Origin of the sequence: Maridesulfovibrio frigidus DSM 17176, assembly GCF_000711735.1 — a bacterium.
Lineage (GTDB): Bacteria > Desulfobacterota > Desulfovibrionia > Desulfovibrionales > Desulfovibrionaceae > Maridesulfovibrio > Maridesulfovibrio frigidus.
Genome location: NZ_JONL01000002.1, coordinates 403700 through 634385 on the forward strand (window position 1 = coordinate 403700; position 230686 = coordinate 634385).

Annotated in this window: 223 protein-coding genes, 2 tRNA genes and 3 pseudogenes (2 of these 228 cut by a window edge); 111 read left to right on the forward strand and 117 right to left on the reverse strand. The window is 43.5% G+C overall.

Going from position 1 to position 230686, the window contains the following annotated elements:
* Together cobM and BR06_RS0106035 are read left to right on the forward strand one after the other, a co-directional pair.
* Window positions 1–724, forward strand: the 3' portion of a protein-coding gene (gene cobM / locus BR06_RS0106030; protein ID WP_031481288.1) for a precorrin-4 C(11)-methyltransferase. It extends 38 nt beyond the left edge of the window; 724 of the gene's 762 nt are visible here — the last part of the coding sequence; the start codon falls outside the window, past its left edge; its stop codon occupies window positions 722–724.
* Window positions 724–1125, forward strand: a complete 402-nt coding sequence (locus tag BR06_RS0106035; RefSeq protein ID WP_031481290.1) for a secondary thiamine-phosphate synthase enzyme YjbQ — start codon at window positions 724–726, stop codon at window positions 1123–1125. The genes cobM and BR06_RS0106035 overlap by 1 nt, the downstream gene beginning before the upstream one ends.
* Here the strand turns inward: BR06_RS0106035 and BR06_RS0106040 are convergent, their stop codons facing one another.
* A complete protein-coding gene (locus BR06_RS0106040; protein ID WP_031481292.1) occupies window positions 1126–1407 on the reverse strand; it encodes a hypothetical protein in 282 nt (93 codons plus the stop codon).
* A 244-nt stretch (window positions 1408–1651) separates the two neighbouring features.
* On the opposite strand from BR06_RS0106040, the gene BR06_RS0106045 reads away from it, so the two are divergent.
* Genes BR06_RS0106045 through amrA form a run of 4 tightly spaced genes read left to right on the forward strand, consistent with a single transcriptional unit; the run spans window position 1652 to window position 4924 of the window.
* The gene (locus tag BR06_RS0106045) at window positions 1652–1966 is read left to right on the forward strand and encodes a DUF4389 domain-containing protein (protein WP_031481294.1); all 315 of its coding nucleotides are present in this window, start codon (window positions 1652–1654) and stop codon (window positions 1964–1966) included.
* A 16-nt stretch (window positions 1967–1982) separates the two neighbouring features.
* Entirely contained in the window at window positions 1983–4121 is a 2139-nt protein-coding gene (locus tag BR06_RS0106050; RefSeq protein ID WP_031481296.1) for a SpoIIE family protein phosphatase, read from the forward strand.
* A 1-nt stretch (window position 4122) separates the two neighbouring features.
* Window positions 4123–4365, forward strand: a complete 243-nt coding sequence (locus tag BR06_RS20075) for a cysteine-rich small domain-containing protein (protein ID WP_084154039.1) — start codon at window positions 4123–4125, stop codon at window positions 4363–4365.
* A 1-nt stretch (window position 4366) separates the two neighbouring features.
* On the forward strand, window positions 4367–4924 hold the full coding sequence (gene amrA, locus BR06_RS0106055; RefSeq protein WP_031481298.1) for an AmmeMemoRadiSam system protein A: 558 nt from the start codon (window positions 4367–4369) through the stop codon (window positions 4922–4924).
* 15 nt (window positions 4925–4939) lie between these two features.
* Here amrA and BR06_RS19640 read toward each other — a convergent pair whose 3' ends face one another.
* From BR06_RS19640 to BR06_RS0106085, 5 genes are all read right to left on the reverse strand, one after another.
* Window positions 4940–7330 carry a sensor histidine kinase gene (locus BR06_RS19640; RefSeq protein WP_169738224.1) on the reverse strand — a complete coding sequence of 797 codons (2391 nt, stop codon included), beginning with the start codon at window positions 7328–7330 and terminating at the stop codon, window positions 4940–4942.
* Between the two features lie 264 nt (window positions 7331–7594).
* Window positions 7595–8506 (reverse strand): aminoglycoside phosphotransferase family protein, encoded by a 912-nt coding sequence (locus tag BR06_RS0106070; protein WP_031481300.1) that lies wholly within the window; start codon window positions 8504–8506, stop codon window positions 7595–7597.
* Window positions 8507–8590: 84 nt separating this feature from the next.
* Window positions 8591–9286: a phosphoribosylglycinamide formyltransferase gene (gene purN, locus BR06_RS0106075; protein WP_031481302.1), complete on the reverse strand. Its 696-nt coding sequence runs from the start codon at window positions 9284–9286 to the stop codon at window positions 8591–8593.
* Between the two features lie 50 nt (window positions 9287–9336).
* Window positions 9337–10851, reverse strand: coding sequence for a uroporphyrinogen-III C-methyltransferase (gene cobA / locus BR06_RS0106080; protein WP_031481304.1), 1515 nt, complete (start codon window positions 10849–10851; stop codon window positions 9337–9339).
* A gap of 29 nt (window positions 10852–10880) precedes the next feature.
* Window positions 10881–13535 carry a valine--tRNA ligase gene (locus tag BR06_RS0106085; RefSeq protein ID WP_031481306.1) on the reverse strand — a complete coding sequence of 885 codons (2655 nt, stop codon included), beginning with the start codon at window positions 13533–13535 and terminating at the stop codon, window positions 10881–10883.
* Window positions 13536–13732: 197 nt separating this feature from the next.
* Between BR06_RS0106085 and BR06_RS0106090 the strand changes: the two genes are divergently transcribed.
* Both BR06_RS0106090 and BR06_RS0106095 read left to right on the forward strand, forming a co-directional pair.
* A complete protein-coding gene (locus BR06_RS0106090; RefSeq protein ID WP_031481308.1) occupies window positions 13733–14986 on the forward strand; it encodes a BPL-N domain-containing protein in 1254 nt (417 codons plus the stop codon).
* 130 nt (window positions 14987–15116) lie between these two features.
* Window positions 15117–17066, forward strand: coding sequence for a DUF342 domain-containing protein (locus BR06_RS0106095; protein ID WP_031481310.1), 1950 nt, complete (start codon window positions 15117–15119; stop codon window positions 17064–17066).
* Here the strand turns inward: BR06_RS0106095 and BR06_RS0106100 are convergent, their stop codons facing one another.
* The 6 genes from BR06_RS0106100 to BR06_RS0106125 all read right to left on the reverse strand — a co-directional run bounded on the left by BR06_RS0106100 (window position 17067) and on the right by BR06_RS0106125 (window position 22332).
* On the reverse strand, window positions 17067–18881 hold the full coding sequence (locus BR06_RS0106100) for a hypothetical protein (RefSeq protein ID WP_031481312.1): 1815 nt from the start codon (window positions 18879–18881) through the stop codon (window positions 17067–17069).
* The gene (gene truA, locus BR06_RS0106105; RefSeq protein ID WP_031481314.1) at window positions 18829–19632 is read right to left on the reverse strand and encodes a tRNA pseudouridine(38-40) synthase TruA; all 804 of its coding nucleotides are present in this window, start codon (window positions 19630–19632) and stop codon (window positions 18829–18831) included. Before truA ends, BR06_RS0106100 begins: the two co-directional genes overlap by 53 nt.
* Before the next feature lie 146 nt (window positions 19633–19778).
* Entirely contained in the window at window positions 19779–20417 is a 639-nt protein-coding gene (locus BR06_RS0106110) for a MotE family protein (RefSeq protein ID WP_034602885.1), read from the reverse strand.
* Complete coding sequence (gene fliJ / locus BR06_RS0106115; protein WP_031481318.1) at window positions 20374–20811, reverse strand: flagellar export protein FliJ; 438 nt, start codon at window positions 20809–20811, stop codon at window positions 20374–20376. Before fliJ ends, BR06_RS0106110 begins: the two co-directional genes overlap by 44 nt.
* A gap of 30 nt (window positions 20812–20841) precedes the next feature.
* Entirely contained in the window at window positions 20842–21006 is a 165-nt protein-coding gene (locus tag BR06_RS20495) for a hypothetical protein (protein WP_169738225.1), read from the reverse strand.
* A gap of 33 nt (window positions 21007–21039) precedes the next feature.
* Complete coding sequence (locus BR06_RS0106125; protein WP_235727675.1) at window positions 21040–22332, reverse strand: hypothetical protein; 1293 nt, start codon at window positions 22330–22332, stop codon at window positions 21040–21042.
* Window positions 22333–22424: 92 nt separating this feature from the next.
* Between BR06_RS0106125 and BR06_RS0106130 the strand changes: the two genes are divergently transcribed.
* Window positions 22425–23186 (forward strand): asparagine synthase-related protein, encoded by a 762-nt coding sequence (locus tag BR06_RS0106130; RefSeq protein ID WP_051676944.1) that lies wholly within the window; start codon window positions 22425–22427, stop codon window positions 23184–23186.
* 46 nt (window positions 23187–23232) lie between these two features.
* Here BR06_RS0106130 and BR06_RS0106135 read toward each other — a convergent pair whose 3' ends face one another.
* Window positions 23233–23427 (reverse strand): ferredoxin, encoded by a 195-nt coding sequence (locus tag BR06_RS0106135; protein ID WP_031481324.1) that lies wholly within the window; start codon window positions 23425–23427, stop codon window positions 23233–23235.
* Window positions 23428–23629: 202 nt separating this feature from the next.
* Here BR06_RS0106135 and BR06_RS0106140 point away from each other — a divergent pair, with 202 nt between their 5' ends.
* Window positions 23630–24013 (forward strand): hypothetical protein, encoded by a 384-nt coding sequence (locus BR06_RS0106140; RefSeq protein WP_031481326.1) that lies wholly within the window; start codon window positions 23630–23632, stop codon window positions 24011–24013.
* Window positions 24014–24103: 90 nt separating this feature from the next.
* Here BR06_RS0106140 and BR06_RS0106145 read toward each other — a convergent pair whose 3' ends face one another.
* The 11 genes from BR06_RS0106145 to aprB all read right to left on the reverse strand — a co-directional run bounded on the left by BR06_RS0106145 (window position 24104) and on the right by aprB (window position 37663).
* Window positions 24104–24817: an ABC transporter ATP-binding protein gene (locus tag BR06_RS0106145; RefSeq protein ID WP_031481328.1), complete on the reverse strand. Its 714-nt coding sequence runs from the start codon at window positions 24815–24817 to the stop codon at window positions 24104–24106.
* 3 nt (window positions 24818–24820) lie between these two features.
* Window positions 24821–26038: an ABC transporter permease subunit gene (locus BR06_RS0106150; protein ID WP_031481330.1), complete on the reverse strand. Its 1218-nt coding sequence runs from the start codon at window positions 26036–26038 to the stop codon at window positions 24821–24823.
* On the reverse strand, window positions 26019–26921 hold the full coding sequence (locus tag BR06_RS0106155; protein WP_031481332.1) for a branched-chain amino acid ABC transporter permease: 903 nt from the start codon (window positions 26919–26921) through the stop codon (window positions 26019–26021). Before BR06_RS0106155 ends, BR06_RS0106150 begins: the two co-directional genes overlap by 20 nt.
* Window positions 26922–26987: 66 nt before the next feature.
* Window positions 26988–28118, reverse strand: coding sequence for a branched-chain amino acid ABC transporter substrate-binding protein (locus BR06_RS0106160; protein ID WP_031481334.1), 1131 nt, complete (start codon window positions 28116–28118; stop codon window positions 26988–26990).
* Window positions 28119–28145: 27 nt separating this feature from the next.
* Complete coding sequence (locus tag BR06_RS0106165) at window positions 28146–28901, reverse strand: ABC transporter ATP-binding protein (RefSeq protein ID WP_031481336.1); 756 nt, start codon at window positions 28899–28901, stop codon at window positions 28146–28148.
* A gap of 557 nt (window positions 28902–29458) precedes the next feature.
* A complete protein-coding gene (locus BR06_RS0106170) occupies window positions 29459–30142 on the reverse strand; it encodes a hypothetical protein (RefSeq protein WP_031481338.1) in 684 nt (227 codons plus the stop codon).
* 22 nt (window positions 30143–30164) lie between these two features.
* Window positions 30165–31385, reverse strand: coding sequence for a quinone-interacting membrane-bound oxidoreductase complex subunit QmoC (qmoC, locus tag BR06_RS0106175; protein ID WP_031481340.1), 1221 nt, complete (start codon window positions 31383–31385; stop codon window positions 30165–30167).
* Window positions 31386–31398: 13 nt separating this feature from the next.
* Window positions 31399–33711: an FAD-dependent oxidoreductase gene (locus BR06_RS0106180; RefSeq protein WP_031481342.1), complete on the reverse strand. Its 2313-nt coding sequence runs from the start codon at window positions 33709–33711 to the stop codon at window positions 31399–31401.
* A 6-nt stretch (window positions 33712–33717) separates the two neighbouring features.
* Window positions 33718–34956 (reverse strand): CoB--CoM heterodisulfide reductase iron-sulfur subunit A family protein, encoded by a 1239-nt coding sequence (locus BR06_RS0106185; protein ID WP_031481344.1) that lies wholly within the window; start codon window positions 34954–34956, stop codon window positions 33718–33720.
* A 163-nt stretch (window positions 34957–35119) separates the two neighbouring features.
* On the reverse strand, window positions 35120–37111 hold the full coding sequence (gene aprA / locus BR06_RS0106190; RefSeq protein WP_031481346.1) for an adenylyl-sulfate reductase subunit alpha: 1992 nt from the start codon (window positions 37109–37111) through the stop codon (window positions 35120–35122).
* A 66-nt stretch (window positions 37112–37177) separates the two neighbouring features.
* Window positions 37178–37663 (reverse strand): adenylyl-sulfate reductase subunit beta, encoded by a 486-nt coding sequence (gene aprB / locus BR06_RS0106195; protein WP_031481348.1) that lies wholly within the window; start codon window positions 37661–37663, stop codon window positions 37178–37180.
* A gap of 888 nt (window positions 37664–38551) precedes the next feature.
* On the opposite strand from aprB, the gene sat reads away from it, so the two are divergent.
* The 13 genes from sat to BR06_RS0106260 all read left to right on the forward strand — a co-directional run bounded on the left by sat (window position 38552) and on the right by BR06_RS0106260 (window position 52315).
* Complete coding sequence (gene sat / locus BR06_RS0106200; protein ID WP_031481350.1) at window positions 38552–39829, forward strand: sulfate adenylyltransferase; 1278 nt, start codon at window positions 38552–38554, stop codon at window positions 39827–39829.
* 181 nt (window positions 39830–40010) lie between these two features.
* Window positions 40011–41669, forward strand: coding sequence for a chorismate mutase (locus tag BR06_RS0106205; RefSeq protein WP_031481352.1), 1659 nt, complete (start codon window positions 40011–40013; stop codon window positions 41667–41669).
* Window positions 41629–41886 carry a hypothetical protein gene (locus BR06_RS0106210; protein WP_031481354.1) on the forward strand — a complete coding sequence of 86 codons (258 nt, stop codon included), beginning with the start codon at window positions 41629–41631 and terminating at the stop codon, window positions 41884–41886. Before BR06_RS0106205 ends, BR06_RS0106210 begins: the two co-directional genes overlap by 41 nt.
* A gap of 73 nt (window positions 41887–41959) precedes the next feature.
* Window positions 41960–43879, forward strand: coding sequence for an aconitate hydratase (locus BR06_RS0106215; RefSeq protein WP_031481356.1), 1920 nt, complete (start codon window positions 41960–41962; stop codon window positions 43877–43879).
* A gap of 107 nt (window positions 43880–43986) precedes the next feature.
* Window positions 43987–45888 (forward strand): peptidylprolyl isomerase, encoded by a 1902-nt coding sequence (locus BR06_RS0106220; protein WP_031481358.1) that lies wholly within the window; start codon window positions 43987–43989, stop codon window positions 45886–45888.
* A 150-nt stretch (window positions 45889–46038) separates the two neighbouring features.
* The gene (gene argJ / locus BR06_RS0106225; RefSeq protein WP_031481360.1) at window positions 46039–47223 is read left to right on the forward strand and encodes a bifunctional glutamate N-acetyltransferase/amino-acid acetyltransferase ArgJ; all 1185 of its coding nucleotides are present in this window, start codon (window positions 46039–46041) and stop codon (window positions 47221–47223) included.
* A gap of 64 nt (window positions 47224–47287) precedes the next feature.
* Entirely contained in the window at window positions 47288–47899 is a 612-nt protein-coding gene (locus BR06_RS0106230; protein WP_031481362.1) for an HD domain-containing protein, read from the forward strand.
* 142 nt (window positions 47900–48041) lie between these two features.
* Entirely contained in the window at window positions 48042–48857 is an 816-nt protein-coding gene (locus BR06_RS0106235) for an MlaE family ABC transporter permease (RefSeq protein WP_031481364.1), read from the forward strand.
* 7 nt (window positions 48858–48864) lie between these two features.
* The gene (locus BR06_RS0106240) at window positions 48865–49704 is read left to right on the forward strand and encodes an ABC transporter ATP-binding protein (protein ID WP_031481366.1); all 840 of its coding nucleotides are present in this window, start codon (window positions 48865–48867) and stop codon (window positions 49702–49704) included.
* 20 nt (window positions 49705–49724) lie between these two features.
* Window positions 49725–50171: an outer membrane lipid asymmetry maintenance protein MlaD gene (gene mlaD, locus BR06_RS0106245; RefSeq protein WP_031481368.1), complete on the forward strand. Its 447-nt coding sequence runs from the start codon at window positions 49725–49727 to the stop codon at window positions 50169–50171.
* A 27-nt stretch (window positions 50172–50198) separates the two neighbouring features.
* On the forward strand, window positions 50199–50861 hold the full coding sequence (locus tag BR06_RS0106250; protein ID WP_235727676.1) for a Tgt2/MlaC family protein: 663 nt from the start codon (window positions 50199–50201) through the stop codon (window positions 50859–50861).
* 31 nt (window positions 50862–50892) lie between these two features.
* Entirely contained in the window at window positions 50893–51813 is a 921-nt protein-coding gene (locus BR06_RS0106255) for an MlaA family lipoprotein (RefSeq protein WP_031481372.1), read from the forward strand.
* 10 nt (window positions 51814–51823) lie between these two features.
* On the forward strand, window positions 51824–52315 hold the full coding sequence (locus BR06_RS0106260; RefSeq protein WP_031481374.1) for a metallophosphoesterase family protein: 492 nt from the start codon (window positions 51824–51826) through the stop codon (window positions 52313–52315).
* A gap of 119 nt (window positions 52316–52434) precedes the next feature.
* Here BR06_RS0106260 and BR06_RS0106265 read toward each other — a convergent pair whose 3' ends face one another.
* The 6 genes from BR06_RS0106265 to BR06_RS0106290 all read right to left on the reverse strand — a co-directional run bounded on the left by BR06_RS0106265 (window position 52435) and on the right by BR06_RS0106290 (window position 59388).
* Complete coding sequence (locus tag BR06_RS0106265) at window positions 52435–52656, reverse strand: hypothetical protein (protein WP_031481376.1); 222 nt, start codon at window positions 52654–52656, stop codon at window positions 52435–52437.
* A 34-nt stretch (window positions 52657–52690) separates the two neighbouring features.
* Complete coding sequence (locus tag BR06_RS0106270; RefSeq protein WP_031481378.1) at window positions 52691–53290, reverse strand: MarC family protein; 600 nt, start codon at window positions 53288–53290, stop codon at window positions 52691–52693.
* Window positions 53291–53391: 101 nt separating this feature from the next.
* Complete coding sequence (secA, locus tag BR06_RS0106275; RefSeq protein ID WP_031481380.1) at window positions 53392–55905, reverse strand: preprotein translocase subunit SecA; 2514 nt, start codon at window positions 55903–55905, stop codon at window positions 53392–53394.
* Window positions 55906–55982: 77 nt separating this feature from the next.
* Window positions 55983–57119, reverse strand: a complete 1137-nt coding sequence (locus BR06_RS0106280) for a (Fe-S)-binding protein (protein WP_031481382.1) — start codon at window positions 57117–57119, stop codon at window positions 55983–55985.
* Window positions 57119–58507 (reverse strand): FAD-binding oxidoreductase, encoded by a 1389-nt coding sequence (locus tag BR06_RS0106285; protein WP_031481384.1) that lies wholly within the window; start codon window positions 58505–58507, stop codon window positions 57119–57121. The genes BR06_RS0106280 and BR06_RS0106285 overlap by 1 nt, the downstream gene beginning before the upstream one ends.
* A complete protein-coding gene (locus BR06_RS0106290; RefSeq protein WP_031481386.1) occupies window positions 58507–59388 on the reverse strand; it encodes a LysR family transcriptional regulator in 882 nt (293 codons plus the stop codon). The genes BR06_RS0106285 and BR06_RS0106290 overlap by 1 nt, the downstream gene beginning before the upstream one ends.
* A 173-nt stretch (window positions 59389–59561) precedes the next feature.
* Here BR06_RS0106290 and BR06_RS20300 point away from each other — a divergent pair, with 173 nt between their 5' ends.
* A complete protein-coding gene (locus BR06_RS20300) occupies window positions 59562–59720 on the forward strand; it encodes a hypothetical protein (protein ID WP_156952668.1) in 159 nt (52 codons plus the stop codon).
* A 99-nt stretch (window positions 59721–59819) separates the two neighbouring features.
* Here the strand turns inward: BR06_RS20300 and smpB are convergent, their stop codons facing one another.
* The 14 genes from smpB to satP all read right to left on the reverse strand — a co-directional run bounded on the left by smpB (window position 59820) and on the right by satP (window position 70507).
* A complete protein-coding gene (smpB, locus tag BR06_RS0106300; RefSeq protein ID WP_031481388.1) occupies window positions 59820–60290 on the reverse strand; it encodes an SsrA-binding protein SmpB in 471 nt (156 codons plus the stop codon).
* A gap of 7 nt (window positions 60291–60297) precedes the next feature.
* Window positions 60298–62082, reverse strand: a complete 1785-nt coding sequence (ptsP, locus tag BR06_RS0106305; RefSeq protein ID WP_031481390.1) for a phosphoenolpyruvate--protein phosphotransferase — start codon at window positions 62080–62082, stop codon at window positions 60298–60300.
* Window positions 62082–62399: an HPr family phosphocarrier protein gene (locus BR06_RS0106310; protein ID WP_031481392.1), complete on the reverse strand. Its 318-nt coding sequence runs from the start codon at window positions 62397–62399 to the stop codon at window positions 62082–62084. Before BR06_RS0106310 ends, ptsP begins: the two co-directional genes overlap by 1 nt.
* Window positions 62400–62447: 48 nt before the next feature.
* Window positions 62448–63203: a PTS system mannose/fructose/sorbose family transporter subunit IID gene (locus tag BR06_RS0106315; protein WP_034602886.1), complete on the reverse strand. Its 756-nt coding sequence runs from the start codon at window positions 63201–63203 to the stop codon at window positions 62448–62450.
* 59 nt (window positions 63204–63262) lie between these two features.
* On the reverse strand, window positions 63263–64105 hold the full coding sequence (gene rsmI / locus BR06_RS0106320) for a 16S rRNA (cytidine(1402)-2'-O)-methyltransferase (RefSeq protein WP_031481396.1): 843 nt from the start codon (window positions 64103–64105) through the stop codon (window positions 63263–63265).
* Window positions 64047–64469 carry a YraN family protein gene (locus BR06_RS0106325; protein WP_031481398.1) on the reverse strand — a complete coding sequence of 141 codons (423 nt, stop codon included), beginning with the start codon at window positions 64467–64469 and terminating at the stop codon, window positions 64047–64049. The genes rsmI and BR06_RS0106325 overlap by 59 nt, the downstream gene beginning before the upstream one ends.
* Window positions 64451–65119, reverse strand: a complete 669-nt coding sequence (locus BR06_RS0106330) for a ribonuclease HII (RefSeq protein WP_051676946.1) — start codon at window positions 65117–65119, stop codon at window positions 64451–64453. Before BR06_RS0106330 ends, BR06_RS0106325 begins: the two co-directional genes overlap by 19 nt.
* Before the next feature lie 141 nt (window positions 65120–65260).
* Window positions 65261–65608 (reverse strand): 50S ribosomal protein L19, encoded by a 348-nt coding sequence (gene rplS / locus BR06_RS0106335; protein WP_031481402.1) that lies wholly within the window; start codon window positions 65606–65608, stop codon window positions 65261–65263.
* 48 nt (window positions 65609–65656) lie between these two features.
* Window positions 65657–66967: a tRNA (guanosine(37)-N1)-methyltransferase TrmD gene (gene trmD / locus BR06_RS0106340; protein ID WP_031481404.1), complete on the reverse strand. Its 1311-nt coding sequence runs from the start codon at window positions 66965–66967 to the stop codon at window positions 65657–65659.
* 37 nt (window positions 66968–67004) lie between these two features.
* On the reverse strand, window positions 67005–67538 hold the full coding sequence (gene rimM / locus BR06_RS0106345; RefSeq protein ID WP_031481406.1) for a ribosome maturation factor RimM: 534 nt from the start codon (window positions 67536–67538) through the stop codon (window positions 67005–67007).
* A 35-nt stretch (window positions 67539–67573) separates the two neighbouring features.
* Complete coding sequence (locus BR06_RS0106350) at window positions 67574–67807, reverse strand: KH domain-containing protein (protein WP_031481408.1); 234 nt, start codon at window positions 67805–67807, stop codon at window positions 67574–67576.
* Window positions 67808–67882: 75 nt separating this feature from the next.
* Complete coding sequence (rpsP, locus tag BR06_RS0106355; protein ID WP_031481409.1) at window positions 67883–68119, reverse strand: 30S ribosomal protein S16; 237 nt, start codon at window positions 68117–68119, stop codon at window positions 67883–67885.
* Window positions 68120–68191: 72 nt separating this feature from the next.
* Window positions 68192–69706 (reverse strand): signal recognition particle protein, encoded by a 1515-nt coding sequence (gene ffh, locus BR06_RS0106360; protein ID WP_031481410.1) that lies wholly within the window; start codon window positions 69704–69706, stop codon window positions 68192–68194.
* Between the two features lie 222 nt (window positions 69707–69928).
* Window positions 69929–70507: an acetate uptake transporter gene (satP, locus tag BR06_RS0106365; protein WP_031481412.1), complete on the reverse strand. Its 579-nt coding sequence runs from the start codon at window positions 70505–70507 to the stop codon at window positions 69929–69931.
* 282 nt (window positions 70508–70789) lie between these two features.
* Here satP and BR06_RS0106370 point away from each other — a divergent pair, with 282 nt between their 5' ends.
* The 5 genes from BR06_RS0106370 (at window position 70790) to BR06_RS0106390 (ending at window position 75290) form a co-directional block, all read left to right on the forward strand.
* Window positions 70790–71362, forward strand: coding sequence for an OB-fold protein (locus BR06_RS0106370; RefSeq protein ID WP_031481414.1), 573 nt, complete (start codon window positions 70790–70792; stop codon window positions 71360–71362).
* A gap of 11 nt (window positions 71363–71373) precedes the next feature.
* Entirely contained in the window at window positions 71374–72468 is a 1095-nt protein-coding gene (locus BR06_RS0106375; RefSeq protein ID WP_031481416.1) for a (Fe-S)-binding protein, read from the forward strand.
* Window positions 72469–72525: 57 nt separating this feature from the next.
* Window positions 72526–73689: a hypothetical protein gene (locus BR06_RS0106380; RefSeq protein ID WP_031481418.1), complete on the forward strand. Its 1164-nt coding sequence runs from the start codon at window positions 72526–72528 to the stop codon at window positions 73687–73689.
* A gap of 786 nt (window positions 73690–74475) precedes the next feature.
* Complete coding sequence (locus tag BR06_RS0106385) at window positions 74476–74712, forward strand: hypothetical protein (RefSeq protein WP_031481422.1); 237 nt, start codon at window positions 74476–74478, stop codon at window positions 74710–74712.
* Between the two features lie 77 nt (window positions 74713–74789).
* On the forward strand, window positions 74790–75290 hold the full coding sequence (locus BR06_RS0106390; protein ID WP_031481424.1) for an acyl-CoA thioesterase: 501 nt from the start codon (window positions 74790–74792) through the stop codon (window positions 75288–75290).
* Window positions 75291–75585: 295 nt separating this feature from the next.
* Here BR06_RS0106390 and sfsA read toward each other — a convergent pair whose 3' ends face one another.
* The gene (sfsA, locus tag BR06_RS0106395) at window positions 75586–76299 is read right to left on the reverse strand and encodes a DNA/RNA nuclease SfsA (RefSeq protein WP_031481426.1); all 714 of its coding nucleotides are present in this window, start codon (window positions 76297–76299) and stop codon (window positions 75586–75588) included.
* A gap of 531 nt (window positions 76300–76830) precedes the next feature.
* Here sfsA and BR06_RS0106400 point away from each other — a divergent pair.
* The 6 genes from BR06_RS0106400 (at window position 76831) to dsrP (ending at window position 82426) form a co-directional block, all read left to right on the forward strand.
* Complete coding sequence (locus BR06_RS0106400) at window positions 76831–77361, forward strand: RsbRD N-terminal domain-containing protein (protein ID WP_031481428.1); 531 nt, start codon at window positions 76831–76833, stop codon at window positions 77359–77361.
* 48 nt (window positions 77362–77409) lie between these two features.
* Complete coding sequence (dsrM, locus tag BR06_RS0106405; RefSeq protein ID WP_031481430.1) at window positions 77410–78405, forward strand: sulfate reduction electron transfer complex DsrMKJOP subunit DsrM; 996 nt, start codon at window positions 77410–77412, stop codon at window positions 78403–78405.
* Between the two features lie 62 nt (window positions 78406–78467).
* Window positions 78468–80075: a sulfate reduction electron transfer complex DsrMKJOP subunit DsrK gene (dsrK, locus tag BR06_RS0106410; RefSeq protein WP_031481432.1), complete on the forward strand. Its 1608-nt coding sequence runs from the start codon at window positions 78468–78470 to the stop codon at window positions 80073–80075.
* A gap of 3 nt (window positions 80076–80078) precedes the next feature.
* Window positions 80079–80456, forward strand: coding sequence for a sulfate reduction electron transfer complex DsrMKJOP subunit DsrJ (gene dsrJ / locus BR06_RS0106415; RefSeq protein WP_031481434.1), 378 nt, complete (start codon window positions 80079–80081; stop codon window positions 80454–80456).
* Window positions 80456–81241 carry a sulfate reduction electron transfer complex DsrMKJOP subunit DsrO gene (gene dsrO, locus BR06_RS0106420; protein ID WP_031481436.1) on the forward strand — a complete coding sequence of 262 codons (786 nt, stop codon included), beginning with the start codon at window positions 80456–80458 and terminating at the stop codon, window positions 81239–81241. The genes dsrJ and dsrO overlap by 1 nt, the downstream gene beginning before the upstream one ends.
* Before the next feature lie 12 nt (window positions 81242–81253).
* Window positions 81254–82426, forward strand: a complete 1173-nt coding sequence (gene dsrP / locus BR06_RS0106425) for a sulfate reduction electron transfer complex DsrMKJOP subunit DsrP (protein WP_031481445.1) — start codon at window positions 81254–81256, stop codon at window positions 82424–82426.
* 69 nt (window positions 82427–82495) lie between these two features.
* Here the strand turns inward: dsrP and BR06_RS0106430 are convergent, their stop codons facing one another.
* Entirely contained in the window at window positions 82496–83176 is a 681-nt protein-coding gene (locus BR06_RS0106430) for a Crp/Fnr family transcriptional regulator (RefSeq protein ID WP_031481447.1), read from the reverse strand.
* 221 nt (window positions 83177–83397) lie between these two features.
* Here BR06_RS0106430 and BR06_RS0106435 point away from each other — a divergent pair, with 221 nt between their 5' ends.
* Window positions 83398–85095 (forward strand): FAD-dependent oxidoreductase, encoded by a 1698-nt coding sequence (locus BR06_RS0106435; protein ID WP_031481449.1) that lies wholly within the window; start codon window positions 83398–83400, stop codon window positions 85093–85095.
* Between the two features lie 217 nt (window positions 85096–85312).
* Here the strand turns inward: BR06_RS0106435 and BR06_RS0106440 are convergent, their stop codons facing one another.
* A complete protein-coding gene (locus BR06_RS0106440; protein WP_031481451.1) occupies window positions 85313–85798 on the reverse strand; it encodes a hypothetical protein in 486 nt (161 codons plus the stop codon).
* A 280-nt stretch (window positions 85799–86078) separates the two neighbouring features.
* Between BR06_RS0106440 and BR06_RS0106445 the strand changes: the two genes are divergently transcribed.
* From BR06_RS0106445 to BR06_RS0106475, 7 genes are all read left to right on the forward strand, one after another.
* Window positions 86079–86519, forward strand: coding sequence for a universal stress protein (locus BR06_RS0106445; protein ID WP_031481453.1), 441 nt, complete (start codon window positions 86079–86081; stop codon window positions 86517–86519).
* A gap of 206 nt (window positions 86520–86725) precedes the next feature.
* Window positions 86726–87820, forward strand: coding sequence for a histidinol-phosphate transaminase (gene hisC / locus BR06_RS0106450; protein ID WP_031481455.1), 1095 nt, complete (start codon window positions 86726–86728; stop codon window positions 87818–87820).
* Entirely contained in the window at window positions 87820–88491 is a 672-nt protein-coding gene (gene cmk, locus BR06_RS0106455) for a (d)CMP kinase (protein ID WP_031481457.1), read from the forward strand. Before hisC ends, cmk begins: the two co-directional genes overlap by 1 nt.
* Window positions 88492–88651: 160 nt before the next feature.
* Window positions 88652–90094: an HAD-IIB family hydrolase gene (locus BR06_RS0106460; RefSeq protein ID WP_031481459.1), complete on the forward strand. Its 1443-nt coding sequence runs from the start codon at window positions 88652–88654 to the stop codon at window positions 90092–90094.
* A gap of 111 nt (window positions 90095–90205) precedes the next feature.
* Window positions 90206–91291, forward strand: a complete 1086-nt coding sequence (locus BR06_RS0106465; protein WP_031481462.1) for an alpha/beta hydrolase — start codon at window positions 90206–90208, stop codon at window positions 91289–91291.
* Between the two features lie 241 nt (window positions 91292–91532).
* Entirely contained in the window at window positions 91533–93140 is a 1608-nt protein-coding gene (locus BR06_RS19200; RefSeq protein ID WP_034602887.1) for an anti-phage dCTP deaminase, read from the forward strand.
* Complete coding sequence (locus tag BR06_RS0106475; protein ID WP_031481464.1) at window positions 93106–93309, forward strand: hypothetical protein; 204 nt, start codon at window positions 93106–93108, stop codon at window positions 93307–93309. The genes BR06_RS19200 and BR06_RS0106475 overlap by 35 nt, the downstream gene beginning before the upstream one ends.
* Window positions 93310–93411: 102 nt before the next feature.
* Here BR06_RS0106475 and glf read toward each other — a convergent pair whose 3' ends face one another.
* From glf to hflK, 3 genes are all read right to left on the reverse strand, one after another.
* A complete protein-coding gene (gene glf / locus BR06_RS0106480) occupies window positions 93412–94545 on the reverse strand; it encodes a UDP-galactopyranose mutase (RefSeq protein WP_031481466.1) in 1134 nt (377 codons plus the stop codon).
* A 291-nt stretch (window positions 94546–94836) separates the two neighbouring features.
* Entirely contained in the window at window positions 94837–95694 is an 858-nt protein-coding gene (hflC, locus tag BR06_RS0106485) for a protease modulator HflC (protein WP_031481468.1), read from the reverse strand.
* On the reverse strand, window positions 95694–96770 hold the full coding sequence (gene hflK, locus BR06_RS0106490; RefSeq protein ID WP_031481470.1) for an FtsH protease activity modulator HflK: 1077 nt from the start codon (window positions 96768–96770) through the stop codon (window positions 95694–95696). Before hflK ends, hflC begins: the two co-directional genes overlap by 1 nt.
* A gap of 197 nt (window positions 96771–96967) precedes the next feature.
* Between hflK and BR06_RS0106495 the strand changes: the two genes are divergently transcribed.
* From BR06_RS0106495 to rnhA, 3 genes are all read left to right on the forward strand, one after another.
* Window positions 96968–98338 (forward strand): phosphomannomutase/phosphoglucomutase, encoded by a 1371-nt coding sequence (locus BR06_RS0106495; RefSeq protein WP_031481472.1) that lies wholly within the window; start codon window positions 96968–96970, stop codon window positions 98336–98338.
* Window positions 98339–98438: 100 nt separating this feature from the next.
* Entirely contained in the window at window positions 98439–99002 is a 564-nt protein-coding gene (locus BR06_RS0106500) for a hypothetical protein (protein WP_031481474.1), read from the forward strand.
* 23 nt (window positions 99003–99025) lie between these two features.
* Window positions 99026–99490, forward strand: a complete 465-nt coding sequence (gene rnhA / locus BR06_RS0106505; protein WP_031481476.1) for a ribonuclease HI — start codon at window positions 99026–99028, stop codon at window positions 99488–99490.
* 177 nt (window positions 99491–99667) lie between these two features.
* On the opposite strand, the gene hemW is transcribed toward rnhA, so the two are convergent.
* The 5 genes from hemW to BR06_RS0106530 form a co-directional block, all read right to left on the reverse strand.
* Complete coding sequence (hemW, locus tag BR06_RS0106510; protein ID WP_084154041.1) at window positions 99668–100864, reverse strand: radical SAM family heme chaperone HemW; 1197 nt, start codon at window positions 100862–100864, stop codon at window positions 99668–99670.
* Window positions 100865–100887: 23 nt separating this feature from the next.
* Window positions 100888–101724: a universal stress protein gene (locus BR06_RS0106515; RefSeq protein ID WP_031481480.1), complete on the reverse strand. Its 837-nt coding sequence runs from the start codon at window positions 101722–101724 to the stop codon at window positions 100888–100890.
* 111 nt (window positions 101725–101835) lie between these two features.
* Window positions 101836–102381 (reverse strand): epoxyqueuosine reductase QueH, encoded by a 546-nt coding sequence (locus tag BR06_RS0106520; protein WP_031481482.1) that lies wholly within the window; start codon window positions 102379–102381, stop codon window positions 101836–101838.
* Between the two features lie 89 nt (window positions 102382–102470).
* A complete protein-coding gene (locus BR06_RS0106525) occupies window positions 102471–103937 on the reverse strand; it encodes an Rne/Rng family ribonuclease (protein WP_031481484.1) in 1467 nt (488 codons plus the stop codon).
* Window positions 103938–103994: 57 nt separating this feature from the next.
* On the reverse strand, window positions 103995–104975 hold the full coding sequence (locus tag BR06_RS0106530) for a radical SAM protein (protein WP_031481486.1): 981 nt from the start codon (window positions 104973–104975) through the stop codon (window positions 103995–103997).
* Window positions 104976–105404: 429 nt separating this feature from the next.
* Here BR06_RS0106530 and BR06_RS0106535 point away from each other — a divergent pair, with 429 nt between their 5' ends.
* Complete coding sequence (locus tag BR06_RS0106535) at window positions 105405–106382, forward strand: tRNA (adenine-N1)-methyltransferase (protein WP_084154042.1); 978 nt, start codon at window positions 105405–105407, stop codon at window positions 106380–106382.
* 267 nt (window positions 106383–106649) lie between these two features.
* A complete protein-coding gene (locus BR06_RS19645) occupies window positions 106650–109706 on the forward strand; it encodes a S8 family serine peptidase (RefSeq protein ID WP_051676947.1) in 3057 nt (1018 codons plus the stop codon).
* A gap of 159 nt (window positions 109707–109865) precedes the next feature.
* Here the strand turns inward: BR06_RS19645 and BR06_RS0106545 are convergent, their stop codons facing one another.
* From BR06_RS0106545 to BR06_RS0106575, 7 genes are all read right to left on the reverse strand, one after another.
* The gene (locus BR06_RS0106545) at window positions 109866–110396 is read right to left on the reverse strand and encodes an AmiS/UreI family transporter (protein WP_031481492.1); all 531 of its coding nucleotides are present in this window, start codon (window positions 110394–110396) and stop codon (window positions 109866–109868) included.
* Between the two features lie 566 nt (window positions 110397–110962).
* Window positions 110963–111661: a hypothetical protein gene (locus tag BR06_RS0106550; protein WP_031481494.1), complete on the reverse strand. Its 699-nt coding sequence runs from the start codon at window positions 111659–111661 to the stop codon at window positions 110963–110965.
* 4 nt (window positions 111662–111665) lie between these two features.
* A complete protein-coding gene (locus tag BR06_RS0106555) occupies window positions 111666–112412 on the reverse strand; it encodes a hypothetical protein (RefSeq protein WP_031481496.1) in 747 nt (248 codons plus the stop codon).
* Window positions 112413–112592: 180 nt separating this feature from the next.
* Window positions 112593–113237, reverse strand: a complete 645-nt coding sequence (locus BR06_RS0106560) for a hypothetical protein (RefSeq protein ID WP_169738226.1) — start codon at window positions 113235–113237, stop codon at window positions 112593–112595.
* The gene (locus BR06_RS0106565; RefSeq protein WP_031481500.1) at window positions 113209–114222 is read right to left on the reverse strand and encodes a hypothetical protein; all 1014 of its coding nucleotides are present in this window, start codon (window positions 114220–114222) and stop codon (window positions 113209–113211) included. The genes BR06_RS0106560 and BR06_RS0106565 overlap by 29 nt, the downstream gene beginning before the upstream one ends.
* A 135-nt stretch (window positions 114223–114357) precedes the next feature.
* Window positions 114358–115281 (reverse strand): caspase family protein, encoded by a 924-nt coding sequence (locus BR06_RS0106570; RefSeq protein ID WP_031481502.1) that lies wholly within the window; start codon window positions 115279–115281, stop codon window positions 114358–114360.
* Between the two features lie 73 nt (window positions 115282–115354).
* On the reverse strand, window positions 115355–115819 hold the full coding sequence (locus BR06_RS0106575) for a DUF2628 domain-containing protein (RefSeq protein WP_235727682.1): 465 nt from the start codon (window positions 115817–115819) through the stop codon (window positions 115355–115357).
* Between the two features lie 243 nt (window positions 115820–116062).
* On the opposite strand from BR06_RS0106575, the gene hisS reads away from it, so the two are divergent.
* From hisS to BR06_RS0106605, 6 genes are all read left to right on the forward strand, one after another.
* Window positions 116063–117298 carry a histidine--tRNA ligase gene (hisS, locus tag BR06_RS0106580; RefSeq protein ID WP_031481506.1) on the forward strand — a complete coding sequence of 412 codons (1236 nt, stop codon included), beginning with the start codon at window positions 116063–116065 and terminating at the stop codon, window positions 117296–117298.
* Window positions 117299–117317: 19 nt separating this feature from the next.
* Window positions 117318–119141, forward strand: a complete 1824-nt coding sequence (gene aspS, locus BR06_RS0106585) for an aspartate--tRNA ligase (RefSeq protein ID WP_031481508.1) — start codon at window positions 117318–117320, stop codon at window positions 119139–119141.
* 157 nt (window positions 119142–119298) lie between these two features.
* Complete coding sequence (gene def / locus BR06_RS0106590; protein WP_031481510.1) at window positions 119299–119805, forward strand: peptide deformylase; 507 nt, start codon at window positions 119299–119301, stop codon at window positions 119803–119805.
* Window positions 119784–120746, forward strand: coding sequence for a methionyl-tRNA formyltransferase (gene fmt, locus BR06_RS0106595; RefSeq protein ID WP_031481512.1), 963 nt, complete (start codon window positions 119784–119786; stop codon window positions 120744–120746). The genes def and fmt overlap by 22 nt, the downstream gene beginning before the upstream one ends.
* Window positions 120747–120837: 91 nt before the next feature.
* On the forward strand, window positions 120838–121656 hold the full coding sequence (locus tag BR06_RS0106600) for a DUF116 domain-containing protein (RefSeq protein ID WP_034602888.1): 819 nt from the start codon (window positions 120838–120840) through the stop codon (window positions 121654–121656).
* A gap of 16 nt (window positions 121657–121672) precedes the next feature.
* Complete coding sequence (locus BR06_RS0106605; protein ID WP_031481516.1) at window positions 121673–122956, forward strand: transcription antitermination factor NusB; 1284 nt, start codon at window positions 121673–121675, stop codon at window positions 122954–122956.
* Window positions 122957–123062: 106 nt separating this feature from the next.
* Here BR06_RS0106605 and BR06_RS0106610 read toward each other — a convergent pair whose 3' ends face one another.
* The gene (locus BR06_RS0106610; protein ID WP_031481517.1) at window positions 123063–123815 is read right to left on the reverse strand and encodes a tetratricopeptide repeat protein; all 753 of its coding nucleotides are present in this window, start codon (window positions 123813–123815) and stop codon (window positions 123063–123065) included.
* Window positions 123816–124147: 332 nt separating this feature from the next.
* On the opposite strand from BR06_RS0106610, the gene BR06_RS0106615 reads away from it, so the two are divergent.
* The 17 genes and pseudogenes from BR06_RS0106615 to BR06_RS0106690 all read left to right on the forward strand — a co-directional run bounded on the left by BR06_RS0106615 (window position 124148) and on the right by BR06_RS0106690 (window position 136776).
* Window positions 124148–124714 carry a helix-turn-helix domain-containing protein gene (locus BR06_RS0106615; protein ID WP_031481518.1) on the forward strand — a complete coding sequence of 189 codons (567 nt, stop codon included), beginning with the start codon at window positions 124148–124150 and terminating at the stop codon, window positions 124712–124714.
* A gap of 21 nt (window positions 124715–124735) precedes the next feature.
* Window positions 124736–126382 (forward strand): AMP-binding protein, encoded by a 1647-nt coding sequence (locus BR06_RS0106620; RefSeq protein WP_031481519.1) that lies wholly within the window; start codon window positions 124736–124738, stop codon window positions 126380–126382.
* Between the two features lie 113 nt (window positions 126383–126495).
* Window positions 126496–127053: a helix-turn-helix domain-containing protein gene (locus tag BR06_RS0106625; protein WP_031481520.1), complete on the forward strand. Its 558-nt coding sequence runs from the start codon at window positions 126496–126498 to the stop codon at window positions 127051–127053.
* 29 nt (window positions 127054–127082) lie between these two features.
* Entirely contained in the window at window positions 127083–128729 is a 1647-nt protein-coding gene (locus BR06_RS0106630) for an AMP-binding protein (RefSeq protein ID WP_031481522.1), read from the forward strand.
* Window positions 128730–128984: 255 nt separating this feature from the next.
* Window positions 128985–130859, forward strand: coding sequence for an RHS repeat-associated core domain-containing protein (locus tag BR06_RS19650; protein WP_031481524.1), 1875 nt, complete (start codon window positions 128985–128987; stop codon window positions 130857–130859).
* Window positions 130860–130910: 51 nt separating this feature from the next.
* Window positions 130911–131411, forward strand: coding sequence for a hypothetical protein (locus BR06_RS0106640; RefSeq protein ID WP_031481526.1), 501 nt, complete (start codon window positions 130911–130913; stop codon window positions 131409–131411).
* 141 nt (window positions 131412–131552) lie between these two features.
* Window positions 131553–131654, forward strand: a pseudogene (locus BR06_RS20920) (RHS repeat-associated core domain-containing protein); the annotation flags it as partial.
* Window positions 131649–132035 (forward strand): DUF6973 domain-containing protein, encoded by a 387-nt coding sequence (locus BR06_RS0106645; protein WP_407637423.1) that lies wholly within the window; start codon window positions 131649–131651, stop codon window positions 132033–132035. The pseudogene BR06_RS20920 and the gene BR06_RS0106645, both read left to right, overlap by 6 nt.
* A 5-nt stretch (window positions 132036–132040) precedes the next feature.
* The gene (locus BR06_RS0106650; protein WP_156952670.1) at window positions 132041–132445 is read left to right on the forward strand and encodes a hypothetical protein; all 405 of its coding nucleotides are present in this window, start codon (window positions 132041–132043) and stop codon (window positions 132443–132445) included.
* A gap of 37 nt (window positions 132446–132482) precedes the next feature.
* Window positions 132483–132938, forward strand: a complete 456-nt coding sequence (locus BR06_RS0106655; RefSeq protein WP_031481532.1) for a hypothetical protein — start codon at window positions 132483–132485, stop codon at window positions 132936–132938.
* Window positions 132939–132960: 22 nt separating this feature from the next.
* Entirely contained in the window at window positions 132961–133548 is a 588-nt protein-coding gene (locus BR06_RS0106660) for an RHS repeat-associated core domain-containing protein (RefSeq protein WP_084154044.1), read from the forward strand.
* A gap of 56 nt (window positions 133549–133604) precedes the next feature.
* Window positions 133605–134099, forward strand: a complete 495-nt coding sequence (locus BR06_RS0106665; RefSeq protein ID WP_031481536.1) for a hypothetical protein — start codon at window positions 133605–133607, stop codon at window positions 134097–134099.
* A gap of 235 nt (window positions 134100–134334) precedes the next feature.
* Window positions 134335–134904, forward strand: a complete 570-nt coding sequence (locus BR06_RS0106670; RefSeq protein WP_031481538.1) for a DJ-1/PfpI family protein — start codon at window positions 134335–134337, stop codon at window positions 134902–134904.
* Window positions 134905–134926: 22 nt separating this feature from the next.
* Window positions 134927–135208, forward strand: coding sequence for a ribbon-helix-helix domain-containing protein (locus BR06_RS0106675; protein WP_031481540.1), 282 nt, complete (start codon window positions 134927–134929; stop codon window positions 135206–135208).
* Window positions 135209–135357: 149 nt separating this feature from the next.
* Entirely contained in the window at window positions 135358–135786 is a 429-nt protein-coding gene (locus tag BR06_RS0106680) for a hypothetical protein (RefSeq protein ID WP_031481542.1), read from the forward strand.
* Between the two features lie 119 nt (window positions 135787–135905).
* Window positions 135906–136478, forward strand: coding sequence for a MerR family transcriptional regulator (locus tag BR06_RS0106685; protein WP_051676948.1), 573 nt, complete (start codon window positions 135906–135908; stop codon window positions 136476–136478).
* A gap of 97 nt (window positions 136479–136575) precedes the next feature.
* Window positions 136576–136776, forward strand: a complete 201-nt coding sequence (locus BR06_RS0106690) for a MerR family transcriptional regulator (protein WP_156952671.1) — start codon at window positions 136576–136578, stop codon at window positions 136774–136776.
* Between the two features lie 254 nt (window positions 136777–137030).
* On the opposite strand, the gene epsC is transcribed toward BR06_RS0106690, so the two are convergent.
* From epsC to buk, 5 genes are all read right to left on the reverse strand, one after another.
* Window positions 137031–137918, reverse strand: a complete 888-nt coding sequence (gene epsC, locus BR06_RS0106695) for a serine O-acetyltransferase EpsC (RefSeq protein ID WP_031481548.1) — start codon at window positions 137916–137918, stop codon at window positions 137031–137033.
* 9 nt (window positions 137919–137927) lie between these two features.
* Window positions 137928–138851: a cysteine synthase A gene (gene cysK / locus BR06_RS0106700; RefSeq protein ID WP_031481550.1), complete on the reverse strand. Its 924-nt coding sequence runs from the start codon at window positions 138849–138851 to the stop codon at window positions 137928–137930.
* Between the two features lie 208 nt (window positions 138852–139059).
* Entirely contained in the window at window positions 139060–140247 is a 1188-nt protein-coding gene (gene nifS, locus BR06_RS0106705; RefSeq protein ID WP_031481552.1) for a cysteine desulfurase NifS, read from the reverse strand.
* 1 nt (window position 140248) lies between these two features.
* Entirely contained in the window at window positions 140249–141094 is an 846-nt protein-coding gene (nifU, locus tag BR06_RS0106710) for a Fe-S cluster assembly protein NifU (protein WP_031481554.1), read from the reverse strand.
* Between the two features lie 244 nt (window positions 141095–141338).
* Window positions 141339–142451: a butyrate kinase gene (gene buk / locus BR06_RS0106715; RefSeq protein ID WP_031481556.1), complete on the reverse strand. Its 1113-nt coding sequence runs from the start codon at window positions 142449–142451 to the stop codon at window positions 141339–141341.
* Between the two features lie 215 nt (window positions 142452–142666).
* Between buk and BR06_RS0106720 the strand changes: the two genes are divergently transcribed.
* Window positions 142667–143287, forward strand: a complete 621-nt coding sequence (locus BR06_RS0106720; RefSeq protein ID WP_031481558.1) for a TetR/AcrR family transcriptional regulator — start codon at window positions 142667–142669, stop codon at window positions 143285–143287.
* A gap of 20 nt (window positions 143288–143307) precedes the next feature.
* Here the strand turns inward: BR06_RS0106720 and BR06_RS0106725 are convergent, their stop codons facing one another.
* Together BR06_RS0106725 and BR06_RS19655 are read right to left on the reverse strand one after the other, a co-directional pair.
* Complete coding sequence (locus BR06_RS0106725) at window positions 143308–143607, reverse strand: hypothetical protein (RefSeq protein WP_031481560.1); 300 nt, start codon at window positions 143605–143607, stop codon at window positions 143308–143310.
* Window positions 143608–143727: 120 nt separating this feature from the next.
* Complete coding sequence (locus BR06_RS19655; protein WP_051676949.1) at window positions 143728–145407, reverse strand: DUF389 domain-containing protein; 1680 nt, start codon at window positions 145405–145407, stop codon at window positions 143728–143730.
* A 286-nt stretch (window positions 145408–145693) separates the two neighbouring features.
* On the opposite strand from BR06_RS19655, the gene BR06_RS0106735 reads away from it, so the two are divergent.
* The 4 genes from BR06_RS0106735 (at window position 145694) to BR06_RS0106755 (ending at window position 154621) form a co-directional block, all read left to right on the forward strand.
* Entirely contained in the window at window positions 145694–146275 is a 582-nt protein-coding gene (locus BR06_RS0106735) for a TetR/AcrR family transcriptional regulator (RefSeq protein WP_031481564.1), read from the forward strand.
* Window positions 146276–146394: 119 nt separating this feature from the next.
* Window positions 146395–147033: a DUF1007 family protein gene (locus tag BR06_RS0106745; protein WP_084154046.1), complete on the forward strand. Its 639-nt coding sequence runs from the start codon at window positions 146395–146397 to the stop codon at window positions 147031–147033.
* Complete coding sequence (locus BR06_RS0106750) at window positions 147030–148043, forward strand: nickel/cobalt transporter (protein WP_031481568.1); 1014 nt, start codon at window positions 147030–147032, stop codon at window positions 148041–148043. The genes BR06_RS0106745 and BR06_RS0106750 overlap by 4 nt, the downstream gene beginning before the upstream one ends.
* A gap of 176 nt (window positions 148044–148219) precedes the next feature.
* Window positions 148220–154621 carry an AAA family ATPase gene (locus BR06_RS0106755; RefSeq protein ID WP_031481570.1) on the forward strand — a complete coding sequence of 2134 codons (6402 nt, stop codon included), beginning with the start codon at window positions 148220–148222 and terminating at the stop codon, window positions 154619–154621.
* A 2-nt stretch (window positions 154622–154623) separates the two neighbouring features.
* Here BR06_RS0106755 and BR06_RS0106760 read toward each other — a convergent pair whose 3' ends face one another.
* Window positions 154624–155598 carry an SAM-dependent methyltransferase gene (locus tag BR06_RS0106760; protein WP_031481572.1) on the reverse strand — a complete coding sequence of 325 codons (975 nt, stop codon included), beginning with the start codon at window positions 155596–155598 and terminating at the stop codon, window positions 154624–154626.
* A 383-nt stretch (window positions 155599–155981) separates the two neighbouring features.
* Here BR06_RS0106760 and BR06_RS0106765 point away from each other — a divergent pair, with 383 nt between their 5' ends.
* The 3 genes from BR06_RS0106765 (at window position 155982) to BR06_RS0106775 (ending at window position 159726) form a co-directional block, all read left to right on the forward strand.
* On the forward strand, window positions 155982–157583 hold the full coding sequence (locus BR06_RS0106765; protein ID WP_031481574.1) for a peptide chain release factor 3: 1602 nt from the start codon (window positions 155982–155984) through the stop codon (window positions 157581–157583).
* Between the two features lie 285 nt (window positions 157584–157868).
* Window positions 157869–158465: a 3'-5' exonuclease gene (locus BR06_RS0106770; protein WP_031481576.1), complete on the forward strand. Its 597-nt coding sequence runs from the start codon at window positions 157869–157871 to the stop codon at window positions 158463–158465.
* Window positions 158466–158544: 79 nt separating this feature from the next.
* On the forward strand, window positions 158545–159726 hold the full coding sequence (locus BR06_RS0106775; RefSeq protein WP_051676950.1) for a hypothetical protein: 1182 nt from the start codon (window positions 158545–158547) through the stop codon (window positions 159724–159726).
* 92 nt (window positions 159727–159818) lie between these two features.
* Here the strand turns inward: BR06_RS0106775 and BR06_RS0106780 are convergent, their stop codons facing one another.
* The 5 genes from BR06_RS0106780 to BR06_RS0106805 form a co-directional block, all read right to left on the reverse strand.
* Window positions 159819–160784 carry a membrane protein gene (locus BR06_RS0106780; RefSeq protein ID WP_031481580.1) on the reverse strand — a complete coding sequence of 322 codons (966 nt, stop codon included), beginning with the start codon at window positions 160782–160784 and terminating at the stop codon, window positions 159819–159821.
* A 6-nt stretch (window positions 160785–160790) separates the two neighbouring features.
* Window positions 160791–161060, reverse strand: coding sequence for a hypothetical protein (locus tag BR06_RS0106785; RefSeq protein ID WP_031481582.1), 270 nt, complete (start codon window positions 161058–161060; stop codon window positions 160791–160793).
* Between the two features lie 41 nt (window positions 161061–161101).
* Window positions 161102–161956, reverse strand: coding sequence for a 3-methyl-2-oxobutanoate hydroxymethyltransferase (gene panB / locus BR06_RS0106790; RefSeq protein WP_031481584.1), 855 nt, complete (start codon window positions 161954–161956; stop codon window positions 161102–161104).
* 188 nt (window positions 161957–162144) lie between these two features.
* Window positions 162145–162831 carry a LexA family transcriptional regulator gene (locus BR06_RS0106795; protein ID WP_031481586.1) on the reverse strand — a complete coding sequence of 229 codons (687 nt, stop codon included), beginning with the start codon at window positions 162829–162831 and terminating at the stop codon, window positions 162145–162147.
* A 631-nt stretch (window positions 162832–163462) separates the two neighbouring features.
* Window positions 163463–164854, reverse strand: coding sequence for a sensor histidine kinase (locus BR06_RS0106805; RefSeq protein WP_031481588.1), 1392 nt, complete (start codon window positions 164852–164854; stop codon window positions 163463–163465).
* A 162-nt stretch (window positions 164855–165016) separates the two neighbouring features.
* Between BR06_RS0106805 and serB the strand changes: the two genes are divergently transcribed.
* The 3 genes from serB to BR06_RS0106820 all read left to right on the forward strand — a co-directional run bounded on the left by serB (window position 165017) and on the right by BR06_RS0106820 (window position 167302).
* Window positions 165017–166228, forward strand: coding sequence for a phosphoserine phosphatase SerB (gene serB, locus BR06_RS0106810; protein WP_031481589.1), 1212 nt, complete (start codon window positions 165017–165019; stop codon window positions 166226–166228).
* Between the two features lie 67 nt (window positions 166229–166295).
* Window positions 166296–166628 (forward strand): ArsR/SmtB family transcription factor, encoded by a 333-nt coding sequence (locus tag BR06_RS0106815; RefSeq protein ID WP_031481590.1) that lies wholly within the window; start codon window positions 166296–166298, stop codon window positions 166626–166628.
* A gap of 104 nt (window positions 166629–166732) precedes the next feature.
* Entirely contained in the window at window positions 166733–167302 is a 570-nt protein-coding gene (locus BR06_RS0106820) for a flavodoxin family protein (protein ID WP_031481592.1), read from the forward strand.
* A 31-nt stretch (window positions 167303–167333) separates the two neighbouring features.
* On the opposite strand, the gene rlmN is transcribed toward BR06_RS0106820, so the two are convergent.
* Together rlmN and BR06_RS0106830 are read right to left on the reverse strand one after the other, a co-directional pair.
* Complete coding sequence (gene rlmN / locus BR06_RS0106825) at window positions 167334–168371, reverse strand: 23S rRNA (adenine(2503)-C(2))-methyltransferase RlmN (protein ID WP_031481594.1); 1038 nt, start codon at window positions 168369–168371, stop codon at window positions 167334–167336.
* 24 nt (window positions 168372–168395) lie between these two features.
* Window positions 168396–170324, reverse strand: a complete 1929-nt coding sequence (locus tag BR06_RS0106830) for an ArnT family glycosyltransferase (protein ID WP_031481600.1) — start codon at window positions 170322–170324, stop codon at window positions 168396–168398.
* A 177-nt stretch (window positions 170325–170501) separates the two neighbouring features.
* Between BR06_RS0106830 and BR06_RS0106835 the strand changes: the two genes are divergently transcribed.
* Window positions 170502–173222 (forward strand): BamA/TamA family outer membrane protein, encoded by a 2721-nt coding sequence (locus BR06_RS0106835; protein ID WP_031481602.1) that lies wholly within the window; start codon window positions 170502–170504, stop codon window positions 173220–173222.
* A 20-nt stretch (window positions 173223–173242) separates the two neighbouring features.
* Here the strand turns inward: BR06_RS0106835 and BR06_RS0106840 are convergent, their stop codons facing one another.
* Window positions 173243–173482, reverse strand: coding sequence for a phage regulatory CII family protein (locus BR06_RS0106840; protein ID WP_031481604.1), 240 nt, complete (start codon window positions 173480–173482; stop codon window positions 173243–173245).
* Window positions 173483–173844: 362 nt separating this feature from the next.
* Here BR06_RS0106840 and BR06_RS0106845 point away from each other — a divergent pair, with 362 nt between their 5' ends.
* The 5 genes from BR06_RS0106845 to BR06_RS0106865 all read left to right on the forward strand — a co-directional run bounded on the left by BR06_RS0106845 (window position 173845) and on the right by BR06_RS0106865 (window position 179166).
* A complete protein-coding gene (locus BR06_RS0106845; protein ID WP_235727678.1) occupies window positions 173845–175620 on the forward strand; it encodes an ATP-binding protein in 1776 nt (591 codons plus the stop codon).
* 47 nt (window positions 175621–175667) lie between these two features.
* Window positions 175668–176903 (forward strand): inorganic phosphate transporter, encoded by a 1236-nt coding sequence (locus tag BR06_RS0106850; protein WP_031481607.1) that lies wholly within the window; start codon window positions 175668–175670, stop codon window positions 176901–176903.
* A 22-nt stretch (window positions 176904–176925) separates the two neighbouring features.
* Window positions 176926–177603, forward strand: a complete 678-nt coding sequence (locus BR06_RS0106855) for a DUF47 domain-containing protein (protein WP_031481609.1) — start codon at window positions 176926–176928, stop codon at window positions 177601–177603.
* Window positions 177604–177766: 163 nt separating this feature from the next.
* A complete protein-coding gene (locus BR06_RS0106860; RefSeq protein ID WP_031481611.1) occupies window positions 177767–178651 on the forward strand; it encodes a hypothetical protein in 885 nt (294 codons plus the stop codon).
* Window positions 178651–179166 (forward strand): RHS repeat-associated core domain-containing protein, encoded by a 516-nt coding sequence (locus BR06_RS0106865; RefSeq protein WP_031481613.1) that lies wholly within the window; start codon window positions 178651–178653, stop codon window positions 179164–179166. Before BR06_RS0106860 ends, BR06_RS0106865 begins: the two co-directional genes overlap by 1 nt.
* Before the next feature lie 83 nt (window positions 179167–179249).
* Here the strand turns inward: BR06_RS0106865 and BR06_RS0106870 are convergent, their stop codons facing one another.
* The 4 genes from BR06_RS0106870 to BR06_RS0106890 all read right to left on the reverse strand — a co-directional run bounded on the left by BR06_RS0106870 (window position 179250) and on the right by BR06_RS0106890 (window position 184235).
* The gene (locus BR06_RS0106870; protein ID WP_031481616.1) at window positions 179250–180905 is read right to left on the reverse strand and encodes a methyl-accepting chemotaxis protein; all 1656 of its coding nucleotides are present in this window, start codon (window positions 180903–180905) and stop codon (window positions 179250–179252) included.
* Window positions 180906–181328: 423 nt separating this feature from the next.
* Entirely contained in the window at window positions 181329–183212 is a 1884-nt protein-coding gene (acs, locus tag BR06_RS0106880; RefSeq protein ID WP_034602891.1) for an acetate--CoA ligase, read from the reverse strand.
* On the reverse strand, window positions 183199–183369 hold the full coding sequence (locus BR06_RS20305) for a hypothetical protein (protein ID WP_211252467.1): 171 nt from the start codon (window positions 183367–183369) through the stop codon (window positions 183199–183201). Before BR06_RS20305 ends, acs begins: the two co-directional genes overlap by 14 nt.
* Window positions 183369–184235, reverse strand: coding sequence for a LytR/AlgR family response regulator transcription factor (locus tag BR06_RS0106890; RefSeq protein ID WP_031481620.1), 867 nt, complete (start codon window positions 184233–184235; stop codon window positions 183369–183371). The genes BR06_RS20305 and BR06_RS0106890 overlap by 1 nt, the downstream gene beginning before the upstream one ends.
* A 235-nt stretch (window positions 184236–184470) precedes the next feature.
* Here BR06_RS0106890 and BR06_RS0106895 point away from each other — a divergent pair, with 235 nt between their 5' ends.
* The 13 genes from BR06_RS0106895 to BR06_RS0106955 all read left to right on the forward strand — a co-directional run bounded on the left by BR06_RS0106895 (window position 184471) and on the right by BR06_RS0106955 (window position 193048).
* Window positions 184471–184857, forward strand: a complete 387-nt coding sequence (locus BR06_RS0106895; RefSeq protein WP_031481622.1) for a Fur family transcriptional regulator — start codon at window positions 184471–184473, stop codon at window positions 184855–184857.
* A 163-nt stretch (window positions 184858–185020) separates the two neighbouring features.
* The gene (rbr, locus tag BR06_RS0106900) at window positions 185021–185596 is read left to right on the forward strand and encodes a rubrerythrin (RefSeq protein ID WP_031481624.1); all 576 of its coding nucleotides are present in this window, start codon (window positions 185021–185023) and stop codon (window positions 185594–185596) included.
* Between the two features lie 26 nt (window positions 185597–185622).
* Window positions 185623–186006 carry a desulfoferrodoxin gene (locus tag BR06_RS0106905; protein ID WP_031481626.1) on the forward strand — a complete coding sequence of 128 codons (384 nt, stop codon included), beginning with the start codon at window positions 185623–185625 and terminating at the stop codon, window positions 186004–186006.
* Window positions 186007–186030: 24 nt separating this feature from the next.
* On the forward strand, window positions 186031–186210 hold the full coding sequence (locus BR06_RS0106910) for a rubredoxin (RefSeq protein WP_031481628.1): 180 nt from the start codon (window positions 186031–186033) through the stop codon (window positions 186208–186210).
* Between the two features lie 29 nt (window positions 186211–186239).
* Window positions 186240–186398: a rubredoxin gene (rd, locus tag BR06_RS20080; RefSeq protein WP_084154047.1), complete on the forward strand. Its 159-nt coding sequence runs from the start codon at window positions 186240–186242 to the stop codon at window positions 186396–186398.
* Window positions 186399–186497: 99 nt separating this feature from the next.
* Window positions 186498–187700, forward strand: coding sequence for an FprA family A-type flavoprotein (locus tag BR06_RS0106920; protein ID WP_031481630.1), 1203 nt, complete (start codon window positions 186498–186500; stop codon window positions 187698–187700).
* 68 nt (window positions 187701–187768) lie between these two features.
* Window positions 187769–188473, forward strand: a complete 705-nt coding sequence (locus tag BR06_RS0106925) for a DVU0298 family protein (RefSeq protein ID WP_031481632.1) — start codon at window positions 187769–187771, stop codon at window positions 188471–188473.
* A 22-nt stretch (window positions 188474–188495) separates the two neighbouring features.
* Entirely contained in the window at window positions 188496–189806 is a 1311-nt protein-coding gene (locus BR06_RS0106930; protein ID WP_031481634.1) for a cytochrome ubiquinol oxidase subunit I, read from the forward strand.
* Between the two features lie 36 nt (window positions 189807–189842).
* Complete coding sequence (gene cydB, locus BR06_RS0106935; RefSeq protein WP_031481636.1) at window positions 189843–190856, forward strand: cytochrome d ubiquinol oxidase subunit II; 1014 nt, start codon at window positions 189843–189845, stop codon at window positions 190854–190856.
* Window positions 190857–190898: 42 nt separating this feature from the next.
* Window positions 190899–191408, forward strand: a complete 510-nt coding sequence (locus tag BR06_RS0106940) for a ferritin (protein WP_031481638.1) — start codon at window positions 190899–190901, stop codon at window positions 191406–191408.
* 157 nt (window positions 191409–191565) lie between these two features.
* Window positions 191566–191979, forward strand: coding sequence for an Hsp20/alpha crystallin family protein (locus tag BR06_RS0106945; protein ID WP_031481640.1), 414 nt, complete (start codon window positions 191566–191568; stop codon window positions 191977–191979).
* Between the two features lie 9 nt (window positions 191980–191988).
* Window positions 191989–192354 (forward strand): Hsp20/alpha crystallin family protein, encoded by a 366-nt coding sequence (locus BR06_RS0106950; protein ID WP_031481642.1) that lies wholly within the window; start codon window positions 191989–191991, stop codon window positions 192352–192354.
* Window positions 192355–192463: 109 nt separating this feature from the next.
* The gene (locus BR06_RS0106955) at window positions 192464–193048 is read left to right on the forward strand and encodes a peptidylprolyl isomerase (RefSeq protein ID WP_031481644.1); all 585 of its coding nucleotides are present in this window, start codon (window positions 192464–192466) and stop codon (window positions 193046–193048) included.
* Between the two features lie 115 nt (window positions 193049–193163).
* On the opposite strand, the gene BR06_RS0106960 is transcribed toward BR06_RS0106955, so the two are convergent.
* Both BR06_RS0106960 and BR06_RS0106965 read right to left on the reverse strand, forming a co-directional pair.
* A complete protein-coding gene (locus BR06_RS0106960) occupies window positions 193164–193646 on the reverse strand; it encodes a YchJ family protein (protein ID WP_031481646.1) in 483 nt (160 codons plus the stop codon).
* A 50-nt stretch (window positions 193647–193696) separates the two neighbouring features.
* On the reverse strand, window positions 193697–194056 hold the full coding sequence (locus BR06_RS0106965; RefSeq protein ID WP_031481648.1) for a NifB/NifX family molybdenum-iron cluster-binding protein: 360 nt from the start codon (window positions 194054–194056) through the stop codon (window positions 193697–193699).
* A 108-nt stretch (window positions 194057–194164) separates the two neighbouring features.
* Between BR06_RS0106965 and arfB the strand changes: the two genes are divergently transcribed.
* Together arfB and BR06_RS0106975 are read left to right on the forward strand one after the other, a co-directional pair.
* On the forward strand, window positions 194165–194581 hold the full coding sequence (gene arfB, locus BR06_RS0106970) for an alternative ribosome rescue aminoacyl-tRNA hydrolase ArfB (protein ID WP_031481650.1): 417 nt from the start codon (window positions 194165–194167) through the stop codon (window positions 194579–194581).
* Window positions 194582–194680: 99 nt separating this feature from the next.
* Window positions 194681–195253, forward strand: a complete 573-nt coding sequence (locus tag BR06_RS0106975; RefSeq protein WP_031481652.1) for an OmpA family protein — start codon at window positions 194681–194683, stop codon at window positions 195251–195253.
* 13 nt (window positions 195254–195266) lie between these two features.
* Here the strand turns inward: BR06_RS0106975 and BR06_RS0106980 are convergent, their stop codons facing one another.
* The 9 genes from BR06_RS0106980 to BR06_RS0107015 form a co-directional block, all read right to left on the reverse strand.
* Window positions 195267–196013 (reverse strand): substrate-binding periplasmic protein, encoded by a 747-nt coding sequence (locus BR06_RS0106980; RefSeq protein WP_051676951.1) that lies wholly within the window; start codon window positions 196011–196013, stop codon window positions 195267–195269.
* Window positions 196014–196037: 24 nt separating this feature from the next.
* The gene (locus tag BR06_RS20925) at window positions 196038–196214 is read right to left on the reverse strand and encodes an RHS repeat-associated core domain-containing protein (protein WP_156952681.1); all 177 of its coding nucleotides are present in this window, start codon (window positions 196212–196214) and stop codon (window positions 196038–196040) included.
* Between the two features lie 288 nt (window positions 196215–196502).
* Window positions 196503–197123, reverse strand: a complete 621-nt coding sequence (locus BR06_RS0106985; RefSeq protein ID WP_031481656.1) for an RHS repeat-associated core domain-containing protein — start codon at window positions 197121–197123, stop codon at window positions 196503–196505.
* 26 nt (window positions 197124–197149) lie between these two features.
* On the reverse strand, window positions 197150–197569 hold the full coding sequence (locus tag BR06_RS0106990; protein ID WP_031481658.1) for a hypothetical protein: 420 nt from the start codon (window positions 197567–197569) through the stop codon (window positions 197150–197152).
* Entirely contained in the window at window positions 197556–198260 is a 705-nt protein-coding gene (locus tag BR06_RS0106995; protein WP_031481660.1) for a hypothetical protein, read from the reverse strand. The genes BR06_RS0106990 and BR06_RS0106995 overlap by 14 nt, the downstream gene beginning before the upstream one ends.
* Before the next feature lie 116 nt (window positions 198261–198376).
* Window positions 198377–198871, reverse strand: coding sequence for a hypothetical protein (locus BR06_RS0107000; protein WP_051676952.1), 495 nt, complete (start codon window positions 198869–198871; stop codon window positions 198377–198379).
* Window positions 198872–198923: 52 nt separating this feature from the next.
* Entirely contained in the window at window positions 198924–200765 is a 1842-nt protein-coding gene (locus tag BR06_RS19660) for an RHS repeat domain-containing protein (RefSeq protein ID WP_031481664.1), read from the reverse strand.
* Window positions 200766–201070: 305 nt separating this feature from the next.
* Window positions 201071–201505, reverse strand: coding sequence for an FKBP-type peptidyl-prolyl cis-trans isomerase (locus BR06_RS0107010; protein ID WP_031481666.1), 435 nt, complete (start codon window positions 201503–201505; stop codon window positions 201071–201073).
* Window positions 201506–201545: 40 nt separating this feature from the next.
* Window positions 201546–201731, reverse strand: coding sequence for a Trm112 family protein (locus BR06_RS0107015; RefSeq protein ID WP_031481668.1), 186 nt, complete (start codon window positions 201729–201731; stop codon window positions 201546–201548).
* Window positions 201732–201865: 134 nt separating this feature from the next.
* Here BR06_RS0107015 and BR06_RS0107020 point away from each other — a divergent pair, with 134 nt between their 5' ends.
* The 4 genes from BR06_RS0107020 (at window position 201866) to BR06_RS0107035 (ending at window position 205688) form a co-directional block, all read left to right on the forward strand.
* Window positions 201866–202723 (forward strand): PHP domain-containing protein, encoded by an 858-nt coding sequence (locus tag BR06_RS0107020; protein WP_031481670.1) that lies wholly within the window; start codon window positions 201866–201868, stop codon window positions 202721–202723.
* Between the two features lie 19 nt (window positions 202724–202742).
* Complete coding sequence (locus tag BR06_RS0107025) at window positions 202743–204026, forward strand: peptidase U32 family protein (protein ID WP_051676953.1); 1284 nt, start codon at window positions 202743–202745, stop codon at window positions 204024–204026.
* A 184-nt stretch (window positions 204027–204210) separates the two neighbouring features.
* Window positions 204211–204888, forward strand: coding sequence for a CBS and ACT domain-containing protein (locus BR06_RS0107030; RefSeq protein ID WP_031481674.1), 678 nt, complete (start codon window positions 204211–204213; stop codon window positions 204886–204888).
* A 140-nt stretch (window positions 204889–205028) separates the two neighbouring features.
* Window positions 205029–205688, forward strand: coding sequence for a DUF2959 domain-containing protein (locus tag BR06_RS0107035; protein ID WP_031481676.1), 660 nt, complete (start codon window positions 205029–205031; stop codon window positions 205686–205688).
* Between the two features lie 121 nt (window positions 205689–205809).
* On the opposite strand, the gene BR06_RS0107040 is transcribed toward BR06_RS0107035, so the two are convergent.
* From BR06_RS0107040 to BR06_RS0107115, 18 genes and pseudogenes are all read right to left on the reverse strand, one after another.
* On the reverse strand, window positions 205810–206193 hold the full coding sequence (locus tag BR06_RS0107040; RefSeq protein ID WP_031481678.1) for a hypothetical protein: 384 nt from the start codon (window positions 206191–206193) through the stop codon (window positions 205810–205812).
* 21 nt (window positions 206194–206214) lie between these two features.
* On the reverse strand, window positions 206215–206451 hold the full coding sequence (locus BR06_RS0107045; protein WP_031481680.1) for a helix-turn-helix domain-containing protein: 237 nt from the start codon (window positions 206449–206451) through the stop codon (window positions 206215–206217).
* A 293-nt stretch (window positions 206452–206744) separates the two neighbouring features.
* Window positions 206745–206867, reverse strand: a complete 123-nt coding sequence (locus BR06_RS20930) for an RHS repeat-associated core domain-containing protein (protein ID WP_084154055.1) — start codon at window positions 206865–206867, stop codon at window positions 206745–206747.
* Window positions 206868–206871: 4 nt separating this feature from the next.
* Window positions 206872–207330 carry a hypothetical protein gene (locus tag BR06_RS0107050; protein WP_031481682.1) on the reverse strand — a complete coding sequence of 153 codons (459 nt, stop codon included), beginning with the start codon at window positions 207328–207330 and terminating at the stop codon, window positions 206872–206874.
* A gap of 28 nt (window positions 207331–207358) precedes the next feature.
* Window positions 207359–207874, reverse strand: coding sequence for a polymorphic toxin type 44 domain-containing protein (locus BR06_RS19665; RefSeq protein ID WP_051676954.1), 516 nt, complete (start codon window positions 207872–207874; stop codon window positions 207359–207361).
* Window positions 207875–208081: 207 nt separating this feature from the next.
* Window positions 208082–208261: pseudogene (locus tag BR06_RS20705) on the reverse strand (RHS repeat-associated core domain-containing protein); the annotation flags it as partial.
* Between the two features lie 429 nt (window positions 208262–208690).
* On the reverse strand, window positions 208691–210691 hold the full coding sequence (locus tag BR06_RS19670) for an RHS repeat domain-containing protein (RefSeq protein WP_051676955.1): 2001 nt from the start codon (window positions 210689–210691) through the stop codon (window positions 208691–208693).
* 226 nt (window positions 210692–210917) lie between these two features.
* Entirely contained in the window at window positions 210918–212510 is a 1593-nt protein-coding gene (locus BR06_RS0107065) for an ArnT family glycosyltransferase (protein WP_031481688.1), read from the reverse strand.
* A gap of 176 nt (window positions 212511–212686) precedes the next feature.
* Window positions 212687–212932, reverse strand: a pseudogene (fliN, locus tag BR06_RS0107070) (flagellar motor switch protein FliN); the annotation flags it as partial.
* Between the two features lie 169 nt (window positions 212933–213101).
* A complete protein-coding gene (locus BR06_RS0107075) occupies window positions 213102–213746 on the reverse strand; it encodes an AAA family ATPase (protein ID WP_031481692.1) in 645 nt (214 codons plus the stop codon).
* A 3-nt stretch (window positions 213747–213749) separates the two neighbouring features.
* Window positions 213750–214055 (reverse strand): hypothetical protein, encoded by a 306-nt coding sequence (locus BR06_RS0107080; protein WP_031481694.1) that lies wholly within the window; start codon window positions 214053–214055, stop codon window positions 213750–213752.
* The gene (locus BR06_RS0107085; RefSeq protein WP_031481696.1) at window positions 214042–215025 is read right to left on the reverse strand and encodes a metallophosphoesterase; all 984 of its coding nucleotides are present in this window, start codon (window positions 215023–215025) and stop codon (window positions 214042–214044) included. Before BR06_RS0107085 ends, BR06_RS0107080 begins: the two co-directional genes overlap by 14 nt.
* Window positions 215015–216355, reverse strand: a complete 1341-nt coding sequence (locus BR06_RS0107090) for an AAA family ATPase (protein WP_031481698.1) — start codon at window positions 216353–216355, stop codon at window positions 215015–215017. Before BR06_RS0107090 ends, BR06_RS0107085 begins: the two co-directional genes overlap by 11 nt.
* 154 nt (window positions 216356–216509) lie before the next feature.
* Window positions 216510–217241 carry a tRNA1(Val) (adenine(37)-N6)-methyltransferase gene (locus BR06_RS0107095; RefSeq protein ID WP_031481700.1) on the reverse strand — a complete coding sequence of 244 codons (732 nt, stop codon included), beginning with the start codon at window positions 217239–217241 and terminating at the stop codon, window positions 216510–216512.
* 2 nt (window positions 217242–217243) lie between these two features.
* Window positions 217244–218767 carry a murein biosynthesis integral membrane protein MurJ gene (gene murJ / locus BR06_RS0107100; RefSeq protein ID WP_031481702.1) on the reverse strand — a complete coding sequence of 508 codons (1524 nt, stop codon included), beginning with the start codon at window positions 218765–218767 and terminating at the stop codon, window positions 217244–217246.
* A gap of 225 nt (window positions 218768–218992) precedes the next feature.
* Window positions 218993–219817, reverse strand: coding sequence for a bifunctional DNA-formamidopyrimidine glycosylase/DNA-(apurinic or apyrimidinic site) lyase (mutM, locus tag BR06_RS0107105; RefSeq protein ID WP_031481704.1), 825 nt, complete (start codon window positions 219815–219817; stop codon window positions 218993–218995).
* Window positions 219818–219855: 38 nt separating this feature from the next.
* Complete coding sequence (locus tag BR06_RS0107110) at window positions 219856–221034, reverse strand: ChaN family lipoprotein (protein WP_031481706.1); 1179 nt, start codon at window positions 221032–221034, stop codon at window positions 219856–219858.
* 13 nt (window positions 221035–221047) lie between these two features.
* Complete coding sequence (locus BR06_RS0107115) at window positions 221048–222313, reverse strand: phenylacetate--CoA ligase family protein (RefSeq protein ID WP_031481708.1); 1266 nt, start codon at window positions 222311–222313, stop codon at window positions 221048–221050.
* Between the two features lie 327 nt (window positions 222314–222640).
* Here BR06_RS0107115 and BR06_RS0107120 point away from each other — a divergent pair.
* Window positions 222641–222716 (forward strand) — tRNA-Lys (locus BR06_RS0107120).
* 189 nt (window positions 222717–222905) lie between these two features.
* Window positions 222906–222981 (forward strand) — tRNA-Lys (locus BR06_RS0107125).
* A 118-nt stretch (window positions 222982–223099) separates the two neighbouring features.
* On the opposite strand, the gene BR06_RS0107130 is transcribed toward BR06_RS0107125, so the two are convergent.
* Window positions 223100–225052: a methyl-accepting chemotaxis protein gene (locus BR06_RS0107130; RefSeq protein ID WP_031481710.1), complete on the reverse strand. Its 1953-nt coding sequence runs from the start codon at window positions 225050–225052 to the stop codon at window positions 223100–223102.
* 406 nt (window positions 225053–225458) lie between these two features.
* Here BR06_RS0107130 and BR06_RS0107135 point away from each other — a divergent pair, with 406 nt between their 5' ends.
* Window positions 225459–226835, forward strand: a complete 1377-nt coding sequence (locus tag BR06_RS0107135; RefSeq protein ID WP_031481712.1) for a glycerate kinase type-2 family protein — start codon at window positions 225459–225461, stop codon at window positions 226833–226835.
* A 5-nt stretch (window positions 226836–226840) separates the two neighbouring features.
* On the opposite strand, the gene BR06_RS0107140 is transcribed toward BR06_RS0107135, so the two are convergent.
* From BR06_RS0107140 to BR06_RS0107160, 4 genes are all read right to left on the reverse strand, one after another.
* Window positions 226841–227938 carry an amidohydrolase family protein gene (locus BR06_RS0107140; protein ID WP_031481714.1) on the reverse strand — a complete coding sequence of 366 codons (1098 nt, stop codon included), beginning with the start codon at window positions 227936–227938 and terminating at the stop codon, window positions 226841–226843.
* A 5-nt stretch (window positions 227939–227943) separates the two neighbouring features.
* Window positions 227944–228375 carry a glycine zipper domain-containing protein gene (locus tag BR06_RS0107145; protein WP_031481716.1) on the reverse strand — a complete coding sequence of 144 codons (432 nt, stop codon included), beginning with the start codon at window positions 228373–228375 and terminating at the stop codon, window positions 227944–227946.
* An 84-nt stretch (window positions 228376–228459) separates the two neighbouring features.
* Window positions 228460–229263, reverse strand: coding sequence for a class I SAM-dependent methyltransferase (locus BR06_RS0107150; protein ID WP_031481718.1), 804 nt, complete (start codon window positions 229261–229263; stop codon window positions 228460–228462).
* Between the two features lie 268 nt (window positions 229264–229531).
* Entirely contained in the window at window positions 229532–230167 is a 636-nt protein-coding gene (locus BR06_RS0107160) for a peroxiredoxin (protein ID WP_031481720.1), read from the reverse strand.
* Window positions 230168–230415: 248 nt separating this feature from the next.
* Here BR06_RS0107160 and BR06_RS0107165 point away from each other — a divergent pair, with 248 nt between their 5' ends.
* Window positions 230416–230686 carry the 5' portion of an insulinase family protein gene (locus BR06_RS0107165; RefSeq protein WP_031481722.1) on the forward strand. 2615 nt of this gene lie beyond the right edge of the window, so the window shows 271 of its 2886 coding nt (coding positions 1–271); it begins with the start codon at window positions 230416–230418; its stop codon lies off the right edge, out of view.

The window sequence follows — 230686 nt, forward strand, 5'->3', positions numbered from 1 at the left end:
TCCCGAACTTATCACAGTCAAAGGACAGCGCATTATCCGCGAGGCAGGGCTTGTTCTCTATGCAGGTTCGCTAGTACCAAAGGCGGTAATTGCCGAAGCATCACCAAATGCGCGCATCGAGAATTCCGCTTCAATGTCACTTGAAGAGACAAATAGTCTCATGACTGAGCATGCTGAAAAAGGTGAAGTCGTAGCACGCGTTCATACGGGCGACCCTTCCATGTACGGCGCAATTCAGGAACAGGCCAGATTATTAAAGGAAAGATCAATTGAATATGAAGTGATCCCCGGCGTAACATCTGCGTGCGCGGCGGCGGCAGCTTCAAGCGCATCTTTTACGGTTCCAGGCGGCACGCAAACTCTTATACTTACCAGAATGGAAGGACGCACTCCTGTTCCGGCAAGTGAAAGTCTTGAGAAACTTGCGGCGCACGGCAGTGCTATGGCTATTTACCTTTCCGCGGGCAATCCTTCCAGAATACAAAAAGAACTACTTGCAGGCGGAATGAGTGAGGATACGCCCATCATCATTGGATACCGTATCGGCTGGCCTGAGGAAAAATCAGTTGAAACTACTTTAAATAAACTTGCTGCGACCGCAGAAGAAAACGAATTTAAACGGCAAACTATTTTTCTGATTTTACCGGGCAAAAATTCGGATAGCGAATCACTTCTATACGATTCTGGATTCAGTCATATGTTTAGAAAAGGTGAGGATAAATAATGGAAACGCTAGAACTTAGAACAAGTGTCAGAGATGAAATGATCGATATCACTGGTGCGGTACGGAAAACTATACGCCAGAATGGATGGAAATCAGGAGTGGTTCTTTTATATTCTCCGCACACTACCTGCGCGGTTACGGTGAACGAAGGAGCTGATCCGAGTGTCGTTCGTGATATTATCGTAAATTTACGCAAGCTGGTTCCCCATGCCGGTGATTATAAGCACATGGAAGGTAACAGCGACTCACACATCAAGACCAGTATGTTTGGGCCTGAACAAATGCTTATCGTAGAAAACGGCGACATCATGCTTGGAACATGGCAAAAGGTATTCTTCTGCGAATTTGATGGCCCCAGAAATCGCAACTTGTGGGTAAAGTGGCTGCCTTCAGCTGAATAATTACAAACTGCAGCACTCACCGGACGGTGAAAAAAGATCTAATGGTGGCCTTTTGTCGTCCTCCGCGTTTGCCGGATCACACAGACATTCAGGCGCAACGCGTTCTTTTGCGGCTTGCAAACACATACGCAGACAAAAGCGGGAACCATGTCCGCGACCTTCTCCATAGCGAACCAATATCTCATCTTCGGCACGATCAAGAGCTTCTGACACCGAAGCTCCATCGGCTCTGAAAGTCTGAGCCTTTCTCCTTACCAACTCTTCAATTAGCATGGTGTTCACGACACACCCCCTAGCTTAAGTGGGTTTGCTTATACCAAAACAGAGTAAGAATACGACGGAAAACCGACAAATTAATCCTATTACAAGAAGCTTTGCAATTATCAATCCCTCATTGCTGTATGCCCGCAAAGCGGGTACAATCACACGCATAGCAAATGGTTAAAACTTCTAAAGTTACTTTTAATATAACACCCTTAAGGGTTATTTGTGAACTTTTTTTTAATTAAATAATTCAGGAGAGAGCATGGACCACTTCGCAGGCGGAAAATACAATCGTATCGACATCCTCAAAAGATTGCTTAGAACCATCGTTTGCATGATTGCTTTTTCGGTAGTAAAATTTCTGCTTCAAGCGGTTGTTCTCTTTCAATATGCCTACTTGCTTGTAGCCGGCAAATCATCAGAACCCCTTCGTAGATTCGGCCTAAGACTCAGCCTCTACACGTTTGAGCTTTTAAAGTATGTGACCCTGAACGATAACAAAAAGCCTTTTCCTTTCTCGGATTTACCAGAGAGTCAAAATCGCAATGATCCTCCTAACCACATAGATTTCTCTTAAGCGCCAAGTATTCGATATGAGCATACGAAAAAAACTATTCTTTTTATTACTGGCATTCAGCCTAATCCCTCTTCTGGTGGTTTCCGTCATCAGTAGACAGGGGATTCTAAATCTCGGCCAAGCTCAATCCATAAAATTACGTTCTGGCATGATCGATATTCTACGGGCAGAAATGCAACAATCAGCCGTAGACTCTGCTAAAATGATACAGCAACAATCCGTGTCACTCGAATTTGCGCTTAAGGCTATTGTTGCGGAAACAGAAGATGTTCTTAATGACCCGGTAAATGGACTCCCAAAAGTTTTTTTCTCAGATGATTTTATGGAAAAAGGCAAGCAACCTGCTGACTTTAAGCCATCTGAGCCTTATTTCAAAATTGAAATGTCCGGCAAGAGAATTCCCACGTCGATTAGCCTTGAAGAGCCTGTTTTTTATATAACTAAAGGTAAAAACTACCTTAAAAAAGATCAGAACATCGCAAGGTTATATCAGCTGAAGCCAGAGCTTAAATCATTTTATTCTGAAGCAGGAACATCTCTGCACCGCATTTATATTACATTGAATTCAGGGTTGCACATGGCTTACCCCGGACATGCAGGCTACCCATCGGATTATGATCCACAAAAAAGAGATTGGTTTACGCAGGCAATTGCAAACGATCAACTGATATGGGGAAAATTTATTGATGCCAGCACCAATCAACAAATCTTCACTTTGTCAAAAGCTGTAAAAGGCAGAGGCGGCAAGATTCTAGGTGTTGCGGCAATTGACGTTCAACTTATCGAACTTCTGCGACAGAATGATCTTTCATCACAATGGTCATCCGCCCTTCAAGCCTTTGTAGTCGGCCCCTTAATTGTAAATAACAAACAAAAACTTCATATTTGGGCTGAGTCCGGACACGAAGAGAAAGCTATATCTTGGCGCGCACAAACGACAAAAAATCTCAAAGTGCTAGACTCTTCCAATAAAATAAAACTGGCTCGGGTAATCGACGACATATCAAAGGGTAAATCTGGTGTAGCAAGACTGCCTCACAACGGAGTTGACTCAGTTTGGGCATACGCCCCTTTTAGAGGGAGTGGCAGTTATGTTCTTATAGTTCCGGAACGTGTCATTTCAGAAATCCCGGACGCAGCAGCCGATCAAATTTTAGACCTTAGCTGGAATCTCTATATTGCAGTCGGAACTGCAGCCTTTATTATTCTGATTACAGTTTCGCTTGTGGCTTTTTTGGGAAGCAAAAAAATCATATCCCCGCTTATTACCATGACAAATGCGGCCAAGAAAATTGCTGAAGGTGACCTTTCAGTAAACGTGAAAATTGATTCTACAGATGAGCGCAAAACCCTCGCCGATGCGTTCAACTCCATGATCCCTAAGCTTCAAGACCATTTAAGGATCACTAAATCCATGGAGCTTGCTCAGGAAGTTCATAACAATCTACTCCCCGATGTTTCACCGGAAATAGACGGGCTTGATATTTCGGGCATAAGCATTTCATGCGATGAAACAGGCGGAGACTACTTTGATTATTATGAAGCCCCGGCGGGTGCAGGGCTTGGTATACTTCTCGGAGATGTCACTGGACATGGAGTTTCTGCGGCACTGCTTATGGCAACAGGACGAGCACATCTGAAGCATGCTTCAGGACACAACGCATCCCTTCCTTCTCGCATTGCAGACGTGAATAAACAACTCTGTCTGGACATAGGCGACACGGGCAGGTTCATGACACTTTTCTGTATGGAAATTTCACCGGATAATTCCACAGCAACGTACGTCAGGGCAGGTCATGATCCAGCAGCCATTTACAATCCATCAACAGGCGAGCAGCGCGAATTGATGGGCGACCCCATGCTGGCCCTCGGAATATTTGATGAAAGTGAATATGCTGACTTTAAAGTTGAGCTTAGTGCAGGCGAAATAATATTCATTGGAACAGATGGAATATGGGAAGCACGCAATACTACAGATGAAATGTTCGGACGCAAAAGGCTTGATAAAATCATCATGGAAAGCGCGGAAAAGCCTGCGGCTGAGATTCAAAACTTAATCATTAATGCCGTTGTTAATTTTCAAGGAGAAATGGAACAGGAAGATGACATAACCCTTGTGATCATCAAGGTTAATCATCTGAATAAAGGAGCTTAGTTTGGAAAATAGCCATAGTTTCTTTCGGAACTACCAATGCCGTTACTTCCCATGTCATAAAACTAGTAATGACATGAATTTTAATTGCCTGTTCTGCTTTTGCCCACTCTACCATATGGAAGATTGCGGAGGCAGCTATGAAATTAAGAACAACATCAAAAATTGTATGAATTGCAAATTACCACACCGTCCAGAAGCGTACGACTACATAATTGATAAGTTAAAAAAACAAAGGGCGGAATAATATGTCAGACAAATTCAACTTCTCACTCACCGATGAAGAAAAAGAATACCTCAAAGATATCGTCAAGCTAAGTATTTTAAGCGAGCTGAAAGGAGGAACTGATCGGGATATCCCTATACCTCCGACTGATCATCTCAGGGAAGTTTTTGGTGCATTTGTAACTTTAAATTTAGAAGGCAATCTGCGTGGTTGCATAGGCCATCTGAAAGGAACAGCTCCACTATTCAAAACTATTTGGAGCATGGCCCGTGCGGCGGCTTTTGACGATTCAAGATTTCGTCCGCTTACTATGACGGAATTTGAAAAATTAGATTACGAGATTTCGATTCTAAGCCCAATAGAAGTTTGCCCCGATACAGACTTGATAGAAATAGGTAAACACGGCCTGATAATGCAATCAGAACGTTTATCAGGGCTACTACTACCGCAGGTGGCTGTTGAATGGAAATGGGATCGTCAGCAGTTTTTGACTCAGACTTGTGTCAAAGCTGGAATGGCTCCAAATGCCTGGCAGGACGAGGATACAACGATCCTCTGGTTTGAGGCTGTAGTCTTTTAAAAAGCAGGTCTCTTTTTAAGCATCTTTTAATGGCAGCTTAATGGTAAAACAAGCCCCCTGACCGGGGCAGGGATCTACAGAAAAAGATCCACCATGATTCTGAGTTATTATAAAATAAGAAACCGAAAGCCCTAGCCCCGAACCCATTTCGGGGCTTTTGGTTGTGAAGAATGGTTCAAAAACACGTTTGCGCAGTTCTTCGTCAAGTCCGGGACCATTATCTCCGACCTCAATAACAACATAATTATTCTGCACTTTTGTAGAAAGCGTCAGAACCCCTCTAGTGTCTGAAATGTCAGCCATGGCCTGCGCGGCATTCTTAAATAAATTCAAAAAAACCTGCTCCAGTTCACTTGGGACACACCAAGAATATTTTGCCTTAGGGTCATATTTTTTGACTATTTCAATTTTCTTGAAATCATAATTCTTTTTCAAATCATAATCACTTGATGCCAACTCAAGAGCTGTATCGAGCAATTCATTCATATCGCAAGAGCAAGCGCTGGAAGAACTTTGTCTGCTAAAATTAAGCATATTGCGGACAATCTGTGCAGCCCGCTCCCCTGACGCGGATATCCCGTCAAGAGTCTTAAAAATATTTCGGGACTCAAGATAAGTTACAATCTTCTCGAACGGAACGCCTGCGGCCTTCGCGGCCTCAATATTGGCTGGCAAATCTGGAGAAAAGCGGCGATGCAAATTCTGCGCCCCTTGTAATATACCGGCTAACGGGTTATTTACTTCATGCGCCATACCTGCAGCCAAGCCGCCAACTGATATCATTTTTTCCGTTTGAACTATTGCTTCTTCTAATTTCTTTTTTTCAGTAATATCAACACAGGTTATCAACACCTTTTTCAACAGCTTCTCATTACCAATCACGACTTGAACATAAAACAAAACATCTATGTATTCCCCGGAAAGACTTCTCATTATGCCTTCGCTAAAATAACTCTGAGCTCCGCCAGCAAGAGCAGCCACTGCACCAGCGAATAAGGTCCACGATTCTTTTGCAAAAGTGCTCGGCAAGTTCTGAACTAAATGCTCTTGACTCTCAGCCCCGAACAACTCCACAGAAGCTTTATTTACATTAATAATCCTTAATGCGACCAAACATCTGAGCAGTTCGTCGCGATTCGAATTAAAATATGTATATAAATCATCCACGCCACGTTCTTTTACTTCGTTAAAAATGGGAATCAAACCACTAAAGTCCTCCTCCCAAAGGGAAAGCGGAGAAGAATCGAACAAGCTTCTAAATCTTGCTTCGCTTCCGCTTGCGGCAGCTTCTGCCTCTCTGAGAAGATCAAGCTCCATATTGCGAACCTTTACCAAATCTTCAAGGTCGATATTACTATTTGCCAAATCTTTTTCAGCTTTTCTTCTAGCTCGTACACTTACTGCGAGCGCAATACATATCACTACAAGCAATACAATAACTGCACCTGCAGCTGTAAGTTGCAACTGATATTTACGTAATATATTTGATGGTTGATTAATAATCACACTATCGGCAGGAAGGCTTTCTAATTTAATATTGAACCGGTTCAGTTGATTATAATCAAACATAAAATGATTGGCAGTATCGGCAATTACAGGAATTGATTCCAGAGCATCACCATTCATGATCCTTAGAGCCATACCTGCAGCAGCAAGCCCTTGATATTTGCCGGAAGTTAGCATTCCGCCAACAATACCTTCGCCCAGGAAATAATCCCACAGAGAATAAACAGGCCTAGCACAAACCTTGCTAACGAAATTAGCTCCTTCACTAAAGGTAAATGTCCCCCCTTCTCTGTCTGGAAAAAAAGAAACAAGTATTACAGCGCTATCATCACCGAGTCCGGACAGTTGTTTAGCAAGTTCATCTTCTGACAGGCCTGCGAGCCAAGTTGATTCGAACCTATCAGAATACTTCTGTAAGTTTTTATTAATTATTTCGTAATTACTTTTGCCCGTGCTCGTAAACTCCATAATGAGATACAGATGTTTTAGGGAAGGGTGCAGTTTCAGCAGAAGTTCAATCATATCAACACTACCTGGAACTTCCAATGCTCCGGTAATATTAACAAAATCGTCTCTTTCAGGTAGTTTTATATTGTTCACTCCGCAAAAAACAATCGGAACACCCGGAAAAAGGACATCACGGTTTTTTAAAGCGAAGTTAACTGCGTTATCGTCTGAGGTGAGGACAATATCAAACTGAGTATTGGAAAATTTACGCTGGTAAGTCTTCAAAAGATTGGAATAATGCTCTGGGTTGGAATGGCGCTTTGTATCCATGAACTCAACAACCAGACTGATGCCGGCTTCGTCTAGGGATTTGCTTACAGCTTCTGTGATACTGCGCGTCCATTTTTGGTCATAACTATACGAATTTAGCAATAATGCTTTTTTGGGTGGCATTGCCAAACACGTTGCCACTTGTAATATCAGCAAAAAAAGCACACACAAAATAGTGACTTTAACTGCGGACATTAAAGTTGCACGTGGTGGCCTAATAACGTCGAACATAGCAGCCACATTGATATATTTCAAAAAGATTCAACATTATAATAGATTATCACCTAAAAAAAGCCTAGTGGCAATTATTACACATCTAACACGCCATAAGATAGATAAAAAGGTACATAGTCGCCCCCTTCTACCATTTGTAAATAGCGCGTAAAGCTAAGTTCTTTCGAGCAATAGTTCCATAAAATCTAGCTCCATAGAAAGCATTTCCCAATCTTTTTTGCGTAACCACTCTGACAGCCATGCAAAACGCAGAGCTGGAATAAAATAAGGAAGCATTGCAAAACTCTCAACCGCAATATCGGTATCCCGCTTGAGGGATTCCATAAAAGCAAGAATCAGCCCCGAATCAAATGCATCAGGGTCTTCAAAAGCAACGCACCCAACCATATTCGCTACATCATAGATTTCAGGGCGCATATCTGAAAATTCCCAATCAATCACAGCTCCTACGATTTTACCTTTCCACAATACATTAAGCGGATGAAAATCGCCATGACAAAAAGCAACAGGCAATAACTGAAATTTTTCCATTTCGGGGAATAGTCTGTCGCAAATAGGTTCAAGCCTTTCAAAAACTTTCGGCTCACGTTCAGAAATAGTTTCGACAAGCTTCTTTGCGTATTCCAACAAATCAAACTCTTCTGCGTAACTTTCAAGAGGTTTGCCCTTCGCGCATTTACGAAGTGAACAAATAAACTCAGCCAGGGCTTGGCCCCTCTCAGCATCATGTATAAACTCGGGCCGCGGCAGTTCATCTGATTCATAGAAAGGAGAAAGCTGCCATGGAAAGCCCATCACATCTGCAACATAATCATGATCTTCTTCATCTGTCACTTGATAAAGCAAAATCTTATCTAGCCCAGAATCATGGAGTGATTTGAGATTGCGCGCAATAGCAGAACGCAGTTCGACCTGTTTAGTCGCAATACGCTCCATAAGCCACAAATTGTTATTGGTATCTTCTATTACAGAACGGGAAATAGCCCTTTCAGGGCTGCCCGGTATATTCTTATTATTATGACGGCGAAGTGAAACACGGGACCATGGCTCAAGTGGATCTAACATTATTACTCCTGCGGTATGTGGCAAGCGAGAATTTGCCATTGAGGAGATTTTATATTTTTTTTAGAATCAAGCCATTATAAAATACTAAAATCCTTCTTCTAATGGAGGATTTATGAGGCAGATAAAATCGTTATTAGCTTCGAATCTAGAACCACTGGATGAAACAACCTTTGCGGCGGCCAGTTTTACAAACCGCCCTTCGACACTAAGTCTTCCTTCTGCCAGCCACTTTGTGGCCTGTGGCAAAATTCTATGCTCAACCTGTAAAATGCGCTTAGCCAATTCCTGCACTTCTTCACCGGGTGTGGCCGGAACTGCGGCCTGAATAATTATCGCCCCGTGATCCATTTTTTCGTCTACGAAGTGAACCGTGCAACCTGAAATTTGAACACCGTATTCGGCCGCGTCAGCCTGCCCGCCCGCACCAGCAAAGCTCGGAAGCAACGCAGGATGAATATTAATAATCTTACCGGGAAAAGCCCCCAAAAACACAGGAGTAATAATACGCATGAATCCAGCCAGAACAATGGCTTCAACGCCAGTTTCTTTTAAAACACGCACCATCTCACCATCAAATTCTTCGCGGCTGCTGAAATCTTTATGACTGAGAGTGCAGGTAGGAATAGAATGTTTTTTAGCCCGCTCAAGCCCATGAGCACTGGCTCTATTGGAAAGAACCATTCTGATATCGACATCTAGAGTTCCATCCTCAACCTTATCGATCAAGGCTTGAAGATTAGAACCTCCGCCGGAAATAAGAACAGCAATAGGTAAACTCACAATTTTCTCCCAAATAAAAAAAGGAGGAGCAAATGCCCCTCCTTTATAATTTACTCTGCGGACTCTTTCACCAGTTCATCGACCAGTGCAGGAATCGTATAATCTTCAGGCTGAATATCTGGCTCGAAACCGAACCCTTCGAGGGTTTTGGTTGTGATCGGACCGATACAAGCTATTTTAACTGTATCTTTGTATTTGTGGAACTGCTCAGGCTCAATGAGATTGAAGAAGTTCTCTACAGTGCTGGAGCTGGTGAAAGTAACATAATCAATTTTACCAGCGTCTAAAGCTTCAACAATAGGTCCGGGATCATTTTCAGAAAGACCTGTTTCGTAAACAGGTAGAATCTGAACTTTAGCTCCGGCTTTCTCGAGTTCCTGAGGTAATACTTCGCGAGCAACTAAGGCTCTAGGAATCAGAACGCTTTTGCCTTTAACGCCTCTTTCGAGAAGTCCGGCAACAACGCCTTCTGCGATGTACTTTTCAGGTACGAAATCAGGCTTGATGCCTTTTTCTACAAGAGCCTGCGCGGTAGCTGGACCGATAGCGGCAATCTCAGTTCCGGCAAATACACGAGCATCTAGTCCGGCTTTATCAAGCTGTAGGAAGAAATGCTTCACGCCATTAACGGATGTGAATATGAGCCAATCCCATTTGGAAAGATTAGCGATCTCTTTCTGAACGGGCGCGTAATCAGCCATAGGCTCGATGTTGATTGTAGGAAATTCGAAGACGGATGCGCCGAGTTTGCCTAGATCGGAAACGAGGCCACTGGCCTGCTCACGAGCGCGGGTAACTACAACGCCTTTGCCTAGCAAAGGTTTCTTTTCGAACCAACCTAGTTTGTCATGCAGAGAACAAACTCCGCCGACAATGATGATGGAAGGAGCTTTGAATTTACGATTCGCAGATTCTTCGGCAACATTTTCAAGAGTGGAAACAAAACTCTGCTGTGTTGGGCGGGTTCCCCAACGAACTAGAGCAACAGGAGTTTCGGGATCGCGTCCGTTTTTCATGAGATTGTCAGCGATCATGGGCAGATTTTTTACGCCCATGTAGAAAACTAGAGTACTGTTGGATTTAGCGTAAACTTCCCAGTTATGACCGGACTTTTCCTTGGTAGGATCTTCGTGTCCGGTGATGAAACATACGGAAGTGGTGAAATCTCTGTGAGTAACAGGAATTCCGGCGTAAGCGGCAGCGGCAACACCAGCGGTGATACCGGGAACGACTTCAAACTTAATTCCAGCTTCAACGAGCTCTTCAGCTTCTTCTCCGCCACGTCCGAATACGTAAGGATCTCCGCCTTTTAAACGGGCAATGACCTTACCTTCTTTCGCTTTCTTAACGATAAGTTCGTTAATTTTATCCTGTGGCAGAGTGTGATCTCCGCCTTTTTTACCTACGTAAAGAATTTCTGCGCCTTCTTTGCAATAAGCAAGAAATTCTTTATTTGCCAGATAGTCATAAATAAGGACATCTGCACATTCCAGAATTTCCTTGGCTTTAACTGTCAGTAGACCGGGGTCACCAGGACCCGCACCTATTAGATATACTATGCCCATATATACATCCTATTTTTTAACTATCGTGGCTATTTCATTACACTTACGAGTCTGTCTTTCAGCTCGGTAAGCTTTGCCCTTTTATCATCAATTTCAGCTAGTCTTTCCCGTTCTTGTGCAACAACTGCTGCTGGAGCGTTATTCACAAAGGATTCATTAGAAAGCTTCTTTTCTATCACAATTAAATCTTTGTCCAGCTTAGCGAATTCTTTATCCAGTCTTGCAAGCTCGGATTCGAAGTCGACAGCTCCGGCAAGCGGGATAAATATTTCGTTACCCTGAACGACTGCGGCGCCGGAAGCTTCTGGTCCACGTGCATCTGGTCCGGCTTCAATTTTGTCGAGGCGAGCAAGGAATTTCACCAACTCAGCACTCTCATTCATGAGGGTCAATGCTTCATCGGAGCTTGTACGGATGATCATTTCCAGCTTCTTGGATGGAGCAATCAAAAGCTCTGTACGGATATTACGTACGCCGGATACTATGCCCTGAAAAAGATCCATCTGCTTAACAATTTCATCGCTGCGGCAGTGATCTCTTGTTTCAGGATAGAGAACGGTTGCAATGTCTTCGTTTTCAATTCCGGGCAGAACTGACCAGATTTCCTGAGTTACGAACGGCATAACGGGATGCAAGAGAACCATTGTTTCGGAAAGCACTGTCCATAGAACTTTCAGAGTAGGCGCTTTGCGGGATTCGTCATCGCTGTAAAGATCAGGCTTGATCATTTCTAGATACCAGTCACAGAACTCATTCCAGATAAATCTGTACATGGTCTGAGCAACTTCGTTGAAACGGTACCCTTCGATTCCTTCGCGCATGGAGTCTTTAACTTCTTCCAGACGGTGCAGAATCCATTTATTTGCAAGCCCCTTAGCATCATCAATAGATGCTTCGGGCGCTTTGCCATCAAAATTCATCAGCGCAAAACGGGCTGAGTTCCAAATTTTATTTACGAAATGGCGGTAGCCTTCGATTCTGGTCTCTGAAAGCTTGATATCACGGCCCATGGCTGCGAAAGCGGTCAGAGTGAAGCGCAGTGCATCGGTTCCGTACTTGTCGCTCATTTCAAGCGGATCAATTACGTTACCAGTGGACTTGCTCATTTTCTTGCCGTTTTCATCACGAACAAGAGCGTGAATGTAAACATGCTTGAAAGGAACCTGATCCTGAAAATGGATTCCCATCATCATCATGCGTGCAACCCAGAAGAAGAGGATATCAAATCCTGTGATGAGCACGGATGTCGGGTAATATTTAGCAAGATCAGCAGTTTCATCAGGCCATCCCATAGTGGAGAAAGGCCAGAGTGCAGAGGAGAACCATGTATCAAGAACGTCGTCTTCCTGAATCAGTTTTGAGCTTCCACACTTGGTACATTTATCTGGATCTTCCATAGGGACGATCAATTCGCCGCAATCTTCACAGGTCCAAGCCGGAATACGATGTCCCCACCAAATCTGACGGGAGATACACCAGTCGCGGATATTATCTAACCAATCGTAATATACTTTTTCCCAGTTCGGAGGATAAATCTGAGTATCGGTTGGAACTGCGGCACGTGCTTTTTCAGCGAGAGGTTTCATAGAAACAAACCACTGTTCTGATACATGCGGCTCAATCACGGACTTACAGCGGTAACATTCACCGACAGAATGTTCGTGATCTTCAATAGAAATAAGGGAACCTTCAGCTTCGAGATCCGCAACAATTACTTTGCGGGCTTCGTCTTTGTAGAGTCCCTGATATTTTTCAGGTGCATTCTCGTTTACATTTCCTTCGTCATCAAAAATAGCGATGACTTCAAGATTATGTTTACGACCAAGCTCCCAGTCATTCATGTCATGAGCGGGGGTAACTTTAAGTGCGCCTGTTCCGAATTCGATATCAACGTAAGTGTCACCGATGATAGGCAGTTCACGCCCGACAAGCGGAAGTATTGCTGTCTTACCAATCAGGTGCTTGAAACGGTCATCTTCGGGGTTAACGCAGATTGCGCTATCACCAAGCATGGTTTCAGGACGAGTGGTTGCAACAATAAGTTCGCCTGAACCATCAGAAAGTTTGTAGCGGACATTGTAAAAATGACCCGGCTTTGGAGAATGCTCTACTTCATCATCAGCAAGAGCAGTATGACAGCGGTTACACCAGTTAATGATGTAATTACCTTTGTAGATAAGGCCGTCTTCATAGAGTTTAACAAAAACTTTACGGACAGCTTTCGCGCGCTGTTCATCAAAAGTAAAACATTCGCGACTCCAATCTACAGAAGCGCCCATTTTGCGGATCTGCTCAAGAATGCGTCCGCCCTTTTCTTCTTTCCAGTCCCATACGCGCTCAATAAATTTTTCGCGCCCGAGATCATCGCGGCTAAGCCCTTCCTCTTTCAGCTGGCGTTCAACAACATTCTGAGTTGCAATACCGGCATGGTCCATACCCGGAACCCACAAAACATTTTTGCCCTGCTGTCTCTGGTAGCGGCAAAGAATATCCTGCAAAGTAAGATTGAGCGCATGGCCCATATGTAAAACGCCAGTAACGTTCGGCGGCGGGATAACTATAGAAAAAGACTCACCATCAGCTTCTGGGTCAGCTGTGAAAGTTTTATTTGCGTCCCAGTGGTCAAGCCACTTTTTTTCAACGTCTTCTGGCTCGTAGCCTTTAGGTAGATTTGATTCAGCCATTGCATGACTCCTGTATTATGATATAAATTCTTAACCTTCCAAGGATAGATTGCGGAAGGCCATGTATTTGTTCTAATTAAATATAAAAAAAAGATGTGCTTTGACACCCTGATTTTTCTGTGTATTCATCAATAAGGATCAACACTAATTGATGGTCCGTCAACTTGCGCTACACACACTTATAGAGAGACTCGAACATGTCAAGTATCTATATACTATGGGACGACTCCCACATCTGGGGACTTTTAATCCACCGAGCTATGAAAGCGTGGAATATTGACCACAAATTAGTGCGAGCTCGTCAAATAGCGCAAGGACTCCTTTCAAGCAAGCCCCCCAAGGCCCTAATCGTTCCGGGCGGCTGGGCAAAAGGTAAGGCGGGCAAGCTCGGCGGCCCCGGAATACTTGCTGTTCAACGCTACGTCGGCGAGGGAGGCAATTACCTTGGATTCTGCGGAGGCGCAGGACTTGGACTTTCCGGTGCTGGCGGACTGTGTCTTACTTGCTGGGAACGCAAAGGGTTCGAAAACCGTCTTCACCATTTTTTAAGCGGACACATAAATTTAAACCTAAATCAAGATGATCCGCTTGTGCCGGACTCCCTTGGAGATTCCGCGCTCGTTCCTGTTTGGTGGCCGGGTCAATTTTCACCTCAAAGCGGCGGACCAACTACCGCACTTGGTAGATACGGAGAACCGGGGCCGGATTTTTGGGTTGCCGATCTTTGTATAGGCTCACTGCCCGAGGACACACTTAGTGACTGGGAAAATCTTTACGGCATAAGCCTGCTTCCAGACTTTTTGCAGGACCGCCCCGCTGTTGTTTCCGGTAAGTCAGGTAAAGGCAGATTCATTCTGAGCTACCCCCATCTTGAGACTCCGGCATCGCCGCAAGCCAACACATGGCTTTCTCATATTTTAGATCAAATGCAGGAAGAACCGCACACAGAAAGACCGCCAATCCCCGCGTGGGACTTAGCTAATACACCTGTGCTGTGGGATGATAAAGACTTAGCCGTTGCTCGCGAATCCATAGAAACAATCATAGCTACCGGGCAAGGGCATTTCCTACTTTTCTGGCGCAACCCGTGGCTACTGGGCTGGCGAAGAGGAATACCGGGAGCAGCGCTGAACAGTCTTTACGCTCTTATCTGCGAAGTCACCTCGCTGAAACCAAGCGACGAGGCTCTGAAAATGTGGGCGTCTTGCAAAGACGATTTTATGCAGTACATGAAAATTTTTGAACAAGGAGTCACGGGCTACCTGCTGGCCGAAAGATTTGCCATGACCATGCGTAGCCTTGGACCGGAGACAGTATTCCCTAAAGGCCTACAAGAACAGCGTAATGCACTCTTCGGCCCACCTCCTGGAGCCGGAGGAATGTACGCAAAACTGCTCTCTACCCTTGAAGAATTGACATGGATTATTCATAAAAATCCGCAACAAAGTTAAGAAAGTTAATACCAGCCTATCTTTGTTGAACATTTTGCCAACCTAGTGTAAAGTCATCTTTATCAGAATAGTACTATACGTAGAACGTAACTACTATCTCAAATATTTTTACTCAAAGAGCTTATACTAAATGGCTGACAACGGATCCCCAATACGAGGTTCTGAGTTACGTACAGCATCCTCTCAGGATAACGGCCCCAGCCGTGATGCGGAGCTTGAATTCAGTGTTACCGAAGATAAAATGGCAGCATTTATCGCAAGTTACACTCCTGCACAAGGAGACGGAGCGCCCCTTTCTATCGCGCTAATGGAAAAAGAACTGGATCGCGCAGGATACAAAGGACAACTTAATCCTGATGGAGCAAAGTTCGCTCTGCAAAGAGCTGAAGAAGGAAAATCCATTTTAAATGTCGCACTCGTTCGCGGAATTTATGCGCAAGAACCTGAAGATGCGATAATCATAGGCGATGCAGATTTCAGATTTCCCGTTATACCGGGTATGATTTTCGGAACATTGACGATCCCTATTAAGGCATCAAATGGAACTAACCTTCTTGGCGATGAAATCCCTGTCCTAAAAACAAACACTCCCGAGTCTTTAACTGTGGCCCCAGGTGGAGGCTGCACACACGACAAAGAAATCAATGCTCTGATCTCCAATACATATGGGTTAGTGCAGATACGCGACAAACAAATTTATGTTGAGTCTCTCATCAGTGTATCTGCAGATGCGATGCAAGCACGAGCTACCATCTACCCGCATGACTGCTTCGGTTCACCCCTTTCTTTACAAAGCATTGCTCCCGCTTTGGAAGCTGCTGAAATTTCACGCCCTCTTCTACTTGTTGCAGGCGAAACAGCCATAAAAACAGCCAAAGAAACCGGGGCAGCTCAAGACACTGCCATTGCAAAAGGCACAGAACCTATTGCCGGGGTTAATGGCTGGTTTGAGTACGAAAAACAGGAAGCCCACTCAATAGGGACTTCACTTGAAAATGACCGGATTGACTTTAAGGAACGGGGAACACATCCAATGGTTACCCCTGGAGATATCATAGGGAAGATTCATCCTCCGGTTGAGGGTAAAGCCGGAGAAGATGTTTACGGTAGAATGACTCCCCCTCCCGGTGGACAACCATTTGAAGTTACACCTGGAGCACATGTAGAGCCTCTGCCGGATGGAATCACATACAAGGCAATGGCGGCAGGAATGGTCAGCCTTGTAAATGGGGAACTTTCCGTAATAGACGTGCTGGAAACAGAAGCCGACGTAGATTACTCAACGGGAAATCTCAGGCTGGAGAAAGGTTCTGTACACGTTACAGGATGTATCCGCGAAGGATTTACAGTACATGTACCCGGCCATATTTTGGTTAAAGAGTCTATCGAAGGCGCGGATGTTTTCGCTGGTGGTGACATCGACGTTAACGGCGGCATCATAATGGGTGGCAAAGGCCATCTTAAAGCGGACGGTAGTATCGTTGCACAGTTTGCAGCCAACTCCCGCATAGACTGCGGAGATGAACTTACTATCGCCCACGAAGTCAGCAACTGCATGATTCGCTGTAAAGGTTCTGTAACTGCAACCGCAGGCAAGGGAGTTATACAAGGCGGAGTCATTGCCTCTGCTACAGGTATAGAAGCTAATGAACTGGGATCTGATCTCGGTGTCGAAACAGTTTTGACCATTATATCCCGTCAGCCAGTCAATAAGGAATTGGTAAAGGAGAGAGAGGAACTACGTAGCAGATTAATGAAAATTAACGATTCCATAGGGCAGGATTCTGACGAAAACACCTTAGCTAGAACTCCCATCGATAAACAAGAGCAAATGGGAAAGATCCTTCTTTTGCGGGCGCAAATTAAAAGAAATCTTAAAAATGTGCGTAACAAACTTTCACACGAACTTTTAGATTATTACCAAACTCTGGAACGGCTATCTATAAGAGCCAAAAGAAGAGTTCACCCCGGTGTGGTCGTTAAAATCGGTGGAAAAACTCTAAAGGTCACTAAAACCTTGAACAGAGTAAAATTCCATTTTGATTCAGGAACAAGAACGATTGTGGCGGTGAATCTCTAATCACCCTTTTCGGGAAACCAAGCTTCCCGTATCTCCTAGCATCTGTTCAAAATCGTATTCCATATTTGTATCAAAAGTATCCACTAATTCTCTTTTCTGCTCTAGCTCCAGCTCCGTTCTAGGCGAAGGCTCTGGCAGCCACGGCCCCGGAGCTGGCCCTGCCCCGGACAGAGAGCTTTCCGGAATCAAATACGAACTGACCTTATTCTTTAAGACATCTTCATTCACATTTTCCCATAAGGGAACCAGTCCCTTTTCTACGTCATCTAAAAGATCGCGAACCTTATCTGGCTCTGAACCTACGGCTGAATAAAAAGCATCCGAATCGAACCAGAGCACCTTGTCCTTCTCAACTTCGCGTAACCCCATCCATGCATAATCAACGCGATTGTCTTCAATAGGCTCACGCCACATATCTGCAAAGCCTTCTCTAAAAAGATCTTCAGACGGCAATATTGTTTTCCGCAAATCATTATAGGAATCCGTGAAATATCCTATATTTTTTTCCATCTCAGTTACTGCGTCCACTACCCGCAATGGCAATGTGTTCCCGAAAGATTCTTCAAGCTCTACCGTCACACGCCCCCTGTCCAGAGAGAATTCACCGGGAGCACGAGTCTCACTTGTTCCGTTTACCACCATTGTAGCATCTGCCCCGGGCTGTGAAGTAATATTAAGACCCAACACCTCAAGACCCTCTTCCGGCTCCAGAACAAGCCTCTCACCAAGTTTAGGCGAAACCGCAAAGATTGTGACAGCCTTACCGTCAATCAGATAATAATCCTCGCCCGTGTACACAGGAGATGGAAGCTTGGCATCAACAACTTCAGCCGTAATTTTTTCAGATACGCCTGCCGCACTATTTTTTATGGTATTTAAAACAGTCTGCCACGAATCCCCATCTTCTACGGCGAAATTAATGGTACCTGTCTCATCACCAAGCGAATACCCAATGGAATGATTACCAACTGACAAGGAGCTTTCTTCGTTCGCATCGAATCCCTTGGTCAAGAATTCTGAAACAGAACCTGCCATAGTTCCGGAGATATCATATCGGGCTATTTTAGCGGTTCCAATGGGGAGTTTCGTATCATCTAGCTTTAGGTGATCCATCAAATGTCCACTGGTATCACTGAAGGACAGTTGGCTATTTATTTCGCTCTCATTTTTAGCATCAAGCCCCCCGACAATGCTGGTGTCATTGTTGCTGTAGGCAGTGTTCACCGAGAAAGCTAAAGCCGAACCGACACCAAACAGATCATCGAGATTTGCGCCCGGGACATTTTGCGATATTTTTCTAGCCTGCACAGGAAGCGTGCTCTGATTGACCACATCGCGCACTGCATCGAGCACTGCATCGTTGTCCATGCCTTTCTCAAGCGTCACGCTTAAGTTCTTTGTCTCCGCACCATAAGACATATCAAACTTGTATGTTCCGGCATCAAGGCTATTTGGAAAATGAGGTGTAAAACCACGTGAATATGCACGGTAATACCGCGCAATATTGTCTTTATTTGTTACGGAAGATGAAATTTTATTATCAAGAAAGGGATCGTTTACAACAAGGCGTGCATCATTTAAACCGAAGCCGTCGTCTGACCAGCGGAACTGACTTAAGGCTTCTCCAAAACTCTTTATTCGACTCTGCACCTCCATAGCGGTGACAGACCCTGTCTTTTCGTATTTACTCTTAAGCGCTGCGCGTGAAAACTTATCACCCCAGAAAGAACTTATTGTGGTTCTTTGAGGAGCTTCAGACGTTTCAGTCTTTCCCGTCGATACGAGGTTCGTTCCGTCCAGAGTTAGATTCGCCACTTACTGGCTCCCCGTAATACACACTCGAAAGACACAACCCCTGCGGAGGAGCTGTGGCCGGCGCTAATGTTCTGTCTTTTCTCTCTAATACTGATCGGACAAAATCGGGCTGAGCTTTACCCCGGCCAACCTCGACAAGGCAGCCAACAATATTGCGTACCATCTGTTTTAAGAACCCAGTCCCGCAAATTTCGAGCTTGATTTCCTGCTCAGTTTCACCGGGAAGACGCTTAAAGTCTAAAATTGTCCTGATTGTATTGCTGACGGGAGTTCCCACGTTCTGAAAGGAGGCAAAATCATGTTCACCGACAAAACATTTCATGGCTTCGTCTACAGCACTTAAGTTGAGAGGACCGCATGCCCATACAAAATGTCTGCGCCATGGCAATAAAAAGCTGTTATCGAGCCAAAGAGTGTAACTGTATGTCTTGCGGAGAGAGCTAAATTGAGCGTGAAAATTTTCGTCTACAACTTCTGCGCTCAAAAGCGTGATATCATCGGGTAAAATTGAGTTCAAAGCTTTCTGCCAAGGTACATTTGCCCGATTCTCAGGCAAAGCAAAGTGCACAACCTGACCCAAAGCGTGAACACCGCTGTCTGTACGCCCAGATCCGTATACCCGCACAGGCTCACTTGTAATCGTCGCGATTGCTTTCTCAAGCTCATTTTGAACAGTCCGAACGCCCGGCTGAATCTGCCATCCGCAAAACTTTGTACCCTCGTAAGCAACTATCATTTTGAGTCTTTTCAAAGCTTAACCTTTGCACCCAAGCCAACCATACAAGCTGTACAGTCCGGTTTAAATTTAGCGAATATCAACTTCTGCTATATAAATTAAATGCTCCAGCCACATAATGCGGCTGGAGCAACTATCGAAATCGTTTTTAAAATCGCGGCTTACTGTTCACCGAGTGGAACCTGCAATTTGGTAAGAGCCTCGGATAGCGCCGCCGCTTTCTTCGGAGTAACGAAACCTAGGATGGCACCGGCATTTCGTCCGCGCATACCTGACAAAATCTTGACAGATAGATCCGTATCCAGAGTTTCAATGATCTTTGCAGCACTCTTCGCTTTCATTGCAGTATAAACGCCCACCAAATGTTTAACTTTCGCATCTTTCAGAACATCAGCGTCAGCAAGCATTTTCTTGAGACGTTTTTCAAGACCGTTAAGTTCGGCCAGTTTTTTATCCAAATTCTGTTCAAGAGTGCGAAGGGATCTTTCTTTGCGAGCCAACTCATCTTCTTTAGCTTTTAAGGCCTTCCAGTCAGCATCCGGCATTCTATCTGGTTTAGTTGCAGCAGCTTTCTCTTTAGCAGGCTTGGGTTCAGCCTCCGCGGCTATTGCTTCAGGAGCTGAAACAACATCGCGGACAACACTGCTATCGATTACGGCATTTACAACATCCTTTGAAGGGCCACTAAGGTCAAAACCAAGAGCACCTATAAGGGAAAGTTTAAAAAAGGCCAGTAGAACCAAACAAACAAGTACCTTAGAAATCTTTAGCCTTGAAACGAAGCGTTGCCATTTCGTCATACTCTTTTTGCTCTTTAAGATTTTCTTCTTCATAGTATTTTTTCGCTTGGTTCTCTTTAAGTTTTTCTAACAACTTACGGTCTTTTGACTTTTTAATAGCTTCTGTACGACATTTCTGCAAATTAAGGGCCAACTGTCGCAACCGAACGTGAGATGCTTGTAAATCTTTCTTCAGAGCATCATCATATTGCCGCCACAGCCACATATCGTCTGCAGACAGCTTCTCATATTTATTTTTTTGATGAATTTGTATTTTAGTTTCAATTTCGCGGACGACCTTCTGATGGTCAGCATGAAGTACTAACGCTTGAGCTAGAGCCAAGCGAGCCTGTTCCTCTACCTGCTTTCGAAAATCAAGGACTTTCTCAAGCTCAAAATGATAGGGCCTTGGCATTATATCAAGTTATCCAGACATAATAGCGAACTATTTGCTAATTTCAGGTTTACCGGCAAGACCGCAATATCCCTTCTCCCCGTCATAGAAACGCCACATCATACACATAGTACCCTGACAAAATTTCATTTTATCATCACTAGTCATAAGATACGGACAGAATTTAAATTTCGCTTCACTTTCTGGATAAATCATCTCGCCCTTCTTTGTATAAGCACAAAAGTAATATTAATTTTGAACGACCTTTTCATAGATCAAGCACTGCTTGCCCATGGCCCGCTTCACGTATTCCTTAACAAGTATACCAATACGCTCTTCTCGTGTGAACGAGTCGGCGTACTTCCCATCTTCGTAGACTTCCGGGAATTTATCTGAAAGCACTGGGTTCTTACTGGCCAAGTCCTCTATGCTTTTTGCATACTCAGAAATAAACGTATCAATTTTAAGATCAGACAGTCCTTCAATAGACTTTACCTCTTCAGCAAAAACAGCAGGTTCCGGCAAGTTCTTTGATTCCATCAAACCCCGGAAAGAAGATGCAAATCTCTGACTACCTTCAAATATGTGCTTTGGACGAACAACATTAAGCCCTGCCCAACCAGCGCGCAGCCATTTAAATAAATAGAAAACGGTATCATCGGGGTTCTTGTCATCCTGAATGTAAACAGAAACGGAAATGGAATCGTACATGAAAGTATCCATCCAGCCCATTCCGCCAGCAGTCAAACCGGGAATTCCACTGTAAAAATAGTTCCACTGGCTGTCATCCATGACAAGTCCCTTCATTCCTACACTGGACTTATCATCCTGTCTGGCAACTGACAAAAACACATTTCGCCCCTCGTACTTCATAAGCACGAGCAGACGATTTAGGTCGTATCTATAATAAGCACCACCGAAAGAATCCGGTGTGTTCACTTCAAATTCTTTACCGCGCCACACCTTGGGAACATCACTGTCTTCGAGATACTTCCACGGCTGCACTTTATCCGCGTAGAATTCACTTTTCGGGTCCCACCCGCTAAGGCGAATAACTGAAGGATAAATAGCGTAATTTGGAATTTCAGGATTATATGTATATTCCAAAATTCTGGCCAAAGAAGCCTTAATATCCATGCGCATAGCTGCACCACTGGCAGATTCGCGCTTAGGTATTTCAATCAATTTATCAGTAGGCTTAGAATTTTCTACGAACTGAATCAGCCCTTTTACCTTGCTCGCATCAAATTCTTCTGTTTTAACAGTCAGAGCAGTAAGCAAGTGGCTGATGCCCTCTTCTACTGGAGCAGAAAGCTTAAGGGTTGATTTGTCTTTAGCTTTGTTTTCAGAACGAAAACTTGAGCATTCGCCAAGGTTTGTTCCAACAACTAAAACTGAAACAACAAGCATAAGTAAAGAAAAGCACACCTTGGTAATCACCCGGTGAGCCATCGGGATTGAAATGAATAGCATATGATTATTCGCCTTCCCACTCAAAGTGCAGCGGGTTTTATTTACATTCTCTAATATATAATTATGCATTATTCTTCCTCTTGGCAACCCTTACATATCAAGGGTTGTTTTGATCAGACAATCAAACTCCACCTTAGTACGTAACATTTCAAGCAAAATAAATGCCCACAAAAAAATCAATCATTATTCAAAAGCAATACGACATGCTTCTCGGGTTATTCCGCTCCCATAAAAAGGCTTTCATCGCTTTTTCAGGTGGAATTGACAGTTCTTTAGTTGCTAAAGCAGCTTTTGATGTACTGGGTGCCAATGCAGTGGCAATCACTGTTGACTCCGACTTAGTTGCCAGAAGAGATCTTAACTACGCACGCAAGTCTGCGGCATCGATAGGGATTAGACATAAGATAGTCCGTGCAGAACTTCTTAACATTACGAATATCACTGAGAACTCTCCTCTTCGATGCTACCACTGTAAAAAAAATATTATCGAGTCAATTAACTTATTTCCGCTTTTCGACGGCAGCCATATTGATGATTGTGATAGCCGCCCGGGAATGAAGGCAATTAAAGAAGCTGGGGTTATTTCACCCTTGGCTCTGGCTGGGTTCGGTAAAGAGATTATTGCTGAGACAGCATTTTATTTACGCTTAACATCTGCAGGCCGCCCTTCTAACAGTTGCCTTGCAACAAGAATTACTACCGGACAGCCACTTACTGCTACAAAGCTTTGCATAGTAGAACAAATCGAAGAAATTATGTTTAACGCAAGTGTTAATTGGTGTCGTGCAAGAATGGACCAACTTAACCTAACAATTGAATATGGATCGGAAGAGCTACTTACTGAAACCCTAATAGCGGATGAGCTGCTATCAACCATTCCCGAACTGATCAGTATGGAAGTTCACTTTTTACGAAGAGCATAAAAAAAGGCACCCTTAAGGATGCCTTTTAATTAACGTTAAAATTTTTCTATTCTTCAATAAGGATGCACTCTACCGGACAAGAATCAATGGACTCTTGCACGCAGTCCATGTCAACAGCATCTTCTTTGATAACTTCAGCTTTTTCACCTTCATTATCAAGCGCAAAAACTTCAGGACAAAGCTCTACACAAGTTTCACATCCAATACACTCATCTTGATCAATTACTACTTTCTTAGCCATCGTCAGCCTCCAGATATTTGGAAAAAAGATAACGTTATTTACGAGATAAATTAAGCACAAACTGCTATTGCTTTGCAAGCATTTACTTCGTTTTCCTTTATCGTCTGTTCTAGCAAATTTATCAAATAATATTTAACTTTAAGAACAGTCTAAGGATAACCTAGAATCATTCTTGAGTTACAAATTATTAAAGGGAGTTATCATGAGAAAATTATTATTCACTCTAGTTATCAGCTTTTGTCTTCTTTTTGCAGCATCTATTTCATATGCCTACCAAGTAGTCGGGGCAGATTCCGAAAACTATATCCTTGTCGCCAAAAAGGATAAAACAAGTAAGAAGAACACTAACGAGTCACAAAAAAAAGAAAAAAAAGAAGCAAAGAAAACTCGCAAAGATGAAAATAAAGCCGATCGAGACCAAGATAAAGAAGACAGAATGATCGACAAAGAAACAAACAAGAAGGAACGTGACTCAAAAAAAGCTAAGAGAGATGAGGACCGAGATAACTTAAAAGCCGATAAAAAGGCTAAAAAGAAAAAAGAAAAGAAAGACAAAAACAAGATAAAAGAAACCACATCAGAATAATTAGTAGATCTCAGTTCGCAACAAAAGTCTCTCAATCCTATATGGTTGAGAGACTTTTAAAAATATTCCAATTAATTACTAAAAACGAACTTATTCTCCGAGATATGCTTTCTGGATATCCGGATTATTAAGAAGCTTTTTAGCTTCATCTTCCATAACAACATTCCCGGTTTCAAGAACATAACCCCTGTTAGCCATGCTTAAGGCAACCTTCGCATTTTGCTCAACGAGAATAATCGTCGTCCCTAAACTATTAATCTCTTTGATTATACCAAAAATCTGCTTAACGATAAGCGGCGCAAGACCAAGTGAAGGTTCATCAAGCAATAGCACTTTCGGCCTGCTCATTAATGCTCTACCAATGGCAAGCATCTGCTGTTCGCCGCCAGACAAGGTTCCACCCGCCTGTTTGCATCTTTCGCGCAAAATAGGGAACATTCCGAAAACGCGTTCTTTATCGTCTTCAATTTCCTTATCATTACGAAAGAAAGCGCCCATATCGAGATTCTCCTCAATGGTAAGTCTCGGGAAAATTCTTCGCCCTTCCGGAACCTGACACAGTCCCATTTTGGGCAGCTTATCAGATACAATATTGTTTATTCTTTCACCTTTGTAAAAGATATCGCCACTGGTGGCCTGAACAATATTACATATGGTCATGAGAGTTGTACTCTTACCTGCACCGTTTGCGCCGATAATAGAGACAATTTCTCCCTCATAAACTTTGATATTAATCCCTTTAAGAGCTTTAATACTTCCGTATCCGGCCTTGATATCCCGTAATTCTAATATTGGTTCGCTCATGACTTAATCCTTATCAGATCTCATTGTACGTTTCGAAGGCAACATTCCCTGAGGTCTGAAGAGCATCATCAAAGTCATAACTCCCCCGAAGACGAGCATGCGATATAATTCGAACTCTCTAAATATTTCTGGAAGGGCAATAAGAGCCAATGCGCCGAGAATAACCCCCGGAATAGATCCCATACCGCCAAGAACAACCATGGATAAAACCATTGCTGATTCAAGGAAAGTAAAAGATTCTGGACTAACAAATCTCATACGTGCGGCGTAGAAAGCGCCGGCCATACCGCCGAAACATGCTCCTGAGCAATACGCTAGCAGTTTCATATAAAATGTAGGAACACCCATAACTTCAGCAGCAGTCTCATCTTCGCGAATCGCTTCCCATGCCCGACCAATGCGGGAATGCTGTAAGCGGTAAACGGCGATAGCAGTGAAGACCACAAGAATCAGGATGACGTAATAAACAAGTGAAAGCTTTTTGAGCCAGATGTGTTCTAAAGTCATGCCGTTGGTAAAGTCGAACCAGTAAAGACCGGGGGCCTTAATACCAGTTACGCCGTTAGGACCATTGGTCAGGCTCATCCAGTTATTGAGCACCATTCGACAAATTTCGGCAAAACCCAGCGTCACAATTGCTAGGTAATCGCCTCGCATTCTCATGGAGCAATACCCGATAAGCCATGCACCAAGACCAGCCATACCGGCACTGATTGGCAAACAAATCCAGAAAGAAAGTTGGAACTGCACTGAGAGAAGCGCGTATGTGTATGCACCGATACCGTAGAATGCTATATAACCCAAATCCAGCATACCTGCTAAGCCAACGACTATATTTAGGCCGAGTCCTAGACAAACATAGATCATACAGTTGATAGCAACATCTTGTGCATATCTTCCGGCAAACTGCGGTATAAGCGCAGTACAGGCTATCCCGATCACAAACCAGACAGCCATTGGAACCATCGAAGTCGCACTTTTCATGCTACCCGCGACCGCCCCTGCTGGTCTGGAGATAAATCTAAATGCTCCAGCACTATTTAATTGATATAAGAACAGAAGGAACGAACACCCCAAAGCTATTCGCCACCAGACATTAAATGTGCTGGCAACTTCAAGACCTTCGGGTTTAATGCCTAGCAGAGGCCACAATAGGATGAACAGCCAGACCATCCCTATGCCTAGGGACGTCCAGTGTTTTTTAAACTCTGGTATCGTCAACGTTCTCTCCCATGATTCCTGAAGGTCTGAAATAAAGCACCGCGATAAGAATTACAAATGCGAACACGTCTTTGTATTCGCCTGAAATATAGCCTGCTGCAAAAATTTCAACCATACCAATGATGAATCCACCAATCATCGCACCGGTAATATTACCGATCCCACCAAGAACTGCGGCGGCAAAGGCTTTGATACCCGGAACAAATCCCATATCGTAACGAACAGAGCCGTAGTAGAGACCAACCATTATTCCGGCAGCAGCAGCGAGCGCAGCTCCAATAGCAAAGGTGATACTAATAGTACGGTTTGCGTTGATTCCGACAAGCGCAGACATTACTTTATCCTGCGCAGTGGAGCGCATCGCCTTACCCATGCGAGTCTTAAATACCAAAAGATTCAAGGCAACAAGTAAGAATGCGGTCAAACTGACTATGAAAAGCTGCATATAAGAAAGCATTACGTTACCCATTTCGAAACCGCCCTGAGTCAGTTCAGTTGGATAAGCTTTGTCATATACGCCCTGAGTCAGCATCAATCCGTTCTGCAAGAAAATTGACATACCCAAAGCGGAAAGAAGTACAGAAAGTCTAGATGAATTACGGAGTGGTTTATAAGCGACCCTCTCGACTGCAACAGCGAGCATCGCGCAATATGCCATTGCAAGAATCAAAGATCCTGAAAGGCAAACCCACGCTGGCGCCCCCTGTGATAAAAGGTAACTCATGAATATAACGCCTACATAACCGCCAGCCGCAAAAAATTCACCGTGAGCAAAGTTGATGAGCTGGATGATGCCATACACCATAGTATAACCGAGTGCGATAAGCGCATAAACGCTACCGAGAGTTATACCGTTGATGAGTTGTTGTAAAAAATATTCCATGGGTATCCGGGGCTATTCGTAATAGCTCCCGCTCATTATGAGCGGGAGCCGATCATTGCTTAAACTCTAGTAAAGACCTGTTGCTGGATTCCAGTATGTTGTGAACTTACCATCTTTAACTTTAAAGATAACGTAGTCGGAACCGGAATCACCATTTGCCTGGAACTTAACGTGCTTAGTAGCACCGTTGTAATCAAGCTTCATGAGTTCTGCTTTAACTTTTGCAGGATCAGTTGATCCAGCAGCTTTAACAGCCATCATGTATGCCATAGCACTATCATATGCGTAACCGGAGTATGCTCCGATGTTGCCATGAAGTGGTGTGTATTTAGCGTCGAATTCTTTGTATGCAGGAGCTTCTTTATCTGTGTAACCGAAAGTCAGGTAAACATTTTCAGCTGCATTCTTTGCGATTTCCATGAGCTGAGGATGATATACTGCATCCTGTCCGATAATTGCTGCCTTAATACCCATGCGCTTAGCCTGAATAAGCATAAGTGCGCCTGTAGCTGAGTTCTGCATGGACATGTAGAAAACGTCAGGCTTTTCGGTTTTAACTTTTGTTAGGATAGCGGAGAAATCTTTGTCGCCCTGATTGACATGCTCATGACCTAGAACTTTGATTCCAGCTTCTGCAGCCATTTTCTCAACGCCATCAGCTAGCCCCTGAGAGTATGCTGTTTTATCATCTACAAGGTAGATAGTTTTAGCTTTAAGTTCGTCAGTCATGAATTTAACTGCAGTCTTACTCTGGTCATCGTTACGCCCACACATGCGGAACATGTAAGGAAGGCCGCGAGTAGTAACTTTTTCAGCAGTTGAAGCTGGTGTGATCATGATGATGCTTTCTTCATCAAGAACTTCGGAAGCAGGAAGAGTCGCACTGGAACAGTAAGAACCAACTACGCCATTTACGCCTTCGTTGATCAGCTTGTTAGCTGTTGCAACAGCTTGACGTGGCTCACATGCAGTATCCTGAGGAAGAACTTCGATATCATCGAAACCGGGAATTCCACCGTTAGCTTTCATAACTTCAACAGCTGTCAAAACACCATTTTTGATATCAACACCATCAGCAGCGTAGGGTCCGGTCAAAGGTCCCATTGTGCCTATTTTCAGTGTTTTAGCGAATGCCATGCCGGAGCCGAGCATAATTACAGCTGCAGCAAGCAGAACTGTCATAAATAAACGTTTCATAAAAAAGCCTCACTTAAGTAAATATGGTTAATTACCGAGATATGCCTCAATTACAGCGGGATTCTTCTGAATCTCTTCAGGGTTTCCCTTTGCAATCATCACCCCGTGATCGAGAACAACAAGTCTTTGACAGATGCCCATGACAACTTTCATGTCATGCTCAACCATCAATACATTGATCCCTCTCGCGGAGATTTTACGAATGGTTTCCATCAACTCTGAACTTTCGGCAGGATTCAACCCTGCTGCCGGCTCATCTAGTAAAATGGTAGTTGGATCGGAAGCGAGAGCCCTTGCAATTTCAAGGCGTCTCTGATGTCCATAAGGAAGGCTGGATGCCACCTCATCAGCAAAATCTTCCAACTCTGCGAAGCGAAGTTCTTCCATAGCTCTTTCTTTAATCTGCGCTTCTTCAAGCTTTTGACTAGGAGTACGAAAAATCGCGCCCAGTATGCCACAACCAGTGCGGGAGTGCTGAGCGACCATTACATTTTCCAATGCAGTCATATTCTGGAAAAGACGGATATTTTGAAAGGTACGAGCTATACCCTTAGCCAAGACCTGATAGGGTTTAAGCCCTTGAAGACTTGCACCATCATATTCAACATTTCCGCCGGAAGCATTATATACTCCAGTGATAACGTTGAACACGGTAGTTTTACCAGCACCGTTAGGCCCGATAAGCCCTACGATTTCTCCCGGCATAAGAGAGAAATTAACCTCTGCCAGAGCCTGTAATCCACCAAAGCGGACGCTCACGTCGTGTAAATGAAGTTCTGCCATATTGGACATACCTATACACATTTATATTCTCAAGATCAAGAATGTAACCGATTTTTATTCAGCCACAACCAAATCAAAAGACTTTATGTTCATAAAACTACTGCTTAAGTATACTTTTATACGACAAATTATTAATGCACTAGCTAAAAGATACTACTACGCAACAACAAAAGCGATTCGCAAATCAAACCATTAATAAAAACTCATACTTTTGATCATTATTTCAGATAAAATCTTTATCATCTTTATTCATTAGATACAATTACCATTTAGTTTTTACAATTTAGTTTATTTCTGTAGAGACAATTTCGTAACACTATCTTACTACTAGGATTTTAAAAGACAAACCCCTTAAATACGGAGCTTTAATCTTAACAGAAATTATTGAATTACTACACATTTTTGTAACAAGAAGAGCTCAACCAAATATATTTTACTACACCGAAGGATATTCTGCCGGATTATTATCCTTAGAACACAAAAAAGCCCTGTCGGCTTTCGCAGACAGGGCTTTTATATACTTTAACCTGATGAAGGCTAAAAGTAAGTCTATCGACTTACCAAGAGTCATCACCGAATGGATCACTACCGAAACCGAAAGAATCGGATGGAGCTCCACCTGTTTCAGGAGCGCCAGCTCCTTTAGAACCATCATCAGAAGCTGCGCCAGCAGGTGCGCCAGCAGCAACAGTGACAACACCGTTCTTTTTAACATCTTCGATTAAAGCGAGGAGTTCGTCGACTTTGCCGATGTACTCTTCAACTTTAGTCTGGGAAGTAACGATGATTGCATCGCCTTCGCCCTTTCCGGATGCTTCAAATGCTTCACATTTGCCTTTGTATTCAGCCATAGCAACTTCGGTTACGCCGAGTTTGCCTTCTGCTGCAGCAAGTTTAGCTTCGAGTTCTGCAATAGTAGCAGCCTGAGAAGTGATAGCATCACGGGAATCAGCAAGCTTAGTAAAGATGCTGTCAACCTTGAGCATTTCTTCAGCTGGAAGAGCGCCTACAGAGACGTTCTCGCCAAGTCCTGCAACCTGACCTGTTTTCATTTTAGCGAGTTCAGGATGCTGCTCGTAGATCCAAGCTTTTGCTAGCGCTGCTGCAAAAGGTTCGAATTCTGCGTCAATGTCCTTCTGTGTCATGTAGGACAGAAGTTCCTGAACGGAGTTGTTGCTTTCGCCACCCTTAACATAAGCAACAAATGTGCTCATGGGGAAAGTTTTACGTGCTTCAGACATGATTCAATCCTCCTTGCTCTATTTAAAGAGTAAAAGTCTTTTCTTCACGGACCGGCATAGGAAGACGGCCAATGTATCTTGCATAAGTTAAAGCTGCAGTCCTGTAGACAAGATGTCCAAGTTTAGACCACGGCAGATAGACAAACAACATAAACACGGCGACAAGATGGACGTAGTACATTGGGTATGCAAGTCCTGCGATGCCAGCGAGGCGAAGCAGTTCACACATGATTCCAGTTACGCCAATTGTCCAGATGATTCCAAGCAAGTACCAGTCATAATAACTGGATTTGTGCTGAGATTCATCCTGATTCAAGCGACGTTTAGTAAGCAGTACGAGTGAGTAAACAAGCATGACTGCACCAACGTTTGCAAGAATCTTAACCGGGTGCCACAGCGGCATCGGTGTATGACCGATGGCTGAGAGGAAAGGTATTATCTTTCCACCCCAATGAGTAACTGCGACTACGCCAGTTACAATCATCAGGAAAATGAACGCGAGCATAATGAATCTATGTCCATTAAATTTCTGTTCATCTGCTTCGTCGGTTTCACCGCATTCCTTCCATTTGGAGTGTGTCAAAAGTTCATTTTTACACACATCCACGAAGCATGCTAAAAGACTAGGTCTTTCAGATTTGTCACCAACAGCAAAGACCTTTGGTTGATCTGCAAAAGATGAGATCAGATTCTTGACTCCCTTATAGAAGGTCCAAGCCATGAAACCGAAAGCAAGCATGAAGATCGGGTCAATAGTAAAGTCGCCAGGGAACAGGTGTCCGTAGACAACGTTACCATCTTTGAGAGGGAAGAAGGAACCACGAACACCCGCCATGATGAACCAAATCACCATGTAAATAACTGCCGGGATAGCAATAAGCTTAGGCAGATGTTTAGGAGAACTCATCCATTTGCCGAAGCAGGATGGGGTAACCATCTTCTGGTAGGCCATGTTACGCAGTCCTGCGAGCATGTCAGCTGGACGAGCGCCACGAGGACACAAGTCGGAACACTGTCCGCAGTTATGACATAGCCATATATCGATGTCGTTAACGAGTTTATCTTTAAGGCCCCACTGAGCCCATACCATTTCCTTACGCGGATAAGGGTTATCAGCAGGTGATAGAGGACAAGCTACACTACAAGTTGCGCACTGATAGCATTTCTTAACTCCGTCACCACCGACAGCCTGAAGTTCTTTGATGAACTGGAGATCCGGTTTGATGCGAATATCTTTTTCCATCTCGCGTTACCTCCTAGTATCCCTTGAACGGGTTGGGACCAATCTTGATCATGTCATTAACGAATGTGTCGATGAGGTCAGAAACCTTGTCGTAATCGTCAATGGCGAGTTCAGACTGGACAACACGCTCAGGTTCGACACCAAGTCTCTTAAGAGAGTCAGCGACGTTTTCCATACGGCGGTCACACAGTTCGGAACCTTTCACAAAGTGGCACTGATAATCTTCACCGTACTTACAACCGAGTAGAAGTACGCCGTCAATACCCTTAGACATCGCATCTGCAATCCAGATGGTGTTTACAGAGCCAAGACAACGAACAGGAACTACACGAACATACGGTGACCAGCCTTTGCCGCGCATTGCTGCCATATCCAAAGCAGGATAAGCATCGTTTTCGCAAGCGAGAACGATAAAGCGAGGACCACCAACTTCCATGTCATCAGGTACATCGACCTGTTTGATCATAGAACCGACCATGTCGATATTGTAGTTGTCAAATCCGATTACGCGTTCCGGACAAGCACCCATACAGGTACCACAGCGGCGACAGCGTGATGGATTTGGCTTTGGTGTTCCTTTTTCATCATCATCAAGTGCACCGAAAGGACATTCTTCGGTACAACGTTTACACTGTGTGCAACGCATGAAGTTGAAAACAGGGTAACTGTTATCACCAGAACGAGGGTGAACAGCAACGCCATGATTGGCGGAGTTGATACACTGAATCGCTTTGAGAACAGCACCGGCTGCATCTTCCCTTGCAAGACCCATGGTCATTGGCTGACGAACACAACCTGCGGCGTAAACACCGGTACGGCGTGTTTCGTAAGGGAAACAGATGTAGTTAGAATCTGCATATCCGTCGAACTGCTTGAGATCGGGGAATGCAGGTCCTTGTCTATATACGAGGTTGATGGTCGGATCATGAGCAGTGGTAGGAACCATGCCTGTAGGAACGACGACCAGATCAGCCTGAATTTCGATATTTTCACCAAGTAGAGTATTGCTAGCAGCAATAACCATGGAGTTGCCCTCTTCCTTAACGGAAGTGACTGTACCCTTGGTTAACATGATGCCCGGATCATCCTGGGCAGCACGGTAGTAGCGCTCATTTACACCTGGGACCATCATGTGATCATAGATGATGTAAGCAATGCCGTCTTCGTTCATTTCACGAACGTAGTTAGCCTGCTTGAGAGCTACTAGACTGCTGAGCTCTGAGCTGTAAGGAAGATGTTTGTAAGATTCCATATCTTCGTAAACAAACTCTTCTTCTACGCCGTCTTCAGCTGCTTGAGCTGTCTTAGCATCAGCTGCAACTTTTGCATCAGCATCGTCAGAAGCAATTTCTTCATCAGAGCGATTAGCATAAACATCTTCTTCTGCTGCAAACTTAGCTTCACTGAGGCGGGTATCGAGCACGAAAGCAACAGACGTAGCGTCCATTTTTCCAGCTTTAACCATTGCTTCAAATTCAGCGGCAGTAACAACTTTGGAAGAACCGTAACCCATTGGCTCAACGTACTTAGTATCCTGAGGGACCCAACCAGTAGCCAGAACAACTGCACCAACAGGCATTGCTTCTGAACTGGAGCCAACTTTAATGTTAGCGGTGTATTCACCTGGAGCACCTTCGAGAGTCGTAAGTTCGGCAGATTTGAGAACTTTAATTCTGGAGTTGGATTCAACTTCAGCGATTAGGTCTTCAATACCGGTAGCATGAGCTTCGAGGTAGGGGTATGCAAGTGGGAAAGTTTTGTACATTCCAGCAGCTTTACCGCCAAGAGTGTCTTGCTTTTCCACTAATATAACGTCGTGGTTAGTCTTGGCAGCGTAAAGAGCTGCAGTAAGACCTGTGAAACCACCACCGAGAACCATAACGACTTTCGTACAGCTGAGTACCTGAGCTTCAGGTATTCCGCCTTTCGTAAGTTTCATGAGTCCCATTTTGACGTATTCGTTCGCCATTATTTGGAGGAGTTCAGGAACTTCACCATCCGGATCGGGTAAGGAGCCGTCAGGATTCCTGAAAACCTTGATGCACTGTTCACGCAAGTTGACTCGTTCAACCATGACATTGTCAAAGTTAAATATATCCCAGTCAACGCGAGGGCTTGTGCCGCAGATCAATACTGCATCAACGTTGCCAGCGTCGATATCTTCCTGAATAAGCTTTCTTCCTTCCTCTGAATTGAGTCTAGGGTGACACTTGATCACCGGGCACTCATTAGCATAAACTTTACCGACAAATTCGGCAATGTCTTCTGCTTTCAGGAAAGGAGAGATGCTTGCTTGGTCGAAATAAACTCCGATTTTTTCGGGCATGTCGACTTACCTCCCTATCACCGTTTGGATCGCTTTCAGAGCGGAAGCTGTACCTGACTGGGCTGTCTTCATGACATCCAGAGGTTGCTTAGCACACCCGGCAGCGAAAATGCCTTGTTCTTCTCCGCCAACGATGAAGCCCTGATCGTCAACCTGTACTCCAGTCGGAACTGGAACACCTGCGAGACTAGGCTGCATACCGGTAGCTAAGACTAAGAGATCATGCTCTGTCTGTGCCTTAATACCAGTTTCAGCATCTTCAACTGTGACGAGAACATTGCCTGAACCGGAAACTTCGATGACTTCAGCGACCTTACCTTTAACGGCATTGATCTTATCATCAGAAAGAATACGTTTCGCAAATTTGTCGTAACGGCCCGGAGTACGAAGATCGATGTAATATACAGTGACCTTTGCATCAGGGTACTGTTCACGAAGATACTGAGCCTGCTTCAAAGAAGCCATGCAACAGATGTATGAACAGTAGTTGAGATGGTTTTCATCGCGAGAACCCGCACATTGTACGAATCCGATGTTTTTTGGCTGAGCGCCGTCTGAAGGACGGACAATCTGGCCACTGGTGGGTCCACTTGGAGCTGCAAGACGTTCCATTTGCATGTTCGTAATACAGTTCGCAACTGTTCCGGCACCAAGATTTGAAAGTTTAGTCACATCGTACGGTTTCCAACCAGTAGCGTAAACGATGGAACCTACATTGAGAGTGATGACTTTTTCTTCTTCTTTGAGGTCGATAACATCGATACCAGCGAGAAGTTTAAGGTCTTCATCTGTGCAGTTTTCCTTTTCAAGAACGTATCTTGCGGGGAACGCAAAAGGAACATCCATGTAAAGGGCTTTGCGATCACAGAGCTTGAACTCGAATTCATCGGTAACGTTATTGGAAAGTTTTTCGATGACTTCTGACAGTTCTACACTACCGGGACCAACATACCTTGGCTTAATGCGAACTTTGACTTCAAAGTCGCCCATGGAACCACTGATGGATTCCACTTCAGCCATGGTAAAGAACTTAACGTTCTTATTGTTTTTGATTCTTTGAAATTGAATCTCCAGTCCGCAAGAAGGGGGACACAGCTTTGGAAAATATTTATTCAGCTGCATCACTCGGCCACCTAGGAATGGTGCCTTCTCTACGATGAAGACTTCATGGCCTACTTCGGCGGCTTCAAGTGCAGCAGTGATACCGCTGAACCCGCCACCAACGACAAGTATGCTTTTTGACATTCTCTATCCTCCTGAACTCTTTGAGGCCCTTAGCCATAAAATGGCCCAAATCCGGACACCGACCTTATTGGTCGCAATTCGGATTCAGACCATTTCAGAGCGCCCGCCAGATGAGAACGGCTGCGAACCGTGAGGTTCGCAGCCGCGTAGTATCAAGCCTATATTAAACAGGAATGATCTGGTGGTATGCTTTTTTGAAAATGACGGTTTCGCCTTTTTCAACATCGTACTTGGAGTTTACGAAGCATTTCCAGTTGTCGTCATCAAGACCCATGAAGTCTCCACGGTAGTAGAAACCAGGGTAGCGTGATTCTTCGCGGAAGCTGATGTGCTGCATGTGTAGGCGAACTGTCCACAATCTGTGGAACTGTTCCCAACAACGCATCAATTCGTGAAGGTCACGTGCAGCTAGCTTCTTGCTATCTTCTTCAAGCATTCCAAGAAGATGGAATCCTGTTTTCAGAAGAGCGCCAGAAGTAACATACAATGTTGCACAACCACCACCGTACTCATCAGTCGCCTTAACAAGACGCATCATGAAGTTCTTAGGTGTGATGTAGTTAGGGTTAACTACTGGGTCAGTAGAGATGGATTTGCCTTCTTCGTAAGTGTACCAAGGCTGGTACAATTCTTTAGCGAGATCAGCAAGAGTTTCTTTAACAGCAGGTTTGTAGTCTTTGTGATCTACACACCAGCGTACCATCTGCTTACCAACGATGCGGCCTTCAGCGTGGGATCCGGAAGAGAACTTATGTCCGGAAGCACCAACACCGTCAGCACAAGTGAAGAGACCATCAACAGTAGTCATACGGTTGTATACTTTACCGTTAGCAGCTTTCACTTTGTAAGAGTCAGGAACCCATGATTCGTCTGGACCGGAAGTCCAGATACCACAACAACCGGAGTGAGATCCGAGAAGGTATGGTTCAGTAGGCATGATCTCAGAACCTGTTTCTTCAGGTTTGATATTCATACATGCCCAGAGGTTAGCCTGGCCAACACACATGTCGAGGAAATCTTCCCAAGCTTCAGACTCAAGATGTTTCTGCTCAGCAGGTGTGAGGTCTTTGAATGTATTCTGAAGTGCGGTAGCTGTGTCCATGTAAATTGGTCCACGGCCTTCACGCATTTCACGAAGCATCATGTGGTTACGAAGACATGTTGGGATAACATGTCCTTTAGCGTATCCGCGTTCTTCGTAAGGTTTGAGCATTGCGCGGTTTGTTTCGCAATAGTCTTCGCCTTTGTAGTTGGTTGCTTTAGCTTTGAAGAGCAAGAACCATGCGCCAACTGGTCCGTAACCGTCTTTGAAACGAGCGGGTACGAAGCGGTTTTCCATCATGGTCATTTCAGCGCCAACCTGAGCACACATGGTGTATGTGGAACCTGCGTTCCATACTGGATACCATGCACGCCCCATACCTTCACCAGTGGAACGAGGACGGTATACGTTTACTGCGCCACCACAAGCTACTACAGCTGTGTTGCACTTAAACAAGTATACTTTGTTCTCACGAGTGGAGAAACCAACAGCACCAGCGATGCGGTTTGGCTCATTGACGTCTAGAAGCATCTTAACGATGAAGATACGTTCCATGTAGCCGTCTTCGCCGAGAACCATTTTAGCAGCTTCAGCAACGATACACTTGTAAGATTCACCGTTGATCATCATCTGCCAGCGGCCGGAGCGAACGCAAGCATCGCCGTTACGCAAGGAAAGGCCAGCAGCCTTAGCTTGTGCACCGTCGAGGTTTTTGCCATCTTTTTTGATCCAGCAAGGAAGGCCCCACTCTTCAAAAAGATGTACGGAATCATCAACGTGACGACCTAAGTCAAAGATAAGGTCTTCACGGACGATGCCCATGAGGTCAGTACGAACCATGCGAACGTAATCGTCAGCATTGTTCTCACCGAGGTAAGTATTAATAGCAGAAAGACCCTGTGCGATAGCACCGGAACGTTCTAGAGCAGCTTTATCGAGAAGCATGATGGAGATATCGCCACCAACTTTTTCGATCCAACGACAAGCTTCATAGGCAACACCACAGTTACCCATTCCGCCACCGACGAGAAGAATATCCACGTCTTTTTCTATAAGTTCTGGCTCTGCAAGAGCTACACCCTTGGAAGCTTCATTAATAGGAAGTAGAGGCATGTTCCCTCCTTAGAAAGGTTACAGATTGCTGGAATTTAATCATTTGTTGCGAACAACAAGTATTGATTAAAGCAGGTCCTTAATAGTTAAGGTCTTGTCTGCATCACCAATTTTGATTTCATTGCCAGCGTCTACCTGTGGTACAGCTAGTTCTGTTTCAGTGAAAAGAAGTTCGTTATCCAGGTCTGTAGGCTCAGGCTTACCTTCGTAAGGCTTAATTGATCCTTCAGGAGTAGTGCGGATTGGGAACTTAAAGCGCTTAACGTCGCCATTACGGAACTTAACAGTCCACATGATGTCTTCAGCTGAACGCATTGGGATGGATGTTCCACCCATTGGTGCAAAGTCGCCGTAAGGACGAGCTTCAACAGCTCCCTGAGGACAAATCTTTACACAGGAGTAACACTCCCAACATGCATCTGGTTCCTGGTTGTAAGCCCGCATTGCTTCGGGGTCCAAAATCATAAGATCATTAGGGCAGATGTACATGCAAGCGGTCTTTTCTCCGCCTTTACAGCCATCACACTTTTCTGGATTGACAAAGGTCGGCATACCTAGTCCTCCTAAAAGTTAAAGTTATCAATCAACCGACAACATCCTTAACCATGTATATTCTTGCCTTTAAGTTCAAGGCTCGAGGTCAATTGACTATCAAGCCCGACAAAAGGTGTCAAGACGAAAGTGAAATTTAGAACAAGCTCTTTTCAAAGATCATTTATAACCCCTCTTAAATCAACATTTTGAGGAGGGACGATAAATTTTAAAAGCTAAGCTTAAACAGATCTCGTCGCGTGAGCGTGTTCCATCTTCATGAGCTTTTAGTTCAATCCCACCTTTCATTGCAAGCCTTTTTTTCAGTTTGTTTCACAAAAACAACTTTTCTCCTAATCCTACCTAAAGCATTGCTACTATATAGATAGAACCAAGAACATCTCTAGACTTTGTGTCATATTAATCTAAATAAAGCATACCAACAGCGATTCATTAAAGTATTTCCAACGTTTCAATATATACACACTGTCGCGCCCCTAATGAAACCTTCACCAGTTATTTATTGCTTAATACACTTTTTTATCACAGAAGAGGTATTGTGCTTTTTTTCACTATTGCAAGACTGCGTATTTACACACTTACTTATTAAAACACATGTTTTATGTGCCCAAAAAAGAGGAAAAATATGCACTCACTTTAATTTTGCTCTTGACATTTCTTTCACAAAGGATTCATAAGTCCTCTAAGAAATATTTGGAAGCAGACAGGAAAGCTTCATAACTTTCATGTTTGTTCACACATATTTCCTTTGTTTGAAAATTTCGTTCTACGGACCATGCCTTCTATATATAGAAGAGCAGACCTCACTTGTGAGGCAGAGAGATTATCCTCTTCAGGTTCCGCGGAAAGGCCCAGGTGTTGAAAATAATTACAAGTAAGGAGAGACAAATGTCTAATCTCGTAGCCCCTCACGGTGGTAAAGGTCTCGTATGTGCACTTCTCGAAGGCGCAGAACTAGCAGCAGAACAGAAGAAAGCTGCAGGACTCAAGCAGATTGAAATTTCCCCACGTGCTAAGGGCGACCTTATCATGATGGGTTGTGGTGGTTTTTCTCCACTCACAGGATTCATGAAAAAAGCTGACTGGAAAGGCGTTTGTGAAAGCTTTCTGATGGCAGACGGCACATTCTGGCCAGTTCCTGTTACTCTAGACATGGACGAAGAAGTCAAAGTTGGCGAAGAGCTTGCTCTCGTAAACGACGGCGAAGTATACGCAACCATGACTGTTGAAGAAGTCTACGAAATGACTGACGCTGACAAGAAATGGGAATGTGAGAAAGTATTCAAAGGCGAAGGCGAAGAGTCTGCTGATGATTGTTTCTGGAAGATCGCTATGGAAGATCATCCTGGCGTTCAGATGGTTATGGGACAGAAAAAATTCAACGTTGCTGGTCCTGTTAAAGTTCTCTCCGAAGGTGAGTACCCAGAACAGTACAAAGGCGTTTACCTCCGTCCTGCTGAAACACGTGCAGCTTTCGAAGAAAAGGGCTGGTCCACAGTTTCCGCTCTTCAGCTTCGTAACCCAATGCATCGTTCACACGAATTCCTCGCTAAGATTTCTATCGAAGTCTGCGACGGTTGCTTGATCCACTCCCTAATCGGAAACCTCAAGCCAGGAGACATTCCTGCAGACGTTCGTGTTAAAGCAATCGAAACTCTTGTTGACGATTACTTCGTAAAAGACAACGTAATTCAGGCTGGTTACCCACTTGACATGCGTTACGCTGGCCCACGTGAAGGACTCCTCCACGCGACTTTCCGCCAGAACTACGGCGTTAACAGAATGTTGATCGGTCGTGACCACGCTGGTGTTGGTGATTTCTACGGTCTATTTGAAGCTCAGGAAATTTTCGACAAAATTCCTTACGCAACAGAAGCTTGCCCAGAGCCTGGTAAAGCACTTCTTTGTGAGCCAATGAAAATTGACTGGACTTTCTACTGTTACAAATGTGACGGCATGGCTTCTCTCCGCACTTGCCCACATAACAAAGAAGAACGCGTTATTCTTTCCGGAACTAAACTCCGTAAAGCTCTTTCAGACGGCGCAGAAGTTGTTGACCATTTCGGTCGCGACGAAGTTCTCGTTGTTCTCCGTGCTTACTACGAAGGTTTGACTGAGAAAGTAGAAGTTAAAATGCAGAATGCAGCTTCCGGCGATTCTATGTAATTAAGTAGTTCTACTACTTGCTTTTACAGAGGGGGGAGGCGATTATCGCTTCCCCCCTTTTTTTATTATATTTTTCAGCTAGATAAATGCGGCAACCACTCCCTCACCTTTGGGGCTTGCTCATCGGCTGATTTCAGGCTAGAAAGGCGTTCTTCCCTATATCACTCATCAGGAACAAAAAATGCCCAATTACAAAAATTTCGAAGAATCCGATAGACCCCGTAGAGACGCTCCTCGTAAGCCGTCACTACTTCACGAAATTAGAGATTTAGATGAACGCCTAATTTCTATGATTTCACGCAGAAACCAACTTATGGGTAAAGCTGCATCCAAACGTAAAGAGAAAGGTTTGCCACTGGCTGACCCAGATCAGGAAAGACGTATCTTTGAGATATGGACTACTAAGTCCGCCGACGAAAAATTTAATTTAAAAGCTGCGCGTAGAGTTTTCGAACAACTCAACACCCTTGCATATACTTGTGTATCCCATCCGGAGAACCGCAATCTTCCTTCATACTCACTTTCTCCAGCAAGACGCCCAGTAAAAGTTACCATCGACGGACCTTGTTCATTATTCCAGTCACAGCTTTGGATGGCTCTGGCCGCAATGTGTTCAGCCGACGCCAAAATGGCTCCGCTATCAGTGAATGACCAGCTCACTTCACTAGCTAAAGCTTTCAATCAGGCGGGCGCGCATCTTTCATGGGAAGGCGATACTATTGAGTCCCGCGCAGGTGAAGGTGTTTCCTTCGAAGACAAACTAGTCTTCGCTGGCGACGACCCTATGACCATGTATCTTGTTCTTGCTTTCGGATTAAAAGATCCGGGCAAGTTCAAAATTGCTGGCGGCCCTGTCCTTAAACAGTATGATTCAAGAGTACTGACTCCTATACTTGATCCTCTCGGAGCAAGACTGAATACTCTCGATCTTCAGAGCCACGGCCTTCCAGCAAGACTTGAATGTGGCGGTAATCTCGCGACTTCAGTTACTATGCTAGAAGATTCCCCATCAAAATTTGCAGCGGCACTAACTCTCGCTGGATGGACATACCCTAAAGGTTTGACAATCAAGTTTGAGGAAGACTGGGCCGGCATTTCTGATATCAAAGATGCTGTCGAAGTTCTAAGTGCATGCGGAATCGAAGCAAACCTCAGCGAAACAGAGTGTGTTATTCCCGCAACGGAAACATTCTCCTTCCCTGAAGAACCCAAAATTGCTTTAGACCCAGAACTTAGCGCAGCAATTTTATCCCTTCCTGCTTTTGCAGGTGGTAATGTTACCATTAAAGGTACATGGCCTACGAATTCACCAAAAGCGATTGATGCTCTCAAAATGCTTGATCTTGGTGGTGTTGACGTTAAGGTTACCGGCACTGAAATCAGCTCCACCAAAGGTGCACAGCCAAAATCAGTTACTTTCGATCTTGATCAGGCTTCAGACCTGTTCCCAATCGGAATGGCTCTAGCCATTAACTCCGACACACAATGTTCGCTCAATAACATTAAAAATGTTTCCCTTTTCGAGCAAGGAGTTGAACTTCTTGAGCGTCTAGGTCTTGAATACACCCGCACAGATGACGGAATCAAAATAGCTCCAGGTAAAATCCAGTGGGATGAAGCATGGAATGCCCCAACTCCGTATTTCGGAATTGCCTTAGGCCTAATGGCTTATATTCGCCCCGGACTATCTATACAGAACCCCGGAGATTTAACTGATCTTTGGCCTAGATACTGGACTCTTTACAACAGCCTTCCAGAAATCGATGGTCTAAAAGACCCTCAAGTTAAGGATGTAGAAGATGAATCAAAATCAAAACGAAGAAGAATCAAAATCGATTAGTATTCCTGAAATAGAAGAAGCCATCCAGGGCTTTAAAAAAGAATACGAAATATGCACTGAGCGCATAAAAACGCTTATTCAAACTGAAGACCATGCCAAAGGGATCTTCTTTGCCAATGAGATCTTCGAAAGCCAGCGTGATAAACTTCGCTTAGAAGTTGAAATTGACTCACGCCGCAAAAAAATTAATCGGATAAATCTCGGAATGACTGAGTAGGAATCCACAACCAAAAATTGGACAGGACCTTTATTTTTATTTGCAATTAAGCAGAAGCAACATAGGAGGCATCATGGGTTTAAATATTACTGAGAAAATCATCTCAAATCATCTGGTCAGCGGAAAAATGGAAGCAGGGACTGAAATCGGCCTGCGAATAGACCAGACTCTAACCCAGGATGCCACTGGCACAATGGCTTATCTGCAATTTGAAGCAATGGGCCTAGATAGAGTTCAGACTGAACTTTCTGTAAGTTATGTTGACCACAACACCTTGCAGATGGGATTCCGTAACCCGGATGATCATCAGTACCTGAGAACTGTTGCCGCTAAGTACGGCGTTGTTTTCTCTCCAGCTGGAACGGGTATATGTCACCAGCTGCACCTTGAGAACTTCGCTAAACCGGGCGCAACTCTAATCGGATCAGACAGTCATACTCCTACAGCTGGTGGACTTGGTTCATTAGCTATGGGTGCGGGTGGACTTTCCGTAGCTCTTGCTATGGCAGGACAGCCTTACTCTATTCCAATGCCAAAGGTTGTTAAAGTTGAACTGACGGGAGCACTTACCGGATGGGCAACTTCTAAAGATATCATCCTGCACTTACTTGGAATGCTCACAGTTAAAGGCGGAGTTGGTAAAGTTTTCGAATTCGGCGGAGAAGGAGTAAATACTCTTACTGTTCCTGAACGCGCTGTTATCACTAATATGGGAGCTGAGCTTGGAGCTACAACTTCACTCTTCCCAAGTGACAAGCAGACTGAGGAATTCCTTAAAGCAATGGGCCGCGTAGAAGATTACTCTGAGCTTATCGCTGATGCTGACGCAACTTACTCTGAAACAGTTGTAATCAACTTATCAGAACTTGAGCCACTTGTTGCACAGCCTCACATGCCTGACCGCGTTGTATCTGTTAAATCTCTCGCCGGTCTTAAAGTAAGCCAGTCTGCAATCGGTTCCTGTACGAACTCTTCATATTCAGACCTTAAGACAACAGCACTCATCCTTACTGACACCCAGCTTCCTGAAGGCGTAGATCTCATGATCTCCCCCGGCTCTAAGCAGGTTTTAAAGATGCTTGCGACTGAAGGTCTTATCGGTCCTATATTAGATTCAGGAGCTAGACTCCTCGAATGTACTTGTGGTCCTTGTATCGGTATGGGCGGTTCTCCTGTATCAGCCGGAGTCAGCGTTAGAACTTTCAACCGCAACTTCGAAGGACGCAGCGGAACTCAGGATGCTCAAGTTTATCTTGCAAGCCCTCAGACTGCTGCAAAGCTCGCACTTGCTGGTGAATTTACCGACCCTGCAACATGGGGAACACCTCCTGCAAAGATCGATTTCCCAGCTGAAATTCCTTCTATCCGTCACCTTTTCATCTTCCCGGCTGAAAATGGTGAAAATGTTGAGCTTGTTCGTGGCCCGAATATCGTGCCACTCGAATCTTTCACAGCACTGCCTAAAGTGATCACTTCTGAAGTCCGCCTCAAAGTTGGCGACGACATCACCACGGATCACATTCTCCCTGCAGGAGCTGCGATTACTGCTCTTCGTTCCAATATCCCAGCTATCAGTGAGTACATTTTCAGCCGTGTTGACGAAAACTTTGTCAGCCGCATGAAAAGTTCTGATAATGGAATTATCCTCGGCGGGGAAAACTACGGACAGGGCTCAAGCCGCGAACACGCTGCTCTCGGACCTCGTCACTTGGGAGTTGTAGCTGTTATTGTTAAGTCTCTAGCTCGCATCCACAGAGCAAATCTTATCAATTTCGGTATTCTACCCCTTGTACTATCTTCCAAGAGCGATTACGACAAGCTATCCGAAGGAAGCGGGCTTACCTTGGACACAACATCTTTGACCCCCGGCGGAGTGGCAGAAATGACTGCAACTGACGGAACAAAGATCAAGGTTGCAAACGACCTTTCCGAAAAGGAACTAGCTATCATCCTAGCTGGCGGGCTGCTCAACTATGTTGGCGGCAAACTGTAAATAAGAATCAAAATATCAGCCGGATCCTTTGATCCGGCTGATATTCCGTACCTGTATATAAACACTAAAGGCAGCAGTAAGCTGCACATTTGAGAATGGAGACGTTCATGCTGGACATTATGCGCCAAAACGCACAAGGCTGGGGCATCAAAGTTTTATTCGGTATTATTATCCTGGTCTTCATCTTTGCCTTCGGCATGAGCGGATTTGACGGTAATACTGATCCTGTTATCGCCTACGTAAACGAAGAGCCTATTCCAACTAAGGAATTCAGGCAGATTTACCGCCAGACAGCTGAGATCCTCAGAGAGCAGAACCCAAACCTCGACACTGAGCAATTGCAGTCTCCTGATTTCAAAAAAGCAATCTTGAATCAGCTAATCAACTCAAAAATTCTTGAAGCTGAAGCAAGACGCCTTGGAATTTCGATCTCTAATAGCGAACTGTACTTCGAGATCAGTCGCATTCCTGCTTTTGCCAACACAGAAGGTAAATTCGATAATTCACTTTACCAAAGATATTTACAGGGCAGACAGATGTCAGCCGCTACCTTTGAAAAAGATATGCGCAACAGCAATCTTATTCAGAAAATTCAGGAATACGTAACAATCCCTGTACGTCCTACTGAATCTCAGGCTCGGGAACTTTTCAACTGGGCTGGCGAGAAAGCACAGATCGACTACTATTATGTATCCGGTGCTGACTTTATTGACCAAGCAAAGGTTGAAGATAAAGCTGTTGAGGAATACTACAAAGCTAATCCTCAAAGCTTCACCATTCCCGGTCGTAGTATAATTGAGTACATTTCTTTTACTCCTGACGAGCTTTCTGTTTATGAAAATGTCAGCCCAGAAGAAATCAAATCCTACTACGAAGCAAACAAAGATCAGTTTAAACAGGATGATCAGGTTAATGCCCGTCACATCCTTCTTTTAGTTGATGAAAATGCATCCGATGCTGACATCGCTAAAGCTGAAAAAAGCATAAAAAAAATCTACGCCAAAGCGAAAGCTGGTGAAGACTTTAGCAAACTCGCTAGCAAATATTCAGAAGGACCAAGCAAGACAAAAGGCGGAGAGCTAGGATGGTTCAGCCGCGGTGCAATGGTTAAACCTTTTGAAGACGCTGCATTCGGCTTGAAGAAAGGCCAGATCAGTGAGCCTGTCCGCACTCGCTTCGGATTCCATATCATCAAAGCTGAAGATGTACGCAAAGCTGGTGAGCAGAAGCTTGAACAAGTCGAAACAGATGTTAAAAACATCATTGCGAATGAAAAAGCTGCTGATTCTATCACTGCAAAACTTGACCACGCTATTGACCTCGTTTCATCAGAAATGAAACTTGAACAGGTCGGTGTAGAACTTGAAGTTGCGGTTAAGAAAAGTGAGCAGGCAACTATTGAAAACTTAACTAGAGCGTTCGGCATGAAAGAAGATGCAGCCAGAACAATTCTCAGCCTTGCTAAAGGAGCCACTACAGAGATGCCAATAGCTGTAGATAATGGGTACCTTATCGCTCAGAAAGTTCAGGATGTTCCATCCTCTGTCAGCCCGCTCGAAGATGTTCAGAAAGATATTAAAGAATTCCTTGCTCAGCAGCAGGCTATGAACTTAGCTAAAGCAAAAGCAACCATCATCATGGGTAAGCTTGTAACTCCTGCAACAGCCGAGCAGGAACTTAAGTCTATCAAGAAAGACCTTAAAACATCCGAAGCTTTCGGCAGAGACGGATTCATAGCGGGACTCGGAATGAACCCTAAACTAGCTGAAGTCGCTTTTGCAGCTTCTAAAGATGCATGGCTGACTCAAACATTTGAGCTTCCTGGTGGGTTCATCGTTGCAAGACTAGATGAACGCATGCCTCCAAGCGACGAACTATGGGAAAGCCAGAAACAAGCAATCCTCAGCAGCATGGAACGCCAGCAAGCTAACGAAGTTATTAATTCGTTCGTAGCTGAATTGCGCGCACGAGCTAAGGTTGAAGTTGTTCGCCCGGACTTACTGAATTAGACTAGTATACATACTTAGTTAAAAGGTCTGTTCTTTCGGGAACAGGCCTTTTTTTTTGAGCAACATCTCTCTTGCAGATGATTAGCCAAGAGCGTAACTATCAAGCTCATCAAGTTACTTAATCGAGAATAAAAAAGTTAGAGGTAATATATGCTACCCATTCCAGAAGGTTTTAAATTCGCCAGCATCGAAGCAGGATTCAAATATAGTGGCAGAGACGACTTAACAATTATTCTAAGTGACACGCCGGCGGCAGGAGCCGGAGTCTTCACCAAAAACAAATTTCAAGCGGCACCTGTGACTGTCTGTAAAGAGACTTTGCAGATCTCTCCATATGTGCGCGGCACTCTGATCAATGCCGGACAGGCTAATGCCTGTACAGGGCAGGAAGGAATTGAGGACTGCCACGCAACTCTCGCTCTGGTCAGCAAAGAACTGGGCCTTAACCCATCAGACCTGCTACCTGCGTCAACAGGCGTAATTGGTCCGCGCTATGATATGGATAAGTGGAAACAAGCCGCCCCACTCTTAGCTGCTAAGCTTGGAGAGTCCACGCCAGTGCAAGCTGCAAAAGCAATTATGACAACCGATGAATTCCCAAAACTAGCTTGGGGATCAGCAGAATCCAGTTCCGGCACTGCCAAAATACTAGGCATGAGCAAAGGAGCTGGCATGATATCACCAGACATGGCTACCATGCTCGGTTTTGTTATCTGCGACGCGGAAGTTGATCCGACTTGGTGGCAGGAAGCACTGCGCAGGTGTACCGACAAGTCTTTTAATTGCATCACCGTAGACGGCGACACCAGTACAAATGACACTGTTCTCGCATTCGCTAATGGAGCTTCCAAGTTCAAGGCGGATTCTCCTGAAACACGAGATGCTCTTGAATCTGTATTGCTGGATGTCTGTCAGTCACTTGCATATATGATAGTACAAGACGCTGAAGGCGGTACCAAAGTAATGTCCATAAAAGTTTTCGGAGCGCCAAGCGATGAGGATGCAAACCTCGTAGCACGTGCTGTCGGAAATTCCCCGCTCGTTAAAACCGCTCTATTCGGAGAAGACCCGAATTGGGGCAGAATAGTAGCAGCGGCTGGACGCAGCGGAGCTGAGTTTGACGAAAATCTGCTTACCCTCAGCTTCGGAAAAATTACAGTTTTTGAAAAAGGTAAGCCAGTTGAAGGAGATATGGACGCGCTGCTTGACCCCATAATGCGTAAGCAAGATATTGAAGTCCTTATAAACCTCGGCGAGGGTACCGGCACTGCGCTTCTTATGGCATCTGACCTTACCCGCGACTACATCAGCATTAACGCAGATTACCGCTCTTAATTTTAGTAAATTTATTAAGTCAGCCTTGTAATGCAGGGCTGACTTTTTCAATGGGATAATCATAATGAAAAATCTTAAGAATCGCGACAAAATGACAAGGCTCGCAGACTTCCTCAATGAAGTAGGTATGCTCAGAAAAACACCGCGCACCGGCTATCAATTCCTTGGAACAGGGACCGAGTCCGTCGCAGACCATTCATACAGAGTCGCGGTTCTCGGATATGTACTTGCAGACATGGCAGACGCGGATATGGCTCAAACCGTATTCATGTGCCTTTTTCACGATCTGCACGAAGCCCGCACTGGTGATTTCAATTACGTGAACAAAATTTATAATAATTGTGATCGTGATAAAGCGTTGCAACACACCCTTGGTGGCACGGGCCTTGAAGATAAAATCATGCCGCATTGGGAAGAGCTTGAAAAATGCGAAACAAAAGAAGCGAAGTTAGCTCAAGATGCAGATCAAATAGACTTCATTTTAAATCTTAAAGAAGAACAAGACATGGGTAATCCGTATGCGGAATCATGGCTTAAATCTGCTCTTGAACGCCTTCGTACTGACGAGGGCAAGAAACTGGCTGAAACTATTTCTAAAACTGATCATAAAGAATGGTGGCACCTCGGTCCGGCTCAAAGCTGGTGGGAAAACAAGAGCGGCCCAGAGGGTGAATAAAATCTCATAAAATTAGAGCTTTCCCTTAAGCTGCTCCTTTTATTTCCTAGACCATTATGCTAAGAAGATTACTTGATCTTAGCGGACGTTGGTTCACAAATCAGTTTAACATTATTTTTACAATAAAAACATATAGATATAAATGTCTCAATCTGTTCCAGATAAAACAGTTTTGCAACCCTTCGCTTTCTTGGGAAAGGTTAGCCTAAATATTCTTGGAGAAGCAGGTGCTATATGCATCTTCCTTTTCGAATCGATTCTGCACGTATTCAGCTCGCTGGGTATTTTCTCTAAAACGATTAAAGAACTGTATTTTATCGGGGTCAGATCTATAACCGTTATTTCCTTGATAGGCCTTTTTACAGGTATGGTTGTAGGTCTTCAAACCTACTACGCCCTTTCTAAATTCGGGTCCGAAGGCTTCTTAGGAGCTGCGGTAGCATTGTCTCTTGTTCGCGAGTTAGGTCCTGTCCTTACAGCTATCATGCTTACAGGGCGCGCAGGATCCTCCATGACAGCTGAAATAGGTGTTATGCGCATCTCAGAACAGATTGATGCTTTAGAGCTAATGGACATTAACCCGATCAGTTATTTGGTAAGCCCTAAATTGCTGGCATCCTTAATTTCATTTCCAATTCTTACTGCACTTTTCGATTTAATAGGAATTGCTGGAGGCTACCTTTCAGGGGTTGCTCTATTAGGTGGAAATTCAGGTGTTTATTTCCATAGAGTATCAACTTCACTTAGCTGGGAAGATATTTCGGCAGGCTTCACGAAGTCTCTTGTTTTTGCAGTTGTTGTTTGCACTATCTGCTGTTTCCAAGGCTACTTCACTCATTTCCGTAAGGATGGAAAAGGAGCCGAAGGAGTAAGTCAGGCAACCACAACCGCTGTAGTAATGTCATGTGTCATGGTGCTAATTACCGATTATCTTTTGACTTCCTTACTTTTCCAGTGAGAAACGCATGACCAGCTCAGCACCAGACATACGCATAGAGAACTTAACTATTGGTTACGGTGGAAACCCCGTGGTTGAGAACATTAATGCAACTCTCCCCGGCGGAGGAGTCACTGTTATCCTCGGTGGATCAGGGTGCGGTAAATCGACTCTTCTCAAAAATATACTAAAACTTAATCAGGCCATGAACGGCTCCGTATATTTAGGTAAGCACAATATTTTCAAGCTTAAAAAGAAAGCTTTTAGCTGCCTCAAACAGCGTATAGGCGTTCTATTTCAAGATGGAGCTTTGCTCGGAGCGCTTAACCTTTTTGATAACGTAGCTCTTCCATTAAGAGAACATACAAAGCTCAAGCCTGCTGAAATTGCAAAAGTGGTTAAAGCAAAACTCAGCCTTGTTGGACTTGAAGAATTTGTTGATTATTTCCCGAATGAACTTTCAGGCGGAATGCGCAAAAGAGCAGGACTTGCAAGAGCAATGGTCATGGACCCTGACATCCTCTTTTGTGACGAACCGACATCAGGATTAGATCCAATTAATTCTGCGGAACTGGACGAACTGTTACTTGAACTTAAAGAACGCTTTGAAATGACTATTGTTGTTGTCAGTCATGATCTGGCCAGCATGAAGGCTATTGCAGACTACGTTCTTGTCTTGGGTAAAGGAAAAACTCTTTTCAATGGCAGTAAAGAATCTCTACTGGCAACCGATGATGTTTACCTTAGACAATTTCTCGATAGAAAAGGCGAAAAGAGAGAATCTGCACGAATTACTATGCCGCATCTTGACCCTTCCGTTATGAGAATGGACTGTAGCAAGATACTTGGCGACCTCGATAATAATTGAAATTTTATACGGACTAAAACATGAATAAATATTCTAAAGAATCAATTGTCGGGTTATTCGTATTTGTAGGTTTACTACTCATCGTTTTCATGAGTGTGAAGCTCGGAGATGTGCGCATGCTTTCTGACAGCCATTACCATGTAACTGCTAGCTTTAATGATATTTCCGGCATCAGAATCAATGCTCCTGTTGAAATGATGGGCGTGCCTATTGGATATGTAGATAATATATCTTTAGATTTGAACACTCAAAAAGCTGTGCTTGGCATAAGCCTTGAGAACAAAATTGAACTTACAGATGATGCCATTGCCTCTATTAAAACTAGTGGGCTTATCGGCGATAAATATGTAAAGATCTCACCTGGTGGAGTCGGCGACCCCATTGAGCCGGGTGGTACTATCATTGAAACTGAATCAGCAATTGATATTGAAGATCTGATCAGTAAGTATGTTTTCGGAAAAGTTTAATTAAAACTATAACTATTTAAATAATAATTGGCTGTAAAAATGAAACGACTCGCAACTATATCTCTTTTCGCTATACTCCTCTGCTTTGCAGCAGGCACATGTTTTGCTGCCCCGGCACAGTCTCCTAAAGAAAGACTTCGCACTGGCATTCAGGATGTTATAGATGTTTTGAACGATCCCCAGTACAAAGGCATCCCCTCAAAAAAAGCAGAGCAAGCTGCCGAAGTACGTGAAAAAATTAAAAATTTCTTCAACTTTCGCGAACTTTCAAAGCGAACTGTTGGACGCCCATGGCTCAAATTTACACCACAAGAAAAAGATAGATTTATAGCGCTTTTCACTGAACTCCTTGAGTATACCTACCTTGGTAGAATCGAGAATTATACAAATGAGAAAGTCTCATTTGACAAAGAGACGATAATAAAGGAAAAATACGCTCAAGTAGATACGCGATTACTTACAAGTAAAGAAATTGTTCCTGTCATTTATCGCTTGAAATTGGTAGATAATGAATGGAATGTTTATGATGTAAAAATTGAAGGCATTAGCCTCGTCAATAATTACAGGACTCAATTTTCAGGTATCATTGATACAAGTTCGGATGCCAAGTTCGAATCCTCGAAAAAAGAGCTGTTTGATCGCTTAGAACAAAAATGTAGCGACTTAAAAAATAAGCCTGCTAAGAAATAAACCGAAATTTGAACTTAAAATGGATACGCCCATGACCATAAAAAATTCAGCTTCTACGACGCTCTTTGCTTTTCTAGTGCTGACTTTCATCCTGCTGACCTTCCCTTCGCAGGTTAGATCAGCGGATAGCTCTGAGCCTATACTTGTTGCTCAAGTTGGATCCGGACTTATCGGAGTAGTCGCTAAAGAAAAAAATCCTGAAGCAATAGCTGATGATGACTTTGACGACAATGTGTGGGGCGACGAGAAAACTCAAATTAGCTCTGCAGACTCAGACCCTTGGGAAGGATATAACAGAGCAATGTTTTCCTTCAATGATTTCATGTATTTCGGCATAACCAAGCCTGTAACTCAAGGTTACATGTACGTGATGCCTCTTCGTCCGAGAACATGGACAAACAACTTTTTTCAGAACTTACTTTATCCTGTCCGCGTAACAAGCTGTCTGCTTCAAGGTAGATTTTACACAGCTGGAGCTGAAACTTCTAAGTTCATTACGAACTCTATTATCGGTCTTGGTGGATTCGGTAACGTCGTCGGAGACCCCGCATCGACGATGCCGCTATACCTTGGCAACGAAGATATGGGACAGACTTTTGGTAAATGGGGCATCGGAAACGGCCCTTACTTTGTCATTCCGGTTCTCGGGCCTTCTACAGTCCGTGATGCGGTTGGACTTGGAATTGATACTTTCGTGCTCAACCCGTTCTGGTGGTTCGGTATTCCATGGTACTACTCTGTAGCTGCGGGAGCTTACAACCAGATCAACAAGCTTTCATTTCACTTAGGTGAGTATGAATCCCTTAAAGAAGGGGCAATTGATCCATACTTGGCTTTAAGAGACGCTTACTTGAGCTATAGAGCTAAACAGATCAATGATCCACAGCGCGACAGAAAGCCAGCGTCTGAGGATGCTACAAATCCAAATGCTGAACCTCAGCCTGCGAATTAATTGAACTGACGTGAAAATAGCTGTTATATCTGATACGCACCTCCGTGAGCCTGATTCCAGACTCACGGAGGTTTTTAATGCCCATCTCAAAAGTGCTGATCTACTCATCCATTGCGGAGATCTAGTTTCTTATTCGGTGTGGAATTTCTTCTACCAACACCAAACTTTTCATGCCTGTCAGGGCAACTGTGACGAATGGGCTCTCTCTGATCATCTGCGCCCGCTGGAAACTGTTAACTTTCACGGATTACGTATAGGCATTGCACATGGGTGGGGCAGCCGATCGCAAGTCTCAACAAATGTTGCGGAATCATTCGGCCCCGACTTTGATCTTGTATGCTACGGACACACTCACATTCAAGACTGGTCTATAGTCAAAGGAGTGCAGATGGTTAACCCCGGCAGCCTCACATCCCCAAGAGACGACAAGCCAGCAAGCGTCGCCATTCTCGACGTAGATGATGAACAAAATATTTCCTGCACATTTGTTCCTGTCGATTAAAACGACTTCCAGTTTGTTAAAAGTTACTTCTGCCTGCATCACCAGTCGTGAAAAAGCCGCTGAAGCCCAAACTTCAACGGCTATAAAAACCTAAATCATATATTTCAATCAAAATTTATCTATTCGAACGGATCCTTAAGCAGCTTATACTCACCGCCTTTCTCTTCAAAAATACCTTGCTGGACCATAGCTGCAAGCATTGGCAAAAGATTATCACTTTCGCCTTTGATAAGCACTTTATCACCCTGCTCCTTAAGATATGAAACAGGAAGATAATCCGCTTTGCCACGCTTAAAAAGAGCTACCAAATATCTTTCTGTAAGAGTCTTGCCTTTTTCCATAAAAATAATCCTCCTTTTAATAATCAGAACTGCTTTAGCCCATCATGAAATTACGCACCCCGGTAAAGAAAATCTGAGCCGCGATGGATGCTACAAACAACCCTGTTAGCCTACTCATAATATTAAGCCCTCGTCTACCTAATAAGCGCTTGAGGCTTGAAGAAATAAACAAGAGAATCCCGACAGTTACCACAGCGCTAACAAGAGCAGCGCACGCTAAAGCCTGATGAGCAAAACCCTCCACGCTTGACCCAAGGACAAGCAATGCCCCAATGGTTCCCGGCCCACATATAATAGGAATGGCAAGAGGAACAACCGCAATATCATTCTGGTCTCCACCAGTTTCATACATCTTTGTTCCTCCGCCTACCATATTAAGAGCAGACAGAAAGAGGACGGATCCGGCACCAATTCGAAATGCATCAAGAGTTATCCCGAACAGTTCAAAAATGTATCTACCATATAGATACAAAACCAGAGAGCTTACTATTACGGACAGAGTGACCTTCACAGCCGTAGTTCGGCGTTCACTGGGACTCATTTCCTGAGTTAATGATAAAAACGCTGATATAGCGAAAAAAGGAGTAAGTATAAAAAACAATTTCAAGTACGTTTGAAAGAATATCGCAAACATTTTTGATACCGCCTGAGTAGATTAATTATCCGATTGAAATTAAAAAAAAAGCCCCTGACAACCGAAGCTGTCAGGGGCAATAATAAACCATAAATTGGTGATTATTTACCGCAGCACTTCTTATATTTTTTGCCGCTTCCGCACGGGCAACTTTCATTTCTGCCGATTTTCGGTTCAGCTCTGCGCTTCGGCTGCTTTTTCTTTTCTTCACCCTCATCATTATCAGAGTATTCAAGCTCTTTCTGAGCTTTATGCTGAAACTCTTCCTCACGAACTTCTTTTTCAATTCGCAAATGACAAAGGGAGCGAACGGTATTCTGTCTGATCCGCTCAAGCATATCACGGAAAAGTTCAAACCCTTCACGCTTATACTCATGCTTCGGATCTTTCTGACCATATCCGCGCAGGCCAATACCTTCGCGCAAATGATCCATATTTAATAGATGCTCTTTCCAGTTACGGTCGAGGGATTCAAGCATAAAGTAACGCTGAATTTCGTGGAAATGTTCTGTCGCATTCTCTCTAAGATTTTCAAGAATCTCGCCAATCCACGTATCCGCCTGCTCGCGCGTAGGCAAAGCTTCTGCAAACTCAGGATTACGGCTAAGACCGAAGATTTCATCCAGCCCGACTTTGACCATTTCCTCTGACTCAGCATCTAAAGGCTTGCCTCTAGCTTCCTCAACAGGGAAATAACTATCATCCAAAATTTCTTCGGTGAACTCAGAAATCATGTCGGTCATATCTTCTGAATACATAACTTCGCGGCGCAGAGTATAAATAACTTCACGCTGTTGGTTCATAACATCATCATAATCCAACAATTGTTTACGTATTTCAAAGTTATGCCCTTCAACTTTCTTCTGAGAATTTTCAATGGCTTTTGAAACCATTTTATTCTCAATAGGCTCACCCTCTTCCATACCAAGCTTATCCATTATTCCGGAAATGCGATCAGAACCGAATAGCCTCATAAGATCATCATCAAGGGCAAGGTAAAAACGAGAGCTACCCTCGTCACCCTGACGGCCGGAACGACCGCGAAGCTGGTTATCAATGCGTCGTGATTCATGACGTTCAGTACCTATAATATGAAGCCCACCCAGTTCTTTAACGCCTTCGCCAAGCACGATATCAGTACCACGACCAGCCATGTTGGTTGCAATCGTGACGTGCCCTTTAAAGCCCGCCTCAGCAACAATTTCAGCTTCTTTTTCGTGATTCTTCGCATTCAAAACTTCATGCGGAGTGCCATTTTTCTTTAGCAAGCTGCCAATTAATTCTGACTTTTCAATGGAGACAGTACCAACAAGAACAGGCTGCCCCTTTTTGTAAAGGTGAGTAATCTCGTTCGCAATGGCTGTATATTTTTCCTGCTGTGTTTTGTAGATAGAATCTGGGTAATCTTTACGAATCATGTCAGTATTCGTTGGAATAACGATTACTTCAAGACTGTAAATCTGTGCAAATTCAACAGCTTCAGTATCCGCAGTACCTGTCATACCTGACAGTTTGTTGTACATGCGGAAATAGTTCTGAAAGGTAATAGAAGCCAAGGTCTGGTTTTCAGATTCAACCTTAGCGCCTTCTTTTGCTTCAAGCGCCTGATGCAAGCCATCTGAAAAACGACGCCCCGGCATTAAACGTCCGGTAAATTCATCAACAATGACAACCTGATCATCTTGTACGATATAGTCAACATCACGTGAGAACAAGTGATGTGCCTTAATACCCTGCATTATATGATGCTGAAAAGAAATGTGCTGGGCGTCGTAAAGGTTATCGATTTTGAGGATGCCTTCACACTTAGTAACACCCTCTTCGGTCATGGTAATAGAGTGACCTTTCTCATCGACTTCGAAATCCTCGTCCCTTTTAAGGAGCGGGATAATCGTGTCGACCTGGGCATACATGCTGGTCGCTTCATCTGATGAACCGGAAATGATAAGCGGAGTTCGCGCTTCATCAATAAGAATGGAGTCAACTTCATCGACAATGGCGAAATTAAGTTCCCGCTGAACAAGCTGCTCTTTGTAGAACTTCATGTTGTCGCGAAGGTAATCAAACCCGAATTCATTGTTAGTACCGTAAGTAATGTCACAAGCATAAGCATCTTGCCGCTCTTGGTCAGTCTGACCGTGAACGACAATACCTACTGTGAGACCGAGAAAATTATATAGTTTACCCATCCACTGCGCATCACGAGTGGCAAGGTAGTCATTGACTGTGATGAGGTGAACGCCTTTACCGGAAATTGCATTCAAAACGGCTGGCAATGTAGCCACGAGGGTTTTACCTTCACCGGTTTTCATTTCCGCAATTCTTCCGCCATTCAGGACCATTCCACCAACCATCTGTACGTCATAGTGACGCATGCCGAGAGACCGTATACCGGCTTCGCGGACTAAAGCAAAAACTTCCGGAAGGAGATCATCAAGTTCTTTGCCTGCGGCGACTTCTTCTTTCCACTGAGCTACTTTTTCAGGAATTTGCTCATCAGTCAGCTCTTTCATCTCAGGTTCAAAAGAATTAATCAGGTCAACTTGCGGCCCGAGTTTTTTAATAAATCTGTCATTACTAGAACCGAATACTGCCGAAAATATTGCGTTAAACATTTAATTTCCTTTTTTGCTCAGCGGCGTAATCCGCAGAATTTATCAATAAAAATAATCAGCTGTTTTCAAGTAAGTCTTTATTCCAAAATATCAAGCCAATGACCCGTAAAAAAATCATCTTTTGTAAGTGTTGCAAGCTGAATAACGCATGCAGAGCAACCAGTCAAAATTTGTGCGCCTGCAGAAACGTTTTTTGTTAATGCTTCTGCACAATAATCACCAACCTGCTTTGAAAGATCAGGCGCGCCGATTTGCATGATGCCACCGAACCCGCAACAAAGATCTTTTTGGACAGGCAATAGGCGATCTCCAGCCATGTTTTCAACCAGTTGCAAATCAAAATCTGGAACAGGAGCATGGCAAGGCTTGTGATAAATGACCTGCTCGGGCCTATTTTCTAATATTGTGATGTCACAATCAACTAAAAGAGATGACAATGGAGTCAGAGCTGATTGCCACTTCTCTAGTAGCTCCTCATTTCCGTCAAAATCATCCAAAGAATATTCCTTAAGCCCTTTCAAACAAGTAGTACAGAAAATGATTAAAAGTGGGCACTCAGAAGCTTTCCAGACATCTATATTAAACTTACGAGATTTCACCTGCCTATCTAATAACCCTGCACTTCCATATGACGAACCACAGCAGGCAAAATCGGATTCAGCAGCGCGAACCAACCCTAATCCGTCCATAAAATGTTCAGCTTTCCGCGCCCAGTCTTTGCGTGCAAAGCTCCCGACACATCCCTTAAATAGCATGACTTTTTGATCATCAAACTTTAAGTCCGGTACAAGCTTTGCCCAAGGAGCGGGACTCTTCGCAAAAAGCGACCCCATCCTTTTTTTTGCAGAGCCAATAGGCTCAGGCAGACTTTCAGGGGAAAATTTAGATAACGCAGCGGCTAAAGGCCAAATGAATCCGGGACTCGAAAGCCACAAATCCCAACAAGTCTGTGTAAAACCTTTCGACTTTGATCTTAAGGCCGAAACAAGTTTTGGACCTGACATATTCTGCGGACAATTCTCTTCACACCTTCCGCAACCGAGGCACAGTCCGGCAAGAGTTTTGAAATCCTTTTCGTTAAGGCCGTCCGAAGAGTCTAAACCATCCAGAAAAAATTTTGCCCGGGGAGTGAGTTCTTCCCGCCCTGTCACTTTAAACAAGGGGCAAACATCAAGACACTTTCCGCATTGCACGCAGGCTTTAGGGGAGGCCATTAGACACCCTTCCCGGGATTCATTATATTATGTGGGTCAAAAATAGCCTTAATCCCAGACATTAACTTCAACTCGGTTTTACCTAACTGCATCCCGACATAATCTGCCTTAGTAAGCCCAATGCCATGTTCTCCGGACAACGTACCGCCGAGAGCGAGTGTCTTTTCAAATATTGCTTTCTTTGCTTTCAACGCACTATCAGACTGACCGGAAGCGGATTTGTCATACATCACGGATACATGAATATTTCCATCACCGAGATGCCCGAAACATAGAACTATAACTCCAAGTTTCCTGCCGATCTCGTGATATTCTTCAATGGCCTGCGCAACTTTCCCGCGCGGAACAGCAACATCTTCTCCCTGCTTATCAGGAGCAAGATTGAATGCTGCGGGACTGATAACTCTGCGAAGTTCCCATAAACGTTCCTGCTGATCTCCGCTACCCTTTTCAATAAAGGTAGTAGTAACAGATAAAAGAGCTTTTTCGATCTGATGCAAGTCAGTTGTGACGGATTCCTGCGAACCATCAATTTTAAGTAGTAGCAGACCACCAGTATCGCCGGACCACGGCACATCAGAATGCATTTCGAGAGCCTTAAGCGTGTTGTGATCCATCAATTCCATAGCTGTAGGCAAAATGCCACAGCCGAAGACTGCGCCAGCACCTTTAAGACATCCCGAGAGATCTTTAAAGCCGATAAGCATGGAAGCTGATGTTTCTGGAAGCGGCAGAAGTTTCAAAGTTGCCTTAGTAATCAACCCGAGCGTTCCCGCTGAGCCGACCATAAGCCTTGTCAAATCAAGACCGACCACATTTTTATGAGTACGCCCACCGGTATTGATAACTTCCCCGCCAGGGAGAACAGCTTCAAGGCCTAGAACGTAATCGCGAGTAACTCCGTATTTCACGGCCCGCATTCCTCCGGCACAAGTAGCAATATTTCCGCCGATGGTGGAAATTTTAAGACTGGCAGGATCAGGAGGATAGAACAGCCCCTTCGCCTCCACGCCTTTTTGCAAATCAGCAGTAATCACTCCGGGCTGCACCACAGCCACGAAATCCTGCGCATCAATATCGATTATTGAGTCCATCCCGAGCATGGAAACAACTACGCCCTTCTTTACTGGAACACAGCCGCCAACTTTGTTCGTAGCTCTTGCTCTAGGATAGATAGGCATGCGCTCTTTTTGCGCCCAAGCAAGCAGTTCTGACACCTGCTGAACAGAGCTTGGCTTTACGAGAGCGAGCGGTTTAGCATGTTTTCTACTGGCATCCACCCCACACGAGAGCAATTCACCTTTGGTGAAACCGCTATCTCCGTCAGGAAAAAGATTTTGCAAAAATTTATGTTGTGATCTGGAGAGCTTATCGGGATAGGACTTCATTACTCGGGTTTCCATACTTTTTCGACACAATCAATTAGGGCTTTTACAATAGGGTCAGCCACGCGCTGCTTATGAAACCCAAAGTATAAACCAACTTCAAGAAAGCCACCCGGCCATACGTAGAAAGAGCCGTTGGTCTCACCCTCGCGGGCTTCGTCATCTCTCATAACAGTTACACCATGCTCAGATCTCACCAACGCATTATGAGCATCTTCACTGTCTGCAATCATAGATTTAACAGGGTCAAGACCTAACAGAGTGAAGGTCTCTTTCAGCTTTTGACTAAAAGGGCATTGAGGCGGTGTCCATATCCAAGGTAATGTGGCCAAACCTTTCCAGCAGGCTGATTCCATTTTTCCTTTCCATGAAATCGGGCCGACAACCCTGAGGACTGTGTTCTCTAGAAAAATGGCTTCCATGTCAACGGGTGGAAGGACAGAATAAAAATAACCGCCATCGATATTCCTACCTAGAACCTCACTTCGCACAGTCCATGTGGGGACCTGAACAAAATTCATGCTGAGTCCGGGGTAATTTTCTTTAATGCACTTTGTAAGCTGCGGAGTCCTTAAATAAATAGGAGAAGTCTGTAACCCGACACTTGCTCCGCCCGAAACTTCTCCGTGAAGAGAATGAGCTTCGGATTTCATTAATTCAACAGAATCAAGAATGACCTGCGCCCTTTTAAGCAGAGTTTCTCCTTCAGCAGTTAGAACCATACCTTTAGGAGTACGCAAAAACAGGCACACGCCAAGCTCTTCCTCTAGCCCCTTGATGTGCAAGCTTATGGTCGATTGACTAGCATACAGATTCTTAGCTGCTCTGGTTAAATTTCCGGCCTCTGCTACTACCGCAAATGTTTTGATCTGGTATAGTTCCATAGTTTTGAAATGATTTTTTAAAGTATTACTCGGCTGCGAATCAAAGCCATTGAAAAACTTAAAGGGGGGCTTCTATTATTCCCGTTGGATTGAATCAAACAAAACAGGCATTAAATATTCATCAGGTTCGGGATATTGTTTTTAACCCACTTAACGAAAAAAGGAGGATCGACATGACCAATAGCATCAGCTCTTTAGTAAGGGAAATTCTGACCCCTGAAAACAGCAACTCAGATTGCGCCAAGCTAAATCCCGTAGTTGGCACTATAAAAATATTTTTCTGGTTCGGAGCTACAATTGCTCTGGTAACCTTGATCGCAAGACTTCAGTAAAAATTTCGATCCTTGACGGACGAAAGGTTGCTATCCCATACCCCGCTTTAATCACCTACCGGCAAGGGGTGATTAAAGCTTATACGGCTCGCTGACTGGCTAATAACTAGCCATTTGGCGGGCCGTGTCTCTTGCAATATCTCTACGCTTTAACTCTTCTTTACGATTGTGCACGTTGCGCCCTTTAGCGAGAGCAATCTGCAATTTAATCTTACCGCGTGAAAAATAAAGGGACACAGGAACTACGGTCAGCCCTTTCTGCTCAGACTTCGTCTGCAATTTCTCTATTTCAGCAGCATGAAGTAGCAATTTGCGCGGGCGATCAGGTTCATGCTGCGAATGACCAGCATGGTCATACGGAGCAATGTGAATACCAATAAGCCACGCCTCGCCATCCTCAAAGTTTATATATCCGTCATTAAAACTTATCTGTCCTGCCCGAAGAGATTTAACTTCTGTCCCGACAAGCACGAGGCCCGCCTCTAAAGTCTCAACAAAATCATAATTTCGGCGTGCCACTTTGTTTCGGGCGATGGTATTGGGACTTTTCTTTTTTTTAGCTTTGGCCATAATAAAATTAACCTGCGATATCTTCGTTATCCAGAAGGGAAGCAAAAAAGACTAACTCTTCAGGATATTTTTTATAAATATTATCAGTAACAAGACGGTTGATCTTTGCAACCGTGCGGCATTGCAAAACTTCTTTAAGCAGCTGTTTACATTCCTGCATTCCAAGCTGACGCAAAATTCTCTTAATTCCCGGAATAGCCTGTGGAGTCAGACTGAGACTATCAATCTGCATACCCATAAGAATCGGTACACAATAAGGGTCTGACGCAACCTCACCACAAAGACTTACTCCAATACCCGCCCTGTGCCCTGCATCAACAACATACTTGATGGAGCGGACAATGGCAGGATGAAGCGGCTGATACAGATAAGAAACATGCGGATTAGTGCGATCGATACCAAGGCTGTACTGAATAAGATCATTGGTTCCGATGCTGAAGAAATCAACTTCCTGCGCCAAAATTTCAGCAATCATAACCGCAGCCGGAAGCTCGATCATAACGCCGACCTGCATATCCGCATCAAAAGGGATACCCTCTGCGGTTAATTCGATCTGAGCTTTAGCCAAAGCGGCCTTGGCCTGATGAACTTCTTTTAAACCCGAGATCATAGGGAACATGATCGATATATTACCATGCACACTTGCCCGCAAAATAGCGCGAAGCTGGGTGTGAAAAAGATCTTCGTGTTTCAAACAAAACCTTATAGCACGCAACCCCATCGCGGGGTTGGCTTCATCGAGAGCACCGAAATATGACATAAACTTATCAGCACCAAGATCCAGTGTCCGCAGAACAACTTTACGCGGCGACATAATCTCAGCAAGCTCGGTATACTTCTCACAAAGCTCTTCTTCATCAGGAAGTTCCTGACGATTCAAATATGCATACTCAGTCCTGAAAAGGCCGACACCTTCTCCTCCGTTATCAATAACGGCAGAAATTTCTTCGACGAGTTCAATATTTGCAAGAACCTGAACGCGATATCCATCTTCCGTTTCTGCCGGAAGCTGACAACTTTTTATAATTGTAGACTGGTAGGCCTCAAACTGAGTTTGCAAAGTATAATAATGTTCAAGTTCTTCTTCATCAGGATCAACCAAAATTTTTCCGGCCAGTCCGTCAACAATAACAAGATCACCATCAACTATACTGCTCTCAATTTTTTCAGCACCGACCAAAGCAGGAATATTCAGCGTGCGCGCCAAAATGCCTGTGTGAGAGGTTTTACCACCAAGAGTGGTAACGAATGCCATCAGCTTGTTAACTTCAAGCTCAATGGTATCAGCAGGGCTTAAATCATGTGCCATGAGCACAGCACGTCCTTCAATGGGACGCAAGTGCTCTTCTCCGCCAATAAGCTTGGCCTGAACTCTCTGAGCGACCTGACACACGTCCTGCATGCGCTCACGGATATATTTATCTTCCAGCGCGCCAAAAGCTTTTTCAAGATCGTTTACAGCTTTATCGAGCGCCCATTCAGCATTTATACACAAGTCATCAATATATTTAGTAGCAGCTTTGAGCAGTTTCGGATCTTTAAGCATCATCAAATGAGAATCAATGATGAGCTTATGCTCTTTCAATTCAGCAGGAACTTTTTCTCGGATCGCCGCGAGTTCGCTAACGGCCTCCTCGAAACCATACTGAAGGCGTTCCTTTTCTCCGGCATTCATGTGCACAGGCACAGTCTGTCGCGGCAAATTTGAAGAAATGCTGCGATTCAAAAAATAGGCTTTACCAATGGCAATACCTGTTGAAACGGAAATACCTGAAACGACTTCTCTGGCCACTACTTTTCTTCTCCAAATTTGGATTTGAACAATTCTTCTAGGCGATCAAGAGCTTCCACAGCATCCGCACCTTCAGCTTTCAGCTCAAGAGAACTTCCCTGTGCAGCGGCAAGAGTCAGAATATCAAGAATGCTTTTAGCATCCACTTCCTGAGAATCACATATAATTGTAATCTCCGCCTTAAAATTCTGAGATTCCTGTGCAAGCTGCGCAGCAGGACGAGCATGCAGACCCAACTGGTTAACTACAATTACGGTCCTTACCACAACGCTCGAAGGCTCATTGGAACTCTCACACAGCGCGCTATTCTCAATCATTTTCAACCATTCCTTTATATCTCATTCTGCAATCGCAAAACATATAACTTAAATAAACTTTATTATAAACAAACTTACTACAACAAAAAGTACCGCGACTATTTCCCTGGAAATTTTGCCTGTACCGATAAGCCAGCCCAGCAAACCCAGCGTGGCAGTCCCGCTATACCACTCAAACATATTTGCACTTGCGGGCCACAATTGGGCCCAGATAATAAGTAGCAATACAGCATTGGCGAACTTAAGACGCTCTCCCCAGTTAATTAGATTCCACTTCTTAAGTTCATCTAAAAAACTGAGCCCTTTGTTTATTCCAGACCAGAAAGTATAAACTTTAAAGACCTGTAGACCTACGAGCGATGCCGAACCAAGTAGCATAGCCGGAGTTTGATGACCAGCAAGCAAAAGCGAAACAGTGGCTAATGCCCAAAAAATAAGCGCACTTCCCGCAAAAACGGAATCACCAATAGCTGAAAGGGTATAACTCGTCGTGTTTTTAACTTTATCAAGAAGCGCAACAGGAAAATTTCCGGCCTCAATCTGCATCTCTACAGAAAGAAAAATAGCTATAAGCAACGGCCCCCAGAATGGGTGTGAATTATAATGCTTCACATACCGTTTACGTGCGTTAGATAGATCCTCGGGATTTTTATAAATAGCTTCTAATCCCGGCTGCATAGCATAAGAAAAGCCAATATTTTGAAGACCGCGAGTATTGAACCCTGCGCCCACAAAATAGCTGCGAAGAAAACTTCTGACACAAGCCAGACCGAGAGGTTTATTCTCTTTTAATTTTACATTCACTGTCGCTTCCACCGCTACATCGAATTATTTTAAAGCCGATTTAAAACAACTTAGGCTTCCTAACTATTTGTTTTTCTTTCAGTCACTTTTTCATAGACAGCTTTGGCTGTCCACCCCTCAACACTATCCGCTATCCTGCGTGCTATAACTTTCGGCTTATCACCGGACGGTAATTCTTTTTCAATCAACCGCAGAATGTCTTCTTCACTTGCCGGACCACTAAGGACAGGTGGACCTATGACGACGGTAATTTCACCCTTGAGTTCAGCAGAAACTTCATCGGATTCGGCAAGAGATCCCGTAATAAATTCTTCATAATCTTTGGTCAACTCACGGCAGACCGCAAATTCACGGTTCCCCAGCACCTTGTAAGCCAGAGCCAAAGTTTCCCGCAATCGAGACTTGCGTTCAAAGAAGACAATTGTTGCGCCAGTAGCTCCATGCGCTTCAAATAACTTTGTCATCTGACCTTCTTTGCGCGGCATGAAACCCAGAAATACGAATGGATACGGCGGCAAACCGCATGCACTGAGCGCTACAATAGGCGCACATGGACCGGGCACAGGGACGATATTGACCCCATGTTCGCGGCACGCTTTAACTAGCCTGTAACCGGGATCACTCATAAGTGGTGTTCCGGCATCTGATACAAGCGCGGCACTGCCACCTTCATCAAAAAATTCCAGAACCGTGGCTATGCGTCTTTCTTCATTATGATCGTGAAGACTGATAAAGCCGTTACCTTTTATATCTAAACCAGCGAGCAACTTGCCGGTTCTGCGGGTATCTTCAGCCAGAATTACATCTGCCTTCGCCAGAACCTTTCGTGCACGATCTGAAATATCACCAAGGTTGCCAAGCGGTGTTGCCACCACCCATAAAGTCGGAGAGTTCGAAGGCATTTTTTATGTGCTCCGCTTTCATGCCGTTTCCGGCATCATTTACAATCACGAGGTCAAAACGACACGGCCTATGCCATAAATCCATTGCCGACAAATAATGTGAAGCAGCTTTTACTAATTTACGGCACTTTGCAGGTGTCACCGCCTGTACGCCTTTTTGCACGGAATTTCCGGCTCTGGTCTTCACTTCTACAAACACAAGATCGCATATGCCGTCTGCACCTGCGCTATCATCACAAATAATATCAAGTTCCCACTGCCGCCATCGCCAGTTGCGCTGACGAATGGTAAAACCCCTGCATTCAAGATAACGGGCGGCGTAGGCTTCACCCTCATTACCGAAATCTATATGCCGGGGAGACACATTCTTTCCTGCTTGGCTTTCTTCTTTTCAGGAAGAACACCCTTAAAGGTCACGCGGTGAATACGGCATGGCCCCAATTCTCTGAGCGCCGCCATATGAACCTTCGTTCCATACCCTTTATGTATTTCGAACCCATAACCCGGATATCTTTTTTCGAGCTTAACCATCAGGCGATCCCTGAATGTTTTCGCAAGAATGGATGCAGCCGAAATGGCAGGAATCTTATCATCACCCTTAATTATTGACTGCTGAGTATATCCGCCATCACCATTGAAATGGGAACTTGGTATAATCTTATCGCCATCAATCAGTAGGACCGAAGGCCGAACTTTTAGGTGCATTACCGAGCGGGCCATTGCCCGAAAAGTCGCCTGCAAAATATTAATCTGATCCACAACCTGTGCAGAACCGGTTCCAATGGCCCAACACACGGCCTGCTTACGGATTTCTATAGCTAATTCGTCACGCGCAGATTCACTGAGTTTTTTTGAATCGCCTAAACCCGGTAAGTCATACTCTGCGGGCAGAATTACCGCTCCTGCGACCACAGGACCGGCGAGACAACCGCGCCCTGCTTCGTCAATTCCAGCGGATATTCCACCTTCATCGGTAAAGCCGGGTAGTGATGCGTGTAGTAAATCCTGTGACATATTAGCAACTCCCTAAAAAAAAACCGTCTCTCTCGTACCTTATAGGTCCGAGAGAGACGGTTATCAACTCTTTTAATAGCTGTGTACTCTAGCGGACATATGCCCGGTAAAGTAAACCGCGAAGAATATTTTCTTCGGGTGCTACCAAGCGTTTTTAGATTTGATGCGTGCTGCTTTACCTTTGAGGTCACGAAGGTAGTATATGCGGCTACGACGGACTTTACCTTCAGTAACGACTTCTACACGCTCGATGTAAGGAGAATGTACTGCGAAAACGCGCTCTACGCCGATTCCGTCAGAAATCTTACGTACAGTGAAAGTAGAATCAGTTGTACCATTACGGTAACGAAGAACTGCGCCCTGGAAAACCTGGATGCGTTCTTTTTCACCTTCGATAATACGAAGATGAACTTTAACAGTGTCACCTGCTTTGAATGATGGCATATCAAGACGCATTTGTTCGCGTTCGATCTTAGAAATAACGTTCATATTACTACTCCTTATATAAATTCAATTTACGGTATCCAAAAACGGCATCTACCAAGCATCTCCCAAAAGCCTGTCAACCGTTATCGCCACCGCACTTCTTACTGATAAGTGATTGTATCCATCCATGAACCGGAGAGGTCTAAGACTTCCCATTGCCATTTCAAGAATTTCGGGAGCCAATCCATGCCCGGTACCAAAAACCAGCAGCACAGGATTGTCATAAAGCATTTCACGGACCTGACTTGGAGTCACACTACCCGCGCCCCGAGCACTGGTGGTGACCAGTATCGGTTTTTTACCCGTTCCCGACTCAATATGCTCCACCACATCGATCAGGGAATCCTTCACACTGACCTTCGCCAGAGCTGCGGCTCTGTCCGGGTTCGTCCTGCTACCCGGCCCCGAGGTCCAATGAGAAATAATTCTCTCAGCCAATTTCTTCTGATCCTCGATCGGAGTCACCGCATACATCCCTGCCAACGAGTAAGAGCGGGAAACGCGGGACATATCGTGAATATCGAGGTTTGTCAAAGAAACAGCGGCTTTTTCTCCAAATTTATTTAGCACTGGATAGTGAACTAAAGCCATCGAAAGATGTTTTCCCAAACGTTTACGGGGTATTGTCCGCAAATAACGCACATCTTCTTTTTTTAAGCCATCTGCTTCGGAAAGTAATTCCGGGCGGGAATTTAAAGTCTCATCAAGAGACCTCGTTTTCCTCCATTCTTCGATCAAAGCATGGTTCCCTGAAGAGAGAACTTTCGGCACTTCCAGTCCTTCATATTCGGCAGGACGAGTGTAGTGCGGATACTCAAGCAGCCCCGAAGAAAAACTTTCCTCGGTGCCGGATTCAGAATGGCCCATAAAATCCGGTAGCAAACGAGCTACAGCTTCAATTAAACAAAGTGCCCCGGCTTCGCCTCCGTTAAGAACGAAATCTCCGACAGAGATCATCTCAACGGGAAATATCTCTTCAAAACGAGCGTCAATTCCTTCGTACCGCCCACAGACAAGTGTCAGTTCTTCTTCCTGCGCAAGCTCAGTTGCAAGCTTCTGAGTAAGCGGCACCCCTTTCGGAGACAGCATCACAAGCCTTTTACCTTTGCTACAACCACCCTCTTTGGCAGGCTTAACGCCTACAGAGTCCAGACTGCGCGCAATCGGATCAAGAAACATGACCATGCCAGGCCCGCCCCCGTAGGGACGATCATCAACACTCTTATGCCTATCAGTGGCAAAATCGCGAGGATTTACGGTATTGAATGAAACGATTCCTTTTTCAACAGCCTTACTCATAAGACCATGCGAAAGTGGGGAATCGAAAAATTCCGGAAAAAGCGTAATCAAGTTGAAGTTCACATTAACCGGCTTTTTAAAAAGACAAGGGATCGTCCCATTATTTCGTAGGGGAGGTCATATAGAGCTCAAGCAGCCCTTCCGGCGGCGCAATCACTATTTTTCCAGCCTCTACATCCACAGACAATACAAACTCAGCTACAGCGGGAAAAAGAATTTCTTTTCCTTCTGGAGATGAGATCACCCAAGTCTCTTGACCCGGCGCAAAAAGGAAATCCGAAATGGTGCCCACAGCTGTACCGTCTTCAAGTTCGACGGCAGCACTCTTCAATTGGTACATGTAGACTTCATCGGCCCTAAGTTCAGGGAGATCTTCTTTTTGCACCAAAACATCCATGCCGCGTAAGGTATCAGCCTTATCGCGATCATTTATGCCTTTGAAAATTACTAAAGCCCGGCCTTTGTGCCTCCGAAAGGATTGCACAACAAATCGACGGGGTTTCTGTCCCTTACTTTGTAAGTAAAGGCTAGAGACCTCATCGAAGGAAAAAGGGGAGTCCGCATGGGAATCGATGCAAACTTCCCCCTTAAGACCATGTGATTTGACCACCTCGGCTACTAATAGTAATTCCATAGCAGCCTACTTTTTATGGTCAGGATCGAAGCCGTCTATTCTAGAATTTCTAGAACAGAACGTTTTCTCACCTTGGTTGATGCAGCACCAAGCAAAGTTCTCATCGCTCTCGCGGTGCGTCCCTGCTTGCCGATAACTTTACCTAAGTCCTCTTTCGCGACTTTAAGCTCGATTACAGATGTCTGCTCTCCTTCAATCTCGGTGACTATTACATCATCGGGATTATCAACAAGAGATTTCGCAATGAATTCTACTAAATCCTTTAACATGCCAACAACCTCCGCTTCAGATGTCGAGAGAAAACCGTGAATGAAGAATAATTCGAACCGTTGTGAGAACTAACTTTAAGAATTTTTCTTAAGAAGTGCTTTAACAGTATCGCTAGGTTTTGCGCCTTTATCCATCCAAGCCTGAACTTTTTCAGTATCAATCTTGAGTTCAACAGGCTCAGTCATTGGGTTGTAATATCCGAGAAATTCTAAAGGACGACCATCACGTCTTGTTGCGCTGTTAATTGCTACAATACGATAAAAAGGACGTTTTTTGGAACCCATACGTGTCAATCTTAGTTTTAAAGCCATTGTCTACTTCCCCCATATAATCTTAATTTTAAGAGATTCATTAATAAATTGCAAGCAAGGTTACAAAAGATGTTATTTCTTTTTCTTCTTGCGATTTTGCTTATTTAGCTTTTTCTTTTTGCGAGCGAGAAGAGTTTTCTTGGATTTCTCTCTTGAAGGCTGGCCTGCGCCATCCATTCCGTCAATACCATCCATCCCTTCCATACCAGGCAATCCCGGCATTCCGCCACCACCACCTACTCCAGGCATTCCGGGCATATTCGGCATCTGAGGCATTTTGCCTTTTCCACCTTTTCCGCCCATCATTTTTTTCATCATTTTACTCATCTGCTCAAAATTTTTGAGCATTGAGTTGACTTCCGCCACTTCAACACCGGCCCCGTTGGCAATTCTCTTCCTGCGGCTGACGTTGATAAGCTTTGGAGTCTGGCGTTCCTTCATTGTCATGGAGGAGATGATCGCCTCTATCCTGTTCAGTTCTTTGTCTGGCATCTCGATGTCACCAAGCTGCTTGGTAAGGCCACCAAGTCCCGGAATGAGCTTCATAATGGAGCCCATGGAACCGATCTTTTTCATTCTGCGCATCTGGGTGCGAAAATCCTCAAGGTCAAATTTAGCCTTGCGGAATTTCTCAGTAAGCTTTTCAGCTTCCCCTTCATCCATCACGGACTGAGCTTTCTCGATCAGGGAAAGGACATCTCCCATTCCGAGGATTCTTGAAGCAGCCCTGTCTGGATGAAAGAGTTCCAGTTCAGAAAGTTTTTCACCCACGCCGACAAACTTAACGCACTTGCCAGTAACTGATTTAATAGAAAGAGCTGCACCACCTCGGGCATCACCATCCATCTTCGTCAGTACTACGCCAGTAACATCAAGCTTCTCATCAAACGTTGCAGCTACATTGACAGCGTCCTGTCCTGTCATTGCATCTGCTACGAAAAGTATTTCATCCGGTGAACATGCTTCTTTAATTCCAACAAGTTCATCCATTAAAAGTTCATCGATATGCAGCCGTCCGGCTGTATCGAGTAGCATGACGTCACAGCCTGCTTTTTCCGCTTTTGAAATAGCATCACGGCAGATGTCTACCGGATTCATTTCAGTCGTGGAAGGATACACGGGCATATCCAGCTGCTTAGCTAGAACAGTAAGCTGTTCAATCGCAGCAGGACGGTAAACGTCAGCAGGAACGAGATAGGGCTTATACTTCTTGCGCCTAAGATACAAGGCTATCTTTGCAGCTGAAGTAGTTTTACCAGCACCCTGCAAGCCGACCATCATGATCTTAGCAGGTTTACCCTTTAGAATCAGTCCTTCCTGTTCTCCGCCAAGCAGTTCAGTAAGTTCGTCATTAACGATCTTAACAACCTGCTGTCCGGCAGAAAGACTTTTCTGGACGTCTTGTCCTAAAGCGCGTTCCTTAACCTTCTCTACAAATTCTTTAACGACTTTGAAGTTAACGTCCGCTTCTAATAGAGCGAGCCGAACCTCACGCATGCCCGCTTGGATGTTTTTCTCATCCAATCGGCCTTGCCCTTTAAAGTTTTTAAAGGCTTCGGAAAGTCTATCTGATAAGCTATCGAACAATTATCTTACTCCGCCGTATTATGCATTTCTACGCACACTGATCACCAAAAATCCACCTCTTTGGTGACCAAAAAAGATTGCGTAAAGAAAGGGGTTGACTGTTAAGGCTTTTGTTTTGTCAAGTCAAGCATAAAACTGGTTTCAACCTTTTTTAAAAGCTGAAACCAGTTTTAAATTTAACACCATTGATAGTGAAAATATCAAAGTTAACGGCTTCACCCATTACAAAACATCATGGTCAACTGGCTCGCCAATAGGAAGCACAGTGCGGCCATGAACCTCATTCAGCACTTCTGCCATAGCGAGATAGATAGCTGATCCACCACAAATAATGCCTTCAAAACCAGCAATAGTACCGATTAATACACTTCCGGTGAAGTCGCGTATCGCAAGTAGGAAGAACAAAATAGTCAGTGACAGGAAAACAAACTGCAATGCTCTATTGCTCTTCAATGTTCCATAGAACATGAACATAGTGAAAATGCCCCACGTTACGAGGAACCAGCCCATAAATGCATGCGGAGTAGGCTCAGCCCAACCCAGTTTAGGCATAACTATAAGACCGACCAATGTCAGCCAAAAGAACCCGTATGAGATGAACGCTGTGGTGGCAAAAGTATTACCTTTTCTGAACTCCATTATTCCAGCGATCACCTGAGCGATTCCACCATAAAAAATGCCCATAGCAAGAATCATCGAACTTATAGGGAAAAAACCTGCATTATGAATATTGAGTAGAACTGTGGTCATGCCAAATCCCATAAGCCCCAATGGAGCTGGGTTTGCTAATTTGTGTTCCATTTTTTTCTCCTTGTTTTTTTTTAATCCCGATAAACATCAGGATCATGTTAGTATTTACTTCTTGTAAACAAAAGCACATAACATTTTCTATGATTTTCCGCACCCTTCAACTACAGGAATCATGTCAATATTGGCTACTTATAAACAGAATCCCATGACACCATACCTTATTTAGGCCATAAAAGCATAACAATATATCTTGCCTTTTCATCCAATGATTCACTAAATTAAAGCAGAATTTCATCCTACACTTAAAAAGAGCAAAAAAAAGGAGAAACGTAAATGAGCAATATAGTCAAGGCAACAGAATTTCATTTGGTTGACCCGATGGGTAGAACAAGATCTAAAATATACATTTCTGACGAAGGAAAACCAACAGCGGATATTTTTGATTCTACCGGAGAACTGGTAAATAGAGTTGATCTACAAAAGACTCAGCAAAAAATCGGCCCAACAACTCATCAACCTGTTCTTCCTCATCAAAAAGAAACCCTCAGTTCATGGCACGCCCGCATAGCAAATGAAGTATCAACCTGCCAGCCAAAACTCCGAGTAGGTTCTTACAAGCTTTACATAGACTTTACAGAAAACAATACTCTAGCCAGCGGCAAATACTTAAATGAAGTTATAGAAATTGCTGGTGAGGTTGTTGATGTCTCTGCTAAGAACTTTGGTGATTTGCACGTAGGGCTGAAAGGTATTTCAAATTATACTGCTGAAGTTATATGCCATTTCACTGAAGACCAAACCGCTATTGTCAGCAACATGAAACCCGGCGCTAAAATTAAAATAAAGGGCAAGTGCACTGAATACGTTAATAAGCGCGTCAAAGTTTGGGGCTGTCAGGTTCTATAGATATCAAAAAAATGTTTAATTCAAAATCATCCTGCGCTACCATGCGCCACACTGCTGACACCTGTATTAATTGTGGAATATGTGTTGACGAGTGTCGTTTTCTGCAAGAATTCGGTTCTCCGGACATAATTGCAAAGGCAGCTCTTGCGTCTGACCTTAACCACGACATAGCAGCCGTATCCGCATACCATTGCTCTACATGCTCTCTATGTTCAGCAGTCTGCCCCGTAAACGCCAACCCGGCAGCCATGTTTGAACCGCTCCGTAGCCACGCGCAGAAAAAAACTCTTTTTTCACTTGATAGCTACGAACCACTTTTAAGCTATGAAAAACTCGGCGGAAGTTTTCTCTTTAAAGATAATATACTTCCAAATAAATGCACTACTGCGTTCTTTCCAGGATGCACGCTGCCTGCCATGTTTCCTAAAGCCACACAAGCAACATACGCAGCCTTGAAACAACAAGACCCGTCACTGGGTCTAATACTTAATTGCTGCTCAAAACCTTCAAAAGCCTTGGGGCTCTCAAACTCACACAGCGAAGCAATCTCTGAGCTTGTAAATTTCATTGAGTCAAAAGGTATTAAAAAAATACTTACGGCCTGCCCTAACTGCCACATCACGTTTAAGGATTACTCCCCTTCGTTTAAAGTTGTCTCAATTTACGAAGAACTGTTGGATCTAAACATTTTGGCAAACAGCCCTTGGCTCAAAAAAGTTACCATACACGACCCTTGCGTTACCCGTTTTGAGTCCGGCGTGCATAAAGCAGTCAGGCAATTACTAACAAAGGCTGGGGTCAATATAGTTGAAATGAAGCATACCAAAGAAAAAACCATTTGCTGTGGTGAAGGTGGAGCTGTAGGTTTCCACAACAGCCCCTATGCGCAACTCTGGACAGAAAAAAGGGCTACTGAAGCTGAGCAAGTTAAAGTCCCGATGGTGACCTATTGCGCAGGGTGTGCAAATTATCTTTCTAAAAGCAGCCCCGTGGCCCATCTGCTTGATTTACTGTTTGTAAAAAGAAACACAACCCCAAAGCTACCAATGTTCCCCTTCAATTATTTAAACAGACTAAAACTTAAAATTACAGCCCGGCTCGTTTAGTTATTTTATTTTTTAGTGCTTCTCATCCGAAAAAGATCCATGTAACAGATTTTACAAATGAATTCCAATAACAAAGCCATTTCCGCTTCAGAGTTCCCAGTAGCCCTATTCTGTCTCGGGCTACCCTTGATCCTAGCAGCATTTGCTATGGATGGAACAGCTGTGCCCAAGAACTTACTAGACCTACTGGTTACGGGGCTCGCTTTACTAGGACTGCTCTCAGAACCATTTAGACGAAAGCTTAATTCCACTACGCCTTTATGGATTAAAGCAGGCGTCCCCTGTGTCGCTGTTTTTTGGTTCCTTACTACCTACCTATCGCCAAATCTTAAGCCATTTGCCATGTCAGTGCCTTTTTTAATGGAATTAAGGCCCATTTTATATGGGCTCGTTGCGGCTCTATGGTTGTCTCTTTTCTCCCCTCCAGAACCCAAGCACTTTTACTTCTGGGCCTCATGGCTCGGAGTTCTTGTTATTTGCGACTTTGTTTATCAAGTCATGAGCCTAGGACTAATAGCCGCGCCATCGCTATTCGGCAGTGCGGCTCTAACGGGTCCACTCCTGTTGGCCGGATTATGCGCAACCCTTCACGACGTAACCAGCCATAAAACAACACGATTTATTATATTTTTGGGAATACTATGCACCCTGAGCAGGGATACTAGTTTTGCAGCGGTTACTATTCTTTTATTTTTCGGACCAAAGGGAACGGCAAAGAAATCAGCCGTAGTTATTGCTCTGCTACTTTTTAACTACTTATCCATTGCTCCACAGGAAAGCACCTTTTTCACTCCTAACGACCTGCCTACATACTGGTTGTGGTTCTCTTTCATTGAGTTGTTTTCAAACAACACAGGATTGCTCTTAACAGGCTTCCCTCTCTCAGTTCCACTGCCGCTCAGCGTTCCGGCATCTCTCTGGAATACCTGGCACTCTCAGCACCACGCCTGGACTGATTCGGGCATCTACATGTTCCACGTTTTACCTCTCTGGCTCCATCTTGTTGGAACATGGGGACTGGGCGCACTTGCCGGAACCGCAACGATCGCAACATGGCTATCACGAAGATTTTCATCAGACATGATGTCTTCACTTCTTACGACTGTAGTCATATCAGGATTCTTTTTTCCGATCTTTTACAATCCGGCAACAGGCATTGTTATGATCATGGCGTTCATGTGTGCAATTCGGCCAGAAGTTAGATCTTTCCGCTTCGAATAAATTTACCTTCATTATAAATAACCATCACTTCACAAAGGCCAAGTTTCGATCAAAATACCCCCCAGTACAATTGTAATTTTACACTGTTTTTAAATCACATGTCACTTTCCTAAGTACATCTCGCTTACCAAATTACATCTCGCTTACTTATGTACAATTCTTCATGCGTGCAGCGCTGCCGCATGACCGTTTTACGTGCTGTTAATTTGACAGAATCCTTTATACGCAACGTAACTCCATTAACTCAATCCCACGCGTACTATCCACACAAAGCCACCACCAGACGCTAATCAGCAATTGTTATTTAGAAAGCCTGAGCAATACAAAACTTTGCAAATCTAGTTCTATTACCACAATGCAACGAGCTAAACCATGCCCTCAAACCTGGTTCAAAAGTGCATTACGAGGTACTGCAGACTCTATCCATCAAGTCATTTTAGCACGTTTTGCCCCAAAACTCCAAACTAGCACAACACCGCAAGACTTTGATATTTTTAACTTTTTTTAACAACTTACAATCTGCAATAGATTATGTCCTTTTTACGAATTACTTAATGACTTACGTACGTATTACTTTACAATGTTGATTGTAAGACATTTGTATTACGTTTAAGAATCACTAAAATTGATTTATGCAGTTGTTAACGAATACTATTCACAATCGAAATAAAATTAAACGATGGAGCAATTAAAGTTCGTTTAATTTACTATTGTATTACAAATGTATTGACAATTCTCAATAATCTGGCAAAAGTCTTCAAAGAATGACGACAGCAAAGAAAATTTATGAGTAAAAAAGTAAAATCCGTAAGGATCCCACCAGAGCTTGAGACTATGAACCTCTCGAAGCTAATCCGAGAATGTGAGAATTATCTCAGGGACTTGGAATCTGCTACGCTACTCAAAGCAGGTGGCAACAGAGATGCTGCCGAAGCATTAATTAGTACAAGACAGTTGGATCTGGGTAAGCGCATTGCAAAAATGATTTGGGAAGCCAGAGTTGAGTTCGGTAAAGGGCGCTAGGATATTTACGATTACATAAAGCATCAATTTGTAATACGATCGTATTACTAATATAGAGAAAGGGCTAGGTACAAGCGATGAAAGATAAAAAGGTCAGTGAAAGCAGATCACATACAACCTACAGAGTATTACCGCAGGACACTAATCCAGCAGGCAATCTCCATGGTGGAGTTCTCCTTAAACAGCTAGACCTTATTGCTGCTACATGCGCAATGCGCCATGCTCGTAAGCCTGTAGTAACGGCTTCCATCGATAGAATGAATTTTTTGCGACCGGCATATGTGGGTGAGCTGATTAACCTTCACGCGAACGTGAATATGGTCGGCAGAACTTCTATGGAAATAGGGGTCAGAGTTGAAGCTGAGAATCTTTTGACGGGAGAATTTCGGCACACAAATTCTGCGTACCTGACTTTTGTAGCAATGGGAGAAGACGGAAAACCGTCTCCTGTCCCTCAGATTATCCTTGAAAGTGGAGAAGATCATCGGCGAAATAAAGAAGCCTTAGAACGCAGAACAGTTCGCAAACTTGAACTTCAACGCGAAAGGGAATCAGCAAAAGCCTGTAAATGCAGCTAAACTAAATTTTAACAGCTCGACCAATGTGGAACTCGTCCAAAGTAATCGTTCTGCATATTGCCTCTACATATTTCTGAGGCAAACCATTCCGAGGCTGGTTTCATGCCGGGAGCTCCACCCTCCCGGCAAAAATTTCGGCATCCAGCTCCTTATGGTGTTCGGGCGGGCTTACCCGGGCCTGTCCGTACACCAAGCTTTTCAACACCCCCTTAGGCCTGAAAACCCCTTATGTCTGATTCTTAGACATAAGGGGTTTTCAACATATTTGATCATGTGATTATCGATCATGGGAGTTTTAAAACTTCATCATTTTACCCACAGAAATACCCTTTACACTTAAAATGGCTTCATACGGCCAACACTCTACACCAGCTTTAAGAGCCTCAAAAAACAACTTTGCATATTGTGGATCTACAAAGTCCGCAGGCCCGAAACACTTCCCGTCATTCCGTTGGATGAAAAAAAACATGGCGACCCTGCAACCACCCTTAGCAAGCTCCATGAGTTCAACTAAATGCTTCTGCCCGCGCTCGGTCGGAGCATCTGGAAAACAAGCGACTTCATCCTCAACAAGTGTCACATTTTTACACTCAACCCAGAGATCCGGTAATTTCCCGGTTTCATCAGTAAATTTAGCATCAAGACGGCTTTTGCCGACTTTCGCTTCACGCTTGATGTCCGTATACCCAGCAAGCTCGGGCAAAATTCCGGCTTCAAAAGCACACTGGATCATTTTGTTGGGAACAGATGTATTAACACCCACCCATCCTCCGCAAGAATTGACCATCTCCAAAGTCCACTTAAGCTTTCGAGCAGGATTTAAAGCCGGAGAGATAAAGATATCCTGACCTTCGCGCAAAAGCCCGAGCATAGAACCAGTATTATTTGTATGTACACCTACAATTTCCCCGTCGAGCAAAACCTCTACGGTAAACCTCTTATATCTCTTAATAAACTGCGCATGACGGCAACCTTCTGGGAAAACAATTAACGGATCTGGTACATTCATTACAGCCCCATATATTATAGAAGCAAAATTAATATTTACTTGCCTTCATAAATTTTATTGAAAAAAAATTACAACCACCCGTAACCCATGATTTATTCACAATAAACCATGTAGTATTTGTTTATGAAAGTCTAAACATCATACCTCGCCATTTGCTAAATTTTAATTATAATTTATTGCTCCCACTAAAAATCTCTTTTATTTTAGATAGATAAAATTTACCATAAGAAACAACAACTTCCTTACAACAGAAAAAGCCACCCTTTTTCAAACTTATGAATCACTAAATAACTAATGAGCTAATATTCTTTTCACTCGTTAAGATCAGAAATTCATACCCTGAAGGGTCTCATTTTTGAGGGAAAATACCTTGACGAATCCCAGTGTATCTGGGATATCGAGCAGTTAGTCACGCTGTGACAAATTTCACATTTTCAGCCTCATTGTCAGACTGGAATTATTTTGAGAGGCCTGAGCGTTAAGTTCTAGGGCTCTTATTACTGTCCTTTTTAATTAATTCAGGGACTTACAATGAATCTCGAAGAAATGCTTTTAGAGAAGAAAGAAGTTCTGGCAGCAAAATGGTTTGATATTGTTCTATCTTCCTATCCTGAGGCGACTCAGAAAATATGGAAGAGTAACAGTGACAAATTCACTAATCCTGTTGGGATAACTACTCAAAGGGTCACAAAAGAACTTTTTGACCTAATTATTGAATGGAAAGATGTAGACGCAATAGCAAAGACCATTGAGGACTTGATTAAAATCAGGGCCGTACAGGAATTTGCGCCATCAAGAGCTTTGAGCTTTGTTTTCCTTTTCAAGAAACTGCTAAGAGATGAGTTTATGCAGGTTCTAAAAAAAGAAGGCAGACTTGACGAGTTGCTCGCGTTTGAGACCCGGATTGATAATCTGGGACTTATCGCGTTCGACATCTATACCAAGAATAGAGATTTGATCACGCAAATGAGAATTGAGGAAGTAAAACGCTCCCATCATATGCTCTTAAGGCGTGTCAACGAAATTGAGGATGCTTCGGCCAAAGGGGCCGGACAGGTGTAGTGGCCGGCTTCCCCAGGAAGCCAAACGTTATAAGCGAGGTGAAGGTAGATGAACGCTTTGTACTCACTCGTTTTAGTTTTTGCCCTAGTGCTGCTGGCTCTCTTTGGAGTAGAAACAGCGCATATGGCAAAACTTTTCGGAACAGTACTCCCAGTAGTAGCTGTTGCCGTGTTTCTGGTAGGTTTTGCTTACCGGATGATTAAATGGGCAAAGAGCCCTGTTCCTTTTTGTATTCCGACCACGGGCGGACAACAGAAGTCTTTGGACTTCATCCATCACAACAAGTTCGACAACCCAGTGACCACGGGTCAAACTTTTATCAGAATGGTCCTTGAGATCTGCTGTTTCCGGTCATTATTCCGGAATACCACAGTAGGCCTCAAAGATGGCAGAGTTACATACGCTTCAGCTAAATGGCTGTGGCTTTTCTCCCTGCTTTTCCATTACTCATTCCTGCTTATTGTAATCAGGCACATGAGACTTTTCTTTGAACCGATTCCTGCTGTTATCGGTTTTGTTGAAATGCTTGACGGAATCATGCAGATCGGAACTCCTAGAATGTATATGAGTGACGTGCTTATCATGGTCGGTGTGACATTCTTGCTCGCACGCAGACTTTGGGACGCAAAACTCCGTTACATTTCTCTGGTTACTGACTACTTCCCACTGTTGCTCATTATCTCCATCGCCCTTTCAGGGATTTACATGCGCTTTATCGCTCATGTTGATGTTGTAGCTATTAAGCAGCTTACTATGGGAATTGTCACTTTCCACCCCGTTATTCCTGCTAATGTGGATGTATCTTTTTACGTACATATCTTCTTGGTTTGTACTCTTTTGATTTACTTCCCATTCAGCAAGCTTATGCATGCTGGTGGTGTTTTCCTTTCTCCTACAAGGAATTTGCCTAACAACTCACGCATTAAGCATCACGAGAACCCATGGAATGATCCTAACATCAAGCCACATAGCTATGAGGCTTATGAAGATGATTTCAGGGAACCAATGATTGAAGCGGGTCTCCCTGTGGAAAAAGACGCATAATAAAGTTCGCTGAACATTATTTGCTAGTTAGACCTTAAAATACCTTTTGTTGAGGAGTTGACATGGCTGACCTCCCAAAAGCTGATGAGCTTTTTAAAAGCATTAATTATACGCCACCGTCCACAGGTTGGATGGATACTCCGGTTGATTTTTCACCCGGTAACTGGTGTTATCCCGCTAAAGTGGATAAACTTGAATACTTAGGTTTACCAAACCCACGCGTATGGAATCCCGAAGACGTGGACTGGAAACTACCCGAAAACTGGCAGGACATTGTCCACGAAGGGTTCAAAGAGAGATTGGATAAATACCGCTCTCTGAAAGTATTCATGGATGTCTGTGTTCGTTGTGGTGCTTGTGCAGACAAGTGTCATTTCTTCATCGGCTCCGGCGATCCTAAAAACATGCCAGTCCTACGTGCAGAGCTTATGCGTTCTGTTTACCGTAAGGACTTCACCATGGCCGGAAAGATTCTGACAACCCTCACAGGTTCCAGAGTCATGACCGAAGACGTTCTTAAAGAATGGTTCATATACTTTTATCAGTGTACTGAATGTCGTCGTTGTTCTCTGTTCTGCCCTTACGGCATCGATACAGCTGAAATCACAATGATGGCTCGTGAGCTGCTCACACTTTGCGGTGTGAACATTAACTGGATCATGGAACCTGCGGCTAACTGTAACCGCACTGGTAACCATCTCGGAATTCAGCCTCACGCTTTCAAAGACATCGTTGAATTCATGGTTGACGATATCGAAGAAGTCACAGGCAAAAGAATTAACGTTCCCATCAATGAAAAAGGTCATGAAGTTCTCTTCATTACTCCTTCAGGTGACGTTTTTGCTGATCCAGGCATCTACACCTTCATGGGTTACCTGATGCTATTTGATCACATTGGTCTTGATTACACTCTCTCCACATATGCATCTGAAGGTGGTAACTTCGGTCTGTTCACTTCTGCGGACATGATGAAGAAAATCAACGGAAAGATGTATGCTGAAGCTAAGCGCCTCGGGTCCAAATGGATTCTCGGTGGTGAGTGTGGGCATATGTGGCGTGTTATCAACCAGTACATGGACACAATGAACGGACCAGCGGACTTCTTGCAAGTTCCTAAAAGCCCGATCACCGGTACTGTATTTGAAAGTGCTGCTCAGACTAAAATGGTCCACATCACAGAGTTCACAGCTGACCTCATGAAACATGATAAGCTGAACCTCGATCCGACCAGAAATGACCACATACGTGCGACCTTCCATGATTCATGTAACCCTGCAAGGGCTATGGGTCTTCTGGATGAGCCTCGCTACGTTCTCAATAACGTGCTGAAAAACTTCCATGAAATGCCTGAGCAGACCATTCGCGAGCAAACATTCTGTTGTGCTGGTGGATCAGGTTTGAACACAGACGAAATCATGGAAATTCGTATGCGCGGAGGCTTACCTCGCGGTAACGCTCTCAAATCAGTTCAGGAAGAGCATGATGTAAACATGATGGCCTGTATCTGTGCAATTGACCGTGCTACACTTATTCCGCTTTCCAACTACTGGGCTCCAGGCGTTGACGTCTGTGGTGTTCACGAACTTGTCGGTAACGCTCTCATTCTCGACGGCGAGAAAGAAAGAGAAACTGACCTTCGTTTGGAACCTCTGCCTGGGAAGGAGGGCTAATATATGTATAACGGTGGAAAAATCATAACAGGTCTAGTTATCTTCATTGGACTCGTTTCTCTTCCATTCTGGGCAAACATGGGCGGTTCTTACGAACAGCCTAAGATTGAACTACCTAAGAATTCGACAGAGTGTATCGCTCCCAAAGAAGAAATGCGTACATCGCACATGCAGCTCCTGAACGACTGGAGAGACATGGCTCTTCGTGAAGGCAAGCGGACGTACATCAGTGCTAGCGGCAAGGAATACACCATTAGCCTTCAGAATACCTGTATGGAATGTCATACAAGTAAAGCTGAATTCTGTGACAAGTGTCATACTGACGCTGGTGTAACCCCGTACTGCTGGGATTGCCACGTACCTCCAAAGGAGGCAAAATAATGAAACAGAGTAGAAGAAACTTCCTCAAGTTTGCAGGTCTCTCAGCAGCAGGACTTTGTCTTGCTCCTACAGCTGCAGCTCTAGCATCAGGTGGAGGCGGAGCTGGCAAAGCACATGCTGTTGTCAACGCTAAAACTTTGCATGCTAAACGCTGGGCAATGGTTGTAGATACTCGCAAATTAAATACTGAAGAAGCAATAGAAACTCTGGCTGAAGTTTGTCACCACATCCACAACGTTCCAACGATTCCTGGTAAACAGGAAGTTAAATGGTTGTGGGAAGGTACATATGCGGAAACTTTCCCTGAACAGGAAAACAATTTCCCATCCGAAGATCTCGAAAAACGCAGATTTCCATTACTCTGCAACCATTGCGAAAATCCATCATGTGTAAGAGTTTGTCCTACAAAGGCAACCTTCAAGCGCGCTGACGGAATCGTAGCAATGGATTACCATCGCTGTATCGGCTGTCGTTACTGTATGGCTGCATGTCCTTATGGGTCACGTAGCTTTAACTTCATGGATCCTAGACCATTTATGGATATGGATAAGATCAATAAGAAGTTCCCTACTCGCATGCGCGGAGTTGTTGAAAAATGCAACTTCTGTGTTGAGCGTCTCGCTATCGGCGAAATGCCTGCTTGTGTGGAAAAATCCAGTGGCGCAATAACCTTTGGTGACTTGCAGGACCCTGACTCTTCAGTCAGAAAAGTTCTAAGAGAAAACTTCACCATTCGTAGGAAACCCGCAGTCGGCACTGAGCCGGGCGTTTACTACATCATTTAGGGGGAAGCTGATATGATCGAAAAAGCTCTCAAAGGCGGCCCGAAATATTGGAGCTGGATTTTCTTCCTGCTTCTAATAATCGGTGCTGGCTTCACAGTATATATCAATCAGTTGCAAGAAGGCCTCACCATCACTGGTCTAAGCCGTGATGTTTCTTGGGGTTTCTATATTGCCCAGTTTACTTACTTGGTCGGTCTCGCCGCTTCCGGTGTTATGATCGTTCTGCCTTACTACTTCCATCATTATAAGAAGTTTAAAGGCATGGTAATCATGGGTGAGTTCATGGCTATCGCAGCCGTTGTCATGTGTCTCGGTTTCATTATCGTAGATATCGGGCAGCCACAGCGTATGCTGAACATTATCTTCCATCCAACTCCTAACTCCATTCTGTTCTGGGATATGATCGTTCTTAACGGTTACCTTCTCTTGAATGTTGTTATCGGTTGGACATGTTTGGAATCAGAACGCCAGCGTGTTAAACCACCGAAATGGGTTAAGTCTTTGGCTTACACATCCATCGTATGGGCGTTCTCTATCCATACTGTTACGGCATTCTTGTACTCTGGGCTTCCTGGCCGTCACTACTGGCTCACCGCCATCTTGGCTGCTCGCTTCCTAGCGTCTGCATTCTGTGCTGGACCTGCTATTCTACTTTTGGTTGTATTCATTACCCGCAAGGTTACTGGCTACGACCCAGGTAAATCAGCAATCGGTACACTTGCAAAGATCATCACTTATGCAATGCTTGTGAACGTATTTTTCTTCTTATTAGAAATATTCACAGCGTTCTACTCCAACATTCCTGGACACATGCACTCCATCGCATACCTATTCGTAGGTAGTCATGGTCATCATGAATTGGTTCCATGGATGTGGACTGCAACAGCACTCGCATTCATCAGTTTAGCTATGCTTGTTCCGCCTAAGTTCCGCGACAACCAGAAGATGCTCCCTTGGGCGCTCGTCATGCTTGTTATCGCAACTTGGATTGATAAGGGTCTAGCTCTATTGATCGGTGGTCTTACACCAAACCCATTCAACGAAATCACCACTTACTGGCCTACAGGCAAAGAATTGATGATTTCCATGATGGTATACGCTCTCGGTGCTCTGGTACTGACAATCCTTTATAAGATTGCCACAGACATCAAGCGCGACCTCGGCGAGCTAACTGAATCTGACTAGTCAGAATCAGCTCCCCACCTAGGTACTTAAAAAGCCCTGCTTCGTAATGAAGCAGGGCTTTTTTTGCGTCTAAAACAAGTAATTCCCATCGCGGCAAGCTTCCAATCGTGTTTTATCCAAAAGATTAACGTTGGTACCATCAACTTCAATCAGGTTATGTTTGCTCATCTTTTTCAGTGATCTTGAAAGAGCTTCCGGCGTAACTCCAATAATTTTTGAAAGTTCCCGATAAGATATATCTAATTTCAACCACCCATTTTCATTATGACTTAAAAAATATGCTGCCAAGCGGGAGGGAATCTGCTTGAGAGAAAGTGAATCAATCATGACCATTGCTTCTTTAAGACGCTTAGCCATGACGCTCATCATATTAAGTAAAATTGATGGATCTTCTTTAATTAAATCTTCAAATTTGGATGGATTTATAAAAAGCACTTTGCTGTCTTCCAAAGCACTTAAGTTTGCAGGCATTTTGCCATCAGAAAAGGTCGAGCATAGACAAAATGGTTCACCGGGTCCAAAAACAAAAATGGTTTGTTCTTTTCCTTCTTCAGCTAACTTAAAAAGTTTAACTTTTCCTGAAAGTAAAATATGCATACCTTGCAATAAATTAGCTTCCCGAAGATAAAGTGATTTTTTAGGAATAGGGGTCACTACGGAATTTTCCACCAACCAAGTAAGATTAAGATCATCCAAATTTGAAAAAATAGTAAATTTACTAATGATCTTTTTTAACTCTTGTTTTTCCATCTTATTATCCTAAAATTTTGTTAAGTTGATCGAGATCAATGTAATTTTATTTTGGATGTGTGTATAAATCAAAGCACTTCGGCTATAGTTAATATCTTTCAATTATAAAATAGGTATTGTGTTTGTTTTTGTTGAAACAAATCAGCAAAAAAACGCACGGACTAATCCCTGTTTTGATTATTAAACTGAAAAATAAAACATCCTTAAAAAGGAGCTAATACATGAGTTCACTGAATATAGTTGTTATTGGAGGTTCTGCTGCAGGACCAAAAGCGGCTGCACGCGCAAAGCGACTCGATCAATCCGCAAACGTCACACTTTTGCAAAAAGCCCCTGAGATGTCCATGGCATCTTGTGGCTACCCTTATTATATTGGCGGAAATTTTGATGATCGCAACCAACTGATTGCCACCCCCACAGGGGTTATTCGCAATGAAGCCTTTTTCGCAGCAGCGAAAGGTATTGACGCGCGTGTTAACACAGAAGTTACAGCCATTGATCGGAATAACAAGAATGTTGACTGTGTTAATGTTATCACGGGTGAAAAAACCACTCTACCTTATGACAAGTTAGTGATTTGCTCTGGCGCAACACCGCGTCGCCCACCTATTAAGGGTATAGACCTGGATGGCGTGCAGTCTTTATCTAAGATGAGCGATTCCGATAACCTACGTAAATTACGTGATTCCGGCAAAGTAAAGGATGTAGTTATTGTCGGAGGCGGATTAATAGGTATCGAAGTTTGCGAAGCTCTTGCTGATTCAGGCATGAATGTTAACGTTGTTGAAATGCTCTCCCAGCTACTAATGTTTTTGGATTGGGAATTGGCTAAATTGATGGAAAAGCACGTGGCATCCAAGGGAGTCACTGTTCACACCGAAAATGGCGTGGCCGAATTTATAGGGGAAAATGGAAAGCTGACGGGCGTCAAGCTTACTGACGGATCCATTGTACCTTGTGAATTGGCTGTAGTTGCTATCGGAGTGGTTCCGAATGTCGATTTAGCGAAAGAAGCAGGATTGAACATAGGTGCTTTTGGCGGCATAGCCGTTGATGAGCACATGCGGACTTCCGATTCTAACATATATGCTGCCGGTGACTGCGTAGAGATACCAAATCGCATCACAGGCAAAATGACCTATGCTCCTTATGGCGACCTTGCCAATCTTGAAGCTAGAGTAGCTGCTAACAATATTATCCATGGTGACAGCTCCACTTTCCCCGGGACTGTTAATAGTGGAATCTGCAAGGTCTTTAACTTTAGTGCGGGTTCCACTGGGATGTCAGAGAAGCGCGCTAAAGAAGAAGGTTACGAGGTGGTCACTGCAACAAACGCCAGCCTTGATAAACCGGGTTTTATGGGAGCTAAACTACTAGTTTCTAAAATGGTTGCAGAGGCCAAAACCGGACGTATACTTGGATTTCAGTGCGTTGGACCCGGTGAGGTTAATCGTCAGGTAGCCGAAGCCGCCATGGCTGTTATAAATGGCAATACTATTTACGACATCGGCGTAGCGGATCTTCCATATGCACCACCTTTTTCTCTAGCAATTGATCATTTCATTGCTACAGCTCATATTTTAGAAAACAAAATGGCTGGCCTGATGACGGGCATCTGCAATGTTGACGTTAAGAAGCAGATTGACGCAGGTTCAGCTCCTTTTATTATGGATGTTCGCTCTCCTATCGAATTCGAAGAAATGCGGCTTAATGTCGGCGAAACTTTAATTCCACTCGGGGCAGTGCGCAACTCTTTGGATAAACTTCCAAAAGACAAGAATGCTGAAATTGTTACATTTTGCAAAATCTCTATGCGAGGCTATGAAGCACAGAGAATGCTTGAAGCAAATGGCTGGACAAATGTGAAAGTTATGGAAGGCGGCATCATGGCTTGGCCATTCAAAGTTGATTTCAAATAATAGCAGATTTTATTCTTTTTTAACATATGCTTACAGATTTTAAATATGAAACACCCGCAGTTGTATGCGGGTGTTTTTTTTATGCTTAAATCAATTTTTCATAATATATAAAAAAACCGAATACCCATTCGGATATTCGGTTTTTTGCGCAAGCGGACTCACGCAACGAGGATTAAGGAGAAGTGTTAAAATCTCCCATGTCCAGTCTTAATTGAGACTAAACATAATCCCCGCGGTTAAATTTGATCTGTTCGGTCATCGCCATTACTTCGAGTTCATTTACAATGCTGCCTAATTCTGGATTTTCGCTTTCTACGCCGGGCCAATCCTTCTTGAGGGAATCAACTCCACCTTGAACACCTTCAAGAGTATTGTAAGCATTCTTTAGAGATCCCGCTTCAGGGGAACCTAACTGCTGTGCGTAGTTTTCAAGCTGTCCGAAAAGGTTTTCAACCTTGCCGACGAACTCACCTTCGTTCGGTGTTACAGACTGCACTGAGGCGGTCTGCTGCATCTGAATCAAAGGGTTAATGGTCTGAAGACCCGGAACTGGGGGGGCTGTTGAAGTTTGAGTTCCAGCTGACTGCTGGACTTCAGAATTCAAAAATTCCCCGAATGCTGCTCCGTTTACCTTCTTAGTCTTGTTAGCTTGCTGCTGCTGTTGTTGCTGCAGTGCTTCAATCTGTTCAGGACTAATCTTCATCTTTTTCTCCTCAGCCTTTGGTTTCAAACACATGTTGCGAACATCATGCCAAAGTCTAGACTTTTCACAAGAGACTGATTTAATGACCTTTTATGAAAATGGTGCTCGGAAATAATTTCCCGTATTTGTAAAAAAAATTGTGACTTACTCTTTTTTTCCTATCTGATCATAAAACATAAGAAAAAGCTTGTCCATGACATCCACAATCAGTTACTATTTAAACAAAGATAATGAAATTTCACAGTGTTGATTCAAACTTACGATTTCGGAGGTATATTTTATGGCTACCATTAAGAAGATATTATGCGCAGTTGACTTTTCAGATCACAGCCCTGTTGTTGCAGATTATGCAGCCACACTCGCTAATACAATGGGCGGAGAAATCATATGCCTATATGTAGCTCCTTCATTAGATCAATATGTTGGATTCCATGTACCTCCAAGCTCTATTGAAAACTTTGTAGGTGAGATTGTTACCGGAGCAGATACAACCATGGAAAATTTCATCAATGAAAACTTTGAAGGAGTTCCAGTTAGCGGAAAGGTTGTAACAGGATATGCAGCTGAAGAAATCATCAACATCGCTGACTCAGAAAAGGTAGATATGATTATCATGGGTACCCACGGACGCACTGGAATTGACCGCATCCTATTCGGTTCCGTTGCAGAAAAGATCGTAAAGTCTGCCACATGTCCTGTACTCACAGTCAGACCTGAATAATTACGCAATCACGGTTACAGCCTCAACGATACCGACAACTATCGCGGCAAGCACCTGAAACACCCCCCTTATTTACCACAGAATAAGGGGGTTTTTTTTGACAAAATCCATCATCCAAACTACTAGAGTAGCTTCACCATGAAGCGCGTTACTTTTATACTTCCGCTTCATTCTACTAATTACCACAAGTAAAAAAGGATATCAGCATGTCCCCTATCAAAGTCCGCCCAGACGTGATGGAGACCAAGCCCTACGTTCCCGGACTCACCATCGAAGAGATCAAGGAAAAGTACAGTTTGGAATCGGTTATCAAGCTCGCAAGTAATGAAAACCCACTTGGAGCGTCACCTGTAGCTATCGAAGCTATCAACCGTCATGCTCCTGATATTTTCCGCTACCCGCATAATGGAAATCCGCGCCTGAATAAAGCCATTGCCGAGCGCATAGGTGTAACTCAGAAAAATATCATTTGCGGTAACGGGTCGGACGAAATAATAGACCTGCTGGTCCGGGTAAAAGCTGAGCCTGGCCGTGACGAAGTGCTTTCCTACGAATCATGTTTCAGCATGTACAATCTCATGTCACGCTTAAGCGGTATAAATTTCAGGCAGATTCCGCGTGAAGCAGAGCACAAGCATCCTCTCAAAGCTATGACCGCAGCTGTCACAGATAAAACAGCTATCGTCTTTGTGACCACTCCTGACAATCCTACAGGGCTTGCTGTCACAGCTAAAGAAGTTCGCGAAATGGCTGAGTCCATTCCCGAGCAAACAATTCTCGCCATTGATGAGGCATACATCGACTTTGCAACTCCAGCCGCAGAGTATGACATGCGTCCTTTGCTTAAGGAATTCCCGAACGTAGTATTGCTCAGAACATTCTCCAAAGCTTTCGGGCTAGCGGGTATGCGAGTCGGGTTCGGCATCATGAGTACGGAACTTACCGGATTCATCAACCGTGCACGCCCCCCTTTCACAGTCAACTTGCTCGCCGAAGAAGCTGCCATTGCGGTGCTTGGTGACGACAAGTTCTACAATGATACAGTGGATGTCGTTCTACGCGGTAGGAAGATGTTTACGGACGAAATTAGGGGTATGGGCTGCGAAGTCCTGCCATCACAAGCTAACTTTATCATGTTCAAGCCAACTCGGGACGCGGGAGAAGTTTTCGAAGAGCTTCTAAAGCGCGGAATTATTGTTCGCCCGCTTAAGAGCTTTGGCCTTAGTGAATATATTCGCGTGACCATGGGAACAGATGTGGAGAATAAAATTTTTATTGATACTCTTAAGGAGCTACTCTAATGGCTACCCCTTTTATCATCACCCTTGATGGGCCGGCAGGAGTTGGTAAATCAACCTTAGCTAAGCGCCTTGCCGACCATTTTGAAATTGCATACCTCGATACAGGAGCAATGTTCAGAGCAACAGCGTGGAAACTTGGCGAAGGTTCATGGGACTGGGATATAGAAAAGATTGAAGGGGCACTTAAAGAGCTATCCTTCACGCTCACTGGTTCAGGAAGCGATTCTGTGCTCAGCCTTAACGATGTGCCGCTAACTAGCGACATCCGCACTGAAACGGTCGCCATGTGGGGCTCTAATCTTGCCATGATTCCAGCTGTTCGCACCTATCTGAAGATTGCACAGCGCGAGATTGGAAAAACCACTTCGCTCATCGCAGAAGGAAGGGATATGGGAACAGTCATTTTCCCACAGGCTCCATGCAAATTCTTTTTAGATGCGGCGCTTGAAGAACGCGCTCGTAGACGTTTTGAACAGCTTGAAGAGATGGGCAAACCAGCCGATATAAATGATCTTATTGAACAGATTGGGACTAGAGATGACAAAGACCGCAACCGCAAAGAAGCGCCTCTTAAGCCCGCCGATGATGGCATCATAATTGATACAACCAACCTCGACATTGACGGAGTCTTCGACAGACTTGTTGCCGAAGTAAAAAAAATATCATCTTAGTACAAAGTAATTAAAGCTAAAATATAAGGCCGCTTAGATCTATCGATTTAAGCGGCTTATTTATTTGTAACAAGATCATAACTTGACTTTGTAACCAGCAAGATTACCAAATGAGCTGAACATTCAACCCATACTTAAGAATTATCAATCGGAGAATTCCGTGAATCTTTCCTGCAAATTAAAAGAATTGTTCCCCAATATTACTGGAACTGAAAATATCCTTCTCACCGATGAAGTCGCTAGCTCATTTTATCCGCAAGGCTCCACTCGCTTAGCACACATGAGACAAGCGGCTCGCACTGCCGAAAGAATATCCAAGCAAACAGGCCTTAGCGCCGAGAGAGCAGAAAACCTGATTACAGCGGCACTCTTTCACGACGTTGGATACTCAGAAAAGTTGCAGCAGACAGGCTTTCACCCCTTAGATGGCGCGGCATACCTAGCTTACGCCGGTGCTAATGATGAAGTAATCGAAGCCGTTCTATGGCACTCAAGTACAGCACGCGACATCCAATTTCTGCCTGAAATTAATAAGATTTATCAAAACTTCACTCCTCCGCCTGAAAGCAACCTGACTCTTAAAGGTGTAAGCTACTGCGATTTCAGGACTTCCCCTATCGGACAATCTTTTACTTTCGGACAAAGAATCGCCGAATTCCAGAAACGATTTGGTCCTGACAGTGACGCCAAAGCAATTGCAAAGGTAACCCTTCCGAAAGCAAGAGCTACCCAAGCTTCATATATCGAAGACATCTCTAATCATCAGCAACAGCCTCTTCCGTGGGTTTTTTGCGACATAGACAATACACTCATCGCCCCAGGTAAAAAATTAAACGATGACACAATTCAAGCCATATCCCGCTACGAAAACGCGGGAGGCAGGATGTCCTTGATCACAGGTAAACACCTGATCAGCATCCGTGATCTTTTAATAGATACAGGCTTAGAAGGCCCGCATTCCGGGGTAAATGGGTCTATGATGATCAAAGACGATGCGCTAACTCCGTATGGCCCGACTGTAACTGAATATGAAAAGATTGAAGATATCCTAATAGCTGAAGGAATCAATTATGCGAGCTATGTTGCTGACGGGATATGGACTAGAGCGAAGCTTACAGAAGATGAAATTCAGTCATACGTAGAAGTCGGAGAGATCCTTCCGCAATCTGGCGCAACTCCGAACGAAGGTGGTATTTTCAAGGTTTTAACGTATTCGAATCGCAAAGACCGCGCGCGATGTAAATTCGTCAGAAAACTAGCAGCCGACCACGGCCTTGCCTGTGTCCGTACCGCCGATGGTTTCCTAGAAATATGCCCTGAAGGCCACGGAAAACACGCTGCAGCAATACATATCATGCGCGAAGCTGGCTGGCATGACCTCAACAGCGTATCAATTGGTGATAGCGAAAACGACCTGACAATGTTCGGGGCCACGGGGTTAAGTGCCGCAGTCGCTAATGGAGCGGAAGAAGTTCTGCCATCAGCAGACCTGCACATCCCCTCATGTGAAGACAATGGTGTAGCGCAACTGCTTGATGCCCTTGTAGAATCTGCGAGGGAAGGTTGTTGGTCTATCCCCCAAAAGTGGCTCGCTGAGTATTAACCTGCCACATTAGCAAAAAATCTTCGCCTCTTTGCGACGCTTTATGATTATGATATGTAATAATTTGTATCATCATCATTCTCTAATTCCTATGCGGGAGGACTCTGCCACATGAAAACAAAACATCAATCATATAATGTTGTTATTGCATTATTCTTTATAGCTCTACTGACAGCACTGCCAGCATGCAGTTCAAAGAAACAGGCGGAAACCAATGAACCGTGGTACACAAAGTTCGCCAATAATTTAAGCACTGCTGATCCCTATCAGGAAGTTGAGCTTTTTTACGCAAGTAATAGAGCGTCCACAGGCAAAACAGTTGCGGCAGACTATTACACCGACAAGAGCGGTCCTTTAACCTGGGGATCATGCTCTGTAACTATTCCATATGATGAGAAAACTGGCAGTCTGCAAAAATCAAATTTCACCATACACACCTTTGATAAGTCTCCGGCTGGAAGCTATGACTTACTCGACATTCGAGCTCTCCCCATGCGCGGTATGAGCGACAATATTGATATACGCTTCGCAGATAATTCCGAGAAAGCAACACTTGTTTTCGTGCCCGGATATAATATCTCATTTGAAGAGACCGCCCTTCTCACAGCACGAGTTACCTATAAGCTCCAATTCAACGGTGCCACGCTCTTTTACAGCTGGCCCGCGAATGGATCTAAACTCGATTATATCTCAGATGAACAGACAGCGAAGAACGCAAGACCGCAACTACTAGAGTTCTTGACCGAGGTTGCGACCCAAACCGACACCAACGCCATCTATTTAGTGGGGCACAGCATGGGCTGTCTACCTCTCAGTGAAGTTTTCGTGGACCTTAAAAGTTCACTAGATCCAGATGATATGGAAAAGTTTAAAGAGCTGTTCCTCATAACTCCAGACATCAACCGCAACGTGTTCACGAATCAGATAATGTCATTAATGGCTGGTACGGAAACCAAGATAACTGCCTACGGTTCAAATCGCGATAAAGGGATGAAAGAATCTCATTCACAAAGAGCTGGAGTCAGACTTGCGGATGTAAAGACAGACCTTGCGCCAATCAAAGGGCTTAAATTCATTGATGCAACAGCCATGGAAACGAGCATTGACGGGACCAAGTACTATGAAAAGAAAGGGACCGTGCTCGGAGCAATATCAGCAACTATCCACAAAGACGAACCGTGTCCATATAGCAAGTAGCCCTGTAATCGATGACCAACAAAGTTCCATTTAGCCAATAATACGCATAAATGAGGACGAATAAAGCGTCATTTATCCTTGTAAACACTAGGCTGATTACAAATTACAAAAGTCACCATGCCCTCTCGTTTATGCGCCACCAAATACTATACACATTGACATATTTATTTAATCAAACTACCGCTTATACATAATATATCCTTATTGAATGCAACAGTATAACCATAAGCAGTTACATATTATGAGCAAACCCCTTCTAGAATCAGTGAAAAACAGCCAAGAAACTTTAGGTTACAATAGTTTTGAAGAAAGAAAAACTAAAGAACTACTATTTGCTTTTGTAGAACCGATAGGCGGTGGATCAAAACAAATAATTGAACTTTTTAAAGAAAAACTCAAATCACCCGATTTCGAATACAAAATCAATGAAATAACCTTAAGCTCACTGCTTACAAATGAAGCAATAAAAAATAAATTTGAAGCCCCTGACCTCCCGACATCTTTATCATCAATACCGAAGCCTTCGGGACAAGCAATCAAAATATCCAAGCTTCAACAATGGGGGAATTGCCTCCGAGAAAAAAAAGGGTTTGACTTTCTAGCGAAAAAGACAATTCATGAGATTTCATCGTATAGATTAAAAAATAAAGGTATTGAAAAAGCGAAAAATGGCGTCCCTGTTCCTAAATCCATGAAAGTAGTGCACATCATTCGCTCCATAAAGCATGAAGATGAACTTAGACTCTTAAAATCAGTTTATGGAGACATTCTTTTCCTTATTGCTGTAAGTGGCAGCCGTGAACAGCAAATGAATAGCTTTCGCCCGAAAGAAACAACGAAAGCAGCTGACGCCCAAAGAAAAAATGAATACGAAGCACTATCACAAATAGACCTGGATGAAGGGATAGAACACGGACAGGGCGTTAGAGATGTCTTCTGTCAAGCTGACCTATTCTTAAGTAGCAATGAAGCGGCAAAATCAACAACCTCACAAATAGACGATTTCTTAAATTTAATCTTCGGTAAAACAATAAAAAGCCCCACAGCCATGGAACGAATGATGTTTGAAGCCTTTTCAGCAAGTCTTCGGTCAACGTGCCTATCAAGACAAGTTGGCGCGGCAATATCAAACGAAGATAATGAATTAATTTCAATTGGATGGAATGATGTTCCCGCCTTTGGTGGAGGTCTTGCTTCTGATGAACATAAAGAGTCATGTGAGGCTCTCTGCAAAGCAAAAGGACATTGTCGGAGCTCCATAGAAATCAACAAATTGTTAGACACTATCTACAATCAGCTACGAGAAACAAAAGCGATCCTACCAGAAACCGAAAAAGACGATTTTTGTAATACTCTGAAAAAAGCCGGTATTTCAGGACTAATTGAATTTTCACGAGCAATACACGCCGAAATGGAAGCCATTTTAAGTGCTGCCAGAACAGCCAAAAATGGCTTGAATGGTGGAACTATTTACGTTACTACTTACCCCTGCGAAAATTGTGTTAAACACATTCTTGCTGTAGGTATTAAAAGACTCGTATATATTGAACCATACCCTAAAAGTAGAGCTAAAGATTTTTTTGAAGATTTTATAGTTGATGACAACGGAGAACCATTGCCTGAAGATAAGCTTGTCTTTTCTCAGTTTACAGGAATCTCCCCTCAAGCATATGCATTACTTTTTAAAAAATGGTTTGAAAGAAAAGATAAATCTGGTAATTATAAGACACGCGACGGGGATATACTCCCTGTGACTAGTGTATATTTAGATAGCTACACCTTGTACGAGGCCCAAATAGTAAAGGAGCTTCACAATGAAAAAGAACGAGCAACTATTCCTCCCAATTGAAGGAATAACCCCTAACATTCTCAATGAGAGCACTCTCTTAGAGAACAAAGTTGTAAGTGCTGAAAAAAATAACATTGTAAACATCTCAACTTTCATGCGTAAAAAAGAAGAAGATAAGACTTACATTAACGCGCAAGAATATCTTAATTTTTATAAAATATTTGCATAATTTTTGCGTTTCATTGAATTATATCAAAAAACTCCTTTGAATATTGATTCAGAGGAGTTTTTTGTGTCCCATACTTTATAAAATTACCGGACAACAACAAGCCTAGCCCTTCAAAACCTCATCACAAACCTCAAGCGCCGCCAGCACGGCCTTATCCATGTCATAATATTTGTACTGCCCGAGTCTACCTGTAAAATGCACCCTCTCAAGCTTCTCAGCATCGCTACGGTACAATTCCATCATCTTGCGGTCCTCTGCGGTGTTGACGGGATAGTATGGCTCCTCGCCCTGCTTCCATTTCATGGAGAACTCGCGCGAGATGACTGTCTTGCCGCTCTTGTTCTCACGTTCTGGATGTAGATGCTGATATTCATGAATGCGAGTGTAAGGCACATCAATATCCGCGTAGTTCATGACCGAAGTCCCCTGATAATCAGCTACATCCTCATGCTCATACTCGAACCTAAGCGAACGCCACGTTAGTTCACCATGGCGATAATCGAAAAATTTATCCACCGGACCTGAATAGTAAACGGTGCAATCTTCCGGCAAATCTTTACGTATATCAAAAAAATCTGTTTCCAGCTGAACCGTAATCAGCTCGTGATCCAACATGTTCTCAAACATTTTGCCGTAACCTTCGTAAGGCAACCCCTGATAGCGGCAAGTGAAGTAATCACATTCATAAGTATGACGGAAAGGTAAACGGCTGATAATTTCAGCGGAAAGTTCGCGCGGGTCGCATTCCCATTGCTTAAGAGTATACCCCTTAACAAAGGCCTCATAGAGGTCACGCCCAATCAGGCTAATCGCCTTTTCTTCCAAATTTTGCGGATCAGTAATATTCTCTTTTTCGCTCTGTTTCTTAATAAAAACCGCAACCTCTTGCGGACGCAGACTTAGACCAAAGAAAGAATTAATCGTCTGTAAATTCACTGGCATATGGTAGGTGCGATTCTTATACGTGGTCAGAACTTTATGGCGGTAACTATTAAATTCTGTAAAACGGTTCAGGTAATCCCAGACTCTACGTTCGGAGGTATGAAAAATATGTGTGCCGTAGCTATGGACCTCGACACCTGTTTCAGGATCAAAGCAACTATAACAGTTACCCCCGATGTGATCTCGGCTATCGATAACAAGCACCTGCTCACCACAATCTTCCGCAATGCGGCGCGCAATGACTGATCCTGTAATGCCTGCTCCAACCACAACATGTTTATGCGATATTTTCATTTAACACCTTTGTAATCATAAATTTTGTTGGTTGTGCCTACGGCGTTTTAAGGCTTGATGGCCCTTCGGGCTTATTTGGTAGGGAATTTCGCCTTCGGCTGGACCAGAAGGCCGGGGGCCCTCTGGACTCCCTTTTAGGGGGAGTCTTTTACTGAAGATACAAAAAAAGTTTCCGAATAAAAGGGGGAGGCCTAATATTGGGAAACAGCTTCCCCCGTTAAAAGTCTTTGAGGGGGGTATGGGGGGAACTTTCTTCAGAAAGTTCCCCCCATGTTCTTATTTTACTAACGACTACTTCATATATTTCAAGAATGGATTATCCTGTGAAAGGATGATCCGTGTGTTGCTCTTGAAACCTTTTTCATATGCTTCCAGAGACTTCTTGAATTCGTAGAATCCAGCAGCCTTTCCGAAACTGTCCGCGTATGTCTTAGTAGCAATCCCATCACCCTCACCTCGAAGAATTTCTGCTTTGAGGTTGGCATCAGCCAGAGTGATTGCTCTTTCTTTATCAGCCTGCGCAGTGATGCGGGCTGAAGCTTCACTACCCTGAGAACGATACTGCTTAGCCATACGTTCACGTTCCGCCCTCATACGTCCGTAAATAGCACGGGCGTTTTCAGGTGGTAGATCAGTACGTTTAATACGTACATCATTGATCTCGATTCCGTAAGCTGAAACAAGTTCGTTAGATTTCAAAGTAACCTCTGTCATAATGGCAGTACGGTCACTGGAGATAATCTCAATCAAGGTATATCCACCAAGAGCGACTCGAAGCTCAGCGTAGATGATATCATCAAGGCGAGCCTGAGCACGAGGAATAGAAGTAACGGTACGGTAAAACTGCAAGGGGTCAGTAATGCGCCACTTGGAGTAGTTATCCACAACCATGTTCTTCTTATCTTTAGTCAGAATCTCAGCAGGACGAGCGTCATACTCAAGCAAGCGTGAATCAAAATAAATCACGTTCTGAACGAACGGGAGTTTAAAATGAAGCCCCGGTCCAAGAGGTCCGGCTTTGGGCTTACCAAGCTGCAATACAATCGCTTTCTCGGTCTGCTTTACAATGAATGCACTTTGTACAAACCCGAGCACTAAAACTATAAGTAATATAGCTAGGGGAGCGGAGCTTTTTTTAAGTAAACTCATTACTTTACCCCCTTCTTACTATTTATAGCATTCTGCGGGAACGAGCCACCGTCCAAAGACAGAAATGGCAACGCTCTTTTAGAAGCACTCTCTGAGAGAATGACCTTGGTTACATCAGGATCAGAAAGAATGTTTTCCATTGTTTCCAGATACAAACGTTTAACCGTAATGTCTTTCGCTTTTGAGTATTCGCGATAAACAGCCATGAATCTCTTAGCCTCACCTTCAGCTACACGTACTTTAGTTTCCTTGTACGCTTCAGCTTTGTTAAGGATAACAGCGGCCTGACCGCGAGCTTTCGGCAGAATATCATTACGATATGCTTCAGCTTCGTTGATGTAACGGCTTTTATCTTCACGCGCACTTGCAACGTCCTTAAAAGCGTCAACAACTTCGGCTGGCGGATGAACATTCTGCAACTGAACTGCAAGAACATTCACACCAAGCTCATACGAATCCACAATCTTTTGTAGCAAAGCTCTGGTTTCAGTCTGAATCTGCAACTTACCTGTAGTAAGTGCCAATTCAATTTTGGTCTTACCGATAACTTCACGCATGGCGGCTTCGGCTGCGTCCTGAAGAGTCTTGTTCTGATTGGTTACCTTGAAAAGGTACTCAACAGGATCTTTAATCTGATACTGAACGATAAATTGAACATCAACAATGTTCTCATCACCTGTCAGCATCAAAGATTCTTCAGGGACGTTCCGGGACTGCCCCTGTGTGAATGAGCGGGAAGATCCAAAGGAACGGAAACCGACTTCGACACGCCTAATGCGTGTAACCTGTGGTTTCATTACCGATTCAATAGGAACCGGTAAATGGTAGTGCGGGCCAGGGTTAGTGGTGGAAACATATTTACCAAAACGAGTTACCACACCGACTTCATCAGGTTCTACAATGTAGATTCCTGAAAGAAACCAAAGTACGACAATTCCGATTATGATATATTTGCCACCCGGTAATCCGGAGCCGCGAAATTTTTTGATCGTGGAGTTTATTTCATCCACACCCGGCGGTTTAGAGCCAGTGTTCCTCTGCCGTTGTTCCGATAGTTTGTCCCAGTCCCAGTTCATGCTAATTTGATATGCGAGCAAAGGGAACAGGTCAAGGAAGATCGGACAATAGATGGGAAGATTGTTGAAAAATAATAATGCCAACTCACCCAACAAGAAAGTTGACAGAGTTGCATATTATGCTTTTACCTCAACAAACAAAGATACTATAAACAACATATAAATTAAACGTCCAAGTATATTGGAGAGTTCAGCATATGAAAAAAATGAACAGAGAAATATTCAGAGCATACGATATTCGCGGAGTTGTAGATAAAGATTTCGACGACGAATGGGTGGAAAACTTAGGCCGTGCATGTGGCACATGGTTTATAAACAAAGGATGGGACCGTGCTGTTATCGGACATGATTGCAGACACAGTTCCCCTGCCTATCAAGCCGCCATACTGCGTGGGCTTAACAAATCCGGCGTGGATGTCCTTTTTCTCGACCTTGTACCCAGTCCGGCATTCTACTTTGCAGCCAAAAAGTTAAACTACAAAGCGGGAGTTATGATCACCGCTAGTCATAACCCTCCAGAGTTTAACGGATTTAAAATATGGGGCGAAGACACCACCATCCATAGCGGAGATATTCAGGAAATTTTCGATATTATGGCTAGCGGGAAATTTGCAGAAGGGTCAGGCATGGCCTCTTTCCATAATATAGTCCCCTACTATATTGAAGACCTACTCTCCGGCATCAAATTAAAAAGACCCGTCAAAGTAGTCCTCGATGGTGGAAACGGTGCGGGCGGACATATAGCCCTTGAACTGCTCCGCCAAGCTGGCGCAGAAGTAGTGCCTTTATATTGTGACCCAGATGGAGATTTCCCCAACCATCATCCCGATCCTGTAGTTGAAGCATATATGGGAGACTTGCTTGAAGCCGTCGTAGAGCATGGAGCCGAAGCAGGTATAGGCCTTGATGGCGACGCTGACCGTATAGGAGCCGTTGATGAAACGGGCAAACTAATGCCCGGAGACAGACTCCTCGCCATCTACGCGCGGGATATGCTTCGTAAGAATCCCGGCGAAATGGTGGTTGCGGATGTTAAATGCAGCCAACTATTATTCGAAGACATCGATAAGCACGGCGGCAAGCCGCTCATGGCAAAAACGGGCCATTCCATTATGAAGGCAAAGATGGCGGAAACTGGCGCAGGCCTCGGCGGCGAGATGAGCGGCCACATATTCTTTGCAGATCGCTTCTACGGATTCGATGATGGACTATACGCTGCCCTGCGGTTAATTGAAATTCTATCGCAGGAAGAAGCGCCACTGTCCCAGATGCTCGAAGATTGGCCGGAAACATTCTTCACGCCGGAACTCCGTATAGATTGCCCGGAAAAGATTAAATTTGATCTGGTAGACCTAGCCACAGAACAGTTTAAAACAGAATACGATGTCATCGACATAGATGGAGCGCGAATCGTTTTTGCAGATGGCTGGGCACTTGTAAGAGCATCCAATACACAAGCAGCTTTAACCTTGCGCTTTGAAGCTTCCACCCCTGAAAGATTGACAGAAATACGCCACATAGTAGAATCTCTTCTATCCCGGTTAAGTGACGAGTTGAGTACGCAATAAATGCAGTCTTTTACAGCAAAGCCAAGACTTGCTATCATGACCGACAAGCTCATATAGTGAAACTTAATAGCAATGTATCAACAAAAGAACAGGAAACAGCATGAGACTTAATATCGCGCCTAAGGGCAACACACGCAAAGAAAAATTTATGCGATTACTTGGAATGCTCGTAATTTTCACTCTTGTAGGATGGGCTTTCTGGCAAAACAACGTGTCCACCCTTGAAAAACTACAAGGGAGAAACTCGCTTTGGGATCAAACCAAAATTCTCGATAATGCTGAAAGAGATTACATAAAAGGCTTTGTAAGAGGCATGCGGTCTGAGTTTGGTGTAGTCACAAAAGTGCATATAATGAATGAGATGATAACCGACATTTCAACAGAGCCCAAAGAGATGTTCATTGGACTGGCTCCTGAATACGATCAAGTCATATTGCACTTCCCGTCCCTTGTCCGGTTAGCTTTAGGGCAACAATTTATTGAAGATCTTGAGCAAAATCATTTTACAGGCAAGTTCGAAAACGATAAATGGCCTGAAGCACTACAAACAGCACTCGCTATGATATGGGGGAAACTTCTCAATGTTGATAACAATGTTCAGCCCATGTCAGAAGAATACAACGAAGATCTTCACGATCCAGAATCCTCTGTTAACAAAGAATAGCAACTGAATTTAAGCAGGTTTTAATGTCCAATAAGAAAGTCATCATATATACAGACGGGTCCTGTCTCGGTAATCCCGGACCGGGCGGATACGGAGCAGTGCTCCTTTTCAACGAGCATCGCAACGAAATTTCTCAAGGATACAAACGCACCACAAATAATCGTATGGAAATGCGCGCAGTAATCGCAGCATTAAGCGAACTAAAAGAACCATGCGACATCACTCTTTTCACCGATTCACAGTACGTAAAAAACGCCTTCACAAAAAGATGGCTAGCAAATTGGCAAAAAAATGGTTGGAAAACCGCTGCCAAGAAGCCCGTTAAAAACAAAGATCTCTGGCAACAATTCATACCTCTGATGGCCAAGCACACAGTAGACTGGAGATGGGTAAAAGGACATTCAGGCGATCCAGAAAACGAACGCTGCGATGATCTAGCACGTGATGCCGCTGAGTCTTATGATTTAATCGAAGATGAAGAAATATAGAGAGAAAGAGGGGAAAGAATGGTGATTTCGCCTTCGGCTGGACCAAAGGGCCCACGGCCCTCTGGACTCCCTTTTAGGGGGAGTTGGGTTAGGCAAGCAGTACCCAACCCTCTTAACAAAAAGTTTTGGGATTCTTAAACCCTTTTCTCAAAAGGGTTTAAGCCGCCGGAGGCATACCTAATCAAATGCTAATGATTGTAATATCGAGTTTGATACGAGCATTCCGTTTTTTGTTAGTCTTATGAATCCTGCGCTTATTCGTACTAGGCCATTTTGGTGTAGTGCGGTTATTACTGACTTTTTGTCTTTCATCAGATCTTTTCCTGTCAGTTCTGTGTATTCTGCCAGCTTTAATCCGCGTGATGTGCGTAGACTTAGCATTACTAATTCTTGCGCTTTTATTTCGTCTGTTATTTCTTCAAAATCCTCACCAAGGAATTCTCCGCGCACGGCGGCATCATACTCATCCATGTAGAATGGATTAGTAAATCTGCGATTACCTACTGTGGACACTGCGGATGGCCCCATCCCGAGATAATCCAGCCTGTCCCAGTAACCTTGATTATGGCGTGAGGTGAATCCTATACGCGCGAAACTTGAAATTTCATATTGAATATAGCCCATTGATTCTAGGAACTCTGCGCCGTAGATGAACATCTTGGCTTGCTCGCTATCCGGCGGCAATTCGGGTTCAACTTCGGCTCGGTTTTGCCCAAATACGGTGTCGGGTTCAATGGATAGCCCGTACGATGAAATATGCTCTGGTTTTAGCTTAACAACAGCCTTAAGCTCATTGTTCCAGTCTTTCATCTTCTGACGAGGTAAACCCCACATAAGGTCGATACTGATATTAGCGAATCCTGCTTTGCGCGCCATGTAGTATGTTTCAGCGGCCTGCCTTGCTGAATGGGGCCTGCCGAGAGCCATCAAATTGCGATCATCTAAGCTTTGAAATCCGATGCTCAACCTATTAATACCCATGGAGATAAGACTGTCAAAATAGGACTTATCATTGGCGGAATCTGGGTTGGCTTCTATGGTTATTTCCATACCCTTGATGAATGTGAAATGCTTACGAAGCGCATCCATTATCAATTCAAGCTGAAAAGGTGGTATTAGGCTTGGAGTCCCGCCCCCGAAATAGACTGTACCGATCTTGGGCTTTTTAAATCTGCGACCCCATAATTCAATCTCAGCGAGAAGCGTCTTGAGATACCATGCAAAGGTGACCTGATTAAAAACCTGTGAATGAAAAGCGCAGTAATGGCATTTGCGGACGCAAAAAGGCACATGGATATAAAGGAGCAGATTCCTTGCTTCTTTTCCATCCCCTTGCAATAGCGGTGCATTAAAAAATGCGTGAGTTAGAGCCATTTAATACTACCTTATGCGGCTTTTTATTTGCTGATCCAAAGAGCAGCGCCTTCCAGCTTCCGTAAAAGTTTTACACTGATGGAATTAGGTAGCAATTTTTCTTTTGCAGTTTTGCTATGATATTCACGGCCAATGGCGACTGCGGCATAATGCCCTCTTGCGCACTCTTCCTGAATAGCTTTATCTACATTAACGTTCTCAATAATTCGCTCCGTAATGCGCGAAGCTTCAAGACCGTTTGCAACCAAAATTTCATGCGCTGCGACGAACATTTTTTTAGAATCTTCCGCGTTGGATTCTTTTGCATTGTGCACATGCAATAAAGTTACATTATGACTGGGATTTCCGTTAAGAATGAACCCTACATGGTCAGCAATTCTCTTCGTAGGCTCTCCGTCACCAAGGCACAACAGGACATCCTTTTTAGGTATTTCCTGCGGACACTTACAAAACCACAGCGGGAAAGTAATATCTTCCCATATAACTCTGTGGCTAACGCTGTAATCAAAAAGTTCTTCAAATAAGAACGCGGTCTGACGCCCAAGAACAACAGCATCGTACATGCCTTTGTGTCCTTCCTGCACTATTTCTCTAGCGATACCGCCACGTGAGATGACGCTTTTTATCTTAATTTTACTCTCGGTGCAGACGCTATTATCTACAAACCATTTTTTAGTTTTTTCGAGCAACGTCTTGCCCTTTTGAGTAGGGTTATGGGAACCCCATTTTCCACCCTGAGGAGCAACATGAAAAAGAGTCACGTGCACATCGCATGGAGAATCAAAAAAATCTCTTATGAACCTTACAGAATAAGCTGCAGTGCCGTCATCGGACACACAAACCAATAAATGTTTTTCCATATGAACTTTCTCCGTTGCTTAACGTTTACTTATAAGATGATAGAGCTTCATATTTAAAATGCCACAACTCATCACAAATAGCGAGAGAGGACACAATATCAGGACGAAAAATTATAATTCCTTGGCGAACCGTTCATTTTCACTGAATAGGCACCCGCAATATTGCTGGCGATAAATCCCCATATCTTTTGAACGCTCAATTCCTTCCTTCCAACCTTCTCGGAAATCGTAATATAAAAATTCGCATTTACCGGAAGCGGCTAAATCTTTTCCGAGATCGGCAATGGACTTGTGCTTTTGAAATTTGCTGTAAAGGAGAGTTGTTGTGAAGAAGTCGAAATTGCCCCTTTTTGCGAGCGATAGCGTGCGCTCCAATCTATCAGCATAGCAGTGAAAACAGCGGTTATCTTCGCGGAAGGCAACGTCGCGGAACCATTTTTTCGAGTCATATTCCGTGGTACTTCCGATAACCTTAACGTCCATAGTCTTGGCTACTTCTAAAAAGGATTCGCGGCGACGGACATATTCCTGCAGGGGATGTATATTGGGGTTGTAGAAAAAAGCAGTCACTTCAAAACCCTGTTCCCGTAAAATATCAATCGTTGTGATTGAGCAGGGGCCGCAGCAAGCATGAAGTAAAATTCTTTTGGAAGCCATTAGTATAACTCCACGTTTTTAATTAGTAAAAAAAAAGCAGTGCTTCTGCTGTTAAGCAAAAACACTGCCTTATACATTTAGATCATTTACTACTCAGCCCACTGAATCTCGATATTAATTTTTGTATCAAACGCTTTTTCGTAATTAACAATCGCGGGCCGCTTGTGGTTCAAAAGATAGAGAGCGAGCTCTTCTTCCGCTTCATAGTTCAGCGGGGAAGTACAGCCGGGTCTTCTAAGCATTCTGTAAATATCTTTAAGAGCCTGCATGGACTGCCATTCCATATTACGTCTCATCCCTGTGCCCGAACAGCATGGACATGACTCAGTACTAACCGCAATGGCAGAAGATCCGAGACGCTGACGAACAAGTTCCATCAACCCAAAACGAGAAATGCGACCAACATCCGTCCGCGCACGATCGGATTTGAGTGCGGCGCGCATGGTTTTTTCAACCTCACGGCAATGTTTCGGATCTTTCATTTCAATAAAGTCGATAACGACCTGACCACCAAGGTCACGAAGTTTAAGCTGACAAGCAATCATTTCAGCACTTTCTTTATTGGTCTTGAGCGCCATCTCTTTAAAGTTACGCTCTCCGCCGATTTTTCCGGAGTTAATATCAATAGCGGTAAGGGCTTCAGTCTGGTCAAAAACGAGTCTGCCGCCGGAAGGAAGATTTACTTCGCGTCCGTAGATCTGCTCGACCTGTTTAACTAGATTGAAACGCTCCCAAAGAGATTTATCTGTCTCAGAGTGAAGCTTGACCAAATTATTGCGTCTTGGAAAAGATAGCGCGGCAAGTTTTTTAACTTGCTCCGCAGTTTCTTTATCGTCCACCCAGATTTCAGTAACATCAGAGGAGAGATAATCACGTACGGAACGTGCTGCAAGACCCATTTCTTCATATACAGGAGCAGGCGGTTGAATATCCTGTCCTTTTGTTCTGATATCGTTCCAGAGTCTGGTGAGAAATTTGAAGTCTCTAGTTAGAGCGGACTTGCTCTGGCCCATACTTGCAGTACGGACAATAACCCCAACCCCATCACCGGGATTAACTGAATCGATGATTTCTTTAAGCCTTGCGCGCTCTTTTTCATCTTCGATTTTGCGGGATATGCCGATCTGTTCGCGCCCAGGAGTCAACACAAAATAGCGCCCCGGAATGGACAGGTACGAGGACAAAAAAGCACCTTTCTTGCCAGTAGGTTCCTTAACAACCTGAACAAAAATCTCTTGTCCTGGCTTTAAAACCTTCTGCAATAGCGGGTATCTATGCCCTTTCTTGAGCTTATATGTTCCCTGATAATATTCGGGATGAACTTCATCAACCTGCAAAAAGCCGTTACGTTCGGCTCCGTAGTTAATGAAAGCCGCCTGCAAAGCGGCATCGATGTTGTGGATATATCCTTTGTAGATATTTCCTTTGGTCTTGGCCTGATGGAGCATTTCTACGTAATACTCAATGACCTGACCTTCCTGAGTTAGCGCTACTTCCACCTGTTCTTCAGGTAGCACGCTAATAAACATTTTTTCTCTTCTTTTTTTAAGTGTCATTTCTAATTCCGGGAAAAGTTTAAAAAATTCCACAGATTCAGATGCTTAGTTCATGGATTAACCGTCCGGGCCAAACTTGTAATAGATTTCATCACCAGTCTGCCTTTTGATCAATCGGCCGCTTTTTTCCAGTTCTTCAATAGCCTGAACAACTCCACTAAAGGAGATCTCAAGAGCTTTTGAAAGCTGTTGCGCTGTTTGCGGTCTACGCATGAGAGAAGCCTGAATCCGGTCAAATGCTGCGGAGTCTTCGCCCTGCACTGGGGCGGATGTATCCGAGCTGTTCCTTTCCTTTGCGCCATTGTCGGGACCGCATTCCCTGTCTATGCAGGGCGCGGCATCAAGAGCCTTTTTCCAAACATCCAATGTCCCGGAATCAACAGGGGCAGAGGTATCAAGAGTACCGGGGCGCGAAAGTGTGACCACATCAATGCGGTCCGGGGATAGTTCTGAGCAAAAGTCTTTCATTTTAGAAAGATTTTCGCCCGAATCATTGTATCCCTTTGAAAGGAGCACTTCCAGAAAAATCTTACCTTTGAACTCCTTGCGGAATTCGATCAGAGCCTTGGCTACGTCTTCAGGGTCAATTCCCTTACACGGCCTATTTATGGCTCGAAACTCCGAAGCTACAAGAGAATCCATGGACGGAAGCACTATATCTGCTTCCAATAGTTCCCTGCGAACTTCGGGGTCCGTCATCGGGCTGGCATTTGTTAAAACAGCCACGGGCAACGACGGGAAAAGTTTTTTCACTCCGCGAATAATCTCAGGCAAATCCGAATTTAAAGTCGGTTCCCCAAGACCACCGAGAGTAATCACATCGGGCACTATATGCCCTTCTTGTTTCCACTGGCCAAGTTCTTCAAGAAGAACCTCAGCAGGAACATATGGGCGGCGCTCGGTCACCAGAGAATCTGTAGCTCCTACCTCACAATAGACACAGTCCATTGAACAAATTCTCTTTCCCAGCAGATCAAGACCGAGTGAACGACCTATTCTGCCAGAAAAAACCGGCCCGAAGATATACTTATAACCCATATTCCATCCGTCAAGAAGCAAAAAAAACAATTTGATGGAAATTATTTTCCAGCATCGGCAATCAAAACGTTAAATCAAACTCAAAAAGTTGTATTTACTAAGCGATCGCCAAACCTTAAATAAAAAAATAATTACACCCAAAAAAACAAAATTTTCATTGAATATGTTCCGACTAGTCTTATTCCATTAAAAACTCAAGATTTTATATACGACGCAACAATTTGCGAATTGAGACTTTCCTCAACTATTACGGCTTAAAAATAGATTTGAGCGAAGACATTAAAAATATAATAAAATTATTTGGAAACAGAAACACAGACAATTTAGGTGCCACGTCTTGCTTCGTAATCAATTATTGGAGAAAGTCGGGGATTGACTTACGTGCGTTTCAACCGTAATCCGGCGGAATATTAATTCAGGAGGAAGTCAATGCTTAATGCTGGACAAGTGGTACTGCTCATAAATCCCAAGGGCAAGCGTTATTTACGCGTGGTTAAGGACGGGGATGATATTCATACCCACGATGGCAAGATCCTTATGGAAGATGTCATTGCTGCCGGTTATGGAAGAACTGTTAACACCCACTTGGGACGCAAGTATCAGATTCTAAAGCCCACAGTGCATGACTTGATTAAAGGCGTAAAACGCCAGACTCAAATTATGTATCCGAAAGAAATCGGGTATCTTCTGCTTAAGCTGGGCATCGGCCCGGGTTGCAGAGTTGTTGAATCCGGCTCAGGTTCTGGTGGACTGACGACTGCACTAGCCTACTATGTAGGTGATACAGGAAAAGTTTATACCCACGAACGCCGTCCTGAATTTTTCAAACTCGTACAGAAAAATCTAGAATGGTCAGGACTCTCTCATCGTGTAGAGCAGTTCAACCTTGATATTGAAGAAGGGTTTCAGGCAACTGACTGTGATGCTCTCTTCCTTGATGTCCGCACACCTTGGGACTATCTGCATCACATTCCTAAAGCAGTTATCCCCGGTTCAATGATCGGATTCCTGCTGCCTACTACCAATCAGGTTAGCGAACTTCTGACAGCCCTTGACGCTGGCCCGTTTGAAGATCAGGAAGTGGTAGAGATTCTTCTACGTCGCTACAAACCTGTAGCAGAAAGACTTCGCCCTGAAGACCGCATGGTCGCTCACACTGGATTCCTTGTGTTTGCTCGCTGTATTGATAAAACATTGCAGGACACACCAATTAATCCAATGCCCAAAAAAGAAGTTGAAGCTCCTGTAGCGGATAACGCAGAAACAGAAGCTAAAACCGAAGAAGCTACAGAAGAAGTCAAGACTGAGGAAACTCCAGTCGTTGAAGCTCCAGTGGTCGAAACTCTTACAGCCGAAGCAACTGAAGAAACTACTCCAGAAGCTGACACTGACGAGACCGCAAAATAAGTTACTGACCAAGCTTAAACAGCTATCAGTTGATACAGAAGTTGATAAGGGCTTGGAGTATAATACTCCAAGCCCTTTTTTATTGCGCACCGGACCAACGAGCATAACCTCTATTTGCTTTATAAGAACCATTCAGTTACATGTGATTACAAATATATATTTACATCACAAATCGAAAAATTATTTTCCCCAATAATATTAAAATAAGAATAAAATAGCCGATGTAACTCTACATAGATAAGCATTGAATTTTATCAGGAGTTACAAATGGTCACTTGTCTCAATAGAAAATGCTTTTTTGTTTTTATACTTTTTTTGATCCTTAATCTATTTTTCGCTCTTAATTGCCATGCTCAGGAGCAGGTTCCAAACCAGCTCATTGTCAAATTTACCAAAGGCGTAAGTGAAGCCGATGCCCGCATAATAGCCGCCAATCATTATATGTCGGTAGCCGCTGTTCTCGATTCCGCGACCCGCACATCAGGCATGTGCATACTTCTTCTAAAGTCACACCTCACCACTCGCGAAATGATTCAGGAAATTCATGGGTTGCCTGAGGTTGAATCTTTTTCTCCCAATTACATCCGCAAGAAAAAAAAAGTCCCAAATGACCCTAGATTTGATGATCAGTGGAACTTAAAAAACAATGTCACACCTAATGCGGACATTGACGCCGAAGCAGCATGGGACATCACTACCGGCAGTGATCAGGTTGTCATTGCGATAGTTGATTCGGGTGTTGCTTCTGACCATGAAGATATGGCCGATAACATGTGGGTTAATCCTTTCGATCCGGTCAATGGCATTGATGATGACGGAAACGGAGTAATCGACGACACACATGGGATCAGTATCAACGAAAGTATTATTACAAACGATACCACCCCTACTGACAACCATGGTACATTTATTGCCGGCATTGTGGCTGCAACGGGAGATAACAGCATAGGTATCAGCGGAATTAGTTGGACCAGTAAAATTATGGCTCTCAAGTTAGCTAACAACTACGATTCTGAAATGATTCTGGCTTTTAATTATATTATCGACAAGAAGAAAAATGGGGTGAATATCCCAGCCTTAAACATGTCAATCGGCGGCCCCGGTGACAATCCCATTGTGAGAGATAAGATTCAAGAGCTTGGAAATAATGGAGTTATTTTTGTCACCTCTGCAGGAAACGACGGTAACAACAACGACAGCTCTCCTCAGAAGGACTTTCCGGCTAGCCTCGATTTGCCGTGCATAATCAGCGTCGGAGCGACTGACAACACGGACACTTGGGCTACTTTTTCAAATTGGGGAATACACTCTGTCGATTTATCCGCGCCAGGAGAGGATGTCCTCTCAATAAATTACGCGGGTGGCTATACAACAGGAAGCGGCACTTCCTTTTCAGCTCCACATGTTGCCGGAGTGACTGCACTTCTAGCTTCTGCCTACCCGGATGACGACATCTATACCCGTATAAATAAAATTCTTTCCGGAGTGGACAAGCTCAGTACCATGACCAACCTTGCCCTTACCGGAGGCAAGTTAAACAGTGCAAACTCCCTTGATCCAAACATATCCCTTAATCCTTTTATCTCAAGTTCAGATTCAAGAGTTGATAAAGGACCAGGTAAATCTTTTACTTTAAGCGGGCAGAAATTCGGAACCACAGCCGGAACAATATTATTTTTAGATGATAGCAATAATGTTCCTGCAAGCATCAGCTCATGGTCCGACTCTCAAATAAAGGGAGTTGTGCCGGAGAATGCCGGACGATTTGTTCAGGTCAAACGTGACGATACTGCCACATCCAATGCATTAGAATTTTCAGGATGGTCCAGCAAAGCAGCCTCTTCCGACATTCATTCCGGAGGATTTGGTGCCGTACGTAATGGTAAAATTTATGTTTTCGGCGGCGGGCAGAATTTCGGAACAACGAATTGTGAAGTATATGATCCAGCAGCTGATGCATGGTCAACTTTCGCCACCATGCCTGCCCCGCGTGCGCAGGGTGCTTCGGCTTACTATAATGACGAACTCTATATCTTCGGTGGTAATAACACAGCAACGGAAGCAGTTTACACCGATGTAATAAAGTATTCATTTTCAAGCGGAACATGGTCCACCCTGCCGGGGACAGTACCATTTCCTATTGAAGCAAGGGCTGCTGTTTTGAGCAATAAAATATACCTCATCGGAGGTAAGAGCGTTGGGCAGGATGTTACAAACAATATTTATGAGTATAATCCTGACTCAGGCTCCTTTGAGGTTGCCTGCACTCTGTATGAAGGACGATATCAGCATTCTGCCATTTCAGCAGCTAATTCGGTGTACATTTCCGGTGGGGTTCAGGATGCCACGAGCAACGGAGACAGGAGTGCAATGATGGAAATTTTTAATGGAACGGCAACGGCAACTGAGCCACTATTATCAGACTATTTTTCGCATGCTGATGCTGTAACTGATTGTAAAAATATTTATATTTGCGATGGCTTGAACGGTCCAGAGGGCACCTTAGTTCCTTTTTTACATACTTATGATTTACCTTCAGAGTCATGGAGCAGCGGAGAAAATACCATCCGTACACCAAATGTAGGTAAGGCTCGTTCAGTACTTGCTTATATTGAAGGAAGAGGGATTTATTCCATAAACGGCATTAAAAACGATGGAGACTCCAAGGTTGTGGACTTTCTCAGCATTCCTTCTGTTATGAAATGCCCCGCTTCCCAGCCTGATTCATCGGTGACCGTCGCTATCACCACATCCTCAGCAACATACGAATCCGCCGGAGAACTCAAGACAACATTCAATCTTCCTTCGGCTGGAGACCGCCTGACTGACGTACGGGCATTTACCGCTACCGTCAGTAAAGCAGAAGCCATGGTCCATCTTAATTATAATTTTACTGCTCCGACAAATACGAAAACACCTGCAGACATGACCCTCTACAAGCTCAAGTCAGCTGACAATAGCTACCTTGCCTATTCCTACGCAGCCGCAAAAAATGAGTGGTCCGACGGGTCATGGTGGCTGGAGGACTCGAATGGAAATTTTGTTGAAAGCACCCTAACTTTGAGTGCAGAGAACATTTATTCAGTTCACTTTTGCCTGAAAGACAATGGACCTTATGATTTAAACAGTGCGGCCGGAGTGGTAGAAGATCCGTTGGTTCTTTTCTCGGGAACTTCGGCATCATCAGGCTCATCAAGTTCATCCGGATCGTCCGGATCATCCGGGTGTGTTCTTTCACCAAACTCCGGATTGGGACTTGATTTCACATTAGGCCTGATCGGACTATGCGGACTTATACTACTCGGAAGACTGCGCAGACGTTAACAACTTAATTTAAAAACATCATCTAATCGAACTTTGTTTAAACAGCTTTCAGTTGATATAGAAGTTGAAAAGGGCTTGGAGTATATTACTCCAAGCCCTTTTTTAATACAAATTATTTTCTTTAAACCCCAAGCTGCGTAGCTAGTTAGTGTTTGCTAACTAGAAAGGCAGTGTCCCGGAGGACATGAGCCAGAATGCAGGAATCCACAATCCAAAAGGTATCCAAAGAATAAGAGACCACGCCACGACCTTTCCGCTAAGCTTCCCGTAGAAGCAGAGAAAAACTTCGAAGGTCAAAACGGTGTAACCTAGACAGGCCATCGCGAAATAGTTGGAAACTCCCACAAGCTGAGAGCCATCTTCCTTAAGCGGTCCACCGTAGTAGAACAAGAGGGCGTAGATCAACGAGATGAGGCAAACAGTCAGACTAACATTAGCTACAGAGCGAAGGTCTTCTAGGCCAGCAAGCAGTGCGTAGGCAACACAACAGTAAAGTATGCCGTGAGCAAACAATAGCCCAGCGGTGAATGCGTCATTAAAAAGTGCCGCCTGAATCATGGCGCCGATGATTACCAGTAATCCAACTAGTCCAGCAGCAAACCCAGTACCTTTAGCCTCACCGTGGCCCAAATTAAGTAGGGCAACAGGCAGCCACATAATGGCTATCAAGATTAGTAAAGCAGTTGTCACATCAGTCTCCTCTCGTTAAAAAATTCACGAAAACACGCCTCAGCCTAATACCTGCCCCTCCCTGAGTTATTGCAAAAAAACCCGACTAACGCCTTGCTCTTTCACAACAAAAGAACGGCTCAGCCGGGTTTTTATTAGCAACATACAAGCCATGCACCGAACCGCCTGTATTGATGAGCTTTATTAAAAAATGAGGGATAAAATGATGGGTCACAATCAGCATTGCAATAAAAAATAACTACATTATTGTTATAAAATGTCCCATTATAACAGTGCGTAATCACATATTGAGTCATTTTCGCATTGCACGGGTCAAAATGTCTCACTTTTTTGTACAAATAAATCAAAGACCGCGTGAGTAATTACACACAGAATATTCGATTCATATCTCCCTTTAAATAAGAAAATATCTAACATATTCTCATCGTTTAATTTATTAGGAGCAATCGGCTTTGGAATCTTAATATAAAACTGCCAAAAAAATATGACTACTTATATTTATGAACGTGGAATATCTTTTACAAAAAAGAGCCAGCCTCAAAAGAGACTGGCTCACAAACATGAATCTAGTTATCTTTTAATGTAAATAAAACCAAAGGGTCACTCGGAGAAACAACTTCATAATGAATCACTCCTAAACCAGAAGCGATCTTATACACAGTCTCAAAAGCCTTATCGCCCACTCCGCTTAACGCTTCCGCATATATGACCTTGCGCATTTCACCATGAACCAACTCTTCTTTTTCGTCGATAATTCGGCACCTTATTTCAAAATATTTACCGGATAAATCATCCCCACGGTGCGTCCATTTTCTATTTATCAAATCAACCACTATTTCAGCTTCATCACATCTGGTAATAATAATTTTGCCGTCCACAGCCTGAAGCGTGTAATTATCAACGAGGTCTTCTTCGCCCCTCATGATGCGCGCGATTTTTTCAGAAAGATTATTTTTTATAATATCCTCTTGCGTAACTTCGCACTTCGGAGTTCTCATTCTATCTTCAACTGAGTAAATTCCAGACTCGGAGACAGCCAAGGTCATTCGCTGAATATCCATTCCATCACCACCATCTAGGATTATTGTTTCACCAAGTGGTGGCCCCAAAAAAATGGACGCATCATCTACACTAGCTTGAATATTTTGGCTGATGACAAGAGTGATAAGGCAAACGATCACAAGGCTTGCGCACAGGTGACCAAGCAGCTCAGTCGGCGACAAACTCCTGCCATAATTGAGAATATTGTATTTTGAAGTGATCATTATATTACTGAGTCTCTTTTTCAAATCTGGCTATGTTTAAATCATTTTGTTTGATGACGGCTATTATGAACATTTTTATTATAAATAAAAATACACCAAAATGTACGATGGATAAGAATCTGCCACCAATAGCAAGCTTCAGTCGGTAACTAAGGTCATTAAGGGCTTCTAAATCTACACCTATATGTTCGATAATAAAAAAGAATTTTGAGCTTTCTATAAACACATAAAAGGGGGCACAAATCAGCAGAGTAAACAAAAAAAGACATCCAAACTGCGTTTGTTTATAATCCGAGTGCAAATACTTTTTCAGAGCAAAGATTGCAGCCAACGACAAACAAAATACAAACAGCGTACATCTTCCCAAGTACAATAAATCGACATCCGATCTTCTCAAATAATGAGCCATTGTCCCAATGATAAAACACATTAAAAACGCTAAAAACCCAAATGCAAACCAATTAGCGACTTTTTTATCAAACATGAGAGTGTAATAATTACTATTTATTGCAACATCCTTTCTATAGACATGTATCGTTGTATATATGAAAGGAGCCATCGTAAAACAAGACAACACAATGTATAAGTCTAATATCCAGACAAGTTCATAAGGAAGAATCATAAGAAAATAGGACAGATAGCTGCATGTTAAATATAATTTAACTATCTGCCATTTAGTAAACAAATTTTCGCAGAATGTATCTCGCACTACTTCCTTGCAATATGGAATAAACGAATCTTTTAGCGACATGAACCAAGCTCCATTGGAAAACATTGAGAGCACAATTCTAACATCATCTGCGCATTAAGCGTCTTTAGGACAATAGCCTAGATGAGCCTTTGAAATAACTATTTATATTGGAAGACTGCGAGTGCTACATTTTTCATAGAGAGAGCCAGCCTCAAAAGAGGCTGGCTCTCAAATGCAAACCTAGTTACCTTTTAATGTGTATAAAACAGAAGTTGATCCATAAAATGTTAGCGTCATATGAATAATGCCCAACCCAGATGCAACTCGGTAATTAGTATAAACGGGCCCATCATCCATCTTGCCGTGAGCCTCTACATATATAATTTTGCGCTTTTTGCCTCTGATAAACTCTTCTTGCTCATCTACAATATGACTCTCCATTTTAATATCCCCTTCGGAGGAACTCACGAATTGAAACCCCTCCCTGCTTTCTAAGTCGATCATTGTAGGGACTTTTCCGTATCTGGTGAGAATGATTTTGCTCCCCTGAGCCTGTAACGTATAGTTATCTACAAGATCCTCTTCACCTCGCGCAATGCGTACGACCTTTTCAGAAAGATTATTTTTTATAATATCCTCTTGCGTAACTTCGACTGCAGGAGTTCTCCTTCTTTCCTCAATAGAGTAAACACCCGACTCGGAGATAGCTATGGTCGTCCGTTTCATCAACATTCCATCGCCACCATCTAGAATAATTATTTCACCTACTGGTGGACCAAGAAAGATGGACGCATCAATAGTAGTTCCTGCATTTACAATTGGGCATAAAATAATAGTAGCAAGAAATAAAAAAATGCTAGTCGGTAGGAAACCAAATGGTCTCACCCGTGCCAGGATGGTACGTCCACGCCATGTCACCCGTTTGAATATTTCGTCCTGTATGAACGTTATGTGCAGCAGTTGTAACCGTATCCGTTTTAATAACTCTACGGGACTCAATTTCTCTAAACAAAAGTTTTTCAGAATCATCACATTCTTTAACCTTTTTTTTCTCTCTCTGTTCTTCAGCTATATACTTCCTACGCCAACTCACTGTTCCGCGAGTTGAGAATAAAACAACGGAGGTTGCCTCGTAACTAAGTGTTTTAATTTCTTTAACAAACTCCCACCTTGTAACACTTTCCCATATTTCACATTTAACCTGACGACATTTACAATTTGGGTGAGGGCGTGTCATTGTTGGCGATTTTGAAGTTTCACCATTTTTATTTGTGCAAGCCTTACAGGCACCTTCATTTGCTTGCCATATATAAAATGTTTCAAGGACATTCTTTTCTGTAAACAGATCATCAAGAATATTACCCAACCAAGAAAACTTAACAGCATTATTCCCAACATTAGAACCGCCCCCATATACGCCCCCTGATTCACCATGTAAATCAGTCCCAGCCTCCGCTTTGGGCTGTATAAAACCAGACTGCTTCCCTTCCACCAAAAGCTCCTTCCCATAACGAGTCTTCGCCAAAGCACGAGCAAGAGGCAAATCAGGATTTTCTGCTAAAAACTCAGCCCGAGCCATGCGCTCAATACGGTTATACGTATCCTTCTGATTCTCCCATTCGCGATTCTTCATATCCCAACGATCTTTAACGTCAGGTCTCATCATTGAAGGATACATACGATCCGACGGTGTAAACTCCGAAGAATCAGGCTTAACCATTTGCAACTTCGCACCTGTCGAACGGGAAACCACTTCCCACATATTATCGAGCTGCATTTCAGGAGGCTCGCTCTCGCCATACATTCTAACTGAAGGGTTTAAATCAGCTCGACTCTTCCTCTGCAAAACATAATCACTATGCGTATTCATAAAAAAATCCCGTTATTAGAGGTTAACAAAAGAATTCTCCCAAACCATTGATTTGAGAGAATTCGCTATGTCCACTAAGAACGGGATAATAAAAAAACACGACAAAACCTGCCAGATCATGTCGGGGAATAAACTTTAATTCAACAACATATCCATCATCTGCTCATCCTGAGACTGCTTAGGCTTAGCAGCAGGTCTTGGAGCCGGAGCTGGTGCAGACTGGGTCTGCTGCGGAGGCTTGTTACTTTGTACACTAGCCGGCTGCGACTGAGTCTGAGCCGCGCCCGCACTTTTGCCTGAGAAATAAAAATCGCCAACCAGTGATGAAGATTCCCACGGAGTCTGTTTACGACTTGTATCTTTTATGACGCCGATACGGACCGTTTTAAAAAACTTCTCGATAGTCAGATTCTTTTTGCCCATATTTTTCACCATGTGCGAAACATAGGGGCTATTGGAACCTTTCCCGTCAAGGGCCACGGTTCCCGGTGCGGTAGCAAAAGCTATGAATGATCCAGTTGGAGCGTCCATTTGAGCCAGCCCATTTTGACCAGACCTGAAACTACGCTTGAACGGATTGTTTCGGCAGGCATCCAGAATCACGATATTCATCCTGTTGCCCGCATCTTCCATTTTAGCGAGCACCCTTCCGGCATCGATAGCTTCGTACTGAACATCCGCCTCACCCTGCACTTTCATGCCGATTGGGACTAGATAATTGCGCCCCTTAACCTGCAATCCGTGGCCTGAAAAATAAAATAGGCCTACATCTTTTTTGGCGAGCTTGCGTCCGAATTCATCTATAGCTTTACCAATTTGAGAGCGATCAGCATTTTTCAATATCATCACTTCAAATCCTGCACTTTTAAGAGCACTGGACATGGCATTGATATCATTAACGGGATTTCTGAGCGGGCCGTTCTTATAAGCTGCATTCCCCACAAGAAGAGCCAGCCTTGACTGAGCGTGTGAAACTTGAGCAGAACTGAACAACAAACAGCAACCAGTTAGAAACACGAAAAAATAAAAATTGGCCTTGGATAACAATATTTTTTTCATACATCTCCCCCTCATAGAGCTAAAAAGACAAACACCAGCACACCCCTTCAGCGTACTGAATATACACAGACCATTACATCACTACCTGTTGAATCGACATCATAAACGCTCCGCCAAATAGCAGAGAAACTACAAATATCCATGCCGGTTGTAAAAAGAAGCATAAAATACCGACCAGTTTTACCCAGCCATGCACCCCGCCGGTATCCTCTAAAATCATACGAGTATTCTGCCCCGGATATGTAGACATTACCCCAGAAATCTTGGCAGTGCTATCCCTGTAATATAAAAAGTAGCCACTAAGGCCATATCCGAACTGAGCAATCAAATTACCAAAGGGCAAAAAACCCACTAAAAATGTGATCGCTGCCCAAAAATACATCTTGCGGTACAAAAACCACCAGAACCCAAATAAAAATGCGGGCCAATGCCAAGTGACTGTAAAGCCATCCCGTAAGGATTGAAATTTGGCAAAATTAAATAAATATTTCCCGACGTTCGGACCAATGAATTCAGCGTAATCATCCGTGCTTATCATGTTCACAATATATTCTCCAAAATTTCGAATTTGTGTTTTTTGTTGATTTAATAAACTAACACTATCCTGTTAATGCCGCACCCAAAAATATTTGGCAACTCTACCTATATAAAAAAATCGCACGAAGCCCGCTTTTTTTGACATTTCTCCCATATTGGACTAACGAAATTTGGTTCCACGGCCCGAACCGGGACCGGGCCTATTTTGATAGTATTTTCCCGGAAATCCGCAAAGAGAAGAGTTATGGCAAAAATACAAAAAATTAAGGGTGTTGCAGACCTTTTTCCTGCAGACAGTGCAAAATATGCTTTCATGGAAAAAACAGCTAGAGACGTTTTTTCCAGTTATGGTTTTGGTGAACTGAGAACTCCTATTCTCGAAAAAACAGAGCTTTTCTGCCGCTCCATCGGTGAAGAAACCGATGTTGTGCAAAAAGAAATGTACACTTTCCCTGATCGCAAGGACCGCTCACTCACTATGCGCCCAGAAGCAACCGCTGGAGTTGTTCGCGCATATGTTGAGAATAAAATTTATCAGCCGGGTAAAGTAAGTAAATTTTTTACCGTCGGCCCCATGTTCCGCTATGAGCGTCCTCAAGCTGGACGCATGCGCCAGTTTCACCAGATAAACGCTGAAGTTTTCGGTGCAAGCGAACCGCAGGCAGATGCAGAAGTTCTGCTCATGCTTTCAAATTTTCTCAGCGGAATAGGCCTTAGCAAACTTTCCTTCGAATTGAATTCGCTTGGTTGTCCTGAATGCCGTCCTGTTTTCAGAAAGGCTCTCGACGATTATTTCAGCGGAGTTGATCAGGAAAAACTTTGTGACGACTGCACACGCCGCGTAAATACAAATCCGCTCCGCGTGCTAGATTGTAAAAGCAAAGGTTGTAAAGAGCTGACCAAAGACGCTCCTTCAATACCAGAACACCTGTGCGGAGAGTGTCGCGAACACTTTGACGCAGTGGTTAAGCTTATTGATGAAGCTGGACTTGAATACACCCTGAATCCTCGCCTCGTTCGCGGACTCGACTATTACCAGAGAACAACTTTCGAAGTTACCTCCGGCGATATCGGTTCCCAGACTGCGGTTGCAGGTGGCGGACGCTATGACGGACTGGTTCACACCCTAGGCGGAGCAAAAGTTCCGGGCATTGGTTTTGCCTGCGGAATGGAACGCTTAGGAATGCTTTTAGATGGTGACTACGAAGAGAAGCTCGATTTCTACATCGCTCTGGTTGACCAGAGAGCTGCCGGAGACGCTCTGATTTTTGCGGAAAAACTTCGCAAGTCAGGACTCAAAGGTGAAGTAGGATTCGTTGCGAAAAGTATGAAAAGTCAATTACGTCAGGCCAACAAGCTTGAAGTAAAGAAATGTTTTATATTCGGAACTGACGAAGTTGAAAACGGAACGGTCACTATTAAAGATATGACCGAAGGCGGCGGACAGGAATCCCTGCCGCGTGATGAATATTTCAAATAAAATCCCGGGAGAGATTCACATGTCTGAACAGAATGAAGAACGCAGTTACGATGAATACAGAGTAATTGAAGACCTAGGCGACTGGACAAGAACGCATAACTGTAACGAAGTTACTGCCAAAAATATTGACGAAGAAGTTCTACTTATGGGTTGGGTCCAGTTTCGCCGTGACCACGGTGGACTAATCTTTATTGATCTTCGTGACCGTGAAGGCCTTACTCAGGTTGTATTCAGCCCAGAGCACAAAACTGACGCACACGAACGTGCTCACGCAATCCGCTCTGAATATGTTGTTGCTATTAAAGGTACTGTCAGAGCTCGTCCCGACGGCATGATTAACAAAGGACTCACCACTGGTGAAATTGAAATCATCGTTGACGAGTGGAAGCTTCTAAATACTTCCGACACACCTCCTTTCGCTATCGAAGACCGCACAGATGCTTCCGAGCAGCTACGTTTGAAATACCGTTTTCTCGACCTTCGCCGCCCTTCACTTGCTAGAAACTTTATTCTTCGCAACAAGGCCGCGCAGTCAGTACGCCGTTTCCTAGACGGACTTGGATTCCTTGAAGTTGAGACTCCTGTTCTCACCAAAAGTACTCCTGAAGGCGCACGTGACTTCTTGGTCCCAAGCCGTATGAACAACGGTGATTTTTACGCTCTTCCGCAGTCTCCACAGCTCTTTAAACAGATGCTCATGGTTTCCGGCCTAGACCGTTACTTCCAGATTGTTAAATGTTTCAGAGACGAAGACCTTCGTGCCGATCGTCAGCCTGAGTTCACTCAGATTGATATCGAAATGAGCTTCACCAATGAAGAAATCATCATGGACATGGCTGAAAATATGGTCCGCACTGTTTTCACCGAAACCATTGAGAAAGAGCTTCCAGCTGCATTCCCACGCATGACCTATGCTGACGCAATGCGCGATTACGGTGTAGACAAACCTGATGTTCGTTTTGAACTGAAACACCTCGAAGCTACTCAGATTTTTAAAGGATCTGACTTCAAAGTCTTTGCTAAATCCGAACTGATCAAAGTTCTGCGTGTTCCAAACGGAGCGAAGCTCAGCCGTAAAGAGATCGACGAATACACCAAGTTTGTTGAAATCTACGGTTCCAAAGGACTTGCATGGATCAAAGTTAAAGAAGATGGCGAATGGCAGTCTCCGATTGTTAAATTTTTCAACAAAGAAGAAATTGCAAAGCTTTCTGAACTTACCAATGCAGAAGCCGGAGATATTCTTTTCTTCCAGGCAGGATCAGCTGATATCGTAAATGCTGCTCTTGGTGCACTTAGAATTAAGCTCGGTGAAAGATTTGAACTCATTGATGAGAGCGCATACGCTCCACTTTGGATTACCGACTTCCCGCTTCTTGAGTACAACCCAGAAGAAAAACGCTACGTTGCAAGACATCATCCTTTCACCTCTCCGCAGGTGGGACAGTTGGACGAACTTGCTGACAAACCGGGTGAAGCTCTTGCCCGTGCATATGACCTCGTAATCAACGGTTACGAAATCGGTGGCGGTTCCATTCGTATTCACACTCCTGAAATGCAGCAGACAATGTTCTCTGCTTTAGGAATTGGCGAAGAAGAAGCCCGCTCCAAATTCGGTTTCCTCATGGACGCTCTCAAATTCGGTGCGCCACCACACGGCGGTATTGCTTTTGGTCTGGACAGACTTATTATGATACTATGCGGAGCAAAATCCATCAGAGACGTTATTGCCTTTCCTAAAACACAGAAGGCGACATGTATGATGACCGAAGCACCTTCAGCGGTTGCAAGCTCTCAGCTTCGCGATCTTGGTGTTAAACTTCGTGAGAAAAAAGAAGCATAAATAGCTTCTTTACAACCCAAAGCATAAAAAGATAACGTTTTGGCCTGCATGTGCAGGTCAAAACGTTATTACCACTTTTAATAAGTGTAAGTATATAATAATTATGAAGATTCCAAGCCTATTGGAATTGGAAACTTCAAGGAAAATCTCAAGTATCATGAAGCTCGATATTCTAAAATATCCAGATCCTACCCTTGCAGAACCATGCATGGCCGTAGAAAAGATCACTCCTGAACTGAAAACTCTCATCGATAACATGGTTGAAACCATGTACGACGATGACGGAGTGGGCCTTGCGGCTCCACAGATCGGCGAAAAAATACGCTTGATTGTTATCGATCCTTCCGGTCCTAAAAATAGAACCGAACTGCAAGTAATCATCAACCCCATCATCACTGATAGTGAAGGTAAAGTTGATTCTGAAGAAAGCTGTCTTTCATGTCCGACTTTCAGTTGCGTTATTAAGCGCAGTGAAAAAGTTACGGTCACTGGAATGGACGAAAACGGCGACGATATCAAAATCGAAGCTGATGAATTTCTAGCCATTGTGCTCCAGCACGAGATAGATCACCTTGACGGCAAACTCATCGTAGATAGAGTCGGCCGCCTTAAACGTTCAATGTACGACAAGAAGATCAAAAAATGGCTGAAACAGCAGGACTAAAACATAGAGTAGTTTTCATGGGTACGCCCGACTTTGCATCCACTATTCTTGAATATTTACAGGAATGGAAAGATGGCGAAATCGTTGGTGTATATACACAGCCTGACCGTCCTAGCGGACGTGGACATAAGCTTAAACCTTCTGCCGTAAAAGAAGTTGCTCTGAAATATGGGATTCCCGTCTTTCAGCCTATCAACTTCAAAGATCAGGCGGACGTTGAAGAGCTTCGCGCCCTTAAGCCGGACTATTTGATCGTCGCTGCATACGGCCTTATTCTGCCGCAAGCAGTGCTCGATATTCCATCCGTGATGCCCATAAATGTGCATGGCTCTCTACTTCCTAGATATAGGGGGGCAGCGCCGATTCACCGCTCTGTTCAAAATGGGGATGTCACAACTGGTATCACCATTATGAAGATGGAAGCGGGACTTGATACTGGTCCTATTCTACTTCAACAGGCTCTTAGGATTGCATGGAACGACACTACAGGTATTATTCATGATGATCTAGCTGGCATGGGTGGACCACTGACAGTTGAAACCATCATGCGCTATAAAGATGGCAGACTTGCTGTCCTTCAGCAGGATGACGAGCTTGCCACCTACGCGGCGAAACTCACCAAAGAAGATGGACTTATAGACTGGAATATGGATGCGCAATCTGTACATAATCAGGTTCGCGCAATGCATCCTTGGCCGGGCGCATATTTCTTCTGGGAAGCGGAAAAAGGCAAAGACCCTATTCGCCTTGTCCTCACGCCTGGCATGATCAGTGATGATGTTAGCGGAGACAATGCTCCGGGAACTATCGTCGGTGAAACGGACGGGTATTTAGCCATAGCTTGTAAAGATAAAATTTACCTTGCTGAAAAGGTTAAGCCCGCGGGCAAAAAGGCTATGGACGGCAAGTCCTTCCTCTGCGGATATGGACCTAAAGCGTAGCTAAGATTTACCTAGCTTCAATTAACGGACGCTTTTTGCGTACACAGCTAATTAAACTGAATGAACAATCATTCGGTTCAGGTTTAATAAATTGAGCGTTGAAAAAGATTCTAAAAAACGTTTGTTCATCGGACTAATTACCGGCACCAGCGTACTGCTCTGCCTGTTTTTGGGCCTGCTCTGGTATGTGCCTTATGTGGGCTTATCCTCCTTCGGAGCTTGGGCTTCGTGGATTCTGGGCATATTCGTTACCTCGCTGATATTGCTTGTGGGCTGGGCATATGTTGCTCTTCTCGCCAATATAATGCTCGGTAAAACATTTCCTTTTTCAAAAAAAGCACGCGGCCTGACAATCAAATTATTCCTGCCGCTCATGACCATACTAGGTAGAGTTTTCGGACTCTCCAAGCGTAAAATCAGAGCTTCATTTATCAAGGTGAATAACGAACTTGTTCAGACCAAGGCCGCATCGTGCGACCCTGACAAAATTCTTATGCTCACCCCGCACTGCTTGCAAAACAGCCGTTGCGATATGCGTCTCACTTACGATGTGGACAACTGCAAACGTTGCGGACTTTGTACAGTCAAAGGCCTTCTTGAACTTCGTGATAAATACGGAGCACACTTTGCCATCGCAACAGGCGGAACCATTGCAAGACGCATAGTCGTTCAAAGAAGACCACAGCTCATCATCGCCATTGCTTGCGAAAGAGACCTTGCAAGTGGAATTCAGGACACCTATCCGCTTCCAGTTTTCGGTGTACTTAACGAGCGGCCCAACGGCCCTTGTCTGGATACTGAAGTATCTGTATCTGCGGTGGAAGATGCGTTGAGACATTTCATTAAACCAGAGAAGCTACCAGCTGATGCAGACAAGAATGTAGGCATCACCCCCCTTACTGGACTTTAAAAAACGGAATTATCTGATGAAAAAAATATCTTTGCCTGGGCCCAGAGGGCTGGCTTTTGACTGCGTATCCAAAGCCTTAGAAGGGGGACAGGACGCTCAAGCCGTGCTGGACACCGCCCTTTCATCATCTGGCCTTCCTCAGCGGGACAAAGGTTTTATTACCGAAATTTTATATGGCTACCTGCGTATGAGAATTCGCCTGCAAGCTGTCCTTAAATGTTTTCTATCAAACCCCGATGGACTTCCTGCGCCAGTATTACAGGTTCTTGGGATTGCTTCTTATGAAATTCTACACATGGATGTTCCAGCCTACGCATCAGTAGATTGGGGCGTTGATTCCGTAAAAAGACTCACTCAGGGCAAACTCGGCGGACTCGCAAACGCAGTGCTTCGTAAAGTTGCACGCGCGGCTGACGACGGCGTTGATATCGAATTTTTCCGCAGAAATATTCATGACGAAATGAAAGCTATTTCCGCATTCTATGCCTGCCCACAGTGGATTGTTGAACTTTGGCTCGAAAGCTACGGCAGAGAAAAAGCTATTCAGTACCTCGAAGGACAGATTAATGCTCCTGCCGCTGGATTTGCAATCGACACCAATGACGATGCAGGACAGGAAGCGGCTTCAACTCTGCTCCAGCAAAAGGATTACATCGCTACAGATGGCGAAGGTTTTGCTTTCCATTCAGGATATCGCCCAGCCGCCCTTACAGGATTACCTGAAAACGTGCTGAGCAGACAGAGTTATTCCGCAAGGGTTGCTCTATCCATACTTGAACCTGCAAGCTGGCCGACTCCCGTATGGGACGCATGTGCTGGGCGCGGCGGCAAGTCAAGATACCTGAAGCACAATGACATTAAGCCGGTACTCGCAAGCGACCCGCATCTCGGACGACTCAGAGCACTGAAAGAAGAATTCCCGTCGATATCAACTTTCAGAGGATCTGCAATCAATCCTCCACTGGCAGAAGGTTCAGTTGGGACAGCTTTGTTGGACGTACCATGTTCAGGGCTTGGAGTTCTATCAAGAAGGCCCGACACGAAATTTAAGCGTACGCCGGAAGACGTAAAGTCTCTGGTTCTATTGCAGTCAAAGATTCTCGATAATGGCTGGAAAACTGTGAAGAAGGGCGGTATGCTTGCATACATAACATGCACGCTGAATCCTGCCGAAAACGGTGGTCAGATCGCTAACTTTTTGAAACGCAACAAAGACGCTAAGCTCAAAAAAGAATGGACAACTTCACCTGAATCATTGCTCAGAGAATTTTTCTACTCAGCATTGATTGAGAAAGTATAATTACAATCAAAGCTATCGAATTTAAATCAATAAAAAAGCCGCTTATTTGAAATAAGCGGCTTTTTTATTGAAATTTGTATTAGATTTTAAGAGTAGATAAAAGAATTTATCCCTTTGGCATTTTGTTAATATAATCTAAAAATTTTGCTGCTTCAGCATGATCAGCATTTATAGAAAGAGCCTTTTGCAAATGCTCAGTTGTTTTCTCCAGAACGCCTTTTTCATAATAAGCTCTGGCCATATTATAGTGCAAATTCTCATCATTTGCGGTCATTTCAAGGGCACGGTTATAGTAATCAATGGCCTGATCCTGCATACCTGTTTTTCTCAGGTTGATGCCGAACTCATTGAACAGATGCTTATGTTCAGCTTCAAAAGCGGCATCAAGCCCCACAAGCCTCTCAAAAATATCATTAGCCTTACTGGTTTCACCGCGATCCATGTACGTGAGACCAAGCCCGAAGTTTGCCCGTACATTCTCTTCATCTACGTCCAGAGCATTCTGAAACTCAAATTCTGCGCTATAAGTTGCTCCGGCCTGACGTGCTTTTTCACCACGCTGAATAGTGCCACTGAGCTCTTTCATTTTAGGGTAAACGTTAGAAACGTAAAACTCTGGCTCCGGCAAATATTTCGCAAGGAAGTCATCCATGTTGACAGAAGTCTTAGGACCTGCAGGAATATAGCTGGTGTTCAGGGGTTGAACTTCAATCTCTCCCTGATCGTTTTCTTGGACCATCCAGTACATTTTACTGATTGTTCTACGGACTGTAGAACCAGTCCCAATCTTTTGTACGTTCTGGCTAGAAAAAACACCTTGTATTTTTTTTCGTCCCGTCTTTGCTTCTGCATCAGCCATTTATTATTCCCCGATTTTTTCAATAATGTATCGGTAATCATAGATAATTTTTACAAGGAAAGCCACTAACATTTTATATTCCTATATCATCATTTCACCTAAAATTTTACCCCCTAAAAAATATTATAATTATCAGCTAATTTAGTTCTTCATTTTTCTGCAACTAAAGTTTACTGTGCCTGCCGGGTGGCATTCATATAAATTTTTAATCCTGCCATTTATTACACAAAGGAAAAACTGTATTCTTTATTCTAACCACTCAGAATAATTAGCATTTACAGCCTTTGAGCTTTCACAAAGCACAAGGCAGAAATAAAGACGTAGAGGGCGACATGACTAAAGCAAAAGTTGGACACCGCATCAAATCATTCAGAGAAAAACAGAACATATCCTTAGAAGATTTTTCAAAGCGAACCGGACTTAGCACCGATTTCCTTGAAGCTGTTGAAGAAAAGGATAAGTATCCATCACTTGGCCCGCTATTAAAAATAGCTCGAGCTCTCGGTGTAAGACTTGGAACATTTCTCGACGATCAAGTCAGCAAAGACCCTCTCATCGTCCGCTTAAGTGAACGTCAGGAAGAACTGACTATGCATTCCGAAAAGGAAGAAAAAGCGTCCATGAAATACTTCGCCCTTGGAAAAGGGAAAAGCGACCGCCACATGGAACCCTTCTTCATCCAGATTGAACCTAGTAATGATGAGCATGAACTCACTTCCCACGAAGGCGAGGAGTTCATTATTGTTGTCTCAGGCCAGCTTGAAGTGGTCTACGGCAAAGAGACCAGCATCATTGAAGCAGGCGACAGCACATATTTCAATTCAGTAGTTCCCCACAGCGTTGCAGCATACGGCAACGAAAAGTGTGAAATCTACGCAGTATTGTATTTCCCAGAATAAGAGCAGAAAGCGGAGAATCACATGGAAAAATCACATTTAAGGGAAATTACTCTCGGCGGACTTCTGGACGAAGCTGTTGAAAAATGGCCTGACAACGAAGCTGTCGTATACGTTGACCGTGACTTCAGGCTTACATACCGCGAGTTCGGAGAGTTGGTTGATGAATTGGCCATGGGGCTTATGGCTCTGGGCATTAAAAAAGGCGAAAAAGTCGCTATATGGGCAACAAATGTCCCTTACTGGGTCGCATTACAGTTCGCTACAGCTAAAATCGGCGCTGTTCTGCTTACAGTTAACACTTTTTACCGCACAACCGAGTTGGAGTATCTGCTCAAGCAATCTGAATGTGAAAACCTCGTCATCATCGACGGGTTCCGCGAGATTGACTACCTGGATACTACCTATGAGCTTATCCCCGAACTCAAAACTCAGGAACGCGGCTACCTTAACAGTGAAAAGTTCCCTGAACTAAAGAGAGTCTTCTTTCTCGGTCAGGAAAAACATCGCGGCATGTACTCCATGCCTGAGGTTATCAATCTTTCTGCTGTTGTTTCAGAAGAAGAGTACGAAGAAAGACAGGCGACCCTTAACGCGCATGACGTAGTCAACATGCAGTACACATCGGGAACCACAGGCTTCCCCAAAGGCGTACAGCTGACTCACTACAACATCGGCAATAACGGTTACTGGATCGGTCAGAATCAAGGTTTCACTTCTAAAGATAGATTGTGCTTACCTGTTCCACTCTTCCACTGCTTTGGCTGTGTGCTTGGAGTTCTGGCAGCGGTCAACCACGGAACGACTCTCGTCATCCTCGAAGGATTTGACCCTCTTTTGGTCATGGCTTCAATTGATCAGGAAAAGTGTACCGCCCTTTACGGCGTACCAACCATGTTCATTGCCATTCTCGACCACAAGCTCTTCAAGAAGTTCGACTACTCATCCTTGCGTACAGGAATCATGGCAGGCTCGCCCTGCCCTGTAGAAGTTATGAAGATTGTCATGGACAAAATGAACATGAAGGACATCACCATTTGTTACGGCTTAACAGAGGCTTCCCCTGTTATGACGCAAACTCTTATGAGTGATAATCTTGTTCGTAAAACCGAAACTGTCGGCCGCGCCATGCCGGAAATTGAAGTAGCAATAATTAACCCCGAAACAGGTGAAATGTCCGCCACCAATGAAATAGGTGAAATCTGCTGTCGCGGTTACAACGTGATGAAGGGCTACTACAACAACCCCGAAGCCACTACCGCCAACATCAATATGGACGGCTGGCTACGCTCAGGCGATCTCGGAGTTATGGACGAGCACGGATATGTTACTGTCACAGGCCGGTTGAAAGACATGATCATTCGCGGTGGTGAAAACATATACCCTCGCGAAATCGAAGAGTTCCTCTACACAATGGAAGGAATTCTCGACGTGCAGGTTGCAGGCGTTCCGAGTGAAAAATTCGGCGAGCAAGTTGGTGCTTTCGTTATCTTGAGAGATGGCGCAGAGCTATCAACTGAAGATGTTATGGATTACTGTCGTGGCAAAATAGCCAAGTACAAGATACCAAAATTCGTCGCTTTCTTAGATGCATACCCAATTACCGCAAGCGGTAAAATTCAGAAGTATAAGCTTAGAGACTTGGCAGCCGAACTTTTCCCTGACGCATAGGGACAAGAGAACAACTACCAGTTTCAAACTAGAAATATAATGAGGAGCTTTGCCTGAATCCGGCAAAGTTCCTCTCTTCAAAGTAGGATTCATCCATAAATCAGGGAGACTGTATGAGTAACAATCAGACGCATAAAGACATTGCCCCGCGCCTCAGAGGAATCAGAGACGCAGTGGACATGACTGTGGAAGAACTGGCTGAAAAAGTCGGTGTAGAAGCAGACCTCGTTGGAAAATACGAGTCAGGCGATATTGAAATACCCGTCAGCTACCTTATGGATGTTGCGCACATCTGCGGGGTGGGCCTTACAGCTCTGATTTCCGGAAGTGAATCACACCTCACAAACTATACGCTGGTCCGCAAAGGCAAAGGTTTTGATGTTGATAGGCGCAAAGACTACGCATACAAAAACCTTGCGTCCACCTTTGTCGGCAGACGTATGGAACCCTTCATGATTGAGGTTCCCGCTAAAGAATCCTTTGATCTAAACTTCACTACTCATCGCGGTCAGGAATTCATCTACGTGCTTGAAGGAAGGCTCGAACTGCGACTTGATGACAGCGTATTAGAACTCGAAGTCGGCGATTCCCTCTATTTTGATTCAAATACACCTCATGCACTCCGCGGCCTAGATGGCAAACCTGCCCGCATGCTTGACGTAATCCTCTAATCCGTATCTGGAGCAACTACATGCCAATCATGCAAAAACATAAATTCGGCTCCTATTCGGAGTTCTGTGAGAAATACAAAGTTGAAGTCCCCGACAATTTCAACTTTGCATATGACTTTGTAGACGTTGTGGGGGCTGAAGACCCTACCCGCCTTGCAATGATCCACATTGACCCTGACGGCGTACGTGCGGAAAAAGATTTTGAATTCTTCTCCAAGGCATCTTCAAGACTAGCCAACGCGCTTACTAAAGCAGGAATAGGCAAAGACGACAGGGTTATGATTATCCTATACCGCCGCATAGACTGGTGGGTTTCTATGCTAGCCTGTCATAAAGTCGGAGCTGTTCCAGTTCCATCTCCAAACCTGCTGACAGTTAAAGACATTGAATTCCGTGTAAATTTCGCAAAGATCAAATCCATAATAGCTGAAGATACTGTTTCTGAAAGAGTAGAAGAAGCAAATGCAAACTGCCCATCCTTAAAGGTTCTTATTCAGGCCGGAAAAGGCAAGCTTGCTGAAGGTTGGTTAGACATGGACGGCATATGTGCCGCCAACTCTGATTCCTTCCCACGCCCCGCTGACAGCGCAGGCGGAGACGACTCTTTGCTTATCTTCTTTTCTTCAGGAACCACAGGGCCGCCCAAGATGGTGGAACATACCCACAACTACCCGCTTGGACATTACACAACAGGCGCATACTGGCACGATCTTGAGCCGGGCTCTATCCACCTGACTCTAGCCGACACAGGCTGGGGCAAGGCTGTATGGGGTAAATTCTACGGCCAGTGGATGGCCGAAGCAGTTGTCTTCACTTGGGATTTCCGTGGTAAATTTGATCCAAATGAACTTTTGCAGGTTCTTGTTGACCACAAGGTTACATCCTTCTGTGCGCCGCCAACTGTATACAGATTTATGATTCGCCAAGATCTTTCGAAATACGACCTTTCCGCACTCACCCACTGCACCACAGCAGGTGAACTCCTTAACGCGTCAGTATTCGAAGAGTGGAAAGAAGCAACAGGGCTGCCACTATACGAAGGGTATGGTCAGACCGAATCAACTTTACAGATTGCCACATTCCCCAACATGACCCCAAAACCGGGCTCAATCGGTAAGCCATGCCCCGGATGGGACATTGCGCTGATTGATATGGAAGGCAACATGTGCGCCGCTGGTGAAGAAGGGCAAATCTGCGTTAAGGTAGACCCTGCTAAGCCGCTAGGGCTCTTCACTGGATATCTGGACGAACCTGAAAAGACCGCAAACGTCATGGTAGACGGATATTACCAGACTGGCGACAAAGCTTGGATGGACGAAGACGGATATTACTGGTTCCTAGGTAGAACTGATGATCTTATTAAAAGCTCAGGTTACCGCATTGGACCTTTTGAAGTTGAAAGCGCTATCCTCACCCATCCTGCAATCATCGAATCAGCCGTAACGGGCGTTCCTGATCCGGTTCGCGGACAGGCTGTTAAAGCGACTGTTGTTCTTGCAGAAGGTTACACAGGATCGGACGAGCTGACTAAGGAACTACAGAACCACGTTAAGAAGGTTACTGCTCCTTACAAGTACCCACGAGTTATCGACTACGTTACTGAGCTACCTAAGACCATCAGCGGCAAGATTAAACGCGCTGAAATCAGAGCTAAGGACGAAAAAAAGTATAAATAAGGTCTAGCGAAAACTGCAAAGCTTTTGCTGTCGCAGTTTTTGAATCAGTTTCCATTAAATCCCTTTGAGGCTAACGCTTCGAAGGGATTTTTTTGTTTATCGCACTTTATTACACATTTTTTCACAGCCGGACCTGACTCGGCTTAGTCAGGTCCGGCTTATCGATTATCTTGAAGTTTGAATAGAGGCAAAAAAGGCTAAACAACTTTTTGTTTAGCTAACCTTAAAACAAACTTTATCAAGGAGGATTGAACTGTGGGAACTTTATCTGATTTCATTTTGAAAGAGAAAAAATGGGATGACTTATCTTTATCATTGAGAATGTACGGTAAGAACGAACCGCCTGAAATGCAGCTTGAGAACATGTATGAGCTGGTTTCCCGCGCAAATGGAACAAGATTCGAAGAGCCAAGATTCGAGCAATCAGAGTTTTCGCATTCCGACCGCATGTACCCGTCAATGATGAAACCAGAAGTCAAAAGCAGATGGGATCAGCAGAAGCGAAGCTATGAACAGGAACGCGATCAGTACAAGAAAATAAAAAGATTCGCACATGCCAATTTCATGTCCGAAAACCCCAGTCACCCGCTTACGCAAGGTTTGACTAAAACAAGTTACGGGCAAGAAGTTTATTCTGAGCTTGAACAGCTTATGCGACACCAAAACCAGCAGAGACAACAGGGACAGCAGCACTCCGGACCGCAATCAGGTACTGGAAAGTCAATTCATGACGAAATGAAGCGGGATTCAGTTGATCTGCGTGGAGCAACGGATCAGCTCGTAAAGTTTACGTCACCAGAATCGGATGAAGTCTTTGCGGCTCTGGCTACTGAGCGTGATGAAACAGGGAGAGTCGTAGACAAATCTTTCGCGTCCGCGGAAAGCCAGCACGAACTTAATTATAAGTACGATTCCGAAGGTAGACTCATTACGACTTACTACTTCGGCAAGGCTGTTGAAGTTTACGGATACAACAATCAGGGTCAGCGCACTCAGTCCCATGTTACGGGTGGCAAGCTTAGCAACTACACGTACAACCAGATTGGACAGCTAGTTCAGGCGGGAACCACAACATACCGCTATAATGGAGATGGTGACTTAGTTGAGAAAAACGAGTCGGGGCAGATTACGCGTTACAATTACCTGACCACGGGACAGCTTTGTGAAGTCATCTTGCCGGACGAGTCGATCATCAAATATCGTTTTGATGAAAATGGATTGCGCACCGAAAAGCTGATCAACGACAAGCTTTACCAGCGTTATCAGTGGGCTGATTTGACAACTCTGGCTGCGGTTGAGGATTCGACAGGCACGACCCGTTTTCAATACAACGAAGATGGCGATCCTATCGCTATGGCAAAAGGCAAAGATGTTTACTTGCTAGCAACTGATCAGCTCGGTAGTATTTTTACTGTTGCCGACATGGATGGGAATAGTTTACAGGAAGTTCTATATGGATCCTTCGGCAGAAGGACTCAGAATAGTAATCCCGATCATGATTTATACTTAGGTTTTGCCGCTGGACTGCACGATAAAGATACGGGATTAATTCACTTCGGCTATCGTGAATACGACCCTGCCATCGGCAGATTCATTACTCCCGACCCTATGGGATATGATGGCGGGGATGTGGATGTTTATGGTTATTGTCTCGATGATCCGATTAATTTCCATGATCGGGTTGGGCTGGCACAGGTTCATGAAAGACGATTGAAGGGACTTGAATTCTTAGATGAACCAAGTGGTAAAATTCTTAAAAAAGTTCTACACACAACAACAAATCTTGGCCGCCTTGCAAAGGCTTTCCCTGAGAAATTTGATCAACTTCTTGACGACAACAATATTAAACTTAAGCATGAGTTTATAAAATACGATAATGCCGATGAAACCAAGGATGAAAAGACTAATTCAGGATTTTCTAATGAAGGCGTTACACATGATGAAGTGGGCAAATCTACTCCGATAGGAAAACACTTTGACGACAAAATCGCACGACAGGCTGAAAAAAATATTAAGAAATCTGGAAAATATACACCAGAAAAATATAGAGCAATGGGCAATAACTGTCAGAACTTTACTGAAGATCATGCTAATGAGTGTGAAAACATTCAAAAAAAAGAGAAGAAGTAACAATTAAAAAAGGGGAGGACTCCACGTCCTCTCCTCTCTACATGAGGATATATGAAAATTTTAGCTGCCATCTATGTAGTCTTAGGTTTCACACTTGCCATTTATATATATAATTCCAATGTATTTCAGGCAAATTTTATGGGAGATCGATACTATAAACACATTTTTGAAGGCCATTTTGATGCGTCCCAAAAAGGTGAACGGCTATCTATACCGATTAACTTCAAATACAATGCCGAGTATGACCTTCGACTATCAATACCTACAGATGATATAAGGCCATTTTATTCTGAAAAAGGCACTTTAAATTATAAATTTACATCCAGAGGAAAAGTTTTAGAGAAAGGAGTGACTCGTTCTCCGTCTAAAACAGGATATTACAGCGCTTCCCCCGATGGCCCACTTTCTGCTGTGCTATTACGATTTAATTTGCCATTTCCAGAAGCTGGAGATGATTTAGTTCTAGTCATTGAAGCAGTCAATCCGCTGACCGCTTTAAGTAAATATTCTGGGTTCATTATTTGCACAGTAGAACCATCTTTGATGAAGTAGCCTGACATTACCTGTTAGCACTGATTTCCCCTTAAGACGGTTTGTACATATAGAGCATTGAGCTTGATTATAAGTAAGTCATTGTAGCCCCGTACCCCAAAAGTGCGGGGCTTACTATTTTTCAGCTAACGAGAATATGATCCTGCCATCGGGCGGTTTATTACTCCTGACCCTATCGGCTTAGCTGGCGGGGACGTGGATGTTTATGGGTATTGTCTCGATGATCCGATTAACTTTGTGGATCGGACGGGACTAGCTGGTGAGAGTGAGGAGGAAGCGGACTTAAGTACTTGGCAAAAAATTATTAAAATTAAAGAAATATATGAGGAAGAGTCGGAGAAAAGAGGAGCAGGCAATCATAATAATGAAGGCGATGCCATAAGACATGCTGAAACTAGCAGAAGAATCGCTGAGATTGCTGGGGAATCAGTGAGTAAAACTCTTGGAGACCTCAACGAAGTGAAGGGAAGACTTGTAGGTCAACCGGAAGCTGAAAAAGCAATGGATTTGCACAATAATGCTGAAGGAAGAGCTGCTGCTCGAGAAAAAAGACCTGTTAACAAAAAAAATCTTCAAACGCATCCCAAAAAGGATGTCGACAATTCAACTGTAGGTTATTACTAAAACAAATGATAAAAAATGAGAACATAAAACCACCTAAAATGACATATAAAGCGACCTATATTGGCTTATTGCTTTCATTGTTGGCAGTAGGTTTCATATTTAGCCTTCTCTTTCCGGCAGGGGCTGGGGTAATCGTCGTCCATAATGAAAGTGGGCAGGTCGTAAAAGATGTTGTTATAATGGCTAGGGCCACTAAAATTACAACAAAAAACATGCAAAATGATGAGATTGTTTCAGCCTTCTTTAAAAAACCAGATGAGTCTGGCTACGAAGTTACTGTTACTTTTGACTCAGGTAAAATACTAACTCTTCAATCAGGTTATTTGCTTAGTGGATATGATCGGTGTGATTTATTTACTATTACAAAAGATGAAATTACGCATAAGGATGTAATTCGTTTGAAGATGTAAGAACACTCTTTTACGGATTAATTAATAAAGTTAAAATATGAAAAAAATGTTACTGTGTTTGGCTTTACTGTTTTTTGCTCCATGGCTTGGGCATCAATTTGGAGAGGTCTTTAGTGGCGAAAATAGCATGGTTGTTTTTTATAACCAAAGTGGGTTTGATATACAAAATGTACTATTAGATGTGCACAATGAACATTATGTTATTCCCGAAATAAAAAAATCCAAGCTAGGGTTCGTTAAACATCCTTTTCAGGAAGAACTAGTATATACAATCTCATTGACGCTAGCATCAGGGAAAAAATTAACCATCACCACAGAAGAGTTATATACCAAGAGGTACAATCTATTTGTTGTTACAAAAGACGGAATAAAATATCAAAAAACAATAAAAATGGATGTGGTATATCCTGACGATGCTCCTTCTATTTATACCTACACAAAAAACACAATACTCCTTTTTTATTCTTTATTAATGTCTCTAATCTCTTCTTAACACAAAGCCCCGCACCCAAAAAGTGCGGGGCTTACTATTTTTCGGCCACCGTAAATACCCCCCTGCCATCGGGCGGTTCATAACTCCTGACCCGATTGGCTACGATGGTGGGGATGTGGATGTTTATGGATATTGCTTGGATGATCCGATTAATTTCCATGATCGGGTTGGGCTGGCACAGGTTCATGAAAGACGATTGAAGGGACTTGAATTCTTAGATGAACCAAGTGGTAAGGCTTTGAAGAAAGCTCTTCATGCAGGTACACCAATCGGTCGAATTACTAAGGCATTCCCGGGTGCGGTTGATTGGCTAATGGATAAGGGTAATGTAAAGCTTAAGCATGAATTTATAAAATATGACAAAGCTGATCTAGAGAAAAAGGAAAAAACAAATTCAGGTTTCTCAAAAGGTGGAGTTAAGCATGATGAAAATGGAGTTAGTGCTCCCATAGGCGAGCATTTTGATGATAAAGCAATGCGTCAAGCTGAGAAAAATATTGAGGCAAGTGGGAAGTACAAAAAAGGAAAATACAAGGAAATAGGTAACAACTGCCAAGACTACACCGAAGATGTTACAAAAGAGTGTAGGCGTATACAGAAGAAAGGGTAAAATTAATTTTGACTAAAAAGAGAGAGGAGAAATCCTCTCTCAAATTGTGGGGAAATATGAAGACGTTAGCAATCGTCATCTCTATATTTATTTTAATGTTCATGGTCTACTCGACTAATGTTTTCAAAGCTTATTTTATGTCTGATAAGTATTACGAATCTATTTTTGAAGGGAATTTTGATCCGAGCATAAAAGGAGCATCTGTCAAAATTAATCTTAAACATAAATATGATGCTGAGTATTCATTGTTTATAACTGTACCTGAACATCTTTCTGTAGAACTGCGTACTGAAAAAGAGGTATTGCATTACAAATTTGTATCAAACGGAAAAACGCTTAAAGAAGGGCTAACAGACAGCCCTTTTGGTGCAATGGGGTACAGTTCATCTCATGATAATTATTGCTCTGCGCTCTTGCTAAATTTCATTTTACCCTATCCTGGCGCTTCAGGAGACGTAACCCTCGAATTGAAATCCGAGAATCCAATGTCTTCGTTACATAAATATGAGGGTGAAATTATGATTAGCATCATGCCAGCATCTTTAAAATAAAGTTCTCTCTTTCATAAAAATCGCAGCATTAGCTGCCCCCCCCGCACCCAAAATGTTCGGGGCTAACTATTTTTCGGCTACCGTAAATACACCTCTGCCATCGGGCGGTTCATAACTCCAGACCCTATGGGATATGATGGCGGGGATGTTGATGTTTTGCCGTAGTATTGGACTATTACCTTCACCCCAAAACAAAGAGGTACAGTCGACAAAAATAGTACGAAGGAGAATTAAAATGTCAAAGAAGATTCTAATGATTGTCGGCGACTTTGTTGAAGATTATGAAGTGATGGTTCCTTTTCAGGCTCTGCAAGCTATGGGCTTTGATGTAGATGCTGTTTGCCCCGGCAAAAAGGCTGGAGAACAGATCGCTACAGCTATTCACGACTTTGAAGATCACCAGACCTACCTCGAAAAACCAGGTCATAATTTCACCCTCAACGCAAACTTTGACACAGTTAAAAGCGAAGATTATGCTGCTCTTGTAGTCCCCGGCGGAAGAGCGCCAGAGTATTTGCGTTTAAACGAAAAAGTGCTCGAACTGGTTCGCAGTTTCCCTGAATCAGATCGCCCTGTGGCCGCCATTTGTCATGGACCGCAGCTTCTTGCTACCGCCGGAGTGCTTAAAGGCAAAAAAGTTTCAGCATACCCTGCCTGCGCACCCGAAGTTACTATGTCTGGCGGCGAATATGTGGATATAGCTCTTGATGATGCAATTTGTGATGGAAAACTTGTAACTGCTCCAGCTTGGCCAGCCCATCCGAAATGGCTGAGAACCTTTGTTGATGTTATAAACAAAGGATAACAAGACAAAAAAAAGGACTCCCATGTGTGAGATATACTCTTCTACGCCACCACCTGAGTATGAACAAATCACCCGCTCTGTCCGGCTAAACGGGCTTGTCACCAGCATCCGCCTTGAGCGTCGGTTCTGGGCAATACTTGATGATGTGGCGAAACAAGAAGAACTCTCGCTGGGTAAATTTCTAGCGACGCTCCACGAAGAAGCTTACAGCGTACATGGTGAGATATCTAATTTTGCATCTCTACTACGCGTAGTTTGCACCACATACCTTGTTAAGTATCAGAGCGCCGAAGCTGTCGCTTAAAGAATATAAATATCGATCCTCAATAAGCCCTTGATGAGATACATCAAGGGCTTTTTAATGGCGTAATATCTAAAATTAAACTAAACAGACTCCATCAACGACAAGAACTAGTTACATCAACCTGCAACTCTATCGCCTGAAAGTAAGTAATGAAACTAAATACCGACAATATAGATACAGATAAGATCCTGCTATTTTTGCAAAAGCTACCGACCACACTTGCGGCAATTCTGCTCATCACTTGGAGCAAGCCATATTCCAGAGAGTTGCCTGTACCTGAATTTTGGGGCTATGCGCTCACAATGCCTATGCGCATCGGTATTGCGGCACTTGGTGGCGCATTTTTATATTTCAGCCTTTTCTATATAAAAGCTAAAAAGCCTAAAGCTGTAGAAATCTACGACGACCAAATCTGCTCAAAATGCAGCAAAGTTTATATGGCTGGATACGCTGACAAAGGGGCTATGTGTGCCGAATGCGACATCCCGCTGGAACCGCTTGCAGGATTCTATGAACGGCATCCTGAATTAAAAGATATTGAAGATCCTCCTCCCGCAAAAGAGGACGACACAAAATAGCTAAATCTGCCTCGACTTCGGTCGGGGCATTTTTTTTTGATAACCCTCTTGACCTGTCTATGGCTTTACAGTGCAATATAGATTTCAACATCGGCTGATAAACATGAACGAGGCACTCAATGGACACCAAAAATAACATCAACAATAAATCATCTGCACAATCAGCATTGACGGTTGGCAGGCTTGCGAAAAAGTTTGGACTATCGAGATCCACTCTTCTTTACTACGACACAATCGGACTGCTTTCTCCTTCATCACATATGAAAGGGGAATACCGAACCTACTCGGGTAAAGAAGAACAACGACTTGAGCAGATATGCCATTTCCGCAAGGCTGGAATTCCATTGAAAGATATCAAGCGGATTCTGGACACTCCTGACACTCAGCTTTCAGCGGTACTTGAGAACAGGCTCAAAGAATTAAACGATGAAATAGCATCACTGCACGAACAGAGGCAGTTTATTTCCGGTATTTTGAAAAGCTCCCCTAGCGTGAATGTTTCAGGGCAGCTCAGTAAAGAGCTGTGGACAGAACTACTGCGAAGCTCAGGATTCAGTGATGCGGACATGCAGGACTGGCATAAAGCTTTCGAAAAATCGCACCCTGATAGGCATCAGCAATTTTTAGAATATCTACAAATTCCTAACGATGAAATTGCGCTTATTCGGAAATGGTCTGTTGAGCGCGACTAATTAACATTACCAATTGAATAAGATCTGCAGATCTTACGCATATAACTATAATTCATTAAAGCTTTAGCGAATTCCAAAAAGACAAGAGGTTAGCAACATGGGTATGAGCAGTTCTGAGAACTTTACTAAGGAACAATGGGTTGAAGTCTTCAAAGATGCCGGGTTTAGCGATGGCGATATGCACCGTTGGCATATTGCATTTGAAAAACTTTATCCTGCTGTCCATCAGAAATTTTTAGAGCACATACATGTGCCTGAAAATGAAATAGGAAAAATTCGAGAGTGGGCCAAAGCTTAAAAATCAGATTGATGTTTTGGACAAACACTAAACAAACAAAAGGGGCGGAAAGCATTTGCTTTCCGCCCCTTACTAAATAGCTATCAACAATCGTTGCATAACGACTAAATCATCAAAAATAATATATATTAAACTTCATCATATCAGTACCTTTAATTACAATTAAGAAACTACCAACTTTGATACCACAACAATTACTTATCAAATTACGGGCTAACTGAATTGCTAAATAACTAGCAATACCATTCTCTAAACTACTTGCTCTGCAGCAACCTAGCGCCAGGTTCAACATCTCTAGTAACCCAAACGTTACCGCCGATTACGGAACCAGCGCCTATGGTTACACGTCCCAAAATTGTCGCACCGGAATATACAATTGTATTATCCTCAACAATTGGATGACGAGCAATTCCTTTGATAAGCTTGCCGGAATCATCCTGAGGAAAGCTCTTCGCCCCCAAAGTAACCCCTTGATAGAGACGAACGTTGCTACCAATGATACAAGTCTCACCAATAACCGTACCCGTTCCATGATCGATGAAGAAATGGTCTCCAATCTGCGCACCGGGGTGGATATCAATTCCTGTTTTAGAGTGAGCCATCTCACCGATAATACGGGGGATTAAGTCCACTTCTAGCTTGTACAATTCATGAGCGATGCGGTGATGAGTCAGCGCAGTGATGCTCGGGTAACAGAATATAGTTTCACCCGGGCTTTTAGATGCGGGGTCTCCAACATACGCGGCTTGAACATCTGTTGCTAGCAGTCTGCGCATTTCAGGAAGAGTTTGCATAAATTCTGCGGCGATACGCTTAGCCGCGGTCTCGCAATCAGTGCACGTGCGGTCATCTGTATTGCAAAAGAAACAGTGCCCGCGCATGACCTGCTCAACCAAGATTCTGTACGCAATATCGAGACTGCCACCAACGTGGTAGCGCATGGTCTCCGGCCTTATTTCAGAATCTCCGAAATAGCCGGGGAAAATTACAGCTCTGAGACGTTCCACAAGTTCGCTGAGAGCTTCAAGAGAAGGCATCGGGCGATCATGCTCAGGCATATGATATACAGCCTGATAGGATTCTTCTTCACACAAAGCATCTACAACATCTGACAACATTGAACTTCCGATTTTAGTTACCATATATTAACCTTAGTCCTGAAAAAGTGCGGTGCTTAAATACCGTTCACCAGTGTCGGGAACGATAAAGACCACGATCTTATCTTTATTTTCTTTACGTTTTGAAATTTCGATTGCCACATGTGCTGCTGCCCCTGCGGAAATACCGCACAAAATGCCTTCTTCTTTGAGTAACCGACGGGCCATGGCAAGAGCGTCCGCATCGTCGACTCTAACGATTTCGTCTACGATATCCGTCTGGAGAACCTCCGGCACAAATCCCGCGCCGATCCCTTGAATGCCATGAGGGCCAGGCGATCCGCCTGATAATACTGGTGACTTAGATGGCTCTACGGCCACGATTTTAACATCAGGGTTGCGGCTTTTCAGAACAGAACCGACTCCGGTTACAGAACCGCCTGTTCCCACGCCAGCCACAAAAATATCAATTTTACCGTCAGTGTCCCGCCAGATTTCCTCTGCGGTACCTGTACGGTGAGCTTTCGGATTATCAGGATTAGCAAACTGCATAGGCATGAAAGAATCTGCTGTCTCTTCAGCAATTTCGCGAGCCTTGTTAATAGCACCCGCCATACCTTTAGGAGCAGGTGTTAAAACAAGTTCTGCTCCAAAACCTTTGAGCAAATCTTTGCGTTCCTGACTCATGCTTTCCGGCATGGTCAAAATAAGTTTGTACCCTTTTACGGCACAAACAAAAGCAAGCCCTAGACCAGTATTACCACTGGTAGGCTCAACGATGACAGTTCCTTCTTTAACGTCACCGCGCTTCTCTGCTTCCTCAATCATAGAAACACCAATACGATCTTTGACGGATGAACACGGGTTGAAGAACTCGAGCTTTGCCACAACTGTTCCCAGACAGCCTTCTGCAGTCCGGCCCAGTTTGACCAGTGGAGTGTCTCCGACCAGAGAAATCATTGATTCATGTATGTTCATCTGTCCCTCGTTTCAGTTTGGCGCGCGAATAGGCGTTTACGTTTCTATAATTAATAAATCTGCGTACATGTCAGACTTATTTTCTTGATACAAATAGGTAGCAACTGATTATGCCTAGTCAACCACCATAAAAAAATACGGACGAGAAACTCGTGTAAAAGATTTCTCGTCCGTATTGATAATTTATCTTAAATCATAACCTTCAGTCCTAATGATCATCAACCCAGTCCAACCCTTCATCGCCGCGACGGAATGGTGAAAACTCACGCAATCTGCTGATGATCGGTGGAAGTTCCTTAAGAACCAGATCAATATCTTCGTCAGTGTTGTAAACCGACAAGGAGAATCTGAGCGAACCGTGTGCATAGGTGAAAGGTACACCCATTGCGCGCAGTACGTGCGAAGGTTCGAGACTGCCGGAAGTACAGGCAGAACCGGAACTTGCACAGATCTTAAACTGATCAAGCAGAAGGAGCATTGCTTCACCTTCAATGTACTTGAATGCGATACTCAAGGTGTTAGGCAATCTTGCTGCCTCAACCCCATTAATCATCGCATCAGGGATAGAAGCCATAAGGCCCTTTTCAAGCCTATCACGCATGGCTCTGACTCTGGTATTCTCTTCATCAATATGGCTAACAGCCAGATCCATGGCCACACCAAGGCCGACAATGCCCGGAATATTTTCGGTTCCGCCTCTACGTCCAAGCTCCTGATGTCCACCCAGCATAAACGGCCTGAATGGAGTATTGCGGCGTAAGTAAAGAGCACCTACGCCCTTAGGGGCGTGAATCTTATGTCCAGAGAGAACCAAGTAATCGACAGGCAACTTCTTAAGATCAAGAGGAATCTTACCCACGGCCTGAACCGCATCAGTATGAAACAAAACGCCCCGTTCCTTTGTGATCTCAACCAGCTCTTCGATAGGGGAAATTACGCCGGACTCATTATTAGCATACATAACAGAAACAAGAGCGGTATCAGGCCTGATGGCCTCACGAAGATGATCAGGGTCCATGCGCCCTTCGGAATCAACTCCAAGCAAGGTAATTTCATACCCCTTACGCTCGAGATGCTTGGCTACATTTAAAACAGCCGGATGCTCAACACGGGTAGTGATGATATGCTTCTTAGTCGGCTGTGATTCAATGGCGGAATGAATAGCGGTATTATCGCCTTCTGTTCCACATGATGTGAAAATGATTTCAGAAGGCTCACATCCGAGTCCCGCTGCAACCTTTTCACGAGCTTCAGACAAGTACTTACCGGACCTGCCGCCAAGTCCATGCATGCTGGAAGGGTTACCATACTCTTCTTCCAGTAAAGGTATAATTGCTTCCTTTACTTCAGGAGCGACCATAGTCGTTGCGTTGTTATCAAGATATACTGGACGCATCTTACGCCTCCCGCACGGTTATGGCTTCTTCAACTGTTTCCTTCAGCCTGCGCTCAACGAAATCCTTGAGAGTTACACCGCTGGAAGGACAGCCTACACAAGCTCCGCGTAAAGAAACAATAACTTCTGTTCCTTCGATATCTATAAGTTCTATATCACCGCCATCCTTATGTAAGGCAGGGCGTATTTCTTCATCAATAGTCTGGGAAACAAGCTGAAAACGCTTGATATTAGTAAGCTTAACAGGCTCTACAACAAGAGGCTTAAGATCTAGCTCTGTCACGCCAAAGCGGATTTCATCGATTATTTCACCGATCCGCTCATGACAGTCCTCACAGCCTCCGCCAGCCTTGGTGAAGTTGGTAACTTCTTCAAGAGTGGTAAGCTTGTTGTCGATAACTGCGCGCTTGATCTGTAAATCCGTAACGCCAAAGCACTTACAGACAATTTCACCTTCGGGCGCTGGGGCTGCTTCTTCTCCCCTGTAACATCTAATGGCGTCCTCAAGAGCTTCCTGCCCCATCACAGAACAGTGCATCTTTTCCTTAGGCAATCCACCGAGAGCGTCTGCGATATCCTGATTAGATACCTTTTCAGCATCCTCAACAGTCATTCCCTTTACCATCTCAGTGAGCACCGAGCTTGAGGCAATGGCGCTGGCACAACCAAATGTCTGAAACTTTGCGTCTTCAATAACCCCATTATCATCTATCTTAAGGAACAAGCGTAATGCATCGCCACATGAAAGACTTCCGACTTCGCCGACAACAGTATCATCGCCTTCAATAGTTCCGCTATTCTTTGGATTCAAAAAATGTTCTCTGACCTTATCTGTATATTCCCACATGATATCCTCCGAATCCCTCTTGCAGGGATGAATTATTTTATGAAGCCGGACAGTTTACACAGACCGGACAACTTTGTTATATTGAAAATATACGCACTTCTCAGATATTGTGAAGATAAAATTAACCTAATCCATTTCAGATATGGTACAACTTTTCACAACAAGTAAGCTTTACCATTTATATTCCATACCTTTTTGGTATAGATTATTCTACGCCCAAACCTTTTGGTTCGCAACAATAATATTAAGACTCTGTACTATTTATAATAGAACCATTTGAATAATCTGCCGGAATAAGCTCGCCGCGCAAAACGGATAATCCGCCCATACCCATAACTTCCATCTCTTCAAGGCCTGTTAAAACATACACTGGGCCAATCATCCCGACCATTTCCTCAACTGCACAGGTCAGCTTTTTACTATTTGCTACGCCGCCAGTGATAATAACTGCGTTTACAGCTTTTTTATCAGAGTCGCCCTTCATTAATGCGGGCACAAATGAGCAGATATGCTTTGAAATATTGTAAGCTAGAGCATCAAAAACAAGCGCAGCGTCTTTATCTCCGTCCTCAATGCGCTTTTCAACCTCACGCAAATCATTTGTCCCGAGCAAGCCAATAATTCCTGATCCCGAGGTTACTTTTTTACGTAACTCATCAAATGAAAATTTTCCAGACTGTATCAAATCAAGAACAGGCAGAACAGGAAGACAGCCAGACCTTTCAGGACTGAATGGACCTTCTCCGTCAAGAGCATTTACAACATCAACAATGCGCCCATCTCGATGGGCCCCGATTGAAGCCCCACCACCAATATGGGCAACAATAAATTTACCTTTCTCATATTCAACTCCAAGCTTTGCAGCAACGGACCGAGCCACTCCTCGCTGACTTAAAGCATGAAAAACACTTCTGCGTTTAATTTCAGAAAACCCAGTAACTTTGGCAACAGGGTCCATTTCATCGGTTACCACAGGATCCATTATCATAGATGGAACAGACCATTTTTCTGCCAACTCACGCGCTATCATAGCACCAAGATTGCACGGATGAACTCCATATTTACCACTTTCAAGATCCGCAATCATTTCATCATTTATAGAATATGGCCCACCCGGGATAGCTCTAAGCAATCCACCTCTGCCAACAACAATATCCGGCAGACCGTTTTTAAGCGAGTCCTTTATCAAAGAAAGAACCTGCTCTGTACGGAACTCCTTCTGTTCAAGCACAGATGAAAATTGATCTATAGTTTCACGGGGATGCCGAACTTCCGCACTTAAAGATACCGCTTCATCACAAAAGAGGGCGACAGATGTGGAAGTCGAACCTGGATTTATTACGAGAACTTTGTACATCGCTTCATCTCCCATGAGTCATTTAGCAGAAACCAACCATCCCATTATGCGATAAAAAACTTCAAAACAAAAGTTCTACCTAATTCTTTAACGGAAGGCCCATTCACATACTAATTCAGTATACTTAAACAAACTATTCAGCAAACGTACTTGACTAAGATCAAACAGACATTCATGTTTGCTCCATCTTATCGAACCTAAATGGACGGACCAGCATGACTCTTAAAATTGTTCCAATTAATTCACAGTCCGAAACCCGTAAAAAAATTCTACACGCAGCCTACAAATGTCTGGCACAAATAGGGTTCAACCGCTTAACTCCTGACGAAATTGCTCTCAGATCAGGTGTTTCTAGAAAAATTATATTTCATCACTACAAAGGTTTAGAAAATTTACTAAGCGATCTTGGCGAATCTGGTTTTTACTGGCCCACCACAGACGAATTGCTAGCTAACACGCCAGATGAATTCCCAAATATGGACCCGGAAAAACAGGTCGGAGCATTCTTTCTATCACTTCGCAAAGAGCTTGAAGAACGACCAGAAACCCTGCGCATAATGGCGTGGGAAATGCTGGAAAAATCTGCGCTGTCCGAAGAGCTTGAAGATGTGCGAGTCAGAACGGCTCTGGAATTTTTTGAGCATCTTGGAGACGACGTTCCTGACGATGTAGACTTGGCGGCAGCTGTTGCCCTGCTGGGCGGGGGAATATCATACCTTGCCATTCGCTCACTTAACACCAAGACATACGGCGGAGTGAGCCTGCAAGACGAAGTCGGTTGGGAAAGACTTGAGCACGCGATGCATCGCATGCTCAAGGGTTTGCTTTTTCAATAAGAATTAGAGAGAATTAAGTTCTACCGACTAAGCCGATAAAACATCACCATTGGTGAAGCTAGAAACATTATCGTCGTAGCAAAATTAGCCGGCAAAGACATCTGAACGCCTATCATCACGCCAAGCAGAATAAGTATCCACGGGATACATCCTTTCACATAAACCTGCCCTATCGGCCCGAAGAAAATGCACAGCAACATACCTAGCCACAGTACGCGCGGCTTTGTTTTTCTCAAACGAAGGCCAAGCCAAATCGGAATCAAAGTAGCCGCAATAAGCAACACAATTACCAATATGCTGTTTAAATCTAATTCATTCATAATAGTCCCTTATACCTAATTATTTTGTCTTTGCTAACTTTTGACATTGCAACGCAGAAATTTTTTAGAGCTTTATGCAAGTATGCATTTTATACAAGCCCAATTATTTCAATCATAGGCTTAATTAACACTGAAATACTGACGCGCACCTGTGCTTGAAAAGGATTCAATAGGCTTCAAACCGTCACCAGTGATCACAGCTTCTGTCCTTGAATAGATCAAGAGTTTAATAGGCGCGCCAATCTCCTTAACAAGTTTACCTTCTATAGATCTTATTTCCTTACTCTTTATCAATCTTTCCCCCGTAATATCGGCGAGGACTTTCCAGCCATCTCCATCTTTTTGAGTATCAACATAGATAGGAAAAATATGACGAATTTGTTTTAGATGCTTCATCGTGGATTCATTAATCTTCCGCGATATCGTAGATTCTTTTGCGGAATAGACCCTACCAAAGAGATTTCGTCCGCTTCGAGTAATATCATTACTTTTAAAGTACCGTACAATTAAGGTGAGACTATTCTCTTTAGTTCTTTTCCGTATCATGCCCTCAACTTTCCCAACATCCTCAGGCAAAGGCCTCTCAGGCCCGCTTATTTCAGCAATGATGCCCGGCCCGCTATCTAGCTGCATGAAATTTATTGAAGAAAGAGTGTACCATGGATATTCAGACATCAAACTGCGTAGTAATAGTTCTGCTTGCTCTAATATAACAACTTTCTTATCCAACTTAACATTCTGCTTCTTGGCATGAGCGTTTACAAGCGAATTTGTATTCCCCCTTGTATCTGAGGAAATACTCTGGGTGATATTTGTCCGCACTATAATCTGAACAGGCATATCCAGAGCCTCGGCTGTCTGCTTTTCAATTTTCTTCACTAATGTCGCACTTATGGACTTAGGACCTTGCAACTGAATAAACCCGTTCACAACGCCATCTTCTATTTCATGCTTAACAGCTTCAATCATTGTATTAGGAACCGAGGTTATTACCTGCCTAGCAACTGTTCTGAGATTTTTATCTATTTTTCGGGAGGTCGCAACTTCCATAAGGGAATGAGTCAGCAGTATCGCGACGATGATAAGACCGATGGTTGAAACCGAAAAATGCTTAATTAATCTGCGTAATGGAGCATTCTCAGAGTGGGGAATAAATCCTGTGATAATAAACAAAACACTTGCAACGGTAAGAATAACCAAAAAGTTGGCAAAAAAGAGTAAAAAAGCGCCCCATGCTTCTGGATACTCATGCAGAGCTAAGCACAACCCACTGGCAGAAAGAGGCGGAACCAGTGATGTGGCAATAGCAATACCCGGCATAACCGGACTTACCTTTTCATCTATCAAAGCCACTGTTCCGGCAATTCCGGCAAAGGCCGCAACACCAAGATCAAGAAGATTCGGCTGGGTTCTGGAGGTAATTTCATTTGTAACTTCGAAAAAGACCGGAAAACATCCTATAAGATAAGACCCACCAATTCCGAGAAAAATCCCAGCAGCCACAGAAAAAATGGCCGTTCGTATTAGTGTTATTTCCCCACGAACAAGACCAAGCGACACCCCAAAAATAGGCATCATAAGGGGAGAAACAAGCATTGCCCCGATAACTACTGCGGGACTGTTCGCCATAAGTCCGATGGAGGCAATGAAAGAGGCGACAACCATGAGCAAGTAATACATACCGCTAGGTGCGGAACTGCGGATAATATCCGTAATGAGAAATTCGCGCCGCACATCGGTGACGAATAATAGGGGAGTCCTCACCTTTGCTGTCACTTTTTTACCAGAGAACAAGCCCATTTTCGCCTCCGCATTCAACTTATACGGCAACATATTTTATAAAAAACCCATTAAAAAATGGATCTTACCTCTCAAACCTTTCCCAAATAAACCAAATTTAATAAACTATACCCAAAAACATAAAAAAGACCAGCCTATGATATACCAATCTATGCCATCTCAACAATGCATTTCGCGAATTCATGCCAAACCGATATTAAGAAAATTTGACCGTTAAACGAAAGAAGACTAATGAAATCATCACATAATAAAAAAGATCATCAAACTCAACTTTGAGAGAGAACTCATGAAAGGTAAAAATAAAAAAGAGGCGATTCTTTACGCTGCCCAGGAAACTTTCGGGCGCTATGGTTATGCCGGAACCACAATGAAAATGATCTCTGAGAGAGCTGGAGTCGCATTCGGACTTGTCTCGCATTACTTCGGGTCAAAAGAAGAATTGTTTCTAACCGCAGGTATTTCCATGGTGGACAGTCTAATGGAACATCTGAATGACGAAATTCGTGAAGCCACATCGGGCATCGACGCGGTTTCTACTTTTATGAAAAGTTACCTGCACTACACGCTGAAACACCGGAATACTTTCCCAATCCTCCTTCGCTGTTCACCTTTCAGTGATGTTCAGATTGATATGGATCGGACTAAAATTTCCATCAAGTTCCAGCAACTTCTCAATATTATTAGAGAATGTGTAGACCGGGGAATTGAAGATGGCTCCATCAGAAACCTATCAATCGACGATACTACTACTATCATCTATTCAAACATCGTCGGTACCGTAAGAACCAGATTTTTGTCTCCATACGATTTGCCTAATTTATACGAAGAAACGGCTGAATTCGTTACTAGAAGTATCAGAACCCGCTAATTTCAAAGTATTAAAATCAACACCGAAATCAACATCCTCAGGGCCTGAATAGCCTTGAGGATGTTTCTTATTAATACCCTAAACTTGACACCCCAAAGAACCTCTACCATTGTCCCCATATGAACATTATCCCAGATCATCCCGCAAAAAAACTGCGCTCCGCACTTGTGTTTTTTTCATTTTGTGCAGCCTCATTTTTCATACTGCTCAGCCCGAATCAGGCCGCCGCGCATCCTCATGTATTTGTGGACTGCACACTTACATTTGAGTTCGATGCGGAAGGAGTTCGCGGAATAAGGCAAAAATGGTGGTTCGATGAAATGTTTGCGACCATGATACTTGGAGATTTTGATGTAGACCACGACAACAAGCTTTCCCCGGAAGAAGCAAAAGCACTTGAAAATGGAGCCTTTGTTAACCTCAAAAACTTTGATTACTTCACGACCATCCTTGTTGACGGGCGCAAGCATACCATTACGAACGCAACAGAATTCAAACCCACCATTGAAGATTCAACCCTTGTTTATGAATTTTTCATACCCTGCCGTGTAAAAGAAGATGGCAAAAAACACACCATAATTTCAGCTATATATGATGACAGCCTATACACCGCCATTCAGCTTAATTTAACAAATAAAATAAATGGACTGCCGAGTTCAATCGCAGCAAATCTGGAAGTAGATGTTCCCGAAGCTCTTGCTGCCCTTTTCGTACAGATGACTCCCGAAGCGGCAGTGCTTACTTTTGGCCCTAAATGAAAAAAATAATCATCTCACTCTTCCTGCCATTGTTACTAATGGCAGTTACAACCTCTTTTGTCCCAGCAGCTTCCGGTGCTACAAATCCTTTTCTTTCTCCCCAAAAGAAACAGGATAGCCCAACAACTGAAAACAGTGCTATTTTCACAACAAACAGCCCAAAAGAAAGCCTCTTAACAAGCTCATCAATAAATCAAAAAGTTAATTCAAAAGCGAACCTAAGAATTTCTCATTCCAGTAGTTTCTTCAGTTCAGTCTTAACTAAAATAACCATTCTACAAAAAGATCTCCGCTCAAAAATGACCGGCTTTGCCCGTGACGTAAAAAAAGATTCCTTCGGCACATCATTCTGGCTGTTTCTACTTTTCTCTTTTGCGTATGGAGTGGTGCACGCAATCGGACCCGGACATGGGAAATCGGTAGTCTGCGCCTATTTCATTTCACGGCGCGGAACAATTCGCACAGCGGCGTTCATGTCATGGGCTATAACTCTTGTGCATGTAGGGTCCGCAACTGTTACAGTATGTGTCGCCTACTTGCTCCTCAGCAGTGGTATGTCAGGATTCGAAAATTTCAATCGCCATCTCCAAACGGCAAGCTTCGGTTTAGTAATGCTCATCGGTTTGTGGCTCTTTTTAAGCACTCTAATCTCTGCCTTCAAAAAAAAGAATGAAGAATATTCAGCCCCTGCCAAGTGCGCCTCCCTTAAAGAGATCACATCAGTTGCTTTTGTCACTGGGCTAGTTCCCTGCCCCGGCGCGGCAATTATTCTTGTGTACACCTTATCTACCGGCATTCTCTGGGCGGGATTAATAGCCATGCTTTTTCTCGCAACCGGCATGGCCCTGACCACTTCGCTCTTTGCTTTCGCTGCAGCAAAAACTAGGACAGCAATGGACCACGCATCCAGAGGTAGAAAGACTCAAATTATCTATACAACTCTGTCCCTTGCAGGGTCTCTCATTATTATTCTATTCGGAACATTAATGCTTAGTTCCCACCTAGGATAACCCTCTCAATTTTTATCTATAGATATTTACTTATCTCACATACCCTCAAGCAGCCAAAAAACACTCTTTTCATGACAGCCCCGATTATTAATGTTATCTAAGAATCAAATTATTTTGTTTTTACGAATTCTACTTAATATTATTAGTTGTCGATGAGTTACAGGGAGCTATTTGTTATGATTGATCTTGTCGGATATGAAAAAGTTACTCCTATTTTTTCTGAGGAGGACCTTTCCTTATGCAGAGCCGTAAGAGACTACGATGGATCTCCTGTGCTCATTAAAACTCCGACATCAAAACTGCCTTGCCCCAGACTCTTGGCCGGAATTAAAAATGAATATGCGACCTCTCTTGAAATCGGAAAGATAGGAGCAATTCACCCTATTGCTTTGCACCAGACAGACAACTCTCTTGCCCTGATATTTGAAGATAAAGGATACGAACTCTTAGACCATTTTATAAATAGACCTGGCATCGACCTTCATCAAAAGATCATTCTCGCCATCAAAGCCGTTAATGCTCTGAACTGCGTTCACGCAAAAGGGTTTCTACACAGGAACATCAAGCCTGATAGTTTTGCGGTATCTCATGATATGCACGAGGTTGTGCTAACCAGTTTTCAACTTTGCTCGCGCCTTTCCGACTCTGTATCTGGAACAAACATAGGATTGATATCTGACAGCTACCTCCCATACATTTCACCAGAACAAAGCGGTAGAATAAGCGACTCTCTTGACCGCCGTTCGGACTTCTATTCCTTGGGAATAACTCTTTTCGAGCTGTTTACGGGCGAACTTCCATTTAATGCTACGGATGCTTTGGAATTAATACACTGCCACCTTGCGCAAGAACCAACCTCTCCGCACATAATTAACCCAGAGATTACAGAACAACTTTCTTCTGTCATTTTAAAGCTGATCGCAAAAAATCCAGGCGATAGATATCAATCAACATACGGAATTAAACAAGATTTAAAAACTTGCCTCAAAATCAGCGAAAGTTCTTATTTTCCTGAAAACTTTAGACCGGGAGAGAGGGATGTTTCAGACACATTCACTCTTACGAGACGTCTATTCGGAAGAAAGAACGAAAAGCATATTCTGCTGAAAATTTTTGAAAAAACCACTCAAGGCAGTTGCGAAGTTGTCATGGTCAGAGGAGAGCCAGGTTCAGGCAAAACAACCCTCATCAATGAACTCCGCAATCATGTTGCCCATGCAAGGGGCGAGATTATCACTGGTAAGTTTGACCAATTCAAGCGCAATATTCCTTACAGCGCGCTAATTCAAGCCTTCCAGAAATTAATCCGCAAAAGGCTTACAAACCCCGCGCCTGTAATCAGCGCCTGGAAAAACCATATTATCGAAAGACTCGGCTCTAATGCAGGTTTAATAATCGAAGTTATTCCTGAACTGGAGCTACTTATTGGGCCACAAAAGAGCCCAGCAAAATTACCCTTAACGGAAGCACGCAATCGGTTTAATTTAGTATTTAAAAATTTCATCAAAATATTTCCGAACCTTGACCACCCTCTGGTTTTATTCATTGATGATCTCCAATGGGCTGACACATCTACAACAACATTGATCAATGAACTTATTGCAGACAATGAAACCAGCTATCTTCTGCTGATAGGTGCGTACCGAGATAACAATTCTCTTGCAAACTCAGTTAAGTCTATGCTTGCGGAAATTAAAAGATCCGACAAACAAGTCGAAACTATAACCCTCAGTAGACTCGGACCACAGCAAGTGCTCAGCTTAATCACTCGGACTCTCCGAACAAACCGACCTCGCGCAGGAGAGCTTACAAAGCTGATATTCAACCGCACCGGCGGAAATCCTCTTTTTGTTCGCGAATACCTCCGTAATTTGTACAGAGCAGATCTCATAAAGTTCAACTATGATAAGAGCAGATGGGAATGGGATATTAATGCTATCCGTGAAATGTCCATAGATGGAAATATTGTCGAGCTCATGGCAGACAAAATTAACAATCTATCGATTGAAGGACAGTCCATATTAAAAGTTGCTTCCTGCATTGGTGGAAAATTTGATCTTAAAACCCTAATCGCTGTCGTGGATCTTCCTCAGGAAAAAGTCATTTCATTTTTAAATATAGCTCTCCACGATGGCCTTATTATTTCAAGTGACGAAACCCCTATTGGTGCAACTCTAACAGACTTTAATCTTAAGTGGGCTCCGCAGCTGTCTTTCATGCATGACAGGGTTCAGCAAGCCGCCTATTCCCTGCTGGGACTGGCGGAAAAAGAATCTCTTCACTTAAAAATCGGCCGCACCATGCTGCAAATTTTCGAAGATTCTGAAATCGAAGAGATGATCTTTGATATTGCACTGCAATTCAACTCAAGCTTCTCAACCATCTCAGGAGAAACCGAACGTACGATAGCTTCAAATATTTTTTGTCGCGCTAGTCGAAAAGCCAAAAGGAGTTCCGCTTTTGACCTTGCCTCAAAATATTTTTACGCAGCAGAGCAATTACAGCAACCAAATTGCTGGGCGGAAAACTACACTTCAACATTCAATCTGTATCTTGATTGGTTTGAATGTGAATACATGAGTGGAGGGCCTAAGAAAGCTGAAGAAATATTCGACTTAATGCTCGAACATGTTAAAAACAGGCAAGATTTATCTCAAATTAAACTTGCGAAAATAATGATCTACACAAACAAGAGTAGGTATAAGGATGCCGTCAAGATCGCTCTAGATCTCCTTTCCCTGTTCGGCATGAAAATTCCAGAGCACCCGAGTAATGTATCTCTGACTTCTGAGCTGCTCAAAACAAACTTTCTGCTCCGCAATAAAACGGTAGAAGATCTCTACAATCTTCCAGATATGAGCCACCCTGAAATGCTAGAAACTATGCAGCTAATGATGCACACCATTGCGCCAGCATATATGTACAACAAACAGCTTGTCTTTTTTATTGTTTTAAAAATGCTCAGGCTTTCCCTGAAACACGGAAATGCCCCGTCTTCCTCATTCGGTTATATGTTTTACGCAATGTTCTTAGCTGCAAAGGACTTCTCTTTTGATAAGTCAAAGGACTACACACGGCTTGCAGTAGACCTTAATAAGCGGTTTAAAAACACTGAACTTGAAACAAAAATAAACCTGCTTCGTGGCTGCGCCCATGATCACTGGCATGTGTCGCTATCGCAAAACATCAGCACACTTGAAAATGCTTTTCACTCTGGCCACTTAACAGGGGATACAACTTACGCCAGATATGCCAGTTATTTTGCTGCCTACTATAAATTTATTCAAGGCTACACTCTTACTGACGTTATTGCAGATGTAGATAAATACCTTAATGTGCTCCACAATTCACCGAATATGCTCAGCACAGGCATCTTGCAGCTGATCAAACAGATTTCTAAAAGCCTCGAAGGAAAAACCTACACACCGGGCTTTCTTGACGATGAATATTTTAATGAAAAACAATTACTAGGAGCGGCAAAGAACAGCAGTTCTGAAGTAATATTTCATTGGGCTAAAATATCAAAATTAATTACGCTTTCTTTTTTCGGACTTAATGACAAGGCTCTTGAGATCATTGAGGAGTTAGAAGGCACCATAGAAAAGTCTCTCTTTGGAATGCTAAATGTTCCAATCTATCATTTCTTTAGCGTTATAAACATGGCGGCTGTTTACGAAGAAGTTTCAAGTGATCATCAAAGAAGATACAGAAAAGTAATAAAAAAATCCATTTCTAAGCTCAAAGTATGGAGCGACAACTGCCCGGAAAACTTCCAGCATCTCCATCTTCTGGCAACGGCTGAATATCATCAGCTAACTGGACGCATGAACTCTGCGTTATCATTATACGAAGAAGCTACAAGTACCAGCTTGAAAAACGGCTTTAACAATTTCGCTGCGCTTTCCTGTGAATTGGCAGGCAAATTCCATTTTAAGATAGGAGGAAAAAGGTCCGCCACCTCTTTAATATCCGAAGCGTGCCAATATTACGGTGAATGGGGAGCAAAAGCGAAAGTTCAGCAACTCATTGCGAACTATCATTCTCTACAGGAAGAGTTCACCCCCTCTGTCATGGACATAAACTCTCAGCAAAACCTAACTAAATCAAAAAGATCAAATTCTCTCGATCTTTCGGCTGTAATGAAAGCCTCGCAAGCGATTTCAGGAGAAATAGTACTCGCCAGACTACTCGACAAACTCATGCGCATCGTCATCGAAAATGCCGGAGCGCAAAAAGCCACATTATTACTAAACAATAAGAACAGACTTGAACTGACCGCACATGCATCCGTCACTCAAAAAGGAATTACGACACAGGTTAAACCCAGTGTAGACACAAAGTCCTATTGCGAAAGCATCGTAAACTATGTTTTCCGATCAAAAGATAATATTGTTTTGAGAGATGCAAGCGCACAAGGGCCCTTCACAATCGACAGCTATATTATCAGAAACAAGCCAAAGTCAGTTTTGGCCATGCCCATAATAAACCAGCAAGTTATGCGTGGCGTTTTATACCTTGAAAACAATCTGAGCCCGGGAGTTTTCACCGAGGAACGGTTGGAAGTCCTCAACTTGCTCTGCTCTCAGGCTGCGATTTCAATTCAAAATGCCAGACTTTATTCAGACCTCAGAGAATCTGAAACTCAGCATCGCACACTGTTAGAAAATATCAATGTCGGGGCTTACCGGGCTGAAGCGAACCTTGAAGGAAAACTGGTTAAAGGCAACAGAGCCCTAGCAAAAATGTTCGGATATTCCGGATGGGACACTTTTCAGAACACACCGATTCAATCTCTATTTCTTCATAAAGAAAACCACTACGTCATTCTCAATGAGCTGCTAAATGGCGACACAGTGCGGGAAAGAGAAGTAGAAATGAAAACGAAGGACGGAACTCCGATTTGGGTAAATATGACGGCGTCACTTCATCATGATGACGACGGCAACAGCAAGTGCCTAGAAGGCGTCCTTGAAGATATTACTGAACAGAAAAAGACGAGACAGCTTGAACGAGCCAAAGTTGCGGCTGATGCAGCCAATCAAGCCAAAAGTGAATTTCTTGCCAGCATGAGTCACGAGATCCGAACACCCATGAATGCCATTCTAGGAATGGCTGATATGCTCTGGGAATCAAGACTAAGCAAAGCTCAGCGCAATTATGTAAACCTGTTCAAAAATGCGGGAGAAAATCTCCTGCTCCTGATTAACGATATTCTTGACCTTTCAAAAATTGAAGCCGGCCAGATCACGATCGAAAATATCGAGTTCAACCTTGAAGATCTGTTTGAAGAAATTGGTTCCATCTTCGCACTTAGAGCACAAGTAAAAGGTATCGATCTTTGCTGGTACATTGCGCCGGAAGTTCCAAAACTCATTGTAGGTGACCCGACCAGAATTAGACAGATTATCGTTAACTTAGTCGGTAACGCCCTTAAGTTTACAGATAAAGGTAGTGTCACCTACGAAGCTGCATTAACCGAAAGTGGCCTAGTCAGAGTAGTTATACGTGACACAGGAATAGGAATCCCAGATTCAAAAATGAACCCTATTTTTGAAACATTTTCGCAGGCGGACTCTTCTACTACCAGAAATTTTGGAGGCACAGGCCTTGGTCTTTCAATATGTATGCGGATGATTAAATGCATGAAAGGAGGGTTATTTGTCAGTAGTCAGGAAGGCGAGGGATCTTCATTTGCATTCACAATGAATTTAGACTTTCCTGAGCAAGAAACCCCAAAAATATCTCTCAATGATCTTTCGGTTCTATTAATTGATAAAGACAGCCCTTCTCGCACCTACCTCAAACAGGCTCTAAGCAATTTAGGTGCAACAGTCCAAATTGCGACAACCATGAATGAGGCTACGATCATAGCGGCTGAAATGTCTATCTTAGGAAGCCGCAAAAAAGCCCTTCTTGTAGGCACTCCAGAATGGGAATCCGACTGCTTTGAAGTGATCAAAGCTCTGAAGAAAGATTTATGCAGTACGTGGAAGTTAATCATGCTTATGGAAGCCAAGCCCAAACCAAGAGCTACAGCCAGAGCTAAACAGCTTGGAGCAACATATGTCCAAAGACCTATTCAGCCAAGGGCTATAGCTACTGAAATAAACACAGCGGATACAAATAAAACGGAGATCGATGGGTTCGATGAAATCGACTGCGAGATGGATATCCTTGATTCACCTGAAATTCCTAAAGAAGGAGCATCAATCCTACTTATTGAAGATTCCGAAGACAATCGGATGGTTGTAGATCTATACTTAAAAGAAACACCCTTCCAAATTACAATGGCGGAAAACGGTAAAGAGGGGCTCGATAAATACATCGGGGGAGCATATGACCTGATCCTGATGGACATTCAAATGCCTATCATGGATGGCTACGAAGCGACTAAAGCCATAAGACAGTATGAATTGGAGCATGAAATGGAACGAATCCCCATTCTTGCCCTAACCGCAAACGCTTTTCAGGAAGATGCTCAAAACTGTATCAATTGCGGATGCACTGCCCACATGGCTAAGCCTATTAAAAAGAAAAAACTTATCAGTACTCTCGAAGAATACCTTGGAGAACAATAGCGCTACCAGCGCCGGGTCAAGACCTTACTCCACGTTTCTGGAATATACTTTTCATAAGCATGGCCGACAGACTCAAGCGGAGTCATGCTTCCAGACATATTGATTGCATAAGGCTTCATTAGTCTTAATGGGTAATTATCCCCCTTTAATTGAAACCCATTACTGCTATCTAGCACAGTCAACATCTCGGTTTGACTGCGGCCCACCAAAACTGACTGCGGGAAAAAGTCCGCATCTTCAGTCTGTAAATAAAAACCATCATGTAGAGTTTTACAAATAAATATAAAATCTTCCTTCCAAAGTGATCTATTCACACTCGGTAGGGTTTCATTCGTGATGTAGTGAATTTTTTTATCTTCAAGAAAACCGTAGGTATCTTTCTTCTTGGCGTCTGCAACAATTACATTCCCAAGACCCATTCTGCCTAAAACATCATTTGTACGCTCTGCAACTATCTGATTGCGCTCAATCCCTACAAGAGACACGCCGGAGAATCCATTGCGCTTTGCAAGAACATTCATGGCGAGCATCAAGATTCCGGTTCCTGAGCCAATATCGAGTCCAGTAAACACGTCCCCGCCAAACTTAGTTTTACCTTCAGCGATAACTTTAAAAATATGCGCGCTTTTCGGCAAATCAGCTAACATGCAAAGTGCAAAACCATATGACAATAATTCTTTGCGGACGTCCAAACACCCTTCCAAAACATCACTTCCAAGCCTGCGATGCACAAATTGATCAAAAAGAACTGAAACATCCTCGAGAGAAACCTCGCGATCCTGTGAACCCGGGTAAACATAAGCATGGAAAAATTTAACGAGAATGTTCATCAACAACGGACCATCAAGTTCAGTCGCAGGATTACCCGCTTCCTCGAGATCACTTACCAGGGAAGTTCCCCTATAAATACTTCTCGAAAGAACAGTTGTCGGCATTGCCGGACGTTGCAACAAACGGAGGCTGGCTTTTTGAATCATAGCTAACGCACCCTAACTAGAATTGTTTAAAAAAATCGGAGCTGACACTATCTTCCGATCTTATCCTTATTTTAAAATCATTTCCACAACTCACGACATTCATGTGAATATTTATTATAATAGCTAAATTCACACTTACATTTCAACCACTAACGACTAAACGAATTTCTATTGAAAAGCAAAAATTCAAACAAAATATACAGCTGAGATCACCCGAAAGCACTTCGAACTCCACCACTTTCTTGCCTATACTGAAAAAACTTGAGCTTGACCTTTGTGCAATTCCTGATACGGACTTCCAAGACCCTGAAAAAGGCTGGGGTCTTCATACAAAAATATAATTAAACGTCACGCTGGCAAAGCCCGGTAAAGGACATATTCTCATGCAGGAACAAGTAGATCCAATTCTTAAAAAAGAAGTTGAACGCAGACGTACTTTCGGCATTATCAGTCACCCTGATGCAGGTAAAACAACACTGACCGAAAAGTTACTCCTATATGGTGGCGCCATCCAGATGGCGGGAACAGTTAAATCGCGTAAAGCAGCCCGTCATGCCACTTCCGATTGGATGAAAATGGAGCAGGATCGCGGAATTTCCATTACAACTTCAGTTATGAAGTTCAATTACCGGAATTTCGAAATCAACCTGCTCGATACTCCAGGCCATCAGGATTTCTCCGAAGATACTTACCGGGTACTCACAGCAGTTGACTCTGCGCTGATGGTTATCGACTGCGCAAAAGGCGTTGAAAACCAGACAAAAAAACTGATGGAAGTCTGCCGAATGCGCGACACTCCTATCATCACCTTCATTAATAAAATGGACCGTGAAGGAGTAGACCCGTTTGATTTGCTAGCTGACATTGAAGAAACCCTTAAAATTGAATGTGCGCCCCTCAGTTGGCCCATCGGTATGGGATCTGATTTTAAAGGCACTTACAATATGTATAAGGGTGAGCTGCATCTATTTTCAGCAACTCACGGCGGAGCGATTCAGGAAGGCGAAATAATAAAAGATCTGAATAGCCCGCGTCTTGATGAACTTCTAGGAGATCAGGCTACTCAGCTCAGAGACGAACTTGAACTGCTTGAAGGCGCTGGATATCCTTTTGACAAAGAACGCTACCTTGCCGGAAAACAAACACCTGTATTCTTCGGCAGTGCCATTAACAACTTCGGCGTTCAAGAAATGCTGGATTCATTTGTAGAACTAGCTCCTTTCCCGCGTCCTCGTGCAACGACCACGCGTGATGTGTCTCCATTTGAAAGCGAATTCACAGCTGTTGCCTTTAAAATTCAGGCAAATATGGACCCTGCTCACAGAGACCGCATTGCGTTTATGCGCATTTGTTCTGGAAAATTTTCGAGAGGGATGAAAGTCCGTCATCATCGCATAGGAAAAGATTTCCAAATTGCTAATGCCACAATATTCATGGCTCAGGACCGCACAGGTGTTGAAGAAGCATGGCCAGGTGATATTATCGGCGTACATAACCATGGGACTATTAAAATCGGTGACACCTTCACTTCATCAAAGGATGAAGTGAAATTTACTGGAATTCCCAACTTCGCACCGGAACATTTCCGCCGAGTGATTCTACGAGATCCTTTGAAGAGCAAACAGCTTAACAAAGGGCTTCACCAGTTAGCAGAAGAAGGTGCTGTCCAGCTATTTAAACCGCTAGGAAACAACGACAACATCCTTGGAGCTGTCGGAATTTTGCAATTTGAAGTAATCATGTCCCGCTTAAAAGGGGAATACGGCGTTGAAGCTATTTACGAGCCGGTTGAATTTCATACTGCAAGATGGCTTGCCTGCGACGATCATAAAGAACTGGAAGGTATAAAAAAACGGTACCCGCGCTTTGTAGCCCTTGACGGAGATGAGAATCTTACCTTCTTGGCTCCAAGCCAGTGGAGACTACAGCAAGCGGAAGAAGAGTGGCCGAAAATCAACTTTATGAAAACCAGAGAGCATCAATAGCCTAAATTACCATCTAAAAGGTGATTTAACCGCAAAATTTGCTGCTCAGGGTTGACGAAGTCGTCATAGGCTAATATTCAACTAAGTGACTAATTAAAGTTTTAACTTTAAGCTTTCAGCCGTCTGCCGAAAAGTCGGCTGAAGAACAAGATATAAAACTTCGCGATACTAGAGGATGCCATACAATCCTGCTGCCCCGTGATCTTTCAGGCTTACTTTTAACCTGACACATCACGGGCCGGCGGGAACATTAACCCGACCATCAGGATCTACCCCGTCATTTTTATGCAATTACCTGAAAGATATAAACGGAAATTTACCAAGGCAGAGATCAACGAGCTACCCCTAAGGCAGTACGAAGGTCCGATTAAACTTATTGATTGTGAAGACGATGTTCCTTGTATCATTGATGAAATAAGCAAAGCTGGTTTACTTGGTTTCGATACAGAGACCAGACCAGTATTTCGCAAAGGACTATCTTATCCCCCCTCGCTGATCCAGCTTGCAACACGGGATTGCGTATACCTTCTGCACTTAAATCACATTCCGCTTTGTGATGAAATAAAAAAACTTCTCTCATCTGCCAGCATTATTAAGACCGGCGTTGCCGTAATTAATGATGTTAAGGAGCTGAGGCAGGTTTCGCATTTCGAAGGAAGAGGCTTTGTTGATCTCGGAGACCTCGCGAGGTCTCTTGAAATGCAGACCAACGGACTCCGCAATCTTGCTGCGAACCTACTTGGTTTTCGCATTTCCAAAGGAGTCCAGTGCTCCAATTGGGGACGTAAAGATTTATCTCCGCAGCAAATTACTTATGCAGCGACCGATGCTTGGGTAAGCAGAGAAATCTATTTAAAATTTCAGGAAATGGGAGCTCTCTAGCCTCCCCACCCGAAGACTGACTTGCAACAATCAAAATCCGGCCAGCTAATATACTACCGGAGTAAGGCCTTACATAAAAATGAACTGCAAATTATCCACTCATATTAAACTTCTACCTTTGATGGTATTTATTCTGTGCTCCATGACTTTACCTGCTCTTGCGCAAGAAAACTGCGTAAAAGAACTAAAAGCAGACATCGCTGATATTTCCGGAGTGCAACGTATTGTAAGCGAAAACGACAATTTTTTAGCAATTTTAGACACTTCAGATAGAACGGAAGTTATTAAACTCGTCTCACGTATTGCAGCGATTCATAGACAAACGTCCCCTTCAGGCTGCTCTTTTTCACAATACCCTGTTGCTATCGTAAACAGTAAACTCGTTCAGATTAAATCCAAAACTACCGGCAGCCTAACTAACGCAAACTTTATTAAGCTTTTGTATAAGTATGTCTATGCTCTAAACCCGGTCCAAGTAGAAGAAAACTTGCAAGGGTATGCAAAACTTGTAGAACTGGCTCCTCAAAATAGCTACTATGCAGCCCGCTTAGATCACTATAAAGAACGCATTAAGCTTCAAAAAAACAGAAACGAGTTCGTCAGCAGATGCCTGAAAGAAGCAGCAAAAGATGCGAACATTGTAGACCTTAAAATTAAGAAAGACATTTATCTTTTCATACTTAAAGATAGCGCCCCAGAGAAAACAACCACTGAATTTCTGAACAGAGTTGCGAAGCTCACCCCGAAACCCCAAAAAGCTTTTTGCCTATTTTTCTACGACCCTGAGCTTAACCGCTTAGGCGAATCATGCCCGTCTACATACCAAAAAACTCTAGGCAATGCCGAAAGTTCTCTTTTAATGAGCCATGTTCAATCAATACCGAGCTACAAAATAGATCAGAATATTAACGGCTACAAGGCGTTGAAAAAGCTTAATCCATCTTCCACTCTGTATACTACCAAGCTCAGGACATACGAAGCCAAGCGTAACGGGTTAAAGCAGTTTTTAAATGTTAAGACTTCAACTGGATCAAACTTATTCACTAAAAGCAACGTTAAAGGATCAACCCTCTACGTAACCGTTAATAGTGATGCTCTAAACAACAATTCCAAGAAGTCTTTAAACTCATTCTACGGAATGCTCAGCAGTTACTATTCACACTCAGGCAGTCCATATTTAAAATGCATGATAAAAGACTCAGCAGGTTCAACTCTGGGCAAAATTCAATGTAACAAGAAAGGGCAGTGTAGCTTTCAATAGTAGTTTTCATTGCAATTACATTTACAATTGAACACAAAAAAGCCTCTATTTAATAATAAAGAGAGGCTTTTTTGTGTTCATCTATTTGCTAATTACATGCTTACAAAGAAATAAACTGTTCCTACAAGAACCAAACTTGCGGAGCGCAAAGCCTGATTATAAATAATTAGCTTCAACGCCATTCTTCCTCTAAAAATACCTGCGTAATAAGGAAGCTGGTGCCGCAAAGCACGCATAGGAGTAGATAAAATATTCCCAATCATAAGAGCTAAAACAATATCACGTGGTGCGAGAGTTCCATCCCCTAAAAGAGAACCGGCTGCTGCAAGCCCAGCTGTAAATTCTGCCGCTAAACTAAAAGCTACAATCCCGAAAATCTCCGGATTCAACCACGATAGGAAACTTAAATTCTCGCTTAAATATTCTTGAAATGAAGCAAGATACCCATAGTAACGCAGAAAAAAGAACACTGTGTAGATAGGAACCGTAATGAAAACCACACGGGGCAATCTTTTGCGTAATCTCTTAAACGCTTTTGAAACTATTTCGGCTATGTTTTTGGGCTCATGGCTTGCCAGTTTAGCTGAAATACTACCACAGCATCCGTCTGAAGGAAGCCAAAAACGGCCCCATAAAACAATCAATACTGTTCGTATACAAGCAGCCAGCAAAGTCAGCCCGACATAAACAAAAGCTACACTTCCGATAAAAGGAGCCGCTATAAAAAAGACCGTAGGCATATGGAGAAAATAAGTGGGTAAACTGTTAAAAAGGTTGGATACCACTAACTCTTTATCAGATATTTCACCCTTTTCATAAGCTTCGGAAAGCATGGAGTTTGCGGCAACTCCCGAAAAAAAAGCCAACGCAAAGCTGGCCCCACTTATATCTTTCAGCCGCCCCATCCGTATTAAAGGAGTAGCGACCTTCCCCATAGCCCGCGTCCAGCGAAGCCCTTCAAGAATATTACCGATTAAAAGACCTAGGCTAATGAACAGAACCAGCCGTATCAACGGCCAGCCAAGTCCATTCCACAAAACATCCGGTGAAAAAGACAAATAAACCTACTTTGTTATCCAGACATCAGAGCTTAAAATCTTAAACTCGGAATGTTCTGCTGAAATGATATTCCGTGCGACAAGTTCTTTTACAGCAGCCTCAAAATCGCCTTCTTGTGCATTCCACTTTTCTATACAAGTTTGCTTTGTAACAGGATCAGACGTAGCAGTACAATTCTCGGATTTATCTATCTTTCCACCCTCAAGACTCTCAACCATAAGGAAAAGAGAAACTGCTTCTACAGAAAGCCCAAGATCAAAAACTGCAAGTGCCATAACGTACTCCGTGTTTTATAAATTAAGTTCTTTAGAACTAACTAAACCCTTTCTTTATCTTTTAGCAAAGTTTTAAACATCTTTAATTCTTCCACATCCATATTGGTAAAATTCTTTTCAGCAGGAAATGATCCGTCGAGAACCTCTGCGCAATATGAGTTTACCGCTCCAATGCAATCGCCTCTAAGCTGTGCAAACTTTTTAACAAACTTAGGCACAAAACGGTCAAAAAGACCCAAAATATCATGGTAAACCAAGACTTGACCGTCAGTGTCAGGGCCAGCGCCAATGCCAATTGTAGGAATTGTCACACGTTCAGTAATTTCCTTGGCAACCTCAGAAGGAATAGCTTCGAGCACAATAGAGAAACAGCCTGCCTCTTCAAGTGCGATGGCCTCTTCAACCAAAGCAGAAGCAGATCTGGCTGTCTTACCCTGTCCCTTAAACCCACCAAACCGTGCAACATGTTGAGGGGTTAGCCCAATATGTCCCTGCACAGGCACACCGGAATCAACTATAGCTCTAACATGCTCAAGAAAAGGGAAACCACCCTCAAGCTTTACTGCACGCGCACCAGTTTTGCTTAAAAATTTTCCAGCATTGGCAACTGCCATAGATACAGATGGCTGATAAGACATAAAAGGCATATCGCCGATGATCAAAGCTCTTGAAGCTCCTCTGGAGACTGCGGCAGTGTGGTGCAACATATCATCCATGGTAACAGACAAGGTGTCTTCGTACCCAAGGACAACCATCCCCAGTGAATCTCCTACAAGAATAATATCGACATCAGCAGCGTCAGCAATCTGCCCTGAGGAATAATCATAAGCTGTAATCGAAGTTATTTTGCGCTGCCCCTTTAGGTCTCTAATGGCGGGAGCTGTCATTTTTTTCATACCGAAACCTCATATATCATTTAATGAATCCAATGGGGATAATATCGCGTAAACAAGTCGAACTTAAAAGAAGCGGAATCAATTTGAGCAAGTGGAGGGAGAATCGTCAAGTTAAATGGGAAAAAGTGCAAAAAAAAAGAGACCCGGATTACCCGAGTCTCTTTTAAAATACAAAGCTTAAAGCCAAATTAGACTTCTTGCATTACCCACACAACTCGCCCAACAACAAGCTTATCCTGATCCTGCACGGGAATGAATAATTCAGGGTGCTGTGGATCTTCAGGACGCAAAATAAAGCGAGAATTCTCAGGGTCAAAAAAGACTCTGCGAATAACTACACCCTGATGAGGAACATGTACTGCGTACATATCGCCCGCCATCAAGCGTCTTTGAGTCTCATCAATACCCGCGAAAGCATTCCTTCGAATAGCAGGTTCCATAGATGAACCTTCTACTTTAAGAACAACCATTGAAGGTCGATAGAACGTTTCAGGGATATTCAGCTCGCCAACCTGCTGAGCTTCCCATTTTTCAGCACCGGAATCTTCTCCAGCCATAGAGGAAACAGGAACGACCCTTCCTCTGGACTGGACCTGTCCGTACTGCGCTGTTGTTTCGCTGAGAATGTTGTCAGCAGATATTTTACCTTTACCCGGTTTTAAATAAACGGGTTCAATGCCGTCAGAAAGCCACTCAGGATTCAGTCCGTGCGTTCTGTATAATTTAATATACCATTCAGCCGGAATAGAGCTGCGTCTTTTTGCATCAGAAATACTGGATTGTCTGATATTCAAAATTTCCGCCAACTGCACCTGAGTTCTTGTGCCGGTCGCCTTTTTAATTCTTTCTAAAGTCTCATCAAACCATTTAGACATGTATATGCCCTCCTAAGGGTCAGGCGGTTTTAAAGCCACCTGTAACTCCCACACAAAATAAGCGGGAAGCTTGAATAACTTATTGTAAAACACTCAATTTTATAAAAAAATAAATGTATAAAGAATACCTTGGAGTCAATCCTTATGCCATTTTATTATAAATTAAAAACAACAAGAAACGATATATTACTACGTTAAGAAAAATTTCACGAAGTTTATTTAAACTAATAGAGACTTTAATACACCTAAAACTATCCTAAATGCAACTCATGCGAATTATTTTAGTTTTAAGACCTAACAGCGAATACTTGCTGTATAAATAGAGAGGAACCTTATACATTCACTATATCAACAAGGGAAAAGTATAGAAATATTTATTCATCAACATGCAAAACTTATTGAAACTGCATCAATATACATTTCAATATATAAATTTTCATGTTCTTGTGTAAAAAAAACCTGTTCGTTTTCAGGTAATGAAATAAAACTTATTTAAATAAATGCTACAACTCTTCAAAGCGTTTAATGCAACTTCCTTCAGGACATACGCTAAAATCTTTTGCTTTTCTATAGAAAAGCACGAATAAAATTGATAACACCAAAAGGTAATATTGTTCCATAAAATCGAACATTATTCATCTCTAAAAGGCAGGATAAAAAAGAAATTATTTCCACGACTATCAGCCTCGTATCCTGCCTTGCCCCCATGAAGTTCCACAACCTGTCTCACAAAGAACAAACCGTGCCCGGACCCATATTCACCACCTGTGTCCTTGCTTCGGAATCCAGGATGAAAAAGCTGAGTTCTATCTTCTTCTAACAAAGGGGGCCCGGAAGTAAATACATTCAATTTTAGGCCGTCCCAACCATTTTCAAAATATTTTTCGATGTGCTCCCAGCCATACGCTAAAAACTTATCATGCCTTCCATCCTCTGAAAATATTTCCCGTGTATATTTAACTGCATTTGAAAAAAGGTTAGCATAAACTTGTGAAATAAGACCAACATCAGCGACGACTCTTACTTCCTGATCCGGAACCCCTCCCATACTGGTATCTACACGGATTCCGCGCTCCTCAAATCTAGAACGATATCGTTCCAGCTGAGGTTCAATAATTTTCTTAAGAAGATTGCATGGCCTCTTTTCAACAATATACCTCCCTTCTTCAAAGTGACGACGTCTGAGCAACGTCTCTAAAAATAAGCTTGTCTGCTCATAGTGGCTATGAATTTCATTGAACTGCGAAACCAAACCGGAATATAATGTATCAAGTTCAGACTTTACCTCGCTTGCGGATTTTTGATCTATTTCACTGCCGAGCTTGTGAATGCTTTCTATTCTGTCCCGAAGTCTATTGTAAAAGAGTTTAAAATACATATTTGGGACTATTACGTTATGTCCGACATCTTTCACCAGACTCCGTACGAATTCGAGGTGCTCCTGCCCCTTACGGCGCAAAAGTTTACTATGTAGCTGAAAACCTAGACGATTTACAAACTTCTCAAAGAATAGCGATTGGTGCGCAGACAATTCTTTTAATTTATATATTTCAAAACAGCCTATGACATCTCCAGGGGGCTTGAAAGAAAGTTGCCCGATAAGTTCATGGTTACCGCGTATAGGGATGAAAAGATGCTCTGCGCGAAACTCTTTCTCAAGCGGCACAGCGCTACACACAGGAGACTCCTTTTCAGTCCCGCCGACTGAAACAAACTCATTCTCGGCAATGGCCAGATATAATCGACTATCAACACCAAAAAGGACTTTAGGGACGGCAGTACAAACAGCAAAAAATTCTTCAAGACTGTCAAACTCTTGCGCTAAATCAAAAAAAATCATTAATGCACGCTTTTCTGTAGGCGAAAAATCATAATCCTTAAAGTCATCCATCTTTTCATGAATTCTTCGCTGTATTACCAACAGCTCTGCCGAACCAACTTCAGAGATCTGATGGACGCCATCACCCTTTACATCGTGGGTTTTAAGCGAATAAACTTCCGCACTTTTTTTGATATCATTCATAATAGAGTCCTGCATATCTAATAATATAACTCATTTGACTATACGTCCCTCAGGAAAAAGGAGCAAGCCAAACTGTTATTTTTTTTATGAGATACTATCTGCGTATTTACGACAGAAAGTTTTTATGCGAAAGTTCGCCATCCTGCTCAACATGGAAACAAAATGCCAGAAATTATACTGATTCAAATCTCCGGTGAAGATAAACCCGGCCTGACCTCGTCTCTGACGGAAGTTCTGGCTGGATATAATATTGATATCCTCGATATCGGCCAGTCCGTAATCCACAACCAGCTTGTACTCGGGGTACTCATAAGACTCCCCCCCGAAGCGGAATCTGCCCCCGTGCTCAAAGACCTTATGTTCAAAGGTTATGAACTGGGTGTTAATGTAAAATTTAAGCCCATCCAAGGCGATAAATATGAAGAATGGGTAGACGCACAAGGTAAGCCCAGACATATCATTACACTTGTCGGCAATAAGATAACAGGCCGCCTGATATCAAAAGTATCTGACATAATAGCAGAGAACGGCCTAAACATAGACATTATACATCGTCTGTCAGGCAGAATCCCTATGAACGGCGAGCCGGCGCCAAGACACGCATGTGTCGAATTTTCAGCACGCGGCACACCTCGTGATCTAGATTTAGTACGCTCAAAATTTCTAAGCATGGCAACCGAAGAACAGGTTGACGTTGCTTTGCAGGAAGACAACGCTTTCCGCAGAAACAGAAGACTTGTCGCGTTTGACATGGACTCGACCCTTATTCAGGCCGAAGTTATCGATGAATTAGCAAAAGCAGCTGGTTCAGGCGAAATTGTAAGTAAAATTACTGAAGAAGCCATGCGCGGAGAGATTGATTTTCAGGAAAGTCTGCGCCAGAGACTCGCAACCCTGAAAGGACTAGATGAGTCAGTGATGAAAGATATTGCTAAAAATCTGCCTATCACTGAAGGAGCAGAACGCCTCATCTCCAACCTCAAAAAGTTCGGATACAAAACCGCTATTCTTTCAGGCGGATTTACCTACTTCGGGAAAGAACTCCAGAAACTACTCGGAGTTGACTACGTCTACGCGAACGAACTTGAAATTATTGATGGCAAACTTACAGGGAATGTCATTGGTGATATCGTTGACGGTGCGAAAAAAGCTGAGCTTCTGCGCGAAATAGCGGCAAAAGAAAAAATCAGTCTCCAGCAAGTAATTGCAGTTGGTGATGGAGCAAACGATTTGCCCATGCTCTCCATCGCAGGCCTAGGCATCGCTTTCCATGCTAAACCAAAAGTAAAGCAGGATGCCCGCCAGTCTATATCACATTTCGGATTGGATTCTATCCTCTACTTGGTAGGCCTTCGCGACCGCGAGACTGACTAGCTCAAAATTTAAGACTTAAGGCTCAAGCCCACTTGACAGCAACCGCAACAAAACCTAACTTCGAAACATGTCGAACTCAAATATCGAATTTTCAACTGAACTTGTGTCCACGATGGCTCAAAAATTCAAAGCTCTGTCCAATCCGCACAGACTGCGCATGTTTCTTACGCTTGCCAGTTGTATGGGCACTGGATGTGTTCACGAATCTGATGCTGAACAATTCGAAAATTGCCAGCGAGATTTTGCTAAAAAACTAGAGTTGGCACCTTCCACGGTATCCCATCATTTCAAAGAACTGCGCAATTGCGGCCTTGTCCACATGGAACGGCAAGGAAAGAAAGTTCTATTCTGGGTAGACGCAGAAAGTGTAAAAGAAATCAGGTCTTTACTCGGCGGATAGTCCGCAAAGCTCAATAGGCGTTTCTTGTATAAACAGTTTCAAATTTATGCGAGTATACGCTTAGTGAATTCGAAACTTTTCAAAGTCTAAACAAAGGATACATTATGAACGTAGTTACCATACTGGGGAGTCCCAGAAAAAAAGGAAGCAGCTCTACACTGGCAAAACAGTTCAACGAAACAGCTATAGCAAAAGGGGCCACGGTAAAAACATACAACCTTAACACTATGGACTTTCGAGGCTGCCAGGGATGCATGGTCTGCAAAACGAAGCAAGATGAATGCGTGCTGAAAGATGACCTAACCCAAGTTCTGAAAGATATACATGAAGCGGATGTTCTGGTTGTATCGTCCCCCATATATTACCATTCCATAACGGCGCAGATGAAAACATTTTGGGACCGCACATACTCATTTCTAAATCCGGATTTCTTCAACCGGACTGACCCAAGCCGCTTGCCGGCCGGTAAAAAGTCGTTACTAATCCTTACCCAAGCGGCACCTGAAAGCTCGCATTCCAAAGTAGCCGAAGAATATAATTACTTTTTAAATTTTTACGGATTTAAAGAGAACGAAACCATCCGCGCTTGCGGCTTAGAAGGTCACAATGATGCAGATGTCATTGCGGCAAATTTCTCTCAAATTGAAAAAGTAGCTGAAAAATTTATTAAATAAAAACCAACTCTACTTCCCGAAAATTAATGCCCTAACTATCCTTACGAGTCGCTTTAAGCTGACCACATGCGGCTTTAATATCCTGTCCCATGGATCTGCGGATAGTTGCGGTTATATCCTTATCCCACAAATATTTTTCGAAGGCCAACACCTGCGCGGGGTCCGGAGCTTCATACAAAAGATCTTCACCGGGATTATACGCTATAAGGTTAACCTTACATTTCCTATGCCCGAGTAAACGTACGAGCTGCTTGGCGTGATCAATAGAATCGTTCACTCCGCCAAGGAGCAGGTATTCATACGTCACGCGCTCGCGAGGCTTCAGAGGATAGCGGTCCATTGCGGAGAGTAAATCCTGCAGGTCCGTTTGTGCGGCTTTAGGCATAATCTTTTCGCGCAGCTCTTGATTCGGAGCATGAAGAGAAATAGCCGGAAGCGTCAACTCAGACGCGCCAAGAACCTCAAGCTGTTTAACAAACCCTACCGATGAAACGGTAATCCGGCGTGGTACAAAACTCAGCCCGTCAGTATTATTCAAAGTCTGTAAAGATTTTATAAGAACATCAAGGTTCAGCAAAGGTTCGCCCATACCCATAAACACGAGATTCTTTAGCGGGTTAAGGCCCTTTTCCTGCAAGTAAGCCCTGCCTACAAGCACCTGACCAAGAATTTCCGACATGGTCATATTGCGTTCAAACCCCATAAGTCCTGTACTACAAAAGGTACAAGCCATGGCGCAACCGACCTGAGTGGAAAGACACTGAGTGTAACGCCCTTCCATAGGTATAAGAACTGTCTCAACAAGCGCACCATCAGCAAGGCGCAGCAAAAGTTTTATAGTTCCGTCCTTACTGGTCTGAACTACATCGACATCAGGATGTTTCAAAAAGGCTTTACTCTTAAGACTTTCACGGAGCCCTTTAGCAATATTGCTCATGCCGTCGATGTCGCTGACACCTTTCTGCCAGAGCCACTGCCAAATCTGCTTAACCCTGAATTTAGGGCCTTTCAGTTCCTTAGAAATAAACGCTTCAAGCTCATCATAATCGAGATCTAGTAAATCAATCATATTGTATTATCGTATTCTATAATTTTATTGTTTTTGAATAAAGCGAACGACATAAACCTTTTCCGGCGTCCACTTAACAGAAAGCATGGTCATTTCGTCAATCACAATCATCTTTTTGATCATTGGGGGGAGGGATTCAAATTCCCGCCTAAAAGTAATATAATCATGCGAACTGAGTAACAGCACTCCGCCCGTAAATTCAGTCTCTTTAAAATATTTATATGCCGGATAATTTTCTGCATCAGAGTGCTCTTTTTCAAAAAGAGCAGCAGCATTCTTCGGAGTCGCAAGAGCCTGCAAAAGCTCTACGGGGTGAGCACTTGAGCCAAGCGAGTACATACAACCTTGACCCTTATCAAGCTTTTTCAGATAGTAAACAACGTCAGGGAAAGTCTTAATAAAGAAAGGTCTGTGTAATATCAAAGTGTTCCCATCAGCAATTTCTGCAAGCCCGTCAGTAAGAGCCTGCCCCATGACGGGCATAGGCTTGTTATCCTCAAGCGATACGTATGAAGGGAGCGTCCCGTAATAAAACGGTAGAACCGCTACAATGGCTATAGCTCCCCCTAATATATGGAAAGCTGGGCGTTCTGTCTGCTTTATGCTGACCACAAGTAACACCGCAAAGAAACAACCAAGCACCAGGAAAAAGGGAATCATGGTATCCATATACTGCGCAACAGGAACCCCATCCGCAAGATTGACGGAAACCTTCATAGCTTTAAACGATCTGTAAGCGAGCATGGCTCCCATCGAGCAAAGCCAGATGAAACCCATTTCAAAAAACGTCTTATATGTCTTGTCGCGCTTGGCATTCACAAGCCAGTCACAAACTAAAATTGATAAAATAGGCAGAATCGGCAACATGTACCGATTAGACTTTAGCTTGAACAGCAGAGTGAAAACTAAAAGATAAACGAGAAAGACACTGATCATAAACACATATCTTTCGTCGTACTTCTCCTTAATACTCTTCCAAAGTCCGTACGCTGCCCCGAACACATAACCACCCCACGGGAAGAAAATAACCGTCAGCGTATCAAGGTAAGGGTCAAGATGTCCCAGCTTATCAAGCAATTTAGAGCTTGTGGTTGAAGTGTTGTGGAAAAACTGACCGACTAACCCTTGTGAATAATCAAATCCACTTCCGAGCCAAGCACCATATAACCATAGCCCGAAAGGTACACACCCTGCTAAAAACCAGAGCATAAGAATATTGCGATCATTCCACTTGGATTTGATGAGGCCGCCGACATTCATAGACGAAAGAAAAGAAGCAGGCTGACCAGCATCGTGCCGCTTACGAACATTATCCCTGATACCAACAGCAAGAACATATCCTGCGAGTGGCAAAAAGGCGAAAGGCCCTTTTGCGAGAACTCCTAGCGCAGTGACAACTGCGCCCCCTATGGAAACAACTTTACGCTTATCGCCAAGATATCTGAGCAGGTAACAATAGGTCGCCCATGTAACACAGCAGGCAAAGACAACATCGACCTTCATCATCACAGACATGAACTTAAAAAGCACTGAGCTTTGAAGCATTACCGCTGCAAGCAGCCCCGTAGTAGCTCCAAATAGCCTTCTACCTGTAAGAGCTGTACCAAGCACGATTAGCACAGAACAGATCACAGTAGGTATCCGCAAAATGAAGAGAGTATTCGCACCAAAACCACCAAGTGAAGCAAGCCATGCAAACGGATACATCACCCAGTAAGTGAGGGGCGGCTTCTCCATTCTAGGCATGCCATCAAACATGGGTGAAAGTATATTTCCATTGGCTATCATTTCATAAACGGCGCGCGCATATTTAGGTTCATCAATGTCATAAAAATAATTGAGACATATGCCGTAAAACGAGACCGCGAAAGAAAAACAGAGTAATAAGCCTAAAAGAATCTTCCAATTATTCTGACTGAAAGCATCAGATTCCGGCTTCATTTCATAATTCATTTATATCTTCCTGAATTGATTTTTTGATAAAGTACCGCTCGAAAGCAAAAGCACTCCCTAATTGATATAAGCTCTATCAAAGTTTTAATAGCAAGTCGAAAGGCACAGCACTGGATTAATTCAGCATGATAGGTTACTTAAGATTACGAACACTACCTTACATAAAAAGAGGCCGACATGCGTTTCCAGTATATATTACGATTATTCTATTTTATCACTATATTAATTGCCTTTAATGCCGTTGCAGCGACAGCCTCGCCACACATTTTTATTGGAGATTTTAATGACAATTCAGGCCAACCGGCATCTGAATTTAAAGAATTTCTCAGCATAGCTCTAACTAAAGCAGGTTTCTTATGCTGTAACAGCTCTGCAGCAAATCAGGATGCTCGCTACAGCCTCTCGGGATTAGTAGAAAAAAAGAAAAAAGGAACATCTTATTCAGCCTTACTGACAGACAATTATTCGCTTGAGCCTGACGTTTTTTTTAATGGCAAGCAAATAGGTGGGTCCAACGCATCTCCAGCTGCATCTAAACTATCAAAATCAATAGAGAAACTTCTCGCTAATCAGGATATTACTTCCATTGAAGTTATTGGAGATTCCAGATTAACGCCCAATGCAGTAATGGCGCTAGCTCAAGTAAAACCAGGTGAAACAGCATCTCCCCAAAAAATTATTGCAGGAAGAATCATTCTCGAGAATTGCGGATTGTTCGAAGAAGTACAACTGTACCTAACTCCCGGAACGGAAGGACGGGCACTCAAAATAATCGTTAAAGAAAGGGTGATGGTAATAGCTAATAGCATCCCTGGCCCCGGTAAAGCTATGCTGGATAATATTCTCGGGCCTCCAGTTCATTATCTACCCCAATTCCCTATTAGCCCGAATCTGTCTAGGCCGTTCTTAGGCAACAGTACGAGTAACAGTACAGGCAACGCGACTACAGTTAATATGGACCAACTTGCTCACGAAGCAGAAAAAGCCCTCGCCAAATTAGAAATAAATGATTCTCAATATGAACCCGAGGATCTCGAAAATTTAATTGCTGTAGCTTCAGCTATTAAAGACAACCTTTATTCCTATGATGATTCATGTCGTAGCATGTGTATCATTCTCTTAAAGCTTTGCTCGGTTCTCGATTCAAAAACAATGAGAAATCTAACCTATCATTTGCAAAATGAAATGAATCAGGCTTCAGGCGCGGAATCCATGGAAAAGACTCTTGCCCAAATTGAATTTTTTAATCACGCATACAAAGCAGCGGCGGAAACACAAACAATTCTGACTTCCAGACTATATGCAGAAACGCCCCACTCTCCCATAATACCGTGGATTCTGTTTTCTTTAGGCGAGCAAGCCCTTAAAGCAGAAGATATTAAGCGTTCAGCCCCCTTACTAAAGGCTGCAACATCTGTTTCATCGCTGCCCGTTTCTCCTGAAATGCTACTACTCACTGCGCAAGCACAATACAGCAACCTCGATCACAAATCAGGGGATTCAGCTTCCGCCCTTCTCAGGCCGCTGCTTGCAGAGCCTACCCTTAATCAGAATGTGCAAAAGAGAATTAAAAGGATGAGCCACTGGGCCGACCTGTGCGAAATAGCTACAGCTATCACTGATAAAGACGGATTTGAACAGCAATTGAAAAAAGGTGATGCACTGATTCTTCTGGATAGACCAGATTTGGCTGAGCCTCTATTTCACAGGCTTCACGAGGAATACCCTGATGACGCACGTCCATTCACAGGTTTTGGACGATTAGCTTTTCAACGAACCGGCAACCTATATTCTGCGCGCCCTTACATAGAAAGAGGATCTAAGCTTCCGCACCGTGACCGCTTTTTCTATGAGCTTGCTCTTGCATACACATTAAAGAGAATCACAGGAGAAGCTCTGCCTACTATAAACATAGAAGGCAGGGACTCAGAAGAAGCTTCCGCCACCAGATTTTTGCTACCGAAAGCTTTCGCGTATGCAGATAGCTACAAGCAGTTCAACAAATCACAGGCATTACTTATTAGTGCAGGCATAGAAGTTCTGGATGATTGGCTTTCATATACTGCAATGAAAAGCGCAGATGCATGCGAGATCATGTTCACTCAGACCGCATCTCTATTAGACGAAAATCCAGATTCACAGGTAATCCGTTCAGCGAACTATTTCTTTTCAACATTTTCAAAAGACAGAGATTCCGCTAGAAAACTTTTAGCTATGCCACTCAATAATAAGATGGGGCTCGAACCAAGGCTTTTGCAGCTGAATCTCCTTATTAAAGAAATGCATGCAATGCCCACACAAGAGCTGGCAAATGCGACAGAATCTGCCGTTATTGCCATAGCAACCGACGCTGAAAACAGAAGCAAGGTTGTAGCACTCCAAGCAGATGCCTTGGCCATTGTCGGTCTTTATAGAAAATCAAAAGACAATCTTTTGAAGGCAAAATCTCTTTATGATCTAGCGATAGATCTCAGTAATGGGCAGAAAAAAGGAAGGATTCTAAATAATCAGGCTTGTGTATACTTAGCTTTAGGCAAAAAGAGTGAAGCGGATGATCTTTACGATGAAGCTCTCGATAATTCACCGCATTTCCCGCAAGCCGTTGTTTTAGGAAATACAGTCTCATCCTTTCCTCAAAAAGAATTAGAGCTGGAACTATCAAATTACATTGAAAAAACTACTTCAGAAGAATTGAAAATGGCGGCTCAAAGTATTATTGGAATAAGTGACTCATCCAACTCAACGGAGGGAGAACTAATAAATTCAGGATTGCTGCATGTACTTCTCGAAGAAGTTCCCCACACAGACGCGGACTACAACAATATCGAAGGGCTGCAATTAAACTTCTCATACGAAAGTAACCCATGGCTACTTCCAGCTAAGACGTTAATTAACTAACACTATATGCTTAAAGGCGATTACTCAAATTCCAGTGTAAAATCCAACTCTTCGGCCATCAGCTTAAGAGGCTCAACCCCTCCCGTGATTCGCATAATTTCCATTAGCGTTTCAGCTCCGAGTTTTGCTTTCGGGTCGTCTGGGTTAACTTCGCGTAGCAAAGTCTTAGCACTTTTGCCCACTTTCTCTGCCAGAACCTCTACAGGAACCGGACCGTTAACAACAAGATCTTGTATTGCTCTTTCAATCTTTTCAGACATTTCAATAAAACCTCTTTCTCAATTGTAATTCAAATCACCCAACGCCTGATTCATAGATTAAAAGAAGTAAACTCTCAACCTTGAACGTGACATCAAGGCATATTTACTTTTATCCAAACATTCCAGAGCTCTGCCGAACACAAACATCAAGTAAACAATAACACTACAATTGTAACAGTATTGTAACAAAAGGATTTTTGAGGCATGATCGCCTGAATTGGCCCTGTTTTAAAGGGATGAGAGCCTTTGTATCTATTTGTAAGCAACTTGACCTAACCATTTTTACGTGCTTGTTACTGCGCTGTAACAAAAGCAAGTAAGTAATGTATATCCTAAAGTAGCACGCAGGTTTGGAGGGACAATTGCCCAAGAAATCTTTACATATGAAAATTCTTCTCTGGGGCTGGGCAATTATGCTCTGCGCTCTGCTGCTGACCTTTTGGTTTTACTATGGCACAGTTGCGGAAGAACTCACCAGTTCAAGTGGTCAGAGTACCTCGCACTTACTTAACTTTGTCCGGGGACAAGTAAATAAAAGTAACACAGTGCCGGGCACTTCCTCCTTTCAAAAAACAGTTACAGAACTAGGCCATGATCTTGGCATAAGAATCACTTATATTAAGAGCGGCAAAGTTTTAGCGGATTCTGAAGTTCAAGAAAGCAGACTTTCTAAACTCGACGACCATTCTAACCGGCCGGAAGTCATCGCAGCAGAAGCAAGCGGCTCTGGCGAAAACGTCAGATACAGCACAACTCTCGACACCCGCATGTTATACGTGGCTAAAGCCATGGGAAAAGACGGTGAATTCCTGCGTCTCGCCATGCCATACTCCGTTATAGGCGAACGCTTAGCTAGGGTTAAAGTCAATTTCGCCCTTGTTTTGTTACTCATAGCAGCAGGATCAGCACTGCTACTCATATATATAGGTAAAAGAACTTCCGCCGCTGTCACTGAAATATCTGCAACAGCTACAGCAATCGGCGAAGGTGACTACAGCAAAAGAATCAGAGTTCTCCCTGGCGGTGAATATAAACTGCTGGCAAACTCTATCAATACCATGGCCCGTAAAATTCAGGGCCATATCAGGACAATTGAAGATCAAAAGAACAAGCTCGATGCCATGTTTGAAAACATGAAAGAAGGCATAATGGTTCTTGATCCTGATGGTAAAATTGAATCCGTTAACAATTCAATGATCGAGATTATTCCTGAAACAGCTAACAGCAAAGGCAGAATGCCTCTTGAAGTGCTGACTAGGCATGAAATTCAGGATTCTGTTGATGCTATCATCAATAATCGCAGTGAATCTAAGTCAGATTCAATCATTCTTGATTTTTCGGATGGACGTTCAATGAATGTAACAATATGTTCATTCAACGATTCAGAAAATAATAGAAAACTTATTCTCGTTTTTCATGACATCAGTGAAGTTCGCCGAATTGAGATGGTGCTCAGAGACTTTGTCTCAAATGCTTCACATCAGCTCCGTACTCCACTGACAAGCATAAAAGGGTATACTGAAACCATCATAGACAACCCTCCAAACGACAATAAGACTCTCTCTAAATTCCTGAACATAATTCTCGATAATGCAAACCATATGTCAAAAGTAATAACAGGCATGTTTGCCTTGGCCCGCAGTGAATACTCAGGTAAAAAACTTCGGTCCGAGCCAACAAATCTAAAACTAACCATAAGTCATAGCATTGATAACCTTACCAAACAGGCTGACGCGAAAGAAATTACAATAACCACCGGACATATCGTTGAAGACCTGGTTGTAGGTACAGATGAAGGTTTGATCCAAATTTTTGAAAATATTCTGGAAAATGCAATAAAGTATGCTCCGGAAAAAAGTGCGATTAGAATTGAAACAGAATTGGACGGAAGTTCGGTAACGACTAAAGTTATTGACGAAGGGCCGGGGATAACTCCTGCCGATGCGGAAAGGATTTTCGAAAGGTTCTTTAAACTTGATGAAAATGCTGTCGAAAACGGCAGCTCTGGACTAGGACTTGCTATTTGTCGTAGTCTTGTTCGAAACTTTAATGGTGACATTTGGGTTGAAAGCCCGACGGATATAGCTTCTGGAACAGGCTCCGCATTTTGTGTGAAGCTTCCGACAGCAATGGGCTGATTACGCCGATAAGACTTAATAAGTTTTCAATAAGGGGATTATCTTTAATGGATATTTATGACGTATTTTTCTACCTGTCCCTGTTCGCAGGGTTTATGATGGCCTTTAACCTAGGTGCAAACGACGTGGCAAACTCCATGGCGTCTGCTGTAGGTGCAAAAGCTATCAGTATCAAACAGGCTGTTTTCATCGCAGGTACGCTTAACTTTGCGGGAGCAGTTTTTCTTGGCTCACAAGTAACTGCAACGGTAAGTAAGGGAATCATTAATGCCAGTGTAATTGGCGACCCTAAAATTGTAATGATAGGGATGTTCTCTGCGCTACTGGCTGCGGGGTTATGGGTTTTGATCTCAACACTGACGGCCTTACCCGTTTCATCTACTCACTCTATTGTAGGTGCGATTCTCGGATTCGGACTTGTTGCAGGCGGACCGGATGTTGTAAATTGGATCAAAATGGTCGGGATCGTTATGTCCTGGATTATTTCTCCATTTTTTGCAGCAACCATCGCTTATTTGATATTTACCCATATCCGTAAAACAATCCTTTTCCAAAAGGACTTTATTCACCAAGCCAAGAAATGGGCTCCGATATGGATGGGCTTAACTGTCCTTCTTATTTCTCTCTCATTTCTTTACAAAACGCCAGTAGGCAAAAGTCTACACCTTCCCTTTTTGGGAGCGTTAGCGCTCGGCTGTGGTATTGCCGGATTAGTTTGGTTTATAGGTAGACTGGCTGTAAACAAGCTGGTGGGAGATCCTGAGCAGGGAGCTGAAGCTGTCGAAGAGACTTTCAGAAAACTGCAAATCGGAACATCCTGCTATGTAGCCCTTTCTCAGGGTGCTAATGATGTAGCCAACGCAATCGGACCGGTTGCTGCAATCTACCTTATATCTAAAGAGCACGTACTCCGCACAAATGCAGATGTACCTCTCGGTTTGCTGGTCATGGGCGGAGTTGGTATTGCTATTGGTATCGCCCTTCTCGGTCATAAAGTAATGGGCACAGTCGGAACCAAAATCACCGTACTGACCAATACCAGAGGATTCGCGGTTGACTTCGGAGCTGCAACAACAGTTCTTGTCGCTTCCAACATGGGACTTCCCGTTTCATCAACTCACGCGGCAGTTGGTTCAGTCGTAGGAGTTGGTCTCGCAAGAGGATTCTCAGCAGTCAACTTTAAAATACTTGGTAAAATTGTCGTTTATTGGGTATTAACTGTACCTATAGCTGCATTCACATCAATAATAATATTTACAATCCTCAAGTGGATTTGTCTCTAGTCTTAAATTTAAGGAGGTCAATATGCGTTTTCGTTTACCTTTTCTCGGAATTATAGCTTCAAAAGATCCAATGGACGGACTTACCAAGCACTACGATAAAATTGCTGAGTGCATTCAAATCATCAACGATTCCGTAGAATGCTACGTAACAGGCGATGCTACATGTAAAGAATTCGGCGACCTCATCGAGCAGATCGATACGGTTGAAAGTCAGGCGGACAAGATCAAAAGATCTATCCGTAACCACTTGCCGCACAGCATGTTCATGTCTGTAGATAAGACTCTGTTCTTTAACTACACACGCAGTCAGGATAACATCCTCGACAACGCTCAGGAAGCCCTGCACTGGCTTGCCATGCGCAAAGTAAGCATTGCTACAGAATACCAGAAAGACCTGATTCTGCTCCTTTCTGAAGTTAATGACACAACAACCCGCCTCGGCCCCGCGCTAAAAGCAACCATTGAACTTAACAATGGCTCTTCAATTGATCGCGAAAAGACCAAACAGGCTATCAGAAAAGTTCGCAAGCATTACGCAAGAGCTGTAGAACTCAGAAAAGAACTCACTCACAAGATCTACAATTCCGACATGGAATTTAAAGACATCTACCAGCTTACGCATTTCGTAGATTGTTTGAGCGAAATGGCTCACCAAGCAGAAGGATGTGCAGATATCCTCCGCGCGATGCTGGCCAGATAAGCGACTCAGTTACATATCACGCAAAAAGCCCCTGAAAACATTGTTTTCAGGGGCTTTTTCATTAATCCAATAAACGAGTCTTTTTTCCAAACTGGCAAAACAGCTTGTTTAATCTCACGCCTTCCAATATATTATATCAATAACTATATAAAAGGAGAGATTGATGAACTTTGGATTTCTTATAGAAAAGAACCCTGTTTCCTTTTGCCAATTTTCTATCAACCCACTCGAAAATTTTGATCAAACTATTGAAAATTTTTATGCAACATGTCGCGTGAGTAATGGTTGGATATACAACCCTCAAAAACAATTAAATAAGAACCATGAAGAACTACAGCTCTTTAAACAAGAGGCTCCTAAAAGTTCAAAACCATATACATTACCAGCCACACACAAGATAACATCTGAAGAACCTATCGAAGACGATAACCACTTCAAATTCTTAATTTTAGGTTATGGATTCCTTCACGGATTATACTTACTTCCTGAAAAACATAACTATCTAACAAAAACTCCCTATAAAGTTGGTTCATTACATAGTCTTCTATTGTTTGATAACGATCTTAAAATTGGCATGAAAAGCTTAAATAATTTCTACTGCAACTCCTCACACACAGACCAAAAACAAGCATTTGCCATTCTACACTGGTTTTTAGCAGGACAGTCTTACCAAAGCCGTTGGGATCATTTTGAAGCGCAGTATAAAGTACTAGATGGCATTTTTCGCTTATCAAAACTGGACGCGGGGAAGAAACACATTCCTCACAGTAAACGCCCTTTTTTATTAACAGAAAAGTATCACGTTAAACTTCCAAGTTGGGCAAAAACTTCTGCAAAACCTAGCAAGTTAGGTATACTCAGAAATGAACTAAGCCATGAAGCCAAATTCGCAGGGCAACCGATTGGATATGGGCATCCTAAAGAAAACTTCCACTTCGAATTTCCTGTATTTAACATGAAGCTTACTTGTGCAGTGCTTGGATTAAACACACCATTTATTAGCAAACTACTTTCCCGTGATAGGGATAGTTGGAGCCTAAAACTTTAATGAGAAAATCCTTCAAACAAAAAGCCCCTGTACGAGTCGCGTGCAGGGGCTTTTTCATACAGAATTCTTCATGTCCGACAAACCACAAAGCGTTCACCTATAATGAAGAAGGTGATCCTGTGACCATGACTTATCAAGATAAAACATACAATCTAGCTACGGATCAGGTCGATATAATATTCATGGTTGCGGATGAAAGGGGTAATGAGATAAAAGAAATTATTCACGATTCGTTTGGTAATAAAGCTTTCGATAGTAATGAAGAGTTTGATACGAAAATAGGGTTCGCTGCGGGTTTGCTTGATAAAGATACGGGGCTAGTTCACTTCGGATATCGTGATTACGACCCCACCATCGGCAGATTCATAACTCCCGATCCTATTGATTTAGCTGGCGGGGATGTGGATGTTTACGGCTACTGTTTGGATGACCCCATTAATTTTCATGATCGGACTGGCTTGGCGGGTGAGAGTGAAGATTCGAAGGACGAATTAGCCGATACTATGATTAACTAGTAAAATTTACTTTATTCAAAAGATCAAAACCCCGACGCACTGCGTGCACCGGGGTTTTGATTTAATATTAATATAAAAGCGATTTAAAATCTTTCGAATTCATCGTCCGCACTCATATCTAAATTGATAGACTCTTTCTTTGCAAACGCTTGCGGCTGGGACCGAGGTGCCGCCTGTGTAGCCCGCTGCGGGAGAGCTCTGGACGGAGGTCTTGCCACTGTTGCGGAAACCTGACGTGCACTAGAGCCGTCAACGCGGAAGAAGGAGATCGTGTCCAAAAGCTGATTAGACTGACTGGAAAGTTCCTCAGCGGTGGATGCCATCTCTTCCGATGCAGAGGCATTTTGCTGAATAATATGGTCTAACTGTTGAATAGACAGATTGATTTGCTCTGCGCCTGAGTTCTGTTCATTGCTGGCAGCAGTGATTTCCTGAACTAGAGAAGCAGTCTTCTGAATGTCCGGAACGATGGTTTCAAGGGTCTGTCCGGCCTTTTCAGCAACGGCTACGCTACTAGTGGATAGTTCACTTATTTCGCTAGCAGCTGTTCCGCTTCGTTCAGCGAGTTTGCGAACCTCAGCAGCAACCACTGCGAAACCTTTGCCGTGTTCGCCAGCGCGGGCAGCCTCAATAGCGGCGTTAAGTGCTAAAAGATTAGTTTGGCGGGCTATCTCTTCAATGATAGAAATCTTGTCCGCGATATCTTTCATGGCCTGTACCGTTTCGGTTACAGCCTTCCCACCGTCTTCGATATCTCCGGCAGCTTTGGAGGCAATGCCTTCGGTCTGCCTCGCATTGTCAGCATTCTGGCGAATATTGGCAACCATTTCTTCCATGGAAGAGGACACTTCTTCGATTGCAGAAGCCTGATTTGTCGCGCCTTCAGAGAGTTGCCCTGAAGAAGAAGACATTTCTGCGCTTCCATTATTAACGTTGTCGGCAGCACTACGAACATCGTTGATTACGACTTTAAGTTTATCTGCCATAATCTGCATTGTGGCATACAACCCTTTAGCATCATTTGTAAATCGCACGTTCAAGTCACCGTTTGCGATGTCGTTGGCAACAGATGCCACTACTGCAGGTTCGGCTCCAAGCAAGCTCAAAATCCCTCGAGCAACCAAGATACCTATGAATATACTAGCTAAAACAGTAACGAGTAGGATGATAATGGTCCATTGCAAAGCACTACTAGCTGCGGCGGCGGCCATTTTGACAAATCCCTCAGCCTTGCCACCGGCAAAATCGATGAATCCTGCAATACTTTTATTGATCTTACCCACATGCTCAGCACCTTTACCCTTGGTAATAGCAGCGGCTTCAGCCCGTTCTCCGGCCCTCATGTGTTCAATGACATTATCCCGTATAGGCTTCCAGTCCGTGATGAGTTTTTGAGCTGCATACACGGCAGATTTATCTCCGAGAAATCTTTCGTCAACAATTTTAAAATCTGCCTTGATACGCTTTTCAAGTTCAGCGATTTGATCAATGGCCTTGTCGATCTGCTTCGGAGACTGGGCCAAAGCTACGTCCTTCATAGAGCGGTGAATCTTCACAATGTCGGTATCGATACGAAGCATGGCGGTGCTGACTGCATATGGATGCTTGTAGAGATTAACTGTCATTTCCGACAATTTATTCATACTGACAATGGAAACCCCTCCTAGAACTAATGCAAGAAGAACAACTACTCCGAAACCTAATACCAAACGCATTTTAACAGAAAGATTCGCGAACATAAAACCCCTCAAGTGTAAAAATTACTTACCTTTCTTTCCCCCAATTCGCCCCCCAGAACCATTTTCATCACCTGCCGATGACATAGTAAAGATACACTTAAGTTTTGAGCTACAATCATTTACTAACTTTAATAGTACTATAAAACTTAAGGATTAAAATCTAGGTTTTTATGATGATTATCATACGGATACAATCAAATATTTTTGCGCCTTGTATGTTTCGGACACAGTTTTTGCCCCTTAGAAGTAAGAAAAACATAGTACAGCACGGTATAAAGCTCTATAAATGTAGGGCAAAACACAAGATATGGCGGTAACTTATGAAGGGTAAAGGCTCATTGGCAATATTTATATATAGAAAAAACAGTGGGAAAAGTGACCAATAAAGAAATTGAAATGACAACTTTAAGATATTGAAAAAACTTAATAATCACGCCCGTCTTTCAAAGACATGCGCTTTATTTTGCCACTCGACGTCTTGGGAAGCTCATCTCGGAATTCAATGCTTTTAATTACGACAATAGGCCCAAGCTCACTGTGAATGTGATCTATCAATTCCTTGTGTAAATCATCGGATTCCATTGCGTCATAAATCAAGGTAACGAAAGCCTTAGCAACTTCTCCCTTGATCTTGTCCGGCACCCCGACGACAACAGCTTCGGCAACATCAGGGTGACTTGTCAGCGCGCTTTCCACTTCTGCGGAGCCAATGCGGTGTCCTGAAATACTGAGCACATCATCAGCGCGGCCCTGAATCCAGAAGTAACCGTCTTCATCCCTGCGCGCGACATCTCCCGCATAGAACATTCCCGGTATAATTCCCCAATAATGGTCGGCAAGTGCGCGATCATCATTCAATACAGCGGTAAACATTGCGGGCCATGGTTTCTTGATTACAAGAAATCCGCCCTTACCTGCTGGAACCGACTTACCTTCGAGATTCACGATGTCGGCGTCAATGCCTGGCAAAGCTCTAGTAACCGAACCGGGCTTGAGCACGGACACAGGCATAGGGCTGATCATGATCATACCGGTTTCGGTCTGCCACCATGTATCAAGAACCGGGCATTGGCTTTTACCAATGTTTTCGTAAAGCCAGATCCACGCTTCAGGATTAAACGGCTCACCTACCGCGCCCAGAATTCTGAGCGTGGAAAGATCATGCTGATCAGGATAACTGTGCCCGAAACGCATCAGTGTGCGAATCTGAGTGGGCGAAGTATAGAAAATTGTAACGCCGTACTTGGAAATAATGTTCCACATTCTGTCGGCTTGCGGATAAAGGGTATGCCCTTCGTACATTACAGTCGTTGTGCCCGCTAGAAGCGGCCCGTAAACGAGATAACTGTGACCTGTTATCCAGCCCGGATCAGCGGAACACCAAAAAATATCTGTGGGTTTAAGATCAAACACCCACTTAAAAGTCCTGTGCACACCGACCATATAGCCGCCGTGACAATGGATTATACCCTTAGGCTTCCCAGCCGTCCCTGACGTATGCAGAATAAAAAGCGGATCATTTGCATCCATGACTTCAGATGCAGCATGAGAACGCTCATGGCGGACAATATCCTCATACCAGTAGTCTCTTGCGGAATCCATTTCCACTTCAACATTGGCTCTGTGTACGACGACAACAGACTCAAGAGAGTCAGCAGGAGATTCAAGCAGAGCACGATCTACTTCTTCTTTCAGCCTGACAACTTGTCCATTTCGATAGAAACCATCGACCGTAACCACGACACGAGGCTGGATTTCTCTTACACGCTCGCGGAGCAACTTTGCGGAAAAACCGGAAAAGACTAAAGAATGAACCGCGCCAATTCTGGCGCAGGCAAGCATGGAAATAACTGTTTCGGGAAGTTGCGGCATGTAAAGGACAACACGGTCCCCCTTGGAAACGCCAAGAGCACGTAGCCCGTTCGCGAACCTATTTACCGCACGGTAAAGCTCATAATATGTAAATTGGCGAGAATCGCCGGGCTCGCCTTCCCATATGAGAGCAAGGCGGTTTTTATTAGCGGTTTCGATATGACGATCAAGAGCATTGTAAACAATGTTACATCTGGCGCCAGTAAACCACTTGTAGTTAGGAGCTTCGGATTCATCAAGTACACTATCCCACTTGGTGAACCAGTCTAACTCTTCAGCTGCTTCTTCCCAGTAACCAGTGTGATTAGACTCAGCTCGTTCGCGAGCAGCCCGTAAATCCTGCGGATTTACGCCAGCCTCAATGATCATCTGCGGCAGGGGCCTAAAAACCCGCTCTTCGTGTAGAAGACTATCGACTGCTTCAGGATGATCCATGTGCTGCTCCCTTAATTGATACGACCAAATCAACCTTAACTGCCGCAATTTTATTAAAACCTAAAACCATTCTTCCAATTTCACTGATACGCCTACCCACGAACCTTTGCATGCCATATTCGATAAACGGCGTAGGAAGTTCGATGAACGGCATCATTACATCCCTAGTATCTGTTTCAGCTTCGCAATACGTCGTCTGCTGATAGGTAGCTCAATACGGGTGCGTCCTGCGGTCCTAAGCATAAAGTTACTACCGGGAAGGGAAGCTATTTCGGTAACCATTTCTAAATTTACCAGATACTTACGATGTACTCTAAAAAACCTATGAGGTTCTAGGCGTTCTTCTAAAGCCTTAAGTCTGTGCGAGGTCAAAAATTTCTGAGTGGCGGTATGTACATAAGAATAATCTTCGAAGGCCTCCACGAAAATTATCTGAGTATAAGGAATGAGCATCATACGCCCGTCTTGGTTAACGGGTAGTTTCTCAATTTCAGGCTGGCGGGTTTGGGAAGAGTCCCATGCTTGTTTCAATGCGGCAAGAAAGCGATCCTGCTCATCTTCCTCGAGGGGCAGCTGCAAAGTTTCTTCGCCAGTCTCAACACCGGAACCGGATTCTTTCCAATCAGACGGTTCAGGAACTTCACGGAAATGGGATTTAAATCTTAAAATACGTTCAACAGTCTTAGCCATGCGCTCTTCATCTGGAGGCCAAATTAGATAATCTACAGCTCCAAGCTCGAAGGCCTGATAAGCTGTCGTCTCGTCTTCGGCTATAAAGATCAAACCGGGCTTATGCTTACTGGACCCAAGAGCCTGAGCAAACTCAATCCCACTCATCCCTTCTGGGAAATTTAGAGCCACGAAAATTATGCCATAGCCAACTTCCTTGTGCATATCGAGGGCTTCATCGGCAATAACCGTTTCGCCCAAAAGCCGAACAACACCAACACCGCGCAAGCTTTGCCGGATGAAAGATCTGACCTCTGCGTCAGGATGAAGGATTAATGTCTTAAGACTGGGCAAAATCATCTCCGCAACAACAAATTAACCTAATTATTCTAGGGATAGCTTTAATCGTTCATGACTGCAAGAACTCTGACAATGAAAATACGGCAAAATTTATAATACTAATGACCAAAATATTAATTCATAAAACTTTGGCCTTTAATAACCATTTTTATAAAAAACCGAATCATTTGAGAGATTATCCGCTTGACTTTAACAAGAATGATTACTATTAATTTCTCCAGAGGTCATTATGAAAATAGGACAAAGAAGATCAAAACAAAGGGAACTTATTCTTGAGGAACTTAAAGCACTAACCTGCCATCCAACAGCAGACGAGCTTTATGAGATTGTCAGGAAACGGTTAACAAACATAAGCTTGGGAACAGTGTACAGAAACCTTGACTTGATGGCTTCCTCTGGAATCATATTAAAGATAGATTCTGGGGGAAAGAACAGGTTTGATGGTAACGCCATACCTCACCCACATCTAAGATGTATCGAGTGCGGAAAGGTTGATGACATCATGTTTGATGTAAGTCTGCCGATACCAAGTGAACTTGAAGCCAATGGTTATGAAATTACAGGATGTACAATTGAGTACTACGGCATCTGCCCGAACTGCAAAACCTGTTGCTAAAAGATCATTTAAGAAGGTCCATTTTCAATATGAATTGATGGCGAAGTAACAATATAGAAATCTAAAAAATAAACTGACAGCGACGTTATAAGCTGATACTTCAATGAGTAGTGCAGTCTAGTACCACTATACTCAAAATAATATATTTAAGGAGAAAACAATCATGGCTGGATTAAAAGGGTCACGTACCGAAACCAATATACTTACTGCATTTGCTGGGGAATCTCAGGCCCGCAATCGCTACACATACTTCGCTTCTCAAGCCAAAAAAGAAGGCTTTGTTCAGATCTCCAAAATTTTTGAAGAAACCGCCAATCAGGAAAAAGAGCACGCAAAACGTCTCTTTAAACTCCTTGAAGGCGGAGATGTAGAAGTAACAGCTTCTTTTCCTGCAGGTGTCGTCGGTACAACTGCTGAAAACCTCATGGCTTCTGCTGCCGGAGAAAAAGAAGAATGGGAACACATGTACCCGTCTTTTGCAAAAATAGCTGAAGAAGAAGGCTTCACCACCATCGCTGCAGTTTTCAAAGCAATCGCTATTGCAGAAGAATTCCACGAAAAACGTTATGTTGCTCTTGCTAAAAACATAGAAGACGGTAAAGTTTTCGAAAAAGACACTTGTGTGGTATGGCAGTGTCAGAACTGTGGATATACAAGTGAAGGGAAACAGGCTCTAAAACAGTGTCCAGCTTGTGCTCACCCTCAGGCTCACTTCCAGCTCGTTTGTGAAAATTACTAAATTTAACCCCTGCAATGGAGACTAAAATGGCTGAATTATTTGAAGTATATAAATGCGACGCTTGCGGCAATATCACTATGGTTATGCATGCTGGCCCCGGCAACCTTGCTTGCTGTGGAACAGACATGAAACTCATGACCGAAAATACCGTTGATGCTGCTAAAGAAAAACATGTTCCTGTCATTGAAACAATCGAAGGCGGATACAAAGTTAAAGTTGGCGCAGTTGCTCATCCAATGGACGAGAAACATTACATAGAATGGATTGAACTTGCTTCAGGTAACGATCGTTACCTGAAAAAACTAAATCCAGGCGAAGCCCCTGAAGCAGATTTCTGCGGCTGCAAATTCGGAACAGAGCCAGTTACTGCTCGTGCATACTGTAACTTACACGGTCTCTGGAAAGCTTAAACTTTTCAAAAGAAGGACATCAAAATGGCTGAACCAAGCGAAATGTACCAGTGTCAAGTTAGCAATTGTGGCTTTATCTACAACCCTGAGAAAGGTGATAGAAAAGGCAAAATTGAAAAAGGGATACAGTTTAAAGATCTTTCAGAAGATTGGAAATGCCCAATTTGTGGTGCTACTAAAAAATCATTCAAAGCTTTAGGCTAGTTAATAACTATTTTTACGGAGATATTAAAATGAAATACGTATGTAATATTTGTGGATGGGTTTACGATCCTGCTGAAGGCGATCCAGATGGCGGCATTGCTCCAGGAACTGAATTCAAAGATATTCCTGCTGATTGGGAATGTCCTGTCTGCGGAGCGGGCAAAGACGATTTCGAAGCTGAATCTTAGACCCCTTAGATTCTTTTAGTCATATCATTATATTCATTCAGAAAGCCGGGGTTTACCCCGGCTTTCTACCTTAAACATCTAAAGTAGTAGGGATTTAACGTGAGACCTGTTGAAATTAAAGATGGAATACATTGGGTAGGAGCCGTTGACTGGAATTGCCGTAATTTTCATGGCTATGCTCTTTCCTCAAAAGGCACAACATACAATGCCTTTGTTATTGATGATGAAAAGAAAGTCCTTATTGATACAGTACCGGCTGCATTTGAAAGCCAGTTTCTTTGCTCTGTCGCCAACGTGACCGAACTTGAAAAAATTGACTATATTGTTGTCAACCACCTCGAGCCGGATCATTCAGGATGTCTTGCCCGTATGGTCGAGCTTTGCAAACCTGAGAAAATTTTCATTTCACCTATGGGCGCGAAAGCTCTGAAGACTTTCTTTGATTGCGAAGACTGGCCTATAGTTGTTGCTAACTCCGGGGACGAAATTTCCATCGGAAAGAACACTCTCCGTTTTTACGAAACTAAAATGCTGCACTGGCCTGACAACATGTTCACTTTCATTCCAGAAGCTAAAATGCTTGTTTCAAGTGATGCTTTCGGACAGAACTGGGCAACCAGCGAACGCTTTGTAGATGAAGTAAGCAAAGAAAAAGTATCTGACCTCATGGCTCAGTACTATGCTAATATCGTCAACCCATACTCTGCAAAAGTTATTAAAACTCTTGAATTCTTTGGCGAGCTGAACCTTGATATTGACATGCTCTGCCCTGACCATGGCCTTATGTTCAGAGGTGAAGATGTTGGATTTGCTCTTGGCAAATACGCAGACTATGCAGCTCAGAAGACTACCAACAAAGCTGTCATCGTATACGATACCATGTGGAAATCCACAGAAAAGATGGCAAATGCCATTGCTTCCGGTATCGCAGACGAAGGTGTCAGTGTTAGAATGATGAATGTCAAAGCGAACCACCACAGTGATATCATGTCCGAAGTTTTTGATGCAGGCGCAGTCATTCTTGGCTCCCCTACTCATAACAACGGCATCCTTCCAGGCATGGCTGATGTTCTGACTTACATGAAAGGTTTGAGACCTCAGAACAAAATCGGTGCTTGTTTCGGTTCATTCGGTTGGTCCGGAGAATGCGTTAAGATTCTCAGAGGCTGGCTCGAAACAATGAACATGGAAATCATGGATCCAAATATTAAAGTTAAAAACCGCCCTAATCATAAATCCTTCGAGGAATGTTATGAACTAGGACGCGAAATTGCGAAAGCTGTTAAAGCTAAGAACGCATAGTAATTCTATAATCACCGGGTGAAACGCTTGTTTTGCCCGGGGATTATTTAACAAGGAGAATTAACATCATGGCAGTTGGACGGCAGATAAAAAAAGCAGTCATGACGGCCTTTGCTGATGAAGACTGGGAGCAGAAATTTTCTGATCTCATGGAAATTCATCCTATGCAGACTCTCATCGCCCCTCTTTTCTCATCTCTTTGTGCTCCTTCAATAATTGTGCGCTGGCACGGAATATCCTCTTTTGGACAGGTGATGAATCGCTTGTTTCAAGAAGATGCGTCCAAAGCTAGAATCGTCATGCGCAGAATAATGTGGATGCTTAACGAAGAATCGGGTGGATGCGGATGGGGCGTACCTGAAGCAATGGGCGAAATCACAGCTTCAAACAAAGTTTTGGCTAATGAATATGGAAGGATTCTTCTCAGTTACATACATGAAGAAGAAGGCAGGCCTGAAAATTATCTAGAATTCACGTTGCTACTTCGCGGAGCTATATGGGGCGTTGCCAGGTTGGCTCAGGACAGACCTGATATTGTTGAACCCGCGACCGATGATCTGATCAAATTTCTTAATAGTAGTGACCAAGTGCTTATTGGTATTGGTTGCTGGGCTCTTGGGGGACTTAAGGCGGAACGTGCTGCTGGGCCACTTAAAGCTCTCACAACCAACGACTCTACTATTGATATTTACAAGGACCGACTGCTGCAATCCGTGACAGTTGGACAATTGGCGCAGGAGGCCCTCGGGAAAATTTCCGGGGAATTATTGTAAATCTAGAACAAGGAGAGGAATGATGGATGTTGTAATGCTGTCAAGGCTTCAATTTGCCATGGCAACTATGTTCCACTTCATTTTCGTGCCCCTCACTCTAGGACTTTCCGTGATGGTCGCCATCATGGAAACCTACTATGTGCGCACCGGAAAAGAAATTTATCTCAGAATGACTAAATTCTGGGGAAAACTGTTTGTTATCAACTTCGTGCTCGGGATCGTAACCGGGTTAACCCTTGAATTTCAGTTCGGAACCAACTGGTCCCGGTACTCGATGTATGTTGGTGATATATTCGGTTCACTGCTCGCTATTGAAGCTACAGTGGCCTTTTTTATGGAATCAACATTTATTGCGGCATGGATTTTTGGCTGGAAAAAACTTTCCGCGAAAATGCATTGTGCCTGTATATGGATTGTTGCAATTGCATCAAATATTTCAGCGATTTGGATCATTCTTGCCAACGGCTGGATGCAGAATCCAGTTGGTTATGTAATCCGTAACGGACGCGCAGAACTTGATGATTTCGCCACAGTACTTTCTAACCCGTTCGGATGGTCACAGTTCCTTCATAACGGATTCGCAGCATTCATTGTTGCCGGATTCTTCCTTATGGGAATCAGTGCTTACCATCTTCTTCGCAAGAACGAAGTTGAATTCTTCACCAAGTCCTTCAAAATGGGCATGGTCTGTGCTTTCATTTTCTCTCTGGCAGTTGCCATGCATGGTCACGGACACGCACAGATGGTAGCTGAAAAGCAGCCTGAAAAGCTTGCCGCAATGGAAGCTCTCTGGGAAACCACAGATAGTGCGCCTATGTACCTTCTCTCAATACCTGATGAAAAAAACGAAAAAAACTCAGTTGAAATGTTCGGAATCCCCGGTGGACTTAGCTTCTTGGCTTTCGGCTCCTTCGATGCTCCTGTTAAAGGACTCAAAGAATGGCCTAAAGAAGATCGTCCACCAGTCATGGTTACTTTCCTCGCCTTCCGCGCAATGGTCGGATTAGGCACGCTCTTCCCTATCCTTTGTATATGGGCATGGAAAAAAAGAGACAATCTGGTTGAAAACAGACTGTTACTTCGCGTCATGCTTTACGCCATCCCGCTTCCCTACATTGCCATATGGGCAGGTTGGGCTGTTACGGAGGTCGGCAGGCAGCCGTGGATCGTATATGGAATGATGAAGACCAGCGATGCGGTTTCTCCCATCGTGACAAGTCAGGTCGCATTCTCGCTCATCGGCCTAACCTTGCTCTACACTATGCTTGGTTGCTGTGAGCTATTCCTGCTGACCAAATTTGCACGCAAAGGTCCTGAACCTAAGAAGGCTTAAGAGCTTTAACAAACTCGATAAGTCAAGGAGATAAACATGCTGGAAACAATATGGTTCTTACTATGGGGAATACTCTGGGCCGTCTATTTCATGCTCGATGGGTATGATCTGGGACTAGGGTCAGTGATGCCTTTTCTCGCCAAAAGCGAAAAAGATAAAAAGACAATTTACAATTCAATGGGTCCCTTCTGGGATGGTAATGAAGTATGGCTCGTCACAGCCGGCGGAGTTACCTTCGCGGCTTTCCCAACAGCTTATGCTGTTATGTTCAGCGGACTTTACACAGCCCTGATGCTTCTGCTTATGGCGCTTATTGTTCGCGGCGTAGCATTCGAATTCAGAGGACTGGTTGAAAGCGACTGGTCACGTAAATTCTGGGACGGCGCTATGGTCGTCGGCAGTACACTTCCGGGACTTCTTCTTGGTGTTGCTTTTGCCAACATTTTCCAAGGCATTCCAATCAATGCTGAAGGTGTTTTTCAGGGCGGCTTGCTGACTCTGTTGAACACTTATGGTCTTGCAGGCGGAATTCTTTTCGTATTGCTGTTCGCAATGCACGGATGTTTGTGGCTGGCTGTCCGCACTACAGGAGACCTTAATGCTCGTGCCGGTAACCTTGCTGCGACAATATGGCCTCTATTGGTTGCTGTGTATGCGAGTTTCCTAGCTCTCACCAGCATCTACACTAAGCTCCTCAGCAACTACCTGACTCACCCAGCTCTTCTGTTGATCCTGCTCATACCGATTTTTGCAATCGTGATGATCAGAACATACATATCAGCACAGAAATGGTGGTTGGCGTGGACATGCTCTGCAGCTCTTATCTTCTCCACAACCATGTTTGGCATAATCGGACTATTTCCGGCACTGCTGCCTTCAAGCATCAATCCGGCTTTCTCCATTACCATCCACAATGCTGCTTCCAGTCAGATGACGCTTAAAATCATGTTGACAGTAGCTCTCACAATGGTTCCTGTTGTTATTGCGTACCAGTTCTGGATGCATAAGCTATTTGCAACCAAGATTACTGATGAAGATATCGGTTACTAAAAAGTAATTTAACTTTAAACATAGATCGGAGATTTAAATATAATGTCTAATAAAGTTCTTGAAAAAGCTCTTAACGAACACCTGAATGCTGAAATGTACTCAGCATACCTATACCTTTCCATGTCTGCTTACTTTAGCGACACTGGGCTTAGCGGCTTTGCAAACTGGATGAGAGTACAGGCCAAAGAAGAACAGTTCCACGCTATGAAATTCTACGATTACATCAACGAACGCGGCGGAAAAGTTTTGCTAACAGCTATTGAAGCACCACAGCAGGATTGGGCTAGCCCACTTGAAGCTGTTGAAGCTGTTCTTGAGCACGAAAAGAAAGTAACAGCGCTCATCAATGGCCTTGTTGATCTCGCTATTGATGAAAGAGATCACGCATCAAACATCTTCCTGCAGTGGTTCGTAACTGAGCAGGTTGAAGAAGAAGATAACGTTAACGCAATTCTGGACAAGCTCAAACTTGCCGGTGCGGAAGGTAACGGAATGTTCATGCTTGATAAGGATCTTGCTACTCGCGTTTTCACTGCTCCTGCAGGTGAATAAGCACAGTTCTTAGCAGATCACTTGATATTAAATCCCCCTGAATCTTAGTGGTTCAGGGGGATTTTTTTGTTTTATCGCCTTTCACCACTCCCTTTATTGACAATGTATTTTTATTGCGTACCTTTTTAGCTGATCCCAACGAATCTGGAGGTGGCTTATGGTTATAGATTTCGGCTCAATTTCAAATTTACCGTACGAATTTGATAAGATGTTTAACGGAGTTTTTAATCCGCAACATTACAAACGCAGGAAAGAGGCATACCCACCAGTAAATATTGGTGAAGACAATACAAATATATATGTCCATGCAGAAATGCCGGGCATAGATATTGACGATCTTGATATTTCCATCACTCCAAAAGATATCGTGATCAAAGGCGAACGGAAGTTGCCTGAAGGTCGATATTTCCGGCAGGAGCGTATTTCCGGCATATTCCAAAGGATTGTCGCCATCCATACTAGTATTGATGTGGATAAAGCATCCGCCACCATTAAGGATGGCGTGCTACTGATGACACTACCTAAAGTCAGCTCGACTGCGCCCAAGAAAGTCGCAGTTGAAATAGAGTAAGGATTTAGTATGATAGAAGAAACTAGAACTAACAAAGATATGGATGAAATAGATCCTGCTACAGATATAGTTGAAACTGAAAATGGATTTTACATGTATATGGATCTTCCCGGTGTAAAAAAGGAAGACCTCAATATTGATGTTGAAGAGAATGTTCTAGTCATCGCAGCGAAGGCAACTAAACAGGCTGTGGATGGCGAAATTTTTATTCAACAAGAGTTTGGAAGTGGCGATTATCGTAGAAGATTTAACCTTGCGGTTGTTGTAGATCCAGACAATATCAGAGCTAATCTCAAAAATGGGGTGCTCGAATTATTCCTACCCAGAAAGAATGCAACAAAACCACGCAAAATCAAGGTTTCGCATACAGATTAAGCGGTTCCAAGCTGGCTACTGAGATTAATTTGAAAATTAGCAGTTCTTTATTTGATCGTCTTTTCTGTTTCTGATAAATGGCAATAAACCATATGGAGGTATGTCTGAAATGAAAGCATTTAAAATATTATTAGTTGTGTCCCTTTTTTGTGTAGCTCTCTCATTCGGAGCAGTCGCTAATGCCGGTACTAAAGCCATCGTAAAGATGGATACCAGCTTAGGAACGATTATCCTTGAGCTTGATAAAGACAAAGCTCCGCAGTCTGTTGATAACTTCCTTAAATATGTGAATGAAGGCCATTACGATGGAACTATCTTTCATAGAGTTATTAGCGGTTTCATGATTCAGGGCGGAAACATGGACAAAAACATGAAGCGTAAACAATCGCGCGGGCCTATCCAGAATGAAGCCCGCAACGGCCTTTACAATGACGAGTACACCATCGCTATGGCCCGTACAGGCGATCCTCACTCCGCGACAGATCAGTTCTTTATCAATACAGCTGACAACGGCGCCCTAAACTTCAAATCCGAAAGCGGATCTGGTTGGGGATACGCTGTTTTCGGTAAGGTTCTCGGCGGCAAGAAAGTCGTAGACAAAATTGAAAAGTCCATCACTTACCGCAAAGGTGGTTTCAGTGATGTTCCGGTTAAGCCCGTAGTCATAATTAAAGCGGTAGAAATTAAGCAGTAGAAATACAGCAATTAGTTCCAGTCTATAAATGACACAGAAAAAGCCCCGGTAGATTAATCTACCGGGGCTTTTTTGATAACAAATAAAGTCCGCAATCTTTACGATGCTGAGAACGTTATGCGCAGCATTTTTTGTATTTCTTACCGCTTCCGCATGGGCAAGGCTCATTGCGGCCAATCTTTTTGTCTTTCTTGATAGGCTGTGGGGCAACCATGTCACCATCAATGTAAAACCAGACACCATCTCGTTTTTCAAACTTGCTGTCTTCGTGATGCTTGTGAGTTACGCCGCCCTGCTCGAAAGTTGCGATAAATTCAACTTTTCCGTCAGTATCTTCAGGCTGTCCATCGACAGTAGAAACAATCTCAAGTCCAAGCCAAGTGGATGAATTCGCCCACTCTTTTACCTGCTCAGGCTCATAATCGTGCTTGCTTTCCGGCGCCAGAGTATCTCCGAGATAATCTACACTTTTCACAGCAAAAGCTGTGTAACGGGAGCGCATCAATGCTTCAGCAGTTGGTGCAGGCTCTTTTCCTGTAATGTATGGTTCGCAACACTCGGCATAGACAATTCCGGAACCGCAAGGACAATCACTCATGTTATTACTCCAATCGTTTAATCAACCCATAGAAAGTTTATATGAACGGCTTAGTGTTCGCCGCAGGACTCATGATCATCACAAACAACAGCAGAGTCAGCAAGGTTACCCTGTGCCCACTGTGCAACGGCCTGTTTCAAATCTCCGCCACAACCGCGGATAACGTTTATATTGCTGGCCTGCAAGAGATTAACAGCTCCCTGCCCCATATTTCCTGCAAGTAGAACTGTTACACCCTTCTCAGCGAGAGTGGGAACAATGTTGGACTTACATCCACATCCTGGAGGAGGAGTAATAGTTTCTTCACCAATAATGTTTTTATCATCGTCTAAGGTGAAAAGTGTGAAAGCTTCACAATGACCGAAATGTCCGTCTACCTGACCATCTCTGGATGGAAGTGCAATTATCATAGTTGTGTCTCCTGGAAAAAAAGGTAAGAATAATACAGACCCATGCATTAAACTTGTATATGAAAAGTTACGTGCTCAAATTATTAAACAGAACAATCCGCCGAAACTATGATAACTATCACACCCACATTGTCCATACCTGACAGTGAAATAAATTTTATTACTAGCCGCAGCTCAGGCCCGGGCGGACAGCACGCGAATAAGACCTCATCACGAGTGACTCTTATTTTTAATCTGCAAGAGTCCCCAACCTTAAGCGAACATCAAAAAGCAAGAATTCTTGCCAGAATTTCCAGTAGAATCAATAGCAAAGGCGAGTTGCACCTCTCTTGTGAGGATCATCGCAGCCAGTTTCGCAACAAAGAAGAAGCTATAGAACGATTCAAAACTATCATGGCAAATGGGCTGAAGCCGATCATAAGCAGGCGTAAAACCAAGGTGCCATATTCCACAAAACGTAAACGTCTAAACAATAAGAACAAACGTGCTGAAACCAAAAAGAGCCGTTCTAAACCAGATTATTAACCTAGAAATAAGCCCATAGATTATTCATCTAAAATATTGCACAGAACCAACTCCTGAGTTATTTAGAAGATAATTATTCATATTCGAATCGGAGGAAACATGAAATCTGCTCTCTGCACCCTTTTCTGTTTTATGCTTTTACTGATGGGCTCTGTGCTTCATGCTCAGGAAGGCGGATTCGCCAACAATTCAGACCAAATCCTTGAAATGCTTCTTGGACCAGGAGATTCTGCGGGGGATTTATACGGATTAACGGGCACTGCCGGCATGAGCGGAAGGGTTTATCTGAAAATTGAATTCGATATAAATTCTGCAAAAATAAGAAGAGAAGCTCTGCCCATTGCAAATGCTCTAGGTTCAGCAATGACCTCAAAGCGCGGCATAGATATGTCTGTTCTTTTAAAAGGTCACACCGACTCTGATGGCGATAAAAAATACAATAGATCACTAAGTCTCAAAAGAGCCGAGTCCGTACGCAAATATTTAGTCAGTAAGTTTAAAATTGATCCGAAAAGAATAACAGTTGAAGGCGCGGGCGAGGATGAACCGGTTGTTTCTAACGACACAAGCAAAGGAAGAGCTACCAACAGACGAGTTGAAGTCGTAAATACGACAGGTTCAAAGAGCGTCAGCATTCCAGCACCTAAGAAAAATACGACTGTTAAGTGGTAATTATTTACTAGTTTTACTGGAGCAGCGGGCAGGCGAAGGAATCGTAAGGAAGCGGATTAATTTTCATGTACTCTTCAACATGTTTATTGAATGTGTCTAAAAAATTGGGATTATTTTTTAAAAACGCGTTTGAAAAATATACACCTAGCGGTTTGCTAAGAAGAGTCACGACCTTAAAGCGACCATGAAGATTTTGTTTCATAATTTTATCTGTCATGACCATATCATTTGCAAGCATGGCATCGAAACGTCCAAGTAGAAGCATATTAAGCAACTGCTCAGTTGTTGGCGGTGACGCTGTCACGTCATAACCATTATCCTTCAGCCACGTAAGCATGTTCGAGCCCCGGAATGCCGCTACTGTTGCGTTCTCTTTAAAATCAGCTCCACTTGGATCCAGCTTGTTATCCCTAAGCATATACCAATTCCACCGTTGCTCGGCGATTAAGGACGATCGCACTCCATTGCGGTCTCGCTCTTGGTTTTGAGATGCAGCAAAATATCCGTCCACTTTTCCGTCTTTAGCCATGCGCTGAGCTCTGAGCCAAGGAACAACAATAAGGTCTAGCTCCACACCCATCTGCTTTAACGAATATTTCACAACTCGCACCGCGCAGCCATCAAAGACATCATTCTCATCATAACAGCCATAGGGACACCAATTATGAGTCGCCAGAGTTATCTGCGTAGTCTGAGCCAATGCGGGAAATGGTAGAGTTATTAGCAAGGCCAGTATAATTACTATTTTATAACTTTTCATTAAATCCCTCTCAATAGTGATAAGCTATATTATATGATCTACCTGTATAGTAAAGGTCAAGGGTAAATTGGAGGGAAAAGGGCTTGCTCCGCCATTATAGCCCATAGGGTCTGGAGTGAGAAACCGTCCGATGGCAGGGTCGTAATCGCGATATCCGAAAATAATAAGCCCCGCACTATTTGGGTGCGGGGCTATTGTTATGACCTTGCGTTATTTAGTTTCTGACATTTCGGGCATCGAAGTTTGTCCTGCTTACAAAGATAGAAAAGACCAGACCCACAAATTATGTAGTCTACTATCGAAATAGAACCTTTCACGTCAAAAAAACTAATTGCAACTATGCCGACAAATAAAAGTAGCTGGGTTCCACCTAAAGCTTGGTTGGGTATGTACTGGTATGATTCTCCACAGCTTGGGCAAATAATGCTTTTTTTAAAGCGCATCAAGCCTGCAATTAACAAACAGCCGTATACAATTAAGATAACAATGCTAGTCACGTTTTTCCTTCTTTGAAATTATATTACCCATGGCTTCGCGTAAATATTCTTGTGTCTCTTCATCTATTCCCAGAGTATCAGCAATGGCTTTTGAACCCACTTCATAGAGCATGCCGACAGGAGCACCAATTGCAGCACCGGATAACCCCCATTTAGCTGCCGCAATACCAAGCTGCCTAAGTGTAAGTTTAGACTTTTCCGCTTTTGGGGAGTTTACTTCTTCTTTATCGGCATTTTGCTTGTCGTTAGCGATTTTTTCTTTTGAAGCATCGACATCACTCCGATCATCTCCTGCACTCTTAGTGCTTTTGGGCGCTTGCCCACTCTTCGGAATCCCACTCCCCTCAACATTCCCTTTCTTATATTCTTCGTTGGCAGTAACGCTCGGCGCCTTAGTGCTAATAAGCTCGTTAATCACAGTATCGGCTAATTCGTCCTTCGATTCCTGACTCTGGCCCGCCAACCCTGTGCGATCGTGAAAGTTAGTTGGATCATCCAAACAGTAGCCATAAACATCCACATCCCCGCCAGCTAAACCGATAGGGTCGGGTGTGGTGAATCTGCCGATGGTGGGGTCGTAATCGCGATAGCCGGAAAATGGTGAGCCCCGCACTTTTGGGGGTGCGGGGCTATAAATGCTTATTCGATATCTTCAATCTTTTTTGGGAGTATTTCCTCGACCTCTTTCTGTTCGGGGTGCCGATCGTAGAAGCCTTCAAGTGGCTCTAGTTTAACTGTGCATTTGGTACAAATGTCATCCGTTGGGCCGCTTCCGACAATGTAAACCTTCCCACACTCTGGGCAAATGGTGGTTTCGTATAAGCTAATATTTTGTTGACGTTTGGGCTTTTTGTAAAGCACTGCAATTAATATAATGATAATGCAAAAAGAAGCTATTCCCCAACGGCCTGTAATCCCAACCGAACCTCCTTTCATGTGGACATCTTTATTAGGAGAATATGGTGCAGTGATAAGTATACCAATGATGCCAAGGGCAATAACTCCAGCCCTTTTTGCTATTGTAAAACCCTTATTGCCGTGAGTTTTATTTTTTCCCATTTTTTTTCTTCACTTTTTTAGGTAATTTCTTAACATCTTTAATAATAGATTTAATTCCGTCTGATGCATCTTGAGCTCCGCCAGTCAAAATTGATGCAGCCACGGCTGGACGGCTTACAGTTGGTGGTAGTCCATTAATCAGTCCGCTACCAAAGTCTTCAGCATTTTTAACTCCAACACTATTCTCAACTTTAACAGCCGTTTCAAGAGTTTTCTCTTTCACTTTATCAACAGCCTTGCCACTATTTTGCAAAACTTTTTTGCCATTTTTGAAAACCCATTTCGCACCAGCGGCTATGGCGCGTCTCGCCGGAGGTCCCCCAAGTATTCCTGCAGTTGCAATAAACGGGAAAGCAATTGCACCTGCGGTAATAGCTACAACGGCTTTAGGGTTCTTCTTGTATCCGCTTTCCTCTTTAACTTCAGAAGAGTTTTGAGTCTTTGCGGGTATCTTCTTGTCAACGGGTGTCTTTTCTTGTTCTGCGGGATTTCCTTTTTTCGGAATCCCACTCCCCTCAACATTCCCTTTCTTATATTCTTCGTTGGCAGTAACGCTCGGTGCCTTAGTGGCAATAAGCTCGTTAATCACCGTCTCTGCTAATTTATCCTTCGTTTCCTGACTTTGACCCGCCAAGCCAGTCCTATCATGAAAATTAATCGGGTCATCCAAACAATAACCGTAAACATCCACATCCCCGCCAGCTAAACCGATCGGGTCTTAGAGTGAGGAATCTGCCGATGGTAGGATCGTCTCGGCTTAATTAAAACGAGCCGAATATAATAGTTTAGCAAAGTATGACGACAAGTCTATTTCATAGAAGCAGGCCTTATACTACACCGTATTTTACCTGAGTATTTAACTAAAGAGCTCATAGGATTAACAGCTTGCAATACAAGAGTTAAATCTTTGTCCGCTTCTGGATATGGTAGATTAAAATTAAGTATTACAGCTGAAATAAAGTTGTCTTGATAAGAACCATAGCCAGTCGCACCCGCAGGACAGAAGGTCTCGCCTTCATTAAGAACTCTTCCGTTTGATATAAATTGATAATGTAAGACACCCTTTTCGTTGTTAAATTCAATAGACTCGCGGTCAGGAACTGTAAGCAACAAAGAGTACTCTGTCTTATATTTATATTTGATAGGGATCTTGATTAACTCGCCTTTTTTACTAACATCAAATTGGCCCTCAAAAATCCTCTTATAATACTTCTCTGGTAAAAAATTAGCTTGAAAAAAATTTGTAGAGTAAATCATCGACATTACGGACAATATAACTATAAAAATTACGGTATATTTCATTTTCCCTCATAAATGAGGAAAGAGTTCCTCTCTCCTCATTTTATTATGAATACTAATTCTGTAGCCGTTTATATTCTTTTCTCACATCATCTGTATAGTCTTGACAGTTGTTTCCTACCACTTTGTATTTTCCTTCTTTATACTTTCCTGTTTTGTCAATGTTCTTCTCTGCTTGGCGCATAATATGGTCATCAAAATGTTCTCCTACCGGAGTCGAATCTCCTTTTTCGTCATGCTTAACTCCAGTTGACGAAAATCCCGAATTTGACTTTTCGTTTTTACTTTCATCTGCCTTGTCATACTTTATATATTCATGTTTAAGCTTGATGTTTGCGACATCAAGGGCCTTGTCAACGAGACCGTCAAGTGGAGCATAAATTACCCCCATAGGAGATTTTTTAAGACCCTCTTTTATGCCGTTGACAATCGGTCCATCTAACCACTCAAGGCCTTTCAACCGTCTTTCATGGACCTGCGCCAACCCCGTCCGATCCACAAAATTAATAGGATCGTCCAGACAATAACCATATACATCCACATCCCCGCCAGCGAAACCGACCGGGTCGGGAGTTATAAATCTGCCGATGCGAGGATCGTATTCACGATATCCGAAATGAACTAACCCTGTATCTTTATCTGCAAGCCCTGCTGCGAATCCTACACAGGTATCAAACTTCTTATTTGTATCGACAAGTAGATTCCCAAACGAATCATATATAACTCGTTTTAGCTCATTACCTTTATCATCTGCAACCAGAAATATCGTTCCGACTTGATCAGTGGCAAAAAGATACTTCTTATCTTGGTAAATCATACCGATCGGATCGCCTTCTTCATCGTACCTAAAGATCTTCGCATTATTGCCTTTCTCGTCAGCGACTACCAGCAACGTAGTCAAATCTTGCCACAAATAAGTCTCGACAATCTTACCGTTAACAGCCTTAGAAACCCTCTGTCCGACAGCGTTGTAAGTGTATTCAATCCGCTTACCATCCGGCAGAATCACTTCACAAAGCGGTCCTGATTCTAAGTACGAATATTGAGTAATTTCACCGAATTCATTCCTCGAAATCAGACATCCTTTGTCATCATAGTTATATTTAATTTTACCAGTCAGCACGAGTTGCAGATTGTCATTGTAAGTATATCTATTCGGTCTTCCACGGTAAGTTTCAATCGCGATTCTTTCGCCGTACTCACCGTAGCGATAATCTTCGGTAGTGTTGCGATCGCAATAAACATTTTTAAGCCTACCCTCGCCATCATATTCGTACCGGTATTCGATTTTTATAGGGTAAACATCAAACGATCTCCGAATTACCCTACCGTTATCATCCCTTTCAAGGTCAAGCTTCGCGAAAGATTCATCCTTCCCCGGAATCATGAACGGCTTCGACTGAAACTGCGGTATGGCTTCCATGTCTACAGAATCACGTTCCAATTCATCATGGATAGATTCGCCAGTTCCTGATTCAGGACGTCTCCGCTGATTTCTCGCCACTTCTGCCATTAATCCTTTACCGTATTCTGTATTGTGCAGGTCCTTAACTAGCTCCAATTCCGGATTGCTCAACATGAAATTGGTGTGGACCTGAGATTTCGCTTTATTGCGTGTCTCGATAAGGTCTTCCATCTCGCTATATCTGCGATCCCAAAGAGACTTGCGCTGACCTTTCAGCATTTTAGGATACATTCTTTCGGAGTTGTTGAACTCTGAAAAAAAGCGCTGCTGATAATTTGCATTCGGATCAACGCCGAATTCCATCGGCTCTACGATCTCATACAATTTCTCAAGTTTTTCCTCTGGTTTCATGGACTTATGATACAGAATCTCACCCATATGAAGTTCGCTCTGCTCCTTTTTTCTAAGATAGTAACCATCTAAATCACTCATTCTAATTCTCCATACTGTTTTATTAGCCTCGTAAAATATCCAGACCAATTCTGGATTTCACGCGGTAAATTGTTTCAACCAATATGGAGAGAATACCATTTAGTCCGGCCCTGAATCAGCCGACTCAGGTCCGGCCTTGTTTTTAATTGCAGAAAAAACAAATACCCCCTTGAACAAATGTCCAAGGGGGTATCATGCAATCTTAAAAATAAACTTTGCGCGTAATTCAAAAATATTCTGAATCAGTGCACCTTTTATTCAAGGTTGTCCGAGGAAACGAAACCGTTCCCTCATATTTTTAATGCTTAGGAAGCGAGAATTTCAACCAATTCAATTTCGAAGATCATTGTCTGACCAGCGAGAGGGTGGTTGCCGTCGAGAACTACTTTTTCATCAGAAACGGTTTTAATAGTCACGTTAGTAACACCCTGATCGGTATTAACCTGTAGCATCATGCCTACTTCTGGTTTGATTTCCGGTGGCACCTGAGAGCGATCTACTTCAAATGTGTGCTCGTCGTGGTAAGGACCGTATCCATCTTCAGGGCTGATAGTAGTTTTTACTTTACCGCCGGCTTCAAGGCCAACAACTGCATCTTCAAATCCTTTGATGAGCATACCCTGTCCGAGAGTAATCTCGAGAGGCTCGCCTCTTTTGTATGAGGAATCGAACTCTGTTCCGTCTTCGAGAGAACCCGCATAATGTACGCGAATCTTATCGCCATCTTTAGCCTGAGACATGAAAAACTCCTTCTGTGTGTTTTTGTTCTACTTTAAAAATTTACTTCTTTTCCCACTGATCAGCGGGAATTGCTTCATCAACAAGCATGATGGGGATTTCATCTTTTACGGGATAAACGACTTTGCATGCACTGCAACTAAGGCCGACTTCTCCACTTAAAAGTTCCAACTCACCTTTGCACTTGGGACAAACGAGGATATCAACTAATTCTTTATTCAGAGCCATTTCTAGGTACTCCTTGCATATTGTCTAATCCGTACCCTATAACTAGAGAAAACAAATTCCTCAAGTCCGCATTTATGGTATAAAAGAATCAATGACATAAAAAACCCGATTCTGCTCACAATTTGGAGAAAACGTTGCCTGGAATTGATCTTCATACTCATTCGACAGCCTCAGATGGGACCTTAACCCCTACTGAGTTAATTATTGCCGCCAAAGAAGCAGGACTCGTCGCTATTGCGCTTACCGATCATGACACTATAAATGGTTTGCCTGAAGCCGTTAAAGCCGGAGAAAAGCACGGCATTGAAGTCATTCCGGGGTGCGAGCTGAGTGTAGAGTCTGACGTCGGGGTACTTCATATAGTAGGGCTTTGGGTTGATCCATATTCAGCTTTTTTACAGCAGACTTTTGAGGCCGTTATTAAAAAGCGAGCCACACGAAACATTGATATGGTGAAAAAGCTTCAAGATATCGGTGTAGATATCACCATGGAAGAAGTTCTGGAAAATGCAGCCGGAACCGTAGGTCGCCCGCATATAGCTAAAATTTTACTTGAAAAAAAATATGTACATTCTTTTGATGAGGCCTTTGAGAATTATTTAGGCAAAAACGGAAAGGCTTACATCCCTAAAAACAGTCTTCCGCCTGAAAAGGCTCTGCATTTATTGAAATCTACCAATGCAACATCCATTCTTGCCCACCCTTTTTTACTGAGCAAGGATGAAGCTGTTCTAGACAGAAAAGTTAAGGAACTTAAGGGAATAGGACTTGATGGGATTGAGGTATACTATAATTCCCATACACCGGGAATGATGGGGATATGCAAACGACTTGCCCGTAAGTATGATCTCGTTGCCAGCGGAGGTTCCGACTTTCACGGAGATGTTAAGCCTGAAATTAAGCTCGGGCGCGGCTCGGGAAAATTGTTTGTACACGATAGTGTGCTTGACGACCTTAAATCCCTCAGGCAATCCAAAGGCCTAGAAATTTAATCTATTGCCATAAAGAGCCATGAATAAAATAAATACAGAAAGTTCATCAGATAATCCAAAGTCCATGAGACCTATAGATAGCGAAATGCCCGAATTGCTTTGCCCTGCCGGAAACATGGAAAAGCTATCCGCAGCTGTTACCTATGGAGCAGACGCAGTATACCTTGGCGCTGGAGACCTCAACCTGCGCTCAGCCGGAGCGGGATTTCAGTGGGAAGAACTCCCAGAAGCGTTTGCGCTGACCAAGGCTAACAATGTTGAGGCATACTTCTGCATCAACGCTTACCCCCGTGAAAGGGATCTCGATCTTGCCAAGGCGGATCTGGAGAAGCTTGCCGCATGTCCGCCAGACGGAATAATTGCCGCGGATCCGGGCGTAATACGGATTGCAAAACAAATTTTACCGAACATCCCTATTCATGTCAGTACGCAGGCCAATACAGGGAACAGCGAATCCGCAAAATTCTGGAAAGAGTTCGGAGCCTCAAGGGTCAATCTAGCCAGAGAGCTTTCAGCCACAGACGTTGCCGACATCGCAAAACGTTGTCCTGAAATCGAGCTGGAAATGTTCGTACACGGGGCTATGTGTATGGCCATCTCAGGGCGTTGCTTCTTAAGCTCATGGTTGAACAACAGATCCGCCAACATGGGCCGTTGCACGCACCCTTGCCGCTTTGAATACAAAGCAACAGGACTTCGAGTGGAAGAAAAAACACGCCCGGGCACCGATGTATGGGAAGCTCTTGAGCATGAAGGTCAAACAGAGATATTCGCAGCCGAAGACCTCTGTTTGATTCAATACGTGCGCTGGCTTTCAAGGCTTGGCATTGCCGCCCTTAAAATTGAAGGTAGAACCAAAAGTTCCTCCTACATAGCGCAGGTCGCGGATGTCTACAGGTCCGCCATCGACGCATCTAAGACAGGTGAACCTCTGCCGGCACGGACCATGTTTGAGCTTAGAAATGCCGCAACCCGTCCGCTCAGCACCGCATTTTTTAAAACATCAGGGCCAAGCACAATAGCTCAGCCGCCGACAACAGAAGAACGTAAGCCCATCGTTGCGAGAATTCTAGAAAAACGCGGAGATGACAGCTGGCTTGTATCGGTGAAATCGCGCTGGGAACTTGAACGGAACACCGAAGTGCTCGTCCCGGGACTGCAAAGGCCCGCAATGACCACAGGCACTTACTCCTTTGAAACTATTCACGGAGAGGGCAAGGATGTTATCCATTCCGGAACACAAGCTGTACTCAGAACAGATCAACCCGATATCAAAGTCGGATATTTTGTGCGCAGAGCATAGCGGGTAAATATTCAGAAGAGTCACCCTTTTAGGCGGTTATGATTGACCGAAGAGATTTGTTTATATAATCATAGAAGTATTAAGATCGACAGCGGTCGTTATTAAGCGGAACTATCCTGCATTCAGCTGCAGATTATTTTATAAAACACCATCATGACCTTATGTAAAATCAAGGAGAACTCAAATGCTTGTTAGAAACTGGATGACCAACGATGTTATCACCCTCACACCAGAACGTTCAATGATGAAAGCTGCTAAACTCATGAAAGACAAAGAAATAAGCAGATTGCCCATCGTTGACGACAACGGAGTGCTCGTCGGTATTATTTCTGACCGTGATGTAAAAGAAGCTTCACCTTCTAAAGCTACTACACTTGATATGCATGAGCTTTACTATCTGCTCTCCGAAATTAAAGTAAAAGACATTATGACACGCAAGACTCTCACTATATCCATTGATGATACCGTTGAAAAAGCTGCTGTTGTGATGGATGAAAATAAAATCGGCGGAGTTCCAGTTGTTGATGCTGATAACAAATGCGTAGGCATCATCACTAACACTGACGTTTTCAAAGTTCTCATTAACATTACTGGAGTACTTCACGGCGGCGTTCAGATGGGACTAGCTCTTTCTAACAAGCCTGGATCTCTCAACGAAGTGCTCGACTATCTGAAAGACAACGGCGCACGTGTGATGTCCATTTTGACCGCATTTGAACCTTCTCAGGAACACACCCGCCAAGTTTTCATCCGTATACATGATATGGAGAAGGCTGAGCTGAATAAAGTCCGTGAAGGAATCGACAAAAACTTCGATATGATGTTCTGGGTTCGTGACACTGTTCACGCTCTGACTTCATAAGATTACTCACATATATAATTCAATAAACCCTCGACATGTAATGTGTCGGGGGTTCTTTTTTGACAACACCCCATGATCCTTATATGTAGAGCGTCATATTACGCGCTACCGGGCGTTACACATTACTTCGGAGGACTTTTATGCATACTAGCCGCAAAAGCACATACATCATTCTCATTGCCCTAACTCTGGCTCTTTCCGGCTGCCAGTCCACTTATTATAAAACTATGGAAGGGTTCGGCTACCACAAGCGTGACATCCTAGTATCCGATGTGGAGAAGGCCCGTGAATCTCAGGAAGAAGCCAGCGAACAATTTAAAAGCGCACTTGAAAAATTCAGCGCACTGACCGGGTTCCACGGCGGTGACCTTCAGGAAGTATATGAAAACCTTAACGACGAATTTGAACACAGTGAAGCCGCAGCCAAAGAAGTCACGAAACGAATAGATAACGTTGAAGAAGTCGGAAACGACCTGTTCTCTGAATGGAAAGATGAACTTTCCAAATACACTAACACTAAGCTTAGAAATGATAGCAGAGTCAAACTTTCCAAGACCAAGAGTAAATTTAAGCGACTACTTTCGGCTATGCGTAGGGCCGAAAAGAAGATTGATCCTGTTCTTAATGCTTTCCGTGATCAGGTTCTCTACCTTAAGCACAACCTGAACGCTCAGGCTATTGCCTCCCTTCAGTCAGAGATAAGCACGCTTGAAACAGACATTGGCAGACTCATTGCCGACATGCAGAAATCAATTAACGAAGCGGATGCATTCCTTAAAGAGCTCAAGAAAAACAGCTAAAAAAAAGAGGGGAAGTCATAACGACTTCCCCTCAAATTAAATTCAATATCTATCAGCACCGTAATACTATCAACGCTATTTCTAAGAATAGCTAGCCCACCCAGAAACCATCTTTATCAGCTTAACCGTTAACGGCTTCCAGCTGCTTGCGGACATGTTCCAACTCATCCTTAAAGGCCTCAACACCTTCCTCGCTCAATGCCTGAGCAAAAAATGTGAGCAAGTTATCAGTATCCATGCCTAACAGAATTGAGCCGTTTGAAACCAAGCACATTTCACCCTGATCTTCCAGAAGATAAGCACGCTTTTCACGCACATCCTTATTTCTAGTTGCAACAGAGTAGCCAGTGCGCCCTTTTTCACTCAGAAAAATTTTCTCTGAAACAAGCTCTCCGCCACCTTCACAATAATTCATGGATTCATTTTGAAGCTTCCCCGCAAAAGAGATCGGACCACCGAAATCATTTTCCAAAGTGACTCGTTTAAGTCTCGCCTTTTTTTTCATACTTACATCCAGTGATTCTGCTTAAATGGGCAGTTTGAGTTGTTTAGAATTTTTCTTATCATCCTTCGCCTTACTGTGCGGAGCCTGCAAGCCGGATTCAATATATTCCAGTAAGGAACTTTCTGGAACGCGCCACTGACTGCCAACCTTAATACCACGAATCTTCCCTTCCTGAATCAGCCGGTAAGCTGTTCGTGAATGAATTCGAAGCGTGTCAGCGATCTCACGCACCGTGTATAGTGTTGGCGACGGAGTCAAATACTTATCCTAAGTTTTCAGTATTACACAACGCTGTAGCTCTTATGACATCATTTGTCAAAAGATGTCAAAGAATGTTGTTATTGCTCACTGTTATCTGCCACAACACTCCAACATGTATCAAAATCATTAGAATTACACACAAAATAACGATCAAAACGCTATAAAATGCTCTGCATCCCCAAAGTAAATTGAAAATAATTTTCTACATTTTTTAACTTTTCTGTAAAATTTAACGAGAAATCCCTCTAAAGCATTAAACTTCAGAGGGATTTATTTTTGTGCGGTATTATCTAGGACCCGCCAGCTAAACCGATAGGGTCGGGAGTTATGAATCTGCCGATGGTGGGGTCGTAGTCGCGGTGTCCCAAATAGTAAGCCCCGCACTTTTTGGGTGCGGGGCTTTGTGTTAGAATGTGTTTAAGTTTTTAATTGTGCTTCTTGTTTGTAAAACCACTGTGGCTTTTTCCATGCGATGAGGAAAAGGGTTAAGTTAAACAACGGAACAATGGGCAATAAGAGTAGGCCCGCAACTCCCCAAAATGCTAGGCGTAAATATGGGTATGCATAAAGTATGTGGAAGCTAAAGAGCGCTGCTGCTCCATAATCATCTGGGCGATCAAGCAAAAAAAACCATCCTGACCAGAATGTTGCAATAAACCACATAAAAGAAAACCATTTAAGTAATTTTATGTTTGAACTATTCTTTATTAAACACTTTACCATCATAAAAGCAGAAAAAGGATAAACAATAATCCATGTAACTGCATAAATTAAATTGTCGACAAAGCTTGGAAATAGTCCCGCATAGATTATGAGCCATACCGTTTGTAGTGCATAAATACCAATCAAGAAAAAGATTGAATAATACAGAAACACAAACCATCCTAGCGGTGCCAAGTTGAAGCTAGTCAGTTTGTTTCTTATGCTTTTTAAGTTGTTCATAGTATTTTGAGCCTTTTTTAAGATCGTATTGGTCTTTTGGGTCATCAAAGTTTGAATTTCTCCAGTCAATTTTCGATGTTCCACTTATAACTTGGTAAGCACCAGCACCTTGCATTATTTCCTCTTCTGAAAGGCCCAATGCTCTAGCTGCAGCTCCAAAGTTAAAATTGCCAAATCTTTCATTTTCACGGCCTTGTCTTTTATAATCTTTTTCTTTCCCAGATCCGTATTTATCATAAATGTACCGTAATTTCTTTATTGAACCTAATTTGTCATCCTTTACTGATTCAGCAAATTCTTCTGCCTCTTGAATGTTCTTGTCTACACTCACGCCATCTGGTCCAACAGGAATTCCTTCGTATTTATGGAATTCAGTATCAGTGTCGTTTTTAATCTTTCTTATTTGCGCATCGCGCCTATTCCTCTCAGTAGAACTAAGTTTTAATGTTCGCTGAGTGGATGAAGTTAATCCTTCCATTCTATTTGGTTCAGAGGGCGAAGCTCTGTCCGCTCCGGCTTGTTTCGGCGGCTTTCCACTCTTCTGAATCCCACTCCCCTCAACATTACTCTTCTTATATTCTTCGCTAGCAGTAACGCTTGGTGCTTTAGTACTAATAAGCTCGTTAATAACAGTCTCGGCTAATTTATCCTTCGACTCCTGACTCTGACCAGCTAACCCTGTGCGATCATGGAAGTTAATTGGATCATCGAGGCAGTAACCATAAACATCTACATCCCCACCAGCTAGTCCGATAGGGTCGGGAGTTGTGAATCTGCCGATGGTGGGGTCGTAGTCGCGATATCCGAAGTGAACTAAATCGGTATATTGAGCATGATTTTCCGTAAAAAAACCCAGAAAATTTATGGAAAGTTTGTCGGAAAAAGTAGCTAAAAGAGTAGGCTAGTCAAAGAAACATAAATTCCAGGTGCTAAATAAATCCCAGCAAGAAGATATAGTAGTGTTTTTATAATTACATGCTTGTTTCTGTATTTGAAGCACAGTGCTGTGACTGTAATCCAACATAAGCTATAAAAATACACGCTGAAGAAAGCTTTAATATATTGCAGCGAAAAGTAGTCCTCTACGCCTTTGTAACCTATGACAAATGGGTTGGACAATAATGCTATGCAATAGAGGTCGAATCCGAATGGTTCAATTTTTGCCACCATTCTAAGTAAAAGCGATATTTCTGCTGTAGCTATTGTGCATAACCATAATAAAAAGATTTTTTTCATATTTATAAAGTATGCTGACTTGAGGACATTTGATTATTCCTCAAGTCAGCATTTTCAGTTAATTGTTTTTATGTAGTTTCCCAAGTTCTTCTATGTATCCTTTGGGAAATGGATTTTTAAAACCGCTAGGGGCTTTTATATTACCCGCTTTAAGAGTTGTCCCAACCGTATCAACGCAGTCTTCGAATCCTGGAATATACATTTCGTCCTTATTCGCTGATCTCGCATCAAGAGCTTTTCTCATTGCCTTCGATTCTTCTGGAGAAACTCTTATCCTAACCCGCCTATCAAATTTAGCGTCAGTTTCATTGCGCATATCGGCTTTACCGTAAATGGTTACAGCTTTTTCTCCATCAGGGTGTTTTCCATTTGCAGTGCCATCTCCTGGATCAACCCATAAATGTCCTGTGATACTATCTCCGTAATAGATTCTAGCTTCCAGCTCTTTCTGTTTTTTAGTCCTGTCTGCACCAGCAAGCTTATTCTGTCGGGACGGTATACCGTTTTTATCAGCACCAGCATATTTTTGCTTTGAGTTGTTCTTTAAAGATTGTTCATTTTGATCCGCTCCCGCAAGTCTCTTTTCCGCTGGGTTGGTACTGGAATTGTCCACTCCGGCCTTTTTCTCATGTCGGGATGGAACTCCATGCTTATCCGCACCAGCGAACTTAGTAGATTTATTTTTTGGGGAACGGTCAACCTTGTCCGCTCCTGCGTGCTTAGTCTTTTTGTTTTTACCGTTTTCAGAAGGACGTTTAACACTGTCCACGCCAGCATGTTTAGTGCTTTTGGGTGCTTTCCCTTTCTTCTGAATCCCACTCCCCTCAACATTACCCTTCTTATATTCTTCGCTAGCAGTAACGCTTGGTGCTTTAGTGCTAATAAGCTCGTTAATCACAGTCTCGGCCAATTCGTCCTTCGACTCCTGACTCTGACCCGCCAACCCAGTTCTATCATGAAAATTAATCGGATCATCCAAGCAATACCCATAAACATCCACATCCCCGCCAGCTAAACCGATAGGGTCGGGAGTTATGAATCTGCCGATGGTGGAGTCGTAGTCGCGGTAGCCGAAGTGAACTAGCCCTGTATCTTTATCTAACAACCCAGCAGAGAACCCAATGCACGTATCAAACTCTTCATTACTATCGAAAGCTTTATTACCAAACGAATCATGAATAATTTCTTTTATCTCATTACCCCTTTCGTCCGCAACCATGAATATTGTCCCGACCTGATCGGTAGCTAGATTGTACGTTTTATTCTGATAAGTCATAGTTACAGGATCACCTTCTTCATTATAGGTGAACGCTTTATGGTTCATGCCTTGCCCGTCACATACCGCAACAAGCGTGGTCATACCATCCCACAAATATGATTCAATGGTGATGCCGTTAATTTTCTTAACAACTCTGCGCCCAAGTGGATCAATGATATATTGAATTTTGCGCATGTTTGGTAACCGGACTTCGTTAAGTATGCCAGACTCTGTGTAATAATAGGTCGTTACGTCCCCCATATCCATTTTCATAGATAGCCTACCATTGCTGTTGTATGAATACTTAACTTCCCCCGCTTGGATAAGCTGAAGTTTATCGTTGTATACAAATTTACGAGGCTTAGTTTTGCTTGTTACGTCTGTTAGCCTCTCTCCGTATTTTCCATATGCATATTGCTCTACGACTTCATCTCCGTACATCACTTTGCTGAGTCTGCCGCCTAGGTCATACTGATATTCACGGCATACAGTTGCAGGGGATATGAGCAATGCTGTGTAATCTATCCTGCCGTTGTGATCTCTATCAATCGCCGTCATGGCAAAGACATTTTCTCTACCTGTGCGAAATTCTTTAGTTTGGTAATTGTCCACGGCTTTGGTCCCATGATCATCCTGCGCGGAATCTCTTTCTTGCTCGTCAAAGATGTTTTCACCTGTGCCGGATTCCGCATCTCTTCCTACAATAGGATTTTGTTGAGCCGATTGTTCACGTGTTTGGACATGGTTTTGTACTTCTGACCCCGCTTGTTTTTTCAGCTTGTCGCCATTTTGAGAAATCATGTTTTACCCTCTAGTCTTATGGAAAGCTTAGTGAACACGGACCTTTTCCATGTTTTGCTGCTTACTGTTATCCTTTAATACTTTTAGGATAGCGTTTAAGCCGGACCTGAATCAGCCGAGTCAGGTCCGCGAAGGTAATTTATTTAGACTTAGGCATGAAAAAAACCCTTCGATGGATATCCATCGAAGGGGTAATATAAAATCAAAGACCAGTTACTATCGTAAACTAGAATCTTAAACGCTTATCACGAGGCCAATAGCCATTGTAATCATAGCAAAGGAAAATAGTGAATTTACGAGCTGGTTTCCCGCGGAATGTTGTCTGTAAATGAATTGGTGCACTTACCCGTTTAAACATCTTAACCAATTCATCATCTGGAGTTTCTTTAAACTTTTTAATTACATATACCGAATCCCACCCCAGCTTATCTTGAGGTCCGGGCCATAGATCATATTGATTCATACGTCTGTCGATCCACGCGCAGTATGTTCTAGGCTGTCCCGGAACATAAAATGCCAACGCGGCAGTCATGTCGTATTCCTCACTCATAATAAAGACTTTCGAGGGATCTTTAAACTGGGTTTTCTCTAATTCCACAACCTGCTCACCCAAATCTGTCCACCCTTTTAAGCGGTGAGTCGGATTTAAGTTATCTGGAAGAGGCACTAAATTTTGGAAATGAAGAGCACCAAAAATTACGATGCCGAGAAATAGCCAAACTGAACGGAAACTTCCGCGCCTGGACCAAAACTTATCAAAAGCTAATCCGGCGAGCATAACTCCACTGACATATGAAATAACTGCCCAGTTACCGTGAACCTTGGTATGCAAGCTCCATGCGAGAAAGAAGAACCATACGGGCAAGAAAAATACAGAAAGGAGAGCTGCCTGCTTATTATTAAGACCGAGCTTATTCGCTGAGTTTTTCTTTAAAGCAACAGCCGCCGCGCCAAATCCGCCTAGAATCATAAATATTAGCCACCACGGAGTAGCCATTCCGACCTGCTCGCCAAGGTAAGGTAGAATTCTATCAAACCGTATTAACTGCGATGCGCTATCTCCTGAAGCTCCAATAAGATACAGGACATGCTTGTATCCTACGAAATCATTCTGGAAATTCCAAATTAGAGTTGGGATGAATCCTACAAAAACTCCAGCCGAAAGGGCTAGAAACAATTTCTTCCAGAATCTACGAGGTAAGCGCTCTTTACGCATCAAAACTAACCCGTAAATAACGGAAAGTCCTGTAAACCCGAGCATTGTATATTTAGCGAGAATCCCGATTGCGAGAAAAGCAGCAACTAATACAAAAGGTGTTGTTCTGGATTCGTTAGGGTCGCGCTCAAGCCCCGGAGGGTGCGGTATTGTTGATGAATATAGAGCGAATATTGCACCAGTCCAGCATAGAATAAACGGACTATCCGTTGTCATTAATATTCCAAGCGCGAGAAAAACGGGCATGGAGTTATAAACAACAAGGGTCCACACAGCGGCAGACCTGCGATCCCAAAGCTTGGACATTCCCCAATAAAGCAATATCTGCGTCAGCGCCGAGCCAACAATTGCTCCAAAACGGACTCCAAATTCAGTATTACCGAAAATAGAAGTCCAAGTTGAGATAATCCACGCAATCAGAGGTCCCTTAGAGTAGTAAGTAAGCTGCATGTTGCGGGTCCAGTCCCAATACTGGGCCTCATCCTGCACCAAATTCAGCTGACCTGATCCTAAGAACCAGATACGGGCAAAAGTAGTGAAAATTATTATGATAAACGCCCACATGAGGGGCTTATTTTTGAACGAACTTGTTAATGATAACACTTAATATGACCTCCTTGCGAGGAAACTTTTATCCGAGCCTGCCACAGTTGACAACCTGCCAGCAGGATATCGAAAAATAAAATATATAATTTGAAAAAATAAAACCCCCGAAATCCGGGGGTGAAAAAACGACAAATAAAGATTCCTCTTGAAATCAATATCTTCCGAATGAAATATTAAAGACCAAGGCTTTTGATACGGGCTTCCGGAGTAATTATCTCAGTAACTCTAAAACCAAAATTTTCATTGATAACAACAAGTTCCCCACGCGCAACTAAACGTCCCTCTACGTACATATCGAGAGGTTCGCCAGCCAGCTTATGCAGTTCGATAACAGTTCCCTGACCAAACTGAATAATTTCGTTAACCAGCAGCTTTGTTCGTCCCATCTCAACTTTTACTTCAAGAGGGATATCCAAAATTCGCTTAAGTCCGTCTTCCGATCCCATGCTGCTCCAAAGGGTTTGATAGTTACAACTCTTGAAAATGTACCCCAAAATAATACAAACAACCAGCAAAACAACACACACTAAAAATAATAAAATAACGTGAAGAGATAACTACACATTCACAACATTCAGCAATAGAAAACTACTTCACTTTTACAATCTTTACGCCTGAATCCCGATTGGGTTCAAGAGCTAGAATGCTTTCTGCACTTCCTTCAAACAAATCGAGCGGATGATGACTGATAACCAGAACCTGAAAGTTCAGCCTTTCGGCAATAGTACTAATCAATTCCATAAAGCGAGGGACCAGATCCGGCCTTAGCCAGCAGTCTTGCTCATCAAGAACCAAAAATGGACGATGCGCTTCAGGATTAAGTCTTGAAAGAGCAATAAGGCGAAGCCCTACAGAAAGGATGTTACAAACAGATCCACCCTGCCCGACCATAATATCTTCTTCTCCGCCCTGATTAAGGATCTGGAAATCGACTTGCAGCTTTTTATCCCTTATGGACGCAACAGCTTTAACCTCTCTATCCTGCCCGAGAATTTCCCGTATGGCATGAGTGAGGTTCGTTTCGAGTTCGCTGAGCAGTTCACCGAACAATGCTGTGGTAAGCTCTTCCATTTTCTTTTCAGCATCAGGAGCGATTTGCAAAAACAGATCAGTTTTCTGTATCTCAGAACGCGTAGCTATCCAGTCATCGACTCTGGACACGGCTTTTGCTGTGATCCTGTCCGCCCTTCGCTCTAAGGATTCAAGAGATGGAATTTCTCCGGCAGAATTCACGAGCTATACCCCTCCGCCGTTCTCAAGCTTCTGCAAGCCCTCAACGATGGAATTGATATGTTCCCTGTATTCTGCAACGAGCCTTGCATTCTCAGCCCGCTTTTCCTCGAGCAATTGCCCGAGCTTCGCGGGATCGGATGTTCCGTACTGTTGCGCGGCTTGCTCTTCCAGCCCAGCAAGCTGTGTGCCTATATTTTTAAGGTTCTGCTCAGTGCGGACTTTATCCTCACGAAGTCTTTCATATTGCTTCTTAAGCAGATTCAGTTCCTGCTCAAGGCCATTATCATTTTGCGCGTTACCTGTTTGCATCTGTCACCTCCGTATATAAATCCCAGATCAATTTGCTTTCCGGCTCACCCGGATCAATATTCTCTTCCAAAAATTGTTTCAAGCCCGATCCTTCATGAGTCCTTTTCCACGCGAGTCTTTCAAGACCCTGCAAAAATTTAGATTCTGCAGCTTCAGCGTCTTCGATCTCCAGTGGAAATTCCTGATCAGGAAAAACCTCATAAAAATCACGATGCGGCACATCCCACTTTTCTAAATCGACACAGAAAGGGGTCCATATCGTTGCCTGCGGTTTGCGCTCAAGGGCATATTTAGTAAACGCAAGGCGCGTTATATTACCGGGATTTGCCCAAGTTGTTGCTCCTGCGGGAATGGTCAGACCCGGCCTATGAATATGCCCGTTAATAACCCAGTCAATTCCAGAAATTTCTTTAATGGCATAATGCGGCTTTTTATACTCAGGGAAAGCAATATTGTGGTGAGTTACCCACACGACTTTAATGAATTCAGCACCATCTACCTGCAACTCTGCACATTCAATTTCTCCGCGATCAAAAGTCTTAGGGATAGGGAATCCATCAGGACTGGCCCCAACAAGCACATCACCTTCAGGTGTTTCGAGGATAAAAGACGGTCCCGCTTCGTTCATTAAATGCATTACGTTCGCAGCATCAAGAACAGCCATAGACACGTCCGGGGTGAAACGCGCCTGATATTTATCGTGATTCCCGACTAATACAGCGGGATTATAAACCCTGAATAAAGCAATCAACTCCACCAGCAAACTATTTGAATTTTCTCTAGGCCAGTTAAACAAATCCCCTAGAATAAGCGGAACCATACCCAGTTCTTTTGCCCGTTTAAAACAAGCTTCGATCTTATCCAAAATATCAGCAGAATAGCTGTTAAGGCGCTGTCCCGGAGGAGTCGCCGCAATATGCGGATCGCCTATCAGAAAAAGTCCATTACCCTTTACGCGTTTAAGACTCATGAAGCTCCTCCCCGATCAACTTATCCGCAGCCAACTCATTTCCGCACAAAGGACAACTGCCAATTTCGGCAAGTCGTTTTTCTATTTGCAGTTCCAGCTCTACTTTTGATTTCCCCAAACTCAGCAAGGCTTGCTCAGCTTCACTCTGCGCCAGTTTAAGAGAATCAAACCCTCCAATAACCCGCACTAAATTAGAATCATCAAATAACTCAGGGGCCGGAGCAAGCGGCGCAATAACCTGCGTTCTACGCAAAATATTATCCATAAACCCTTTGTTGCGGGATACGTTGCTGATGGTTGCGGAAAGAGCGGATATATCTTCAAGCACAGGTGGAGATTCCAGCAATGACAGACTACTACGCCTATTCGCCTGCGCGCTATTAGCAAAAGACAATTGCGTATAGCGAGAAATTTTAGCTTCCAAATCTTGTACAGGGAATAGCGGAGGAACTGCCGTCAAATCACTTAAGCTCTGAGCGCGCCTATTCAGCCCTTCTCTTTGATGGCGCAAATTACCAATCTGCCAGCCAGCATTAGCTAGCTGCTGAACGGGAAAAAGTTCTGGACCTTTCGTAAGCGGTGACAGCTCTTTTTCTCGGCTCGCAAGGTTATTCGCAGAAGTCTGAAGCTGGCCTTTGCGATCCAAGAATTCTTCAATACGCGGAATTTCATTTGAAAGCTTATCCGACTGCTCTTTCAGCTCGCGGGCTGATTCAAGCCCTAGGTTAACATTCGGCAACTCATTCAAATTGCCCAGTTCCTGGCCTATCTGCTCCATTTTCTGTAGCTGAAATTTTTTCTCACGTTTAGCTTCTCTGACCCTATTTTTAAGCTCAGTCTGCATCGCGAGCAAATGAGCTGCCTCAGATGACGAAGCAAAAAACTGAGCCGCAACGCTTGCCGGCTGATCTAGCAGGAAAATAGGTTTGCGCTGATCACCGATATGAACATCTAGAAATTTGTCGCCTTCAAGCGGAACTTGATTAAGACGCAGAATAGCCAGCACATCCTCAGGAGGTTTGCGCCCGAACTTCGCATATACTTCCGGCTTCTCTTCGCCAACCTTAGTAACTTCATACCAAGCCGTAGCTTTCTTGCGAATCCACGCAACCCTTACGCCATCGTCCATCTCAAGCTCTACTCGCGCAATCTTTGCACCATGCCGCACAAAATGTTTTGGCAACGGATTAGTCGCAATACAGCGCAGAGCCTCAACAACGGAAGATTTACCGCTATTGTTCGGGCCAGTAAGCACAGTCATACCCGGTCCTAGCTCTATCTCAGTATAAGCGTGTGCTAAAAAGTCTTTTAGGATTATTTTTTTGATCATATTTTATTAAATATTGCGTAATTTTTTATGGGTCTGGTTGCCCTGCGGGGCTTTTCTTAGGAATAGGTGATTTCGCCTTCGGCTGGACCAAAGGGCCCGCGGCCCTCTGGACTCCCGTTTAGGGGGGAGGGGGTTAGTTAAGATAGAATTTTTATTACTTTATGAAAGGGCAATACTCTAATGCTCTAGAACTATAAACAGAGTCCGAGCTGTTTTCGTCAAAAAGAACCAGTGGCGGTTCTACGATCAGGCCCGGTTTGCCCTTCTTTACTGCTTCTACCATGACTACTTTGGCTGGTTTAACTATCCGGCTATGCACAAATTTCATTCTTTTTGGCTCAAGCTTGAACATAGTGAGCGAGGCCAGTAGTTGCGTCACCCTTTCAGCTAGAAATACAAAACAGACCTTACCCCTATGTTTCACCATGCGATCCGCAGTTTTCGTGAAATCGTCAAGGTCAGATTCGATTTCAAATCTTGCTTTATTCCGCCCTTCGTCAGGACAGGGGCGCCCTCTTCCCTCACACCAGTAGGGAGGGTTTGCAACTACTATGTCATAACTTTCAGGCCCGGCAAAGTCTGGATTAGAAACATTACACCCTAAAATTTTAATCTGATTTGAAAACCCAAGCAAATCAATATTAATTCGTGCTGACTCAAGCATTTCAGGATCAATATCAATACCTGTAATATTAAGGTCCGCATCAGGATTACTTAGCGCCAATCCAAGCGGAATAACGCCGCATCCTGTCCCTAAATCGAGAACACGCGCGCTGTTTGGTACAGATACAAAACTACTTAACAATAAGGAGTCTGTAGAAAATCTGAATCCAGTCTCAGGCTGAGCCAGTCCTTTAGGAAAATTCTTTCTTGCTTCATCAGTCACAGCTACGACCTCCTGCGGCGTAAAGCATTCATAAGCATAAGTGCATCATCGGATTTAAGGAGCAGTGAACCGAAGCCGTAAATCGCTACCCAAACAGGGATCAACAAGAACCACAACATTCCGTATGAAATAGAATACCACGCTCCCGCTCCGATTAATCCGCTAAGCAGAAGCGATTTAAAAGCTCCCGCCCACGGCAGAGGAGAAACACCCGTTCTGCGCCACATCAATATGGCAAGCAAAGTGAAATTGAACATGGAAGATAGAGACACCGCCAGCGCAAGGCCTACGTGAGCGATCGTCTGCATTAACAAATATCCAGCCCCTACATTCACAGCCAGACAAAGGATCGCAACCTTAACCGGAGTCTTAGTATCTTCCTGAGCATAAAAGGCTGCAACTAAAGGACGGGACATGGCAATAAACGGCAAGCCCACACCATACGCAACCAACGCCTGTGCCGTAGCCACAACCGCCTTAGCATCAAAAGCACCGCGCTCGAAAAGAAGCCCTATGAGCGGCTCAGCCAAACTGATTAATCCCGCCATTGCTGGAAGGCTGATAAAAAGGGTCAGCCCAACAGTATTTCTCAAGGTCTCGGCAAATTCGCGGTCTTTACCCTTAGCACAAAGGGCCGACAAACTCGGCAATGCCGCCGTGCCAACAGCTATACCAAAAACGCCCAGCGGAAACTGAACTAGCCGATCTGAATAATATAAATATGAAATACTGCCGACAGGAAGGAAAGAAGCCAGAAGCGTGCCCAAAACAACATTAATCTGATAAACCGCCGCGCCAAAAACAGTAGGCAGCATAAGCTTACCCATACGTTTAACGCCCGGATTATCCATACTACGTTCGCCGAACCACGAAAGCCCCATTCTGCGCAAATACGGCTGTTGCAAAAGCCATTGCAATACACCACCAATCAGAACGCCCCAAGCCATAAAAAGGGCTACACTATTACCAGTAAAATATCCGACAAGTGCAGAGCCGATAAGCGCAATATTTAAAGCACACGGAGCCAGCGCAGGAGCCAAAAAATGGCCCATACTGTTCAAAACACCCATACAAAGTGCAACACCACAAATGAAAATAACGTAAGGAAAACAAATCCTTAAGAGGTCGACCGTAAGACTCATCAACTCAGGATTAGCACTAAACCCAGGCGCAATCAGCAGCACAAGCGGCTTTGCGCCCACTATAGCCAGCACCGTAATGACTCCCAAAACCAGCACCAGCCAAGCCAGAGCTGAACGGGCCATAACAAAGGCGGCTTCTTGCCCCTGCTCATTTTTAACACGACTGAAAACAGGCACAAAGGCCATAGTCAAAGAGCCTTCGCCAAACAATCTACGAAGTAAGTTAGGAATACGAAATGCCACAAAAAAAGCATCAGCAGGTAAGCCAGCGCCCAAAGCAAATGCCACAATCAAGTCTCGGACGAATCCAAGTATTCTCGAAAGCAATGTAGCTCCAGCTACAACAGAAGCATTGCGAACTATCTTAGCAGATTCAGCTGTCATTTTTTTAAGCAATTCCTCCGGAAATATTAACGATTCATTCCTCTGGAAGGCAGGGGCTTTGCCCCTTGCATCCCCACCAAAGGGGATAATCCCCTTTGGAAACCTTATTGAGGGGTAGTCTCTATGAAAGCAAAAATATCCTAGCCCGCCCTTACTAAACTATTAAAAAGTTTTGGGAGTCTCAAACCCTTTTCCCAAAAGGGTTTGAGCCGCCGGAGGCATAAACTAATCACTCATCTTTTGACAATTATTGCAGAAAGTGGACCCGCGTCCTGCGACTGTTCCTGTGGCAAATGTTTCTCCGCATGTTGGGCAGGGCTCGCCTTTTTTGCCGTATACTTTGAAACTATTTTGGAATCCGCCTGAGTCTCCGCCCGCGTCCACGTAATCTCGGATGGAACTTCCGTTTTCGCTGATGGCTTGTTTTAGTACTTTTTGTACTTCTACGAACAAGTTATCAAGTGTGGCTTTTGAAAGATCTGAAGCTTTGGCTTTTGGGTGAATACCTGCGCGGAATAGTGATTCGTCTGCGTAGATGTTACCGATTCCGGCTACCATGGACTGGTTCAGTAAGAGTCCTTTGATTTGGGCTTTTCGTCCCACTAATCTGTCTGCGATATCGGATGTAGATGTTTCTAATGGCTCGGGTCCAAGATTGCGGTAAAATTTCCACTCTTCTAATTCGGTGGGGCTTAATGCGCGCACTTCGCCGAATTTGCGGGTATCGTGAAATTCGATTGAGCCGCCATCGGTCAGCCCGAAAACGACGCGGGTGTGTTTGTCGGGAGCTATTGCTGTTTCGTGAGCTAATACTCTGCCTGTCATTTTGAGATGAAAGGTTACGTGCAGGTCATCGCCAAGATCCATGATGAGCAGCTTTCCGCGCCTGTGGACACGGGTCACTGTACGTCCGGCAACTCTTGAAGCGAACAAATACCACGGCATCTTTACTGTGCCGTGATTAAGGATCTTTACGGATTCGATTTCTTTACCGACTAGCGCCTTTGAAAGTCCACGCGATATAACTTCTACTTCAGGTAATTCTGGCATTATATTCTCTGATTTTTGATTTTATATATGTAGAGTTGCTACTCTTTTTTATCTCTGACGAGCAGTCCCAGATCGACATCAAATGTTTTGCCACGTCTATCCATCTTGAAAATAAGAGGCTTTTTGTCTTTATGTGCCTTTCTTCCGGCCACATGCATGGCTGTGAGGGAATGTACGGGAATACCCTGCGCCTTCAAAAGCACATCGCCGGGCCTGATTCCGAATTTGTATGCCTTGCGATCACGCTTAACGGCTACGATTACGGCTTTTCCCTGACGCATCTCAATTGTCATACCTAGCCTGCTTTCGTAGGCTGGTGGACAATAGAAAAATGAATCTGCGGCAGTGGGATAAAATTCTTCTCCCCGCCACGGCATAAACATGAAAATATTTGCTTCTGGATCTAATTCTTTAAGCCTGTGTGCAATTCCCCAACCGTGCTCAACGTGCCCCGCACCGGCAAGAATCACAACTGGCAGTTCTGAGTTACGGTGGAGACTTACGGCCTGCTCTGCCATGGCAGTATCCCATAATGACTGAACCAGAAAGAACCGCTCAACCTGCGTTGAATTAGAAGAATCCCGCCCTGCGTGCATGGCGAGGATCTCTTTTAAGCTCTCTTCCTGCTTGGGATCGGGAGGAATCACTTTTTCAGGTAATAAGCTGCGCTCAGTAGCATTCAGCCCTTCTAAACCCTTCGCACGAACTTCTTTGGTGATCCTAAAAGGGAAATTCAGTGCGGCTACAGTTAACTTGCGAGCTTTTGCCAGTTCGAAAATTGGCTGGAAAAATTTGAAATCGTATCGCCACTGGTTTTCCCAATCAAGACTCTCTTCAAGTTTATCGATTGGAAGCTGACCCAGATTATAGCGATTGAGAACATCCTGCTTTTCCGTATTCACCATTTCAAGACCGATGGCGACTTTGCGATTGTTGCGGGTAAGCCCTTGAATCAAGTTAAACTGAGCTTCGTGATCACAGCGGCTGGTATGCCCTTCACCGATCAATACATAGTCTGCATTGCTGGCATTACCGACAACTTGAGCATAAGAAATTTTATTGCCAGCTGTGTCGACGTATTCACCGGGACACGGCAAGAAAGACACCGCCATTTCGGGGTGAACTACCTTCGTGCAACCGCTCGCTGCAAAAATAAAAAAAAGCGCGCAAAGGGCCGTTAGACCCCTTGCGCGGATATGGATAATATATCGAAACATTAAAGTTTCCGAATTAATCCCAGATGCGCTGATCTTCGATAGGTCTGACCTGTGGAGGCAATGACCCCGGTGTCAGAACTTTAAGAATCGGACGCAGTTTGATCTTCTCACGGAACATGTGCAGAAGCTCATCTTCGCGTTTGAAGTTGGAAACCTCAATATTGAGGACCATTTCATCAATTCCGCCAGGATTAGTAACTTCGATCTGCCAACGTTTAACTTCTTCAAAATGAGCCATAACCTGCTCAACCTGATGAGGATAAACGAACATGCCTTTAATACGAGCAGTAGTATCCACACGCCCGACAATATTGCCGAGTCTAGGAGTGGAACGACCACAAGGACAAGGTGAACGATCGATGTAACTGAGATCACCGGTAGCGAGTCTGATAAGTGGGTATGTTTTGTTGAAAGCGGTGATGACGATTTCGCCAACTTCGCCATCCTTAAGAGGAATACCTGTGTCAGGATGGCAGATTTCAACAAATGCACGGTTAGTAATATGTAAACCATTCTTGTGGTAACATTCGTAACCGATACAACCAACATCAGCAGTTCCGTAACCCTGACGCATGATAAGGTCGAATTTCTTCTCAAGAGTAGTACGAACCTTCTCAGAGAATTTTTCACCTGTAACAAACGCTACTTCAAGGTAAAGATCCTTACGCAAATTCAAGCCGGCTTCTTCAGCCTTCTGAGCAAGATGCATAAGGTAACTTGGAGTTCCAACATAGCCGGTAACTCTAAGCTTCTGCATAATTTCAAGCTGACTGTTAGTGCTGCCAGGACCGGCAGGAACAACGGCACAGCTGAGATTGCGAAGAGGTTCTTCGAACATCAGTCCGGCTGGCGCCAAATGATAGTTCAAAGTAATCTGCGCAACATCACCGGAACGGAAACCGGCGGCGTAGAACCCTTCAGTCCAACCCCAGTAATCATCACTGCGATCTTCCGGGTCAAAAATAGGACCGGGAGACAGGAAAATACGGCGGAGCTCGCCGAGATCTTTAGTTAACAATCCACCGAGACGTGGTCCCATGGACTGCAAAAATATAAGTTCTTTCTTTTTTAATATAGGAATGAGCTTGAGATCATTAAGTTCTTTAAACTTATCAACCTGAAACTGAGCTCTATCAAAACGCTTTTTAACATCTTCTGAGTAACGGTAGGCATAGGTCAGAAGTTCTTTGAGCTGCAAAGCGCAATATTGGCGCCTTTCACCCTCATCTAATACTTCACGACGACTATATATACCCTCAGTGCGGTCTTTACGAGTCATTTATAGGTTTCCTCCAAAGTTTATTACTGAAGAAAGAGCACGCTCTTATTTCAGCCTATGCAATATATAAAGATTTTACTCACTTGTCAAGTTTTATTAATTTAGTACAGTTAATTCAGCTATTTGTATAACATACAACGTAAGAAACTTGAAAACCATCATCATAAACTATGGATTTCGACATATAATCCCGTCAAAAAAAAGCTCAACAAAAGCGAAATATTTCGCCCTCTGAATTCAGGTCTCTTTAGATCATTTTACTTTTTTGGTCACTTTTGCTTGACAGCGAGCGAGAGTGTAGATAGACACTACTTCGTTCACACGGAGGGGCCGTTAACTCAGTTGGTAGAGTATCTGACTTTTAATCAGAGAGTCGCTGGTTCGAGCCCAGCACGGCCCACCATGAACTTTAAATATACACTTCATCACTTAGATGGGGGGTTTATTTTTCAAGAGAAGGACGATTTAACCTCTTGAAGTTAGCTTGAAATCGTACTTTTTAAAAAAAGTTTCACTATTTCTTAAATATCTGCGTCGTATTACTTGACACAAGTTGCTAGTATCGATAGACAGCTATTTCGTTCACACGGACGGGCCGTTAACTCAGTTGGTAGAGTATCTGACTTTTAATCAGAGAGTCGCTGGTTCGAGCCCAGCACGGCCCACCATGAACTTTAATATACACCCCCTCACATGAGGGGGTTTTATTTTGCCTAGTGTACAAAAAAATCCCGCTCTGGAATATTTCCAGAGCGGGATTACTTGGTTCTGTAAGCTTGCTAAATGCTAGAATCTATTAAAACCATCATCATCGGTATCAAAACTTTTTGAGCCTGATGCCAGCATCTTTTGCGCGGTTCTATCGAGCTTGAAGTAAGTCATAGTCTGCTGCAACATCTGCCCCTGAGCTGAAAGCTCCTGAGAAGTGGATGACATTTCTTCGGAAGCAGATGCATTCTGCTGTATAACATGATCAAGCTGCTGAATGGCCTGATTAATCTGAACCACACCAGTGTTCTGTTCTTCACTGGCAGCGGCAATCTCCTGCACAAGCTCTGCGGTTGAGCGAATACTCGGAACCAGCTCACTAAGCATCTCTCCAGCCTTCTCAGCCACAACTACAGATGATGTAGACAGCTCACTAATCTCAGATGCGGCAACTCCGCTTCGCTCTGCGAGCTTTCTGACTTCTGCGGCTACTACAGCAAATCCTTTGCCGTGCTCTCCAGCTCTGGCAGCCTCAATGGCTGCATTGAGTGCAAGCAGGTTAGTCTGACGAGCTATATCTTCAATGATCATAATCTTTTCAGCGATGCTCTTCATGGCTCCTACAGCTTCACCAACCGCTTCTCCGGTCTGCTCTGCCTGTCCATGAGCTTTTTCTGCAACGCTTTCAGTCTGCTTGGCATTTTCAGTACTCTGCTTGATGTTGGAGCCAATCTGCTCCATTGAAGAAGCAATCTCTTCGATAGCTGCAGCCTGCTCTGTTGCACCTTGAGACAAACTCTCAGCTGAGGAGGAAAGCTCCTCGCTACCACTTGCAACATTTTCAGTTGCGCTGTTCACATTAGTAACAACATCCTTAAGACTGCTCACCATAGTGCGCATTCCATCAGCGAGCTGACCAAGTTCATCTTTTCTCCGCAAGTCAACGGAGGCAGACAAATCTCCAGAGCTTACCTGTTCCACGAAATGAACGCCCTTACGTAAAGGACCAAGGATGCCACTAGCAATGAGCCAAGCCATAAAAATACCGGCGATTGAAGCGACAACACTCAAAATAATAATCACTTCTTTTGTATACTCTGCCTGCTCAAGCATCTCTGCATCTGTCATGATATTATCAGCAACAATTGCTCTTACTTCGTTAAGAATAGTTTGAACTTTTGTTAAGGCAGGAACAGTCTGTGTTGCATATATATCAAGAGCTTCATCAAGAGATTTAAGTTTATTATCATGCCAACTAATCAATTTATCAATCTCGGCCAAAGTTGCTTCAGCCGCCTTTTCTACATTAATAACGAAGAACTCCTGAGCTTCTTCGCGTTCCCCGTCAGCTAAAAACTTATTCAACTCTACGACAGTCTCATGCAATTCTGCATGAGGTTTCAAAATAGTACTTACTAGCCTACCGAATTCAGGATCTTCTCTGGACTGCTTCTGCACCTCTGCTGAATAAAGCCATTTGCCCAAACCACATTTATGAGGATTCCCCTGAACCGAAATTTTTTCAATTAAAGGATTCATTAACTCTTTTATAACGGAGTTCATCCAATTAAGATGATCCAGCTCTTTCTCTCTTAAAAAACTACCCAGTTCGGGATCTACTGGCTGATACTTATCTTTAATAGAAATTGCGGACTTATGGAGTTTATTATGAGCATCTTCAATTTTAGCAAGCATCGGCCCGATAGAAGGAACAAGTTCTTCAGCTTTGTCGCGTTCGTCACTATAATACCATTTACCGAACCCACACTTGTGAGAATCGGTTTGAACATCAAGGGTATTAGTATCTTTATCTGTTAAAAGACTATTAACTTTATTAGCCCAATTCAGATGATCAACTATCTTTTGAACGAAATCACCCCGAAGCTTGTTACCTTCGATAACTTCTTCCGCATCACGTACTATTTCCCCTATTCCAAAAACAGAACAGACTCCAAGTACAATAAGTAAAGCAATCACAGACCCAAAGCCGATTGAAAACTTATAGGCCAAATTTAAATCTTTCCAACTCATCTGAGACTCCTTACCAATACAATAAATTTTAATGCGAACCTTATTGTTATTACAATTCCAATAAAGAACTGTACTTTTTGCATAAAACTAACGTAACTACCGCCTACGACTGTCATAATGTCACAATCGTTCATAATAAACAGCTCAGTAGCACATTTACCCTTTTTTGTATCGCTATTTACTGAAAAAGATACTCAGTAGTAATTATTATCAATAGCGTTGCAAACTAAGTTGCATTTAGTATAAATCAAACTATCAATCACATTAGCACTAACATTAGTATTACTTGACTATTGCATTCAGGCGCAAGCAACACTAGACTCTTATAAAGTAACTATCGTCAAAAAATGTAAAATCTTTAAAAAAAATTTCATTTGAATCAAATAAATCTTTAAGGATCAAGATAATGCATAAAACCAAAGAACAGAAACATCTCACCCAAATTTTTGCTGAAGCTCTTGCCCGGGTAGACCCATATAAAATCATCACCAATAAGCTGGCCCTAGCGAATGAGATTTTAACTATTCAAATGGATGAAGGTAATATTTCAGTTGACCTCAAGGAATTCGAGCGCATTGTTGTTATCGGTGCAGGTAAAGCTACCGCAAAAATGGCCAAAGCTATTGAATATGTTCTGGGGGACCGCATTGAATCAGGGATAATTTCAGTCAAGTACGGGCACACAGAAAATTTGAAGTACATCAAAACCATCGAGGCTGCTCATCCTGTACCTGATGAAAATGGAGTGAAGGCCGCTCACATGATTGAAGAACTTGCCTGCTCAGCGAGCGACAAGACTCTGGTTATCAACCTAATTTCAGGCGGAGGGTCGGCGCTTTTGCCCAGTCCCATGCATGCAGAAATTGACGGTGAAAAAATTTCCATAACCCTTGAGGACAAACAGGCTGTCACCAAGTCCCTGCTCGCTTGCGGCGCTGACATCAGCGAAATTAACTGCATCCGCAAACATCTTTCCAACCTCAAGGGCGGGCGACTCTTGCGCTGTATTCGCCCTGCAAGATCTTTAAATTTTATTCTCTCTGACGTAGTGGGCGACAATCTAGACACCATCGCATCAGGCATGACCAGCTTTGATCACTCCACATACTGCGACGCAATATCTATTATTGATCATTATGAAATAAGAGATAGAATTCCGTCCCATGTACTCAAAGCACTTGAGATGGGTAATAAAGGACAGTTGATTGAGACTCTCAAAAAAGATGAATTTGAAAAAGAAAGGGCTGAGAATATTCTAATCGGAACCAACCGCATAGCCCTACTGGGTGCGCGTGATAAAGCCGTTGAACTCGGTTATAATGTCCAGATACTTACCTCGCGTTTAGAGGGGGAAGCCGCAAACGCCGCAGATATGTTCTGGGCCATAGCGCAAGACGAAAGACAGTGGGAACTTCTGGAAAAAAAACCAGCCTGCATCATCGCAGGTGGCGAAACGGTTGTTACCATTAAAGGAAAGGGCAAAGGCGGCAGAAATCAGGAAATGGCACTTACTTTCCTGATGAGACTTGGACAGGACAAACTTAACGGTAAGGATATTCACTTTCTCGCAGCGTCAACTGATGGCAATGACGGCCCGACCGATGCGGCAGGTGGATTCGCAGATAGCGCAATTCTCGAAAAATCCCGCGAAATGGGGCTTTCCATTACAGACTATCTTAATAACAACGACTCTTATCATTTTCTCGAGAAAGTCGACGCCCTTCACAAAACAGGACCGACCAATACAAACGTATGTGATGTACAAATGCTGATTGTTAAATAAGCGACTTAATTCTTTCTCTTTGCCAAATCTTTTTGTACGCGCTGCGGCAAAATTGAGAGGAAATTACCCTTAGCAACTTTTAAAGCAACATCGGAAGGTAATGCGTCTAATAGAGAATAATATTTCCTGATTTCCATGGCATAACCTTTAAACTGCCCGACGGTATCAGAACCGATCATGAATTTATCAGGAAAGGATTTAATCAAATCAAGCCAACAGGGTTTGACAGTAAAAGTCGACCCCCCATCCGTAATGTAGTCATTGTAGGCAATCCATGAAAGATCGATCCATAGGCTTGGATGTTTATCCAACATCGCCCCAAGTTTCGCAGTATATTTACCCTGATCAACGTTCAAATAACGGCTAAGCCCAGCATGCGCCCATGTTAATCTTGTGTTTGGATGTCTTTTAAGAACATCCTCAACTTCATATACGTAAATAGGATCTTTCAGTTTGTTGCGGGAAGTACAGTTGTTATGAAGACAAACAGGCAGGTCGTGATCTGCCGCAAAATCGTAAACAGCATCAAGAGCTTCATGATTTGCACGCGCTGTTTCACCGTACGTAAGATTGGTTAGATCATCACGATGCGCAAATATTTCGCCAACTCCATGCCATAGATTCGGGAATGCCTCATACATACGCTTAACATGATCAACTGCGTATTTATCCGTTGGATTAAACCCGCATATATATGGATGAAAGCGATGCCGCTCTTCGTCTGGAATCTTTTCTACAGTTTGCGCAACATGATAATCAGTACCTGAATACCAGTATGTACGAGAATTGTTGTCCAGATAATATTCGGGAGCTATAGGATCATCTTTGTCCCACTTTTTTACAAGCGGCATACCAGACATCATAATATGCTCGACTCCATTGGCATTCATCGCCTTAAGAAGAGCCTCGGCCCCTTCGGTGCGCTGAATAAAGTCAACATAATGAAAGTGGGAATCCGCAATAGTATATTTAGGTGCGCCTTTAAGGAAACTATACGAATTATTATCTGCTATTGCAGCGTTGGCATTAAAAGCAAAAAAACCTTGAGCGCTGTAGGCCAGCGCTCCGGTTGATAACAATTTTAAAAATTTACGACGATTCATGTGCCCTATTCCTTAAGACGCCAAACACCATCATCACCGCGGCAGGCTTTAGCCATGATCTGTTCGCCACCATCTTCTGTGATAGTCACATCTCTGCATAACTTATTCTGATTCACGTAAGCAGGAGAAGGGGACGCAGTATAAGATTTTCCCGTATCAGGATTCTTCCAAGAGGTCGTTTCTCCAGACTTACTGTTCTCTAAAGACTTCTCAATTTTTTTCTCGTCTGATTTATCCCATTCATTACCGACAATGTAACCCATAAGAAGACCGATACCACCGCCGATTGCTGCTCCGGAAGCTTTATTATTGAAAGTCAAAGCTCCAATTGTTGCGCCGGCGAGGGCACCAATACCAGCACCGGACTGAGCTTTATTTGCACACCCAGAACCGACCAAAAGCACACACATTATTGAAAATAAAATCATTTTTTTCATAATAATAAGCCTCCGATTATAAAAGTGTCTAAAACAATAGAATAGAGATAGCGCAAGGCAACACTTGGTACAAGTAATATCAACCTAGCGGCACTCTGTTTTACTTGCCCCTCTATAACATTCCGTCTTCAATGCCTTTCTCTTTGCAGCAGACATTCCCGCTGGCGCAGATTTCCAAGCGTGAAGCGGGTTAAGAGGAATTTTGTTGCAAAAATCGACTCTACAAGCGGTAAATGCTCCGACATAAGGAGGATAGATCATACCGTTCAAAAACTTCCACGGAAGCTTATTTTTCCAGCTCCACATAGGGCCGGGCAAGACGGACCTTGTCATTGAAGGTCTATAACCTGTCCCGCCATAAAGAGCGCCCTTCATTTCAGAAGGAGAAAACCAATGAGCTTCACGCAGAGTATTCGCAGAAGCCCACGGCCACATTCGACCATGTGTAAAGAAATATATGGAATGTCTATTGAGAAACCCAACCAAAACCCCTCCGGCAGAGACACGCGAGGCCTCGGCAATAAGGGCTTCAGGATCATTACAGAATTCGAGAACGGTCCAAAGAACGGTAAAATCAAATTCGTTATCATCAAAAGGGAGAATTTCTCCGTTGCACTGGTAAAGAGCTGCTCTTTTTCCAAGCCTTTCAATTGCAGCATCAAGCATTATAGATGAGTGATCAACACCAGTCACATCAAAACCACTGCGATATAAATGTTCTAAAAAAATACCTGTTCCACAGCCAACTTCAAGCAGCTTTCTTTTGCGTCTGGGCCAGCCTGAAATCATATGATCCATCAGATTCACTTCCTGCTCAAGAGCAAAGCGTCCTTCAGGAGTTCTGAACCACTTATCAAATTTTTCCGCGTCGATTCCATCCCAAGCCATAAGCAATTCCCTTCATATTTACATAAACACCCGTTTCAAAAAACTGAATACTCACACTTCAAAACGAAAGTAAGTGGCCTTTCAAAGACATAGTAGAGTGCTCTGCGAAAAAGAGCCAGTTTTCTGTATATAAAAAGAGAGCGGATTCCGGCCAACCTTATAGGTTGATCGGAATCCGCTTTATGATCAGGAAAACCCGCGTACATACGGGGAGGAGAACCTTATAGCATCAACTTAGACTGTAATAAACGCTACTTTTTAGGAAACCCTATTTTCCGTTAAGCTCTTCGTAGACTTTACCTACAAGCTTTTCGGAAGGAGTCAGTGTCTTATCACCTGGAGTCCACTTAGCAGGGCAAGCTTCAGCCGGGTGATCTTTGAGATATACATTTGCTTCAACTTTACGAAGAAGCTCATCAGCATTACGGCCAACATTGTAGAAATTGACTTCGGAAGAAACCAAAACGCCATCGGGGTTAATGATGAAAGTTCCGCGAAGTGCGAGACCAGTTGCAGGATCATATACACCGAAGAAGTCGGAAACTTCACCGGTAGGATCTGCCGCCATTTTGAATTTTACATCCTGAAGCAATCTTTCGTCTGTTTTCCATGCAAGGTGAACAAATTTAGTATCCGTAGAAACAGAAATAACTTCACAACCGAGTTTTTCAAGTGCTGCATGCTTAGAAGCAAGGTCAGCAAGCTCAGTCGGGCAGACAAATGTGAAATCAGCAGGGTAAAAGAAAAGAACGGTCCATTTTCCTGCTTTCTGAATTTTCTCAAAATCTACTTCACAAAAGCCGCAATCCTCAGGATCGAATGCTTCCATAACAAATGTTTCGACTTTTTCGCCAATTATTGCTTCTGGAATGAAATCATCGGAATGCTCGTGTGTACAGCTCATTGTTTATCTCCATAATTTTTGAAGTTCAAAATCTTTATTTAATTTGTCCTATAACATAATTCTTTAGTTGCGTGAAAGAACAGTATGAAAAAGTTTTCACCATGTCAACATTAATAGTAATCTTTCTCATTAATACCATAACTAGCTGATTATATGGAACTCAGAATAACACTATAAGTAACATCAGCTATTGCTTTCAAATTTTATTTTATGTAATTTCATCCTACTAAAAAAACGGAGAATACTTAATGACCAATCTTTATGGATTCAATGAAATATCTCGCGAGACTCTGACTGAGCTTAACGGCGAGGTCGTTATATACGAACATGAAAAAACAGGCGGCAGAGTTCTTTCTGTAATTAATGGAGATGAAAACAAGACTTTCGGAATCAGTTTCCGAACTCCTCCGGCAGACAGCACAGGGCTTCCCCATATTCTTGAACACTCAGTTCTTTGTGGATCGCGCAAATATCCTGTGAAGGAACCTTTTGTAGAATTGCTTAAATGCTCGCTGCAAA

Coding starts and splice junctions, on each gene's coding strand:
- BR06_RS0106035 (WP_031481290.1), top strand. CDS start 724: ATGGAAACGCTAGAACTTAGAACAAGTGTCAGAGATGAAATGATCGAT.
- BR06_RS0106045 (WP_031481294.1), top strand. CDS start 1,652: ATGGACCACTTCGCAGGCGGAAAATACAATCGTATCGACATCCTCAAA.
- BR06_RS0106050 (WP_031481296.1), top strand. CDS start 1,983: ATGAGCATACGAAAAAAACTATTCTTTTTATTACTGGCATTCAGCCTA.
- amrA (WP_031481298.1), top strand. CDS start 4,367: ATGTCAGACAAATTCAACTTCTCACTCACCGATGAAGAAAAAGAATAC.
- BR06_RS19640 (WP_169738224.1), bottom strand. CDS start 7,330: ATGCCACCCAAAAAAGCATTATTGCTAAATTCGTATAGTTATGACCAA.
- BR06_RS0106070 (WP_031481300.1), bottom strand. CDS start 8,506: ATGTTAGATCCACTTGAGCCATGGTCCCGTGTTTCACTTCGCCGTCAT.
- cobA (WP_031481304.1), bottom strand. CDS start 10,851: ATGGGCATAGTATATCTAATAGGTGCGGGTCCTGGTGACCCCGGTCTA.
- BR06_RS0106085 (WP_031481306.1), bottom strand. CDS start 13,535: ATGGCTGAATCAAATCTACCTAAAGGCTACGAGCCAGAAGACGTTGAA.
- BR06_RS0106090 (WP_031481308.1), top strand. CDS start 13,733: ATGTCAAGTATCTATATACTATGGGACGACTCCCACATCTGGGGACTT.
- BR06_RS0106095 (WP_031481310.1), top strand. CDS start 15,117: ATGGCTGACAACGGATCCCCAATACGAGGTTCTGAGTTACGTACAGCA.
- BR06_RS0106110 (WP_034602885.1), bottom strand. CDS start 20,417: ATGACGAAATGGCAACGCTTCGTTTCAAGGCTAAAGATTTCTAAGGTA.
- fliJ (WP_031481318.1), bottom strand. CDS start 20,811: ATGCCAAGGCCCTATCATTTTGAGCTTGAGAAAGTCCTTGATTTTCGA.
- BR06_RS20495 (WP_169738225.1), bottom strand. CDS start 21,006: ATGATTTATCCAGAAAGTGAAGCGAAATTTAAATTCTGTCCGTATCTT.
- BR06_RS0106125 (WP_235727675.1), bottom strand. CDS start 22,332: ATGCATAATTATATATTAGAGAATGTAAATAAAACCCGCTGCACTTTG.
- BR06_RS0106130 (WP_051676944.1), top strand. CDS start 22,425: ATGCCCACAAAAAAATCAATCATTATTCAAAAGCAATACGACATGCTT.
- BR06_RS0106135 (WP_031481324.1), bottom strand. CDS start 23,427: ATGGCTAAGAAAGTAGTAATTGATCAAGATGAGTGTATTGGATGTGAA.
- BR06_RS0106140 (WP_031481326.1), top strand. CDS start 23,630: ATGAGAAAATTATTATTCACTCTAGTTATCAGCTTTTGTCTTCTTTTT.
- BR06_RS0106145 (WP_031481328.1), bottom strand. CDS start 24,817: ATGAGCGAACCAATATTAGAATTACGGGATATCAAGGCCGGATACGGA.
- BR06_RS0106155 (WP_031481332.1), bottom strand. CDS start 26,921: ATGGAATATTTTTTACAACAACTCATCAACGGTATAACTCTCGGTAGC.
- BR06_RS0106160 (WP_031481334.1), bottom strand. CDS start 28,118: ATGAAACGTTTATTTATGACAGTTCTGCTTGCTGCAGCTGTAATTATG.
- BR06_RS0106165 (WP_031481336.1), bottom strand. CDS start 28,901: ATGGCAGAACTTCATTTACACGACGTGAGCGTCCGCTTTGGTGGATTA.
- BR06_RS0106170 (WP_031481338.1), bottom strand. CDS start 30,142: ATGTCTGAAGCACGTAAAACTTTCCCCATGAGCACATTTGTTGCTTAT.
- qmoC (WP_031481340.1), bottom strand. CDS start 31,385: ATGGAAAAAGATATTCGCATCAAACCGGATCTCCAGTTCATCAAAGAA.
- BR06_RS0106180 (WP_031481342.1), bottom strand. CDS start 33,711: ATGCCCGAAAAAATCGGAGTTTATTTCGACCAAGCAAGCATCTCTCCT.
- BR06_RS0106185 (WP_031481344.1), bottom strand. CDS start 34,956: ATGTCAAAAAGCATACTTGTCGTTGGTGGCGGGTTCAGCGGTATCACT.
- aprA (WP_031481346.1), bottom strand. CDS start 37,111: ATGCCTCTACTTCCTATTAATGAAGCTTCCAAGGGTGTAGCTCTTGCA.
- aprB (WP_031481348.1), bottom strand. CDS start 37,663: ATGCCGACCTTTGTCAATCCAGAAAAGTGTGATGGCTGTAAAGGCGGA.
- sat (WP_031481350.1), top strand. CDS start 38,552: ATGTCTAATCTCGTAGCCCCTCACGGTGGTAAAGGTCTCGTATGTGCA.
- BR06_RS0106205 (WP_031481352.1), top strand. CDS start 40,011: ATGCCCAATTACAAAAATTTCGAAGAATCCGATAGACCCCGTAGAGAC.
- BR06_RS0106210 (WP_031481354.1), top strand. CDS start 41,629: ATGAATCAAAATCAAAACGAAGAAGAATCAAAATCGATTAGTATTCCT.
- BR06_RS0106215 (WP_031481356.1), top strand. CDS start 41,960: ATGGGTTTAAATATTACTGAGAAAATCATCTCAAATCATCTGGTCAGC.
- BR06_RS0106220 (WP_031481358.1), top strand. CDS start 43,987: ATGCTGGACATTATGCGCCAAAACGCACAAGGCTGGGGCATCAAAGTT.
- argJ (WP_031481360.1), top strand. CDS start 46,039: ATGCTACCCATTCCAGAAGGTTTTAAATTCGCCAGCATCGAAGCAGGA.
- BR06_RS0106230 (WP_031481362.1), top strand. CDS start 47,288: ATGAAAAATCTTAAGAATCGCGACAAAATGACAAGGCTCGCAGACTTC.
- BR06_RS0106235 (WP_031481364.1), top strand. CDS start 48,042: ATGTCTCAATCTGTTCCAGATAAAACAGTTTTGCAACCCTTCGCTTTC.
- BR06_RS0106240 (WP_031481366.1), top strand. CDS start 48,865: ATGACCAGCTCAGCACCAGACATACGCATAGAGAACTTAACTATTGGT.
- mlaD (WP_031481368.1), top strand. CDS start 49,725: ATGAATAAATATTCTAAAGAATCAATTGTCGGGTTATTCGTATTTGTA.
- BR06_RS0106255 (WP_031481372.1), top strand. CDS start 50,893: ATGACCATAAAAAATTCAGCTTCTACGACGCTCTTTGCTTTTCTAGTG.
- BR06_RS0106265 (WP_031481376.1), bottom strand. CDS start 52,656: ATGGAAAAAGGCAAGACTCTTACAGAAAGATATTTGGTAGCTCTTTTT.
- BR06_RS0106270 (WP_031481378.1), bottom strand. CDS start 53,290: ATGTTTGCGATATTCTTTCAAACGTACTTGAAATTGTTTTTTATACTT.
- secA (WP_031481380.1), bottom strand. CDS start 55,905: ATGTTTAACGCAATATTTTCGGCAGTATTCGGTTCTAGTAATGACAGA.
- BR06_RS0106280 (WP_031481382.1), bottom strand. CDS start 57,119: ATGGCCTCCCCTAAAGCCTGCGTGCAATGCGGAAAGTGTCTTGATGTT.
- BR06_RS0106285 (WP_031481384.1), bottom strand. CDS start 58,507: ATGAAGTCCTATCCCGATAAGCTCTCCAGATCACAACATAAATTTTTG.
- BR06_RS0106290 (WP_031481386.1), bottom strand. CDS start 59,388: ATGGAACTATACCAGATCAAAACATTTGCGGTAGTAGCAGAGGCCGGA.
- BR06_RS20300 (WP_156952668.1), top strand. CDS start 59,562: ATGACCAATAGCATCAGCTCTTTAGTAAGGGAAATTCTGACCCCTGAA.
- smpB (WP_031481388.1), bottom strand. CDS start 60,290: ATGGCCAAAGCTAAAAAAAAGAAAAGTCCCAATACCATCGCCCGAAAC.
- BR06_RS0106310 (WP_031481392.1), bottom strand. CDS start 62,399: ATGATTGAGAATAGCGCGCTGTGTGAGAGTTCCAATGAGCCTTCGAGC.
- rsmI (WP_031481396.1), bottom strand. CDS start 64,105: ATGCCTTCGAACTCTCCGACTTTATGGGTGGTGGCAACACCGCTTGGC.
- BR06_RS0106330 (WP_051676946.1), bottom strand. CDS start 65,119: ATGTCACAGGATTTACTACACGCATCACTACCCGGCTTTACCGATGAA.
- rplS (WP_031481402.1), bottom strand. CDS start 65,608: ATGAACGTTATTTCTAAGATCGAACGCGAACAAATGCGTCTTGATATG.
- rimM (WP_031481406.1), bottom strand. CDS start 67,538: ATGGAATTACTATTAGTAGCCGAGGTGGTCAAATCACATGGTCTTAAG.
- BR06_RS0106350 (WP_031481408.1), bottom strand. CDS start 67,807: ATGTTAAAGGATTTAGTAGAATTCATTGCGAAATCTCTTGTTGATAAT.
- rpsP (WP_031481409.1), bottom strand. CDS start 68,119: ATGGCTTTAAAACTAAGATTGACACGTATGGGTTCCAAAAAACGTCCT.
- satP (WP_031481412.1), bottom strand. CDS start 70,507: ATGGAACACAAATTAGCAAACCCAGCTCCATTGGGGCTTATGGGATTT.
- BR06_RS0106370 (WP_031481414.1), top strand. CDS start 70,790: ATGAGCAATATAGTCAAGGCAACAGAATTTCATTTGGTTGACCCGATG.
- BR06_RS0106375 (WP_031481416.1), top strand. CDS start 71,374: ATGTTTAATTCAAAATCATCCTGCGCTACCATGCGCCACACTGCTGAC.
- BR06_RS0106380 (WP_031481418.1), top strand. CDS start 72,526: ATGAATTCCAATAACAAAGCCATTTCCGCTTCAGAGTTCCCAGTAGCC.
- BR06_RS0106385 (WP_031481422.1), top strand. CDS start 74,476: ATGAGTAAAAAAGTAAAATCCGTAAGGATCCCACCAGAGCTTGAGACT.
- BR06_RS0106390 (WP_031481424.1), top strand. CDS start 74,790: ATGAAAGATAAAAAGGTCAGTGAAAGCAGATCACATACAACCTACAGA.
- sfsA (WP_031481426.1), bottom strand. CDS start 76,299: ATGAATGTACCAGATCCGTTAATTGTTTTCCCAGAAGGTTGCCGTCAT.
- BR06_RS0106400 (WP_031481428.1), top strand. CDS start 76,831: ATGAATCTCGAAGAAATGCTTTTAGAGAAGAAAGAAGTTCTGGCAGCA.
- dsrM (WP_031481430.1), top strand. CDS start 77,410: ATGAACGCTTTGTACTCACTCGTTTTAGTTTTTGCCCTAGTGCTGCTG.
- dsrK (WP_031481432.1), top strand. CDS start 78,468: ATGGCTGACCTCCCAAAAGCTGATGAGCTTTTTAAAAGCATTAATTAT.
- dsrJ (WP_031481434.1), top strand. CDS start 80,079: ATGTATAACGGTGGAAAAATCATAACAGGTCTAGTTATCTTCATTGGA.
- dsrO (WP_031481436.1), top strand. CDS start 80,456: ATGAAACAGAGTAGAAGAAACTTCCTCAAGTTTGCAGGTCTCTCAGCA.
- dsrP (WP_031481445.1), top strand. CDS start 81,254: ATGATCGAAAAAGCTCTCAAAGGCGGCCCGAAATATTGGAGCTGGATT.
- BR06_RS0106430 (WP_031481447.1), bottom strand. CDS start 83,176: ATGGAAAAACAAGAGTTAAAAAAGATCATTAGTAAATTTACTATTTTT.
- BR06_RS0106435 (WP_031481449.1), top strand. CDS start 83,398: ATGAGTTCACTGAATATAGTTGTTATTGGAGGTTCTGCTGCAGGACCA.
- BR06_RS0106440 (WP_031481451.1), bottom strand. CDS start 85,798: ATGAAGATTAGTCCTGAACAGATTGAAGCACTGCAGCAACAACAGCAG.
- BR06_RS0106445 (WP_031481453.1), top strand. CDS start 86,079: ATGGCTACCATTAAGAAGATATTATGCGCAGTTGACTTTTCAGATCAC.
- hisC (WP_031481455.1), top strand. CDS start 86,726: ATGTCCCCTATCAAAGTCCGCCCAGACGTGATGGAGACCAAGCCCTAC.
- cmk (WP_031481457.1), top strand. CDS start 87,820: ATGGCTACCCCTTTTATCATCACCCTTGATGGGCCGGCAGGAGTTGGT.
- BR06_RS0106465 (WP_031481462.1), top strand. CDS start 90,206: ATGAAAACAAAACATCAATCATATAATGTTGTTATTGCATTATTCTTT.
- BR06_RS19200 (WP_034602887.1), top strand. CDS start 91,533: ATGAGCAAACCCCTTCTAGAATCAGTGAAAAACAGCCAAGAAACTTTA.
- BR06_RS0106475 (WP_031481464.1), top strand. CDS start 93,106: ATGAAAAAGAACGAGCAACTATTCCTCCCAATTGAAGGAATAACCCCT.
- glf (WP_031481466.1), bottom strand. CDS start 94,545: ATGAAAATATCGCATAAACATGTTGTGGTTGGAGCAGGCATTACAGGA.
- hflC (WP_031481468.1), bottom strand. CDS start 95,694: ATGAGTTTACTTAAAAAAAGCTCCGCTCCCCTAGCTATATTACTTATA.
- hflK (WP_031481470.1), bottom strand. CDS start 96,770: ATGAACTGGGACTGGGACAAACTATCGGAACAACGGCAGAGGAACACT.
- BR06_RS0106495 (WP_031481472.1), top strand. CDS start 96,968: ATGAAAAAAATGAACAGAGAAATATTCAGAGCATACGATATTCGCGGA.
- BR06_RS0106500 (WP_031481474.1), top strand. CDS start 98,439: ATGAGACTTAATATCGCGCCTAAGGGCAACACACGCAAAGAAAAATTT.
- rnhA (WP_031481476.1), top strand. CDS start 99,026: ATGTCCAATAAGAAAGTCATCATATATACAGACGGGTCCTGTCTCGGT.
- hemW (WP_084154041.1), bottom strand. CDS start 100,864: ATGGCTCTAACTCACGCATTTTTTAATGCACCGCTATTGCAAGGGGAT.
- BR06_RS0106515 (WP_031481480.1), bottom strand. CDS start 101,724: ATGGAAAAACATTTATTGGTTTGTGTGTCCGATGACGGCACTGCAGCT.
- BR06_RS0106520 (WP_031481482.1), bottom strand. CDS start 102,381: ATGGCTTCCAAAAGAATTTTACTTCATGCTTGCTGCGGCCCCTGCTCA.
- BR06_RS0106525 (WP_031481484.1), bottom strand. CDS start 103,937: ATGACACTTAAAAAAAGAAGAGAAAAAATGTTTATTAGCGTGCTACCT.
- BR06_RS0106530 (WP_031481486.1), bottom strand. CDS start 104,975: ATGGGTTATAAGTATATCTTCGGGCCGGTTTTTTCTGGCAGAATAGGT.
- BR06_RS0106535 (WP_084154042.1), top strand. CDS start 105,405: ATGCTTAATGCTGGACAAGTGGTACTGCTCATAAATCCCAAGGGCAAG.
- BR06_RS19645 (WP_051676947.1), top strand. CDS start 106,650: ATGGTCACTTGTCTCAATAGAAAATGCTTTTTTGTTTTTATACTTTTT.
- BR06_RS0106550 (WP_031481494.1), bottom strand. CDS start 111,661: ATGATCACTTCAAAATACAATATTCTCAATTATGGCAGGAGTTTGTCG.
- BR06_RS0106555 (WP_031481496.1), bottom strand. CDS start 112,412: ATGTCGCTAAAAGATTCGTTTATTCCATATTGCAAGGAAGTAGTGCGA.
- BR06_RS0106565 (WP_031481500.1), bottom strand. CDS start 114,222: ATGAATACGCATAGTGATTATGTTTTGCAGAGGAAGAGTCGAGCTGAT.
- BR06_RS0106570 (WP_031481502.1), bottom strand. CDS start 115,281: ATGAAAAAAATATTGTTATCCAAGGCCAATTTTTATTTTTTCGTGTTT.
- BR06_RS0106575 (WP_235727682.1), bottom strand. CDS start 115,819: ATGATAAGCACGGATGATTACGCTGAATTCATTGGTCCGAACGTCGGG.
- hisS (WP_031481506.1), top strand. CDS start 116,063: ATGGCAAAAATACAAAAAATTAAGGGTGTTGCAGACCTTTTTCCTGCA.
- aspS (WP_031481508.1), top strand. CDS start 117,318: ATGTCTGAACAGAATGAAGAACGCAGTTACGATGAATACAGAGTAATT.
- def (WP_031481510.1), top strand. CDS start 119,299: ATGAAGCTCGATATTCTAAAATATCCAGATCCTACCCTTGCAGAACCA.
- fmt (WP_031481512.1), top strand. CDS start 119,784: ATGGCTGAAACAGCAGGACTAAAACATAGAGTAGTTTTCATGGGTACG.
- BR06_RS0106605 (WP_031481516.1), top strand. CDS start 121,673: ATGAAAAAAATATCTTTGCCTGGGCCCAGAGGGCTGGCTTTTGACTGC.
- BR06_RS0106610 (WP_031481517.1), bottom strand. CDS start 123,815: ATGGCTGATGCAGAAGCAAAGACGGGACGAAAAAAAATACAAGGTGTT.
- BR06_RS0106615 (WP_031481518.1), top strand. CDS start 124,148: ATGACTAAAGCAAAAGTTGGACACCGCATCAAATCATTCAGAGAAAAA.
- BR06_RS0106620 (WP_031481519.1), top strand. CDS start 124,736: ATGGAAAAATCACATTTAAGGGAAATTACTCTCGGCGGACTTCTGGAC.
- BR06_RS0106625 (WP_031481520.1), top strand. CDS start 126,496: ATGAGTAACAATCAGACGCATAAAGACATTGCCCCGCGCCTCAGAGGA.
- BR06_RS0106630 (WP_031481522.1), top strand. CDS start 127,083: ATGCAAAAACATAAATTCGGCTCCTATTCGGAGTTCTGTGAGAAATAC.
- BR06_RS0106640 (WP_031481526.1), top strand. CDS start 130,911: ATGAAAATTTTAGCTGCCATCTATGTAGTCTTAGGTTTCACACTTGCC.
- BR06_RS0106650 (WP_156952670.1), top strand. CDS start 132,041: ATGATAAAAAATGAGAACATAAAACCACCTAAAATGACATATAAAGCG.
- BR06_RS0106655 (WP_031481532.1), top strand. CDS start 132,483: ATGAAAAAAATGTTACTGTGTTTGGCTTTACTGTTTTTTGCTCCATGG.
- BR06_RS0106665 (WP_031481536.1), top strand. CDS start 133,605: ATGAAGACGTTAGCAATCGTCATCTCTATATTTATTTTAATGTTCATG.
- BR06_RS0106670 (WP_031481538.1), top strand. CDS start 134,335: ATGTCAAAGAAGATTCTAATGATTGTCGGCGACTTTGTTGAAGATTAT.
- BR06_RS0106675 (WP_031481540.1), top strand. CDS start 134,927: ATGTGTGAGATATACTCTTCTACGCCACCACCTGAGTATGAACAAATC.
- BR06_RS0106680 (WP_031481542.1), top strand. CDS start 135,358: ATGAAACTAAATACCGACAATATAGATACAGATAAGATCCTGCTATTT.
- BR06_RS0106685 (WP_051676948.1), top strand. CDS start 135,906: ATGGACACCAAAAATAACATCAACAATAAATCATCTGCACAATCAGCA.
- BR06_RS0106690 (WP_156952671.1), top strand. CDS start 136,576: ATGGGTATGAGCAGTTCTGAGAACTTTACTAAGGAACAATGGGTTGAA.
- epsC (WP_031481548.1), bottom strand. CDS start 137,918: ATGGTAACTAAAATCGGAAGTTCAATGTTGTCAGATGTTGTAGATGCT.
- cysK (WP_031481550.1), bottom strand. CDS start 138,851: ATGAACATACATGAATCAATGATTTCTCTGGTCGGAGACACTCCACTG.
- nifS (WP_031481552.1), bottom strand. CDS start 140,247: ATGCGTCCAGTATATCTTGATAACAACGCAACGACTATGGTCGCTCCT.
- nifU (WP_031481554.1), bottom strand. CDS start 141,094: ATGTGGGAATATACAGATAAGGTCAGAGAACATTTTTTGAATCCAAAG.
- buk (WP_031481556.1), bottom strand. CDS start 142,451: ATGTACAAAGTTCTCGTAATAAATCCAGGTTCGACTTCCACATCTGTC.
- BR06_RS0106720 (WP_031481558.1), top strand. CDS start 142,667: ATGACTCTTAAAATTGTTCCAATTAATTCACAGTCCGAAACCCGTAAA.
- BR06_RS0106725 (WP_031481560.1), bottom strand. CDS start 143,607: ATGAATGAATTAGATTTAAACAGCATATTGGTAATTGTGTTGCTTATT.
- BR06_RS19655 (WP_051676949.1), bottom strand. CDS start 145,407: ATGGGCTTGTTCTCTGGTAAAAAAGTGACAGCAAAGGTGAGGACTCCC.
- BR06_RS0106735 (WP_031481564.1), top strand. CDS start 145,694: ATGAAAGGTAAAAATAAAAAAGAGGCGATTCTTTACGCTGCCCAGGAA.
- BR06_RS0106745 (WP_084154046.1), top strand. CDS start 146,395: ATGAACATTATCCCAGATCATCCCGCAAAAAAACTGCGCTCCGCACTT.
- BR06_RS0106750 (WP_031481568.1), top strand. CDS start 147,030: ATGAAAAAAATAATCATCTCACTCTTCCTGCCATTGTTACTAATGGCA.
- BR06_RS0106755 (WP_031481570.1), top strand. CDS start 148,220: ATGATTGATCTTGTCGGATATGAAAAAGTTACTCCTATTTTTTCTGAG.
- BR06_RS0106760 (WP_031481572.1), bottom strand. CDS start 155,598: ATGATTCAAAAAGCCAGCCTCCGTTTGTTGCAACGTCCGGCAATGCCG.
- BR06_RS0106765 (WP_031481574.1), top strand. CDS start 155,982: ATGCAGGAACAAGTAGATCCAATTCTTAAAAAAGAAGTTGAACGCAGA.
- BR06_RS0106770 (WP_031481576.1), top strand. CDS start 157,869: ATGCAATTACCTGAAAGATATAAACGGAAATTTACCAAGGCAGAGATC.
- BR06_RS0106775 (WP_051676950.1), top strand. CDS start 158,545: ATGAACTGCAAATTATCCACTCATATTAAACTTCTACCTTTGATGGTA.
- BR06_RS0106785 (WP_031481582.1), bottom strand. CDS start 161,060: ATGGCACTTGCAGTTTTTGATCTTGGGCTTTCTGTAGAAGCAGTTTCT.
- panB (WP_031481584.1), bottom strand. CDS start 161,956: ATGAAAAAAATGACAGCTCCCGCCATTAGAGACCTAAAGGGGCAGCGC.
- BR06_RS0106795 (WP_031481586.1), bottom strand. CDS start 162,831: ATGTCTAAATGGTTTGATGAGACTTTAGAAAGAATTAAAAAGGCGACC.
- BR06_RS0106805 (WP_031481588.1), bottom strand. CDS start 164,854: ATGAATGATATCAAAAAAAGTGCGGAAGTTTATTCGCTTAAAACCCAC.
- serB (WP_031481589.1), top strand. CDS start 165,017: ATGCCAGAAATTATACTGATTCAAATCTCCGGTGAAGATAAACCCGGC.
- BR06_RS0106815 (WP_031481590.1), top strand. CDS start 166,296: ATGTCGAACTCAAATATCGAATTTTCAACTGAACTTGTGTCCACGATG.
- BR06_RS0106820 (WP_031481592.1), top strand. CDS start 166,733: ATGAACGTAGTTACCATACTGGGGAGTCCCAGAAAAAAAGGAAGCAGC.
- rlmN (WP_031481594.1), bottom strand. CDS start 168,371: ATGATTGATTTACTAGATCTCGATTATGATGAGCTTGAAGCGTTTATT.
- BR06_RS0106830 (WP_031481600.1), bottom strand. CDS start 170,324: ATGAATTATGAAATGAAGCCGGAATCTGATGCTTTCAGTCAGAATAAT.
- BR06_RS0106835 (WP_031481602.1), top strand. CDS start 170,502: ATGCGTTTCCAGTATATATTACGATTATTCTATTTTATCACTATATTA.
- BR06_RS0106840 (WP_031481604.1), bottom strand. CDS start 173,482: ATGTCTGAAAAGATTGAAAGAGCAATACAAGATCTTGTTGTTAACGGT.
- BR06_RS0106850 (WP_031481607.1), top strand. CDS start 175,668: ATGGATATTTATGACGTATTTTTCTACCTGTCCCTGTTCGCAGGGTTT.
- BR06_RS0106855 (WP_031481609.1), top strand. CDS start 176,926: ATGCGTTTTCGTTTACCTTTTCTCGGAATTATAGCTTCAAAAGATCCA.
- BR06_RS0106860 (WP_031481611.1), top strand. CDS start 177,767: ATGAACTTTGGATTTCTTATAGAAAAGAACCCTGTTTCCTTTTGCCAA.
- BR06_RS0106865 (WP_031481613.1), top strand. CDS start 178,651: ATGAGAAAATCCTTCAAACAAAAAGCCCCTGTACGAGTCGCGTGCAGG.
- BR06_RS0106870 (WP_031481616.1), bottom strand. CDS start 180,905: ATGTTCGCGAATCTTTCTGTTAAAATGCGTTTGGTATTAGGTTTCGGA.
- acs (WP_034602891.1), bottom strand. CDS start 183,212: ATGGATCATCCTGAAGCAGTCGATAGTCTTCTACACGAAGAGCGGGTT.
- BR06_RS20305 (WP_211252467.1), bottom strand. CDS start 183,369: ATGATGCCGTTCATCGAACTTCCTACGCCGTTTATCGAATATGGCATG.
- BR06_RS0106895 (WP_031481622.1), top strand. CDS start 184,471: ATGAAAATAGGACAAAGAAGATCAAAACAAAGGGAACTTATTCTTGAG.
- rbr (WP_031481624.1), top strand. CDS start 185,021: ATGGCTGGATTAAAAGGGTCACGTACCGAAACCAATATACTTACTGCA.
- BR06_RS0106905 (WP_031481626.1), top strand. CDS start 185,623: ATGGCTGAATTATTTGAAGTATATAAATGCGACGCTTGCGGCAATATC.
- BR06_RS0106910 (WP_031481628.1), top strand. CDS start 186,031: ATGGCTGAACCAAGCGAAATGTACCAGTGTCAAGTTAGCAATTGTGGC.
- rd (WP_084154047.1), top strand. CDS start 186,240: ATGAAATACGTATGTAATATTTGTGGATGGGTTTACGATCCTGCTGAA.
- BR06_RS0106925 (WP_031481632.1), top strand. CDS start 187,769: ATGGCAGTTGGACGGCAGATAAAAAAAGCAGTCATGACGGCCTTTGCT.
- BR06_RS0106930 (WP_031481634.1), top strand. CDS start 188,496: ATGGATGTTGTAATGCTGTCAAGGCTTCAATTTGCCATGGCAACTATG.
- cydB (WP_031481636.1), top strand. CDS start 189,843: ATGCTGGAAACAATATGGTTCTTACTATGGGGAATACTCTGGGCCGTC.
- BR06_RS0106940 (WP_031481638.1), top strand. CDS start 190,899: ATGTCTAATAAAGTTCTTGAAAAAGCTCTTAACGAACACCTGAATGCT.
- BR06_RS0106945 (WP_031481640.1), top strand. CDS start 191,566: ATGGTTATAGATTTCGGCTCAATTTCAAATTTACCGTACGAATTTGAT.
- BR06_RS0106950 (WP_031481642.1), top strand. CDS start 191,989: ATGATAGAAGAAACTAGAACTAACAAAGATATGGATGAAATAGATCCT.
- BR06_RS0106955 (WP_031481644.1), top strand. CDS start 192,464: ATGAAAGCATTTAAAATATTATTAGTTGTGTCCCTTTTTTGTGTAGCT.
- BR06_RS0106960 (WP_031481646.1), bottom strand. CDS start 193,646: ATGAGTGATTGTCCTTGCGGTTCCGGAATTGTCTATGCCGAGTGTTGC.
- BR06_RS0106965 (WP_031481648.1), bottom strand. CDS start 194,056: ATGATAATTGCACTTCCATCCAGAGATGGTCAGGTAGACGGACATTTC.
- arfB (WP_031481650.1), top strand. CDS start 194,165: ATGATAACTATCACACCCACATTGTCCATACCTGACAGTGAAATAAAT.
- BR06_RS0106975 (WP_031481652.1), top strand. CDS start 194,681: ATGAAATCTGCTCTCTGCACCCTTTTCTGTTTTATGCTTTTACTGATG.
- BR06_RS0106980 (WP_051676951.1), bottom strand. CDS start 196,013: ATGAAAAGTTATAAAATAGTAATTATACTGGCCTTGCTAATAACTCTA.
- BR06_RS0106990 (WP_031481658.1), bottom strand. CDS start 197,569: ATGGGAAAAAATAAAACTCACGGCAATAAGGGTTTTACAATAGCAAAA.
- BR06_RS0107000 (WP_051676952.1), bottom strand. CDS start 198,871: ATGAAATATACCGTAATTTTTATAGTTATATTGTCCGTAATGTCGATG.
- BR06_RS19660 (WP_031481664.1), bottom strand. CDS start 200,765: ATGAGTGATTTAGATGGTTACTATCTTAGAAAAAAGGAGCAGAGCGAA.
- BR06_RS0107010 (WP_031481666.1), bottom strand. CDS start 201,505: ATGTCTCAGGCTAAAGATGGCGATAAGATTCGCGTACATTATGCGGGT.
- BR06_RS0107015 (WP_031481668.1), bottom strand. CDS start 201,731: ATGGCTCTGAATAAAGAATTAGTTGATATCCTCGTTTGTCCCAAGTGC.
- BR06_RS0107025 (WP_051676953.1), top strand. CDS start 202,743: ATGAATAAAATAAATACAGAAAGTTCATCAGATAATCCAAAGTCCATG.
- BR06_RS0107030 (WP_031481674.1), top strand. CDS start 204,211: ATGCTTGTTAGAAACTGGATGACCAACGATGTTATCACCCTCACACCA.
- BR06_RS0107035 (WP_031481676.1), top strand. CDS start 205,029: ATGCATACTAGCCGCAAAAGCACATACATCATTCTCATTGCCCTAACT.
- BR06_RS0107040 (WP_031481678.1), bottom strand. CDS start 206,193: ATGAAAAAAAAGGCGAGACTTAAACGAGTCACTTTGGAAAATGATTTC.
- BR06_RS19665 (WP_051676954.1), bottom strand. CDS start 207,874: ATGGAAGGATTAACTTCATCCACTCAGCGAACATTAAAACTTAGTTCT.
- BR06_RS19670 (WP_051676955.1), bottom strand. CDS start 210,691: ATGATTTCTCAAAATGGCGACAAGCTGAAAAAACAAGCGGGGTCAGAA.
- BR06_RS0107080 (WP_031481694.1), bottom strand. CDS start 214,055: ATGCAAACAGGTAACGCGCAAAATGATAATGGCCTTGAGCAGGAACTG.
- BR06_RS0107085 (WP_031481696.1), bottom strand. CDS start 215,025: ATGAGTCTTAAACGCGTAAAGGGTAATGGACTTTTTCTGATAGGCGAT.
- BR06_RS0107090 (WP_031481698.1), bottom strand. CDS start 216,355: ATGATCAAAAAAATAATCCTAAAAGACTTTTTAGCACACGCTTATACT.
- murJ (WP_031481702.1), bottom strand. CDS start 218,767: ATGACAGCTGAATCTGCTAAGATAGTTCGCAATGCTTCTGTTGTAGCT.
- mutM (WP_031481704.1), bottom strand. CDS start 219,817: ATGCCAGAATTACCTGAAGTAGAAGTTATATCGCGTGGACTTTCAAAG.
- BR06_RS0107110 (WP_031481706.1), bottom strand. CDS start 221,034: ATGTTTCGATATATTATCCATATCCGCGCAAGGGGTCTAACGGCCCTT.
- BR06_RS0107115 (WP_031481708.1), bottom strand. CDS start 222,313: ATGACTCGTAAAGACCGCACTGAGGGTATATATAGTCGTCGTGAAGTA.
- BR06_RS0107130 (WP_031481710.1), bottom strand. CDS start 225,052: ATGAGTTGGAAAGATTTAAATTTGGCCTATAAGTTTTCAATCGGCTTT.
- BR06_RS0107135 (WP_031481712.1), top strand. CDS start 225,459: ATGCATAAAACCAAAGAACAGAAACATCTCACCCAAATTTTTGCTGAA.
- BR06_RS0107140 (WP_031481714.1), bottom strand. CDS start 227,938: ATGAATCGTCGTAAATTTTTAAAATTGTTATCAACCGGAGCGCTGGCC.
- BR06_RS0107145 (WP_031481716.1), bottom strand. CDS start 228,375: ATGAAAAAAATGATTTTATTTTCAATAATGTGTGTGCTTTTGGTCGGT.
- BR06_RS0107150 (WP_031481718.1), bottom strand. CDS start 229,263: ATGGCTTGGGATGGAATCGACGCGGAAAAATTTGATAAGTGGTTCAGA.
- BR06_RS0107160 (WP_031481720.1), bottom strand. CDS start 230,167: ATGAGCTGTACACACGAGCATTCCGATGATTTCATTCCAGAAGCAATA.